Here is a 230,686-nt window from a genome sequence, read left to right on the forward strand (position 1 = left end):
CGCGCCTCCGCGCTCCCGGGATCCGATTCAGTGTGGGAGTAGACGACGTCCGCCCGGACGTTGCGCTTGCGCAGCGCCTGCCGCAGCGCATCGCACTGGAACCATCGATCTGCGAAGATGATCGTTTTGCCGTAGCGCTTCCGGTTCCGGACGTAGCAGTCGGCGATGAACGCGTTGCGCTCGCGGTTGTTGGCGAGCTGGGTGATGATGTTCTCCGGCAGATCGCGGTACGTGCCGCTCCATTTGCGGTAGGCGTCGTCGTCGAACTCGGGGACGACGTGCGTCTGCGGCTCCTCGATGAGCGGGCGCGCCAGGATGCCGTCCGCCATCAGCCTGGGTACTCGGGCCTCGTACAGGATCTTCTGCGGAAACAGCCGGGGCAGCCATCCCTGCTTTCTCTCGTCGGTATGGGTTGGCGTGGCCGTCAACCCGAGCAGGATCATGCGCGGGTGCTGCTTTCGGAGGCTCTGGATCAGCTCCCGGTAGGTGGGGGCGGGCGCGTGGTGCGCCTCGTCGAAGACCACGAACAGCTTTCCTCCCTCGGCCGAGTCGAGGAACGCCTTCCACTTTTGGTGTCCCTTGGCGTGCGCGTTCGCGGCTGTCTGGAGCGTCGTGATGATGACGTCGTCGGTCCGCTCGATTTCCTTGATTTGATAGTGCCCCACGGTGGCCGATACGACCCTGACGTCGAGGGTCTCCCTGGAACCCCTGATGTTCGCGACCTCTCCCGCGCCAGGCGCTGTGTCTTTGGGTCCGAAGTCGCTGAACGCCTGCTCGAGCAGATGGTGCGTATGGGCGAGCCATAGCACCTTGTATCCATCGGAGAGAGGTCCCGTACACAGGAACCGTACCGCGGTGAAGGTCTTGCCGGCGCCCGTCGGCAAGACCAGGATACCGCCTGCCTGCTGCGGCTTGGCCCGGTACCAGGTCTGAAGCTTATCCAGCGCTTCCTTCTGGTGGGCCGCCGGCGTCCGCCCGGTACCGTGATCGCGCGCACCCGTCAGCTTGTAATGGCGGTGCCAAGTGCTCATTCTTGCGTCGCTTCTCCCCGCCCGTGCGCCCAAGGTGGCTCAGTGGCGGGCGCGGACTGGGCCTCGTCATGAGTGGTACCGGCAAGTAGATGTCAATGTCTACACGAAAAAATTGCACATCTTCAGCGACTTCATCACGTCCTCGCGCAGGTCGATGCGATGCGAGTCGACTGGGTGGCACCGGGTAGGAAGCTTCCCGCTCCCGTCCCACCGGCGCATCGTCGACAGCCGGACGCCCAGCCGCTTCGAGGCTTCGGCAGCCTGATCAGACCGGTCGGTTCCGATCGTTGGCAACGACGGGGCACGAGGGCCGACGCTAACGAACCTTGATCAGAGCGGCAACCTAAGCGTAACGTCGACGGCCAGCATGACGACGCTGGTCCCCGATGAGATGCTCGACGCGATCCTCGCGCTGCAGGTCGCGATCGCGTGGGCGGGCGAAGGCCGTTGCTCACCGCGCCGCCTCGGCTGGTGGGATACGGATCTGATCGACGACGAGGGCGGCGGCGACCTCTTCGCGCGGCTCCTTCCGCAGACGCACGCCTGGGCGTCCCTCGAAGCCGTGCGTGAAGCGGCCCGGCGAACCGATGCGAAGGCTCGCGCCAAGATGGCGGATCCGGACAAGATGCGGACGCTCTACTTCCTCGGCTTCGAGGTGGACGAGCAGCTCGGCGATCGCTTCGCAGCCCACAAGCGCTCGGTTCGTCCGCCCGCCGAGGCCCTGCCGCTATCGCTTCCGCTGACCGCAGATTTCTCGAAGGAGAAGCTCGTCTCGGCGCTCCAGGGAGGCGACGTCGCCTTCACGACGGTGCCCAACGGGCGGCAGCTCAAGGGCAAGCGGCCCGACGCGCCCGACGTGCTCGTCAGGCGCCTCTGCGCCGCGCTCGTCCCGCTCGCCGAGCAGTACCCGCTGCCGTTCTATAAGTTGGAGGGGTGACCGAGGGGTGGAGGCCGTGACGAACGCGACAGACCTCACGGGCGCGCCGGCCGAGCGCCCCGCCGAGGCGACGGAGATCCACACGCGCATTCTCCGCCTCGCCCTGGGGATCGAGGAGTCGCGCTCGTACTGGGAGCACATCGACCCCGCGGTGCCCGTCGCCGACCGCGCCCTCCTAGCCTTCGAGCAGCGCTGGTTCGGGAGCAAGAGCCTCGAACGCATCCGCTTCCTCCTCTCGAGCTTCGTGCACCGCTACGACGCCTTCCCGGAGGCGCTCGGGGTGCTCCGGCGGTGGCGTTCGATGGACGCCTCGACGAGGCAGGTGATCTGCCACTTTCACCTCCAGCTCTCCGATCCGCTGTACCGGCGCTTCACCGGGAGCTTCCTTGTCGAGCGCCGAGCCCTCCGGGATCCAAAGGTGGATCGGGACATCGTGCTCCGGTGGGTGAAGAACGAATTCCCCGATCGGTGGTCCGCGGCGACCTGCGTCCAGTTCGCGAGCAAGCTCCTCTCGGCCGCGTCCGAGGCCGGCCTCATCTCGCCGAAGCGCGATCCTCGGGCGCTCCTGCTGCCCAAGGTGTCCGATCTCGCGCTCGCGTACCTGCTGCACCTCCTGCGAGGCATCCGCTTTGCCGGGACCCTGACCGAGAACCCGTACGTCGCGTCCGTCAGCCTCGTCGAAGGCGCCCTCGATCAGCGGCTCCGAGCTCTTCCGGGAATCCAATTCCGCCGGATGGCGCACCTCACCGAGTTCGAGTGGGAGGCGCCAACCCTCGGCGCGTGGGCGGAGGCGACGCTATGACCCAACCCCTCTTTCAGCGGGACTCGCTCGACGAGGCCGTCGCGGCGCTCCGGCGCGATCTGCTCGCCGAGGACGGCCCCCAGATCAGCACGATGCGGAACTACCGCTTCGCGATCCTGCCGTACCGCCCCAAGGACGAGTTCAAGCTCCGGCAGCACATGCGCCGCCTCACCGACGAGCTGCGCGCCGAGGACTGGGGCGTCCTGCCCATCTCGCTCCAGAAGCTCCTGCTCGATCGGATCCGGGCGACGGGGGAGGGGAACGTCGCGGCGCTCATCGGCCGGGAGCGGCGGCTCTACGAGAAGGGCCCCGAGCGAGCGCTGGAGTACCTGCGCGACAAGATCGCTCCTCACATCGAGGGGCCGAACGGGATCGCCGCCGACGTGGCGAAGCTCATCGCCGACTTCGCGCAGCAGAACCCGGATCGCGCCGACCGCACCCTCGTGCTCATCGGCCGTGCCGGCGCGCTCTATCCCTTCTTTCGATCCTCCGCGCTGCTCAAGCACATCGACGGCAAGACGCGGAACATCCCCGTCGTGCTGCTCTACCCGGGCGAGCGCAAGGACACGAGCGCGCTCTCGTTCATGGGCGAGCTGGACGCCGACCGCGACTACCGCCCCCGCATCTATCCGTGAAGGTGCCATGAAGATCCGAGACCTGTTTGTCGCCGATGTGACCCGGGACATCCCGCCGGTCGTGTACTTTCACGAGCAGTCCCCCGCGAAGCTCCAGGAGGAGGTCGGCGAATACATCATCACGGGCGGCTACCGCGAGGGCGACCCGCGCGCGCGACGGGTGAAGTCGGGGATCCACGAGCAGTTCGTTCACCTGCTCCGGGGCATATCCCACGAGATGGCGAAGAAGACCGGTCCCGAGCTGCCGGCGTCCTGGATCTCCGGCTTCTACGGCTCCGGTAAGTCGAGCTTCGCGAAGCTCCTCGGGCTCTCCCTCGACGGCATCGAGCTCCCCGACGGGACGCCGCTCTGGTCCGCGCTCCTCCAACGGGACGACTCCCCTCGCCGGGACGAGCTGGTCGAGGCGTGGAAGGCGCTCGCGAAGCTCGTGAACCCCATGGCGGTCGTCTTCGACATCGGCGGCGTGGCCCGCGACAGCGAGCACATCCACTCGGCCGTGCTCCGCCTGGTTCAGGCGAGGCTCGGGTACTGCTCCAAGAGCAACCTCGTCGCGGACTTCGAGCTGCGGCTCGAGCGCGACAACGAGTGGGAGACCTTCTTGCAGGTCGCGAGGAAGACCCTCGGCAAGGACTGGAAGGTCGCGAAGGAGGAGGAGCAGGCGGACGACCACTTCTCGCACGTCCTCCACGTCATGAAGCCGGACCGCTACCCCGATCCGACGAGCTGGATCGACAGCCGGGCGGGCGTGCGGACGGGCGCGGGCACGAGCGTCCGCGAGGTCGTCGAGGCCATCGACGCGATGCTCCACATTCGCGAGAACAAGACGCTGTTCGTCGTCGTCGACGAGGTGAGCCAGTACGTCCACCAGGACGAGAGCCGGATGCTCAAGCTCCAGTCGTTCGTGTCGGAGCTGGGCCAGCGGCTCAAAGGGCGCGTGTGGCTGTTCGCGACCGGCCAGCAGAAGCTCGAGGACCAGGCGGAGAGCAACAACCTCGGCAAGCTCAAGGATCGCTTCCCGACGCACCTGCGGGTCCACCTCGGCACGACGAACATCCGCGACGTCGTCCACAAGCGGCTCCTCAAGAAGAAGCCCGAGCTCGAGGGCACGCTCCGGGACCTGTTCCAGAAGCACCGCGGGGACCTGAAGCTCTACGGCTACGGCTGCGAGGAGATCACCGAGGAGGATTTCGTCGAGGTCTACCCGATGCTCCCCGGGCACATCGACCTCCTCATGCAGATCACCTCGAACCTCCGCACGCGCTCGACCCGGGTGCAGGGGGACGACCACGCCATCCGCGGCCTCCTGCAGCTCCTCGGCGAGCTGTTCCGTGAGCAGAAGCTCGCGGACGGCGAGGTGGGCTCGCTCGTCACGCTCGACGCCATCTTCGAGGTCCAGCACTCGGCCCTCGACGCGGACGTGCAGACGACGCTCGCGCGCCTCTTCAACGACCCGCAGGTCCGCGACGATGTGCTCGCCCAGCGCGTGGCGAAGGCCGTTGCCCTGCTGGAGCTGATCCAGGAGCAAACGCCGACGATGCCGCCGCTCGTGGCCGCCTGCCTCTACAGCCGGCTCGGTGAGGGCAATCGCGTCCAGGCGGTCACGGAGGCGCTGGAGAAGCTCCGCTCGCTGAACCTGCTCTCGTACTCCGAGAAGCACGGGTTCAAGGTTCAGAGCTCCGCCGGCCAGGAATGGCAGCGGGAGCGCGACGACATCGGGGTCACGCAGGAGCAGATCAGCAAGATCGCCCAGGAGGCGCTGAAGAACCTCGTGGGCTCGATGCAGGAGCGTCTGCGGTGGAAGGGGCGCCCGTTCCCGTGGACGCTCTGGTTCTCCGATGGACGCCACGCCCACGACGTGAAGCTCCAGGACGCCCGCGAAGACTCGACCGTGGCCGTCGACTTCCGCTTTCTCGGCAAGAAAGAGGAGCGGGCCTCCTCCGTCTGGGTGCCGAAGAGCGACCAGGATCAGCTCCGGAACCGCCTCCTCTGGATCGTCGGCGAGTCGGGGACCATCGAAGAGCACGCGCGGCAGCTCGCCCGCTCCGACCGGATGCTGGAGCGCTACCGGCCTCGCCGCGAGTCGCTCACGCGCGAAAAGCAGCGCCTCCTCATCGAGGAAGAGGCGCGGTTCGACGAGCTGGAGGGGCGCGTCAAGGCCGCCGTGGCCGAGGCGTTCCTCGAGGGCACCGCGTACTTCCGCGGGCAGCCGCTTCGCCCCCGGGACGCCGGGAGCGCGTTCGGCCCGGCCCTCGCCAGCATGGCCGGACGGATTCTCCCCGACCTGTACCCGCACTTCTCGGAGATCGCGATCTCCCCCGCGGAGCTGAACCAGCTCCTGGAGAAGGAGCTGGCGGGGCCGTCGACGAAGTTCATGGATGGCGGGCTCGGCATCCTCTCCCTCGATGCAGGCAAGTACGTCGCCTCGTGTGCCGGGCTCTTCCCGACGCGCATCGCCCAGGAGATCGCGCAGAATGGAGGGCTCTCCGGCCAGACGCTCGTGGCCACGTTCGTGAGCCCGCCGTACGGGTACGCGCCCGATCTCGTGAAGGCCTGCTGCGCGGGTCTCTTGCGTGGCAAGAAGATCCGCATCCGCACCGAGCAGGGCACCGACATCAAGTCGCACCAGGATCCGGGCGTTCGCGACCTCTTCAGCGGCGACCGGAGCTTCCGGCGGGCCGAGTTCTTCCCGGCCAAGGAGGGCGACATCACGCAGAAGGATCGCATCGCCATCCGGAAGCTGTTCGAGAAGTACCTCCAGGTCGACCAGGAGCCCGAGGACGAGCCGATCGCCGACACCGTGTTCCTCCACTTCCCGGCGTACCGCGAGCGGCTGCGGGAGCTGGAGCGGCGCTTCGACGCGCTCCCGGGGCGTCCGACGCTCCCGCAGGCGCTCCAGAAGTTCGGGCGCGCGCTCGAGGACTGCTGCCGCTCGCGGTTCGTCCAGCAGACGGTCCTCGAAGTGAAGCTGAACCTCGACGTGCTCCGCGACGGCCTGGAGCAGCTCGGGGTGTGCAGCGCGGAGCTGACGCCCGAGGCGATCGAGGTGGTGAACCAGGCCGCCCGCGTCCGGGATCACGAGCTGTCGCAGCTCCGGCAGATGGAGGAGCTGGCCGGGCTCGAGGACGAGGCCACGGTCGTGGCGAGCCACCTGTCGGCCGCGCGCCCGTGGCGTGAGGCGGGCCAGCTCAAGCCGGCCATCGAGCGCATCCGCGCCCGCTACGTCGAGGTCCGCCGGGGCCTCTTGAACAAACAGAACGCGCAGACGGAGGCGGTGCGGGGCCGCGTGAAGACGCGGCCGGGCTTCGCGCAGCTCGACGCCGACCAGGCCCACCGCGTCCTCCGGCCGATCGCCGAGGTCCTGGTGGACACGACGGCGGAGGCCGTCTCGCCCACGCTGGTCGAGGTGCGGGACCGCTTCGCGAGCCGCATCCAGCCCGCTGAGGAGCTTTCGAACGACCGGCTCGACGAGGAGCTGAGCAAGCAGACCGATCGGCAGGTGGTCAAGGTCGAGACCCACCTGCGAGGCCGCGAAGTGGCCAATCGCGAGCAGCTCCGCGCGGTGTTCCGCGAGCTGGAAGACCGCATCGGCCCGCTGCTCGACCAGGGCGCCCGCGTACGGATCGTGTGACCCATGCCGCTCACCCCCGAAGCCAAGAAGCTCCTTGCCGAGACGATCCGAGGGACGGCGCAGGATCCCGAGAAGGGCATCCGCGCGCGGCTCCTCCGCGCCATCCGCGACGAGGCCGACCGGCGCTACCGGCTGTCGGTGTCCATCGGCGACGCCGGCCTCGACGAGGCCCACCGGAGGCGCCGGGAGCGCATCGAGGCATGGGTGGACGAGCGCGCGCGGGCCACGAAGCCGAAGAACAAGGCCGAGCTGAAGGCGGCGAAGGAGCGCCTGCTCGCCCAGGCCGAGAAGGAGGCGGCGGCGACGCTCGTCAACCGGCTCGTCCTGCTGCGGCACCTCGAGGCGCTCGGGTTGTCCAGGCCAGGTGTCGTCACCGGAGGGTGGAACAGCAAGGGATACCGCGAGTTCCGCGAGTTCGCGCCGGCGCTCTGCGCCGACGGGACGACGGACGCGACGGAGGGGTATGCGACGCTGCTGCAACTCGTGTTCGACGAGCTGGCGGTCGACCTGCCCGGCGTGTTCGGCGATGTGGGGTTGACGCGGCTCTTCCCGATCCCGGCGGCGACGCTGCGGGACGTGATCGAGCGGCTCGACGCGCCGGGGCTCGCGTCCGCGTGGACCGACGACACGACGCTCGGGTGGGTCTACCAGTACTGGAACGACCCGGACCGGGAGGCGCTCGACGCGAAGATCAACGGCGGGGGGAAGATCGAGCCGCACGAGATCGCGTCGAAGACGCAGATGTTCACCGAGCGGTACATGGTCGAGTGGCTGCTCCAGAACAGCCTCGGCCTCACCTGGCTTGCGATGTGCAAGAAGCGCGGATGGACGGCGTATGCCGAGCGAGTGCTCCCAGTGCTCGACGCGCGCAGGGCCGAGTGGCGAGCGAAGCGAGAGGCCGGGGAGGTCGCGCTCGATGCCCTCATGCCCATCGAGGGGGAGCTGGAGGAGCACTGGAAATACTACGTACCGCAGCGTATTCCCGACGATACTGTCGAGAAGGCGCCGGCGTCGGTCCGGGCGATCAAGATCCTGGATCCCGCGTGCGGGAGCGGGCACTTTCTCGTGATCGCGTTCGACCTGCTGGCTGCGCTCTACCGCGAGGAGGCACGGCACCTCGGGACGGCGGTGACGGACCGCGAGATCGCGGAGTCGATCGTGGAGAACAACCTCCATGGCATCGACATTGATCCCCGGGCCGTCCAGATCGCAGCGGCGGGGCTGTACCTCAAGGCGAGGTCGCTGGCGAAGACGGCACGGCCGAAGACGGTCAACCTGGTCGCGCCGGTGCTGCAGCTTGGGGACCTGCCGACCGACGATCCCGCGATCGTGGCGCTGCGGAAGGATTTGAAGTGCGAGGCGGGGATCCCGGAGGAGCTGACCGCCAAGCTCGTCACATCGCTCGCGGGTGTCGACTACCTCGGCTCGCTGCTGAAGGTCGATGCCGCCGTCGAGGAAGCCATCAAGAAGGTCGAGCTGGAGTTCGAGCGGACTCACGGCCAGGGCGACTTGTTCAGCGGGTTCCCTGCACAGCAAGTGAAGCTATCCATCAGGGAGGCGAAGGCGACGATCCTCGACAAGCTGGAGCAGTTCCTCGCGAAGCACTCGAAGTCGGAAGACCTCGGACTCAGGCTCGACGGCGAGCAGCTCGCGGCCGGGGTCCGCTTCGTGCGGATGGCGAAGGAGAGCACCTACGACGTGGTGGTGGGAAACCCGCCGTACCAAGGGCTCTCGAAGACCAACGCCTTCGGGTACGTCGCGGCGACGTACCCGAAGGGCAAGGCGGACCTCTACGCGGCGTTTCTGGAGCGAGGGTTGGAGTTTGCCCGGCCTGGGGGAGCGTCGGCTCTCCTCACCATGCGGGGGTGGATGTTTCTTGGGCAGTTCGGGGAGCTTCGCAAACATCTCCTGAAGACGAACGACCTCAGGTCCATCGGAGACTTCGATCGAGGCGCGTTTGACGAGGTGCCCAACGAAGTGCTCGCTGTCTGTGCCCCCATCTTCCGTCGGGCACCGCCTCCAGGGGTCCCGAGCGTCGCGGTACAACCGACCCCACTCGACGATAAGTCCTACGATCGCCAGCGGACGAACCGCAAGCGAGCGGCTGTTCTGGGCCACGTAGGATGCTATGAGTTCGACCCGCGTGGCTTCGAGGTCATCGAGGGTGAGCCGATCGTCTACTGGTGGAGCCACGATGAAGTGGCGTTTTACGGCAACCAGCCCTTGATCGGAGCGACCTGCCCGGCAGAAGCCGGAATCATCACTGGAGACGATAACCGATTTACGCGGCGTGTTCATGAGGTCGCACGAGGGGCGACGACACCGAGCGCGTGGGCCTACTTCGTACAAGGAGCTAAGGGGCTCGCGTGGTTTGAGCCCGCTCAGTGGGTGATCAACTGGAGCAGCAACGGTCTGTTGCTGAAGACCTTCGCTGATGTTTCCCGCAGTCCACGATTTGGAGACCCGCGCCGCTACAACCAGATCGGCATCGCTTTCTCTATGATCGGAAGCGAGTTTCGAGCCCGCCTCCATCGGTTCCCTTCCTATATCGGCAAGAAGGGCTCCTCGATGTTCCCCAAGCCAGATCGGTTCGCTCAATGGGTATGCATGCTGAACTCTCGGCGCGCTCGACGGATCATCGAGTCGCTGAGTCCCGGTCTCGACTTCCAAAACGCCGACGTCAATCGGCTCCCAGTCTTCGAGGTCTCAGACGCCGAAGAGATTTTTGCCAGAGTGAAAACTGCGTTTGCTGAACACGAGCGCGGACGGGAGCCATCGATCGAGTTCACTGTGCCTGGCCCTTCGGCTTGGCCGAGCGTGCAGGATTGGGCACAAAGAGCCGTTGATCGGCCTGAGGGGACGCCGCTTCCCAACTACGAGCCCGTCTACGATCCGCCGACGCCCGAGAGCTTCATCTCCTACACCATCGGGGTCGCCCTCGGCCGCTTTGGCGCCAACGGCGGAGGCATCCTCGATGAGGCCCCCACCGCCGCTCTCCCGAGAGGCATCCTCTTCGTCTGTTCCGAGGGTGTCGACAACCTCGACCAGCCCGTGTGCGGCCCGGTCCACGCTGCCTGGAAGGAGCACGGTGCCGCGGTCGGCGTCGGCGACGATCTTCGCACGTACCTCCGCAAATCGTTCTTCGATTACCACCGGAAGCTCTACGAGAGTCGCCCGATCTACTTCCCTCTCTCCTCCGGCAAGAAAAGCTTCGTCACCTTCATCTCCATCCACCGCTGGGCCGACGACACCCTCAACGTGCTGCTCGCCGATCACCTCGTACCAACGAAACGTCGCCTCGAAGGCGAGCTCGACGACCTCCGCACCGCCCGTGCCTCCGGCACCAACAAGGGTAAGGCCGAGCGCCGCTTCGCCGAGGTGCAAAAACTCCTCGAAGAGCTGAACGACTTCATCGCCAAGGTCACCGAGATCGCCGAGAAAGGGCCGCCGCCCCCGGACGACAAGACGACCAAGCGCGAGGTCGACGCCCGCTACGTCATGGATCTCGACGACGGCGTGATGGTGAACAGCGCCGCCCTCTGGCCGCTCCTGGAGCCGCAGTGGAAGGACCCGAAGAAGTGGTGGAAGGAGCTGGCGACCGCCCAGGGGAAGAAGGACTACGACTGGTCCCACCTCGCGGCCCGGTACTTCCCGACGCGCGTGCGCAAGAAGTGCCACGACGACCCCTCCCTGGCCGTCGCCCACAAGTGCTTCTGGGAGCTGCACCCGGCGAAGGCCTACGCCTGGGAGCTCCGCCTCCAGGACGAGATCCGCCCCGATTTCACCATCGACGAGCCCGGCTCGAACGCCGCGCGCGCCAAGTTCCTCGCCGAGCACGACCGCGAGGCGCGCGAGATCCTCGCCAAGGAGCTGAAGCGCCGCGAAAAGAAGAACGCCGCGGCGGCGGACGACGACGGCAGCGGAGCCGGCCCGCTGTTCGATCAGGACGAGAACTCCCCGGAAGAGGCCGATGACTGACCCGAGCGACCCCTCCACGACCGGCCGCGGCCCGGTGTCCGCCGCCATCGAGCAAGAGGTCCTCGGCGAGCTCCGCCGCCAGGGGATCGTCGTCTGGCTCGACAAGGACGGCCATTACACGCGCCTCGTGGACGACCTCGCGGCGGAGCAAGCCAGGGGCGAGTTCCCGTTTCCCGCGGTCGCCGTTCGCGGCAGCTTCCTCGACATCGGCCCGTTCCTCGACCAGGGCGCCCGCGTACGGATCGTGTGACCCATGCCGCTCACCCCCGAAGCCAAGAAGCGCCTTGCCGAGACGATCCGAGGGACGGCGCAGGACCCCGAGAAGGGCATCCGCGCGCGGCTCCTCCGCGCCATCCACGACGAGGCCGACCGGCGCTACCGGCTGTCGGTGTCCATTGCGGACGCCGGCCTCGATGAGGCGCACCGGAGGCGCCGGGAGCGCATCGAGGCGTGGGTCGACGAGCGCGCGCGGGCCACGAAGCCGAAGAACAAGGCCGAGCTGAAGGCGGCGAAGGAGCGCCTGCTCGCCCAGGCCGAGAAGGAGGCGGCGGCGACGCTCGTCAACCGGCTTGTCCTGCTGCGGCACCTCGAGGCGCTCGGGCTCTCCAGGCCAGGTGTCGTCACCGGGGGGTGGAACAGCAAGGGATACCGCGAGTTCCGCGAGTTCGCGCCGGCGCTCTGCGCCGACGGGACGACGGACGCGACGGAGGGGTACGCGACGCTGCTGCAGCTCGTGTTCGACGAGCTGGCGGTCGACCTGCCCGGCGTGTTCGGCGATGTGGGGTTGACGCGGCTCTTCCCGGTCCCGGCGGCGACGCTGCGGGACGTGATCGAGCGGCTCGACGCGCCGGGGCTCGCCTCGGCGTGGACCGACGACACGACGCTCGGGTGGGTCTACCAGTACTGGAACGACCCGGACCGTGAGGCGCTCGACGCGAAGATCAACGGCGGGGGGAAGATCGAGCCGCACGAGATCGCGTCGAAGACGCAGATGTTCACCGAGCGCTACATGGTGGAGTGGCTGCTCCAGAACAGCCTGGGCCTGACGTGGCTGGCGATGTGCAAGAAGCGCGGTTGGACGGCGGATGCCGAGCGCGTCCTGCCGGTGCTCGATGCGCGCAGGGCCGAGTGGCGGAAGAAGCGCGAGGCCGGGGAGGTGGCGCTGGATGCCTTGATGCCCATCGCGGGGGAGCTGGAGGAGCACTGGAAGTACTACGTGCCGCAGCCGATCCCCGACGATGCGGTGGAGAAGGCGCCTGCGTCGGTGCGGGCGATCAAGATCCTGGATCCCGCGTGCGGGAGCGGGCACTTCCTCGTGATCGCGTTCGACCTGCTCGCTGCGCTCTACCGCGAGGAGGCACGGCACCTCGGGACGAGAGTGACGGACCGCGAGATCGCGGAGTCGATCCTGGAGAACAATCTTCATGGGATCGACATCGATCCCCGGGCGGTCCAGATCGCGGCGGCGGGGCTGTACCTCAAGGCGAGGTCGCTCGCGAAGGCGGCCCGGCCGAAGAGGGTCAACCTGGTCGCGCCGGTCCTTCAGCTCGGGAGCCTGCCGGCGGACGACCCCGCGATCGTGGCGCTACGGAAGGATTTGAGGCGCGAGGTGGGGATCCCCGAGGAGCTGACCGCAAGGCTCCTCACATCGCTCGCGGGTGTCGACTACCTAGGCTCGCTGTTGAAGGTGGATGCCGCCGTCGAGGAGGCCATCAGAACCTTCGAGCTGGAGTTCGAACGTTCCCACGGTCAAGGCGATCTATTTGGTGGCTTTCCAACGCAATCGGCGAAGCTCACTTTCGCCGAGGTGAAGGCGAGCATCCTTGACAAGCTCGAGCAGTTCCTCGCTAAGCACTCGAAGTCGGAGGATCTCGGACTTCGGCTCGATGGCGAACAGCTCGCGTCCGGCGTTCGTTTCGTGCGGATTGCGAAGGAAGGCGTCTACGACATCGTTGTGGGGAATCCGCCGTATCAGGGTCTTTCGAAGACCGATGCCTTCGGCTATGTGGTGACGAACTACCCGAGGGGCAAATCGGACCTCTACGCGGCGTTCCTCGAAAGGGCCCTTGAATTTGCTCGGTGTGGAGGAAAGTCAGTTCTGCTCACGATGCGCAACTGGATGTTCTTGAAGAGCTTTGCATCTCTTCGTGAATGGATACTCTCGGGACACGACCTCCGGTCGATCGGCGACTTCGATCGCGGTGCCTTCGATGAGGTGCCCAATGAGGTTCTGAGTGTCTCGGCCTGCGTCTTTCATAAGTCTGCCAGTGCCGATGTCCGCAGTGTTGCGATCCAACCAACACCGCTATTCGACAAATCGTACGATCGACAGCGTACGAACAGGAAGCGGGCCGCAGTGCTTGCGCAGGTCGGCAGGTACGACTTCGCTGCCTCGGATCTCGCGGTTGTCGAGAAGAAGCCGTTTGTCTACTGGTGGTCGTCTTCGTTTTTGACCGAGTATCAAGTACTTCCAAAATTCGGGCTTTCGTATCCAAGTCGTGCCGGAATGGCGACGCAGGATAATCCACGATACTTACGCATGGCATGGGAGCCCAAAGCTTCTGCGGTCATCCCGCCCCAACGTGCCGGATGGGTTCCGTTTATCACTGGCGGAAAGGGTCGTGAGTGGATTGAACCCGTAACCATGGTGCTGAAATGGCACTTTGCGGGTCTAGAAATGAAAGTTCGGCACGAATTTGCTTATCGGTCGGTGTCCAAATATATCCCTAGCGAGGCTAGGTACTTCGAGATGGGCGTCGCCTTCTGCACCACGGGAGCCGAATTTTCTGCGCGTTCCCATCGAGCGCCAAGTGTCTTTTCTAATGTTGGTTCTACGGTTTTTGCTGGGTCTCAGAATCATTATGTCGTTTGTTTGTTGAACAGTAGTCGTGCCAGAAGATTGTTGTCTGATTTGAACCCGAGTATTCACTTTGAGCTGAGCGATGTCGCGCGGCTTCCGCTGATGCCATTGAGCGATACGGCAGCGATCTATGATGCGCTTGCGCAAGCGTTCTCTGTGTATGAGTCTCAGCGGGAGCCTTCCGTCGAGTTTGTGCGGCCTGGATCGTCAGCCTGGAATTATGCCCAGGAGTGGGCCCAGCGCGCGGTTGACAGGCATGAGGGTGAGGCGCTTCCTCCGTATAATCCCGTGCTCACCCAACCGGCACCGGTTAGCTTCGTGTCCTTCTTGATGGGAGTGGTTCTCGGGCGCTTCAGTGTGGAAGGCGGGTACATTCTGGACAGGGCGCCGGTGACGACTCTTCCGAATGGAATTCTGTTCCTGTCCTGTGATGGGGGTGACAGTCTCAGGCGTCCTGAGTGCAATCTATTGCTGCAAACGTGGACCGAGCACGGTGTCGCGGTCGGCGGAGGGGACGACTTGGGCACCTATTTGAGGAAGTCGTTTTTTGAGTTTCATCGGAGGCTATACGAAAACCGTCCGATCTACTTTCCGCTTTCATCTGCAAAGGAGAGCTTCGTCGCCTTCATCTCGATCCACCGCTGGGCCGACGACACCCTCAACGTCCTCCTCGCCGATCACCTCGTCCCGACGAAGCGCCGCCTCGAAGGCGAGCTCGACGACCTCCGAACCGCCCGTGCCTCCGGCAACAACAAGGGCAAGGCCGAGCGGCGGTTCGCCGAGGTGCAAAAGCTCCTCGAAGAGCTGAACGACTTCATCGCCAAGGTCACCGAGATCGCGGAGAAGGGCTCGCCGCCCCCGGACCACAAGACGACCGAGCGCGAGGTCGACGCCCGCTACGTCATGGATCTCGACGACGGCGTGATGGTGAACAGCGCCGCCCTCTGGCCGCTCCTGGAGCCGCAGTGGAAGGACCCGAAGAAGTGGTGGAAGGAGCTGGCGACCGCCCAGGGGAAGAAGGACTATGACTGGTCCCGCCTCGCGGCCCGCTACTTCCCGACGCGCGTGCGCAAGAAGTGCCACGACGACCCCTCCCTCGCGGTCGCCCATCAATGCTTCTGGGAGCTGCACCCGGCGAAGGCCTACGCCTGGGAGCTCCGCCTCCAGGACGAGATCCGCCCCGATTTCACCATCGACGAGCCCGGCTCGAACGCCGCGCGCGCCAAGTTCCTCGCCGAGCACGACCGCGAGGCGCGCGAGATCCTCGCCAAAGAGCTGAAGCGCCGCGAAAAGAAGAACGCCGCGGCGGCGGCGGACGACGACGGCGGGGTGGGTCCGCTGTTCGAGCAGGACGAGAACGCCCCGGAGGAGTCCGATGACTGAGCTGCGCGATGCGTCGACGATCGGCCGCGGCCCGGTGTCCGCCGCCATCGAGCAAGAGGTCCTCGGCGAGCTCCGCCGCCAGGGCATCGTCGTCTGGCTCGACAAGGACGGCCACTACACGCGCCTCGTGGACGACCTCGCGGTGAAGCACGCCAGCGGCGAGTTCCCGTTCCCCGTGGTCGCCTTCCGCGGCAGCTTCCTCGAGCTGCTCTTCCACCTGGAGCCCTTCGGGAGCGGGCTCGACAAGCAGCCGCTCCTCCTCCACATGCCGGGCTTCAACGAGGACGCGATCCGCAAGACGCCCGTCCTGGAGCTGTACGAGCCGGGCGTCCGGTTCCGGAAGGCGCTGGACACCTCGATCCGCGAGGCCGCCTCCGCGCGCCTCGCCCCAGCCGAGGTCGAGAAGTTCGTCGCGAAGCAGCCCACGCTCGAGGAGGCCGACGCCTGGCTCACCTCCGCCGTCTCGCAGAGCACCTTCGGCCTGGCCGCCGCCCTCGACGAGTTCGGCCCCCGGATGCTCGCGGAAGCCCTCGCGCAGCCCGGAACGCTCGCCGCCCGCGTGTCGGGCCCCGAGGAGATCGCGACCCTCCGGAGCTACCTCCACAAGCTCACCGGCATGGACGAGGCCTGGGAGGCCTTCTACCCGGGCGAGCGCGACGCTAAGCCGCTCGACCGGCTGCTCGACCAGCTCGGCGGCTGGGTGCTCGCGGTCGAGTTCGTCCACGACCTCCGGCGCCCCGCCCACGACGAGCACCTGCGCCGCCTCCGGAGCCTCTCGGCCCCGCTCGTGAAGGCGTGCGGCGAGCTTGCGGCGCAGCTCCGCAAGGACAGCGCAGAGGCGTACACCCGGATGGCCGATGAGGCCGAGGCCTTCCTCGCCGACGAGCTCGCGGCCATGACCCCCGACGACCTCGGGCAGATCGACACGTTCCGGGAGGAGGAGAACCGCGTCCTCTCGGGCGCGGTCGATGCGCTCCGCGCCGGCGCGTGGTCGAAGGCGAAGGGCTGGTGCGAGGCGCGGCAGGGCGAGCGATCGTTCTGGCTCCAGCGCGACCAGCTCCGGCGGTGGGCGTGGAGCCTCGTGGCGGAGGCCGCCGAGTTCGGGGAGACGCTCGCGCGCCACCCCAGGCCGTTCGAGGGCGCCCGGAGCCTCGACGAGGCCGTCGAGCGGTACGCCGCGTCCGCCTTCGAGGTCGACCGCGCCCACCGGCGGTTCGAGCAGCGGCGGCTCGCCCTGCTCGACTCGCGCCTCCCGCACTACGGCGCCCTCCGCGAGGTGGCCACCGAGCTGCGGCGCGCCCACCGCGCCTGGGCCGACCAGCTCGCGAAGGACTTCGCCGCCCTCTGTAAAGAGCACGGCTTCCTGCCGTCCGCCGACCTGCGGCAGCGGAGCCTCTTCGAGCAGGTCGTCCACCCGCTCACGCTCGCGAGCGAGAAGGTCGCGGTCTTCGTGATCGACGCCTTCCGCTACGAAATGGCGACCGAGCTCGTCGAGGAGCTGAAGGGCGCCGGCACCGTGGTGGACCTGAAACCCCGGCTGGCCGAGCTGCCGACGATCACGTCCGTCGGGATGAACGTCCTCGCGCCGGTGGCCCAGGGCGACCGGCTCACCGTCGCCGGAGAGTTCCAGGGCTTCAAGACGGGCGAGTTCACGGTGCGCAAGCCGGAGGACCGCGCGCGCGGGATGGGGATGCGCAGCGCGGGGAAGCCGGCCCTCCTCCTGAAGCTCGCCAAGGTCTGCGAGGACAGCACGGTGGAGCTCACGAAGAGCGTGAAGGCGCACCAGCTCATCGTGGTCCACTCCCAGGAGATCGACGACGCGGGCGAAGCGAACGTAGGGCTCCCCACGTTCGAGTCGACGCTCCGGCAGATCAAGGCCGCCTGGCACCACCTCCAGCTCGCGGGCGTGAAGAGCTGCGTCTTCACGGCGGATCACGGCTTCCTGCTCCAGGACGAGACGACGGAGGTCCGACCGTTCGGCACGAAGCGCGATCCGCAGCGGAGGCACGTGCTCGACGACCACCCCCGCGCCGAGGCCGGCATGGTTCACGTGTCCGTCTCGTCGCTCGGATACGAGGGGCTCTCGGGCTACCTGCTCTTCCGGGACGATACGGCCGTCTTCGCGACCGGCAACGCGGGCGCCTCGTTCGTCCACGGCGGGAACAGCCCGCAGGAGCGCGTGATCCCGGTGCTCACCGTGACGAGGAAGCGCGTCGAGCAGGGCGGCTACGCGGAGTACGCGGTCGAGGTCGAGCCCCAGCCCGACGTCGTGGGGCTCCACCGGCTGCGCCTGAGGATCGGCTTCGCCAGGCAGACGACGACGAGTCTCGGGTTCGCCACGGCGCGCGCGGTCGATCTGGCGCTCCGGGTCCCCGACCGCCCGGAAGTCCGCGTGATCATCAAGGACGTGGCCGGGCCGTCGTCCCTCAAGCCGGGGCGCCTGCAGGTGCCCGTCGGCGAGGCCTGGACGGAGGTTTTCTTCGGCCTCGAAGGCCCCTCCGACGAGCGCGTCCGCGTCGAGATCTACCACCCGGACAGCATCGAGAAGATCCAGGGCGCGACCCCCGACCCGTGGTACTCGGTGAGCGGCACCGCCCGCGGGACGAAGCCGCCCACCCTCCCGCCGCCGGCGCCGGAGGGGTGGGCCGGCACGATCGCCGACGAGGGCATCCGCAAGGTCTTCCTGCACATCGAGAAGCACGGCGTGATAACGGAGCCGGAGGTGACGACCCTCCTCGGATCGGCCCGCGCCTTCCGGAGGTTCTCGCTGGAGTTCGAGAGCCACCTGCCCAAGCTCCCCTTCAAGGTGAGGATCGAGCCTGGCGAAGGCGGCAAGCGCTACGTTCGAGAAGGTGACCGATGACGAGCCAACGAGACCGCGAGCACATCTTTGAGCGCCTCCGCTCCGGGGTCGTCCCGGAGCGCGGGCTGGAGGCGTTCGCCGTCGGCATCGAGAAGCAGCGGGCGGAGATCCGCCGGCTGCTCGACCTGGCCAAGTCGGGCGAGGGGGTCTTCAAGTTCCTCCGCGGCGGCTACGGCTGCGGCAAGACCTTCATGGCCAGGCTCGCCGTGCTCGACGCGCAGGCGAGGGGATTCGCCACGAGCTTCGTCGTCGTCTCGGACAACGACCTGCACTTTCACAAGTTCGACGACGTGTACCGAAAGGTCGTGCAGGAGCTGGGGACCAGCTCGTGTCCCCGGGGCGCACTTGGCGACATCATCGACCGGTGGATCGCCACGGTCGAGAACGCGCTCATCGGCGGAGGCGCCGACGAGAGCGCGCCTGACTTCGATCAGAAGGTCCAGAAGCGGATCGAGGAAGAGATCACCTCGATGACCGGCGGCAAGGCCCCGGAGGATTTCGGGCGCGTGCTGCGCGAGGTCTTCAAGCTGAAGCAGGCGGGCAAGGTGCGCGAGGCGGGAGCGCTCCTGTCCTGGCTCTCCGGCAGCGAGAACGTCAGCGCGTCCGAGAAGAAGGCGGCCGGCATCAAGGGCGACATCACGAGCAAGGACGCGATGGCGTACCTCCAGGGCGTGCTGGAGATGGTCAAGGCCGCCCGGTACGAGGGCCTTGTCATCGTCATCGACGAGGCGGAGACGATCCTGCGGATGCGCCAGGACGTGCGCGGCAAGTCGCTGAACGGCGTGCGCCAGATCATCGACGCGGCCGACCGCTTCAAGGGCCTGCTCTGGATCTTCACGGGCACGCCCGAGTTCTTCGACACGCGCCGGGGCGTCGCGGGGTTGCAGCCGCTGCACGACCGCATCCAGTTCCTGAACGAGGGCGGGCTCGTCACGATGCGGCAGCCGCAGCTCGAGCTGAAGCCGTTCGACAAGGGCCGCCTGAAGGACGTCGGCCTCCGGCTCCAGCAGCTCTACACGATGGGCGATCCGAACATCGTCGCGCAGAAGGTGACGTCGGAGCGCATCGAGTCGCTCGTCGACGAGGTCAGCCGGGGCTTCCGCGGAGACGTCGGCGTCGTTCCGCGTCAGTTCCTCCGCCGGCTCGTGAACCTGTTCGACACCGTGGCGGAGAACCCCGACGCATCGCTCCCCGAGCCGCAGCCCACCGTCGAGGAGCAGCGCGCGTCCGAGGGAAAGAGGCCTTACGAATACGAACCGGAGCCCGAGGACGAGCGGGGCTATCGGGTGTCGTCGGTGGAGTTCTGAGTCATGCCTCGTATAAGCGATCGAGATCGAGTCCTCAACCTCCTTGCCGAGACCGGCGGCCTCTCCAACGCCCGCATCAAAGCCGAGCTGAACCTCGGCGATGACCGGTACGAGGAAGTGCGCACCGGGCTTATCGAGGAAGGACTCGCGGAGAAATACGTTTGCCGAGGCGGTGGCTTACGCCTGACGAAGAGGGGGGAAAGGGAGGTCTCCCCTAAGTATGAGGCCCAGTCCTCCGTCGACAAGGAGCAGGAGCTCTATTCACCACTTGTCGACGCTCTGCTCCGGGATTCGCCAGAGAGCGTGGCATTCGATACCGCATCCCTTAGGAAGCGAGGCAAGTGGCAGAACCCGGACGTGACCCAAGTCTCCGTTGAGGTCTATCCTTTGCTCCGCCGTCGCCGCGTTCTGCTCACAACATATGAAGTTAAGCAGTGGGGCGCATGGGACGTGAATGCCGTCTTCGAGGCCGCGTCCCACGCGCGGTTCGCGCACGACGGGTTCGTCGTCTTGGAGTGGACCGAGAAGGGGTTCTCTGTGTCCGACCCTCGTATTGAGAAGATGGTTCGCGAGTGTCAGCGGTTCGGAATCGGCCTTGCGACTCTGGAATCTCACTACAGTCACTATAGGTTGCATGTTCGGCTTGAGTCGGTCAGTAAGGAGCCGACGGACTCAGATGTTGAAGAGTGGCTCGATTATGCTTTGAGCCGTCGCAAGGAAGCGATGGATCGCTTCCAAGCCCTCATGGATGACTCTGAGAAGCGGCTATCGCGTCGATGACCGCCTTCGCGCGCTTCCCCGCCCGCCTCCAGCAGGCCATCGTCTCCTGCCTCGGCTGGACCAGCCTGCGGCCCGTCCAGGAAATGGCCGGCGAGGCGCTCCTCGACGGGAAGAACGCCGTGGTCCTCGCACCGACGGCCGGCGGAAAGACAGAGGCCGCGATGTTCCCGGCGCTCGCGAACCTCGTCGAGCGGGAGCCCGACGGCGTGGGCATCATCTACATCGCCCCGATCAAGGCGCTCCTCAACAACCAGGAGGCGCGCCTGGGCACCTACTCCGAGATGGTCGGGCTTCGACGCTTCGTCTGGCACGGAGATGTCACCGATCAGGCGAAGCGAAAATTCGTCAGGGAGCCGGCTGAGATCCTCATGACGACGCCGGAGTCCCTGGAGGTGATGCTCGTCTCGCCGAAGTCCCCGCTGCAGCGGCTGTTCAACGACCTCCGCCTCGTGATCATCGATGAGGTCCACGCGCTCGCGGGGACGGATCGAGGCGCTCACCTGATGTCCGTCGTCGAGCGGCTCGCTCCGTCGAGCCAGAACGACATTCAGCGCGTGGGGCTGTCTGCGACGGTCGGCAACCCCGACCAGATCCTCGCGTGGCTTGCAGGCTCGTCCAGGCGGGATGGCGTCGTTGTCGATCCGCCGAAGATCCCGGCCAAGCGAGACCTCTTCGTCGGGTTGCACGACAGCGTTGCGGGCCTCGCCGTGGAGGCTGCGGGGCGTGCCTCCGGGAAGAAGAGCCTCTTCTTCTGCCAGTCGAGGTCGCTCACGGAGAGCGTCGCCGAGCGCATGCGCGGGCGCTCCATCGACGTGTTCGTCCACCACAGCTCCGTGTCGCTGGAGGAGCGCAGGGCCGCGGAGGAACGGTTCGCTCACGGGACGAACGCCTGCATCGTCTGCACCTCCACGCTAGAGCTGGGCATCGACGTCGGCGACCTCGACCTCGTGTTCCAGGCGAACGCCCCGAGCTCGGTCTCCTCGTTCATGCAGCGCATGGGGCGGACGGGCCGCCGGGCGGGTACCGTCCCCAATACGACGTTCCTCTGCGAAGATCCCGAGGCTGTGCTCCAGGCGATCGCGCTGATCGAGCTGGCCCGGGAAGGCTGGGTCGAACGGGTAGCCAAGCAGGAGCGGTGCTGGCCGGTGCTGGTTCACCAGCTCCTCGCCATGACGCTCCAATACGGCGCCATCAGCGCCGAGCGCTGCTGGGAGCAGCTCGCGAAGACCCCCGATTTCCGGTCGATCGCGCGGACCGAGTTCGATGAGGTCGTCGGGTACATGAAGGAGCAGGACTTCCTGTTCGAGGCGGGAGGCCTGCTGTCCATGGGGCAGAAGGCCGAGCGGGCGTACGGCAAGAAGAACTTCATGGAGCTGTATGCCGTGTTCTCGTCCCCGGTGCTGTACCGGGTGGTGACGGGGGCAGGGCGGGACCTGGGATCGCTTGAGCAGGACTTTGTGGATCGGCTCGTCGAGCAGATGAGCTCGTTCCTGCTCGGCGGCCGTGCGTGGACCGTCGAGCGCGTGAGCCACGGCGACCGCGCCGTCGTCGTTCGCGAGGCGCCGGCCGGCGTGAAGCCGAGCTGGGGCGGGTTCATCCCGCAGCTCCTCGGGTTCGAGCTCTGCCAGAGGATGATGCGGGTGCTCACGGAGTCGGTTCGCTACCCGTACGTCGACGCGCGGGGGATGCAGCACATCGAGGAGAAGCGCGAGGATCTTGGCGACCTTCTCCGGCGACCCGGCCACGCGGTGCAGATCGACGGCAGCGTCGCCCGCTGGTGGACGTTCGCGGGCGGGCGCGTGAACCACACGCTCAAGTACGGGTTCGAGGTCGCGGAAGGCTGGAAGGTGGTCGCGGACAACTTCCAGCTTCGCATCGAGGGGGACGGCATCGGCCACGAGAGCGTTCGGGGGACGATCGCGAGGATGTCGTCGTCGGCCTTCTGGGACGCACCCGAGCTGCGCCAGGCCGTGCTCGCGAGGTTGCCGGGCTACCGGCTATCGAAGTTCCAGGACTGCCTCCCGGAGAGGTTCGCGCTGGAGGTCATCGAGAGCTTCCTGCTCGACGTGGCGGGGACGGTGCGGTGGCTGGCCGCGTAGGAAGCGCCCACGTGTTTGTCGCTCGGCTAGAACGCTGCTCAGGAGCGAGCCTCCGTCGGACGGACGACCGCCGGCGCGGGTGACGCGCGCTTCTCCAAGAGGAGCGACAGCGCCACCGCGAGATCATGCTCACGCCCTTCGTGCGTCGTATCCCGGCGGAGCAACTCCTCGTTCAGTGCGATCATTTCGGCGATCGGCTCCGTCACGCCCGGCTTCTGACGGAGGTGATGCAGCAGCTTACGCACCGAGGTCAGCGGGTGGAGCGCGGCGAGCCCGTGCAGCGCGCCGAGCACCTCGCTCGTGGCGTCGTGCTCCAGGGCGCGCTCGGCCACCTTCACCAGCGCCCGTGCGAAGGCGTCGTGCAGCGCAACGACCATCCGGTGGCGTTCGCGCCCCTCGGGATCTGCCGTCGCCTCCGGCGAGGGGACGACGTCCCGTGCAAGCTTGAGAAGCTCTTCCCACGCCTCGGCGTCCAGCAGCGCGAGGAGCACGTCGCGGCCGTGGTGGGCCCAGCGCGTGCGGGTCCGGAGCGTCGAGGCAAGCCACCGGAGCGCGGCGCGCCCAGGCTTGTGATCTCGGAGGTGATCCAGCATCGCGCTGACGAGCGAGCGCATTGGCTCGTTGTGCGTCTCGAGCCATCGCAGCAGCTCCACGAGCTCCTCGTCACCCACCGCCGGCGAGCGGACACGTTCGCGTACGGCAGGCAGGAGCGCATCCGGGAACTCGGCAGGGGTGTCCCAGCAGGCCACCCACGGCTCTTGCTCGGAGTGCGCGCGCGCGAGCGCGCTGGCCGCGACCGTCGCCTCGTCAAGGAGCCAGCTCATGTTGGCGGGGCGCAGCAAGCCCACCATACGACGCGTCGGCAGCTTTCTTGCTTCTGCAGTGAGCCACTGTCGCACATCGGGCTCTACGAGGTCGGGCAGCAGGCGTGCGCGCGCGAGGACCTTGCCGAACGGTTGCCACTCAGGGAAAGCGTGCTCGAGGTCCTCCCCGGGTCGGTCCAACGGCGAGCGGAGCCAGGCCCGGAGCCGCTCCTCGGCCAAGGGGCCGGCGATACGAGCATAGAGCGCGACGCCCTCTACGTCGGCTGAATTCGCGACAATCTGGTCGACCGAGGGCAGTTCGCTCTCAGGCAGCGGATCCGCCGCAATGGAGATGCGTATCAGCTCATCGCTCGACGCGAAGGCTGCGTGCTGCTGGAGTGCCCAGCGGAGTAGCCGGTTTGCGCGTGCGGTGGTCAGTGGGAACGACGCGATCCGATGGAACAGAGCGACCGATGTCATCGGCCCACAGTAGGAGCTCTCGGTCATCAGCTCCCGGTAGCTGAGCAATCGCTCCTCGAAGCAGTCATCGACATTCTCTGGAAGAGGCGCATTCAGCAGCAGAGAAACGGCTTGACGCGTCGGGTCGAGAAGATCGAGCTCTTCGACCTTCGGGCCGCTCGGCGCCGGAGCGTCGCGGTATGACCAGACGCGTTTGAACGGCGTGCGCGCGCCCGGCATATCCAGGTAGCGGAAGAGTCGGTCCCACGCGTCTGGCTCACGCCGCTCCAGGGCTTCACGTAACGACGTGATGAGCCACGGCAGGACTTGCCCTGCGTCCTGCGCCTGGAAGGCGACGGCTTCGCGCAGCTCTGGCGGTGTAGCGCGCCAGAGCACAAGAGGCTGTACGCCACGCGCAGCGGCGGCGACAACCTGCGCGAGGAACCATGCTCGGGCCACCGCTCCCTCGTCACCTGGCCACTGGAGCGCCATGCTCCGAAACTGCCTGTCCGCCTCAGTGGCCTCCGGTTCGTGCTCAAAATGGAGCGTCTCCGGAAGAACCTCGTCCGGGCGAACGCGCTCGAGAAGCCCTGCGACGTGCGCCAGTTCGAGCAGATCGGCCCTTTCGAGGCCGCCACAGGATCGTAGCGCTGTAGCAAGAGCAGATGCGAATCCGCGTTCATCGCGGCGTTTGTCGAACAGCGCGAGTGCGAGCGGGGGCGCATTGGCCTTTAGTATGGCCGCATAGGGAGAGCATACGTCCTGCAACTGCCGGGCGAGATCCCACCAAGAACGCTCGGCGAGGCGCGGTGGCCTCAGACGATCTACGAGCTCGTCCAGCACGCCGGGCGGGTAGCGCCCTGCGCTCCATGCGAGCGGGTTTCTCAAGAGAAAGGTAACAGGCTCCTCGCCGGGTTCTGGAATCGGGAAGCTCGCGATGATGCGCTCGACCAGCAGCCGCGGGTTGGCCGGGTCGTGTGCCAGCCAAGAGGCGTACTCGTCCCAAGTTAGCGCATTGATGTGCTTCGCGAGATACTCGTGGTCCTCGGGTGTTATGGTTTCACGGTTCCTGAAGATGTGATAGCGCGCAACCTTGCGACAGTCACCTTCGCAGGCATCATGATAAATAGAAAGCTGTTGACGGCGGTCCATGGGCGCCTCCCGGCTCTCTCGGCAGCATGGGTCCGGCCGCTCATCAGCGGAACACGTCCGCACATGGGCGCACAGGACGCTCCCACGCTCCGAGTACCAAAAGGTGAGAGGGGGGCCGATCTCGATCGACGCTCGAGACCACCGGTGAGCACCCCACGCGAGAGAGACCGGCGCTACTAGAAGCCCGCGTGGTTCGGCGATCGTGCAGCAGCGGTCCTTTGTTGTCAAGCCGCTGTTTGGAGGCTGCGCGTGCCGTACGATTGCTTCGTGTGCAACGCGTGGCGCTTCGACGTCCCCCGCCGCCGCTGCGGCGCGTAGCCCCTCTCCGGTCTGAGCGAGCAGCACCGCCGCCTGCCGGCCGACAGCACCTCCAGCAGCACGAGCTCGTTCAGCGCGCCGGTCGTCAGCACCGAGTAGATCGTGTCGCGCAGCAGCGGCTTCGGCTGCCCTGGTGCGGCGGCGATGTGTCCCAGGTGCAGCGCCGGGGTCGCGCCTTGCAGAAGCTGGAGTAGTAGACGACGCCATTCTCCCGGGGAGCGAGGCGCGCGCCGCATTCCTGCTGGCGCCGTACGTCGAGACGGCCGACGACCTCGCGAGGTCCCGCCGGAGAGCCCCCGCCAGGAAGCCCGGGGTCGTCCCGGCGCCCCCGTTCGGGACGGGCGGGACGCCATGAACCCATCCGGGGGAGGTGGCACGTCCACGCGGGAGATGGGTGGCACCCATCTCCCGGTGGACGTGGGTCCAAGAAAAGATGGGTGGCACCCATCTCCGCGATGGACGTGGGGCCAGGAAAAGACGGGTGGCACCCGTCTCCCGGTGGACGTGGGGCCAAGAAAAGATGGGTGGCACCCGTCTCCGCGGTGGAGAGGCCACCCTCCGGCCCCGGCGAGCCCCTGGGCGGCTAGCCTCGCCGGCGCCTTGATGTAAGCAGCTCCACATGGTGCCGCCTGGCCGACGCCCGTCGGGAGACCTCGTCGACGGCGTGGACGGGGCGCCGCCGGGCGCTCTTCCGTTCGGGATGACAGCCGGCGCAGCACGACTGTAGCCTCGTCGTGCATGCTGAAGGCGCTTCTGCACGGGAAGCTCGGCCGCGTGGCGGTCGGCGTCGACGAGGAAAGCGACGGAGACACGCCGGAGGAGGGAAGCCCCCAGGGGACGGCGGCGGACGGGCTGACGGAGCTCGAGGACCCGCTCACGTCGATGGTGTTCGAGCGGCTGGAGTACCTGCCGGCCGAGCTCGCGTGGGCCATCCTGCGGGGCGCGTGCAAGCCCTTGGGCGATGGTCCGCCGATGCCCGCGATCCCTCCCGTGGGGGTGCCCTCGTGGTCTTTCTGGCCCAGCCTTCGGCCAGGCGATGGAGGGCGGAACAAGGTGAGGGTCGAGCCCGATGTGCTCGTCTCGTGGGGCGACACGCTGCTCCTGATCGAGGCCAAGCATCGGGGGCTCCAGGACCCGGCACAGTGGGCGGAGCAGATTCGCGCGGCGCGGGCCGTGCTCGCGCACGCAGAGAAGCAGCTATGGCTCATCGCGGTGGGAGGGATCGTGATGCAGGAGGGGCATGGCTACCTTGCTCGTGTCCGGCGCGAGGTCGCGAGCGATGTCGCCGGGGTGCTCACGATCCGGTGGGAAGATCTGCGCGAAGTGCTCTATCCGCTCGAGGCCTCGACGCGCGCATCGCCGCAGTCGGCGGTCCTGCGCGACATGGCTGCGGCGCTCGAAGCGTGGGGTTACCGCAGGAAAACCTGGTTCTCGACGTTGCCAACCGTCACAGAACGACTCAGGAGCGACGACGCGGTGTCCGTGCTCCGGGCTTGGAGGATCCGATGAGCGAGACGAAGCTCGACGTGGCTGGAGCGCTCGCCGATGTGCGCCGCGCGTACAGGCTCCTGCATGCCTACCATCGGCGGCTGTGCGATCTGCTGCAACTGACGGACGAATATCTGGCCGAGCGGGGCTTCGAGTTCGATCGATGGGCTCCCATCAACGTCGCGAGGCTCCCCCAGTCAACGAAGCCGTTCTTCCGGCCTGAACACTGGGCATGGGACCTGACGCCGGCCTACCAGGTCGAGTCCGTCTGGCGGGGATCGAGCAACGGAATCCACTGCAAGGTCCACATCCATGCCATCGCGGATACGGAATACGATGACTCCCGCGACGGCGAACCTGACCCTACCGGCTTCAAGTCCGCCGAGACGGCGGCCTCCGAGCTCCGGATCGGCTTGCACCGCACACGAGCGAAGAAGCCCGATTGGAGCTCCGCCTGGAGCCAGCTCTCGCGCACTGCCAACAGGAAGAACGGGGCCGAGCACAAGGTCATGGTCGGCCGAGATGACTACGCGTACCGTTACTTCGATCTGAACCTCACCGCGCTCGCGGACGAGGGGGCGATCAAGGAGAAGCTGCTCCTTCCGCTCGACAGGTGGCGGCTGGGCGCGTGATCCATCCCCCGGATCCGCCGATGCGCGACCGCGAGCGCCAGCGCCACGGACACGTCTGGGATCTTGCGTGACCTTTCCACGGTCCGCTACCGTCGCAGCCCATCGTCATGCTGACCGACGAACAGCTCGCCACCGTCTGGAAGGGCTTCATCCCACCTGTCGGGTGGGCGAAGTGGCAGAAAGACTACCTCGACTTCCTCTCCTGGGTGCGCAACGCCTCCGAGTCCGAGCTGCGGACCGAAGCGGCGCAGAAGAAGCTCTGGAACGCCCGCGCGATCACCCCCGCCGGCTACGGCGACGCCATCAACGTCGACGTGCTCCTTGCCGACCCCGAGTTCGTGGACGCCATCGTCGGCCTCCGTGGGCGCGCCTGGCCGCCCGACGTGGCGGCCCGGGCGGCTGCGATCCATGGCGAGTACGAGCGCCTCCTCGGCATGGCCGTGGCGCGCGAGGTCAAGCCCAGGCCGCACGCAAAGCTCCAGCGGCTTGTCGGCGCGCTCGTGCCAGCCGAGCTGAGCTGCGTGCTCAGCTACGATGCCGTCCGGCACATCGCGATGCTCCTTCTGGGGGACGCGAGCGATCCCCCGCTCGTGGCCCAGGTGATGATGCGCGCGCGGCTCCGGGCCGTGCTCGGGGAGGAGAAGACCCTGGCCGAGCACGTGCAGCGCTCGACCTTCTGCTGGTGGCTCCACGAGAACTACGAGCGGCTTTCGGCTGGGCAGATGCCGCCGTGGAAGAGCAACGAGGCTGCCGACGCCGGAGCGGTGCTCCCGCCGGACGACAAGCTGCCTCCGCTCGTGGTGTGGCCTTTCGCCAAGCAGTACGTGGGCTATCTCGCGGTGCGCAACTTCGCGGGCGCGTACCGCGCCGTGGTGCAAGCGGCGCTCCCGGGGCTCTCGCAAGACGACCTCGTGGGCGTGCTCCAGGCGAGCGGAAGCTTCGACAAAGTCCCGACGCCGACGCTTCGCCAGCTCATCATCCGCGCCAAGGGCCTCGGGTTCATCGAGCAGCGCGACGGCCTGCTCTACGCCACGAAGGACGGCGACGAGCTGCTCGGCAGCGAGCAGCCGGACATCCTCATCGATCGCCTCATCGAGCGCGTCTTCGGCTTCGCCCATCTCCTCCGGTACGTCGACGAGCACCGAGGGGCGCCCGACGCGGCCGTTGTCGACGCTCTGCAGAAGATCTATCCCACCTGGACCACCGCGGGGGTTCCCAACGATCTCCGGAGCTGGAGCCTCTACCTCGGCCTGCTCAAGCGCGACCAAAACGGCGGCCTCCACCTGACGGACTATGGCGCTGCCCGGGCCGCCCGGCTTCCGAAGGAGCTCCCGAAGCCTCCGGCCGAGGAGAGCAGCGATATAAGCCCGATCGCGGGCGGGAACACCGTCACACCGCCGGCGATCCCGTATCCCGCCTTCGACGCCATCCTCGCGCGCTTCAAGGCCGACCCGGAGATCGCCGACTTCGTCTTCGAGGACCGCCAGCTCGCCAGCCTCCACGCCGCCTGGCGCAGCCATCCACGAAAGCGCTTCGTGCTCCTCTCCGGCCTCTCGGGCACCGGCAAGACGGCTGTCACGCTCTGCTACTCGCGCGCGGTCTGCGACCTGATGGGGCTCTCCCCCGACGCGCACCGGGAGATCGTGCCCGTCTCGCCCGACTGGCGGGACCCCTCGGGGCTGCTCGGCTACTTCAACGCCCTGCACGCCAACCCCACCTTCCAGGCCGAGCCGGCGCTCCGCCTCGTCCTGCGCGCCGCCGCCGACCCGGGGCGCCCCTATTTCCTCCTCCTCGACGAGATGAACCTCGCCCGTGTCGAGCGCTATTTCGCGCCGTTCCTCTCGGCCATGGAGACGGGCAAGGATCTCGTGCTCCACGCCAACGGCGCCGAGGTCAACGACGTCCCCCCGCGCGTCCCCTGGCCGACGAACCTCCACATCGCGGGCACCGTCAACATGGACGAGACGACCCATCCGTTCAGTGACAAGGTGCTGGACCGGGCCTTCACGCTCGAGTTCTGGGACGTGGACCTCGAGCGCTTCTTCGAGCGCGCCGCGGCCAGGAGCCAGGGCAAGCGGCTCCCGGACGTGGAGGCGACGCTGATCGAGCTGCACGACGCCCTGCGCGCGGTCCGTCGCCACTTCGGCTACCGCACGGCCGGCGAGGTGCTCGCGTTCATGCACGCCGTCCGGGAGCTGGGCGGCGGGGCGCCGGAGGCATTCCTCGACCAGGCCGTGTTCTCGAAGGTGCTGCCGCGCCTGCGCGGCGAGGACACGCCGGCGTTCAAGGGCGCGATCGAGGCCCTCCTGGGGATTTGCAAGCAGCGCCGACTCACCATGTGCGAGGCCAAGCTCGGGAGCATGATGGAGCTGCTCAAGCGCACGGGCTTGACCCGGTTCTGGGCATGAGCCTTCACGTCCGCGACGCGGCCGGCCTGGACCAGCACCTCGTCGATGGCGTCCTGCACCTCGAAGAGGCGAGGACCTACCACGTCGATGCGCCTCCTGGCGCCGGCGCGCCGCGGGCGTGGCTCGGGCCGCTGGAGCTGCCCTGGAGCCAGGAGCGCGGTGCGTTCACGCTCGAGGTGGGCCACTGGGTCGGCTCGGCGTCGCTCAGGGTGGCGCACGGCGCCCAGGAGACGGTGGTCGCCGTCCAGGTGGACCCGCGCAACGAGAAGCTCTCCGACGGGGCGTGGCTCGCGCTCCTCGCGGACCTGGAAGCGTGGTCGCCGGGCCTGGCCATCGGCCTCGAGGGCGGCGGCGTCGGCGCCGTCCAGTCGGAGGGCACAACGGCGACGGTCCTGGCCACAGCGCTGCTGCCGCTGGTGCCGGCGCTCGTCCGCGCCGTTCACGCCATCGCCGCCGCGCCGCGGGAGCTCGCGACGTCCACGCGCGAGGACATCCCGCTGCGCGCCGTGCGGCGCGCCGATCGGGAGACGCTCCACTGGCTGGCGAGGCACCCGACGGCCGCACGCGCGGTGGATCCCTGGCTCGCCGCTCGCGCCGGCGAGCAGGACCCGTACGTGCCGCAGGACACGACGCACGAGACCGTCGACCACCCGGTGAACCGCTACATTGCCTGGCTCGTCGGGCGGGTCGCTCGCGTGCTCCGTGACCTGGGCGTCGCGCTCGGTGACGCCGCGGTGAAACGACGGCTCCAGCCGGACACCGCGCGGTGGTGCCGTGCGCGAGCGCGCGCGGCCGCAGGCGCGGCGGACGAGCTGTCGACCACGCTGCGCCGGACGTTTCTCGGGTCGCTGACGCCCATGCCCGCCACCGAGGCCGCGCTGCTCGCGGTGCAGGACGATCCCGCCTACGCTCGCGCCCACGCGCTGGCTCGGCCCTTCCTGTCGCCGCGATTCCGCCTGCGCGAGTCGCTGGACGGCGGTGAGGCCCCGGTGCGCCCGAGCTTCGAGCTTTACGAGCTGTGGACGCTGCTCGCCGTGCAGCGGGCGCTCGCCGGAGTCCTCGATGGGTGGACGTGGACCTGGCAGCAGGGGCCCGGGAACGAGCTGCTCGCCGGCTTCGGGGCGGGGGCGGCGTTCACCGCGAGGCGTCCGATGGACGGGGCGCGGATCGAGCTCCGGTACAACATGACGTTCCCCGGATACCTCGCCCGGGGGACCTCGGACCGATACAGCATCTCCGGTGAGCGCCGACCCGATCTCGTGATCTCGTTCGAGTCACCCGATGGGCAGCGTTCGTGGATCTGTCTGGACGCCAAGTACCGGGTACGGCGGGATGCGCTCGCGGACTCCTTCACCTCGCTCCACATCTACCGTGATGCGCTGCGGTGGGAGACCTTCGGCGGCCCATGCCGCGGCGGGCTGCTCCTGGTTCCGGCGGTCGAGCCGGCATGTCAGCCGTGGTTCGCCGGCGAGTTCCGCGAGCGGTTCGGCATCGGCGCCTGGCGGCTGACGCCGGGGGAGCCGCCGGACCTCGATCTGGCGAAGCTTATTCTCGCCATGGGAGGTGGACCCGCCCGAGCGCAGGCGCTGGCGGCGGTGACGTACCCTCGCACACCGTCATCGCCGCACGACGCCGCAGGACGACAGCCTTTCTGGAGCCTGATCCTGGCCGGACGAGATCGCGTCGTTGGCACGTCAGCCTACCTCGCGAGCTTCTCTCGCCTGGTTGCCAAGTCGAGCACGGGCGCTTGTGTGCCGGGGGCGGCGCTCGGGCAAGGCAGTCCAAGGAGCCGTCCGATCGCCTCATGCGCAACGCGCACGGCTTCAACATCCCCCGCCGCCGCTGCGGCACCCAGCCCCGCTCCGAGCTGCGCGACCAGCACCGCCCTCGGCGACAGGGCAGGGGAGGGCGCCGCTCCCGCTTGCGCCGCGCCGCCCCCCGCCGCCACCTGCTCCGCCAGCCGCACCAGCATATCCACCCCCACCGCCTCCCCCGCCGCGACCGCCCTCAGCGCCGCCACCGCCAACTCCCGCTCCCCATCTCCACCCGCTCCACCCCCGCCTCCGGCCTGCCCACCTTCCTGCCCACTTTGCCCCTTAACCCCGCGATTTCCCTCAGCACCCCCAGGCTCTTTTAATCCGTAGGTCCAGGGTTCGAGTCCCTATCGACCCACTGAATGATTCCGAGGGCTTAGAGCCGAAAGCTCACGCGGAATCGAGGGGGAGGTGGGCCGCCGCGGCGCCCACCCGGGCGTCTGGCGGACGGCGCCCTTGATGGCCGTCTCGCTCAGGTGCGCGTAGCGGTGCGGAGGCGATCGACGTGTGGCCGAGGTGCTCGCAAACCTCCTCGAGCGTCCAGCGGCGGCCCACCAGCCGGCGACGAGCGAGCGGGCGCAGCTGTGGCGGAGGTCGTGCCAGCGGACCGGGCGGGTGATGCCGGGGGCGGCGAGGTGGCGGTCGAAGCAGCGGCAGACGTCGATGGCGTCGGCGGAGAGGAGACGCGACGGATCTTGCCGCTCCTGGGAGGCTGGTTCGTGGAGCCGACGCGGACCAGGACGTGCGGGGCGCCGGCGTCGAGGCGAGGATCGGCGATTTCCAGGTTGAGCTGCTCGCCCTAGCGGAGGCCGGTGAGGAGCGCGAAGACGATGATGAGGCGGTCGGGCGCGGGGATGGCGTCGCTGGTGCGGAGGCGGCGCTGCTCATCCGGCTCCAGGTAAGGTCCACGGCTCGACGGTGGCGCCGCGGGCGCGGCGCTTGGTTGCCTTCTGGGCGCTCTTCTTGAGGGCGGCCACGGGATTCGTGGTGATGTGCTGGGGCATCGCGTCGTCGAGCATTTTCCGGAGCAGCCCGATGACCTGCCTGATCTTGGCGGGTGAAGGAGGCTTTGGTGCGCGGTAGGGTGTTGCGGGGAGCTTCTTCTGGAGCGCGCATATCCAGGCGTCGACGTCGTTCGCCGTGATCATGACAAGTGCCATGCTGGCGAGTGGGGAATTCTCGATATACGTCCGCCAGCGGCCACGGTCGGCCGAGATGCTGCGCAGGCCGTCGAGGCGCTCTCGGCGGTCCGGCCCGCGCGACGCTTGAACGCCCGAGCGCAGGCGTGCGGGGGGGGGACGCTGCTGCTCGACCCGCCGACGATTACACGCGCCTTGCGCCGGCGCTGCAGTCACACATAGATTGCGAGATTGCCGCGCGTTCGTCACACAAGAGAGGGTACTCAACATGTGAGGCGATGCATGGTGCCGAGGCGAGCCATGGCCGGGAGCGGTCGTCGGAGAGCAGGGTCATGAGCGCGCTCCCGCGCGGCGCGGTGACGCCGCTGAAAGGCGCCGCGGCCGCCGCGATCGCATGGCGCACGCAGGGCCGGCACTACATCACCGTCATCGCCAAGGCGAGCTTCGCCTTTGCGATCGATGGGGTGATGTGGCGGACCGATCCGCAGGAGATCCTCCGCGCCGAGGTCCACCATGACAAGAACCCGGCGCGGAGCGTCCGCTGGAGCGGGGACCTCGCGCCCTACCTCGGTCGCGCCGATGTGGTCTTCACCGGAGATGCGCACGCGCCGCGCGGCACCGAGGTCCAGTCCTTGCCGGTGCGGCTCGCGGTCTACAGCGCGGGCGGCTGGGTGCTCGACAAGCGCCTCCTCGTCCGCGACAAGGGCCCTTTCCGGAAGATACCCCTCGTGTACGAGAGGGCGGCTTGCGGTGCGGACAGTTGGGAGAATCCGTTCGGTAGGGAGCCGATGGACGGCCCGGCCAACATCGTCGACCTCCAGGATCCCGCGCGCCCCGCTGGCTTCGCGCCGCTCGCGCGCGCGTCGCCGGTGCGCCGTCGGCTGCTGGGCAGCACGCCTCGCAAGGCGCTCGAGGAGCCGAACGCCGACATCCCCGCGGGCTTCGATTGGTCGTACTTCCAGGCGGCGCCCGCGGACCAGCAGATCGCATTCCTGCAAGGCGATGAGTGGATCGTGCTCGAGCACGTGAATCCGGCGGCTCCACGGCTTCAAATGCGCTTGCCCGGGGCGCGCGGGGTAGCGCGGATCCGAGGGCTCGCCGCCTCCGCCGCGGCAGACGGCGAGCTGATCGAGCTCAACGCCGACACGCTTCGCATCGACGGCGTCGAGCAGCGCTGCACGGTCGTATGGCGCCGGGTCTTCCCCGTCTCCGGCGAGGACGCCTTCGCGGCCGTGCGGATCGTGGCCGGCGTCGAGATCGAAGGCGAGGAGACCGCATGGCCCGACGTGCGCCTCGAGGAGCAGGAGCGCGTGCTGCCGGCGCATCCGCCTTCGCTCCGCCTGGGCTCCCAGGGCACCGCCCGGATCGAGGACGCGCCCGACGGGGCGGGCGAGGCGCGGCTCGCCCCGGAGCTCCCGATCAGCCTCTCCGCCGAAGACGTCGAGCTCGTCGATCCTCCGTTATCCGCCGCGTCACTCTTCCGCACGCTCGCGCTCCCCGAGGAGTCGGACGAGCCCTTGATGCGCGCGCCGGCGCTCCCCTTCGGGCCCGCAGCCCCTGCGCCGGCGTCGCAGGGCGAGCTTGGGCCGGTCGCAGATCAAATCCCTGTCCTCTTCACCAGCACGACGCTGCTGTCGAGCGAGGACGAGGCGCGGGCCACCGGTCAGCCCCCGACGCCGTTTCCTGCCGCGCCGTCGCTTCCGCCGCGCGTCGCGCCCGAGCTGCCGATCCCTGGCGCGCCCTGGTCCGGCGAGCCCGCTGCGCGGGCGCCTTCCGCGTCTCGCTTTTTTCACGAGCTCCGACGCGAGGGCGACGAGGGCCCGGGGCCGCTCCCGCCGCTCGGCGAGGGCGACGAGGTCAGCATCGAGCGGTGCGCGATCGTCGCGGCGGAGCTCGCGGAGCGGCCGGTCCCCCGGGCCGACGTGCTCCGCGCGCACGGCCTCTCCGAGGAGCGCTGGGAGCAGGCCGAGACGCGATGGCGAGAGGCGATGGCGGAGGAGGCCCGACGCCGCGAGCGACCGCTCCGCGATCGGTTCGATGCAGCCTATCTCGCCACCTGGGAGGCCATCCGTGGCGTTGTGCATCCGACCGATTATGCGCGCCTGGTCGTCGCGACCGAGCGCGACGGCGCGGCCGCGGCGCTCGATCCGCTCGCCATTCGACGCACGGTGTGGGCGCAAATGAAGCGGCTTTGGGCCAGGCGGCTCGCCGGCGATCCGCGCCTGAGAGCGCAGGTCGAGGCCGAGATCGCGACGCTGCGCGGAGCGCCGCGGCAGCCCGCCGACAGCAACGCCCCCGCGGCGCAGGCCGGCTGATCCGCGCGATGCGATGTCAGGTGTGCGGATCGCACGACGGCGACGCGCCGTCGTGACATACAATCATCGCTTTGCTTTGTAGGAATCGCCTCTATAGTCGACGTTCTTCCGGCGCCAGGAGCCAACGCGCACCGACAACGGGGAATTACAACCATGCAAGATGCGTTCACCGTCAGCGCCAGCGCGCTCCCTGCCGCCACGCGGGTCGTTGGCTTTCGAGGGACAGAGGGGCTGTCGAAACCGTACGTCTTCGAGATTTATCTCGTGATGACGAACTACGTGGGCCAGGATCTCGACCTCGCCGACGCTGTGGGCACGAAGGCGACACTCCGCCTCTCCCCGTCGGACGGCGGGGCTCCCTTCCTCGTGAACGGCATCTTCGCGACGGTGGAGCTCGTCCACGCCTTCGGCGAGCGCTCCGTCTTCCGCGCTGTGCTCGTGCCTCAGCTCTGGAAGCTCACCGTCTCCCTGCATAGCCGGGTCTTCACCGACCAGACGGTGCCCGACATCGTCAAGACGGTGCTCTCGGGCGCTGGGGTCTCGGATGTCGAGCTCAGGCTGATCGGCAGCTACAAGCCGCAGGAGCACGTGTGCCAGTACCGCGAGAGCGATTTCGACTTCATCTCGCGGTGGATGGAGCGCGAGGGGCTCTATTATTACTTCGAGCAAGGGGACGGCGGGGAGACGCTCATCATCACCGACGACAAGGGCGTCCACGTCCCGCTCGGCCAGCAGGCGGTCCGGTATGTCCCGCAGTTCGACGAGCACAGGGCCAAGGGAGAGGTGCTCTGGACCTTCACGTGCCGGCACACGTCGATGCCGTCCAGGGTCCGCATGAGCGACTATGATTACAACAATCCCGCGATCGAGATCTCCGGCAAGGCGCCCGTCGCGGTGAACGGGCTCGGCGAGATCAGCGTCCACGGCGCGCGCTTCTTCACGCCGGCCGAGGGCAGCCGCCTCGCGGCCGTGAAGGCGCAGGAGCTGCTCGCGGGCCAGGTCGTCTACCACGGCACCGGGGCGGCGTTCTACATGCGCCCTGGGTACACGTTCGAGCTCGAAGAGCATCCGAGGCCGGCGTTCAATGCGGTTTATCTGGCCACCGAGGTCGAGCACTGGGGCAACCAGACGGGCTGGGCGCCCGAGCTGATGCAGCTCATCGGGCTCACCTGGGACGATGTGTATCGGATGGAGGTCAAGGCCGTCTCCTCGACCGTCCAGTACCGGGCGCCGCAGCGGACGCCGTGGCCTCGTATCTACGGGACCGAGCACGCCCTCGTCGACGGCCCGGCGGACAGCGAGTACGCCCAGATCGACCAGCACGGTCGCTACGCGGTCAAGCTGAGCTTCGATGAGAGCGCCCTCCAGGGCGGCAAGGCCTCGACCTGGGTGCGCATGCTCCAGCCGCACGGCGGCGGCACCGAGGGGTTCCATTTCCCCCTGCGCAAGGGCACCGAGGTGATGTGCACCTTCCTCGGCGGGGATCCGGACCGCCCCGTCATCGCCGGCGTCGCCCCCAACGCGCTCACGCCGAGCCCCGTCACCTCGGCCAACAGGACGAGGAACGTCATCCAGACGGGGGGCAGGAACCGCATCGAGCTCGAGGACCAGGCGGGCGCGCAGCGCATCACCGTCAGCACACCGACCGAGAACACGATCCTGCGCATGGGCGCGCCCAACGATCACCACAATTTCATCTCCAGGACGGACGGCACCGCCCTGATCAAGACGGGCAAGTCGCTCGAGATCCAGACGGGCACCTGGAGGAAAGATAACGTCGGCGATCAGATGGAGACCGAGATCGGCCTCTACAAGAAAGAGACCGTCACCGGGGCGGTCACCCTCATCTACAAGGACGCCTTCAACACGAACGTGGATAAGGCTGTCACGGAAGTCTACAAGGACACGAAGAACGAGACGGTCACAAACGCCGTCACGGAAGTCTACAAAGACACCCAGACCACCACGGTCACCAACCTGCGCAAATCCGAGCACGGCACCGAGGAGACGACCGTTCATGGGAAGGTCACCGAGACGTACGAGGGCCATCACGCGACGAAGGTGACGACGGGCGGCCGGTACGAGGAGACCACCGACCTTCACCACCAGAAATTCAACAATGGATGGAAGGTCGAGATCCCTGGCGGTAACGTCGAGCACATCGCGACGGGTGATTACAATATCCAGGCAGAGCACTTCAGAGCGAAGGCCAAATCCGACTACCGCGAGATTCAGGGCATCAGATTTCAAAAGACCAATGGCGGCTTGATCAACCTCACCTACGGCTTCGGCACCCTGAACGTCGTCGTCCCGCAAAGGACGGAGCTGGTCGGGGGATTGAAGCTGGATGTCATCGTCGGGATCAAGGCGGAGGCGGTCCTCGGCCTCAACGTCAAGAACGCAAAATTGGTGATCAACCAGAACTACCTCGAGGTCTGGCAGAAGGGCGTCGAGGTGGGTAGCTCAGCGGTGACGGTCACCAGGAATGCTGCGGCGAGGGTGACCTCGACGGGGGCTCAGATCTGGCAATCCTTCATCCACATGTTCCACTAGCGCGGCGCCCAGCAGAAGACCGCGGGAGCCTGCTGCGAACCTCATGAAGACGATCAAGCCGAACCGGCTGGGGCTGCTCACCAAGGTGTTCGAGAACGACGGCGAGCCGTACCTCGTCGTGACGCTCCTCGTCTTCTTCCCGTTTGAGGCGCCGAGGCGCCTGCTCTACGAGCAGAGCCTCTGGAGGTTCGCCGGCGCGGAGCTCGGGAGCGACGCCATCCTCGATGAGTGCATGCCGAAGCTCCGGGGCGAGCTGCTCGTGAACGGCCGCTGCTTCACCGCGGGCGCCGTGCCGCGCCCTGCGTGCTCGGTGCGGGTTCAGATTGGGGCCATCGACAAGACGCTCTATGTCGTCGGAAATCGTCGCTTCGGGCTCCTGGGGATGACCGAGCCAGAGCCGTTCGCCGAGATGCCGATCACCTGGCAAAACGCCTTTGGCGGCGAGGGCTACGCGCCGAACCCGCTCGGCAAAGGCTTCGCGCCGGTGCGCGGCGAGAACGGCTCGGTCCATCCGTTGCCCAACATCGAGGATCCGCGCCGCCTCGTCCGGTCGCCCGGCGACCGGCCCCCGCCCGCCGGGCTCGGAGGTTACGATCCGACCTGGCCACAGCGCTTCTCCAAGGTCGGGACGTACGATGAAGCGTGGCTCAAGGAGCGCTTCCCCGAGCTCGCCAAGGACCTCGACTGGAGCTTCTTCAACACCGCGCCGCCGGACCAGCAGATCGAGGGGTATTTCCGGGGCGACGAGGCGTTCGTCATCGAGAACATGCACCCCGGGAAGCCGCGGATCGAAGGGGCGCTGCCGGCGGTGGCGACGCGGTGCTTCATCAACCAGAAGACCGGCGAGGGGGAGTCCTTCCGGGAGATCGCGACGCGCCTCGACACGGTCCGGCTCTTCCCCCACCACGAGCGCGGGATCCTCGTCTATCGCGGGGTGCTCAAGATCTGTGAAGACGATGCGGCCGACGTGCTCCACATCGTCGCGGGCTGCGAGGCGATGGGCGAGCCCAGGCCGGTCGAGCATTACCGAACCGTCATGGCCCAGCGGCTGGACAAGGAGAAAGGGCACCTGTTCCTCCTGCGCGACGCGGATCTGATGCCGCCTCCGCAGCCGGGCGCGGTGCCGCTGCCGGACGACCCTCAGGCGGAGATGACCAGGCTGCTCCAGTCGGAACGGCTCTGGCAGAAGCGCGCCCGCGCGAAGGCGGAGCGGGAGCTCGAGGAGCTCAAGGCGAAGATCCGCGCGCAGGGGCTCGATCCGGAGCCGCTCGTCGCGCCGCTGCCGCCGGACGAGGACGTGCTCGAGCCCAGCCTGGACGAGCTGCCGGCGTACGTCGAGCGGGCGATGAGCGAGGCCGAGAAGGTCAAGGCGGACGCGGAGGCGCGCCGCGCGGCCGAGGAGCAGAGGGCGCGCGCCGAGTGCGCGAAGCACGGAGTCGATTATGACGCGATCATGGGCGAGCGGCAGAAGGAAGCCGGCGGCCCGCCCCGGTTCTCGGCCAAGAAGGAGCTCGAGCGGCTCGAGGACGTGGCCCAGATGGCACAGAACGGCGGGGTCGAGTGGCCCGAGCTCGAGGCGCAGCTCGGTGATCCGGAGCTCGCGGCGCGCCTCTTCGCGGTCGAGGAGCAGATGCGCTCTGCCTACCGGAAGTTCGCACACCACTACCCGGCGGCCTCCCGGCTGGGCGGCGAGGAGGCCGCTCGCGTACGGGAAGAGGTGATTGCCGGGCACCGGGCCGGGGAGAGCTTCGCGGGGCGAGATCTCACGGGCGCCGATCTCTCGCACCTCGACCTGTCGGGCATCGATCTCGAGGGCGCGCTGCTCGAGGCCGCGGTCCTCACGGGCACCCGGCTGTGCGGCGCGAACGTCGCCGGCGCGGTCCTGGCAAGGGCCCATCTCCTCGGCGCAGATCTCACCGGGGCGAACCTGGCCGGCGCGAACTTCGGCGGAGCGAACCTCTCCGACGTGAAGATGGGCGGCGGGCTCGATCTCACCGGCGCCGTGCTGGCCAAGGCCAACCTTTCGGGCGCCGATCTGACCGGCGCGCGCCTGTCGGACGCCGACCTGTCCGAGGCGACCTTCGACGGGGCCGACTTCAGCCGCGTGACCGCGCGCAATCTCGTCCTTATCAACACCGATCTCTCCGGCGCCCAGCTCTCCGGCGCAGACCTCGAGCAGTGCACCTTCATCGAGGCCAACGTGGAGGGCGTCGACTTTCGCGGCGCGAACCTCCGCGCGTCGGTGTTCATCACCGGCAAGGGCGACGGCGCCGTCTTCCGCGGCGCCAAGCTCGACAACATCCGCCTCATCGCAGGCTCGTCGTTCGCCGGCGCCGACTTCCGCGGCGCTTCGCTCGAGCAGGCCAACCTTCGGGGCACCTGCCTCCGAGGGAGCGACTTCACCGAGGCCAACCTGCGGAGCTCCGATCTCAGCGAGTGCGACCTCACGGGCGCTCGCCTGGATCGCGCCGTCGCGGTGGGCGCCATGCTCACGCGGACAGACCTCTCGGGTGCCTCGCTGTCGGGCATCGATCTGATGGAGGCCGTGCTGCAGAAGGCGAAGGTCGATGACACGAACTTCGAGAGGGCCAACCTGTTCCGCGTCGACGCCACGAAGATGCGCGGAAACGCCGCGACGAGCCTGAAGGGGGCCAATGTAAAGTACGTGCGCTTCGTCGCGCCGCCGGAGAACCATGGACAGAAATGATCTGATCGAGCTGGTCCAGGGCGGCGAGATCGTCTCCGACGTCGACCTCTCGGGCGTCGACCTCTCGGGCGCCGACCTCTCCGGCGCGATCTTCGAGAAGGTGAGCTTCGCCGGCGCGGACCTCTCGGGCGCTCGGCTGAAGGAGTCGACCGCCACTGGCTGCAGCTTCAACGACGCGCGCCTGTCCGGCGCCAACCTGCACCTTGCGGCGATGGTGGACTGTGATCTCACGGGGGCGAAGCTGGACGGCGCCTCCCTGATCGCAGCGCAGCTCACCGGCGGCGATCTCTCCCGGATCGACCTGAGCGGAGCAGACCTGACCCTCGCGAGCGTGATCAACACGAGCCTCTCGGGCGCCCGGCTCGCGCGCACCAACCTGGACCGCGCCGCCATCCTGGACGCGCGGACCGAGCGGATCGACCTCTCGGGCGCCGTGCTGAAGCAGACGGCGCTCGTGCGCGCCGATCTCTCGACCGCGACCCTCGGCGGCGCCGTCCTGGAGCTCGCCGTGCTCGTGGAGGGGAAGCTCGCGGGCCAGGACCTGCGCGGGATGTCGTTCACGATGACGCAGTTCACGGGCGCCGATCTCAGCGGCTGCGACTTCTCCGGCGCGACGCTGACGCAGTGCGGTTTCAAGGACGCGAACCTCTCCGGCGCCAAGCTCGACGGCGCCTTCGCGGGCCGGGCGCTCTTCGTGAATGCCAACCTCACCCGAGCGAGCCTCGCCGGGGCCGTGCTCAAGGAGTCGGTCTTCGTGGGCGCTCGCCTCATCGAGGCCAACCTCGCCGGCGCCAACCTGGAGATGTGCATCCTGACCCGGGCCGCGTGCGCGGGCGCGCGCTGGAGCGGCGCCAACCTTACGTACGCCGACCTCTCCCACGCCGACGTCTCGGGCGGCGACTTCTCGAGGGCGACCCTGTTTCGAGCGCGCCTCCATCGGATCAAGGACGAAGGGGCCGTGTGGGAAAACCGGGCGGCCGCCCTCGGCGACGACGCGGATCTCGCCGAGGCGGAGCAGTGGCAATCACGGGTTTTGAGCAGCAGCCGGGGGAGCTCGGAGCCTCCGGCCATGGGTGTCGAGACGTCTACGCGTTGACGAGGGAATGATGCGCAGTCTGGCGAGAAAGCAGGAGCCGAGGGCTCTGGTCACTCAGGAGTTCGGCACGGTGGTGCGCGCCGACGGCGCGGCGCTCGTCGTGGAGACCGACGCGGGCGAAGTCCGGGCGAAGCGCGCCAAGGGGTGCCTCCTCGAGCCCGAGGCGGGCGACCTCGTGCTCGTTGCCGTGGCGACCGACGGGCGTTGCTACGTGCTCTCCGTGCTGGAGCGGGAGGACGGCGCGCCCGGGAGCATCGTCGCGGACGGCGACCTGAACATCAAGCTGCCTGCCGGTCGCCTCGGCGTCGCCGCGCAGGACGGCATCGGCCTGGTCTCGGCCAAGGAGGTGGCGGTGGTCTCGGCGGGCCTCTCGGTGAACGCCGTCGACGGGAACGTCGCGCTGCAACGCCTCTCGTTCGTCGGGACGCTCCTTCGCGCGGAGATCAGCAAGGCCAAGGTCCTTGCCGGGAGCCTCGACTCCGTGCTGGAGCGGCTCTCGCAGCGGGTGAAGCGCTCCTACCGCACCATCGAGGAGAGCGAGCACCTCCGGGCCGAGCGGGTCGATTACGTCGCGAAGAAGACGATGAGCCTGCGCGGCGAGAACACGCTGGTGACCGCGCAGGAGCTCGTCAAGATCGACGGCGAGCAGATCCACCTGGGTTGAGGAGGCATCATGTTCGCGAACACGCAGATGGGCGGGATGAACCTGGGATTTCCGGACGTGTGCCTCACCCCGCCGGTGCCTGCCCCGATCCCTTATCCGAACATGTCCTTTGGCCCGGTGAGCGCGCCAGCCGCGTACAACGTGCTGTTCATGTGCGCGCCCGCGCATAACCTGCTGACGACGCAGCTCATCTCCGTCGGCGATCAGCCCGGCATCGCCCTGGGGGTCGCGTCCGGCTCGGTCATGGGGCCTTCCCGCCACATCACCGCGGCGTTCACCTGCCTCGTCGGCGGCATGCCGGCCACCCGGCTGACCAGCATGAGCCTGCAGAACTCCACGAACTGCCCAGGAATGCGGATCGTGCCGAGTCAGGTCAAGGTGCTCATCCTCTCCCCCTGAAGAGGCCGCCTCCCTCGGCGAGAGGCCGTGCACGAGGCGTCCAGGCGGGCTCGTCGGGAGTGTGAGCCCTTCGCGCCCTCCTGGCTTGCCCTGCTTCGCGGTGGGGGTGAGCTGACGCTCGACGCGCGGCGTACGCGCTTGGTAGAAGAGTCTCATGGCAGGGGATGAGAAGCCGGTCGAGGCGGCTGGGGCGGGGCTCAGCGCTGCGCACGGGGAGGCGGTGGCGCTCGCGATCATCGAGGCCTCGGGCGACCTCCGCGATCCGGTGATCGCCGGATGGAGCGAGGGCGCAGAGCGCCTCTTCGGGTACACGGCGGAGGAGGTCCTTGGGCGGAGCCTGCTCGACACGCTGTCGGGCCGCGGCGGCCGGGAGGCCTTCCGGCGCCTCGCCAAGGACGGCAGCGGCGCGTCGCATCGCTGCGAGAGCGCGCGGAAGGACGGGAGCGAGGTCGTCGTCGCGTGGGCCCAGCATCCCCTCCGCGACGGGTCCGGGCGGCCGGCGCGCGCGATCTACGTGGGGCGCTACGTCGGGCGTGACGTCGAGCAGGGCACCTCGGCGCGAGCCCCGGCCGAGGCGGAGCCCGGGGTCGCGCAGCAGCTCCTCCGGGCCATCCTCGACCACTTGCCGATCGTCGTGTGCAAGTACGATCGCGAGGGGGTCTTCACGTTCCATGACGGCAAGGGGACGGAGGCCGCTGGCGTCACGCCGGGGCAGCTCCTCGGCGCGAACATCCTCGAGCTCTACGGCAGCGACATGGAGGCCTCGTGGGGAATGCGCCGCGCGCTCGCAGGGGAAGCCGCGCGAGACGTCTCCGACGTGCAGGGCGCGAGCTGGGAGACATGGTATCTCCCGGTGCACGGCGCTCGCGGGGGGCCCGACGGCGCGATCAGCATCACCCTGAACGCCTCCGAGGCGAGGCAGAAAGAGATCGAGCTCCGGGCGAAGCTGCAGCTCATCGAGAAGCAGCAGAAGGTCATCCGCGATCTGTCGACGCCCATCATCGAGGTATGGGACAAGGTGCTGACCCTCCCGATGGTGGGCGTGGTGGACAGCCTGCGGCTCTCCGAGGTGATGGACAACCTGCTCTCGGCGATCGTGAGCAAGGACGCTCGGTACGCGATCCTCGATCTCACCGGCGTCGATGCGGTCGATACGCAGACGGCCCGGTACCTCATCGAGATCATCGACGCCATCCGGCTCCTCGGCGCGGAGGGGATCGTCACGGGGATCCGGTCGAACGTCGCTCAGACGATGATCACGCTCGGGGTCGACCTCTCCGGCGTCACGACGGTGGGCAACCTCCGCGCGGGCCTCAAGCTCTGCATGCGGCGCATGGCGGCGACGGGCGAGGCCGGCGGCGCGCCGGTGAAGTGAGGAGAGGGGGGCCAGGAAGGCCAAGCGCGGTGCCCGGCGGGCGTGGGGTCACCCGGCGCTCGCCTCGGCCAGCGCATCCTCCAGCCTGTCGTTGCCCCAGAACATCTCGTCGCCGACGAAGAATGTGGGCGCGCCGAAGATCTTGCGGCGGATGGCCTCTTCGCTGAACGCCCGCAGCCTGGCCCTGCGCGCCTCCGCGTGGGCCTCCTGCACATGCTTGCGGCCGTCCAGCCCGAGCTCATCGAGGACCTGCGCCGCCACCTCGTCGGTGTCGATGTCCTTGTCCTCGGCGAAGTTCAGCTGCATCACCCGCCGGCAGTAGTCGCCCACCCAGGGCTGCTCGGCAAAGGCGGCGGCCACGCGCATGGTGCGCACCGCCGCGCGCGGAAAGGTGGTGGGGCGGCGCCATGGCACGCCGTATTTGGCGCATTGGCGGGCGGTGTCGATGAACGCGTATTCGCCCTTTTCCTTCTGCAGCACGAAGGGCGAGGTGTCCCATCCCAGGCGCTTGAAGACCGGGCCCAGCAGGAACGGGCGCCAGACGATGTCGACGCGTGCATCCCGCGCCAGCGGCGTGATCCGGGAGATGGCGATGTAGCTGTAGTTGCTGCCGAAGTCGAACCAGCACTCGAGCTGTCTTGTCATGGGTTCTCCTGCTCGTCGCGTTCAATCGTAGACCACCAGGCAGCGCACTTCGATGCTGCGCCGCAAGGGCGCGTCGCTCGGGATGTGGGGCAGGTCGAAGGCGGCGTGGGGCGTGAAGCGCGAGGTGCCGCTCGCTTGCGAGTCAAACTGCTTGAAGACCAGCGCCTCGTGGGTGTCCATGTCCGAGAAGTAGGCCCAGCGGTGGCCGGGCGAGTGTTGCGACAGGTAGATCTCACCGACCCGGCGCGGGTACCGCAGCTCCGCGGGCACCAGGTCACCCACGTTCACGCTGGTGGCGTCGCACACCGCCAACGGGGTATCCCTCACGACACCGCCGATGGAGCGCCAGATGTTGACGATGCTGTAGCGGCGCACCGCGGCAGCGGCGTCAGGATCGTCGAGCACCGAGTGCAGACGCCTGCGGCCGCTGTCTTCCGAGTAGTCGTTGTGCACCCGGCCCACCGCCGCGACCGCGCTCCCGGCGCGGCTGCGGCCAAAGGTCAGGGGCGGGCGGCCTTCCTCGCGCTGGCGCAGCAGGTGGTCGAACACGAAGCCGCGCGAGGCGCCGGTGACGAGGCAGGCCAGCTCCACGCATTCCGGGTAGTAGACGGCCTGGAGCGCCTCCTTATCATGGAAGTTGCGCAGGCGCGAAGGCGCGTCCCACAGCTCGAAGCCCTCGTGGTGGATGCGCGGCGGGGCGGGCGCGAGGCGCGCGTCGACGATCGGCACCTCGCGCAGGTCGTGCTCGAAGTCCTCCCGGGGCACTTCCGGGCCTGTGTCAACCAGGTGGATGACCGGCCGGGCGTCCGCCGGTTTCAGATAGCCCACCGTGCCGCGCACGAATGGCACACGAGGGCGAGATGGCGTGAACGCCGGCCGTTGGCTGCCACGCGGGGAGGTGGCGGGCAGGGGGTCGGCAAGCGTGGCGGGAAGGGAGGCGGGCAGGGAGGCAACGGACGTCAAGGACTTCTCCTTGTGAATGGACCGCGGCGCGCGGCGCACGTCCATTTCATGTCACCGGCGATGGACCCTCAAGTGAGATTTCGGGCGGACTCGCATTCCTGGCACGCATGTCAGTGCGTGTCCGAGGCGGCCTGGCGGCGTATCCACTGGCATACCCGGTGCACGTCGGGCGTGGGGCTGGGATCGGATTGGACCAGCCAGTACTGGTGGGACGATGTCCACTGTCCCTGGTCCCATCCCAGCGCCTCCAGGCTGCCGGCCTTGACCAGCGGCGCGACGAGGGCCGAGCGGCCCAGCGCCACGCCGCGCCCGCTGGTGGCGGCATGGATGAGCTGGTCGTACTGGTTGAAGCGGATGATGCCCCGGGGCTTCAGCCGTTCCAGCCCCATGAGCTTGAGCTTCTCGTTCCATTGCAGCCAGGGCCGCTGCGGCTCGTCGAGCTCCAAGAGGACGTGCTGCTTGACCACCTCGGCCGCCGGGCGGCCGCGCAAGTGCAGCGACGGATGGGCCACGGGCACCAGCGTCTCTCCAAACAGGGGCACCGCGCCTTCCGGCGCGGCGCTGGGCGCGCAGTAGCGGACGGCGATGTCCACGCCTTCGGCGCGCAGGTCCATCAGCTTGTTGCTGGTGGCGATGCGCACGTCCACGTCCGGCAGCTCTTCGTTCAAGGCGCCCAGGCGCGGCACCAGCCACAGGCCGACGACGCCGATGCTGGCGGTGATCGTCACCGGCTGCTTCTCGTGGCGCTTGTGCATCGCCGCCGTCGCGTCCTGCAGCTGTTGCACCGCCATGTCGGCCACCTTGAAGAACTTCTCACCGTCGACCGTGAAGCGGATCGACCGGTGGCCGCGCACCAGCAGCTTCACGCCGAGCGCCTCTTCCAGGGACGACACCTGGCGGCTGACCGCAGATTGGGTCAGGCACAGGTCCTCGGCGGCCAGGGTGATGCTCATGCGCCGGCCGACGGCGACGAAGCCCTTGACGAGATCCAGCGACGGAAGTCGGACGAGAGGCAGTGACATGCTCAGCGCTCATGTGAAGTGGACGTCAAGGATGGTGGGACGGCCGCCCGTCCGTCAAGCGGGTGGTCGAGGGCTGCGAGAGCTCGCCGACGTGTGCCTCGACCTCGTCCACCGGGGCGTCTTTCGGACGGCGCCCTCGATGGCCGTCTCGCTCAGGTGGGCGTAGCGGTGCATCGAGGCGATCGACGTGTTGCCGAGGTGCTCGCGGACCTTCTGGAGCGTCCAACGGCGGCCCCACCAGCCCTCGACGAGCGAGCCGGCGCATCTGTGGCGGAGGTCGTGCCAGCGGAGCGGGCGCGTGATGCTGGCGACGGCGACGTAGCGGTCGAAGAGGTCGACCTTCTTCTGCTTCCGGCGGCCGGTGCCGGACGGGAGCGTGACCATCTCTCTACGGATGAGCGGGGCCTTGCCTTGAGCGGGGCCTTGCCTTTCGAGACGCGGCCGCCCCGGGCGCCCGGGAAGACGAGGGCTTCGGGCCTGTGAGGAGCGTAGGTGGGGGAGGAGGGCGAGCCAGCGGCGGCAGATATCGGCGGCGTCGGCGGAGAGGTAGAGGCGGCGGATCTTGCTGTTCTCGAGGGCTGTTGCTTCGAGCGGAAGCGGCCCACGACGTGCGGGTCGGCGTCGAGCCACGGGATCGATGGTGAGGTGCTGCGGCGTGCCGTCGTCGAGCGCCTGACGGAGCGGCCGGATCACGTGCTCGACCGCGGCGGGTGAGATCCTCTCGGTGCGCGCTACGCTGTTGCGGTCAGCTTCTTCTGGAGGCCGCACAGCCAGACGTCGACGTCGCCTCCGCGCTCCCGACAAGCGCCACGTCGGCGAGCGGTCCACTCGCGATGTGCGTCCACAAGCGCGGCCAGATCGGCCGATCTGCCGCGGAGCCCGCCGCCGCGCGCCGGCGGTGGAGCCCTTCGTCCCGGATCGAGGCATAGGCGAGTATGCCTATGCCTCGATCCAGCGGCCTCGGGTACGCTCGTTGCAGTCGCCTGCATCTCCACGAACGCAGGGAGAACTGCAGGTCCGCAAGGGCACGAGCATGACAGTTACCTTCAATAACCGCACCTCTTAGGCTGCGTCCACCTTCAACCATCCCTGGGATGCCCGACAGCCGCGCAGCGGCGGCCGGCGGCGTCCAGCTGCCGGTGATTGAGGAAATGGTGCCGTCAATCAGCGCCCGCCCGCGCGCCGCGCCGCGCCGCGCCGCTCGGGTCGGATCGATGGCTACGGTCGATAACAACAGGCGGCTTCGAGCCGCATGTCTGCGGAGGATTTCATGCAGGTGATCGTCGTGGGCGCCGGGATCGGCGGCCTGGCCGCGGCTCTTTCGCTCCACGCCTCGGGCCACGAGGTGACGGTGTTCGAGGCCGCGCCCACCCTCCTGCCGCTCGGGGTCGGCATCAACCTCCTGCCCCACGCCGGCGAGGTGCTGCACGAGCTGGGCCTTGTCGAACCCCTCCTGGCCCAGGGGGTGGCGACCCGGGAGCTTGTCTATTTCAACCGCTTCGGCCAGCGCATCTGGGGCGAGCCGCGCGGCCGCTTCGCGGGCCACGCCGCGCCGCAGATCTCGCTGCACCGCGGCGCCCTGCAGGGCGTGCTGTTCGACGCCACCGTCGAGCGGCTGGGCCCGGACCGGGTGATCTGCGACCGGCGCTTCCTGGACCACGAAGAGGGCGAAGACCGCATCGTGGCGCGCTTCCTCGACCGCGAGGGCGTGGCCCGGGAGGTCACCGCCGACCTCCTGATCTGCGCCGACGGCATCCACTCGGCGGCGCGCGCCCGCCTCTATCCGGACGAGGGGCCGCCGGTCTACGGCGGCCGCATCCTGTGGCGGGCGACCACGCTGGCGGCGCCCTTCCTCACCGGCGCCAGCATGATCATGGCCGGGCATCAGGACCAGAAGTTCGTCGCCTATCCCATCTCCCCGCCGGGGCCGGACGGCCGCCAGAGGATCAACTGGATCGCCGAGCTCGCCGTCGCCGAGAGCCTGCGGCGGGAGGACTGGAATCGGCGGGGCGATCCCGCCGACTTCCTGCCCAGGTTCGAATCGTGGCGCTTCGACTGGCTGGATGTCCCCGGGCTGATCCGGGGCGCCGAGGCGATCTACGAGTTCCCGCTGGTCGACCGCGACCCGCTGCCGCGCTGGAGCCATGGGCGCATGACGCTGCTGGGCGACGCCGCCCATCCCATGTATCCGATCGGCTCCAACGGGGCGAGCCAGGCCATCCTCGACGCCCGCGCCCTGGTCCGCGCGCTCGCCGCCCACGCCGATCCGGTGGAGGCGCTGGCCGCCTACGAGGCCGCGCGCCTGCCCGCCACCGCCGCCATCGTCGCGGCCAATCGCGGCAACGGCCCGGAGCAGTGCATGCAGATCGCCCAGGACCGCGCGCCGGACGGCTTCGACCGCATCGAGGACGTCTTCGCCCCCGGCGAGCTGGAGGCCATCGCCGCCCGCTACAAGGTGCTGACCGGCCTGAAGCGCGCCTCGGAGCCCCTCGCGTGAGCCCGCCCCTCGTCCCCCTGATGACGCTCGAGGTGGCCGTGGACCCGCCGGTCACCGTCGATCCAGGCCCGCCCGGCCGGCGCTTCGTCCCCATCGTCGGCGGTACGGTGGCCGGAGGCCTCGAGGGGCGGGTGCTGCCGGGCGGCGGCGACTGGCAGACGGTCTGGGATGACGGGCGGACCGACATCTCCGCCCACTACATCCTCGACATCGCCGGCCATGGAACGGTGGAGATCCTCTCCGAAGGCGTCCGCGCCAGGCCCCCGGAAGTGATGGCGGCGCTCGAGCGCGGCGAGGCCGTGGACCCCGGGCTCACCTATTTCCGCACCTCCATCCGCATGCGCACCTCGGCGCCGGGGCTCCAGCGGCTGAACGCCGTGCTCGCCCTGGCCGTGGGCGAGCGGCTGGCCGACCGGGTGCGGCTCACGGTTCACGAGATCGGCTAGGGGCGCGATCGCGGCTGAGACAACACCACGGAGAACGCATGAGCACACTGACGAGATCGTCGATACGCCGGGGCGAACTTGGCGCAGGTATCTTGGCCGTCATCCTCAGCATCACGTCCTTCAATCGCTCGGCACGGGCACAGGCGCAGCCCGAAGCGCCGCCGGCGCCCACCGGCGAAGACCCGCCGATCGCGGCCCCTGCAGCCGAGCCCGCGAGCCCTCCTGCAGACGCGAGCGCGGCGCCGTCTGCGGAAGCCCCCGCCGGCGCGCCGGCACCGCAGGGCGCTGCCGGGCCCGGCCCAGCGCCGCCGGCGCCACCTGCGGCGGAGGAGCCATGGAAGCTGCCGCTCAGCGTCGCGGCCTGGGCCCGCGTCGGAGGTCGCTTACAGAATCCCGGCGCGCGCGAGAAGATGGACCGGCTGCTCGGGGATGGAGAGCTGGACCTGTCGTTTTCAGGCGAGATCAACCGGTTCATCGGGGTGCAGGGCGCGATCGTCGCTCAGTTCGGGCCGACCCCGACCGGGGGCAACATCGCGGGCAGCGCGACCCTGCGTGACGTCATCGCCAAATTCAAGTTTCATGATCTGCTGAACGTCTGGATCGGCCGCATGATCGTGCCGTCGGATCGCTCCGCCTTCTCCGGGCCGTGGTCGATGGGGCCGTGGAACTATCCCGGGTTCTTCGAGCCCTATGCGCCGCCCATCGGGCCGAGGCAGGGGCCTTTCGGGCGCAACGATGGGGTGACCGCCTGGGGCAAGATCGCGGGCGGCCTGTTCAAGTATTACGTGGGCGCTTTCAACCTGCATGACTCCTCGGTGAGCCCGCTCTACACCGCGAGGCTCAACCTGAGCTTGCTCGACCCGGAGCCAGCCTATTACCAGAAGTCCACGTACCTCGGAGAGAAGGATATCCTCGCGCTCGGCGTGGCGGGCGAGGTGCAGAGAGGAGGCTCCGTCGAATCGCTGCCGCCCCCTGCGGCCGGCATGCCCCCAGGCACCCCGCGCACGGACACCTATACGGAGATCAACGCCGACCTCCTGTTCGAAAAAAACCTCCCCGCGGCGGGCACGATCACGCTCGAAGGCGCATTTCACAAGTACTTTGGCGATTTCGAGAGGTTCGACTACTCCTATTTCGCGCTCGCGAGCTACCTCACGCCGAGCGACGTGGGCGTCGGGAAGCTGCAGCCTCTGGTCCGGCTGCAGCAAGCGAAGCCGAAGAACGCCGACCCCTATCTGCTCATCGACGCCCAGATGGGCTACATCATCGAAGGGCACGCTGCGCGCGTGGCGCTCGGCTATCAGAGGAGCGATCTGTCCGGGGCGAAGGGGAATGCCCTGTTCCTCGGCGTCCAACTGCAGAAGTGATCCCCTGAACATGGGGGCGCCGCGTCCACGAACCGGTCGCGAAGAGCCGGTCAATCGCAGCATTGGAACGCCACGGTCACCGCCCGTCGGGACGCCGGAGGCGCCCGCGCAGCGGGGCGAGGCGCCTGGACGCGCGTGAGCACGGCGCGCATAGGCGAGTATGCCTATGCCGCGAGCCGGAAGGATCGGATACGAAGTCATCGCAGTCGCCTCCGAGGAGCTCGCCCCCGCATGAAGCTCGCCTCTCTCCGCGGCCCCGGCCGCGACGGCACGCTCGTCGTCGTCCGCCGCGACGGCCTCGCCTACGCGCCGGCCGGCGCCGCCTTTCCCACGCTCCAGGCCGCGCTCGACGACTGGGAGCGCGCCGAGCCGGCGCTGCGCCGCCTCGCCGACGACATCGAGCGCGGCGGCGCGGCCGTGGCCCCGCTCGCCGTGGAAGAGCTCGCCGCGCCCTTGCCCCGCGCGTACGAGTGGATCGACGGGTCGGCGTACATCCATCACATCGAGCTGGTGCGCAGGGCGCGCGGCGCCGAGCCCCCCGAGACGCTCACGACCGATCCGCTCGTGTACCAGGGCGGCTCCGGCGTGCTCCTCGGGCCGACCGACGACATCGTCCTGCGCGACGAGGCCTGGGGCCTCGATTTCGAGGCCGAGGTCTGCGCCGTCCTCGGCGACACCCCGCAGGGCGCGCGCCGCGACGAGGCCCACCGGCACATCCGCCTGTTCCTGCTCGCCAACGACGTGACGCTGCGCAACCTCGTGCCCGCCGAGCTCGCGAAGGGCTTCGGGTTCTTCTGCTCGAAGCCGGCGACGGCGTTCTCCCCGTTCGCGATCACGCCCGACGAGCTCGGCGACGCGTTTCGCGACGGGCGCGTCCACCTGCGGCTCCGCTCCACGTACAACGGCGCGCTCGTCGGCGACCCCGAGGCCGGCCCGGAGATGCACTTCTCGTTCTTCGACCTCATCGAGCACATCGCCAGGACCCGCAGCTTCACGGCCGGGACCCTGCTCGGCAGCGGCACCGTCTCGAACCGGGATCCGGCGCGCGGGGTGTCGTGCCTGGCCGAGAAGCGCATGCTCGAGGTCCTCGCGCACGGGGCGGCGAGGACGCCCTTCATGAAGCCAGGAGACACGATCATGATCGAGATGCTGAATCGCTCGGGAGAGAGCCTGTTCGGGCGCATCGCGCAGCGGGTGGTGGCCGGATGAGCGCCAGGGTGGAGTCGATCGGCATCAAGCGGGTGGAGGCCCTGCACTACTACGTGCGCGACCTGGAGCGGAGCCGCAGGTTCTACACGGAGAAGCTCGACTTCCAGGAGATCGCCGCGAGCTCGCCCGAGCTGAGCGCGGCGGCGGCGCAGCAGTCGATCGTCTTCCAGGCCGGCGCGTGCGTCATCGTCTGCTCGCAGCCGATCGGCGAGGGCGGGCGGGCGTGGCGCTACCTGCGCAAGCACCCCGACGGGGTGGGCACGATCATCTTCGAGGTGGAGGACATCGACCGCGCCTTCCGGCTGCTCGACCGCCGCGGGGGCACGCCGATCGACGAGATCCACCGGGCGACGGACGAGGGCGGCACGTTCGCGTCGTTCTCGATCACGACCCCGTTCGGCGACACCACCTTCCGCTTCGTGGAGCGGCGCGGTTACCGGGCGCTGTTCCCCGGCTGCGTCGCCTACGACACGCCGCGCGGCGGAGAGAACCGGTTCGGGATCGCCCGGTTCGATCACATCACCTCGAACTTCCAGACGATGGCGCCCGCCTTGCTCTGGATGGAGCATGTGCTCGGGCTCGAGCCGTTCTGGAAGATCGAGTTTCACACGAACGACGTCGGGACGGGCGCCGCTCACGGCTCGGGCCTGCGCTCGGCCGTGATGTGGGACCCAGCCTCGGGCGTGAAGTTCGCGAACAACGAGCCTTATCGGCCCTACTTCAAGAGCTCGCAGATCAACGTCTTCAACGAGGAGCACCGCGGCGACGGGGTGCAGCACGTGGCGCTCGACGTGGACGATCTCCTCGGGGCCGTGCGCGGGATGCGCGGCCGAGGGGTGGAGTTCATGCCGACCCCGGCCGCCTACTACGACCTCATGCCCGAGCGCCTGCAGCGGCTCGGCGTCGGGCAGATCGACGAGGACGTGGCGGCGCTGCGGGAGCTCGAGGTGCTCGTCGACGGCGACGGCGCGCGATCCTATCTCCTCCAGATCTTCCTCAAGGAGTCGTCAGGCACGCACCGCGATCCCGACGCGGGGCCGTTCTTCTTCGAGCTCATCCAGCGGAAGGGGGACCGCGGCTTCGGCGCCGGCAACTTCCGGGCGCTGTTCGAGAGCATCGAGCGGCAACAGAAGGCGCAAGGGAGCGGCTGATGCTCGACCGCATCGCCGTCGGGACGGTCCCCCGCAAGCACCACATCGCCCTCCGGAGCGAGGCGGGGGAGCTCCGCTACGAGGAGTGCCTGACGCGGGCGGGCTTCGACGGCCCCTACACGATCGTCTACCACGAGCGGCGGCCGCACGAGCACCGGCTCGCGCGGGCCGAGCACGGCTATGCGCTGCCGGTCGCCGCGCCGGAGCGACCGCTCGCGAAGCGGCACTACAGGACGCTGGATCTGCCGCGGCGGGCCGGGCCCGCGATCGACTGCCGCGTGCCGCTCCTCTTCAACGACGACGTGGTGATCGGGATCGCCCAGCCGGACGCCGACGATCCGGTGTACTTCGCGAACGCCGACGCCGACGAGCTGTTCTTCATCTTCCGCGGGAGCGGAGTCCTGCGCACGATGCTCGGCGATCTCCGCTTCGAGAGGGACGACTACGTCGTCATCCCGAAAGGGCTCTTCTACCGCTTCCTCCCCGACGACGCGCCCCAGCGGTGGCTCGCGATCGAGGCCGCGGATATCCACCTCCCGCGCCAGTGGCGCAACGAGGTTGGCCAGCTGCGGATGGATGCGCCCTACTCCCACCGCGATTTCCGGCGGCCCACGTTCGTCGGCCCCCTCGACGAGGGTATCCGGTCCCTGGTCGTGAAGCGCGGCGGCGCGTTCCACGGCTTCGCCTGCGAGCGCTCGCCGCTCGACGTCGTCGGCTGGGACGGGGCCGTGTACCCGTTCGCGTTCCCGATTCAGAGCTTCCAGGCGCGCGTCGGGCTCGTCCACCTGCCGCCGGACTGGCACGGGACGTTCGCGGCGCGGGGCGCCCTGATCTGCAGCTTCGTGCCGCGCCCCGTCGACTTCCACCCGGAGGCGATCCCCTGTCCCTATCCCCACTCGTCCGTCGACTGCGACGAGCTCCTGTTCTATTGCCGCGGCGACTTCACCTCGCGCCGCGGCGTCGGCCCGGGCAGCATCTCGCACCACCCGGCCGGCGTCCCGCACGGGCCGCACCCCGGCGCGTACGAGGCGAGCCTCGGGATCCGCGCGACGAGCGAGCTCGCGGTCATGCTCGATACGACCCGTCCGCTCGCGGCCACCCCGGCCGCGCTCGACGTGGAGGACCCGGGCTACCAGGACAGCTTCATCGCGGGCCCATGACGGGGGAGAACCTCCGGGCGGCGCTCCAGCACTGCATCCGGCAGATGAGCAAGGAGCACGCCGCGAGCGCGCCGCAGCGGCGATGATGTCTTCACCCGCGAGCCGTCCGTGGACGGCGCGGCTTACGCCCCGAGCTCCGCGATCGACCGGCAGACACGGCGGAGCCGGTCGCGCAGCCACCGGTGCGCGGGGTCGGCGTCGAAGCGGGGGTGCCACGCCTGCGCGATGGTGATCCCCGGCGTGGTCACCGGCAGCGGGAAGGTGACGAGATCGAAGCGCGGGGCGGCGTGCGCGAGCCATTTCGACGGGAACGCGCCGACGAGGTCGGAGCTGGCGAGGAGGAGCAGCGCCGCATAATGGCCTGACGCCACGGCCGCGGTGGTCCGGGCAAGCCCCTTCTTCTTGAGGGCGTCGTCGATGGGGCCCCAGATCTTCCCCTGCCTCGACACGCCGAGGTGGGCGTGCTCCACGAACCGCTCCAGCGTCACCTTCCCGGACGCGAGCGGGCTGCCGCGCCGTACCACGCCCACGAAGCGGTCTTTGGCGAGCGCCTGCACGCGGATCTCCGGGCCCATGTCGCCGATGATGCCGACGTCGAGATCGATCCGGCCCTCCCGGAGCGCGGCCACGTCCTCGTCGCCCTCGGGGAGGAAGCGGACCGTGACGCCCGGCGCCTCGGCCCTCAGGGCGTCGAGCAGCGGGGCGCCGAGGAGCCCGAGCAGGCCGTCGCTGGTCCGCACCGCGAAGCTGCGGGTGAGCGCGGCGACGTCGAGCGCGCCCCGCTCGCGGAGGACCGCGCTGGCCGAGGCGACCACCGCGCGCACGCGCGGGCGCAGCTCCGCGGCGCGCGGCGTGGGCACGAGCCGCCGGCCGGCACGCACGAGGATCGGGTCGCCCACGGCCTCGCGGACGCGCGCGAGCGTGCGGCTCATGGCCGAGGGGCTGAGGTGCATCCGCCGCGCGGCGAGGAGGACGCTCTCCTCCTCGAGGAGGACGTCGAGCGCGACGAGCAGGTTCAGATCCATGGAGTGCATGGGACGCAACGATACCTTACCGTACGTGCACTGGAAGCCATGTCTCCTCTGGCGCACCTTCCGTGTCGACAGGGCAGCCGCGAAGGCAGCAGCGCCGTCGCCGTGAGCCTGCCCGGAGGAGAGTCGCCATCATGAGCACCACGCTGAATTCGCCGCGCGTTCAAAGCACCCTCGACCGCCTCTTCCAGGACGCCGACAGCGGCGATCCGCGCGTCATCGCCCGCGTCCGCGGCGACTGGGAGCGCCGCGGGCCGAGCCCGGACGCCGAGAAGCTCGCCCACATGTTCGCCGACGCGTATCTGCCGGTCTCCCGCGAGGTCGGCCGGCTGCTGCACCTCCTCGCCTTCGCGGCGAGGGCGCGCACGGTGGTGGAGTTCGGCACGTCGTTCGGGATCTCGACGCTGTTCCTGGCCTCGGCCGTCCGCGATGGGGGCGGCGGGCGGGTGATCGGCAGCGAGATGCACCCCGAGAAGGTGCGGCGGGCGCGGAACAACCTCGAGGAGAGCGGGCTCGGCGATCTCGTCGAGATCCGCGAGGGGGACGCCCTGGTGACGCTCCGGGACGTGGAGGGGCCGATCGATTTCGTCCTGCTGGACGGGTGGAAGAATCTTTATTTGCCGGTGCTGCGGATGCTCGAGCCCCGGCTGAGGAGGGGCGCGCTCATCGTCGCCGATGACCTCGACATCGCGCCCGACGACCTGCGGCCTTATCTCGAGTACGTGCGCGGCGCGGGCAGCGGCTACGGATCGGTGGAGATCCCGCTGGGGGACAGGCTGGAGGTCTCCTGCTGGCACGGCCGCGACGGCCGCGAGGGCGGGGCGTGACAGCGAGCGATCGCCCTGCGCCTCGCGCGAGGGCGACCGGCATGATCCGGCGCCCGAGGCGCTCGGTGGAGCGCTCGTGTCCGCTCCGCTTCAGTCGAGCCGGATGACGATCTTGCCGAAGTGCTTGCCCGCGGCGAGCTTGGCGAGCGCGTCGCTCGCCCGCTCGAGCGGGAAGACCTCGTCGATCACGGGGTGGATCGCGTGCGCCTCGAGCGTCGCCGTGAGATCGACGAACGACTGGCGCGAGCCGACGATGACGCCCTCGACGCGGATCGCCCGGAACAGGATCGGCATCGGATCGATCTGGCTGCCGACCCCCGTGAGCAGCCCGATGAGGCTCACGACGCCGCCGGGCTTCACCGCCTGCAGCGAGCGCGGGAGCGTGCCGGCGCCGCCGACCTCGATCACCCGATCCACCCCCTCGCCGCCCGTCAGGCGCAGCACCTCCTCGTGCCACTCCGGCTGCTGCCGGTAGTCGATCGTGTCGGTCACGCCGAGCGCGCGCAGGCGCTCGATCTTCGCCGCGCTGGACGACGTGGCGATGACGCGCAGCCCCGCGGCGCGCGCGAGCTGCGCGGCGAAGATCGACACACCGCCGGTCCCCTGGACGAGGACGGTGGCGCCGGGCGCGGGGCGCGGCCACGACTCGAAGAGCGCGGACCACGCGGTCACGGCGGCGCACGGGAGCGTCGCCGCCTCGTCGAAGCCGAGGTGCGCGGGCGCGGGGAGGAGCCCGTCCTCGGCGAAGACCACGAGCTCGGCGAGGACGCCGTCGCTCTGGCCGGCGCCGAGCTGCGCGGCGCGGTACGCCTGGCGGAACGGCCCCGACGCCCACGTCGGGAAGTACGTCGAGACCACGCGGTCCCCGGTCTTCCAGCGGCGCACGCCGGCGCCGACCCCGACGACCTCGCCCGCGGCGTCGGCGAGGGGGATGAGGTCGTCCTTGCGCTCGCCGTGGTACAGGCCGCGCGCGACCATGAGGTCACGGTAGTTGATCGACGCGGCGCGGATGCGCACGAGCACCTGTCCCGGACCGGGCTTGGGCGCGGGGCGCTCGGCGAGCGTCCATGCGTCGGCTTCGGAAGCGTTCTTTCGAATGATGACGGCTTTCATGGCGTGTCCTCCCTGGACACCCCATCCGTAGATCCATTCCGCCGGGCGCAGTAGTCCGCGCGAGGGAACGTCACCTGTGCTATTTCGGCACAGATCATGATCTCGTTAGCCGCGATCGAGCTGCTCGTCGCCACCGTCGAGACCGGGAGCTTCTCTCGCGCGGCGCGCCGGCTCGGCGTCACGCCTTCGGCGGTGAGCCGGCGCGTGATGCGCCTCGAGCGAGAGCTCGGCGTGGCGCTCCTCTCGCGCACGACGCGCTCGCTCCGCCTGACGGACGACGGGCAGGCCTTCTATGCGCGGTGCGTGCGCATCGTCGAGGAGCTCGGGGAGGCGACCGAGGCGCTCGCGCGCGCCAGCACGAAGCCGGTGGGGCTCCTGCGCGTCGACGCGCCGGTGACGCTCGGACGAGAGGTGATCGCGCCGAGCCTGCCGCGCTTCTCGGCGCGCACTCCCGACGTCCGGGTCCACCTGACGCTGCACGATCAGCAGGTCGACCCCGTGGCCGAGGGGCTCGACCTGCTCGTGCGCATCGGCCAGCTCGGCGACTCGAGCCTGGTGGCGCGCCGGCTCGGCGCGAGCCGCATCGTCCACTGCGCGGCGCCGTCGTACATCGCGCGGCGCGGCGCGCCAAGGGCGCCGGCCGATCTCGCGCGCCACGACTGTGTCGGTTACTTGCGCGATGGGCGGCCGGATCCATTTCGCTTCCTGACGGGGGACGGGGATGCCGTGCTCGATGTGCCCATCTCCGGACCGTTCCACGCGAACGACGCGGATGTCCTGAAGCGCCTCGCGATCGCGGGGAGCGGGATCGTGGCGATGTTCGATTTCCTCGTGAAGGACGCGCTGGCCGAGGGGACGCTCGTGACCGTGCTGGAGGAGGCTCGGACGATGAGCTGGCCGATTCACGCGCTCTACCCGAAGAATCGGCATTTGCTGCCGAAGGTCCGGGTGTTCGTCGATTTTCTCGCGGAGGTCTTCGCGCCGTCGGGGGCGCGGCGCGGGGGAGAGCGCCGGCGCGGCGCGCGGCGTGGGTGAGGCGCTCATCGATGGCCGACGGCTGGCGACCGCGCCATGGACCTTCGTGCCGAGATCGCGGTACGTTCTCCCTGGGGCGCGCCATCCGCGTCCGTCACGGGAAACAGCGGGGAGGTTGTACGATGAGCAAGTTATTGACGGCGGCCGAGGCGATCGAGGCAGCAAGATACAATGACGCCCGCGCGCTCGACCTGCTGGTCATGCTGCGGAGCTTCTTCGGCGTCGACCAGCAGGAGAGCACGCGCAGCTACACCGAGGCGCTCGTGCTGCGCATCGCGTGGTTCCAGCGGCGCCTGGGCCTCTCCGTCGACGGCAAAATAGGACCGACGACGCACCCGCTCCTCCTCGAACAGCTCGGCGCCGCCGACGCGGGCCCGCTCTGGCCAGCCGAGGACGCGCCGCCGGAGGCCCGGCTCGCGCACTACACGATGCTGTGCAAGCTGGCGGGGCACGACCCCACGGGATCGAGGACGACCTTGCTCGGCCTGCGCGGCGTCCGGCTCTTCGGCCTGCGCACCCATATCGTGAGGAGCCGGAGCGAGTACGACGACGCGTTCGTGCTGCTGAGCTTCCAGGGCGACGAGAAGGTGTACGAGTTCCGCGGCGCGACGCACCCGTACCAGACGACCTCGAAGGCCTCTCCGGACGTCGACGGTGATGGCCGTCCCGACGTCGGGATGCTGAGGCCGGGGCACTATCATGTCGAGGCGCTGTCCGACCTCTACAAGGGTCACCCGGCGCTCGTGGTCCTCCGCCCCTCGGGGGTGAACCGCGGGCGGCTCCCCGCATACCGTGACACGAACCACGACGGCCTCTTCGACGAGGCCGAGATGCGCGCGGCCGAGACGGCCACTTCCGGAGGGCAGGTGTCGGAGGGGATCGGGGCGTGGATGGATCAGGTCCTCTTTCATCCGGGCCTCGGATTCAGCTCGATCGGCTGTCAGACCGCACGCTCCGAGGACATCAGGAAGCTCCACGCGCTGGGGAAATTCGAGTACCTGCTCGTCAACGCGGTGGACGTGCTCGCCCTCATGAAGCAGATGCGATGAATGCGCCCCGGGGGCTGACGATCGAGTCGCGCCCCGCGCCTCAGCGTGACAGGCGCGCCGCCAGGTAGCGGCGCATGGACATCGGCGCTCGGCCGAGCAGGCGCTCCAGCGCCGGATCCACGGCGGCGAACTCGCGCTCCCGGCTCGCCGCGAACAGGCCGACGAGCAAGTCCGCCCGGTGCTCGGGGACGCCGTGAGACACCATGTCCGCTCGGAACGCTCGATCGCTGACGGTTTCTCGCGTGATCGAGCGCCCGAGGAGCTCCGAGGCGATCGCGGCGATCTCCGCGAGGTCGAGGGCCGCGGAGGCGGTGAGCGGCGGGGTCAGCCCTTCGAGGCGCGCCTCGTCCGTCAGCGCGATCACCGCCGCGTCGGCCAGGTCGCCGTGCTCGGTCCACGAGACCGGGCCGTCCTCGGGCGCGACGAGCTTGCCGGTCTCGAGCGCCCGCTCGAGGAGCATGAGCCCGGACGCGGCATAGAACCCGTTGCGGAGCGAGGTGAAGGCGACCCCCGACCTCTGCAGCAAGGCCTCGGTGGCCGCGTGGTCGCGCATGGGCGCGAAGCGGGACGCCGGGTTCGAGCCCATGTGGCTCGTGTAGAGGACGCGGCGGGCGCCCGCCGCGCGCGCCGCCTCGATCGCGCCTCCGTGCTGGCGCACCGCGTCCTCGCCGGCGCGGTCGATGGAGACGATCAGGACGTGCGAGGCGCCTTCGAAGGCGTGGCGCAGGCTCGCGGGGTCCTCGAAGGTCCCCCGACGCACGCGGACGCCGCGCTGGGCGAGCGCGCTGGCCTGCTCCGGGTCGCGCACGCTGACGCCGAGCCGAGCGGCGGGCACGCGCTGAAGGAGCTTCTCCGTGATGGCTCGGCCGAGCTGACCGTTGGCTCCAGTGACGATGATCATGACAGACCTCCTGCCGCGTCGGGCGCAGCGACCGTGCGCGATCGTCCCGAGGACCACGCGGCTCTCCGTGCGCCGCGCGGCCCGTGACGATGGCGCTCTTCACGGGGTCGAACCTAGCGCTGGCCGCCGGAGCGCATTAGTGTGCTTGGAGGGAAGGAACTGTTGCCGTGGACGCACAGATCGATCTGGACCTCAACGACGCCGCGCTCCTCGTGCGGGTCGTCCGGACGCGCAGCTTCTCGGCCGCCGCCCGCGAGCGCGGGGTGCCGGTCTCCACGGTGAGCCGGCGCATCGCGCGGCTCGAGTCCGCGCTCGGCGTCCGGCTCCTCGAGCGAACGACGCGGCGGCTGCAGCTCACCGACGCCGGGCGCGCGTACTTCGGCCACGCCGAGCGGGCGATCGACGATCTCACGCAGGGCACGCATCACGTCCGCGAGCTCCAGAGCGAGCCGCGCGGGCGCGTGCGGATCGTGGCGCCGGTCTCGCTCGGCGCCGCGGTGGCGAGCGCCGTCTGCACCTACCTCGCGAAGCATCCCCGCGTGTCGGTCGACCTCGAGATCGACTCGCGGCGGCTCGACCTCCTCGCCGGGAGCTTCGACGTCGCGATCGTCCCGGGCAAGGTGGACGACACCACCGACTTCGTGGCGCGAGAGCTGTGGCGGGCGACGCGGAAGCTGCTGGTTGCGAGCCCGCGCTACCTCGAGGCGCGGGGCGTTCCCCAGCGGGTCGAGGACCTCGCGCGCCACGATTGCATCGCGCTGCACGCGACCGAGGGAATGGCCACGTGGACGCTCGGGCAAGGGCGCCGGAGGCGGCGCTTCGCCTTCGAGCCCCGCTTCTATGTGAGCGAGTCCTCCGCCGCCCACCGCGCGACGCTCGCGGGCATCGGCATCGCGATGCTCCCGGAGGTGTTCTGCGCCGAGGACGTGGCCGCGAAGCGCCTCGTCCGCGTCCTCAAGGGCTACGAGGCCGAGGCCGGGGGCGTCAGCCTCGTCTATCGCGCGCATCGGGCCCTGACGGCCGCCGTCCGGACCTGCGTCGACCACCTCCTCGGGGAGCTGCCGGCGACCGATCCGGCGCGCGCCGGCCGCGGCCGCGGCGAGTAGGTCGCCGGCGGGCGCTCACTGGATGCCTTCAGCCGCGAGCGCCGCGCGCACGGCCGGCCGCTCGGAGAGCCGCTCGAGGTACGCGCCGAGCGCGCCGGGCAGCTCGACCCGCAGCAGGTACCGATACGTCCTCAGGGCGAAGTACGCGTACGCGTCGAGGATGGTGAACCCGTCCCCGTGGAAGAACGGCCGATCGCCGAGGTCCTCGGCGAGCAGCGCGACGCGAGCGCCGAGGCGCTGCGCGGCCCAGCGCTTCGACTCCTCGCTCACGTTGGGCATCAGGGTGAACGGCGCGAAGCCCTTGTGCAGCTCGGTGGCGATGAACTGCAGGCGCTCGTCGAAGCGGACCCGCACGAGATCGCCGCGCGGCGGGGCGAGCCTGGCCTCCGGCCACCGGTCGGCGATGTAGTGCAAGAGGACCGCTGTCTCGGTCAGCAGGGCGCCGTCGGGGAGCAGCAGCGCGGGCACGTAGCCCTTGGGGTTCAAGCGCGCGAAGTTGTCGCCGCTCGCCGTCGTCTTGGTCCTCAGATCGACGCGCGCGAGCTCGAACGGCGCGCCGGCTTCGCGCAGAGCGACGTGCGGCGCGAGCGAGCATACCCCGGGAGTGTAGAACAGCTTCATCGTCTCGGTCATGCCCGGAGTCTAGGGAGCGGCTGGGTATTGAACAATGCACGCAGATTGATCACTCTGTCCATCGCCATGAACAACCGCCCCGACTTCGCTGCCATCGAGGCCTTCGCCCGCGTCGCCGAGGCCGGCACCTTCCGCGCCGCCGCCCTCGCCCTGTCCGCGCCGGTGTCGACCGTCAGCGTGCAGGTCAGCCGCCTCGAGCGGCGCCTCGGCGCCCGGCTGTTCGAGCGCACGACGCGGCGCGTCCGCCTGACCGAGGAGGGGCGCGCGTACCTCGAGCAGGTGCGCGCCGGGCTCGACGCGATCGCCGAGGCGGAGCGCGCGGTGTCGTCGCGCAGCAACGAGGCCCAGGGGCGCCTGCGGGTCGCCGCGCCGGTCGAGTTCGGGCAGGCGGTGCTCGGGCGCGTGCTCGGGCGCTTCGCCAAGGAGCACCCGGGCGTCGCCGTCGAGGTCGAGCTGACCTCCGAGCGCGTCGAGCCGGTGCGCGACGGCTTCGACCTCGTGATCGAGGCCGATCCGTGCGACAGCGCGTCGCTCGTCGCGCGCAAGCTCGGCGCACCGTCGCGGCGCCGGCTCGTCGCCAGCGCGGACTACCTCGCGCTCCGCGGCGCCCCGGCGCACCCGCGCGAGCTGGCGCGGCACGCGTGCCTGGTGATGGGCACCCGGCGCGAGGCGGCGACGTGGCGCTTCACCCGAGGAAGCGCGAAGCTGTCGATCGTGCACCGCCAGGCGACCGCGAACAGCTGGGCGCTCGTGCGCGACCTCGCCGTCGCCGGCTGCGGGATCGGCTGCCTGCCGGATTACCTCGCAGCGCCCGCGATCTCCGAAGGCAAGGTCGAGGAGGTGCTTGCGGCGTACGCGATGCCCGCCGAGCAGATGTACGCCGTGTATGCCCGCGGCCGGCACGTGCCGGCGCGCCTGAGCAGCTTCGTCGCGGCGCTGCGGAGCTTCCTCGAGGTGTGGCCCGGCTGTCTGCCGAGGCCGGCTCCGCGCACGTCCGCCGCCTGCGAGCTTCGCGAGGCCCGGCGTTGAGCGCGCGCATCATCCTGGTTCGGCACGGCCGCTCGGCGCACGTCCACACCGGCTGGATCGACGCCGCCGGGTTCCAGCGCTGGCGCGACGCCTACGACGCCGCGGGCCTTTTGCCCGGGGAGAGGCCGCCGCCGGCGCTCCGGGCGCTGGCGATGCAGGCGGGCGCGGTGGTGGCGAGCGACCTGCCGCGCGCCCGCGCCTCGGCCGAGCTGCTCCTCCCCGGCGGCGAGATCGCCACGTCGGCGCTGCTGCGCGAGCTGGAGCAGCCGGCGCTGCCGCTGGGCAACGCGCGGGTGCCGCTCGCCGTCTGGGCGCTCGCGATCGGCCTCCGGAAGGCCTACGGGGCGCTCCGCGCCGAGCCGCCGCCCGCGGCGCAGCAGCGCCAGGCCGCCGAGGCGGCCGAGTGGTTGATCGGGCTCGCGGTCCAGCGCGGCAGCGTGCTCGCGGTCACCCACGGCTGGCTGCGCGAGCTGCTGTCGCAGGCGCTGGCGGAGCGCCGGTGGCGGCGCGAGCACATGTCGGGGCGCTACGCCCACTGGAGCGCGTGGACGCTGACCGACGGGCGTCGATCCGGATCGTGAATGCACGCCCGGCGGGCCCAGAGCGGCCCATGAGCTGAAGCTGACGGAAAAGCGAAGAGCTTCGAAACGCCATGGCGCCAAGGACGCCAAGACAAGACAAGCTCTTGCGTCCTTGGCGTCCTTGGCGGTTCATCTCTCGCCGGCTCCTCGCAAGAGCGTAACCTTGGCGCTCACACGACGCGGGGGCGCGGCGTCTCGGGCCTCCGGTCGGGATCCGGGAGGGAACCATGGCACGTACGATGTTCTGTGCGCTCTTCACCGCAGTGACGCTCGCGATCGGGTGCGCCGCCGGAAACGAGGCCTCGACGCCCAAGGCGGCCGCGACCCAGGGCGGGCTGCAGTTGCCGGCGGGAGCGAGGTTCGTGGATCTCACGTACTCCTTCGACGACAGGACGATTTACTGGCCGACGGCCGCCACGGGCTTCGTGCTGAATCGGGTGCACCACGGCCTCACCGAGGGTGGGTACTTCTACGCGTCGAACGACTTCTGCGCGCCGGAGCACGGCGGGACGCACCTCGACGCGCCCATCCATTTCGCGGAGGGCAAGAGCACCGCGGACGCTTTGCCGATCTCGCGCCTCGTCGCGCCGGCCGCTGTCGTGGACGTGTCGGCAGCCGCCGCGAAGAACGCCGATTACCGCGTGACGAGCGCCGACATCGAGGCTTTCGAGCGGGAACACGGCGCCATCGCGCCCGGGACCGTCGTGCTGATCCGCACCGGATGGGGGAGCCGCTGGCCCGATCGGAAGCGCTACCTCGGCGACGACAGGCGCGGCGACGCGTCCAACCTGCACTTTCCCGGCATCGGCGAGGACGCTGCGCGCGCCCTCGTCGCGCGGAAGGTGGCCTCGGTCGGCATCGACACGGCGAGCGTCGACCACGGGCCGTCGAAGGACTTCATCGCGCACCGGGTGCTCCTCGGCGCCGACATCCCCGCCTTCGAGAACGTCGCCTCGCTCGAGGCGCTGCCGGCGCGCGGCGCGCTCGTGGTCGCGCTGCCCATGAAGATCCGCGGCGGCTCGGGGGGACCGCTGCGGATCATCGCCCTTCTGCCGCGGTAGCGCCGGCGCCGAGGCGGGAACGCCTCAATGCTTCTTCTTGCAGCCCCCGTAGCGCTCCACGCTCGCGAGCGTCGGCGGGTTGACGAAGTTCGTCGCGTCATACCCGCCCGTGATGAGCACCGAGCCGTCTTGCAGCGTCGTCGCCGTGTGGAAGCCTCTCTGGATCGGATCGTCGATCACGGTCCACGTATTGTTTGCCTCCTTGTAGATCTCCGCGCCCTCGCTGCCGACGGCCATCACGCGCCCGTGGTCCATGGTCGCCACCGCGGATGCCCAGGTGTGGCGGAAGTTCGGCGGCGGGGTCGACGTCCACGTGTCACTCGCGGGATCGTAGATCTCGGCGGTCTCGCCGGCGTCGACGAGGACCACGATCTCCTCCTCGGTGCCGCCGTAGATCCTCCCGCCGCCGCCCACCACCAGCACGCGCCCGCTCGGCAGCAGCGTGGCCGTGTGCTGCATGCGGGGCAGGTTCGTCGGCGCCGCCGCCGTCCACGCGCCCGTGGCCGGATCGTAGATCTCCACGCTGGTGCGACCTGCGGGCATCTCGTTGCCGTTCAACGTGTAGCCGCCGACGACGAGCACGCGCCCGTCCTGGAGCAGCGTCGCCGTGTGCAGGTGGCGGGTGACCGACATCGACCCTGCGCTGGACCAGGTGTTCGTCGCAGGATCGTAGAGCACCGCCTCCTTCAGCACGCTGTCGTCGTCGCTGCCGCCCGTGCGCAGCACCAATCCGCTCGGCAACGGGGTCAGCGCCGTCTGGGCGAACTCCCAGCCACGGGCCGCCTCGGCGGGCGTCAGCGGCACGCTCGTCGTCGCGCCCGTGCTCGGATCGTAGACGAGCCCACCCGGGCTGAAGAGCACCCTGCCGTCCTGCAGGAGCGCCGCGCCCACCTGGTACATCGGGTAGGGCAGCGCGTCGCCGGTCGTCCACGTATCCGTGGCAGGATTGTAGAAGTCGACCGTCGTGGGGTAGGGGTAGTCGCCGCTGCCGCCGGCGACCATCAGCCGGCCGTCCGGCAGGAGCAGCGCGATGTGACGCTCGCGCGCCTGGGGCAGCGGCGCCACAGACGACCACTCCTCGTGGACACCGACGTGGCGGCGGCACTTCTTCTTCGCGTGCTTCGCGTGGTGGCCGGCCTTCGGCGCCGCGCGTGCCTCGAGCGCCGCCTCCTCGAACGCATCATCCGCCAAGGCCACCGGCTCCGCCGCAGGGCCGCACCCGGCGGCGGCGAGCGCAGCGAGGGAAAGGCAGGCGACCAGACCACGATGGCGACGACCGGTGGTAGACATGGTAGGACCTCGTCAGGAGTTGGGGGAGGGTGAAGCCGTCCCGTGCGGGGACCGCCACGAGCGCAACCGACGATCCTACCAGACGGCCGCGCGGGGGAGCACCCACAACTCCAAAACACCCTCGGAACTGACGATCGTGTGGATCGACGACGACGGCGTGATCCGCGTGCGATCCAAGGGGATCGGCGTCCTCGCGAGCGGCAGCTCGGGAACCGTGATCGACGAGGACATCGTGAAGCGCACCGCCCGCGGATGGAGGATCGCCGAACGCAAGGTCAGGAGGAAGGCGAGCGCTCCCTGACACAGGCGCCGAGCCGCGGTCAGCGCGGGCCCGCCCGACGAGCTCTCGTGGGACAGCTCACGCGGGCGCCGTGGCAGGCCGCCGCTGCGCACCCATCGCGGTCGAGCGCCCCGCGCGGGTCCTTTTGTTTTGACATCGGCCATGTTAACGTTAACATCAGGGTCTCCGGCGCGGATCCTTGCTCAATCAGGTGCGTGAGCCCGCCCGCCCTGGGCGGCGAAACCTCGCAGATCCCCGACCGGCTAGGTCCAACATGAAGCGGCGAGAACTCTCTTTCTTGGGAGCGCAGTCTCTGGCGCTCGTCATCGCTGGTCTCTGGCTCACGGCTTGCGACTCGTCGGGCCAGGCGTCGAGCGGCGCCGGCAGCGCGGGAGGCGGCGGTGGACAGGCCGAAGGCGGCGGTGGACAGGCAGGAACTGGCACCGCCACGACCGGCAGCACCAGCAGCGTCGCCACGACCGGCAGCTCCGCCACGACCGGCGGCACCGGCGGCGGCACGGGCGGGACGATCGATCCCGGGGAGGGCGGCGGCGGGATCGGCGGCGGTGGCGGCGCGGACGACGCGCCACCCCCGACGGAGTTCGACAATCCCATCATCAAGTACGACGCGCCAGATCCGACGAGCGGTCCTGGAGACCCCATTTTTACCGCGGATGCCGCCGCGATGGTCTGGAACAACAAGGTCTACCTGTATACCGGCCATGACGAGCAGGCCGAGGGGGCGAGCGGTTATCGCATGTTCGACTACCGGCTCTGGACCTCGTCCGACATGGTCCGCTGGGAGAACAAGGGCGCGGTGATGCGCTACGATGTGTTCTCCTGGGCTCGCGGCGGCGAGTCGACGGGCAACGCCAATGCGGGGCAGGTGGTCCATCGCGACGACAAGGACGGCAACGCGAAGTTCTATTTCTACGCACCGGTGGAGGGCGGCCAGTCCGGCTACGGGATCTCGATCGGCGTCGCGGTCGCGGACAAGCCGGAAGGACCATTCAAGGACGCACGTGGAGTCCCGCTCATCTTCTTGGCCGACACCCAGGGCACGGCAGAGCATTCGTGGCGCAACCTCGACCCGACGGTCCTCGTCGACGACGACGGCCGGGTCTACATGTACTGGGGAAATAAAGTCCTGTACTGGGTCGAGCTCGAACAGGATATGATCCACCTGAAGGGGGAGACCTACACCACCGACGGCAGCGGAAAGATGCAGAACCGCAGCCTCGGCAGCGCCCAGATCCATGTGCTCAAGGACATCCCCAGCTACACCGAGGCGCCGTTCCTCTCCAAGCACGGCAGCCTCTATTACTTGACGTACGCTTCCGGGTTCCCGGAGACCATCTCCTACGCCACCAGCACATCGCCGGAAGGGCCGTGGCAACCTCGGGGCGTCATCCTGGACCGGGTGCCGAACAGCGACACCATTCACCAGTCGCTCTTCGACTTCAAGGGGGCCAGCTACCTCACGTACCACAACGCCGGGCTGCCGACCGGCGGCAGCTACCGGCGATCGACATGCGTGGATCGCGCCTACTTCAACGACGACGGGACCCTCAAGAAGATCGTTCCGACGCACAAGTGATCGGTCGCGAGCGCGTCGCGTCGCATCCGGCGTCCCGGTCGTCCTGAAGGGGCACCTCGTGCGGCGCGCTTGACAGCGGCGAGAGCTCCGGCGTCTCGTACGCCCCGCAGCGCGGGGCGTGGATCGTGTGCCCCGGGCGCGCTGCTGCAGGAGGTCGCATGATTCGACGGATCTGGCACGGCTGGACAACCCCCGAGAACGCAGACACCTACGAGGCCCTGCTCACGTCGGAGATCTTCCCCGGGATCCTGGCGAAGCAGGTGCGAGGCTTCCGCGGCATCGAGCTGCTCCGGCGCCCGCTCGGGGACGAGGTCGAGTTCGTCACCATCATGGGGTTCGACGCGATCGAGGCCGTGAAGGCGTTCGCCGGCGAGGACTACGAGACCGCGTACGTGCCAGCCAAGGCGCGACAGGTCCTCGCCCGCTTCGACGCCCGATCGCAGCACTACGAGGTCCGCGAGACGCGCGTGAGCGAGGACCCGTGAGCCAGCGCGAGCAGCGCCGGCGAACCGTGATCCCTGCGTGACCCCTCCCGGCAAGCGTGACGCCGGCGGCCACCCCCCGACCCGCTACGCCACCACGCCCGCCCGCTCCATCGCCCCCCGCGCGCTCGCCACCGCCGCGAACCGCTGCGCCAGGTACTCCGCCACCCGCGCGTGCTGGCTGAACACCGCGTTGAACCGGAGGTGCGGATCGCCCGCCCCGTCCGCCATGAACGTCGCCCCGCGCGCCAGCAGGATCTTGTTGAGATAGGCGTCCTTCACCAGCTCGTCGACGTCCACGCCGCGCGGCACCGCGCCCCAGAGGAACAGCCCGCCCTCGCCCGGATGGTCGAGCAGCACGCCGGCGTCGCGCAGCCGGCGCGCCGCCGCGTTCCGCGCCGCGCCGAGCTTCTGCTGCAGCCGGTCGATGTGCTTGCGCCACCTGCCGGCCGACAGCACCTCCAGCAGCACGAGCTCGTTCAGCGCGGCGGTCGTCAGCACCGAGTAGATCTTCTCGCGCAGGAGCGGCTTCAGCCGCCCCGGCTCGGCCGCGATGTAGCCCAGGCGCAGCGCCGGGCTCAGCGCCTTGCAGAAGCTCGAATAATAGACGACCCCGTCCAGCCCCGAGAGCTGCGCCAGCCGCGTCGGGTGCCCGGGGTGGAAGTGACCGTGCACGTCGTCCTCGGCGATGAGCACGCCGTGCTGGTGCGCGATCAGCAGCACGCGGTGCAGGTTGGCGGCGCTCGAGCCCCACCCGGTCGGGTTGTGCAGCACGCTCTGGAGGAACATCAGCTTGGGCCGGTGCTCGCGGCACGCGGCCTCCAGCGCCTCGAGGTCCACGCCGTCGGGCCTCCGCGCCACCGGCACGATGCGGTAGCCCGCCTGCCGCAGGCGGCCGAATATCAGGAAATAACCGGGGTTTTCCACGAGCACCGCGTCGCCCGGCTGGAGGGTGCTCCGGCAGATCAGGTCGATGGCGTGCGTGCCGCCCCAGGTGGTGAGCACGCGGCCCGCGTCGGCCGGGATGCCCTGCGCGCGCAGCAGCGTCGCGATCCGCTCGCGCAGCGCGGGCAGCCCCTGCGGCGGGCAGCGCGCCGCCATGCCGGCGTCGCTCCGGGCGAGCGCGCGCTGGAGCACCGTCGCGGGGATGGCGTCGCTCAGCCAGCTCGCCGGAAGGGCGCCGCTGCTCGCCAGCAGCACGCCGGCGCGCTGGTCGTTCGACTGCTGCGCCAGCCACACCGGCTCCTGCTCCTCCCCGGCCTCGAGCCACGCCTCGCTCGGCATCGGCGACGCCGCCTCGCACACGAAGTATCCGGCGGTGCCGCGCGATTCGACGAGCCCGGCCGCCGCCAGCCGATCGTAGGCCGCAACCACGGTGTTGGGGCTCACGCCCAGCTGACCGGACAGCTGGCGGATCGACGTCAGCCGCGCGCCGGGCGGCAGCCGCGCGCCCTCGATTAGCGCGCGCAGCCGCGCCTCGATCTGGTCGGCCAGGGGAACGGCGGAGTCGCGGTCGAGCGAGAACATGGGTCAGCGCAGGAACAGGAGCGCCAGCACCGCCAGCGCGCCGGCCATGATGCCATTGAACACCCGCTGCCGTCGCGGATCGGTCAGAAATCGCCGGAGCGCCACGCCGAACAGCGCCCACGCCGAGATGCACGGGAAGATGACGACGAGGCCGACGGCCGACACGAGCAGCGCGCCGCTCGCCGCGCCCATGCCCGCCGGCATGAACACCGAGGCCACCGTGATCGCCTTGACCCAGCTCTTCGGGTTGACGGCCTGGAACATCGCCCCCTGCGCGAACGACAGCGGCCGCGGCACCTCGGCGCCCTTGAGGGCGGCGCCGCCGGTCAGCCGCCACGCCAGCACGAGCAGGTACAGCGCGCCGGTCACGCGCAGCACGCCGTGGAGCGCCGGGTACGCGGTGAACAGCGCGCCCAGGCCGAGGCACACGACGAACGTCTGGACCGCGCCGCCCACGCTGATGCCCAGCATATGCGGCAGCGTCCCGCGGTAGCCGAAGTTGGCGCCCGAGGCGGTGAGCATCATGTTGTTCGGTCCGGGGGTGCTGGACATCACGAAGCAATAGGTCGCAAGGGGCACGAGCTCGGTCATCGCGGGTCGCTCCGGTCAGGGATGGGCCAGAGCGTAAGAAGGCGGCGCTCGCCGGTGAAGGCACAGGGGCCGCGCCGCGCGAAAGCACTGTGTCAGTCGTGAGACCGGTACAGCGCCGATCCCGACGCGCTCGCCTGCGCGAGGTCCTTGGTGGTGAGCGAGCTCGAGACGGCGGGCGCGTGACCGCCGCCTCGCCGCGCGTTCTGCGCCTCCGCCGTCACCCCGGGCCCAGCTCCGCCGGCAGCCCGAAGACCGGGAACACCTCGCGGATCATGAAGTGATCGATGCTCGCGACGGCCCCCGCGCGCACGGTGAGCACCTGGATCGCGTGCAGCGTGAGCGGCTGTCCGGGCGCGAGCCGCCGGTAGAGCGCGAACGCAGGCTGGCCGTTCGCCGCCGTGCGGACCGCCCGCTGCGCGGCGCATCGGAAGGTCGCGAAGCGGGCCCGGAAGAAGGCCTCGTTCGCCGCCCGCCCGGCGATCCACGTCGGCGACGGCGGCATCGCCGTCCGTACGTCGTCGTGGAGCAACGCCACCAGCGCGCCGACGTCGGCGTCCTCGAACGCGCGCACGTACCGCGCCAGCAGCGCCTCGTCCACCTCGGTCGCGGCCTCCGCGAACGCCGACGCGCCCCGGCCGCCGAGCTTCTCCTCGACCGTCCGGCGCGCGCGAAAGAGCGCGCTGTTCGCCGCCGAGAGGCCGATCCCCAGCGCGCCCGCGGTCTCTTCGGCCGAGAGGCCGACCACGTCGCGCAGGAGGAGCGTCGCGCGCTGCACCGGCGACAGGATCGAGAGCGCCGCGACGAACGCGAGGGCGACGCTCTCCTTCAGCGTGTACCTGGCCGCGGGGCCGGCCTCGTCCGCACCCTCGAGCCACACGTCCGGCGCCGGCTCGATCCACTCCGGCTCCTCGCTCGCCGGCGCGACGGGGGCGTGCGGATCGGCCGCCGGGCGCGCGTCCGCAGGGTGCGCTCGCTTGGGCCGGCGCTTCAGCTCGTCCAGGCAAGCGTTCGTCGCGATCCGGTAGAGCCACGGCCGGAGCAGCGCCCCGTCCTCGAGGCTGTCCCGGGCGCGCCACGCGCGGAGCAGCGTCTCCTGCACGAGGTCGTCGCTGTCGTGCGAGGAGCCGAGCATCCGATAACAGTGGAGGCGGAGCGGGCCGCGGAGCGGCGCGATCGCCTCGAGGAACGACGGATCGATCTCGTGGGGCATGGCTCTTCCGGGGGCGCGCTGAAGCCTACTGCATGCTCGCCAGACCGTCCGCGTACGCGCGCTGTACGCTGCTTCGCGCGACCATGCGCTCGAGCCAGGCGACAACCCGCCGGTGCGGGGCGAGATCGAGGCCGTAGGTCGGCGTGAGGTGGTAATGCGCGGCGAGCGCGAAGTCGGCCAGCGACAGGCGCCCGGTGACGTACTCCTTGCCGTCCAGCGCGGCGTCGAGCACCGCCGTGCACTGCGCGAACTCGGCCGTGCCGGCGTCGATCGCGGCCTGGTCGGGCGCGCCTTGCCCCGTGAGCTTCTTCACGACGCGCTCGAAGGCCACCTTCGCGGTCGCCGGGCTGAGATAGGCGAGCTGCCACGACAGCCATCGATCGACGTCCGCCTGCTCGCGGGCGCCGGCCGGCACGAGCGACGTTCCCTGCTTCGCGGCGAGGTAGCGGATGATGGCGTTCGACTCCCACAGGACGAAGTCCCCGTCCTCGAGGACCGGCACCCGGCCGTTCGGGTTCTTCGCGAGGAACGCGGGCGCGCGCGACGCGCCCTTGAGGATATCGACGTGCACGTGCTCCAGCGCGATGCCGAGCTCGTAGGCGACGGCGCGGACCTTGCGGGAGTTGGGCGAGTAGGCGAAATCATACAGCTTCATCGGGCGCTCCAGGTCGGTGGGGGCATCGATGCCCCTCTTCCCTTCAAGACTGCGCGCCGGTGCGAAACTGTTCGGGGGGCGAGAAAAAAATCGCGGCGGGGGCGGCCCGCGCCCTGTGCGCTCGGGCCACCCCCGCCGGCCCGGGTCACGCGTGCCCGTGGAGGCCGAGCAGGCAAGCCAGGACGCCCGCTCAGTCGCAGCCCCCGACGCTCCACATGCCCGGCGCCTCCACGTGGAGCGTGACGACCTCGCCCTTGTCGAACCCGAGCGCCTCGTGCGCGCCCGTGGTGCGGTATCCGAGGAAGATCTGCTCGTCCCCGAAGTCCACGAGCTGCTTCTGCGCGCGGCCGTGGATCTCGTGCTCCGCCACCGAGGCGGTGATCGCGTTGCAGGCGAAGGGCACGTAGCTCACGTGCGCGAGCATGATCGGCCCCGCCGCGTTGAAGCCCGTGATCGAGAGGCCGGTGAACTGCCCGTCCGCGTCGTCGCTGCTCGGATCGGTGAGCGGCGTGAAGGTCCGGCCGCCCTCCGCGTTGTAGAGGTTGGCGAGGGAGCTCGGCGAGCTCGGGTTGTCCGCCATGAAGGCGACCTTCCCGGCGCTCGCCTTCCTGGCCTCGTCGATGCGGTAAATCCCCACGCCGCCGGAGACATCCTCGAAGTCGAACCAGCGCTGCAGGCCGCGGTCGTAGCCCTCGTTCTGCCGGTTCTCGACCAGGAAGTACTGGTCCGGATCCGAGGTCTCGATCTTGTAAATCGTCGGAGCGACGCTCTGCCCGAAGAGCTCCGCGCCGGCCGACTGGACGATGGGAATGTCGTGCGCCGGCGCCCCGGGCTCGATCACGGTCGGCGCGAGGAATCCGGCCTTGAGCCGGCTCCAGGCGCCCATCGCCACGGGCACCGAGCCGGCGGGCGCCCCCTCCGTGCTCCCCCAGCTCCCGCTCGCCATCACGCACCACGCCCCGACCGGGGTCGGGCCCTTGTAGAGATCCGGCAGCCCGATCGCCGCGTGCCCGAGCTCGTGGACGATGACGCCCACGGTGGCCGGCATCGTGGTGGGCACGCCGCGGATCTTGTGGACCTGCCGCTCGCCGATCGCGGCGTAGCCGGGGAGGACCTTCCCGTCGAGCGTGATCGGCGCCTCAAAGGGCTTCGCGTGCGCCCACACGGACGGTGTCTTGCTGCCGTTCGAGGTCTCGTAGCCGGCCACGACGAAGAGCACGTTGAGCTCGTCGCCGCGGACCTTGCCGTCGGCGTTGACGTCGTACGAGGCGAAGTCGACGAACGGGTTCGCCATCACCAGCGCCTCCTTCAGGTAAGGCTCGAGGAGCGCGAAGTCCTTCTTGCTGTTCGGGTGCGCGAACGGCAGCTTGATCCGGACGATGCCGTCGTTCGCCGTGCCCTGCGTCTCCCGCGCGCGGGTGAACGAGAACTTCCCGCGCGACATGTCGGCGTAATAGTGGTTCACCGAGCCCGGGAGGCTCCCGTACAGGGTCTGCTTCCAATGCGCGATGTCGGTCTCGAAGTTGCCGGTGAACGCGCCCGGCAGGGCGATCCCGCCCCCCTGGGTGAACTCCAGCTGGATGGTGAGCAGCGGGCGCCGGATGGCGGAGGTCGCGGTCAGACCCGCCGCGCGCGGGAGCGCGCCCGCGGCGCGCGGGATCGCCGCCTCCCAGAGGGCGTCGAGCGCCTCGTCGTCGATGCGCGGGAGCAACGCCGGATCCACGGCGCCGCCCTGCGCGCGGAGATCGCGGACCAGCACGCCGGAGGGGACGAGCGCGAGGGCGCCGCTCCTGGTCGAGCCGAGCTCGGCGACCTCGTAGTCGCCCGAGAGGTCGTTGAGCACGACGACGGTGCCGTCCGCCATCCGCAGGTAGTCGAAATGCTCGTCGCCGATCACCTCGGCGCGGAAGGTCGCGCCGGTCGTGTCGAGCGGGACGTCGCGCAGCCCGGGCTCGGCGCTCACCGCCGCCGCCGGGCGGCTCACCGAGACCGCGCTCGCCAGCACCGCGAGCCCGACGAGCCCGAGCCTCGCCCCGCCCCGCGCGCCGAAGATCCCCTGGTGCTCCACCTTGCCCGCGCCGCTGTACCGAGACGTCATGTCCGCATCCTCCTCAATCCGCGTTTCGCCGCGTTCGAGGAGGACGCATCGCAACCGGTGTGCCGCGCTGACGGGCGGCGCGGATCGCCGCGTTTTCAGGCCGATCCGCGCGTCGTGGGCGAGCGCCGCGCCCCGCGCCGACACGCCGCCGGGACAGCTGTCACGCGCGCGCGACGGCGGCTGTCGCGGCGGCATGACAGCGGTCCTCCCGGCGCGCCGGCGTGGCCCCGCGGGCACCGGCGCGGCCCCGCGGGCGCGCTGGTTCCTGATTGACGCGGCTTCCCTCGAGGGCACCATGGCGATCATGGGCGACGATCCCGGGGCGACCTGCACGCTCACGAGCTTCGATCAGGGGCGCTCCCTCCGGCTCCCGGCGCTCTCCGTGACGGTCGCCCTCCCGGACCGGCGCACGCTCACCGCGCCGCTCGAGCTGCGCCCCCTCGTCGTGGGGGCGGGCGCCGACTGCGATCTGGTGCTCGCCGACCCCCGCGCCTCGCGCAGGCACTGCGAGATCCGGTTGACCGAGCAGGGGGTGCTCCTGCGCGATCTGGGCAGCAAGAACGGCACGCTGGTCCGCGACGTCCGCATCCGCGAGGCCTTCCTCCCGCCCGGCGTCCCCGCCACGGTCGGCGGCTCCGAGATCGTCGTCGGCCCCGCGGGCCCCGCGGCGGTCCTGCCGCTCTCGGCCGCGGACGCGTTCGGCGAGGCCGCGGGGCGGAGCCTCCCGATGCGCGCCCTGTTCGCCCGGCTGGAGCGCGCGGCCCCGACCGACGAGACGCTGCTCCTGCTCGGCGAGTCGGGCACCGGCAAGGAGGTGCTGGCGCGGGCGATCCACGCGCGGAGCCGCCGCAAGGACGGCCCCTTCGTGGTCGTGGACTGCGGCGCCATCGCCCCGAACCTGGTGGAGAGCGAGCTCTTCGGCCACGCCCGGGGCGCGTTCACGGGCGCCGCGGCGGCGCGGCCGGGCCTGCTCGAGCAGGCGAGCGGGGGCACGCTCTTCATCGACGAGATCGGCGAGCTCCCGCTCGACCTCCAGCCGAAGCTCCTCCGCGCCATCGAGGGGCGGCAGATCCGGCGCCTCGGGTCGAACGAGTGGATCCCCTTCGACGCGCGCATCGTGGCGGCCACCCACCGGAACCTGCGCGCGAAGGCCCAGGAGGGCTCGTTCCGGGCCGATCTCTACTTCCGGCTGTCGGTGGTCGAGGTCCACGTCCCCGCGCTCCGGGAGCGCAAGGACGACATCCCGCTCCTCGTCGAGCGCTTCCTCGTCGCGCGGGACCCGCCGCGCGCGCTCGCGGATCTGCCGCCGGGCGCGCTCGCGCTGCTCGAAGCCTACGACTGGCCGGGGAACGTGCGCGAGCTCCGGAACACCGTGGCGCGGCTCGTCTTGTTTCCCGAGCTGCTCCACGAGATCGTCGGCGCCGCGCCGCCGGCGCCCCGGGGGCTCGATCCATCCGGCGCGGCGCCCTCCGGCGCGGCTTCCTCCGGCGGGGCGCCCGCCGGCGAGGCGCCCCCGGGGCCCGGGGATGCCCGCCTCCGCAGGCTCCTCGAGCTGCCGCTTCCCGAGGCGCGGGAGGTCGTGCTGGAGGAGCTGGAGCGCGCCTACGTCACCGAGAAGCTCCGCCAGCACGGGGGCAACATCTCGCACGCGGCCGACGCGATGGGCGTCTCCCGCCAGCTCGTCCACCGGCTGATCCAGCGCCACGGCCTCCGCGCCCGATGATCCGGCCCCCCGACGCCGACGAGCCCCGCATCGCGGCCCCGCCGTGGCCGCGGCGCGGGCGCGACGACGCGACCCTCACCGGCCCGGCCCCGCCCGCCGCGCCGGGCGTCCTGCCCGACGGCGCGCCCGGCGCACCCGAGGCCGCGCCCGCGGCGCCCGAGCCCACCCCCGACCTCGGCCTCGGCGAGGAGAGCCGCCGCCCGAGCGCCGCGCCGGACGCGACCTCGCCGATCCCGCCCTCGCTCCACGCCCGCTTCGAGGACTTCCACCTCCTCGGCCGGGGCGGCATGGGCGTCGTCTACCGGGCCCGGGACCTCCGGCTCGGCCGGCGCGTGGCCATCAAGCTCCTCGCCGCGGGCGCGCAGGTCGACGGGAGCTTCCTGCGCGAGGCGCGCTCCCAGGCGCGGCTCCGCCACGAGAACGTCTGCGAGGTCCACGAGGCCGGCGTCGCCGATCACGTGCCGTTCCTCGTGATGCGCTACATCGACGGCCGGTCGCTCCAGGAGGCGCGCGGCGACCTGACCCTCGAGGAGAAGGTGCGCGCGGTCCGGGCCGTCGCCGCGGCGCTCCACGAGGCGCACCGGCTCGGCCTCGTGCACCGCGACGTGAAGCCGAGCAACGTCATGCTCGAGCGCGGCGAGGACGGGGCCTACCGCCCGTACCTCATGGACTTCGGCATCGCGCGCGAGGCCGGGGAGAGCGGGCCCACGCTCACCGGCGCCCTCCTCGGGACCCCCGCGTACATGGCGCCGGAGCAGGCGGCGGGGCGGGTGCGCGCCCTCGACCGGCGGACCGACGTCTACGGCCTCGGCGCGACCCTCTACGCGCTGCTCGCCGGCCGGCCGCCGTTCGTGGGGGGCGCGGTGATGGACGTGCTCCGCCAGGTGCTGGAGGACGACGCGCCGCCGCTCCGGACCCTGGACCGCGACGTCCCTCGGGATCTCGAGGCGGTGGTGATGCGCTGCCTCGAGAAGGAGCCCGGCGCGCGCTACGCGTCGGCGCGGGCGCTCGGGGAGGACCTGCAGCGCTTCCTGGACGGCGATCCGGTGCTCGCGCGCCGCGCCTCCCTCGGCCGCCGCCTCGCCCGGCAGGCGCGGCGGCACCGGGCGGCGGTCGCGGTCGCGGCCGCGCTGGTGGTCGCCGCGCTGGTCGTCGCCGGCGTCTTCGTCCGAGGCCGCCGCGCCGCCGCGGAGCAGGCCACGCTCGGGCGCGAGCTCGGCGAGACCGTGAAGGAGATGGAGCTCTTCCTCCGCGGCGCCCACGGGATGCCGCTCCACGATGTCGAGCGCGAGCGCGACGTGGTCCGCGCCCGGCTCCGGGCCGTGGAGGCCCGCATGGCGCAGGCGGGCGAGGCCGGCCGCGGCCCCGGGGAGTACGCGCTCGGCCGCGGCCTGCTCGCGCTCCAGGAGCCGGCCGCCGCCCTCGAGCACCTCCGCGCCGCCGAGCGGGCCGGGTACCGGTCGCCGGGGCTCGACTACGCCGCCGGGGCGGCGCTCTCCGAGCTCTACCGCCGCGGCCTGGAGGAGACCCGCCGCATCCGCAACCCGGCGCAGCGCGAGGCGCGGATCGCGGCGCTCGAGGCCGAGCTCAAGGCGCCGGCCGTCGCGCACCTCCGCGCGGCGCTCGGCGGCGCCGCCGCGGCCCTCGAGGCGCCCGCGTACGCCGAGGGGCTGCTCGCGCTCGCCGAGGGGCGGCACGAGGCGGCGCTGGAGAAGGCCCGGGAGGCGTTCGCGGGGGCGCCGTGGCTCCACGAGGCGAAGAAGCTGGAGGGCGATGTGCTCTTCGCGATGGGGAGCCGCCACCGCCACGACGCCGCCACCTTCGATTTCGAGAAGATGAAGGGCCCGTTCGAGCGCGCCGCCGAGGCGTACGGGACCGCCGCGGAGCACGGCCGCTCCGACCCCTCGGTCCACGCGGCCGAGTGCGAGCTCTGGGCCCAGACCATGCGCTCCGCCGGCATGCACGGCGACTCGATGCGCCCGAGCTTCGCGCGGGCGCGGGAGGCGTGCGGGCGGGCGATCGCCGCGAGCCCGCGCAGCCCCGAGGCGTACGTGGCGCTGGCCCGGGTCCACAGCGCCTTCGCGTGGTGGATCGCGGTCGGGACGCAGCTCGGCGAGGACGCGGAGCCGGCGCTCGGCGAGGCGAGCGCGCGCGCCGAGGAGGCGCTCCGGCGGAGCCCGGACGACGCCATGGCGCGGTACGTGGCCGCCAGCGTGTCCCGGGCGCGGGCGTACCGCGCGAACCTCACCGCCCGCGAGCAGGGCGAGGCCCTCGAGCGCGCCGTCCAGGGCTACGAGGCCGCGCTCGAGCGCGAGCCCGACTTCGCCTGGGCGCTCAACGAGCTCTGCGCCGTCCTCGCCGAGCGCGGCCGCTACCTGTCCCTGCGCGGTCAGGATCCGGCGAGCTCCTTCGAGCGCGCCAGGGTCCGCTGCGACCACGCCCTCGCGCTCGATCCGGGCTTCGGCCACGCGCGCACCTCGCGGCTCATCCTCGGCGTCCACGAGGTGGAGCACCTCGTCCGCGCGGGCCGCTCGCCCGACGAGGCGGTCCAGCGGGCGCGCGGGATCATCGACGGGATCCAGCGAACGGACCCGTCCTGGAAGTGGGCCCCGTACTGGCGGGTCTGGCTGGACCACGCGCTCGCGCAGCACGCGCTCGACGCCGGCGCCGACCCCGGCCCGGCGCTCGCGCGCATCGAGGCGGGCGCGCGGGAGATGGCGCCGGGCGCGGTCGCGTTCCCGGCGTCGCTCCGGGCGATGCTGGCGATCCTCGAGGCGCGCGTCCGGACGGCGCGCGGCGAGGATCCGGAGCCTTCGATCCGGGTCGCGCGCGAGGTGCTCGATCGCACCATCGCCGAGGCGCCCTGGGACGTGTGGGAGCGGGTGAAGCGCGCCGAGGCGGAGCTCGTCGGCTTCCAGGGGAGCGCGGCGCGGGGTCGCCCGGACGCGGCGCGGCTCGACGCGGCGCTCGCGCCGCTCGGCCCGGTGCTCGACGAGCCCCGCGCCGATCCGCGGCTCTACGCGCTGCTGGCCGAGATCTACGAGGCCCGCGCCGCCGTCCGGGCGGACCGCCGGGAGGACGCCGCCGCCGACGTCGCCGAGGGGCTGCGGCACGCGGAGGCGGCGCTCGGGATGAACCCGCGGTCCGACCGGGCGCTCGTCGCCCAGGGCAAGCTCTGGCTGCTGCGCGCCGCGGCGGCCCCCGACGCGGCGGCCCGCAGGGAGGCCGCCCGGCGCGGGGCCGCGGCCCTCGAGGCGGCGATCCAGGCGAACCCGCTGCGCGCCCGGACCGTGGGCGCGCGGCTCGATGAGGCGCGGCGGATCGCGGGGGAGGCGCCCGCCGCGGCCGCGCCCTGAGCGCGCCCGCGGGTCTTGGGGCTCACCGCCGTGCGGAGCCCCCGAGGGCCCCGGCGCTCACGTGGGCGGGTCGCACCAGTCCTGCTCGTAGTCCAGCAGCTTCGTCATCGTGCACGGCTTGCCGTAGCATTCGTAGAGACCTTGCCCCGCCGGGCCCACCTCCTTGCACTGGGGGCTCTTTTCCAGGATCCCGCCGAAGGTGAGGCCGCAGTCGTCCGGCACGTCGCAGACCCGCTGCCTCAGCGCGTCCTTGGCGTCGACCCCGCACCCACGAACGAACCTGCTCGTCGGGTAGACAGTGACGAAGACGTCGACGAGCGCGCTGGGGTTGGGGGGAGTGCTGGGGTTGGGTGGACCGCCGGGGGTGGGGGGAGTGCCGGAGATGGGGCGGGTGTGCGCGCACCAGACCGCCTCGCCATGAATGAACTCGGGGTAAGTGATCCCGTCGTTGGCACCGCCCACGTTCGGCCCCGTGATCAGGATCTCCACCCCATCGGTCATGTCGTTGACGAACGCGACCACGCACTCGAGCACGTTCTCGATCGTGGCCTCCTCGAGCCCCTCCGCCTCCCATTTCGACGCGCCGAGCACCATTCCCTCGAGCACCGTCTCCTTGAACTCCACCCCCCCGAGGGTGCACTCCTTGACGTGCTTGAAGATCTCCAGACCGCCCGGGTCCACGAGGATCCCGGAGTCGACGATCGCCTGGCTGTACTCGCCGGTCTCCTCGTCCAGCATCGGCTTCGACAGGATCGTGGCGACAGTACCTTTCCAATAGTGCCACGCGGCCTTCGGGACGCCGTTCTCGCCGGGCATGCCCGGGCTGTCGATCATCGTCTCGAGCCCGGGCGCGTCCACCGCCACCTCGGCCTCGAGCGACGGCGCGCACGCCGCCGAGAGGAGCCCAACCCACATCACCATTCCTAGCTTACAGCTGGAGCGTTTCATCGCGATCTCCTCAACCAAGAGAGTTTCGAGCTTCGTTCCGGCGCGCGCGCCGGTCAAGGAGGCAAGCGGCGGTGCTCGTCGTCCGTCGCGTCCGAGGACATGAGCATGCGTCGTGCCACGGCCGCGAGCGGCGCGCGATCCGCGGATTTCGTCGCCCTCTCCCGTCGCGGTGGAACGGCGGCGCGACAGTGGACCGCCGCGCGGACAGCCGCTGTCACGCGGCGATGACAGGAGCCCATCGGAGCTGCTGGCGCGAGCGGCCGACGGGGTGCGCGCTGGCCGGGCGGGGCCGATCGGTGGGGGCGCGCGGGGGGGACTCGAGCCGCGCGCGGGCGACGCGAGCAGGGCGCCTCCCGCCGGCGTGCGCGGGGCGCGCGGGACGTGATCGCGCCGGCTCGCGCCGGCTATAGTCGGCGCATGCGCGCGTTCCCTTCTGCATGCGGCGGGCTGGGTTCCTGCTCGTCCTTGCCCGCCGACCCCGGCCGCTCGTCCCGCGAGGGGATGGGCACGGCGTCGGGCCTCGTGGGGGCCGGGAGGGCGCGCGGGCGGGCGCGCGGCGCCGCCTCGGCGGTGTCATGAAGCGCACACAACTCCCGGGCGGCTTCATCCGCTCCGTCCAGCTCCTGCGCGAGCGGGTCGAGGATTTCTCGAGGTATCCGTTCAGCATCCCCGCCGTGCGCGCCCTCGAGGAGCTCGCGCTCGACCCCAAGGTGACCTTCCTCGTCGGCGAGAACGGCTCCGGCAAGTCGACCCTCATCGAGGCGCTCGCGCTGCTCGCCGGCTTCAACGCCGAGGGCGGCTCGAAGGGCTTCAACTTCGCGACCCGGCGCTCGGAGTCCGAGCTCCACGCCGCGATGCGGCTCGTCCGCGGGGCGCGGCGGGAGAAGAACGGCTTCTTCCTGCGCGCCGAGAGCTTCTTCAACGTCGCCACGCAGGTGGACGAGCTGGGCGCGACCCCGTACTACGGCGGCACGTCGCTGCACGAGCAGTCGCACGGCGAGTCGTTCCTGGCGCTCGTGAAGCACCGGTTCAAGCCCGAGAGCCTCTTCCTCCTCGACGAGCCCGAGGCGGCGCTGTCGCCGGCCAGGCAGCTGACGCTGCTCGCGCACATGCACGAGCTCGTCGAGCGGGGGCGGTCTCAGTTCATCATCGCCACGCACTCGCCCATCGTGCTCGCGTATCCCGGGGCGACGATCTACCGGCTGTCCGAGGAGGGCATCGCGGAGGTCGCGTACGAGGAGACGGAGCACTTCGCGCTGACGCGCGATTTCCTGCTGCACCGGGATCGGTTCTTCCGGGAGCTCTTCAGGGGTGGTGATGACGAGGATACATCTTAGCCGCTCGATCGCGCTTCCCCGCCCGACAGAAACGCGATGAGGCCGTGCGGGGCGGTCTCGCCGAAGCAAAGCTCGAAGGTCGCCGCGGCTTCGGGAGCGGCCTTCGCTCCACGGACGAACATCTCTCCTTCGTATTCGGCGAGCGCGGCTTCGAGGTCATTCGGGTGCGCGGCGATGGCCTCGCCGAGCTCCGCGCCGTCGTACATCGCGAGGTTTGCGCCTTCCCCGTCGGGCGGGCTCAGGTGCGCGGCGTCGCCGAGGAGCGTCACGCCGGGCACGCGATCCCAGCGATGCCCGGCGGGGAGCTTGTGGATCATGCGCGGGACCGGATCGGTCTCGCCGTCGGTGATGAGCGCGGTCAGGGCCGGGGCCCAGCCGTCGAGCTCCGCGGCGACGCGCGCCCGCGCCGTCTTCGGGTCGGTGAAGTCGATGCTCTCGATCCACGCCTTGGGCTTCGTGAGCGCGACGTAGGTGTGGAGGACGCCGTTCGTCTCGCGGTGCGTGATGATGCCTTTACCGGGCGTGAGCGCGTAGAGCGCGCCCCCGCCGACGAGCTTGGCGCTGGCGGAATGCCGCGCGTCGGCGTCGAGCAGGTACGTCTCGATGTAGGCGGTGCCGACGTATTCGGGCTTCGCGTCGGAGAGGAGCGGCCGAACCCTCGACCACGCGCCGTCGGCGCCGACGACGAGGCCGGTGGTCACGGTCGACCCGTCCGCGAAGGTGAGCTCGTGCTTTCCGTCGCCGAGCGCGCGCACGCCCGTGAGCTTGCGGCCCCATCGCACGGCGTCAGGCGGGAGTGAGTCGAGGAGGATGCGCCGGAGGTCGCCGCGGAGCACCTCGGGGCGAACGCCGGTGCCGTCGTCCGGCTGGTCGAGGAGGACCGTGCCCTGCGGATCGACCATGCGCATCGCCTCACCGCCCATGTGGACGATGCGGCGGAACTCGTCGAAGAGGCCGGCGGCCTTGAGCGCGAGCTGGCCGTTGTAGTCGTGGATGTCGAGCATCCCGCCTTGGGTGCGCGCCTCGGCGGAGGCGTCCGCTTCGTACACGGTCGCCCGGATCCCGTGGACGTGGAGGACGCGCGCGAGGGTGAGCCCGCCCAGTCCGGCGCCGATGATGGTGATGGAAGTCATCGTGATTCCTCTCGGCATTCAATGTGGAACGTAGTTCCACGAATTTACTTGGAGCGCCGGTCCAGGACTGTCAAGATGGAGCCGTGGCGAAGAAGGCGACGCGAGGGCCGGAACGCGAGAGACGCCGCGAGGATGCGCTCTCGCGCGAGCGGATCGTCGAAGCGGCGATCGCGCTGCTGGACGCGAACGGCGAGGATGGGCTGACGTTCCGTGCGCTCGCGACGCGCCTGGCGACGGGTCCGGGCGCGATCTACTGGCACGTCACGAACAAGAGCGAGCTCCTCGTCGCCGCGACCGACGCCGTGGTCGCGCGCACGATGGGCGAGGTGCGCGGCTCGACCGAGCCGCACGAAGCGATCCATCGCATCGCGCTCGGCGTGTTCGACGCGATCGAGGCGCATCCGTGGGTGGGTGCGCAGCTCTCACGCGCTCCGTGGGAGACGGCGATGCTGCGGATCTACGAACGCCTCGGCCGCCAAGTCGAGGCGCTGGGCGTTCGTGGGCGCGCCCAGTTCACCGCGGCGTCGACGCTGCTCGGCTACGTCATCGGCGTGAGCGTCCAGAACGCCACGGCGAGCCAGTTCGCGCGCCGCGAGCTCGCGCCGTCGACGAGCCGCGTCGACTTCCTCGAGGCGGCAGCGGCGCGCTGGCGCGAGCTCGACGCCCGTGAGTACTCGTTCACGCGAAACGTCGCCGCCCACCTCCTCGGCCACGACGACCGCAAAGAGTTCCTCGCCGGGATCGACCTGATCCTCGCCGGAATCGCGGGCTCGGAGTAAGCATGAGGTGATTGTTTTTTTTGAACGTCAGGTTTTTTTGAGCATCGTCTTGGCAAAATTGATATGCCTCGCGCGATGCGTGGACGCTTGAAGCTTCTCCGTTCTGAAGCTCTTCTCGCCGTCGCGCGGATAGTTAGGATCGCTTATGGTTAGGATCACTAACGATTCGTTGCGGGGCAAGACGGGCGCCGTCAGCCTGCCCGTGCGGTAGCGAACTCCGTGCGGGAGGCGTGCCGGCGTGCGGACGGCCGCGATGGGAGTGCCCGACGGAGAGCACGACGCATCGTTCACATCACAGCTGCCCATGCCCTCCGCTCGCGGCGCGGGCCCGCCGGAAGACATTCTCGACGCGCCGCAGGAGCTGATCGGGCGGCTCTCCGCCTCCATCGCCCATTCCATCGATCGCATTCCGATACCAGCGCCCCACCAGACACAGCTCGTACAGGTGCACGGCCGCCGCCTCGATGCGCGGCCGGCCCTGCGCGGCGTACGCATCCAGGAGCCGCCTCAGGCCATGGCCGATCTGAAACGGCCTCGCGCTTCCGCGCGTGACGATCGCCATGTCATACGCTGGATCGCCGCGCGTCGCATACTCCCAGTCGATGACGGCGTACGGTTGCTCCCCGTGAAGGAGGATGTTCTGCCCCAGGAGATCACCATGGATGAGCGCCGCTGCCTCCTCCTCCGGCAGATGATCGAGAGCCCACCGTTCCGCCTCGCGGAGCTCGGGTACGCCGTGGAGGGCCGAGATCTCCGACGTGGCGTGAGCGCGCCGCGTGGCGTGCCCCTCGATGCCGGGGATGCCGTCCGCGTCGACGGCGTGAACCGTCGCGGCGACTTGCGCGACGACGTCCCACGGAGCCACGCCGCCCTGGCGACCGGCGCGCAGATCGAGGGGGATCCCCTCTAGATAGGGTCGCACGACGATGTCGACCCCATCCACGGGGACGATCGCCGTCAACGCCGGCACGCGGATCGCTCGCGTGCCGGCGGCAACCCGTGCGAGGAGAGCGGCCTCGCGTTGCCAGCTCGCGCGCGTCCGCGGGGTGCTGCCCCTCGCGGGGACGAACGCCGCATAGGTCCCAGAGCGGCCCTCTGGATCCGGCACCAGCTCGACGTGAGCCGCATAGACCTCGTTGGAGAGGCCATGGCCCACCTTGCGCACGCGACCGATCCGAGGCCTCCCGGAGCTGGAGAAGGCGACCTCGATGGCCCGTTTCGCGTGCGCCCATCCCGGCCCAGCATCGCGGGCAGCCACCTCACGCCCCCCTCGCACGACCGCCCGCGGAGGCGCCGCGAGGGGCGGTCCGCCCACGCGTCGCCAGCAAGCCGACGGGGCCAGGACGGTCGCCACGAGGACAACGTCGGTAGAACAAGCAGACGTCGTCCGGGAGGAATCGGGTCATACGCGACGCGCCCACCCATCGCACAAACGAAGGCGGAAGTGGGGACTCCGCGCGCATGAGGACGCCGAGCTCACGCAAGCGGGCAGGGGAACGCGCCGAGTTATCCTCCATACGTCTGGTGTATTGCCGTAGAACAGGTGAATCATCAATTCTCGGAACGTTTCGTCCTTTCTGTGTCAGTTTTTTTGTGCGTGTCGTGAGAAAACTGATGTGCGTTGCGTAATGCATGGAGGCTCGAAGCCTCCGCCTTCTGAAGCTCTTCTCATCGTCGCGCTTATAGTTAGGATCGCTTATAGTTAGCATCACTAACGATTCGTTGCGAGGAAAGAAGGGCGCCGTCAGCGTGCCCGTGCGGCAACGAGCTCCGTGCAGGAGACGTGCCGCCGTGCGGACGGCCGCAGCAGCGAGTTATCCACGGCGCTGGAGGCGCCCGGAACTGGAAGGACGCAAGCCAGGACGATGAGGAAAGAGGAACCCCAAGCCGGGCGCCTGCCGCGCCCGACGGAGCGCCCGCTCGACGACGGCGTGCGCTACGGCCCGGAGACGTGGCGCGAGATCGACGGCGTCGCCTTCTGCCACTGGGACCGGTGGCTCCTGCGGCTCGCGCTGGCGGAGCCGCGCGGCCTCGACGCGATCGAGCGTGAGTTCCGCACGCGCGCCGCGAGCGGGCGCGTCGGCGGTGATGCGGCCGAGGCGATGCGCGCGCAGGTCGTCGATCTGCGCGGCCGGCTCGCGCGGCTCGCGCGGACCCCGGAGGGGGTCATCCTCCGCGATCTGCTCGAGCTCGCCGTGTGGGAGGATTACGGGGTGCTCCGCGGCGTCCGCGGCTTCCTCGGTGCGCTCCAGGAGGAGCACGCGGACCTCGCCGTCCGCGAGCTGGCCGCGATCCTCTCAGAGCTGCGGCGGGAACGCCTGGACTACCAGGTCGCGCGCGCGGTCATGCTCCGCCGAGCTGTGCTGGCCCCTTGGGGATAGCCCTGGTTGGGACGTGGGCACGCCAGCGGAGGCCCGCCGAGAAGATTGACAATTGTAGCGAATTCCCCGCCTACTCGCGCCTCGGCTTGCAACGCCCGGAGAGACACGCATGGCGCATTTCCCGTATATCGGCTCGGGCCCGTATTGCTACGCCAACGCCTTCGCGATGATGCTGGGCGACCGCGCGCCATCGACCGCCGTGATAGAGCTCGCCACGTGCAGCCCCTTCGGGATGCAGCTGATCGGCGGCACGCTGCCGTTCTTCGACCCGTACGGCTGGACCCCAGAGGCCGGCTTCGACGGCGCGCTGGCAGCGCTGGGCTGGACATCCACGGTCGTCAAAGGCAACGATGTCGCCGATGCGCTTGCCCACCTCACGGCAGCCCTCATGGACGGTCCGGTCTGGATCGGGCCGGTCGAGATGGGGCATCTGAGATACCAGCCGGGCAGGACCGGGCCGCTGGGCGCCGATCATTACCTGGTCGTCCTCGAGCTGGACGACCAGCGCGTGCTCCTGCACGATCCCGAAGGTTACCCTTATGCTTCGCTGCCGCTCGACGACTTCATGGCGGCGTGGCGGGCGGAGACGATCAGCTACGGCGATCCGTATACGATGCGCACCGCTTTCACCCGGCGCGCCGAGATTCCCGAGCTGGACGTCATCAGGGCGTTGATACCCGGAGCGATCCGGTGGCTATCGATGGACGGCGATCACGAGATGCCGCCCGGCAGCCTCGGCAACGGCGAGGCGGCCGAGCGGCTGGCGGCGCTCATCGAGGCTGGTTGTGGCGACAGGCTGCGCGGCCACCTGAACCACTTTGCGATCCGGGTCGGAGCGCGCCGCCTCGCGGACGCCGCGACCTGCCTGGCGCGCATCGGATACGCCGAGGCCGCACGGCTCGCAGCAGAGCAGGCGCGGCTCATCGGCTCGATGCAGCACCCGTTGACCACGGGCGACGACGCGGCCGCCGCCGCCGCGCTCCGGGCGCTTGCGCCCACGTACGCCCAACTTTGGTCGGCGCTCGAGCGGGCATCGCATGATCGATGATGGCGCCGAGCCGTCGGCTCCTTCGCACGGATGGACAGCGCTTCCTCGAGCCGGGGTGTTCGGTACTCCTCGCGTCATCCAGGGCGGCCACGGGCGACAGGCCGCTACATCATGCCGACCGGCGTGCGCTCCCGAATGGCGTCCTGCAACGCACGTTCGAACAGGGCGCGCGACGGGTGGACCGTGAGCTTGCGGATGGCCGTGTTCGCGACCTGAACCCCGAAGACGACGACCTTCGACCCGAGCAGGAAATGCCCTCCCTCGATCGCATCGAGAACGGACATCGTCGCCTCGGTCAGCCGCGTGCGCGAGGCGTGATCGTAGTCGGTCATCGCCTCCCAGTCGTTGAAGACCAGGACGCGGCCGTCCGCGGCGACCCGGCGCAACATCACCTCCTCGATGGCCTGAGCGCCCTCTTCGACGAGCACCCCGGTGACGCACGTGATCAGCAACGCAGGCGCAGGGCACCAGATGTTTACCGTGCCCTTGTTGCACCAGTGGCTCTGAAGTGGCTGTGTAGGGAGCGCGAGCATATCCGGTGCGCGTAGACTGGGACGCGCACAGCCGTTCGTCGAGGGGCGAATCGCAGGTTTTCTGCGTCGGACCCAGACGGCAGAGCAACAGGCGGAGCGTTCCGAGTCCGTGAGGCTGTAATCGAATCGGCCGTCAGCGGAGACGAAACATCGTTTTTACATGAGCGCTAAAAGCTCATCCAGTCCGATCTTCTTTTTACAATCGCAGCCGCGATCGGAGACGATCATGGGTCCGTCGATCGCGCGGGACAGGAACGGGGACGGACCCGGGCCGCTGCGCCGGCGCCAGGGTAGCGCGACGTCGTGGGGTGTGGGTAGGCCTGAATCTGCATCCGCCTGCACATGGCGCCTGCTCCGGAGGAGCCCTACGCGTCAGGGCTTCGCCGCGCCCGCCATGTAGGCCGCGAACGCTTCCGCGAACTCGGGGTGCCAGCGCGACAGCGCGGGTCGGTTCCGGATGAGGTCGTCGGCCGCCCACTGGATGCGGCGCTCATCCATCTCGCGCGTGACCGCGTTGTCCGGGCAGAGGATGTAAAAATCGCCCCGGCCCATGCTGTCAATCATCATGTCCACCACCTGCTCGGCGGTCCACGCCTCGGCGGGCTTCTCCGGGCCGCGCGCGGTCATGCCGGTGAACGTGTACCCCGGGATGAGCAGGTGGGCCGTGATCTTGCTGTCGGCGACGTTGCGCAGCTCGTGAGCGAGCTGCTCGGTCACCACCTTCACGCCGGCCTTGGAGGCGTTGTAGGCGGCGTCGCCCGGCGGGGTGGTGATGCCCTGCTTCGAGCCCGTGTTGACGATGGCGCACGGGGTGCCCTGCGCGAGCATCGCCTCGGTGAACGCGTGCACGCCGTGGATCACGCCCCAGAGGTTGACCTCGATGAGGCGGCGCCAGCGCTCGATGTCTTTCCACGGCTTGGCGCCGTCGCCGACCCCGGCGTTGTTCATCAGGACCGCCACCTCGCCGAACGCGTCGTAGGCGACCTGCTTCAGGCGCTGCACGTCCTCGAGCCTCGCGACGTCGGTCGGGACCGCTCGCACGTCGGCCTCGCCGCCGGCGGCGACGGCGGCGACGCGCGCGAACGCCTCGCGCAGCGCCGGCCCGTCCAGGTCGGCGAGACAGACCTTCAGGCCCATGCGCGCGAAGCGCTCGGCGGCGGCGAGGCCGATGCCGCCGGCAGCGCCGGTCACCACGGCCACGCGGCCAGGTGTCAATGCGGGATGGTTGCTCACTGGGGATCTCCGTCAGGCGTTGGGGTCGCGCCAGCCGCGGCGCGACGGACGCGGCGAGTGTAGAGGGCGCCGGCGCGTCGAGCCAGCGCATCAGGCCGGCGCACCGCGACGCGCCTCGATGCGCCGCGATGCGCCGCGATGCGCCGCGATGCGCCCAGACGAGGGCCCGCCGCCGCGAGCCGGGCGCGACCCGCTGCTCACGCGTGAGCGCTACCCGCCAGAGCGGGAGGCGACCGCGCTCTTCGGCAGGAGGAGCACCAGCATGAACGGCCGGTGGCCACTGCGCTCTTCCCCGGTGAAGCGCACCAGCGCGTCGCCGCCGCGAGCCCGGAGGCGCTCGCGCACGATGTCGAGCCCGACGCCTCGACCGGCGACTCGACCGACCGTCTCCGCGGTCGAGACGCCGGCGAGGAAGATCTGGTCGGCCAGGGCTTCATCCGGCAGAGGAGGATCGCCCCCCCGCCGACGCAGCTTCTCGAGCGGAAGTCCGCGGCCATCGTCGAAGATGTGCAGCTCGAGCGCGCTCGGCCCGCTCCGCGCGCGGACATGGATGCGGCCCTGCGCCGGTTTGCCGGCGAGCGCTCGCGCGTCGGGCATCTCGATGCCGTGATAGAGGGAGTTGCGAAAGCACTGAACCAGGATGTCCTTCACGAGCCCCGTCCAGTCGCTGGCCAGCTGCGCCTCGGCGTGCTCCGTCAGCACCGCGGGCGGGGGCCTGCCGAGCTCGGCGGCCAAGCTCGGCAACATCTCGCGCGTCTCGTCGACGACGCGCGCTACCGACGTCGGGTCGAGGCGCGCGAGGGCTCGACGCAGCTTGCGCGCCAGCTCCTGGGCGTCGGTGGAGTCTGCCGTCGCGACCAAGCCCCGGATGTCCTGAAGGACGCTCTCGCTCCGCTCATCCGGCCTCTTGAGCGCCGCCGTCAGCTTCTGCTGGCAAACCGACTCGTACTCGGCGACCGCCCGCTCGACCGCATCCAGGCGCTCCAGCAGCGCATGCCGCTCGACCGGCTGCCCCGGCGCTCGGCGGAGCGCCTGGTAGGCGTTCTCCGCGGAGTGCAGGCAGTCCACCAGGTGCGTGAAGCCGTGCAGGCGGGCGTTGCCCTTCAGCGTGTGGAGGTCGCGCAAGGCGGCGTCACAGAGCCGCTCGGACAGGTCGGCGTCCGGCCCGAGCGCCGCGCGATTCACGGCCAGCAGCTCGCGGCAGTCGGCGCAGAACGCTCGCGTGGCGTCGACGCCGCGATCGAGCGCCTGCACGATGATGTCGACCTCGCGCTCCTTGTTGCGCGCCGTTTGCTTGAGGCTGCGCAGCAACGTCACGTCGCGAACCGTCACCAGCATGCGCTCCACGTGATCTGCCTCCGACGCGATGAAGCTCCAGGAGATCTCGAGGAACTGGGGCTTGCCGCCGGGGCCCGTGCGCTCCACGTCACGGATCAGGTGGTCGACGTTCAGCGCCGCCAGCCACTGCTCTTGATCGAAGGCGCAGCACAGCGCCGCCTCTGCCGCGCTCCGCGCGTCCGGCCGCACGCTCGAGCCGTCGAACAACAGTGCGAGGCAGTCTCGACCGACCAGATCGGCATCGCCGAAGATCTCCGTCAACCGTCGAGAGTATCCCGGCTCGACGCGCCGGCTTCGATCGATGGTGAAGACACCGTCGTCCAGGTTGTCGAGCATCGACGCGATCTGGCGGTTCTTGAGCGCCAGCTCCTCGGTGCGCTGGGCCACGCGTCGCTCCAGCTCCTCGTAGAGCTGCGCGTTGTAGATCGAGATCGCCGCCTGGCTGGCGATCACCTGCAGCGCAGCCAAGCGCTCTCGCGTGAAGACATACGGGCTGACGTTGTTCTCGACGTACAGCGCGCCCAGGACGTCTCCCTTGCGCATGATGGGCGCACACAGCACCGAGCGTACCCCCCGCTGTCGAATCTGCGGGTCCGCCAGGAAGGCGCCGGCCTTCGACGCGTCGTCCAGCGTGACGGCCTCTCCCGTGTGCAGCACGTAGCTGACGACGCTCGGGCACAGGAACTCGGCTTCCGAGTACGCCACGCGCCGCGGGAGGCTCGCGATCGGGCGTTCCACGTGGGCGCGCGCCTCCACGTAGTACGTGCGATCGGCGTCGTCGCGCAAGACGAGGCAGCCGTGCTCTGCCCCGGCGTTCTCGATCAACGTGGCCATCAGCGCGGCGAACAGCCGCTCGGGCTCGACCTCGACGAAGATGCTCTGCGTCGCCTTGAGCAGGGACGCGCCGTCGAAGCCCAGGCCGGCCGCCGCCGCGCCGCGCGGCGTCGCGATCTCCCCGCGGACGGCATCCGCGAGCAAAGCGGGGTGTTCGCGCGCGAGCAGCTCGAGCTTCGCCGTCGCGCCCCAGTCGTTGTAGAGCCTGTAAGCCGCCTCCAGGCACGTCCTCGCGTGGAGGGGCTCGTCCAGCGACAGCCACATCTGGGCCTGGTGCTCGTGGACCAGCGCCCGCAGGTGGATGAACCCGTCTCCGGCCGTCCTGATCGCGTCGCGGTGGCGGGCGAGCACGACGTGCAGCGGCTGCCCCGTCAGGCGCGCGTGCTCGGCGGCCAGGAAATGGTACTTGTGGGCGAAGTTCTCCGAGCACAGGCGGGCCCAGACCTCGAGCTGCTTCAGGTTCTCCTCGACGACCGCGAGCAGCGCCTCGCGCGTCTCCGGGCCTCCTTCGCGGCACGCCCGCGCCGCCAGCAGCCCTTCGAAGAGCCTGTAATCGGGGAGCGAGAACTGCCCCGCCGAGATGATCAAGAACTCCCGGGTGAACTCCATCCACTGCCGCGCCGAGGCGAAGTCGCCCAGGATGAAGCTCGTCATCATCTGGGCTTGCCCGTAGGCGTAGCAGTACTGAGTGCTCTTCTCGGCGACCATCACGGCGGTCGCTTCGCGGTCGGCCGCGGCCACGGCCTCCCTCTCCGATTCGCGCGCCATCAGCCGAGCGACGGCTCGCTCGACGACCAGCGCATTGACCAGCTGGCCCGCCGCCGAGATGTGCGTCAAATACCGCCGCAGCTCCGCGACCTGCTCGCGGCACGCCCGCAGCCGCGCGCCGACCAGGAACGAGCGCTGGGCGCGATCGTTCTTGGCGTAGGCGACGTGCTGCAGGTCGCCGAGCATGAGCCCGCTCTTTTCCCCTCGGTCGTAAACCGCGAACAGATCGCGGTAACTCTCCTTCCAGTGCGCGAGGAAGGCCGCGAACACGAAGCACACGCCCGATTCGACCGGGGTCGGCGAGAAGCGCTTCAAGAGCTCGAAGGCAGCCAGGCCCATGCGATAGGCGGCATCGTAGTCGCCCAGCACCGCGAGGAGGATGATGCCGCAGTCGGCGAAGTTCTTGCACGAGACCGCATCGACGCCGCGGCTCAGCGCCAGGTCGAACATGATGAGCTCCGCCAGGAAGAACAGGGGCGGATACGTCTGAAACGCCGGCGGGATCACCTGCGCCAGCAATTCGAGGACCAAGCGCGACTCGGCGTCCTCCGCCTTCGGGAGGGCCGCCAGGCCCTCGATCGTCACGCGCGAGAGGTGCGCTTGCAGCTTGCCGATACCCTCCCCGATGCCCTGGTTGATCTCGTCGGGCGCCTCCGGAAAGCGCACGCCGAACTCGGCCAGCGCCGCGCGCACCTGGACCACGGCGTCCCGCATTCGCCCGCCGTGCTCGAGGATCCGGGTCTTCAAGACATGAACACGGCCGCGCGCCAGGCGGTCGGGGGCGAGCCTGAGCGCCTCCTCGCACAGCGCGTCGACGCGCGGATCCGCAAGGACGAAGGCCGTCTCGGCGCGCGCGAAGATCGCTCGAAAGGCGAGATCCGGCGGACGTTCACGCTCGCAGCTGGCCAAGAGCTCGACGGCGATCTCGGCGTGGGTCCCCGCGATGCGCCACGCGCCGCTCTGGAGCGCCTGGTCGCTCGCGGCGAGGTTGAGCTCCACGAGGTCGAGGCGCTCTCCTCGGTCGTGGATCGCGCCGCGCGCGGCGTTCAGGTGACGGAGCACCTCGAAGATTCGACCCGGCGCGCGATCGCCCCGCAGGCGCTCGCGCAGGATCCGCCCGATGGCCGCGTCGAGCGCCACGCGCTCCGCGGCGCTGGCGCGCGCGAGCGCCGCCTGCCGCACGCGCGAGTGCTCGAAGGCGTACGAAGCGGGCTCGTGACCCCGGACAGGCTCCGGCCGCTCCGCTCGAGCTTCGGCCGAGACCTCGGACACGAGGCGATGGGCCAGCGCCTCCCGGACGAGCTCGCGGCAGGCCGCGACCGGCTTGCCCACCGCCTCGGACAGGGTTTGCAGATCGAACCGCATGCCGAAGCACGCCGCGGCGGACAAGAGCCTCGCCGCGTCGGGACCGAGGTCCTCGAGGCGCTCCGCCATCAGCGCGCCGACGTTGTCGCAAGCGGGGTGCGCCTCCGCGCGCCGCGCGTCGGCGGACCACCGGCCGCGCTCGACCTCCAGGCGCAGGGCGCCCTGTCGATGCAAGGAGACGAGCAGCTGGCCGATGAAGAACGGGTTGCCGTCGGTCTTGCGCTCCACGATCTCGGCGAGCCCGCGGACCTCGTCGACGGGCGCGCGCATCGAGCGAGCCACGATCTCCGCCACCGCGTCGGAGGACAGCGGCCCGAGCGGCAATGTCCGGACGACCTCCTTCGCCCGGCGCGACGCGCTCTGCAGGTTCAGGAGCGTCGGTACGTCGCCGACGTCACCGCCGCGGAACGCGGCCAGCACCATCACGTGGCTCGAATCGGGGTTCGTCAGGAGGGCAGACAGCAGTTCGGCGGACGCGGCGTCGAGCCATTGAGCGTCGTCGAGCACGAAGACGAGGGGGCGCTCCGGCGTGGCGAAGACACGGATGAAGGAGAGGAAGACGTGCTGCAACCGGCGCTGCGCCTCGAGGGGGTTCAACGCCACGACGGACGTGGAGGCACCGGTGACGCAGGAGAGCGCCGGCACGAGCTCGGTCAGGAGGCCTGCGTTGTGCCCCAGGGCTGCGGTCACGCGCTGCCGCAGCTCGGCCAGCTCGGCTTCGGGGAGCGACAGCAGGTCCCCTGCCAGGCCTCGCAGCACGTGCGCCAGACCCGCCAGCGGCACTGCCTCGACCCGCTCTTCGAACACCGTCGACAAGAGGCGCGCCGGCGCTCCGCCGTGCCGCCTCAGGAACTCCGCGAGCACGGCGGACTTTCCGGCCCCCGCGGCCCCTGGCATGAGCACGAGCAGCCTCTTTCCCGAGCGCGCGCCGTCGAGGGCGACGCCCAGCTCCGACAGCTCGGCGTCGCGCCCCTGGACGTCTCGACTGACCACGAATCGACTGGAGACATCGCTCGCCCCCAGGACCAGGGGAGGGAAGGCCCGCGTCCGCCGGAAGCCCTCGCACAGCGTGGTCAGGTCGCTCAGCAGCCCGTGGTCGCTCTGGTAGCGCTCGTCGGGATCCTTCGCGAGCAGCCTGGACACGAGCTGCGCGAGGACCGGCGGCACGTGGGGCGACAGCTCCGTGACGAGCGGAGCGCGCTTGGACGCGTGCGCGTGAGCCCAGCCGATGGCGTCGCTCGCCGCGAACGGCAGCTGGCCCGTCAGCATCTGGAAGAGCGTGACGCCCAGAGAATAATAGTCTGCGCGGTGATCGGGGCGACGATTGAGACGCCCCGTCCGCTCTGGCGCGACGTGGGCGAGCGAGGTCGCGAATTCGAAGGCGGCGCTGCCCGCCGCGCCCTCGGAGGCCGCCAGGAGATCGGCGAACTCGACACGCAGCGTCGCGAGGTTGACCAGAAAGCTGCCGTGGCTCACGTCCTCGTGCAGCCACCCCTGCTCGTGCAATCCATGCAGCGAGCGAGCCATGCCGAGCGCGAGCTCCAGGCACGTTCCGACGTCCAGACCGTCCGCGGGGATCACGAGCGGCGCGCCCCCGAAGTCCTCCACGATCAGCGAGGGCTCGCCGTCGACCTCGCACACGTCGCCCTCGATGGCGAGCGTGCCGATTCGACGCCATTTCTGCAGCTCGATCTCCAGGACCCGACGCGGCTGCACGACCGCGCTCCGGAGCGAGTGCAGCAGCACGCTCGCGCCGGAGGTCGCGTGACGCGCGCGCCGCCAGATGCTCCGCGGCAAAACGGCGACGGTCTCCGTGACCTGATAAGCGTCCTCACCGAGGTGCGCTCGACTGTGTCGGTTCATTGAGTCGGGTTCCCGTTCGCTTTCGTCGGCCGGCGCCGGCTCGGTCGTGGGGTCGAGAGCGGCGCCCCTCCGGATGGCGCGAGGGGATGCACGGCGCTCCGCGACCCCCTGGCGAGCAGCCGCTCACGCCTCGCGCCCCTACGCCGCCCCCGCTCTCCTCTGGCACGCACGTGCCGACCCTGGCGCCTCCCGCAGGAACAGAAAATCGAAACGCCTCGGAAACGTCAAGCGTCAACTGCGGAATCCGCCTCGGCTGCCATCGATGCGCCCCGGGCGCCGCGCGCGCAGGATCCGCGGCCAAAATTCACACCATCACTGGACGAACCGCGTTCTCCGTCTATCCTCGATGGGTGCGCTCGGGGGAGCTCTTGGGGGGGCGCTTCCGCGTCGAGGCGCTCGCGGAGATCGGGGGCATGGGCGCGGTCTACCGCGCCTGTGACGTGACCACCGGAGCGCGGGTCGCCGCGAAGGTGCTGCACGATCCGTCGCCGCACCACGTCGCGCGCTTCGCGCGGGAGGCGGAGCTCCTCGCCCGCCTCGCACACCCGGGGATCGTCCGGTACATCGCCTACAACGCCGCGCGCGAGAGCACGCCGTTCCTGGTCATGGAGTGGCTCGAGGGAGAGGACCTCTCCCGCCTCCTCGCGCGGCGGCGGCTCACGGTCGCCGAGACGGTGGAGCTCGGGGCGCGCGTCGCCGCGGCCCTGGGCGCCGCCCACGCGCGGGGGGTCGTCCACCGCGATCTCAAGCCGGCCAACATCTTCCTCGTCGGCGGCCGGATCGAGGAGCCCAAGCTGCTCGATTTCGGGATCGCCCGCTTCCCGGGCATGGCCCCGCTCACCGGCGCCGGAGTGCTGGTCGGCACGCCCGAATACATGGCGCCGGAACAGGCGCGCAGCGGCGATGAGGTCGGCGCGCCCGCCGACATCTTCTCGCTCGGCTGCGTGCTCTTCGAGTGCCTCACCGGCGCCCCGCCGTTCCAGGCAGATCACCTGGTCGCCCTCCTCGCCAGGATCATCTTCGACGAGCCCCCGCGCCTGTCGGAGCGCTGCCCCGACGCGCCCCCGTGGCTCGGCGCGCTGCTCTCGCGCATGCTCGAGAAGGATCCGGCGCGGCGCCCGCGCGACGGGGCCGCCGCCCACGCCGCGCTCGCGGCGGAGGACGTCCACGGCGGGCCGAGCTCGGCGCCGACGAGCTCCGCGCTCACCACCAGCGAGCGCCGCTTCCACGGCGTCGCGGTGGTGGGCCGCGCGCCCGCCTCCGCGCTGGACGCCACCCTCTCGGCCTGCGAGGCGGGCGCGGACGCCGGCGCGCTCCGGGAGGTCGCCGCCCGCTTCGAGGGGCGCCTGGAGCTGCTCGCCGACGGCACCGCGGTGCTCATCGTCGGCCGGCCGCACGTGCCCACCGACGTCGCCGCGCAGCTCGCGCGCTGCGCCCTGGCCCTGCGGGAGCGCGTCCCCGATCGCCCGATCGCCATCACCGTCGGCTGGGGCGAGCTCGGGCGCGGCCTGCCCGTCGGCGACGCCATCCAGCGCGCCGCGGGGCTGCTCCGGGCCGCGGGCGGCGCGGGCGCGCCGGCGATCCTCCTCGACAGGACCACCGCCGGGCTGCTCGAGGCCCGGTTCGAGGCCGCGACCGCCGCGTCCGGCGCCCTCGAGCTCCGCGGCGAGCGCCGCGCCGCCGAGCCGTGGCGCCCGCTCCTCGGCAGGCCCACGCCCTGCGTCGGCCGCGACCACGAGCTCCGCCTGCTCGAGCAGACCTTCGCCGCCTGCGCCGGCGAGCCCGCCGCCCGGGCGGTGCTCGTCATCGGCGCCGCGGGCATGGGCAAATCCCGCCTCCTCCAGGAGCACCTCGCCGCCCTCCGGCGCTCCGGCGCGCCCGCGGAGATCTGGGCGGGGCTCGGGGATCCGCTCCGCGCGCGGTCCATCGGCGGCCTGCTCGCCGAGGCGATCCGCGGCGCGGCGGGGATCAAGGGCGGCGAGCCCATCGAGGAGCGGCGCGCGCTCCTCCGGGCCCGCGTCGCCCGCCGCGTGCCCGAGGCGGATCGCCGCCGGATCGAGGAGTTCCTCGGCGAGCTCGCCGGCGTGCCGTTCCCCGACGAGGGCAGCCTCCCGCTCCGCGCCGCCCGGCAGGATCCCGAGCTGCTCGGCGAGCAGATGCAGCGCGCGCTCCGCGATTTCCTGCGCGCCGAGTGCGCGGCCCAGCCGGTGGTGCTCGCGCTGGAGGACGTGCACTGGGCCGATCGCGCCTCCGTCGCGGCCATCGACGCGGCGCTGCGCGAGCTCGCGGACCAGCCGCTCGTCGTGCTCGCCACGGCGCGCCCCGAGATCAAGCAAGCGTACCCGGATCTCTGGGCCGAGCGCGGGCGGCAGGAGCTCTGGCTCAGGCAGCTCTCGCCGAGGGCGTGCGCGCAGCTCGCGCGGGAGGCGCTGGGCGACGCGGCCGACGGGGCCCTCATCGAGCGTCTGGTCGCCCAGTCCGAGGGCCAGCCGTTCTTCCTCGAGGAGCTGATCCGCGCGACGGCGGAGGGCCGGGGCGACGCGCTGCCCGAGACGGTGGTGGCGATGGTGCAGGTCCGGCTGGAGGCGCTCCCGCCCCCCGCGCGCCGGATCCTGCGCGCCGCCAGCGTGCTCGGCGAGGTGTTCTGGCGAGGGGCCGTCGCGCACCTGCTCGGGGGCGACGAGGCCGCCCCGCTCGCGGAGCACCTCTCCGCGCTCGTCGCCGGGGAGCTCTGCGTCCGCCACCGCGAGGGCCGCTTCCCCGGCGAGGAGGAGTACTCCTTCCGCCAGGCGCTCCTGCGCGAGGGCGCTTACGCGCAGCTCACCGAGGACGATCGAGCGCTCGGCCACCGCCTCGCCGCCGACTGGCTCGAGGCCGCGGGCGAGGCCGATCCGCTGGTGCTCGCGGCGCACTGCGAGCGCGGTGGCCTGACCGCCCGTGCGGCGTCGCTCCTCGCCCGCGGCGCCGAGCTCGCGGCCGCGCGGCGGGCCTACCTCGACGCCGAGGGCTGCTACGGGCGCGTCGAGGCGCTGCTCGGCGCGCTGCTCCCCGAGGAGCGCCGCGCGCGGGGCCTCGCTCGCTTCCGGCTCGGGCGCCACACCGAGGCCCTCGCCGACCTCGCCGCGGCGCGCGAGGCGGCGGCCGCGGCGTCGGAGCCGGGGGCGGAGATCGAGCTCCTCCTCGATGAGGCCATGATCCTCGACTGGACGGGCGAGTACCGGGCGGCGAGCGAGCGGGTAGGGGCCGCCGAGCGCCTCGCCGACCGGGCGGCGTCGCCCCTGCTCGGCGCCCGCCTGCTGCTCGGCGTGGGCCGCTCGCTCCACCGCGCCGACCGCGAGGACGAGGCCGCCGCGGTGCTGACGCGCGCCGCGGCGCAGGCGGCGCGGCTGGGGGACGAGGGCCACGAGACGCACATCATCGCGCGGCTGCTGCTCGGCTTCATCCTGGCCAGCCTCGGCCGCGTCGAGGAGGCGGCGCGGGACCTCGACGCGGTGATCCAGAGCTGCGAGGAGCGCAGCGATCTCATGCACCTCGGCGCCGCGCTCAACAACCGCGGGCTCGCGCGGGCGCTCCAGGGCGACCGCGCGGGGATGATCGCCGATTTCGAGCGCACCATCGCGCTCGGGCGCGACCTCGGCCAGCCCGCGTTCGAGCTCGTCGGCCGCTACAACCTCGCCGAGTACCTGTACCTGATGGACGATCTCGCGGCCGCGAGGCCCCATGCGCGCGCCGTCCAGGCGATAGCGCCGCGCTGCGGCGACCGCCACGCGCCCGTCGTCGTGGCGCTCCTGGCCGCGCGCCTGCGCCTCTACCAGGGCGACGAGGCGGGCGCTCGCCGGATCGCCCGGCGGCTCCGCGCGGCGCGAGACGACGCCGGCTGCGAGGCGCTGAAGCCTTCGGAGGACGTGCTCTGCGCGATGATCGAGCTCGCGACCTGCGACGACGACCGCGCCGCGTGGGCCGCGCTCGAGGAGCGCTCCGCGCGCTGCTCGGTCGGTCAGGAGCGGATCGAGGTGCTCGAGGCGCGGGCCCTCGCCGCCCTGCGCCGCGGCCGGCGCGCCGACGCCCGGGCGCAGCTCGAGCGCGCCCTCGCGGCCGCCGCCGCCATTCCGACCGTCATGGGCGGGCGACTCCGGCGCCGGTACGCGGAGCTGACGAGGGCGACGGAGGCGGACGCGACTGACATCGATCTCGCCGCCGCCGAAGCGACTTTCACCGGCGCGACGGCGCGGGAAAAAGTAGAATATTGAACCCATCCAGCGAATCGATGGGAGCCCGCGCGCGCCGCGCGCAGGGCGCCGTCGGGTCATGCGCCAGGAACACGGGGGAATCCATGTCTCTCAAGCGGACATTCATCTTGCTTGGTTGGGCTGGGGTGCTGTCGGGCTGCGTCGCCGAGGTAGAGGACACCGATGCGTGGGACGAGCCTGTGGGGGAATCCCAGGGCGCCCTCCTGGGCGGCAACGCGCTCAGCACCAACGCTCTGAACCTGAACGCCTTGAACCTGAACGCCTTGAACCTGAACGCCTTGAACCTCAACGGCCTCAGCGCGCGGAACCTCGCCGCGATCCAGGATCCCGGGACGAGCGGCGCGCTGGCGCGCGAGTTCGTGCGCTATGCGACGAGCTGCGCCCTGAGCAGCTCGGCGTCCTTCAATTTTTCGTGGACGGACTCCAGCGGCAAGAGGCACGACGAGCGCTATCCCGGGCTGCTCGGCGTCGCGCCTGCGTGGGCGACCGGTCCGCTCGACGAGGCCGGGCAGCGCATCGTCTCCAGCTGTGTCGCGGCGCGCGTGAACTACTATCAAGTACCGGTCCTCATCTCCGCCCGCTCGCTGCGGGATCCGCTGAAGACGCTCTCCTCCAGCCAGGAGCTCGTCGATTATCCGGACGTCGAGGGGGCCTTCTGGGGCAACCTGTTCGCCGCGCAGCCGTACCTCAACGCCTGTTACAACAGCGCGACGGTCGACAACTCGCGCGCGTACCAGCGCGACTGCGCCGCGGGCCACCTGATCTCCGGGGGCAGTATCGCGGAGTGCGGGGTGATCCGCATCGTCGGGTCCTGCGACCGGGTCTGCCAGAACATCAACGGGGCCGGCCAGTACTACCCGTCCTGCGTCGACCGCCCCGGCCAGAGCACGGCGACCACGAAGGACGTGATCACCACCGCCTTGCCCTGACGCCATCGAGAGCCTGGCGCGCTCGCGGGGCGCGGCGCGCGGCGCTCGCGGAGGCCTCCGACGATCGTCCGGAGATCTCGCACGACGTCCAGCCATGCTTCGTCGCGGTTGCTCCCGGTCCCTACCGGGGTGCCGTTCCTCGGGAGAGCAGGATAGTGCCCTGTGCGCGAACCCGGGGCCCGGGGCGTCGACGATCGCCGGGCGCGACGCAGCGCGGTTGGCTCGCGATGGGTCTCCTGCGCTGCCCGCGCGACGCGTCCGTTTCAAATTTCCGCGCTCCCGGACCATGAAATCGCTTCGCCTCGACAGGATCGGTCGGCGCTCGAGGCGCACCGAAGGGCGATCGCCGTCGATGATGGAAAAATCCAGTGTAAGGGTCTTCGCCCCCTGTTGTCCTAAAGCGGAATCCTGGATGCCAAGCGTCCAAGATGCGATAGGCTACGCCCCGGCGCTGAGCTCTTTGCGGGCGAGGTTCGCCGCGCCGGCACCGCGACGCCGGCCTGCCAATTCCGCCATTCACTTCAGATCGCGCCCCGGCGCGACGAGGTAACGACCATGACCGAGATGAACCGCACAATCCGAGGCACACCCAGGTTCCTGCTCCTCCCGTTCCTCTTCATCATCGCTGCGTCCGGTTGTGGCGAGTCCGGCCCGAGCGGCGAGAACGACAACACCGGAGGGGCCAGCTCGGGGACCGGGGGCGGCGTGACGGGCAGCACGAGCGCGGGGACCGGGGGCGGCGCGACGGGCAGCACGAGCGCGGGGACCGGGGGCGACGCGACGAGCAGCACGAACGCTGGAACCGGAGGTGACGCCACGGGGGGGACCGCGTCGGCCAGCAGCGGGGCGGGCACCGGTGGCGCGCCGAGCTCCAATCCGACGTTTCACATCTTCATGCTCATGGGCCAGTCGAACATGGCTGGTGTCGCAAACAAACAGGACAGCGACAAAAATTCCGACGAGCGGCTCAAGGTCCTCGGCGGATGCAATCAGCCGGCCGGGCAGTGGAACCTGGCCAATCCGCCGCTCAGCGATTGCCCTGGTGAAAAAGGATGGAACCTGTCGACCTCCGTCGACCCGGGCATCTGGTTCGGCAAGACCCTGCTCGGAAAGCTGCCCGAGGGGGACACGATCGGGTTGGTCGCCACCGCCGAGAGCGGCGAGTCGATCAACACGTTCATCTCTGGCGGCTCACATCACCAGATGATCTTGAACAAGATCGCCAAAGCGAAGACGGCCGAGAACGCGCGCTTCGCGGGGATCATCTTCCACCAGGGTGAGTCCGACAACGGCCAGAGCTCATGGCCCGGCAAGGTCGTTCAGCTCTATAACGAGGTGAAAGAGGCCTGGGGGGTCGACTACGACGTTCCCTTCATCCTCGGAGAGCTCCCCGCGGGCGGGTGCTGCGGTGGTCACAACAACCTCGTGCACCAAGCGGCCGACATGTTGCCCATGGGATACTGGGTGAGCCAGCAGGGGACCAACGTCATGGATGAGTACCACTTCGACCATGCGTCCGTTGTCATCATGGGCACGCGTTATGGTGAGAAGATGATCGAAGCTCTGAAGTGGTAACAAAGAGCTCGCGTCGGGTGTCCGCGCGACCGAGGCCGCTCGAGTCCCCTGGATTCGAGCGGCCTTTTGCGTTGTCGGCCGCGGGGATCGCAGGCTGAGAGCTCCTCATCCGTTCGCGTCCCCCGGGTCCGTCTCCTCGACGACCCGCGGGCAGCGACCCATGGAGGAGCGCGGTGGATGCAGCGGCACCGGCGCTACCGTGGGGACGATCGCCTCGTCCGCGCTTCGCCCGCTGGGCAGCGGGGTGACACTTTCGCGAAACCGAGCGGCAGGCTCATCGTAGGTGCACGGTGAGACGCTGCGAGCCGGTGCGGCTCCGACCTGCACCGTGCTCGGGTCTCGTCCACGGCTTCGTCGTGAAGCCGGTGAACCACGTCGAGCTCCACGCTGGAGCCGCGTTCGGCAGAACAACCCTCGTCGATTGGAGAATAATATGCTGCAAGGCCATCGCAATGCGTTTGCGTCCATGAGCCCGCTCGAGAATGTCTCGGTGCACCGCGCGACGCGGGGCCCTGAACGACATGCGCGGTCTCGCTCTTCGCTCGGTCCGCTGCTCCTCGCAGCGCTGGGCGCCGCGCTGACCGTCTCCGCCGCGCCGAAGTCCGCCGAGGCGAGCGTCTTCGACAGCGCGACGCGCTGGCCCGAGGACGCTGACGGCTATGTCCGGATCCCGGTCTGCATCGACGCCACGAGCTCGGCGCAGCAGAGGGCCGACGGCGCCGCGGGTGGGCTGATCCATGCGCCCAACCCCTCGCTCGCGGAGGTCGTCACGCGCGTGCGCACCGCGCTCCAGGGCAGCTGGGAGCGCTGGAGCTCGGTTCGCTTCACCGGCTGGGAGAGCTGCGATTCGCTCCTGCCGGCCACGCGCATGAGCTACGTCGGCGTCAGGATCCACCCCGACGCCCCCAACCAATCGGACTCGATCGGCGTTTACAACAAGGGCGGCTTGGTGCAGTTCAATCCATGGGGCGCTGAGTTCAACCGTTGCATCAAGTACAACTGGCAGACAGCCCGCGTCGAATACAGCTTCGACTGCGTGGAGCAGTACGCGATCCACGAGATGGGTCATGCGATCGGCTTCATGCACGAGTGGCATCACCCGCTGGTCCCCAGCGGCTGCAGCCAACGACAGCCGCTCCCCGCGAGCGACGTCGCCAGCGGGTGGCCCTCGAGCCGGCGGTACATCGTCGTGAACCCTGGCTTCTACGACTACGACTCCATCATGACCTACTGGGGTGGGTGTTCGGATCAGGACGGCGTGCGCTTCGGGAGCGAGAGCCTCGACGCGGTGGACATCCAGGCGGTCGCCACGGTGTATCCGCCCGTCGCCGGGGCGCCCGATGTGTGCAATCCCGGCTGGTTCGGAGGAAAACGCTGGTTCTGCGCGGCTCAGCCGACCGTCTCGGTAGGGAACTCGTGCTCGTCGGGGTGGGTGGAGTGCCTCCCGCACTGCAACCCGCGTCCTTTCCAGGGCGAGTGGTGGACCTGCCCGACGAACCCCTCTACGGTCACCGGCCAGAGCTGCTCCGCCCCGTGGGAGCTCTGCGGCTACTGACGACGGGCGCCACCATGTGAGGATCGCGTGACGAAAGGCGCCCCCATCCCCTCTCGCCCCCGCCGCCAGATGTCCTCCCGAATGGACACCAACTACTTGACGTAGTAGGTTGGCTCCGTGGCCTTGCCGAAGCCCACGCCTCTCGGTGAGCTCGAGGAAGCGGTGCTCTCCGCCCTGTGGAGCAGCGCCTCACCGCTGTCGGTGCGCGAGGTCCTCGGCCGCATCCAGCGGCGGCCGGCGCTCGCCTACACGACGGTGCTCACCGTGCTCGATCGCCTCCACGAGAAGGGGATGGTCGACCGAGAGAAGGACGGGAAGGCCTTCCTGTATCGCCCCCGCGCCTCGAAGGAGGCATGGCTCGGCGAGCAGGCAGCGCGCATGCTGACCGCGGAGCGCGGACCGCCGAGCAACGCCGTCCTGATGGCGTTCCTCGACTCGGCCGAGCGCGTCGATCCCGCGCTGGTCGAGCACCTGTCGTCCCTCATCGAGCTCCGGCGCGCAGGGTCGTCGCAAGCCGCCCCCGCGCCGGGCAAAAAAGGGCGGTCCACGTGACGTCGTCCCTGGTCGCGCTGCCGCTCGCAGCTGCGTTCGTCACCCTCGCGCTGGCGAGCGCGTGGGCGGTCGGCCTCGCGGCGCGGCTCGCCGCGCGGTGGCTTTCGCCAGGCCTGCGCTCGCCGTCGACGGCGCTGCGCGCGGCGGTCGTCTTCGCCCCGGCGGTCCTCGGGGCGCTCGGGTGCGCGGCGCTCGCGCTCCCGAGCCCGTTCGTCGGGTGTCACTGCGCCGAGCATGGGCTGCATCACCCCCACCTCTGCGCGTTCCACCCGGCCTTCGCGCTGCCGCTGGTCACGCCGTCCGCTTACGTCCTCGGGGCATGGCTCGCGCTCACCGCGCCCTTCGTCCTTCGGCTCTTCCGCGACGCGATCGCGTCGGCGCGGTGGACCAGGGCCGCGCGGCGTCTGCCGGCCGTGGCGCTCGACAGCGTCGTCGTGCGGCTCGCCGACTGTGGAGCGCCCGGCGCCTTCACGATCGGCGCCCTCTCGCCGATCGTCGTGATCGACCGCGTCCTCTGGCGATCGCTCTCCGACGAGCAGCGGCGCGCCGTCGTCCATCACGAGCGGGCCCACGTCGAGCGGCGCGATGGGCTCACGCTGCTCGCGCTGCGCCTCTGCGTCGCCCTCTTCCCGAGCTCCGCGGGCCAGCGGCTGATCGACGCGTGGCGAGCCGCAGCGGAGCAGTCGTGCGATCGGTATGCGGCCGGCAAGCTCGGCGACCCCGCCGCGGTCGCGGCGGCGCTCATCGCCGTCGAGAAGGTCCGGGCGCAGGATCCCCGGGGGGCTGCGCTCCCCGCGCACGCCATGGGCGCGCTCGCAGGCGGCGATCTCTCGCGGCGCGTCCTCGCGCTGCTCGACGCCGATCCGCCTCTCCAGGGCGCCGAGCCGCTGCTCGCCAACGACGTGCTCGCCACGGCGATCGTCGCGGTCGGCGCGCTTCTGCTGACCTTCGTGTGGCCTGGGGATGGGTTCCACCACGCCATCGAGACCCTGATCGGTCACCTCATTCACTAGGGAAGTGCAGCGATGCGCCCTCGCGCTCTCACGTCGCGCTCATCTACTACAACACGTAGTAAATTCTCCGCCGGGTGTGTCCTCGTGGCCTCGATGGCGGCCGCGTCGAGCGGCGTCGCGGCGCCGCCGCTCGACGAGAGCGCGGCGGCGCGGCGGGGCTGCGCCGAGGGGCCCGCGGCGGCGGCGGCGGCGAGCGCGGAGCGGCTCCGCGGGGAGGCCGCCGTCATCGCGGCCGGGCGCATCGATCTGATGGAAGAGATCGCGCTCGCGCGGCTCGCGTGGATGCGCGCCACGGGCACGATGCTGGACGCAACGCTGGATCACGCGTGCGGCGACGTCGCGGGAGGTACACGATGAACCCTGGGCGCTTCACCCTGGCGACCGCGCTCGCCCTCTGCGCGCTCGTTCCCGGCGCGATCGGTTGCCACCGCGGCGAGCACGGACACAGCCACGATGACCACGGCCACGGCCACGACCACGCGGCCGACGAGAGCGAGCCGGAGCCGCTCGCCATCACGAAGTGGACCGATCTGCATGAGCTCTTCGTGGAGTTCCCGCCGCCCGCCCCTGGCAAGCCTGTGCCCTACCACGCGCACGTCACCCGGCTCGACGGCTTCCAGGCCGTCACCGAGGGGACGTTCCACGTGCGCTTCAAGACGCCCATCGGTGTCGCCGCGGAGACCAGCATCCAGGGCGTCAAGCGGCCGGGCATCTTCACGCCCGAGGGGCCGGCCCCCGCGGCGGGCTCGTACACCCTCGAGATGGCGTACGAGCACGCTGGGAAGATCGACGTGTTCGACTGCGGTCCCATCACGGTCGCCGACACGCCGCCGCCGCCGGAGGCGGAGGCAGGAGGCGGCGCGATCACCTTCCTCAAGGAAACGCAATGGAAGATCCCCTTCGCGACCGCGTGGGCGGAGGAGCGTCCGATGGCCAGGGAGATCGAGATCGCCGCCACCGTGGAGCCGGCGGCCTCGGATCAGCTCACGATCGGCGCGCCCACGGGCGGGCGCTTCTTCCATGACCCGAAGCGCGCGCTCGCGGAGGGGCTCCGCGTCGCCAAGGGCGATGTGCTCGGCTCCATCGCGCCCACGGTGGCCGGCGACGACTACACGCGGCTCCAGTTTGCCACCGAGGAGTCGAGGCTGGAGAAGGAGCAGATCGAGCGAGAGATCGCCCGGATCGAGCCGCTCGTGAAGGACGGCCTCGTCCCCGAGCGACGGCTCATCGAGCTCAGGAACCAGCTCGATGCGGCGCAGGCGAGGCTGCGCTCAGCGCAGGGCCGGATCGGGCGGGTCCTGTCGCCGGGAGGGGCAGGCGGCATCGCGATCAAGTCGGCCCTCGCCGGCGTCGTGTCGCAGGTCCTCGTCCCGAACGGCGAGCCGGTCGAGGCCGGAGCGCCGCTCGTGCGCATCGGCGGGACGGATCACCTGTGGATCCGCGCGCGCTTCGTCGCCCGCCCTGCGGCGACGTTCGATCAGGCGAGGCCCACGGCCGTACGCCTGCCGAACGGAGAGCGCCTCGAGATCGAGGAGCGAGGCGCTCGGTTCCTGTCGCTGCTGCCGGTCATCGACGCAAGCTCGCGCATCGCGACATGGATCGCCGACGTGCCCCCGCTCCGGAGCGCCGGCGCGCCGGGCGGCGTGGGAGCCTCGGCCCAGGGAGCGGCCACGCCAGCGGACGATCTGCGGCCCGGCGCCAGCGTGGTGCTCGCGGTCCGGCTCGGCGCTCCTCGGACAACGCTCGCGGTCCATCGAGCGGCCGTGGTCGAGATCGACACCCGCCCGTACGTGTTCGTCCAGACCGACGGAGAGCACTTCGAGAAGCGTCGCGTCACGCTCGGCGACGCCGACGGCGCCTTCGTGGAGGTGCGCTCGGGCGTCGCGAAGGGCGAGCGGATCGTGACCCGAGGCGGCTTTGACGTTCACCTGGCCTCGCTGATGGGGACCGTCGAGTCCCATCGCCACTAGCCGAGGAGCTCCCCGCCATGTTCGACGCGATCATCCGCGGCTCGCTCCGCCACGCGTGGCTCGTGATCGCCGCCGCGCTCGTGCTGGTCGGCGCTGGCGCCTACGCCGCCGCCACCCTGCCGCTCGATGTCCTCCCGGAGCTCTCGGCGCCCTCGGTCACGGTCGTCGCCGAGGCCGGCGGGCTCGCCCCGGAGGAGGTGGAGAAGCTCGTCACCACGCCGCTCGAGCAGGCGCTGAACGGCGCCTCGGGCGTGCGCCGGATCCGCTCGTCCTCCGCCGTCGGGATCGCGCTGCTCTGGGTCGAGTTCGAGTGGGATGTCTCGCCCATCGTGGCGCGGCAGGTCGTCGCGGAGAAGCTCTCGTCCGCCCGCTCCTCGCTGCCGGCGGGCATCGAGCCGCTGATGGCGCCCGCGTCGTCGATCATGGGCGAGATCATGTTCGTGGGGCTGGTCAGCGACGGCGACGGCGAGGGGAAGATCTCGGGCGGCGACCTGCGGGGCACGGCCGAGTGGCTCGTCCGGCGGCGCCTCCTGGCGGTGCCGGGGATCGCGCAGGTGGTTCCGATCGGCGGTGCGCTGAAGCAGGTGGAGATCACGCTCGTGCCGGAGCTGCTCATGCAGCACCGTGTGGGGACAGCGCAGGTCCTCGAGGCGCTGCGGGGGGTCTCCGAGAGCACGTCCGGGGGGTTCTATGTGGCGGGCGCGCAGGAGTACCTGATCCGCGGCCTCGGCCGGCCGAGCTCGATCGACGCGCTCGGACAGGTGGTCATCGCCGAGCGCGACGGCGTCTCGCTCCACCTGGCCGACGTCGCGACGGTCGCCATGGGCGAGGCGATCCGGCGCGGCGAGGCGGCCGTCGACGGCCGGCACGCCGTCGTGCTCAAGGTCCAGAAGCAGCCGCAGGCGAACACGCTCGAGCTCACCGACCGTGTCGACCAGGCGCTCGACGAGATCGCGGCCTCGCTGCCGGAGGGCATGTCCCTCTACCGCAAGGGGTTCCGCCAGGCGGACTTCATCCGCGTCGCGCTCAGGAACGTGACGACCGTGCTCCGCGACGGGGCGATCCTCGTCGCGATCATCCTCACCCTCTTCCTCATGAGCTGGCGGACCACGCTCATCTCGCTGCTCGCCCTGCCGCTCTCGCTGCTCGCGGGGCTCCTCGTCCTCCGCGTCACGGGCGCGTCCATCAACACGATGACCCTCGGCGGGTTCGCGATCGCCATCGGCGAGCTCGTGGACGACGCGATCATCGACGTCGAGAACGTCTACCGGCGCCTGCGGGAGAACGCGCTCTTGCCGCCGGCGGAGCGGCGGCCTGTCCTCGACGTGGTGTACGAGGCGTCGCGCGAGATCCGGAGCTCGGTCGTCTTCGCGACGCTCATCATCCTGCTCGTCTTCGCCCCGCTCTTCTTCCTGAGCGGCGTCGAGGGGCGCCTCCTGCGCCCGCTCGGCGTCGCCTACGTGACCAGCATCGGCGCCTCGCTGCTCGTGGCGCTGACGATCACGCCGGTGCTCTGCATGCTCCTGCTCGGCCGGACCGACGGCGCGGCGGCTCACCGGGAAGGGTGGCTTGTGCGCTTCCTCAAGGCGCGCTACCGCCCGCTCGTCGCCGCCGCGCTGCGCGTCCCCGTGCCCATCGGCATCGCCTCGCTCGCCGCGGCGGTCGCCGCCGTCATCGCCCTGGGCTCGTTCGGCAGGGGCTTCCTCCCCGAGTTCAACGAGGGATCGCTGAACATCGCCGCCGCGACGGCGCCCGGCACGTCGCTGGAGACCTCGGATCGGATCGTCGGCCGGCTCGAGCGATCCTTGCTCTCCCACCCGGCGGTCACCTCCGTCATCCGGAGCACCGGGCGCGCCGAGCGGGACGAGCACGCGCTGGACGTGAATTTCTCCGAGCTCGAGGTCGGGCTCGACGTCTCGAAGGGGGAGCGCGAGGAGATCCTGGCGCAGATCCGCGAGCAGGCGGCCGCGATCCCGGGCCTCGCCGTGACGGTAGGCCAGCCGATCAGCCACCGCATCGAGCACCTCGTGAGCGGCGCGCGCGCGAGTCTGGCCCTCAAGATCTACGGCGACGACCTCGACCAGCTCCGCGCGCTCGCGCGCGGGGCCGAGGCCGCCATGAAGGGAGTCCCGGGGATCGTCGACCTCGCGGTCGAGCAGCAGACCGAGATTCCCCAGCTCGTCATTCGCGCCAAGGCGACCGAGCTCGCGGCCTTCGGCAAGAGCCCGGGGGAGCTCTCGCGCTTCGTGGAGATGGCCTTCGTCGGCAGCAAGGTCGGCCTCTACTGGGAGCAGGAGCGCGTCTACGACGTGGTCGCGAAGCTCCCGAGCTCCTACCGCTCGGATTTCGCCTTGATGGGCGCCACGCCGGTCGACGTCCGCGGCGAGCGCTTCACCGAGCTCTCGGCGATCGCCGCGCTCGACAAAACCATGGGGCCGAACCTCATCAACCACGAGAACGTGCGGCGCCGGATCGTCGTGACGGCGAACGTGGCCGGGCGCGATCTCCGGGGTGCCGCCGAGGACGTCCTCGCGGCCGTGCGCGGCGGGGTGAAGCTGCCGCCGGGCTACCGCGTGGAGCTCGGCGGAGCGTTCGAGAGCGAGGCGTCGGCGAGCCGCACGATCCTGGCCCTGTCGGCGCTGGCCATCGTCGGGATGACGGCGCTCCTGCTCATGGCGTTCCGCTCCGCCAGGGACGCGGCGCTCGTCCTGTTCAACTTGCCGCTTTCGCTCGTCGGGGGCGCGGTCGCGGTCTGGCTCGGCGGCGGTGTGCTGAGCATCGCCTCGCTCGTCGGGTTCATCACCCTCTTCGGGATCGCCACCCGGAACGGCATCATGATGGTGACCCACTTCCGGCACCTGCTCACGGTGGAAGGGCTGCCGCTGCGCGAGGCTGTGATCCAGGGGAGCGTCGATCGGCTCGTACCGATCTTGATGACGGCGTTGACCGCGGCGCTAGCGCTCGTCCCGATCGTCCTCGCGGCCGGCGAGCCGGGCAACGAGATTCAGGCTCCCATGTCCGCCGTCATCCTCGGCGGTTTGACGAGCTCGACGCTGCTGAACTTGCTCGTGATACCGCCTCTGTTCGCGCGCTTCGCCGCGCCGAATGGGGGGCGCCCAGCAGCCCGGAACGCCGCCTCAGCCGAGGTCGCCGGCGTGGCGACAGGAGGCAGCGCCGCGCCTTGACGTGCTCGTGCCGCCCCCGATTCTTTCATGGCTGGCTCTTGGTCAGGCCGAGCGCGCCCTTCAACACCTTGCCGAGCTCGGCGACGGGGCCGCGCCCCCAGTAATGGAAGAAGAGGATGCGCGGCTCCTCGCCGACCATGTGGTGGTGGATCGCCACGATATGGATCTTGCCCGCGCGGAGCGCCTTGAGGACGGGCTGGAGCTCGTCCTCGGTGACCGCGAAGTCGCCATCCACGACGGCGTTGTCATCCGTGCCCGCGAACGCAGCCCACGTGTTCACGCCCATCGCCTTGCCGATCTTGCAGCCGCAATCAGCCACGGCGGCGGGCCGGCCAATCACGGCCTTGACCATGCCGTCCTTGACAGTTCCCTTCACGCCGAGCGCCGCCTCCACCTTGGCCGGATCGATGGCGCTTTTCGCCGGAATGGCCGGCCCGTCGAAGCGCTCGCGCGGCTTCGGCGTGGCCTTCCGGATGACCCGCGTTGCGTCGAGGGCACGGCGCACGCCTTTGCCGAGCGCGTCCAGCTTGCCCTCGCCGCCGATGTGCATGAAGTAGACCTTGGGCCGGTCATAGAAGAAGTGGTTGTGGAGGGCGGTGACCTCGAGCCCGGCGTCCAGGGCGGCGCTCATGGCGTCGCTGACCTCGTCCTCGAACAGGACGAGGTCGCCCATCACCATCGCCTCGACGCCCGGCTTCTGGCCGGGGGTGAACCCCGCCCACGAGGTGAGCCCCATGAATGGCGGCATGGCCCAGCCATCCACCTCGACCTTGACGTCGTTCCGCGGGAACGAGACCTTCACGACGCCTTCAGCGACCTCCGCCTTGCCGCCCGTGGACGCCTCGACGACAGCGGGATCCAGCGCGGCCGGGGCGGCCGGCGCTGATTGACCGGCGGGCTCGGCAGCAGGCGGAGCCGTGGGGCGCAGGGCCGCCGGCGGCTCCGCCGAGGGCGCCGGGGGTGCGTTGCTACAGCCGAGCGCCATCAGCGCGGCGAGACCGAGCCAACCAACGATGTTCCTCATCGCTTCTTCTCCTCGTCTTTTCCCAGAGGCATCTTCTCACAGCGGCGCAATGGTGAGGTCGTCATAGTACGTGACCGTCGCAGTCCCAGGTGCGCGCTGTCATCGGCCCAGATGGATCCGAAGGCGACGCCGCCGAGGGGACCACGGGCGCGGCAGCGCTCGCCGGCTGGGCCGACCCCCCGTAGGACGCCCTGCGCGGCGCAGCCGTCAGGCGCCGAGGAGGCGCACCCCGAAGGCGAGCATCAGTCGACAGAGGGCGGCGAGCATCATGGCGCCGATCGCGAAGCAGCCGAATCGCCGGCCCTTGGCGCTAGGGACCGCGCCCGCCGAGAGGAGGCCCGCCGCGGCCGGCGGCTCCGGCGGCTTTTTTTTTAAGGCCGGCACCCGCGTCCACCGCGACGGCGCCGCCTCGCCGTCGCCCAGCGCCACCGGCGGCGTCGCCCTGACGATCGCCAGCGCACGCGCGGCCCGGCTCTCCTCGTGGCTGCGCTTCCAGGCGCGGATCGTCGCCTCGGGGAGCCCGAACACCTCGCCGGAGCCGTACGTCCCCGCGAGCCCGTCGAGCACGCGAAGGTGCCAGTCGGCGGGGACCGCTTCGGGCAACGCCGCGACCGCCTCGGGCGGGACCGGCGGGAACCAGGCCGCGAAGTGCTGGACCTGCCGTCCGGTCCAGTCCCGCCGCGCCGGATCGAGGAACCTCACCGCGACGTAGGGATAGGCGCGCGGCGCCGGCTGCCCGCGCTCGTCGACCTCGAGCAGGCCATAGCGGAGCTCCCCGGCGCCCGCGTCGGCGTCGCCGAGCATCGCCTCGAGCGTCGAGAGCCAGGCGGGCAGCGCCGGGATCTCGGGGACACAGATGAACTCGTAATCCCAGTGCTCGCCGCGCGTCCTCCAGAGGAGGCGCGATGTCTCGACGAGGGGCGCGGGCGCGGGCATCACGACCTCACTGGTTCTGGTGGTAGGCGCGGGCGCCCTCGTCGTCGCGCAGGGCCGCGACCATCGCGGTCAGGACCGCCGTGAAGGTGTCGCCCTTCCGGATCGCGTCCTCGCGCGTCTTCTTGAGCCGGTCGAGCCGGGTGGTCGCGAAGTCCTTGATCGAGATGAACCGCAGGATCTTGCTCACGATCTGGTATCGCTTCGGCAGGAAGTCGTCGAGGGAGTCGACGAACTGCACGAGATCGCGCAGCCCCTGGAAGAACGTCTCTCCGGCCGACTTCTCCTTTCTCGCCGCCTGCGCCTCGCGGACCGCGCCCTCGACCGTGCTCACCAGGATCGCGGGGGCGAGGGTGCGCACGCCGAGCGAGGTCCTCGGATCGACCGCCGCGCCGGCCGGGGCGGCGACCGACGAGAGGAGCATGAAGCGGTGCCCGAACGCGTGCTCGGCGCGGAGCACCGAGCAGAGCTTCGCGAGCTGATCGTCGGCGTCCCGGCAGACCTCGCGCTCGAAGTCCCGCGCGCTGTAGTCCGGCGGGAAGAGATCGGCCTTGCTGAGGGCGAGGATCCACTCCCGCGGGAAGCTCACCTCGTCGCCCGTGGCGGCGCTGGCCCGGCGCAGCCGGTCGCACTCGTCGGCGAAGTGCTCGAACAGCCACCGGATGTACCCGGTGCCCTCGGCCCGGTACTTCGCGCCGTCCGCGAGGAGGATGCCCACCTGGCTCATCCCGAGCCGGAGGAGGCCCTGGCGCATCGCCTCCCGCTCGTCCGCGTCGACCGGCTCGTCCTCCCACCAGCGTCCGGGGTAGTCGTACCAGTGGATGCGGACCGCCGGCTCGGGCAGATCTCTCGGGAAGAAGTCGAACTCGTACTCGTCGAAGCGCGTGCTGCCGTCCGGGAACCTGCCCTCCTCGAGGCGATAGAACCGACCGAGGAGCTGGTTGCCCTGCGCCTTGTTGACCGCCTGGATCTTGTACGCGTACTCCTGCTGGAACGAGGGTTGGGTCTGCGCCCGGTAGAAGGCTGCCAGGAGGACCGTCTTGCCGGCGCCGGAGGCGCCGAACAAGGCGACGTGCAGATCGAGGGGCGGCATGACGGATGCGTACGAGAGCGCGGGCCCCGGCACAAGCGCCGGCGCGCCCGACCCCGACGGGGCTCGCGCGATCCCGCGCGAGACAGCCGTCCGAGCGCGACGATGACACGGCTGAGCCCGCCGCCCGGCCGCTCGCGGCGGGCGCTCGGGCGGCGCGCGATTCAGGGGCTCTCGGCCATCCTCTTCCGGAGGCTGAGCGGGCGCATGTCCGTCCAGACCTCCTGAATGTACGCCAGACACTCCGCCTTGTTGCCCGTCTTGCCGGCCTCCGTCCAGCCAAGCGGGTTCTCTCGGTCCGCCGGCCAGATGGAGTATTGCTCCTCGTGGTTCACCACCACCTTGTAGATCGTCGCGTCGTCATCTGCCTGCATCGCTCGCTCCTCCTTGGTTCAGCCGGATACCGCGACACCCGAGCCCACGCTCGACCGCCGAGCGCGCGGCCTCGACAAGAGGGCCGAGCCTAGCATACACTGCGGCGCGCCCGCTACCGGCACTCGGTTCGGTGTTTCACGAGAGGACGCCGTCGCCTGGCCGTACCGAGCGCGTCAAGTGCATGGCTTGCATCGAGCGCATCGATGACGTCGATGACGTCGATGATGTCGAGTGCGTCATGGAGCGCATCGATGACGTCGATGACGTCGATGATGTCGAGTGCGTCATGGAGCGCATCGATGACGTCGATGATGTCGAGTGCGTATATGGTTCCAATCGAGTGCCGAGCGTCCGTGGCGTCCGTGGCGTCAGTCGCGTCCGTGGCGTCAGTCGCGTCAGTGGCGTCAGTCCCGTCGTTGCGTCAGCCCTCTCAGTCGCATCCGTGTTGAAGTTAGTTAGGCTAACTATCCTCAGTCGAAGGTCTCAGGCACCGACGACGAGCGCGCGCTGATCGAGGCGAACGCGGTCGGGGAGGCGCGGGTCTGGGGCGGACCGGCGCTGCTGGACACCTTGGTCCTGCAGTGGGGGGGCGCGGACGCTCGGCGCCCGGCGTTGTTCCCTCTCATTTCAATGGTTTGCCGGCGCCCCTGGCGTCATGGCGGTTCGCTTCCCCGTCCGACCTCTCGCAATCGCGGTACCGCTCTTTCGGCTCGCCCCGGCGGCTCTGTGCGCTGGCGGCGGGGAAATCCTGCTGGAAGGAGCAGGATACGAGCACGAATCGGACGACTTGCGCGGCTCCCCTTCAAGCCATACGTCGTCGAGGTAGCGGTACGTCGGGAGCGAACACGCCCGGCGCGGGGAGGGCGTGGCATTCGGCCGCTCGCCCCGGTGCCGAACGAAAGAGCTTGACACGCGTGAACGCTCCACGGTTTCCTAGCAGCCTCGACAATGCACGCGTGAGCATCGATCGCGTGCAACTCGGCGCGACGGCTTTTCGTGGAATCGCACCTGGTCGATTCTACGTTGAAGGGCGACGCGATCGGCTGCGGGGGCAGGTCGAGGACGGGGGGCGGCGCTGGATGACTGAGTCCTGTTGCGACTGAGACGGAACCATTCCGGCGCGCTCGGACCGCTGCGACGCAAGAGCGATGCTTGACGTGAACCACCCAATCCACCGTCCGTCTGAGACGGAGAAGAGAGCACGAGCATGAGGGAGCCCAGCTCGACACCGAACTGGCGCAATTTCGGGTCCAACCTGCCGGCCGGCAGCGATTCCGTACCGCCGGGGGAAGGATTTCCGATCAAGAAGATCTTGGCGCTCAACCTCGGCAAGTGGAAGGACACCGCCGGACTGCAAATCGCGCAGACGCTTCACCTGTTCGCGTACGGGTACAAGCGCTATCGCGAGGGGAAGTTCATCCTCCGGGCCACGTCCGACCTCGGGCTGGGCGCCATCTTCGAGTCCATCGACAACTGGGAGAGCTTCGATCAATTCGAAGATTTCTTCAAGCCGTGGACCTTCATCCGCAAGCCCTTCGTTGCGACGCGGTGGTCCGAGGACGCCGAGTTCGGGCGGCAGCGCCTCGTGGGGATCAACCCGGCGCACATCCGCCGCGCGACCCCGGCCGATCTCGCCGATTTCCTGAGCGGCGCCGCGCCCAAGCCGGTGACGATCGCCGACGGTCGCACGCTGGAGGCGGTGCGCGAGAGCGGGCAGCTCTACTTCCTCGACTACCGCATCTTCAAGGACATCGTCGACACCGACGTGCAGGAAGAGCTGGGCAAGTATCCGCTGGCGCCGACGTGCATGCTGCACCAGACCGCGGCCGGTGAGCTCTTGCCCGTGGCCATCAGGCTCGTGGACTCGCGCGCCGAGAAAGGGGCGCATCCGGACAAGATCTTCACCCCTGCGGGCCCGGCGGACGACTGGCTCACGGCGAAGATCGCCGTCGCGAGCGCCGACGCCATCTTCCAAGGCCAGGTGACCCACCTGCTCTACGCGCATCTGGTCGTGGAGCCGTTCGCGGTGAGCACCTACCGCAACCTGCCCGCGACGCACCCGCTCCATCAGCTGCTCAGGCCGCATTTCTTCAACACCCTGGCCATCAACGAGCTGGCTCGACGGCGCTTCCTCGGGCGAGGGCGCTTCTTCGACATCACGAGCTCCGTGGCCAACATGGGCTCGTTCGAGCTCTTGACGCGCGCCTACACCGGCCAGGGCATCAAGGGCTACCGCGGCAAGCGGTGGCGGTTCTACGAGAGCGCGCTCCCCCACGACCTGTCCGCGCGCGACGTCCGCGACCTCGTCGGCTATCACTACCGCGACGACGCGCTGCTGCACTGGGACGCGATCCAGGAGTACGTCGGAGAGGTCCTGAAGATCGCCTACCCGACGCCGGGGCGCCTGGCGAGCGATGCCAGCTTGCAAGCGTGGATCCAGGAGCTCGTGTCCCCCGATCTCGGCGCCATGGATAGCCTGCTCCCGCCGGACAGAGAGAAACAGCTCGCGAAGCTCACGAGCCTCGACGACCTGATCGCGATCGTCACCAACGTCATCTTCACGGCGACCGCGTATCACGCCGCCGTCAACTTCGGGCAAACGGACTATTACACCTGGATCCCCAACGCCCAGTTTGCCACGTACCGCTCCTACGGCGATGTCCTGAACGGGAGCGAGAAGCGGCTGTTCAAGCCGCTGGAGCGCCTCCCGGGGCGCGCGCAGAGCATCCGCCAGATGGTGCTCAGCCGCTCGCTCAGCATGGGCCCGCCGCTGACCAGCGAGAGCCTCATGACGATGAAGTGCCTGTTGCAAGATCCGGCGGCGAAGCAGGCGTTCGCCCGCTACCGCGAGCGCCTGGCGCAGATCGAGCGGGAGATCACCGAGCGCAACCGCACCCGCGAGCAGCCGTACCTGTACCTGCTCCCGTCGATGGTCCCCCAGAGCGTCGCGATCTGATCGGCGTTCGAGAAAGGAATTCGCCTCATGAGCATTCACATCGAAGAAGACGGACGAGCGGACGCTGCCAAGCCGCCGCCGTTCGACTACCTGCAGGCCCTCCACAGCGCGCTGTCGAACGAGAACGATCCGGTCAAGCGGAAGCAGATCGAGGCCGGCATGGTCTTCAAGTGGCTGAGGGAGGAGCCGCTCCCGTTCCTCAGCCAGCTGCGGCGCGAGAAGCCCATCTTCTCCATCCCGGCCATCACGCTCGTGACCCGGTACAACGATGTCGTCGAGGTCCTCAACGCCAACGACGTCTTCTCGGTCGACAACATCGCGCCCAAGCTGGTCGAGAACGTGGGCCAGAACATCCTGGCGATGAACGACTCGCCCAAGTACGAGCACGAGAAGTCGCTCCTGCGCCTCGCGTTCCCTCGCGCCGATCTGCCCCGCTACCGTCAGATCGTCGTGGAGGAGGCGAACCGGCTGCTCGCCAAGGTCGGCGTCGACAAGCCGTTCGACCTCACCGGTGACTACGCGCTCAAGGTGCCGGCCGGCGCGATGGCCCGGTACCTCGGCGTCGGCGAGATCCCGACGGAGAAGGTGGTGGCGTGGACCCACGCGCTGTTCCACGAGATCTTCCTCAACCCGACCAACGACCCGGCGGCCGTGGCGGCGGCGAGGGCCGCTCGCCAGGAGGCGCTGCCGCTGATCGACGCGATCGTCGCCGCGCGGAAGAAGCAGCTGGCGAAGTCGCCCCCGCCAGAGCAACCGTCGGTGCTGGACCGCTACCTGCTCATGCAGGCGGTCCCCGAGACCTACGAGAGCGACGAGGGGATCCGCGACGTGATCCTGGGGCTGCTCATGGGCTGCGTGGATCTCAGCGGCGGCGCGATCGTCAACGCCCTCGTCGAGCTGATGAAGCGCCCGCGCGTCCTGCGCGACGCGCTCAACGTGGTGAACGTCGAGGACGACGCCGCCATCACCGGCTATGTGCTGGAGGCGCTGCGCTTCCGCCCCCCGTCGACCGGCGTCACCAGCCTCTGCGTGCGCGACTACACGGTCGGGCGCGGCACGCGGCACGAGGAGAAGATCCCCGCCGGCGCGCTGGTGATGGCCTGCAGCGCCTCGGCGATGCACGACCACGAGCACATCGACGCCCCGGACCAGTTCAGGCCCGGGCGCCTGCCGAGCAAGAACTACCTGTTCTGGGAGTCAGGGATCCACACGTGCCACGGCAAGTACGTGGCCATCCTGCACATCTCGCTCGCCATCAAGCAGCTGCTGCGGGCCGGCGTCCCGAGCGCGGTCGACCCCCTGCCGCGCGTGCACGGGTACCCTGCGCCGTTCCGCGTGCGCCTGACCGCCGCCGAGGGCTGATCCGCTACTCGCCGGGCGTCCGCTCGCCCGCCGAGCGCCGCCGGAGCTGGCCGAGGCGCGCCGTCGCCGCCCTGGCGAAGGCGTCGCCGAGCGCGGCCTGCGCCCGCGCGGCCGCGGCGCGAGCGCCCTCGACGAGCGACGATACCGGCGCGTCCGGCCGGGCGATCACCGCGTCGACGAGGTGCGTGAACGCGCCGGCGATCTCCTTGCGCGCGCCGTCGTCGACGCGATCGCGCCGGAACTCGAAGTGCCCCACGACCGATCCGTCGTCCGCCGGCCAGAGCAGGAGGGCGACCTCGAAATGCACGAGCTCGGGCCGGAGGGGCAGGGGCTCGACGCGGAGCCCGCGCACCTCCAGCGCGGGCTTCGGCGCGTTCTGGAGCGCCAGCCAGACCCGGAAGAGCGGGTGCTGCGCGTGGTCGCGCTCCTGCTTCAGATCCTGGGTGACGACATCGAACGGGATGTCCTGGTGCGCGAAGGCGTCGAGCGCCTGGACGCGCGCCCGCGCGAGCACGTCGCGGAACGTCCCGGCGCGCGCGAGATCGACGCGGATCACGAGCGTGTTGGTCAAGAGGCCGACAACGTCCTCGAGCTCCGGGCGGTTCCGGTTGGCGATGGGCGTCCCGACGGCGATGTCCAGCGCGCCGGACCGCGCGTGGATCACGAGGTCGAGGAGCGCGAGGAGCACCATGAACAGGGTCGCGCCCTCGCGCCGCGCGAGCGCCTCGAGCGCCGCCGCCTTGTCCGGCGAGAGCGCGATCTCCTCGATGGCGCCGGACGGGTCGTGGCTCGGCGCCTCCGCCCCGCCGCCGGCCGAGATGCTCGCCCGGGACAGCCCCCGGAGGCGCTCTCGCCAGTACGCGCGCTGGCCGTCGAGCGCCCCCGACTCGACCATCTCGCGCTGCCAGGCCGCGAAGTCGCTGACCTGGAGCTTCGGCGGCGGGAGCGAGCGGCCCGCTTAGAGCGCAAGGAGCTCGCGGAGGATGACGCCGAGCGACCAGTCGTCCGACACCACGTGGTGCATCGCGACGAGGAGCACGTGCTCGTCCTCCGCGAGGCGGAACAGCGTGGCGCGCAGGAGCGGCGGCGCGCCGATCGCGAAGGGCCGCCACGCCTCGGCGCGCAGCCGCCCGGCGAGCGCGGGCGCGGCCGCCTCCTCGGGCGTCAAGGCCACCACGTCGAGCGCGAAGCCCGCGTGCGGCTGCGCGATCTGCAGGAGCTCGCCGTCGACGTTGGCGATGGACGTCCGGAGGGCGTCGTGGCGCCGCACGATCTCGCCGAACGCGGCCGAGAGGCGGGCAACGTCGACCGCGCCCCGGAGCCGGACCGCGCCCGGGACGTTGAAGAGCGGCTTGCCGGGCGAGAGCTGCTCGAGGAAGAAGATGCGGCTCTGCCCGTACGAGAGCGGCGCCCGCGTCAGCCCGCGGCGCCGGACCTGCGGCGGCGCCGCGCCGAGGGCCGACAGCCGGCGCGCCGCGGCGTCCCGCTCCTCCGGCGCGAGCGCGGGCAGGTGCTCGGGGCGGCGGTCCGCGACGTACCGGCGGACGGCGGGCAGGAGCGACTCCATCGACCGGCCGCTCGCGAGGAGCTCGATGAGCGGGGCCTGCGCCGCGATCGACGGCAGGTCGAACATGAGCTGCAGCGGGACCTCCGCGCCGAGGGCGCGCTGCACGCGGGCGACGACCTGCGTGGCGAGGAGCGAGTGGCCGCCGACGTCGAAGAAGTTCTCGCCGACCCGCACCTCGCCGAGCCCGAGCACCTCGGCCCAGATCGACGCGAGGAACCGCTCCGCCGGCGTCCGCGGCGCCGCGCCGTCGTCCGGGCCCGCCTGCGCCTCGGGCGCCGGCAAGGCGCGCCGGTCGAGCTTGCCGTTCGGCGACAGCGGGAGCGCGTCGAGGCGGACCACGCTCGACGGGATCATGTACGCCGGCAGCGACGCCTTCAGCGCCGCGCGTACGTCCGGCGCGCCGCCCTCGGCGTCGCCGTCGAGCACGACGTAGGCGACCAGGCGGGCGTCGCCCGGCGCGTCCTCGCGCAGGACGACGGCCGCCTGGCTCACGCCGGGCACGCGCCGGATCTGCGCCTCGACGTCGCCGAGCTCGATCCGGTGCCCGCGGAGCTTGACCTGGTGGTCCGAGCGGCCCTGGAACTCGAGCATCCCGTCGGGCAGGAAGCGCGCGACGTCGCCGGTCCGGTACATCCGGCCGCCCGCGGCGCGCGCGCGCGGGTCGGGCAGGAAGCGCTCCGCGGTGAGCCCGGGCTGCCCCACGTAGCCGCGCGCGAGCGGCGCGCCGGCGATGTAGAGGTCGCCGAGCGCGCCGATGGCGGGGCGGCGCATCGCGCCGTCGAGCACGAACACCTCGGCGTTCGCGACCGGCGCGCCGAGGGGGACCCACGCGACCCGCGGGTCGCTCGGCAGGACGCAGCCGGTCACCGCGATCGCGGCCTCGCTCGGCCCGTACATGTTGATGAGGTCGCCGTCGTGCTTCGCGTAGAAGCGCCGGACGAGGTCGAGCGGCACCGCCTCGCCGCCCACGAGGACCTTCCGGAGGCTCGCGGGGAACGGCTGATCGGGCCCCCCGAGGAACGCCGCGAGCATCGAGGAGACGAAGTACGCGGTCGTGACCCCCTCGTCGCGCGCGAGGCGCCGCAGGTACTCGGGATCGCGGTGCCCCCCGGCCCGGGCGACGACGATCCGCGCGCCGAACGAGAGGGGCCAGAAGATCTCCCAGACGGAGACGTCGAAGCCGAACGCGGCCTTGAGCAGGACGCGGTCGTCCGCGGTGAGCGCCCAGGTCCGCTGGATCCACTGCATCTGGTTGACGATGGCGCGGTGGGAGATGAGGCTCCCCTTCGGCGTGCCCGTCGAGCCGGACGTGTAGATGACGTACGCGCCGCTGTCCGGCGGCGGGCTCACGGCGGGCCGCGCGTCGGAGCACGCGGCGATCTGCGCGGCCTCGGCGTCGAGGAGCAGCGTCGTCCAGCCGCCGGTCGGGAGCTCGTCGGCGATCGCGTCGTGCGTGACGAGGAGGCGCGCCCGCGCGTCCCGCATCATGAAGGCGAGGCGCTCGCCGGGGTACTCGTGGTCGAGCGGCAGGTAGGCGCCGCCCGCCTTGAGCACCGCCAGGGTCGCGACGACCATGTCCTCGGAGCGCGGCACGCAGACGCCGACGATCGTGTCGAGCCCGACGCCGCGGCGGCGCAGGCAGTGCGCGAGCCGGTTCGCGCGCCGCTCGAGCTCGCCGTAGGTGAGCGGCTTGCCCTCGCTGCGCACCGCGACGACGTCGGGGTGCTGTTCGGCGCGCTCCTCGAACCACCGGTGCAGCGCGCAGGCCGGCGGCAGCTCCATCGCCGGGCCGCGCGACCACGCCTCGATCTCGGCGCGCTCGCCGGGGCCGACGTACTCGCCCTGGGCGACCGGGCGCTCGGGGTGGCGCGACAGGTCCGCGAGCATCGCCGCGAGGCGCTCGGCGAGGCGCTCGGCGTCGCGGCGCGCGCCGGCCGACGCGTCGTAGCGGAGCTCCAGCGACGCCGACGGGCCCGCGCCGGCGCAGTGCAGCCGGCAGGCGACCTGGTCGGACGTGCTCCAGACGTCGAGCACGCGGGCGCGCGCGCCGTCGAGCGACAGCGCCGGCGCGGCCTCCGCGGCGGAGAAGCCCCAGGTCATCCGGTGGCTCACCCCCGGCGCGGCGTCCTGGTGCGCCGCCGCCTCGGCCTCGGCGGCCGCGAGCCGCCGCGCGACGTCGGCGAGCGTGTCGGAGGCCGAGATCTCGATCCGGACCGGAAGGAACCGCGCGAACGGCCCCACCGCGCCCGCGAGCGCGTCCAGGGACCGCCCGTCGAAGCGGACCGCCACGGTGGCCTCGGGCTCGTCGCCGCCGCCCATCCGCCACAGGAGCGACGTCCACAGGGCCAGGAGCACGATCCGCTGCGGGACCTGCCACGACGACGACCAGCGCTCGACCTGCGCCATCCCGCCTGGCCCCAGATCGACCCGCGCGCGCCCCGAGCCGGCGCCGGCGCCGGCGCCGCCGCGGCTGAAGGCGAGGTGGAGCGGGGGCCCGAAATGCGCGCGGCGCTCGGCCCAGAACCTGCGCACGTCGCCGGCGTCCTCCGCCTCGAGCATCCCGTTGAGCCACTCCGCGACGTCCGCGTACTGCTGCTCGGGCGGCGCGCCCGCGGTCGACGCGCAGAGCTCGCGGACGAGCGGGGCGATCGACTCCTCGTCGACGCACCACGCGGGCGCCGCGAGCACGAGCCGGCGCTCCTCCGGGCCGACGCGGACCAGGCCGATGCGCAGCCCGTCGTCCGCGCCGCGGCCCTCCGACAGGCGCGCGACGAGCCGCGCCATCCGCTCGCCCTGCTCGGCCTCCGAGCACCCGACCCAGTCGTCCTGCGACGACCACGCGAAGCGCGGCTCGCCGACCACCTGCGCGGCCTCGCCGCCCGCCTCGACGAGGCGCGTGCGCAAGATCTCGTGCCGCTCGACCAGCGCGAGCGCCGCCGCCGAGAGCCGCCCTTCGTCGCACGGGCCGGTCACGGCGACGACGGCCAGCGTCCGGCACCCGGGGGCCCCCGCCTCCCGCTCGAGCGCGCGGAGCGCCCGCTGCTGCGGCGAGAGGCTGAAGCCGGTCATCTCGTGGTCAGTCATCCAGCTCGTCCTTCGGTGAGGTCTTCGCTTCGCCCGGCGCGCCCGGGCGCGGGAGGGTCACGGCGCGCCGGCGCGCGGAGGTCAGCTTGTCGAGCGCCGCGCCGCGCGCGGCCTTCCGCTCGAGCTCCCGGCGGGCCGCCGCGGTGCGCTCGATCTCCCCCCGGAGCTCCGAGATAGGGGTGTCCGGCCGCGCCGTCGCGATCGCCAGTATGTCACGGTAATCGCTCAGGAAATTGTCGACCGTCGCGGCCCGGTACAGCTCGCTGCTGTGCTCGACGCCGAAGCGGAACGAGTCGCCGGCCTCGGCGACCGTGAGGACGAAGTCGAACGCCGTCGTGGTCGCCTCGCCCTCCAGCGCCTCGAGCTCGAGCCCCTCGAGCTTCATCGGGGGGACGTGCACGTTGCGCATGACGAACTTCGCGTCGAAGAGGGCCACGTGCCCGACGGCCCCCTTCGGCCGCAGGGCCTCCACGAGCCGGTCGAACGGCAGGTCCTGGTGCTCGAACGCCTCGAGCGCGACGTCGCGCACGCGGCGGACCAGCGCGCCGAACGTCGGGTCGCCCCCGCAGTCGGTCCGGATCACGAGCTGGTTGACGAAGAAGCCGATCATCGGCTCGGTCTCGACGCGGTTCCGGTTCGCGACGTCGGTGCCCACGACGAGGTCCTCGAGCCCGGTGCGCTGGTGCAGGACGAGCTTGTACGCGGCGAGCAGGGCCATGAACGGAGAGATCGCCTCCCGCTCGCAGAACGCCTTGATCCGACGGGTGAGCTCGGCCCCGGCGTCGAGGCTCCGCCGCGCCCCGCGCCACGTCCTTCGCCCCGCCGGCTCGTGGTCGACCGGCACGCGGGCCCGGCGCAGCGCGCCCGAGAGCTTCGCCGTCCAGTACCGGAGCTCGCCCTCCAGGACCTCGCCGGACAGCCACGCCCGCTGGGCCGCGGCGAAGTCGACGTACTGCGCCGGGAGCTCCGGCAGCCGGGAAGGCTGGCCCTGCGCGAAGCCGCCGTAGAGCGCGGCGAGCTCCCCGACGAAGACGCCGACCGACCAGACGTCGAACACGACGTGGTGCACGACGAGCGCGATGACGTGCTCGTCGCGGCGCTTCCGGATGACCCGCACGCGGAGGAGCGGGCCGCGGCTCAGGTCGAACGGCTCGAGGCTCTCCTCGAGGACGAGCGCCGAGACCGCCGCGTCGAGGGCCTCGCCCGCGAGGTGCTCGAGGTCGGACATCCGGAACGGCACCCGGGCCTCGGGCGAGATGACCGGGAACGGCACGCCGTCCCTGGCGCTGAACGTCGTCCGCAGCGCCTCGTGGCGCCGCGCGATCTCGAACAGGCTGCGGCGGAGGGCGTCGACGTCGAGCCGGCCCGTCGCGCGCACCACGAACGGGATGTTGTACGCCGGGCTGCCCGGCTCGAGCTGATCCACGAACCACAGCCGGTGCTGCGCGAACGACAGCGGGAGCGGGCCGTCGCGGGGGATCCGCGCGATCGGGGGGAACTCGCGCCGCCGCGCCTCGCCGCGGAGCGCGGCGTCGACCTGGGCCGCGAGCGCCGCGACCGTCGGCCCCTGGAAGAGCGCCCGCAGCGGGAGCTCGACGCCGAGCTGCGCGCGGATCCGGGACATCACCTGGGTCGCGACGAGCGAGTCGCCGTGGAGGCCGAAGAAGTCGTCGTGGATGCCGATCTCGTGGACGCCGAGGAGGGCGCTCCAGATCGCGGCGATCGCGCGCTCGGACTCGGTCGACGGCGCGACGAAGGCGACCCCGGCGTGCGCGCGGGAGACGGCCGCCGTCGGGAGGGCGTTCGGCGCGGGCGCGGCGGGCGCCGCGGCCTGCGCCGGCTCGGCGGCGGGGGCGCCGCGGCGCGGCGCGATCCAGTGCCGCGCCCGCTCGAACGGGTACGTCGGCAAGCGGACGAGCGCCCCGGGGTCGCCCCCGCGGACGGCCGTCCAGTCGACGGCGTGGCCCGCCTCCCAGAGCTGGCCGAGAGCCTCGGCCAGGCTCGCGGGCTCGGACGTGGCGTGGGCCGACCCGAGGCTCGCGATCGCGGCGCCGCCGCGCCCGGCCAGCGTCTGCCGCACCAGCGTGGTCAGCCCGCGGCCGGGGCCGACCTCGAGGAACAGGGCGTGCCCGGACGCGAACAGCGCCTCGATGCCGTCGCCGAAGCGGACCGGCTGGCGGAGGTGCCGCGCCCAGTAGGCCGGATCGGTCGCCTCGGCGTCGGTGAGGAGGGCGCCGGTGACGTTCGAGATCACGGGGATCTTCGGCGGGGAGAGCCGCGCGCGCCGCACGCTCTCGAGGAACGGGCCCACCGCGCCGTCGATGAGCGCGCAGTGGAACGCGTGGGACGTCTGCAGCGGCCGCGCGAAGACCTCGCGCGCCTCGAGGCGCGCGGCGAGGTCGCGGATCGCGCTCGCCGGGCCCGCGACAACCGTGAGCTTCGGGCTGTTGACCGCGGCGATCTCCAGGCCGGCCTCGAGGAGGCCCTCGACGTCCGCGGCCGGCAGGCCGACGGCCAGCATGCCCCCGCCCGGCGCCGCCTGCATGAAGCGCCCCCGATCGATGACCAGGGACATCGCGTCCTCGAGCGTGAACACGCCCGCGACGCAGGCCGCCACGATCTCGCCGAGGCTGTGGCCGATCATCGCCGCGGGCTCGATCCCCCAGCTCATCCAGAGCCTGGCGAGCGCGAGCTCGACGGCGAAGAGCGCGGGCTGCACCAGCGCGGTGCCGAGCAGCGTGCGGCCGTCGCCCTCGCCCGCGCGGAAGACGATCTCGCCGAGATCGAGGCCGCGCGCCCGCGCCGCCGCGGCGCACGCGTCGAAGGCGCTCCGGAACGCCGCCTCCTGCGCGTAGAGCGCGCGGCCCATCCCGACGGCCTGCGCGCCCTGGCCCGGGAACGCGAAGACGGCGCGGCTCATCGGGCGCGCGAGCGCGCTCGCCCCCTCGCGGGCGAGCCCCTGGATCGCCTCGGCGCGCGTCCGCGCGACGACCGCCCGGCGGTACGGGTGCTCCGCGCGCCCGGTCTGGAGGGTGAACGCCACGTCGTCGAGCGGGAGGTCGTTCGCCTCGAGGTGCGCGGCGAGCTGCGCGCAGGCCGCCGAGAGCGCCGCCGGCGTGCGCGCCGAGAGCGTCAGCACGTGGTCGCGCTCCGGGGCCGCGGGGCGGGCCGGCAGCGGGGGCGGCTCCTCGAGCACGACGTGCGCGTTGGTCCCGCCGATCCCGAACGAGCTCACGCCCGCGCGGCGCGGGCCGAGCTCGCGGGGCCAGGGCGCCGCCTCCCGGGGGACGAAGAACGGGCTCGCCGCGAGGTCGAGCTTTGGATTGGGCGCCTCGAAGTGGACGCACGGCGGGATCTCGCCGCTGCGCACGACGTGCGCCGCCTTGATGAGGCCCGCGACGCCCGCCGCGGCGTCGAGGTGGCCGATGTTCGCCTTGATCGAGCCGAGCGCGCAGTACGCCTTCCGCGCCGTCCCGCGGCGGAAGGCCTGCGTGAGCGCCTCGACCTCGATCGGATCGCCGATCGCGGTCGCGGTGCCGTGGGCCTCGACGTAGCCGATCGAGCCGGGATCGACGCCGGCGACCGACTGCGCCTCGGAGATGGCCGCGGCCTGGCCGTCGACGCTCGGGGCCATGAAGCCGACCTTGCGGCCGCCGTCGTTGTTGACGGCGGAGCCCCGGATCACCGCGTGGACGGTGTTCCGGTCGCGGAGGGCGTCCGCGAGGCGCTTCAGCGCGACGATGCCGACGCCGCTGCCGCCCACGGTCCCCTCGGCGCGCGCGTCGAACGGCCGGCAGCGGCCGTCCGGGGAGCAGATGCTCCCGGGCACGTACGGATAGCCGCGCTTCTGCGGGATGCCGATGGAGACGCCGCCCGCGAGCGCGAGATCGCACTGGCCGCCGAGGAGGCTCTCGCACGCCATGTGGACGGCCACCAGCGAGGTCGAGCACGCGGTCTGCACGACGACGCTCGGCCCGTGGAGGTCGAGTTTGTACGAGACCCGCGTCGCGAGGTAATCCTTCTCGCTCGCCAGCATGAGCGCGTGCGGATCGACGGTGGCTGCGAGATCCGGGTGCGAGAGGAGCTGGAGGAGGTAGGTGTTGGAGCCGCACCCGCCGAAGACGCCGATCGCGCCCGGGAACCGGGCGGGATCGCAGCCGGCGTCCTCCAGGGCGGCGACCGCGCACTCCAGGAACAGGCGCTGCTGCGGGTCCATGAGCTGCGCCTCGCGCGGCGAGTAGCCGAAATAGGACGCGTCGAAGCGGTCGATGTCGTCGAGCAGGCCGCCCGCGCAGACGACGGGCGCCCCGGGGGCGGCGTTCGCGCCGACCGGCGGCTCCTCGCGCTCGCTCTCCGGGAAGCGGGCGATCGACTCGACGCCGCGCCGCACGTTCTCCCAGAGGGCGTCGACGCTCGGGGCGCCGGGGAAGCGGCCCGCCATGCCGACGATCGCGATGTCGCTGCCCCCGTCCTCGGTCTCGATCGGTTCCGACATGGCTATCCTCGCCCCCGGCGGCGTCGCGCGTCGCGGCGCGCCTCGGCGCGCTGCGCCCCGACGTCGGCCGGCTCGGCCTTGACCGTCGCGGCGTCGAGCCGCTGCGCGAGCTGCTCGATGGTCGGGTACTGGAACAGGTCGGTCAGCGACACGGCCTGCGCCGCGGCGCCCTCCGCGGGTGCGCGCGCCGCCATGCGCTCGGCGAGCAGGCGCTGGGCGCGCACGAGGAGCAGCGAGGTGAAGCCGACCTCGAACAGGTTGTCGGTCACGCCGACGGCCTCGACCTGCAAGACCTCCGCGAGCACCGAGGCGATGAGCCGCTCGGTCGCGGTCCGCGGGGCGACGGCCGCGGCGCGGGGCGCGACCGCGGCGGGATCCGGCAGGGCGGCGCGGTCCACCTTGCCGTTCGCGCTCAGCGGCAGCGCCGGGAGGACGACGATGTCCGCGGGGATCATGTACTCCGGCAGCTTCTTCCGGACGAAGTCGCGGAGCGTCGCGCCGTCGGCCTCGGCGCCGACGACGTACGCGACAAGGCGCTTCTCGCCCGACGGATCCTTCTTCGCCGCCACGACCGCCTGCTCCACCGAGGGGTGCTGCGCGAGGGCGGCCTCGATCTCGCCGAGCTCGATGCGGAAGCCGCGGATCTTCACCTGGTGGTCGGTGCGCCCGAGCAGCTCGATGGTCCCGTCGGCGAAGTAGCGGCCCAGGTCGCCTGTCCTGTACAGCCGCTCGCCGGTCGTGGGGTGCTCCAGGAACCGCTCGCGCGTCCGCGCCTCGTCGCGCCAGTAGCCGAGCGCGACGCCGATCCCGCCGATGTAGATCTCGCCGGGGACCCCGATCGGACACGGCTCCAGCCCGTCGTCGAGCACGTAGGTGTGCTGGTTCGCGAGCGGCCGGCCGTACGGGATGCTGCGCCACGCCGGGTCGACGTCCGAGATCGGGTGGGCGATCGACCAGATCGACGCCTCGGTCGCGCCGCCGAGGCTCACGACGCGGGGCGCGCGGCAGGCGGCGCGGATGCGATCGGGGAGCTTCAGCGGGATCCAGTCGCCGCTCATCATGACGAGGCGGAGCGACGACAGCGCCGGGTCGCCCGCGCCGGGGGACGCGTCCATGAGCATCTCCATCAGCGCCGGGACCGAGTTCCACACGGTCACCCGCTCGCGCTCCACGAGCTCGCGCCAGCGCCCCGGATCCGAGGCGCGGGCGGGGTCGGGGATCACGACGGCGCCTCCGGCGGCGAGCGTCCCGAACACGTCGTAGACCGACAGGTCGAAGCTCAGCGACGAGAGCGCGAGCACCCGGTCCTCGGGGCCGACGTCGAAGCGACGGTTGATGTCGAGGATGGTGTTCACCGCGCCGCGGTGGTCGATCATCACGCCCTTGGGCAGCCCCGTGGACCCGGACGTGTAGATCACGTACGCCAGGTCGGCCGTGCTTCCGCTGGGCGGCCGGCGCGCGATGGGCTGCTCGCGCCACCGCTCGTCCGCGTCGACGGCGAGGCGCTCGATGCCCGCGGGCCAGGCGAGCTGCCCGTCGACCGCCGATTGCGTGAGGATGAGGCGGACCTCGGCGTGCTCCAGGAGGTGCCTGAGGCGCTCCTCGGGGAGGCGAGGGTCCAGGGGCAGGTAGGCGGCGCCGGCGCGCAGCACGCCGAGCACGGCGGCCACCTGCTCCCAGCCCTTTTCCATGACGACGGCGACGAGCGCGTTCGCGCCCGTCCCGGAGCGCGAGACGGCCGCGGCGATCGCCTCGGCGCGCCGGGCGAGCTCCCCGTAGGTGAGGCGCCGCTCGGCGTCGACGACCGCGCACGCGTCGGGCTGCTCGACGGCGCGCTGGAAGAACGGCTCCTCCAGCCTGAGGTGATCCGGAGTGGCCACCGCGGTGTCGTTCCACGCGACGAGGGCGCGCTCGCGGTCCTCCGGCGTGACGGAGAGCGCGCGGACGCGCTGCGCGGGGTCCTGGGCGGCGCGCGAGAGCACGCTCTGCATCGTGGCGAGCATCCGGTCGACGGTCGCCGCGTCGAAGAGGTCGACGTTGTACTGGAGCGAGATCACGTCGCGCCCGCCGCGCGGCTCGACGCTGAAGCGCAGGTCGAAGCGCGTGGCCTCGACCGGGAGATCGAGCGGCTCGATCCGCACCTCGCCGAGCTCGAGCGCCTCGGCGGGGGCGTTCTGCACGACGAGCATGACCTGGAACAGCGGCGAGCGGCTCAGGTCGCGCCGGGGGTTGACCGCCTCGACCACCTTCTCGAACGGGGCGTCCTGGTGCTCGAACGCCTCGAGCGCGGCCTTCCGCGCCCGCGCAAGGAGCTCCTCGAAGGTCGGGTCGCCGCCGAGGTCGAGGCGCATCACGATCGTGTTCACGAAGAAGCCGACGAGGGGCTCGAGCTCGGGGCGAGGCCGGTTGGCGACCGCGGTCCCGATGGCGAGGTCGTCCTGGCCCGAGCTGCGCCTGAGGAGCACGCCGAGGGCGGCGAGCAGGACCATGAAGCGGGTGGCGCCGCGGCTCCGGGCGAGCTCGTCGAGCTGCGCCACGAGGCGCGCGTCGAGCGGGAGGACCCGCTCCGCGCCGCGGAACGTCTGGACCGGCGGCCGCGGTCGGTCGGTCTGGAGCTCCAGGACCGGCAGCCCGCGGAGGGTCGCGGTCCAATAGGCGAGCTTGTCGGCGAGCCGCTTCCCCGCGAGGTGGCGGCGCTGCCACACCGCGAAATCGACGTACTGGAGCGGCAGCTCGGGCAAGGCCGCGGGCCCGCCGCTCCGCGCGCGCCGGTAGAGCTCCGCGAGGTCGCGGACGAGGGGCTGGAACGACCAGGCGTCCGTGACGATGTGGTGCGTGGACAGGACCAGGATGCAGGTGTCGTGGTCGAGGCGGAACAGCCGGGCGCGGAACACGGGCCCGCGCGCGAGGTCGAACCCCGTGGCCTGCTCGCGCGACGCCCAGGCGCGCGCCGCGGCCTCCGCCTCGTCCGCGGGCGTGCCGCGGAGGTCGACCACCTCCGCGGGGGCCGACTCGGGCTCGCAGATCTTCTGCGCGGGCGTGGGGCTCGCGACGAACACCGTGCGCAGGCTCCAGTGCCGCCGGACGAGCGCGACGAGCGCGGCGGACAGCGCGTCGACGTCGACGAGGTTCCGCAGGCGGACCGCCTGCACCACGTTGTAGGCGGTCCCGCCGGGGAGCAGCTGCTCGAGGACCCACAGGCGCTCTTGCTCGTACGAGAGCGGATACGGCTCGTCCGCCGGCGCGCGGCCCAGCGAGGGCGCGATCTCGCTGGCGGGCACCGTCGCTGCGGTGGCGGCGGTCGAGGCGGCGCCGGAGGCGAGGTGATCGGCGAGCTGCGCGAGTGTGGGGTGCTCGAAGAGGGCGCGGAGGCTGGTGCGGATGCCGAGGGAGGACTCGATACGTCCGACGACCTGCATGGCGAGCAGGGAGTGTCCGCCGAGGTCGAAGAAGCTGTCGTGTCGTCCGACGCGCTCGAGGTGGAGGACGGATTGCCAGATGGCCGCGAGCTCGAGCTCGAGGTCGCCCGAGGGGGGCTCGTGGTCGGCGTGGGCGGCTGGGGGCGCGGGGAGGCGCTTCTTGTCGACCTTGCCGGAAAGAGACATGGGCAAGGCGGGGAGCAGGACGAAGTGGGCGGGCACCAGGGCGTCGGGCACCAGGCGCGCCATGCCCTCGCGCAGGTCGCGCTCGGAGGGCGCGGGGGCGCCGGGCACGAGATAGGCAATCAGGCGAGCGGTGTTGCCATCGCCGTGGAGGACGACGACGCCCTCGCGGACGGCGGGCAAGCGTCGCAGGGCGGATTCGACCTCGCCGAGCTCGATGCGTCGGCCGCGGAGCTTGACCTGCTCGTCGCGGCGTCCGGCGAAGGCGAGCTGACCGTCGGGGCGCCATCGCACCAGGTCGCCGGTGCGGTAGAGGCGAGCGCCGGGCTGGCCGAAGGGAGCGGGCAGGAAGCGCTCGGCGGTCAGGTCCGGGCGGGTGTATCCTTGGGCGAGGCAGTCTCCGCCGATGTACAGCTCGCCGAGGACGCCGGGCGGCACGGGCTGCAGGTGCGGGTCGAGGACGTAGACGAGGGCGCCGTCGATGGGGCGGCCGAGCGGTGGCTCGGCGTCGAGGTCGGCGACCTCGGCGACGGTGGTGATGACGGTGGCCTCGGTGGGGCCGTACATGTTGACGAGGCGGAAAGGCAGCGGTCGCCGGAGGGGATGGAGCTTGTCGCCGCCGACGGTCATCGCGCGCAGGGCGGTGCCGGTCCAGTCCTGGTCGAAGCACGCCTCGGCCAGGGGCGTGGGCATGAACGAGAGCGTGGCTCGCTGCTCGACGAGCCAGGAGACGAGCGCTGAGGGCGAGCGGAGCGCGTCGTCGTCGGCGAGGAGCAGGGCAGCGCCGCAGGCGAGCGGGGTCCAGATCTCGAAGACGGAGGCGTCGAAGCCGCAGGAGGCGAGCTGAGTCCAGCGGTCGCTGGGCGAGAGCTCGAGCCGGCGGTGAAAGAAGGAGACCAGCCTTGAAAGGCTGGCATGGCGCACACAGACGCCCTTGGGGGTGCCGGTGGAGCCGGAGGTGAAGAGGACATAGGCCAGGTCGTCGGGCCTGGAGACGAGCGGAATATGGGCGCCATGGGCGCGCGCCCAGTCCTGGACGAGGTGGACGGGGCAGGGAGCGGCGGTGAGTTTGTCGCTGACCGCTACGCTGGTGAGCACGAGCGAGGCGCGGCAGTCGGCGAGCATGTCGGCCAGGCGCGCCGGTGGATTGGCGGGGTCGAGCGAGGCATAGGCGGCGCCTGCCTTGAGGACGGCGAGCTGGGCGGCGACCATGCGGGGCGAGCGCTCGATGCAGACGCCGACGACGCTGCCGGGGCCGACGCCGCGCTGTTGCAGCAGCAGGGCGAGCTCGGTGGACCAGGCGCTGAGCTCGGCGTAAGTGAAGCGCAGGTGGCGGAACTCGAGCGCGGTGGCGTCCGGCTGTCGAGCGGCGTGGGCCTCGAAGAGCGCGTGGACGCAGGCGGGCGCCGGGTCCGAGGCGGCCTGTGTTGCGGCGGCAGCGCCGCTCCAGTCGTCGAGGAGCAGCGCGCGCTCGGCGTCGGCGAGCATCCGTAGCTCGGAGAGCGGTCGACCCGGGTGCTCGGCGGCGCTCTCGAGCAGGAGCACGAAGTGGCGCGCCATCCGCTCGATGGTCGCCGGGTCGAAGAGGTGCTGGTCGTACTCGAAGCGCAGGGCGATGCCTGAGTCGAGCTCTGCGGCGAACAAGGCGAGATCGAACTCGGCCGCTGCCTGGTCGTCGGCGAGCGTCGTGAACTCGAGCTCTCCCTGCGCGATCCGCACACCCTCCGCGCCGGTGGTGAGCGCGGCGAGCCGGGGATCCAGCGACGGCAGCGCGCCCTGGAAGGCGAAGGCGACGTCGAAGAGCGCGCCGCCTCGCCGGGCCGCGCCCTGGTGCTTTGCGAGCAGGTGCTGAAGGGCGCTGTCGCCGTGGGCCAGCGCGTCGAGGAACGCGTCGCGCACGCGGGCGACGAGCGCGTCGAAGGACGCGGCCTCGCGCAGCGCCACGCGCACGGGGAGCATCTGGACGAAGTAGCCGAACGCCCGAGTGCTCTCGTCGTCGTTCCGCCCCGCCGAGGGGACGCCCACGACAAGGTCGCTCTGCCCGCTCGCGCGATGGAGCAAGACACAGAGCGCCGACAGCAAGACCGAGAAGAGCGTGGTCCCGCGCTCGCGCGCCAGGCGCGCCAGCGCCCCGGTCAGGGGCTTTGACAGCATGATCGCGTGAGCGCGACCGCGGCGAACGCGCGCGTCGTGGCGAGCCCGGTCGCGGGGGAGGTCGATGGCGGTCGTCGCGCCGTCGAGCGCCTTGCGCCAGGTTTCTGCTCCGCCGGCCGCTTCCCGCGGCGAGGGACAGCTCACGCCGGCGGCGAAGAAGCTCGATGGCGGCGGCAGCTGCGGGGGCCGGCCCGCGCGCAGGGCCGAGTACAGCTCCCCCAGCTCGCGCACCAGCAGCGCGAACGACCAGTAGTCGACCACGAGGTGGTGAAGGACCACCGTGAGCCACTGCCCCTCTGCGCGCCGCCAGACATGCACCCGGAGCAGCGGCCCGCGCTCCAGGTCGAACGGGCGGCGGCGCACCTCGTCCGCGCGGGCGACGAGCTCGCGCTCGTCCAGCGCCGTCGCCGGCTCCTCGGTCCACGCCAGGGCGACGTGGCGGTGCACCCGCTGGAGCGGCTTACCGTCGCGCGTGAGGAACGTCGTGCGGAGCGCCTCGTGCCGCTCGACCAGGGCCTCGAACGCGCGGCGCAGCAAGGCGACGTCGACGCCGGCGCCGAGCCGGACCGTCCTGCCCAGGTTGTAGAGCGCGCCGTCGGCCGACTTCTGGCACTCCAGCCACAGCGCCCGCTGCCCCTCGGTCAGCGCAAACGGCTCCTCCGGCGTCGCCACCCGCGGCGACGAGGGGCTGTCCAGCCGGGTACGCCCTCGCTCCAGGGCCGTCGCCGCGGCGGCGGTGGTCGAGGCGGCGCCGGAGGAGAGGTGATCGGCGAGCTGCGCGAGTGTGGGGTGCTCGAAGAGGGCGCGGAGGCTGGTGCGGATGCCGAGGGAGGACTCGATACGTCCGACGACCTGCATGGCGAGCAGGGAGTGTCCGCCGAGGTCGAAGAAGTTGTCGTGTCGTCCGACGCGCTCGAGGTGGAGGACGGATTGCCAGATGGCCGCGAGCTCGAGCTCGAGCTCGCCGGAGGGCGACTCGTGGTCGGCTTGCGCGGCGGGGGGCGCGGGGAGGCGCTTCTTGTCGACCTTGCCGGAAAGAGACATGGGCAAGGCGGGGAGCAGGACGAAGTGGGCGGGCACCAGGGCGTCGGGCACCAGGCGCGCCATGCCCTCGCGCAGGTCGCGCTCGGAGGGCGGGGGGGCGCCGGGCACGAGATAGGCCATCAGGCGAGCGGCGTTGCCATCGCCGTGGAGGACGACGACGCCCTCGCGGACGGCGGGCAAGCGTCGCAGGGCGGATTCGACCTCGCCGAGCTCGACGCGGCGGCCGCGGAGCTTGACCTGCTCGTCGCGGCGTCCGGCGAAGGCGAGCTGACCGTCGGGGCGCCATCGCACCAGGTCGCCGGTGCGGTAGAGGCGTGCGCCGGGCTGGCCGAAGGGAGCGGGCAGGAAGCGCTCGGCGGTCAGGTCCGGGCGGGTGTATCCTTGGGCGAGGCAGTCTCCGCCGATGTACAGCTCGCCGAGGACGCCGGGCGGCACGGGCTGCAGGTGCGGGTCGAGGACGTAGACGAGGGCGCTGTCGATGGGGCGGCCGAGCGGTGGCTCGGCGTCGAGGTCGGCGACCTCGGCGACGGTGGTGATGACGGTGGCCTCGGTGGGGCCGTACATGTTGACGAGGCGGAAAGGCAGCGGTCGCCGGAGGGGATGGAGCTTGTCGCCGCCGACGGTCATCGCGCGCAGGGCGGTGCCGGTCCAGTCCTGGTCGAAGCACGCCTCGGCCAGGGGCGTGGGCATGAACGAGAGCGTGGCCCGCTGTTCGACGAGCCAGGAGACGAGCGCAGTGGGAGAGCGGAGCGCGTCGTCGTCGGCGAGAAGCAGGGCAGCGCCGCAGGCGAGCGGGGTCCAGATCTCGAAGACGGAGGCGTCGAAGCCGCAGGAGGCGAGCTGAGTCCAGCGGTCGTTGGGCGAGAGCTCAAGCTGGCGGTGAAAGAAGGAGACCAGCCTTGAAAGGCTGGCATGGCGCACGCAGACGCCCTTGGGGGTGCCGGTGGAGCCGGAGGTGAAGAGGACATAGGCCAGGTCGTCGGGCCTGGAGACGAGCGGAATATGGGCGCCATGGGCGCGCGACCCGTCCTGGACGAGGTGGACGGGGCAGGGGGCGGCGGTGAGTTTATCGCTGACCGCTACGCTGGTGAGCGCGAGCGAGGCGCGGCAGTCGGCGAGCATGTCGGCCAGGCGCGCCGGTGGATTGGCGGGGTCGAGCGAGGCATAGGCGGCGCCTGCCTTGAGGACGGCGAGCTGGGCGGCGACCATGCGGGGCGAGCGCTCGATGCAGACGCCGACGACGCTGCCGGGGCCGACGCCGCGGGCTTGCAGCAGCAGGGCGAGCTCGGTGGACCAGGCGCTGAGCTCAGCATAGGTGAAGCGCTGGCGGCCGAACTCGAGCGCGGTGGCGTCCGGCTGTCGAGCGGCGTGGGCCTCGAAGAGCGCGTGGACGCAGGCGGGCTCCGGGGCCGAGGCGGCCTGTGTTGCTGCGGCAGCGCCGCTCCAGTCGTCGAGGAGCAGCGCGCGCTCGGCGTCGGCGAGCATCCGTAGCTCGGAGAGCGGTCGACCCGGGTGCTCGACGGCGCTCTCGAGCAGGAGCACGAAGTGGCGCGCCATCCGCTCGATGGTCGCCGGGTCGAAGAGGTGCTGGTCGTACTCGAAGCGCAGGGCGATGCCCGAGTCGAGCTCTGCGGCGAACAGGGCGAGATCGAACTCGGCCGCTGCCTGGTCGTCGGCGAGCGTCGTGAACTGGAGATCTCCCTGCGCGATCTGGACATCCCCCGCGCCGATCGCGAGGGCTGACAGGCGTGCATCCAGCGATGGCGGGGTGCTCTGGAAGGCGAAGGCGACGTCGAACAGCGCGTCTCCCTGCGCCCGCGCGAGCAGGTGCTGGAGGGCGCTGTCGCCGTGGGCCAGCGCGTCGAGGAACGCGTCGCGCACGCGGGCGACGAGCTCGTCGAAGGACGCGGCCCCGCGCAGCGCGACGCGCACGGGGAGCATCTGGACGAAGTAGCCAAAGGCCCTGGCGCTCTCGTCGTCGCTCCTCCCCGCCCAGGGGACGCCCACGACAAGGTCGCTCTGCCCGCTCGCGCGATGGAGCAAGACGGTGAGCGCCGACAGCAAGACCGAGAAGAGCGTGGTCCCGCGCTCGCGCGCCAGGCGCGCCAGCGCCCCGGTCAGGGGCTTCGGCAGCGTGATCGCGTGAGCGCGGCCGCGGCGAGCGCTCGCGTCGCGGCGAGCCCGGTCGCGGGGGAGGTCGATGGCGGTCGTCGCGCCGTCGAGCGCCTTGCGCCAGGTTTCTGCTCCGCCAGCCGCTTCCCGCGGCGAGGGACAGCTCACGCCGGCGGCGAAGAAGCTCGACGGCGGCGGCAGCTGCGGGGGCCGGCCCGCGCGGAGCGCCGAGTACAGCTCCCCCAGCTCGCGCACCAGCAGCGCGAACGACCAGTGGTCGACCACGAGGTGGTGAAGGACCACCGTGAGCCACTGCCCCTCTGCGCGCCGCCAGACATGCACCCGGAGCAGCGGCCCGCGCTCCAGGTCGAACGGGCGGCGGCGCACCTCGTCCGCGCGGGCGACGAGCTCGCGCTCGTCCAGCGCCGTCGCCGGCTCCTCGGTCCACGCCAGGGCGACGTGGCGGTGCACCCGCTGGAGCGGCTTGCCGTCGCGCGTGAGGAACGTCGTGCGGAGCGCCTCGTGCCGCTCGACCAGGCCCTCGAACGCGCGGCGCAGCAAGGCGACGTCGACGCCGGCGCCGAGCCGGACCGTCCTGCCCAGGTTGTAGAGCGCGCCGTCGGCCGACTTCTGGCACTCCAGCCACAGCGCCCGCTGCCCCTCGGTCAGCGCAAACGGCTCCTCCGGCGTCGCCACCCGCGGCGACGACGGGTTGTCCACCCGGGTGATCTCTCTCGTGAGCTCACGGAGAGAGCCTCCTCGCAAGATCGATGTCAGCGGGATCGCGCGCCCCGTCCGCGCCTGGAATGCGTGCTGGAGCTCGACGGCAGCGAGGGAGTCGAGGCCGAACCGCGATATCGGCAGCGCGTCGTCGATCTGCCCGGCGTCCAGGCGAAGCGCGCGGGCGAGCGTCGAGCGCAGCGCGTCCAGCAGGCCCCGTCCCGAGGGCTCCTCCGTCTCCGGAGGCGCGTCGTCCGGGCGCGAGGCGCCGTCGAGGAGCTCCGGCGCGAAGGCGACGTGGCGCTCGCCGAGCGCGTCTTCGAGAAAGGCGCGCCGGCACTCCCTCCGGCGGACCTTCCCGCTCGACGTCTTCGGCAGCGCGCCCGGCGCGATCAGCGCGACGGCGTGCGCGACGAGCTGATGCTCGGCGGCCACCCCTTCGCGCACGGCCGCCACGATCTCGCGCGGATCCGCGGCCACGCGCGGGTCGACCTCGCACACCACGGCGAGGCGCTCCTCGCCCTCGTGCTCCACGGAGAACGCGGCGCTGCAGCCCGGCCGGACGGCGCGATGGCTGCTCTCGACGGTCTTCTCGATGTCCTGCGGGAAGTGGTTGCGGCCTCGAAGGATGATGAGGTCCTTCGACCTCCCCACCACGAACAGCTCGCCTCCCCGGAGAAAGCCGAGATCTCCCGTGCGCAGGTAGCGCGGCGCCGCGCGGCCAGCGAGCGTGGCCCCGAACGTCGCCTGCGTCTCCTCCGGGCGCTCCCAGTAGCCGGCGGCCACGCTGGGCCCGGACACCCAGATCTCCCCGATCTCCCCCGGCCCGAGCTCGTTCCCCGCGGGATCGACGATCGCGACCGCCCGCGGATCGAGCGCCCGACCGCTGCCGACGAACGCGCGCGCGCCCTCCGCCGCAGACGCGACCGCGCGCCCGAGCTCCACCTCCTCGGGGGCGAGGCGCGCCAGCACCGGCGCCTCGGCCCGCGCTCCGCCGCTCACGATGAGCGTGGCCTCGGCGAGCCCGTAGCAGGGATAGAACGCCTCTCGCCGGAACCCGCTGACCGCAAAGGCGCGCGCGAAGCGATCCAGCGTCTCGGCGCGCACCGGCTCGGCGCCCGTGAACGCGACCTCCCACGACCGCAGGTCGAGCGCCGCTCGCTCCTCCTCCGAGCTCTTCCGGACGCAGAGATCGTAGGCGAAGTTCGGGCCGCCGCTCACCGAGGCGCCGAGCGCCGAGACGGCGCGGAGCCACCGCATCGGCCTCTGCAGGAACGAGAGCGGCGACATGAGCGCGACGCGGATCCGCCGGTAGAGCGCCTGCAAGATCCCGCCGATGAGCCCCATGTCGTGATACGGCGGCAGCCAGATCACCCCGACCGGATCCGGGCTCGTCAGGTCGAATCCCTGCGCGATGAGCCGCGAGTTGTGCAGGAGGTTCCCGTGGGTGAGCATCACCCCCTTGGGCTCGCCGGTCGAGCCGGAGGTGTATTGAAGGAACGCGATCGACTCCGGCCGGAGCGCCGCGCCCGGCCCCTCGATCGGGCCCGGCGCGGGGCCGTCGGTCGCGATCCACCGGAGCCGCTGCAGCGCGGCGGCCGCGGCGCTGGCCGGCAGGGACGCCACGATGCCGGCGACGGACGATGACGTGAGCGCCGCCTCGGCGCGCGCGTCGGCGACGATGGAGGCGACGCGCGGCAGCGTCCGCTCGAGCCGGCCGAGATCCGGTGGATAGGCGGGCACGGCCAGGACTCCAGCGTAGAGACACCCGAAGAACGCGGTGATGTACTCGATCCCCGGCGGATAGAGCAGCAGCGCGCGGGCCCCGGGGGCGACGCCCGATGCCTGCAAGAGGGCCGCGACGGTTCGCGCGCGCTCGTCAATTTCCCGCAGGGTCACCCAGGCCGCCCCGGCCTCGACGTCGCCGGACTCAAGAAAGCAATAAATCGGGCGGGCGGGCTCAGCTTCGGCGCGCTGACGCAAGAGGTCGATAACGGTGGAAGGGCGGTTCCGTTCGTTCCATTCTAATGCAAGAAATGCATCATTCATTGAACAGAACCCTCCGCCGCGGAGATAGCAGCTTGTCCGCTGCGGCACAACCGCCGCGCGACGCGCGTGGCTCGCCGTGATCCGGGCGTTACTCCACCTGCACTTCTCGTCGCGTCACGCTCGCGCCGCCCCGCGTGTCGTGAACCACGGCCCACAGCGACACGCGCCCCGGCTCCGAGGGCGGCGTCCACGTGGTCCCGTTGCCCTCGCGGGAGGCGCCGGTCGTGTCGTTCACCAGGCGGCGCGCCCCGTCGAACTCGCCCCCGTCCGTGTAATAGTCGACCCAGATCGCCTCGCGCGCCGGCGGACCGCCGAGCCCGGCGGCCTCCTCATCCACCTCTGCGGCCATCTCCGGCACGACGGCCTCGATCTCGTACGTCGTGCACTCGTCCTCTGCCGGCTCGGTCCGGCCGCAGCCCTGGGCCTGCTCCTCCGACCGGACGCACCGCTTCACGACGGGCAAACCGTCCTCGCCCGGCATGACGTCTTTGTCATCGAGCTTCAGCGTGAAGCCGTCGATGGGCGGGTTCGCGTTCCGTCGCTCCTTCTTGAAGACATAGACCTGCGTGTAGCCCACGACGAAGCTGTCCGGACCGAGCACCGTCCCGTCGTCGCCGACGCACTCCAGCGGGAACCCGGCCTTTTCGGGCGCCGAAGCCACGCGCGTCGTGCCGGCGCACACGGCGAACAGCACGTAAGCCGACGAGTACACCGTCCCCGTCTCGGTGGGCCTCGCGCCCTTGAGGATGTCCTTGGGCAGCTTCCACGTGAACGAGACCGCATCGGGCTCGCCGCTCTTCTCCGGGCCGATCTCCTGCTGCGCGAAGGGGACGGCGCGCTCCTCGCTGCCGCCGTCGCCGCTGGCACCACCGCTGCCGCCGTCGCCGCTGCCACCATCGCCGCCGGCGCCGCCACTGCCGCCGGCACCGCCGGCGCCGCCATTGCCGCCACCAGCGCCAGCACTGCCGCCATCGCCGCCAGCGCCAGCACTGCCGCCGTCGCCGCCAGCGCCAGCACTGCCGCCGTCGCCGCCAGCGCCAGCACTGCCGCCGTCGCCGCCAGCGCCAGCACTGCCGCCGTCGCCGCCGCTGCCGCCATTGCCGGCACCGCCCTCGCCGCCATTGCCGCCGGCTCCGCCGCCGCCTCCGCCCGGATTCGCGACGATTCCCGCCGCATAGGTGCCCAGCCACTGCGGAATGCACCCGAGGTGCTCGTCCACCCCGACCGGCGGATTCACGCAGCCGCCCACCCACGTGACCTCGACCTTCCGCGGCGCGCCGTCCTCTGCGCCCTTCGCGTCGGCGTACGTCATCCGGAACGTCACGAGCTCTTCCGCCGCCGCGTACGGCGCGTCCGCCGTCACCGCGAGGACGCGGAGCCCCTTCACCTCGGACGAAGGGGCCATGTCGCTCCCCGCGCAGCAGGGGATGCCCACGGCCAGGGTCGAGAGCGCGGCGAGCAGCGCGCGACGAGCGGGCAGTGCGGTCCGTTTCATCAGAAATCTCCTCGCAGCCCGAGCGTGGGCAGGAAGGGGAGCCCCGTCACGTACTCCCGCTGCGTGTAGTTGAAGTTGTAGCTGATGCCCTCCGCCGCCATGTAATTATAGACGTTCTGGATGTCGAGGTAGAGCCCGAGCTGCCACCTCTTGAATTTCCACGTCTTGTCGGCGCGGATGTCGAGCTGGTGGAACAGCGGCATCCGCTCGCTGTAATCACCCCCGAGCGGGATCGGCGAATACCTCGCCGAGGACGCGTGGTAAATCGCGTTCACCCGGTTCGGATTGCACCCCTTCTCCTCCGGATCGCAGACATAGGGCGTCTGCAGGTTGCCCGACACGAGCCGGAAGCGCGCGCCCAGCTCCCAGCCCCGGCCGAGCCGCAGGCTCCCGAGCACCGTCAGCACGTGCGTCTGATCGAACTGCGTGAGGTGCTCCTCCTCGTTCGGGCCGTCCTTGCGCACCGACCGCGAGAGGGTGTACGCCGCCCAGCCGAAGAAGCGCTCGTCCGGCTTGTACTTCAACAAGAGCTCGCCGCCGACCGCGTATCCGGTGCCGTCGTTGGCGTAATCGTCCTTCTCCGGCGAGAAGACGACGAGCCGATCGAGCTGCTTGTAAAACCCGTCCAGCGTCACCTCGATCTGCGGCGTGATCTCCTGCTCCACGCCGAGGCCGTAATGCACGGCGCGGTTCGACTTGAGCTCCGCGTTGCCGAACGGCTCGATGCTCTCCGCGAACTGCGGCGCCTGATAATAAAGGCCCACGCCCCCCTTGGCCGTCGTCCGCGGGAAGCCGGGCCGGATGTCGTAGCGCGCGTTGACCCGCGGGCTCACGTCGAGCGTCTGCGTGTCGAGCGCGTAGTCGACCCGCACCCCGGGGACGATCCGCGCCCGCGGCGAGGGGACGACCTCGAGCTCGGCATACGCCGCGGGCCGCGAGTACGCGCCGTCGAACGACCGGTCCTGGAACGGGAGCGTCGAAAATGGCTGGTTCGACGGGTGGCCGGCGGGCTGCTGCGACGGCGCGCGGATGTTGACCGTGGCGACGCCGCCCGAGAGGTCGGTCCCGACGTTCATCGTCAGGTACCGCGCGAACCTGTGCGAGAGCTCCAGCCGCAGGTCGAGCGAGGTCGAGACGACGTTGAAGGCGAGGGGAGAGATCTCGAAGTCGGCGATGTCCCGGCCGAGCGCCATCGACCACAGCAGCCGATCCCGGCTCCCGATCCGGTTCTCGTAGCTCAGCTGGAAGCGCTGGAAGGCGGTGTGCAGCCCGAAATCGCCCGTCAGCGCCGGCTCGTCCTCCGGCGGCTTGTCCAGGGTGATCTTGAAGGCGTCGTCCGATCCGTAGAAGCTCGCGCGCACGCGCTCGCTCGCGGAGGGGCGGCCCTCGAGGACGAACTGGTAATCGTAGTAGACGGGCGCCTGCGTGACGCTGGAGCCCGCCTCCTTGAGCACGGGCCCGAGCCACGCGTCGACCCAGCTGCGGCGGCCCGCCGCGATGAACGTCCAGTCCTTGAGGAACGGGACGGGGCCCTCGAGGAGCACGCGCCCGTCGATGAGATCGAGCTGGACCACGCCGTGGTACTTGCCGTCCTGCTTCGGCGAGCGGAGCCCGACGTCGACGATGCCGCCCATGGCGCGGCCGTACACGGCGCTGAAATTGCCCGGATAGAAGTCGATCTTCTCGAGCATCTCGGTCGGCACGACCGAGGAGAGGCCGCCGAAGTGGTAGATGATCGGCACCGGGGTGCGATCGACGAACGTGAGCGTGTCCTGGGGCGCGGACCCGCGCACGATGAGCAGCCCGAAGCCGCTGCGCGCGACGCCCGGCAGGCTCTGCAGCGAGCGCAGCGCGTCGCCGCCGGTCCCGGGGATGCGGTCGATCTCGCGCCGCTCGATCGTCCTCCGCGTCACCTCGCGCGGCGGGCGCTCCCCCTGCACGGTCACCTCGATGCCCGCCGCCTTGCCGTCCTGCGGCGCGGCGAGCGAGATGCGGTAGCGCACCTCGATCGCCTCGCCGGCCGCGATCTCCTCCTCGGCCGCGAACGGCTCGAACCCCGCGGCGGCGACCTCGACCCGGTACTTGCCGGGGGGGAGGTTCTTGAAGCGGAACTTGCCGCCCTGGTCCGTCTTCGCCTCCTCGCGGCCGCCGTCGGGGCGCACGAGGGTGACCGCGATGTCCGGGAGCGGCTCGCCGGTGCCCGCGGACAGGACGGTCCCGACCACCGTCTCGACGTCGGCGGGCGGCGCCGGCGCGGCCGCATCGGCGGGCTTGGGCGTGAGCGTGAACGCGTACCGGTAGAGGATGCGCGCCGCGGCGGGCGTGCCGTCCGGGCGCCGCGCCGGCGCGAACTCCAGGCCGGGCGCGGCCGCGAGCGCGGCCTCGTCGAAGCCGTGCCCGCCGGGCGTCGCGACCTCCGCCTTGGTGACGCGCCCGGTCTTGTCGATGTCGAGCTTGAGGATGACGCTGCCCTCGACGCCGGCGCGCTGCGCCTCGATCGGATACGCGGGCGGCGAGTACTTGATCAGCGTCGGCGGGCTGACGGCGGCGGGCGCGGGCGGCGGCGTGCCCGGCTGAGGGACGACGACCGCGCCGGCGCCGCCGCGAGGGACCGAGGCGCCGCCCGAGTCGCCCTCGGCGGCATTGGACTCTGGGGGGGGCGCGCCGGCGGGCTGCGCGCGCGCTGCGCTGCCGGTCATCGCGACCGCGAGCAGCAGCGCTTCCGAGACGACGAGGCGCATCACGGAGGACGCTGTGGAAGGCATGCGGCCCGCCCTCTCGCATGGCGAGGCCGAGGCGGAAAGACGCATCGCGCAGCCAGGACCTTGCTTCACATTGCTTTACACATCGAGCGCAGCCGGCGCGCGGCGCGCGGCGCGATCAGCCGCCGACCTCGGCCACGAACCGGCTCACGTCGTCGCTGTCGCCCACGAGCAGCAGCGTGTCGCCGTCGCGGATCACGTAGTCCGGTGTGGGTGCCTCGAGCCGCGGCTTGTCGCCGGGCAGCTTGTTCGTGTGCGGCCGCACACCGAGCACGTTGATCCGGTAGCGCTGGCGGATCTTCGAGCCGGCGAGCGTCTGTCCGACGAGCGGCCCGTGGGCGTTCCAGGGCACGACGCGGTAATGGCTCGCAAGGTCGAGGAGGTCCTGCGCGAGCGGCATGGTGATGTCGGCGCCGACGCGGCGGCCCATCTCGGTCTCGAGCTGGATGACGCGGGTCGCGCCGACCGCGCGCAGGATGTCGGCCTGGCGATCGGTGGCGGCGCGCGCGATGATCTCGCGCACGCCCATCCGGACGAGGGAGGCCACGCAGAGCACCGACGGCTCGAAGTGCTCGCCGAAGGTCACGATCGCGGTCTCCACGTACTGCGCGCCGATCCCCTCGAGCACCTTGTGGACGGTGGCGTCGCCGACGAACGCGGCCGAGGTCTTGTCCTTCACGGCGTCGACGGCCTCCGGGTTGTTGTCGACCGCGATCACCTCGGCCCGGTTCTTCCAGAGGGTCTCGACGACCGACGTGCCGAACCGGCCGAGCCCGATGACGAGGACGCTCTTCGATTTCATGGTCTCCGGTCGCGCGCCGCCCCCTCGGGGCGCGGCGCCGCGACGTTCTCACGGATGCGTCGGGAGCGCCACGGGTCGGCGCTGCCGCCTCCGCGCCGTCGCGGCCCGCGCGGGCCCGCGCCGTCGCGGCCCGCGCGGCCCGCGCGGACCGCGCCGCGCGTCGCCCGCCGCGCGGCGCTCAGTAGAGCTCGTCCTGGTGCTGCCACCGCTCCGAGATCCACGCCTTCAGGTACGCGATCTCCTCCTCGTACGTCGTGAAGTCGTCGCGCCCGCTCCAGCCCTCGTAGCTCCGGTACGCCTCGCCCCACCGCGCCTCGTCCCGGCGCGCGCTCGCGTCGATGCGCTCCACGTAGCCGTCCACGATCGCGTGGATCTCGGCCTCGGCGAAGGCGCCGCGCAGGACCTGCCCGTAGCGGGCGCGCAGCGGGTCGCCGATCGAGGGCTCCTCGAGGAGGCGCTTGAAGAGGAGGTTCGCGTCGTCGTACTCGACGCGATCCGAGGCGGGCTCGCGCTCGGTCTCCCACGACTGGCCGAAGCTCGCGTTGAAATCCCACGGCGCGTAGCGGAAGACGCCGTCCGAGGCCGGATCGCGGTAGTGGTAGCTGTTCTTTCCGGCCGAGTCGTTGGCCATGATGAACGTGACGAAGATCCACCAGTCCTCGTAGTCGCGCAGATCGATCCGCGACCCGATCTCGGCGGCGAACGTGGCCTCGTCGGACTCGGCCACGAAGCTCACGAGATCTTCCAGGTCCGAGAACGCCTCCGGCTCGCCCTCGGCCGGCGTCCCTTCTTTCTTCTCGAAGCCGTCGTGCAGCGTCTCCTTCGGCTCGTCGTCGTGTCCGATCAGCGCGAAGTTCGCGTCGTGGCTGACCGCCTTGTAGAGGTTGCCGTCCTGCGGGTAGCCGTGGTCCTCCATCAGGTAGCCGTCGACGTGATCCGCGACGGTGTAGAGCCCCGCGTATTCCCCGTCGAGGTACAGGACGGCGCTGTAGGTCTTGACCTGGATGTGCTCGGGATCGAGGCGGTTCCAGAGGTCGTAGGCGAGGCGCTGCCGGACATAGGAGTTGTCGTCGAACGTGGTGACGAGCACGACCTTGCGGCGATCGGTGAAGCCGCCCGCCTCGTCGGGCTCGTTGAACTTGTCGTCCTTGGGGAACTTGAGGGTGTAGCTCCGCTTCGGGTACGAGAGCGAGCTCTCGCCGCGGAGCTCCGCCTCCGCGGCGTACGTGTGGCCGCGGTAGATCACCGTGGCCGGGGCGTACTCCTTGTCCTCGGGGACCGGCGAGAGGAAGAGCACCGGCAGGCCGTACTCCTCGGGGTAGCGGGTCGGATCGACGACGGGCACGTTCGACGGATCGGCGAAGGCGTCGGCGACGCCGACCTTGACGCGCCCGACCTCGGACGTCTGCGCGACGCGGATCTCGATGTCGTAGACGGCGGCCTGGTCGAGCCCGGGCGAGAACGTCACCTCGCGCGCGACCGGGTCGTAGGCGGCGCCCTCGGGGAGCGGGCCGACCTCGAACGCGTCGCCGGCGAGCGCGAGGCCGCTCGCGCACGCCACGGGGAACGTCACGGTCTCGCCCTCGAGGAGCCAGTGCGGCCCGCCGCCCGACGGCTCGCAGCGCGAGCCGTCGCCGCTGGAGCCGGACGGCCCATCCGCCGCGGCGGACGAGTCGTCGGAGCAGCCGGCGGCGTGCAGCGATCCGAGGAGCAGGGCCGCCGTCAGCGGCAGGAAAGGGTGAAAAGTTCGCATGGCAGCAATCTTACGCGACCGCGCGCCAGCGTGGGGGCGCGCGCGGGATGGATGAGATGATGATGGCTGCCGACGGATGAGCAGACACAGCCGATCCGCCCATGCACCGCCCGCCCTCACGCCGGTGGCGGGAGGGCGGAAAATATGCAATCTCGGCCGTTCATGCTTCCACCGAGATCGCGGAAGACGGGTCGATCCAGGGCCGGCCGGGCGCCTGGGGAGAGGGCGCCCGCGTGCCGCCGCTCCTGATCCTCACCTACGTGGGGTTCGTGAGCCTGGGCCTGCCCGACGCGGTGCTCGGCGTCGCGTGGCCCTCGCTGCGCGCGTCGTTCGGGCTCCCGCAGAGCGCGCTCGGCGCGCTCCTGGTCGGGACGGGCGTGGGGTATTTCTCGTCCAGCGTCGCGGCGGGGAAGCTCGTGGATCGGCTCGGCGTGGGCAAGCTGCTCGCGCTGAGCAGCGGGCTCATCACGGTCGCCTTGCTCGGTTACGCGGCGACGCCGGTCTGGCCGCTGCTGATTGTTTGCGGGCTGATCACCGGGCTCGGCTCGGGCGCGATCGACGCAGGGCTCAACGCCTACGCGGCGAGCAACTTCTCCGCGCGCCACGTGAACTGGCTGCACGCGTGCTACTGCGCCGGCGCGGCGCTGGGGCCGCTCATCGCGACGGCGGCGCTCACGACCACCGGCTCATGGCGCTCGGGCTACGCGATCATCGGCGCGATCATGTTGCTCCTGACCACGGCGTTCGCCGTGGTGAAGGGGTCGTTCCGCGCGCGCGCCGCGGCCGGCGACGCCCCGCAGGAGGCGCCGGGGCCGGGCGTCCCGCTCGCCGCGGCGCTGCGGCAGGGGCGCGTGTGGCTACAGATCGCGGTGTTCTTCCTCTACACGGGCCTCGAGGTGATGCTCGGGCAGTGGAGCTTCACGCTCAACACCGAGGCGCGCGGCGTCGCGGCGGAGACGGCCGGGGTGTGGGCGGGCGCCTACTGGGGCAGCATCGGCGTCGGGCGCGTCGTGCTCGGCGTCCTCGTCGATCGGGTGGGCGCCGACCGGCTCCTTCGCATGGCCACGGTGGTGGCGCTGCTCGGAACCGCGCTGTTCGCCGTCGGCCCGGCCTGGCCAGGGGCCGCGGGGCTCATGCTGGCGGGGCTCGGCCTCGCGCCGATCTACCCGACGCTGATGTCGCGCACCCCGGCTCGGCTCGGCCCCTCCACCGCGCACGCGATCGGGTTCCAGGCGAGCGCGGCCATGGTGGGCGGCGCGGTCCTGCCGAGCCTCGGCGGCGTGCTCGCCGCGCGCGTGGGGCTCCCGTCGATCGGCACGCTCGCGGTGGTCACGGCCGCGGGCCTGTGGCTGCTCCACGAGATGCTCGTCCGGTCGACGTCCCCTCGGGGCACGAGCGGCGGCGCGTAGGCCTACCGACCGGCCTCGACCTCAAGGCTCCGGCCGCTTCGGGGTGATGCGCACGCGGATCGTCGCCGGCGGCGATGCGCCGGCGATGGACAGCGTCACGTACTGCCCATCGGGGAGTGACCACGACGCTCTGCCGGTCACCCGTCCATCGACCACACAGCCGAGGAACGCCTCCTCGGCCTTGCACTCGTCCGGGATCACGAAGCTGCGATGGCCCGGCTTGCCGAAGAGCCGGACCAACGCGACCTCGGTCTCGCGCAGCGCGCCGGCGAGGCCCGCGTCCTCGGCCGGGTCGATGACGAGCTCGACCGCCGAGAGGCGGCCGTCCGTGAACTCGAGCTGCGCCGACGCGCCCGGGAGCTCCCCGGACGGCTTGCCGCTGCAACGGGCACCGCCCGCGGCCTCGCTCCACTGGAGCCCGGCCCCCAAGCACGTCGCGGCGGCCTCATCCATCAGCTCGCCAAAGACGAAGCCGGCAGCGCCCGGCGGCGGGGCCGGGGGGCGAGCGTCGCGGCGGGGCTCCTCACGAACCAAAGGCGCGCTCCCCATGCCCTCGCGCCGCTCCCTCTTTCGATGATGCGCCCTCGCGCACTGGCCAAGGACGTCGAAGCCATGGACCGCCGAGATCCCGGAGACCACGATCCCGGCGCCGCCGACGAGGATGCCCGCCTCGGGGCTGATGGCGTACGGCTTATATTCCCTGGCCCAAGCCCCGGTCTCGCTCGCGGCCGGAATGATGAGCGCCAAAACCATGCTGGACGCGATGGAGATATCCAGGAGGGCCCACCATGGGTGATCCGTGCAGTCCAGCTCCGCCTCGGGACCCGTCTCCTCGGGGGCGATCTCGGGTCCGCGGCTGAAGACGAAGGAGCAGCCCGCGCACGAAAGCCCGAGCCCGCCCGCGACCAGCACCGCCAGCATCCGCGTCTTCGTGCACCCGTTCATGATCGCATCCTCCCACCATCGCCCGACGCAGGCCGTTCACGCCCTGAAGTGCGCCTCCGCGCCGCGACAAGGAGCCCGAGCAGGGCGGCCAGCCAGGCGCCGTGCGCGCGCGGCTCGCCGCCGGTCTGCTCGCAGGCGCACCCGCGCGCGCCCTTCGCGACCTTGCCCGCCTCCGGCGAGCGCACCTGGGTTTCCATCCGCCGCCAATCGCCCGAGACGATGAAGCTCGCCCACAGGTTCGGGTGCGCCGTCGCCGGATTGGCCCGCATCGCGAGCTGCACGTCGCGCATCGCCTGGCTCCGGCCGGCGCCGCCCGCGAGCCGCTGGTAATAGGCCTGCATCAGCTCGCGGGTCCGCCCCGAGTCGACCTGCCAAAGGCTCATCACCTGGGTCTCGGAGCCGGCCATCGTCAGCGCGCGCCGCAGCCCGTACACCCCCTCGCCCGAGGTCGCCTCGCCCAGCCCCGATTCGCAGGTCGACAGCACCACCAGACGCGTGCCGTGGAGATCGAGCCCGGCGGTCTCCAGCGCCGTCAGCACGCCGTCGTCGGAGCCGCTCCGGCGTCGATTGAAGCCGGCGAGCGCGATTCCGGACCGGAGCAGCGGGTTCTCGCGCTGGCGGAGGGCGGCGAGCTCGGCCAGGGTGGCCTCGTGCCCGGAGGTCTTCAGCAGCGCCGCGGGCACGGGCTGCGCGGGCAGGAAGAAGCCGTGCGTGGCCAGGTGCAAAAGCAGCGGACCCTGGGCCGTCTTGACGGCCTCCTCCGTGGCATGCGCGCCCAGGAGCACGCGGCTCTCGGGGAAGAACTCGGCGATGGTGCGGGCCTCTGCCGTGGTGCCCTGGAGCGGCAGGAGCCGCTGGGTGACCATATCGATGGAGCGGACGCCGCGGTGTGCCGCGTCGGGCGCGGGTGGGGCGCTGCTCTCGTCGAAGGCCGGGTTTGCCAGGATCAGCGGCGGCTCGCGCGAGGCGGCGTTCCGGTCCTCGACGCGCAGCAGGTCGCGCCCGGTGGTGAGGTAGGAAAAGAGGTAGCGCTCGACGAGGTAATGGCCCTCTTCGCCGACGAGCGCGCCGAAGGGGACGAGGTGCAAGGGGCCATCCAGGCTGAGGAAGACCCAGCGGGTGTCGCCGAGGAGCTTTCGGATGGGCTCCATCAGGAGACGGTCGAGGTCACGGGCGGCCGGCCTGGGGTCGTGCGTGAGATCGTGGTCGGCGAGGGCGCGGCGGAGCGCGTCGACGGCAGCCTCGAGGGGGGCGGCCTCGCCGAGATCCGTGAAGGTGGGGTCGCCGCCCCGCCCGAGGACGTACGCGACGTAGCGGGGGGCACCCCAGTGACCCGACTGCGCGTCGGGGCGGAGATGGTAAGGACGATATTGCGCGATCTCGACCAGCGCGGCGCCCTCGGGGATCGCCTTCTGCACGTCGGACAGGAGCACGGGCTTCCGCTCGGCGCGGAACGCGGCGCTCCGCTTTCCGATATCCGCTTCCAGCGCTTCCCGCTCCCGCTCGAGCGCGGCGAGCCTCTCGCGATATTGCGCCGGTGGATCGTTCTGCGGTCCGCGGGAGACCTCGGCGGCGAGCTGGCTGTAGACCGACGTGAGCCGCGCGAGGAGGGACCGGTCGCCGGGATCGCGCGAGAGGCGCAGCGAAGCGAAGTTGCCGGTCATGGCGTCGAGCACGCGGCCCTTGCGCCGGAACAGGACCGTGAGCGCGAGGCGCGCGGCGTCCGACGTCGCCGGTGCGTGCTGGATGTGCAGCGCGATGGCCAGATGCGTCTGGTCGACCAGCGTGCTCATGTAGGAGCGCTTCTGCTCTTCGGAGCCGGTCGCGAGGACGGCGGCCGCATTGCGATCCTGAATGTCCGTCGCCAGCCCGGCTGTCTTCACCGCCTCGTCGATGCGCGATTGCGCGATGTGCAGCGCTGCCAGGTTGCTGAGCGATTGGGCGACGTCGGGGTGGGACGGCCCCAGCGCCTTTTCCCGGATGGCCAGGGCACGCTCGGAGAGCGCCTCGGCGCGCGCGTACTCCCCCTTGTCCAGGTACAGCGACGCGAGGAAGTGGAAGGTCCGAGCGATGTCGGGATGATCAGGGTCGAGCGCCTTTCTCTGGATGGCCAGAGCGCGCTGGTGCATCGGCTCGGCGCGCGCGTAGTCCCCCCGCTTCCCGTACAGCACTGCCACGTTGTTGAACGCGAGGGCGATGGCGGGGTGGTCAGGCGGTAAGGCCTTCTCCTGGATGGCCAGGGCGCGCTCGGAGACGAGCTCGGCCTGCACGTAATCTCCCGTTGCGCGGTACAGCGCCGCCAGATCGTTGAGGGACAGAGCGACGTCGGGGTGACCTTCCCCGAGCGCCTCCTCCCGGATGGCCAGCGCGCGCTCGTGCAGCGACTCGGACCGGGCGTAATCCCCCTTGTCCCCGCACAGCACGGCCAGCGTGGCGAGCGACTGGGCGACGTCGGGGTGGTCGGGCCCCAGGGCCTTCTCCCGGAAGGCCAGCGCGCGCTCGGCGAGCGACTCGGCCTGCGCGTAGTCTCCCTTGGTGCGGTAGAGCACCGAGAGGTCGTTGAGCGACGAGGCGACGACCGGGTGGTCGGGCCCGAGCGCGTTCTCCCGCATGGCCAGGGCACGTCGGTGCAGCTGCTCCGCCTGCGCGTAGTCTCCCCGTTCACGGTACAGCACGCCCAGGTCGCTGAGGGCCTTCGCGACCGTGGGGTGGTCGGTTCCGAGCACGTTCTCGTAGAGGGCCAGGGCGCGCTTCAGGAGGGGGATGGCGCCCTCGTACCTGCCCTGCGCCTTCCGCTTCTCGGCCTCGACGGTCAACTGGTTGGCTTCCTCTACCTCCGAAGCTCTCCATGTCGCGTCTTGTAGATCCGATGTTACAGAGTTCATGTAGACTTTCGTGGCGGCCTCACAGGCTGGCGCCGCCCCGATCACGCCGATCACCGCCGCCCACGTCCACCACCGCCGTCCGGGCATCGCCCCATCCTCGCTGCGGCCCGTAGCCATCGCAAGCACCCGATTCCCTCGCTTGGCACAGCCCGTGCCAGAGGTGCTCCCTGGCGACCCCGCGACCCCTCGCCGGGCGCCGCAGAGACACGGCGCCAGAGAGCGCCCTCGGCGCTTTCGACCCGCCGGGCGGGCGACCCTCCAGCCCTGGGAGCGGCGCGGTGAGGCAGCGTGGGCTTGAGAAGAGAGGCAACGGCATGAAAGCGATGACGTGGATGGCGGTGGCGCTGGCGCTCCATGGACTGGGGTGCGTCGCGGCGCCGCGGAAGATGGACCCGACCCGACCGCTCGAGCTCCACACGGGGTTCTTCGAGGCGCGGTACACGCAGGATGGGGAGGCCGTCAGCGGCGTCCCGGAATGGCTCGCGAAGGAGCCCGAGGCGGCGCCCCACGCGAGCCGCGCGCAGACGCTGTCGCTCATCGCGGGGCTCGTCTCCGGGGCCGGAGGCATCCTGATCGGCACGCCCCTGGGGCAGGAGCTGGGGGGCGAGCGCGACCCGCTGTGGCCGCTCGCGGGCGCGGGCGCCGCGGCGATCGCCCTCAGCATCCCGCTCGCGATCTGGTCCGTCAGCAGCATGGACAGCGCGGCCGAAGCGCACAATCGCCTCATCGCCGGAGGCGGCTTGCAGAGCGCACCTCCGAAGCGCGCGGCCGCAAAAGCCGAGCGCGCCGAGCGGGTCGCGCCGCCCGCGCCCGTGGAGGCGTTCGGGTTCGCCTTCGGCGCCACGAGGCCGACCGCCCTCGCGGCCTGCCAGGCGGCAGGGCACACGTGGAGCGAGGAGGAAGACGGCGTCGCCCGCTGCAGCGGCACCCCGACCGAGAGCATCGCGGGCGCGTCGGCGGAGCTCACGTTCGAGGAAAACAGGCTCTCGGCGGTCGAGCTCGTCATCCGCCCGCCGGAGGACGCGCAGGGCTGGGCCACGTCGTTCCGCGCCACCGAGACCGCGCTGATCCGCCTCTTCGGCAAGTCGGCTCAGCGCAGCTTCGTGATCCCGGACGAGTGCAAGGCCGCGGAGCAGTTCCTCGGCTGCGTGGCCGACGGCAGGGTGACCGGCAGCGCGTCCTGGTCGCCCGACGACGGCCCTTCGGTGGTGCTGTCGATCATCGGCTCGCCCCCTCCGTCGACCCTCCGCGTGCGCCTCACCCCGGGGCTTCCGAAGATGTGAGCGCCGGCATCGGGCCGCCTGGCCTCGCAGGCGGCTCTCGTCCTCACGAGAGCTCCTCACGCGCGCCCAGCGTGAAGCTCGACCGTCAGATCTCTGGCCCCACCCCTGCGAACCCGAGCCGGTGCGACGTCTCCTCTGGCCACGATCGTGGTGAGCCTCGCAGGGTTCGTCTTCCAGATGCGGCGCGGTAGCGCTCTGGACGTCGCGCACATCGTGGGATGTGATCGTTCGATCAACGCGATCGATCCGTTTGATCATCCGCGCGTCGCCCGCGCTCCGGAGCCGGTGGAACGGGGCGTTTCACGGCCAACGCCGTACCGCCTCGGTGTTGGCCCGGGGGTTGCCAACCGTGGTGGTCGGCGACCGTTCCATGCACGAAGCGCTTCGCTCTTCCACACGCGAAGAGCTCCGCGCTTCGACGTGGCCGCGGCCGATGCGCCGACACCCCGACCCGAACCGCCGAGAGGGCTACCCATGCGTCGTCATTCGCTCGTCCGCTCCTTGGGTCTCTCCACCGTCGTGCTCTCCGCAGCGAGCTGCACGCCGCCGTCGCCCGCCGATACGCCGGTGGACGTGGCCGTCGAGGCCCGCGCGGCCGACGCGCCCGGGGAGGCGCCCGCGGGCTACGAGCCGGTTCCCCGGCCCGAAGGGATCTTGGCCACGGTGCGGATGGGCTCTCCGGCGGCGGACCTCGCCGCGCTGAGGGAGTACGTCACGCCCGACGACGACTTCGGGAAGATCATCCTGGCCGACCCGAGCAGGGTAATCGACGTCTTCCTCGGATCACTCGGCGCCCACGTCGACCTCTCCGCGCCGATCGATGCGGTCATCTTCGACGAAGAGCCGAACTCGGCATCCAACATCGTGATGTCGCTGACGCTGCAGGAGTTCCAGGATAGCTGGCAGAACGCCGGCTTCGATTTCGAGCCCGAGGCGGACGGCCGGCTCGCGGTGAGGCCGAAGCCGGGGGCCGGGCGGGAGGCGGGCGTCATCGCGAAGGCGGGGCTCTCGTGCGGCATTTTTCGAGGCGGCGCGCCGGTGAAGAGCCACCTCGTCTGCGCCGCCAGCCGAAGGAAGCTGGATCTCGCCGGGCCGTACCTCGCGCGCACCGTGACGCTCCAGCCGGTCCAGCCGGGGCTGTGCATGCAGTTTCCGGACACGAAGCTCCGCGAGGGGCTGGCCAAGTCAGAGCGGGAAAACGCGGCCGGCCGCGGGGGGACCCTCGCCGAGATGGAGGGGCGTCGCCTCGGGGAGCTGGTGATCTCGGAGTGGGCGGCGGACCTGCACGACATGGCCATGGATATCCAGCTCGGGCCCGCGGGGGTCACGGCGGGGTTCGAGCTGCGGTTTCGCTCTCTCCGGTCGCCCCTCTCGCTGGCGATGCTGGGGAGCGCTCAAAGCGACGTCGCGCCCGCGTTCTGGAGGGTGCCCCCGGACGCGGACCTCGCGTTCTACTTCCCCGGGGCTCGGCCGGAGACGATGCAGGCCATGGCCGCCCCGATGTGGGACCGCCTGGGCGCGCTCGAGCTGGAGGACGGGGCCATGCGCGAAGCGTGGCGAGAGGCGGTCGCGAAGCTGAGCAAGGCCGCGCTGACCGGAGGCCCCTTGATCGTCGCGCACGGTCCCACGCCGGACGGGGCGTCGACGTGGAGCAGCGCCCAGGATCCAGCCCAGCGATACCGTGGCGCCCGCGCTGCCGCAGGCGGATGGTTCCTGATCTCCTCGTTCGAGCCGCTCTCGACGTGGACGAGCAACGTGCGCGCATTGCTCACGGAGCCCACGATGCTGCCCACGAGGAACCCGGCGCTCGCCGCAGGCAGCGGGGCGGGCCGAAGGAGCAGCCCCAAGCGCGCAGGGGTGGATGTCCGGGAGGTCCCCGTCGTGCCCGCCGACGGTCTGCCCGCGGGCGCGCTTCATGTCGTGATCCGGGTCGTCCCGGATCCAGCGTACGCGCATCGGCCCTTGAGCCCGGCGCTCGAGGGCGCGTACCAACACCACGTCTTCATCGCCGGCACCGCGGAGAGCACGTGGTTTGCGGTCTCGGAGATCGAGGGGCTGGCGCGCGCCAAGCTGAAGGAGACGCTGAGCGGCAAATCCGGCGGCCTGTCGAGCCGGCCGGAGCTCTCCCGCCTGCGGTCGCTCCCCGCCGGCGGGATCGGCTTCGTGACGCTGAAAGGTGTCCTGGCCTTGCAGGCGGACAAGGAGACCACGGCCGACCTCAAGCTGCTCGACCGGTCGATCCAGGCGCTCGGGGCGCTGAGCTTCGACGGCAAGGTCCCGATCTTCCTCTCGATCGCGCCGAGCGGCCCCGGAGAAGACAGCGCGGCGACGCTGCGCGTCTCGGCCAACGCCCCGAAGGCCGGAGTGAAGGATCTCATCGAGTGGCTCCAGTGAGGCGGCGAGCGCAAGGCGCCCAGCGAGGACGCCCGCCGTCGCGTGCGTCCGGAGCGGTTCGACGACCGGAAGGGAGATAGTCTCGCCATGAATCTGAAGTCCATCAACTCGGTCCAGAAGCTGATCGGCGTCGCCGGCCTCGTGGGCTTCGCCGCAGCGCTCCTTTCGCTCGTTCCGGCGTGCGAGCGCACGCCGACCTCCTCGCCCCTGGCATCGTCGCTGCGCTCGGTCCGCAAGATCGAGGGCGCTCCCGCGCAGGTGCTCGATGTCCAGTTCGCGCCCGACGGAGCGTCCGTGCTGATCCTCGAGCGCCGGCGCAAGGGGGACGATGGCGCGCCCGGGACCGCCACGTTCGCGGTCTCACGCCGCCCGATCGCCGGCGGCGCCGCCAGGGATCTCATCGCATCGAGTGACCCGGTGCTCAAGCTCGCGCCGCTCGGCGACGGCATCGTGATGATCCGGCAACCGGCGGTGCCGCCGGAGAGCGTCGCGCTCGCCGCCGAGGAAGTCAGGGAGGACCGGACCGAAACGCGGCGTCTTGCCCTGGAGAACAAGCATCTGGAAACATGGATCGCCGCGAACGAGAAGGCGGCGCTCTACCGCGTGGACGACGGCGGCGCGCCGGTGCGCATCTCGCCCGAGGGACGCCGCTGCGTCAACGTCGTCGGGACCGCGGGAGGCCAGCGGGTGGCGTTCTCGGTCGCGCCGCAGGGAGGCAGCTCCGACGTCCACGACACGGGAGCCGCCGAGATCCACGTCCTCCACCATGACTCGGGAGAGGTGGTGACGCTCGAGGCCAAAGGGGTGGTGCGCGGCATCTCCGCGGATGGCGCGCGGCTCCTGGTCCAGAACAGGATCACGGACCGCTACACGTCCGAAAAGGCGAAGGACCTCGTGATGGTCACGGTGAAGGGCGAGGCCGTCGCGGAGCTGCCGGCGGTGCTCGAGGTGGATGGCGTGACCGTCAGCACGGCAGAGCTCTCCGTGGGTTTTCTGGGCGATGGGCTCGTGTTCCGGTCGGCGGAGGGCGATCACTACCGAGCCGCGCTCGACGGCTCCAAGGCGACCCGCCTCGCCGCCGCGCTCGCCGGTGCCGGTTCGCTCGACGCCGGCGCGCCGCCCGCCGATTCGAGCGCGGCGGCGGCGACCTCAGCGGCGATGGCCTCGGCGGCGACGGCAGGCAGCGCCGAGGCGCCGCCGCCGTCCGCGAGGTCGAGGCGCCTGCTTGGCTCGACGGGCGCGGTCTTCGAGCTGCGCGAGGCGGGGAACCACGTCTCCGTGTCCCTGATCGGACCCAGCGGCGGGAGGCCGATCGCGCAGCTCGAGGGGCCGCTGGCGGGGATCGGGCCCGTCGCGCTCGACGCGGCCGAGGCGCGCGTCGCGCTCGCGGTCTTCTCGGACACCTCGCGCGACGGGGACATCGACGCGACGTACGATGACGCGGAAATCTTCGTGAGCGACGCGGGCGAGGGCTCGCTCTCCTTCGGCCGCGCGCCCGTCACGACGCTCGCCGACGAACTCAGGCCCGCGATCGCCGCCGCCGCGGGCGTCCCCGCGGAAGGCGTCCACGTCGCCTACGCGCGGGGCTCCCTCGACGTGACCGCCGAGCTGCCGTGGATCGAGCGGCAGAAGGCGAAGGCGCTCGTCGAGCGCTCGTTCGCCGCGGCGCGGGCGATCACGGGCGCGCTCGCGCAGCGCCGCGCGGCGGTGCACCTCCGAGTGGGCCCGCTCGCGCTCGACCTGGAGAAACATCGGGACGAGGGTGGCAGGCTGCAGCTCGCGCTGTGGAGCCCGGGGCTCGTCCTGCTCGATCCGCAGGCGTCGCCGCTCGTGCTGAGGAACCCGGTCCATGTCAGGACGCTGATGTCCAACACGGAGACGGTCTCGGGCATCCTCGAGAACACCGGCAAGGAGCCGACGCCGCCGATCGAGGTGGTCGCGGTGATGACGAACGATCTGGGCTCATTCTCCACGCGCGATGAGGTCAAGAAGCCGATCGGCGTCATCGCGCCCGGCAGGCGCGTGCCCTACCATGTCATCCTCAAGAAACAGTGGTTCGACACGCGGGTCACGACCAGCTTCCGGGCGGCGGGCAAGGTCGTCGCCGTGTTCAACGAATACGGCCACGCGCATCACCTCGACGCGCTCGACACGGCGCTGGACGCCTGGGCCGCGCACGGGGTGTGGGCCGATCATGGGCGGACGACGCGCGACCGGAGCTCGACGCTCGTGCGCCTCACCGCCGGGCAAGCCGCCCTCCCGGACGGCGCGCGGAGCGAGCTATTTCAAAAGATAGAGAAGGCGCTCCGCCGTCATCACGACAGGTTCCACAAGGGCCTGTTCCACGTCACGTTCGAGGCGCCCGACGGCACCCAGTGGGGGCTCGTGGATGGGCGGAGCGCCTCGCCCTACGAGGCGCGCTTGGTCCTCGGGGATCCGCTGGTGTCGAGCGGCAGCGTGAGCAATGCAGGCGCCGTGGTTGCCGGGATGGACGCGCCTTTCCGCCGGTGCGCTCGCCGTGGCTTCACGGCCAGCCTCAGCCTGCAAGGATCCGTCACGATGATCGCGGACCTAGACCAGGACGGTGAAGTCGCGTCCGTCAGGCCCTACGAGCAGCTCCCGCTGAGCTCCGGTCTGCCCGAGCCGTTCGTCACGTGCCTCGCCGCCTACATCCAGCGCGCACGGTTCGCGCCTCCGTCGGACGGCAGCGCTACGATCCGCATCCCTGTCACGGTGTGGGCGCCATGACCCTGCGCCGTCCGATCGGACGGGGGCGCGGCGGGCGCCCTCGAGCGCGGGAGGCGCGCCGGCGCGCCGCCGCCGCGAGCCCGAGCGCCAGCGGCGCCCACGCCGCCGGCGCGCGCGGCGCTACGCCCGCCTGCGTGCAGGCGCACCCGCGCGGCCCCGGGCGCGCGCGCAGATCGGGCAGGCCCGGGGCCCCCTCCAGCGAGCGCCAGTCTCCCGAGACGATGAAGCTCGCCCACAGGTTGGGGTGGGACGTCTCCTCTTCCGCGAGCATCGCGAGCTGCACCTGCCGCATCCCCTCGCTCCGGCCCGCCCCCTGCTGCAGCCGCTCGTAATAGGCCTGCATCAGCTCGCGCGTGCGCCCCGAGTCGACCTGCCACAGGCTCATCACCTGCGTCTCGGAGCCGGCGATCTCCAGCGCGCGCCGCAGCCCGTACACGCCCTCACCGGCGCGCGCGCGCCCCACGCCCGAGTCGCAGGTCGAGAGCACCACGAGGCGCGTGCCGTGCAGGTCGAGCCCCGCCACCTCCAGCGCCGTCAGCACGCCGTCCTCGGAGCCGCTCCGGCGCCGGTTGAAGCCGGCCAGCGCGATGCCGGAGCGCAGCAGCGGGTTCTCGCGCAGCTCGAGCGCCGCGCGCTCGGCGCGGGTGGGGGTCGCGCGCAGGTCCCTCAGCAGCGCCTCGGGCACGGGCTGGTCGGGCAGGAAGAAGCCGTGCGTCGCCAGGTGCAAGAGGCGCGGGGCGCGGGCGGCCTTGACGGCCTCCTCGGTGGCCTCGGCGCCGAGCAGCACGCGGCTGCCCGGGAAGAGCCGGGCGATGGTGCTCGCCTCCTCCTCGGTGCCGCCGAGGCCGAGCAACGGCTGGGTGAGCATATCGATGGACCGTACGCCGCGGTGCGCGGCCTCCGGGCCCGGCGGGGCCTTGCTGTCGTCGAAGGCCGGGTTGGCGAGCACGAGCGGCGCCTCGCGCGGCGCCCCTCGCTCGCCGCCGAACCGGAGCAGGTCGCGGCCCGTCGTGAGGTACGAGAACAGATAGCGCTCGACGAGGTAACGGCCCTGCTCGTCGACGAGGGCGCCGAAGGGGACGAGGTGCAGCGGGCCGTCGGGGCTGACGAACACCCAGCGCGTGTCGCCCAGGAGCTTGCGGACGGGCTGCATCAGGAGCCGGTCGAGCTCGCGGGCCGCGGGCTTCGGGTCGCGCGTGAGGTCGTGGTCGGCGAGCGCACGGCGGAGCGCGTCGGTCGCGGCCTCGATGGGGGCCGCCTCGCCCAGATCGGCGAAGGTCGGGTCGCCGCTCCGGCGCAGGACGTAGGCGGCGTAGCGCGGCACGAGCCCGTAGCGGAAGCGGGCGATCTCCACGAGCGCGGCGCCCTCGGGGATCTTCGCCTGGACCTCGGGCAACATCACGAGCTGCCGGCTGTCCCGGAACGCCGCGCTTCGCTGCCCGAGCGCGGCCTCCAGCGCTTGCCGCTCCTCGTTCAGCGCGGCCAGGTCCTTGCGGTACTGCTCCGGAGAGGACCCGCCGGGCCCGCGCGTGGCCTGGGTGGCCAGCCTGGAGTAGACCGACGAGAGCTGGTCCACGAGGCGCCGATCGCCCGGATCGAGCGACCCGCGCAGCGAAGCGATGCTGCCGGCCATGACATCGAGCACGCGGCCCTTGCGCCGGAGCAGGGCCGTGACCGCGAGGCGCGCGGCGCCGACGTTCGCGGGGGCCCGCCGGACATGCAGCCAGAGGTCGAAGTTCATCTGCTGAGACAGCCGGTCGCTGTGGCGGCGCTTCTGCTCCTCGGAGCCGGTGACGAGCAGCGCCGCGGCGTGGCGATCCTCGATGTCCGTCGCCCGCCGGGCCGCGCCCACGGCGCGATCCGTGTGGCCCTGCGCCAGGTACAGCTCGGTCAGATCGCCGAGGACCCTGCCCACGACGGGATGATCGGGCCCGTACGCCGCCTGGTAGATGGCGAGCACACGTTCACGCAGCGCCGCGGCGCCCTCGTGATCCTCCCGGAGCTCGTACAGCCCGGCGATGCGGCTCAGCGTGTCGGCGACGGCGGGGTGGTCGGGCCCGTACGCCTTCTCCCGGAGGGTGAGCGACCGCTCCCACTGCGCCGAGGCGAGCGCGAGATCCCCCTTGTCGGCATAGAAGTCGCCCAGGCCGTCGAGCGATAGGGTGATGCGCGGATCGTCGGGCCCATACGCCTTCTCCAGGATGCTGAGGGCGCGCCGGTACAGCGGCTCTGCCTGCCAGTACCTCCCGCCCCACACCCCCGCCAGGTCGTTGAGCGACGCCGCGACGCTCGGATCGTCGGGCCCGAGCGCTTTCTCCCGGACGGCCAGGGCGTGCTCGATCAACGGCTTGGCGCGGTCGTGGTCCCCCATGGCCTCGTAGACGCGCGCGAGATCGCTGAGGACGTCGGCCACCTCGAGATGGTCGAGACCGAACGCGTCCGCCCGGATGGCCGCAGCACGCCGGAACAGCGACTCGGCGCGCCCGTAGTCGCCCATCGCGTAGCACAGCGCCGCGAGCGCGCTGAGGGAGGTGGCCACGTCGGGGTGGTCGGGTCCAAACGCCTTCTCGCGGATAGCGAGGGCGCGCCGGAGCAGCGTCTCCGCCTGCGGGCTCGGGCCCAGCAGCGACGCCAAATCCAGGAGCGACTGGGCGAGGTCGGGGTGGTCCGGCCCGAGCGCTTTCTCCCGGATGGCCAGGGCGCGGCGGTGCAGCGGCTCGGCGTTCGCGTAGTCGCCCCGGAGGCGATAGAGGACCGCCAGGTTGTCGAGGGAATCGGCGACGTCTGGGTGGCTGGGGCCGAGCGCGTTCTCCCGGATGGCCAGGGCCCGCAGGTAGAGCGGCTCGGCGCGCCCCATGTCGCCCTGGAGCAGGTAGGCATGGGCCAGGCCGACGAGCGCCTGGGCGACGTCGGGGTGGTCGGGTCCGAGCGCCTTCTCGGAGATGGACCGGAGCCGCTCATAAAGCGACGCTGCGCGCCGGTAGTCCTTTCTGTCCATCATGGCCTGCGCTTGCTCGGCCAGCCGGTCCATGTCTGCCTGGAGCCGGCGTGCTCCCTCGCCTCGCGAGGCCGCCGTCGCGGCGCCCCGCGGGCCCTGGGCCACCGCGGGCCCCGCCACGGCCATCGCGAGCGCCGCCACCCATGCCGTCCACCAACGCTTGCCCATCGCGCAGCCCTCGCTCTCCGTGCGTTATCGCGGGGCCAGCGCCTTCACGTCGGCGATGGAGTCGAACCGGGGGTGCACGGGCAACCGGAACGGGAGGCTCCCCGTCGCCAGGCCGAACACGTCGCCGGATACGGAATCGACCATGTGGCGCTCGTGCTGCTCCAGCGGCGTGCACTCCCACTCGCCCCCGTGGTCACCGGTGACAGGGTTGAACGACGATTCGCCGTACTGAAAGCAGATGCGCTGCCCGTCGATGCGCCAGTCGCCGGGGAGGGGTGATCGGTTGGTGGGATACCAGAGGAACGCGCGGCCGTCCGGGCCGGTGTACTCGATCTGATTGCCGTGAGAGGGGTCGTAATAAAGAACGGTCTTGTCGCTGTACGCTTTCCTTCCGCTCTCGTCGGGGCTCGGCGGCGGCGAGGCGGGCGCCGCGACGTCGCCTGGGTGCAGCGGGGCCTCGCCCGCGCACGCCGGCAGGAGGAGGCCGAGGACGCCGAGAAGCAGGCTGGGCCGAGGCATGCGTCTGCTCAGCGCGGGGCCTTCACGTCGGCGATGGAGTCGAACCGCGGGTGGGCCGGGAGGCGGAACGGCACCCTCCCCGTGGCCAGGTCGAAGACGTCGCCCGGCGCGGTGTCGATCACGTGCTCGTCGTCCTCGGCGACTGACCGGCAATTCCACTGGCTGTACTCGCCCGTGACCGGGTTGTACGCGTACTCTTCATCGTAGTGGAAGCAGATGCGTTGCCCCTCCATATGCCAGTCGCCGCCGAGGGCGCCTCGGTTGCCCGGATACCATAGGAAAAACCGGCCGCCCGGGTCCTGGTATACGATCTGATTGCCATGAGAATCCTCGTAAAAGAGGCGGGTCCTGCCGCTGTGCTCGTTCGCGGCGGTCTCCTCGGCGCTCGGCGACGGAGCGGGCGGGCGGGGGGCGCCAGCCCCGGCTGCGTCCGGGAGCGACCCTCTCGCGCACGCCGCCGGCAGGAGGAGGCTGAGAGCGGCGGCGGTGATGGCTGATCGAGACATCGTCGTCCCCTGCGCGGAGCTCGGGTCGCGCGGGCTCTGCCCAGCGTATCTCCCGGCCTGCAGCACCACAAGCGACCTCGCGACGAGGTCGGTCGCGGTGGTCGTGATGCCCGCCGGGCTCCGCCCGCGTCCGGCGCGCCGCCGGAGACAGGCGTTCCGCCGCGCCGGCCCGGTGCGTTATCCTGCGCGCTCGTCGCCGTATGCCCGCCGAGCCGCTCCGCCCCCCGGTCATCAGTCACCTCGGACCGTTCCGGCTGCTCCGCCGCCTCGGGGAGGGCGGCTTCGCGCCGGTCTGGCTCGCGGAGGAGACCTACAACGGGAGGACGTTCCGCGACGTCGCGATCAAGCTCTTCGTCCTCCCCGCGACGCTGTCGGGCTCTCCCGCCGAGGCGAGCCGGTGGCGCGAGGGCATCCTCGAAGAGGCGCGCGCCCTCTGTCGCGTCGAGCACCCCAACATCGTCCGTTTCTACGCGCTCCAGCGGGACGACGCCCACGGCGTCATCGGCCTGGTGATGGAGCGCGTCCCCGGCCCGAGCCTCGATGTCGTCCTGCGCGCGCAGGGCCCGTTCGAGGAGCGCCGCGTCCTCGACGTCGGGATCAGCATGGCCTGGGCGCTCGCCGCGGTGCACGCCGCGGGGCTCGTGCACCGGGACGTCAAGCCGGAGAACATCGTCCAGGGGGCGTCCGGCTACAAGCTCATCGACTTCGGCATCGTGGTCAACGCGCCCTCGGTCGTCCTCGGCGCCGCCGGCGACGGCGCCGGGAGCTCCCCGCGCGCGGCGGCCCAGGCCGTGGATCCGGACGCGCGGACCGCCGACGCCTCGGGCGGCGTGGACCGGCCCACGGCGGAGCGCGGCGCCGAGTCGACGATCCGCGTCCCGGCGCTCGTCGGCACCCCGGGCTACATCGCCCCCGAGTGCCTCGCGCTCGCCGCGCCCCCGACGCCGAGGAGCGACCTCTACGCGCTCGGCGTGACCCTGTTCAAGCTGGGGAACGGGCGCCTGCCCGACACGGCGGAGCGGACCCGGGCGCACCTCGGCCCCTCCGCCCCGCGCCCCGAGGCGCTCACGCGCGCGGACGCCGCCGAGGCCACGTCGCTCCCGGCGCTGATCGCGCTGCTCTGCGATCCCGATCCCCGCGCGCGCCCCGGCCACGCCGACGGGGTCGCGCGCGCGCTCGAGCGCCTCCGCGACCGGCTCACGCCGCCCCGCGCGACGCTCGCGGAGGGCCCGCCCCCGCCGCCTATCGCCCGGGCCCAGGGGCCGCTCCTCGGCGCCGAGCCCCGGATCCCGCCCCCGCTCGCGCCGCTCTTCGACCGGCTCCGGCGCACGGATCACCCCGCGTCCACGGCCGAGGCGTCCCAGGGGGGGAGAGCGCTGGGGGAGCTCGGCCTCGGCGTCCTGCGGTATGCCTTTGCCCTGGGCATGGCGGCGCTCGCCGCCGCCCCGGACGCGCCGCGCTCGGGCGCGCTGCTCGAGCAGCTCCGGAGCGCGGCCCGGCCCACCCCCTCTTCCTGGTGCTACCTCGTGCGCGCCCTCCACGAGGCGCTCTCCTCGATCGACCCGGCGCTCGCGCGCTGCCTCGCGTTCGCCGCGGACCCGCGGCTCCCCGAGCAGCTCGGCGCGCTCCTGCGCGGCCCCGCCCTGCCCGGGGCGACGCCCAGCCTGCTCGAGGCGACGCCTTCCCCGTCGGACGTGACGCTCACCCTGCCGGAAGTGGTCATCGACGAGCGCGCGCGGTGGCTCACGTCCTTCCTCGAGCGCGCGGCGGAGCTCCTCGCCATCCCGATCCACGTCCCCGCCGCGGGCGCGGCGGGCGTCGAGGACCGCGGCGACGCGCGGCGCGAGGGCCGGCCCGACGGCGGCGCGCCCGGCCCTGCCGGCGAGCCCTGCGCGGTCCTCGGCGATCGCCGGGTGCCGCTGCTGCCGTGGCTCCCGTACCACGGCGGCCGGCTGCTGCTCCCGGAGGCGCCCGCGGCGCCGGGCAGGCCGTGGCGCGCCACGGATCCTGCCTCGGGGGAGCGCCAGCAGGACCCGCGGCTCGACCGGGCCGTTCGCCGCCTGCTCGGCGGGGACGTCGAGGCGCCCCGCGAGCTGCGCGCGGCGCCGCCGCTCGTCGGGCGGGCCGACGTCTGCGCCGCGCTCGAGCGCGCGGCGCGCGAGGCGAAGCAGGGCCGCCCGCGGGTCGTGCTGCTCACCGGGCCGCTCGGCATCGGCCGCACCCGCCTGCTCGACGCGGCCGTCGAGCAGGCCGGCTTCACGGCGCAGCGCACGCTCCGGATCCGCTGCTCCCCCGAGCGCCAGAGCGCGCTCAGGCCCTTGCTCCGCGGCCTCGACGCCCTGCCTGCCGGCGGCCGCGAGGCGTTCGGCGTGCTGCGGGACGCGATCGACCAGGCCCTCCGGCCGGCCGCGCTCCCCGGCCCCCAGGGCGGGAACGACGCCCTCGAGGGGGTCGAGGAAGCGCTGCTCCGGACGGCGGCGAGGGCGTCCGTCGCGCTGATCATCGACGACCTCCAGTGGGCCGACGCGCAGACGCTGGGGCTCCTGCGGCTGCTCGTCGAGCGGGCCGAGCTCGGGGCCAAGGCGCGCCTGCTCGTCGTCGCGGCCGCGCGCGACGAGCCGAGCCCCTCGCCGCCGCTCCGGGCGCTGCTCGGCAGGACCCGCGGCAAGATCGGCCCGGCCGTGCGGCACCTCCCGCTCGGCCCGCTCGCGGCGGAGCAGACCGCGGCGCTGGCGCGGGCGGTGTGCCCCATCGACGCCGAGCTCGAGCAGGCCGTCGTGCGGGGCTCGGGCGGCGTCCCCTTCTTCGTGCTGCACGCGCTCTCGGTATGGCGCGAGCGGGGCGCGATCGCGTGGCAGGACGGCTCCTTTCGCGCGGTGGACGAGCGCGTGCTGCGCGAGGGCGTGCCCGGCGTGGCCGAGCTCCTCGAGGACCGCCTCGCGTCGTTCTTCGATCCGGCGAGCGCGCCCTCCCGCGCCGCGCTCTCGGCCCTCGCCGCGGTCGCCCTCCACGGCGGCGGCCTCGCGCTCGCGACCCTGCGCCGCGCCCTCGGCGAGGCGGAGGGTGTGGATCAGGCGCTCGAGGCGCTCGTGGACACGGGGATCCTCGCGGTCTCGGGCGATCGGCACGAGTACGGCTTCGCGCAGGAGATGGTCCGCCAGGCGGCGCTCAACCTGGTCCGGCATCGACCCTGGTTTCACCGGCTGCACCGGGCGCTGCTCGACGCGATCGCCGGGGGGCCGAGCGCGGAGGCGGACGCGGCCTTCCTCGCCGCCGGTTACGAGAAGCTCGGCGCCCGCGACGAGGCGCGCGCGTGGCTCGGGCGCGCGATGGAGGGGGCCGTCGCCGCTGGGCTCTTCGCCGAGGCGGCGGCGCTCGGCGAGGAGCTCGCGGCGCTCACCGCCGATCCCGAGGCGCGCCTCGACGTGGAGCTCGAAGTGGTGCGCGTGCTCGCCCGGGCGCGGCGGTTCGAGGAGGCGAAGGCCCGCCTCGCGCGGCTCGATGGCCGCGGGGGCGCGCTCGCTCTTGCGGCCGGGGCGCCGGGCGCCGCGGCGCGCGGCCTGACGCAGGACGTGCGGCGGCGGATCCGGCGGCTCGAGGTGGCCCGGGGGCTGTCCGAGGCCGCCGAGGATCCGGCGCTGCTCGGCGACGCGGATCGCCTCGGCGATCCGGCGCTGCGCTGCGAGGCCCGGATGGCGCTCGCCGGGGTCCTGCCGCCCGCGCGCGCGATGGCGCTCGCCGGGGAGGCGGTGGCGCTCGCCGAGCCGTGCGGCCCGGCCCTGGAGTTCGCGGCGCGGGTGCTCCGGGTCGAGCTCTGCCACGCCGCGGGCCGCGACGCGCTGCCCCAGGCGGAGCACGACCTGACGAGGGCGCTCGCGCTCGCGGTCTCGACGGGCTCCACCTGGCAGCAGATCCACATCGAGGGGGATCTCGCCGTGCTCGAGGCGGAGCTCGGCCGCGTGGAGGACGCGATCGCGCGGCTGCTCCGCCTGGTGGAGCTGGCCGATGCGAAGGGGATGGGGGGGCAGAGCCGGCTGCTCCGGCACAACCTCTCCACCTGTCTCATGCGCGCGCGGCGCCCCGGGGAGGCGGCGGAGACCGCGGGGCGGACGGCGGAGCTGGCGGCCGAGGCCGGCGATCCTGCGCTCCGCGCGGCGGCGCTGTCGCTCCGGGCCTACGCGCTCCGGCACACCGGCGCGCTCGACGAGGCGCTCGGGAACGCGAGCGCGGCGGAGCAGATCCAGCGCGCGCTCGGCGACCGGCCGATGAGGACCCACACGCTGCTGCGCCGCGCCGAGATCCTCGCCGCCATGGGGCGGGAGGAGGAGGCGCTCGCGGACGCGCGGGAGGCGAGGCGCGCCGCGGAGCAGGGCGGGGACACGGGGGTCGCGGCCACCGCGGCGCTGTGGGAGAAGCTGCACCTCGCCCGGCGGGGCGAGGCGGCGCCGGAGGAGCTGGCGAGGGCGGTGGCTGACGCCGAGGTGGCCGGGGTGGGTCGGCGCGCGCTGGCGCAGCGCCTGATGGACGAGGCCGCGGCGTGGCTCGCGCGCTGCGAGGCCACGGTCGGCCCGGGCCGGCAAGGCGGCGCCGGCGGGCGCTGAGCGAAGGCGCCGTGACGCCGGGAGGGCCCCGCGCGTCGGAGATCCCGCCGGGGGAGAGGACGCGCGAGGCGAGGGCGAGCCGCCGGCGATGTCAGGGCGAGCCGCCGGGGTCGCGCCGGTCGGGCATGACGATGCCCTGATGTTTCCTGCACTCCGTGCCGTTCCACACACAGCCTTCCGGGCAGACCGGCGGCGGACCGGCGTCGACCACCGGGCACACATCGGCGGACGACGCGTCGGCGGGCGCGTCGGCGGGCACCGCGGTCCCTCCACAGGCAGAGAGCGCGGCGGTCATCGCGATGAAGAGGGAGCTCGGCGAGAGGATCGACGGGAGACGCATGTTCCTCCAAGAGGACCTGTCGTTGCGCGTGCGGCGCAGGACGGCGCCCGCTGATGCCCCGGCCGTCAGGGAGCGTCAACTCATCCAAGCATCGACGTTGAGGCGGCCTTCACTCCACAGCCTGCGCGCGGCCTAGGCGCTGCAGCGGGAGAGCGCGTAACGGAGAGCGCTCTGGAGCAGCCCGAAGGTCAGAAACGCCCCGTCCGCGCTGCCGATCTCGGTCATGGTCCGCGCGATCGCCGGCGAGATCCCGGAGACGAGGCACTGGCTGCCGAGGAGGCTCGCCGCGCGCACCACGGCGAGCAGGTGCGACACGGTCGCGGCGTCCACCGCGCTGACGCCGGTCAGGTCGAGGATCGCGAAGCGCGCCTGTGTCCGGACGATCTCGGGGAGCAGCCGCTCCATGATCTGCGCCGCCCGCGCCGTCTCCACGGTGCCGATGACCGGCAGCACGAGCACGCCCTCCCACGCCTGGATGATCGGCGTGGACATCGCGAGCATCGTCTCCTGCTGCTGCCGCAGCAGCGCCTCGGCGCGCTGGCGCTCGGCGTTCTCCTCGGCAAGCTGGCGGTTCTTCCGCTGGAGCGCCTCGGCGTCGCTCTCCCGGCGCTGGAGAGCCTCCCGGAGCTCCGCTTCCAGCTGCTTGGACGCCGTGATGTCCTTGACCGTCACCGCCACGCCGTCGTCGAGCGGGACGATCTGGTATTGCAGCCATAGGCTCTTGCCCCCGGGCAGCGCGGTCTCCGTCTCCGCGAGCAGCCGCTCGCGCGTCCGAAAGACGTGCTCGTATTTCTCGAGGAGCCCGAAATCGCGAACCGTGGGAAAGACATCGGCGACCCGCCGGCCGATGATCTCCTCGCGCGGCTTCGACGTCACCTGGCTCACCAGCAGGTTGGCGTCGGTGAACACGAAATCAACGGTCTCCCCCGGCTCGCCGACCGTGCGACGCAGCACGCAGAACCCGTCGAGGCTCCCGTCGATCGCCGCTCGGAACCGCGACTCGGCCGCGAGCAGCGCCTCCTCGGCGCGCCGGCGCTCGGTGATGTTGCGCGCCACGAAATAGACGAGCTCAGCGTCCGGGTAGATTGCCGAGTTCCACTCGATCCACAGATACGAGCCGTCACGGCATCGATATCGGTTCACGAACGTCCCGGGGCCGTCGCCGGACAACAGCTTCGCCGACGCGGACACGGTGCGCTCGCGATCTTCGGGATGAACGAAATCGAGGAAGGGCCTGGCCAGGAGCTCTTCGCGCGAGAAGCCGAGCGTCTGCTCCCACGCCCCGCCGATGCGCTTGAAGTATCCGTCGAATCCGGCGATCCCCACCAGGTCGACAGAGAGCTCGAAGAAGCGGTCGAGGTCGTCGCTTCGAGAGGCTTCAGGCATGACAAAAAGCATGGCTATCACCTCCGCCGCGGGCCGTCGACCCCCTCGGCCAGGCGCCCCGCGGCGAGCCGCGCGATGTGCGCAAAGCACACCACATCGAACCACGAGGTCATGGCGAGTGCGCGGCCGCCTCGCGTCCGCGGCTGTCACGCCCGTCGGGCGCGCCGGCGTCGTGAGCGCGCCGCCAGCCCGCCCATGGCCACCACCCGCTTCTATAGGACCGGCGATTCCCACGGGCTCTTCTCCAACGTGGACACGAGACAGCGAGTGGGCCGCGTCTTGCCAACCTCCGAGCGACGATGCCATGACATGCGCGTCGATCCCGGCGTGACGCCCTCTCCGGTCGAAGACGGCCTGATCCTGCGATCCGCGCTCGGAGATTGCGGCTCGACGGCGCGAGCGCCGAGGTTATGGTGCGACCCCGCAGCGCAATCGGGCCGACCCGCGGAGGTGGAGATGAGCCAGGGAGAGGGACAGGACGCGGCGACCTATCGCGTCGTCGTCGATCACGAGAAGCAGTACACCGTCTGCCCCGTCGAGCGCGCGATCCCGCGCGGGTGGCGGGAGGCCGGCAAGCAGGGATCCGTCATGGAGTGCCTCGCTTATATCGATCAGGCATGGGAGCGCCTGCGCGCTCCGGCGGAGGTCGCCTGAGCGCGGGCGGAGCGGCTGTCCTGACGCCGCCGTGGCGCCGCAGAGGACGCGGCGACGCTGCTCGGGCGCACCGCGCGGCGCGATGAGGGGGCGGAGCTCGACGTCGTGCCGACGATCGAGCGCACCCTCGAATCGGGGGAACGGCGACTCCGGTGCTGCACGCGGCGTCGCCGAGGTGAGCCTGTGACCGAGGGCCGGCGGAACCCTCGTGTTCAGCCGGCCCGAGCCGGGGACCGGCGCTAGAGGCCCACCCGGGTGTCCGGGCCGAAGCACGTGACCATGCGCAGCTCGCTCGTGTAGCGGCGCCCGTCCGCGTCGACGAGCCAGCACTGGTCGGGCCGCGGGAGCATCTCGGTGACGGCGATGCCGCCGGGATTGTCGCGCGCGGCGGCGTCCTCGCGGGCGACGCGCACGAGGCTCGCGAAGACCTCGACCGAGAGCGGGCTGTCGAGATCGAGGAACGTCGGCTTGGACTCCGCCGCCGACTTCACGAAGACGAAGCGCGGCAGGCCGTGCTCGGCGGCCCACCGGCGCACGCCGACGAAGCGATCGACCGGCGTGGCGAGCTCCGCGGCGTCGATCTCCGCGGGGGCGAACATCCAGCGCTCGCGCGCGATGACGAGGCCGTCGATGGTCACGCGGGGGACGTGGCGGGCCGGCGCGAAGAGGGAGAAGCCGCGGGTCGCCTCGAGGCTGATGATCAGCCACATGAACTGGCGCGCGTGGAAGACGAGCCGGCCGTCGCGGGTCTGGGCGCGGAAGCGATCGCCCTCGACCACGACCTCGAGGTCGGCGATCCGGAGGTGGTGCTCCGGGTCGATCGACTGCGGGGACGTCGAGAAATCGAGCACGTAATCGATGGGCCGCCGCGCCTCGGGCGCCCCGAAGACGCGCTGGCCGGTCGGGCCGTTGAGCAGCTCCTGCTTGTGGCCGGTGACGTAGAGCGCGGGCCACGGGTGATCGCCGACCAGCGCGGCGGTGATCTCCCCGGGCGAGGGGTGCTGGGACAGCGTGCAGAACGCGTTCAGCGTGGGGCCGAGGTGGACCTCGCCGAGGACGGCCAGGAAATCCCCGGCGGCGAACGCCTCGGGGCTCGCGGCGGCGACGAGGACGTCGGGGCTCACGTGGAACGGCGCGACCGTGCGATCCGCGGGGTGGCTCGGGAAAGCCGCCTCGAAGCGCGCGCGCAGCGAGGCGCTGTCGAGCTCGACCCGGCGGGCGTCCGGCGCGGCGCCGACGAGCTCCTTCCAGCGCTCGCGCACGGCGTCGACGTGGCGCTGGACCGGCGGGGTGAAGACGCCCGGCTTCATGCGATCGAGCAGCGTGCGCTGGAGGACGGTCATGTCGAGCCGCGCGTCGGGGGCGCCGCCGACCAGCTCGTCGACGACCCCGCGCACATAGCCGATGTACGCCTCGGTGGTCTCGCGCATGAACCAGCGCATGCTCGACAGGACGAGCGAGAGCGCCGGGCCGAACCGCTCGAGGAACGGCGCGCCGAACGTGACCTCGACGTCGCGGCGGCAGTCCTCGTAGATGGGCGTGCGGCCGGCGTAGACGACGCCCGGCGCCCGCGTCGCGGGCCCGGCCGTGAGGCGCGTGATCGTGCGCTCCAGGGCGTCGAGCGCGCCGTCGAGCGCCTCGGGGTCGCCCGCCGCGGCCGCGACCGCCGCGCGCGCCGCGAAGAGCTCGTCGACGGCGGCGAGCGCGGGGGCGCGGAGGTCCTCGGGCTCGATCCGGGCGAGCGCCGCGCGCAGGTGCGCCTCGGGGTCGCGGAGGGCGTACGGCAGCTCGAGGTCCCAGGCGAGGACGCGCATGCCGACCATGTCGCGCAGGAGGTCGTAGACCTCGGCCTCGCTCGAGAACCCGAGCGAGGCGTCGGCGAGCAGCTCCGCGGCGATGGCGCGCGCGGGCCGGACGCCGTCGCAGGCGGCGAGCAGGCGCGCGCGCGCCGGCGGGAGCTCGGCGCGGTGGCCGATCGGCAGGATGAGCTCGCGGCCGTCGAGCTGGTAGAACGGCAGCCAGCGCGGCGCGAGCCACGGCGCGACGCCGGGCCGCGCGGCGATGGCCGCGGCGAGCCCGTCGAGGACCCAGTGCTCCAGGGACACCGTGCGGTTCGAGAGCAGCCCGCGGCCCGGGGCGACGCGCGCGGCGACCGGCCCGCCGTCGATCCTGGCCCAGCCGAAGGGGCCGAAGAAGCCGATCGAGTCGTTCTTGGCGCAGTACCGCTCGAGGTAGCTCGCGACGAGGCGCTCCTTGGAGCGCGTCCGCGCGTCGGCCGCGCCCTCGGGGGCCGCGAGCAGCGGGTCCACGGCCGTGCGGAGGACCTGCCGGTTCTGCCAGACCAGCGCCTCGCGGAAGGCGCGGTCGCGGCAGATCCCGCGGAGGCGCTCGCTCACGATCCGCGCCTCGTCGTCGAACACCTCGCGCAGCTCGGCGCCGGCGTCGTCGCGCCGCCGGAGCGCGCCCGCGAGCTCGTCGAGCGCGGCGTCGGCCGCGGGGACGCCGGCCTTGTCTCGAGGCGCGCCGCCCTTGGCGAGCCGCCGGCGCTCCGCCTTGAGCCGCGCGCGCGCGGCCTCGTCCCCGGCGAGCGCGTCGACCCCGGCGCGCGGGTCGACGCGGACGAGCGCGTCGAGCGCCGCGATCGCGGCCTGCCGGGACCGCTCCGCGGCGCGATCGGCCTCGCCGAAGCGATCCGCGGCGGCGGCGCTGCCGGGGGCGACGAGCGCGCGCAAGAGGTCGACCGGGAATCCGGCGCTCCGGAGGCAGACGGTCCGCCAGACCTCCCATTCGCCGCCGGGCACCGCGGCTCGCCAGGGCGCCGATCGGACCGGCGCCGCCGTTGAATCACGATGTTCGCGGGGCAGCTTGCCCACCTCAATCGCGCCGTCCGCTCCCAGCATGCCGCGCACGCTATCAGCGCGAGCAATCGTGTCAACGCTCGGATCGGTTTATCTTGTTAAGTAATGTAACGATCCCGGGACGCGCCCACGAGATGATGATAGTCGGTGGCCCCTGGTCGATGTTGGATGGTGGGGTCCTGTTGCTATCTGTCGATGTCTCATTGGGGGCGAACGCGGCCGTGGGCCTGCTTGAGTCGATGCCGTCGCGCGGGGATCGCGGCGTGACTCGATATCTCCAGTCGAGCTGAACGGGGCTCTCTCCGGAGACGGCGCACTCGGCAATTCCGTCATGTTCATCGACGATCGGCGCTGGTGATGTCTCTCGTATGCGATTATGGTGCGCCGCGAGAGGGTGGGGGAGTCGGCAGCGGAGCGCCGGAGTCGTGGGCTCCTACGGACGGGTCGGTCAGCGCAATGAAACCGCAAGAATCCGACGGACTCATGAGTGATTCTATGGACTCCGGTGCTGCATTCGAGACGCTCGTCGAGCTGGGCCGTGGCCGCGCGGCCCGCTTCGGTGACGAGCTCGCGTACAGCTTCCTTGTAGACGGCGAGTCCGAGCGGCTCGATGTCACGTTCGCGGAGATCGATCGACGGGCGCGCGCCGTCGGCGCCGCGCTCCAGGCGATCGCGGCCGTGGGCGAGCGCGCGGTGCTCCTGTACGCGCCCGGGCTCGATTACGTCGCCGCGTTCCTCGGCTGTCTCTACGCCGGCGTGGTGGCCGTGCCGGCGTACCCGCCGGATCCGGCGCGCCTCGGCCGGACGCTGCCTCGCCTCGAGGCGATCGCCGCCGACGCCGGCGCCCGCGTCGTGCTCACCACCGAGGCGATCGCGGCGATGGGCGACGCGCTGGCCGAGCAGGCCCCGGCGCTGCGCGCGGGGCGGTGGGTCAGCACCGACGCGCTCGCGCCCGGCGTCGAGGAGTCCTGGCGTCCGCCCGCGATCTCGCGCGGGGCGCTCGCGCTCCTCCAGTACACCTCGGGCTCGACCGGGTCGCCCAAGGGGGTGATGCTCACGCACGGCAACCTGCTCGCGAACCTCGGCGCGATCGCGCGCGGGTTCCGGACCGGCCGCGCGTCGCGCGGGGTGATCTGGCTGCCGCCGTTCCACGACATGGGGCTGATCGGCGGCGTGCTCGAGCCGCTCTACGCGGCGTTCCCGGTCGCGCTGATGTCCCCGCTCGCGTTCCTCGAGCGCCCGATGCGGTGGCTGCGCGCGATCGCGCGCTTCGGCGCCACGGTGAGCGGCGGGCCGAACTTCGCGTACGACCTGTGCGCGCGCAAGGCGACCGCGGCCGACGTGGCCGCGCTGGACCTCTCGACGTGGGACGTGGCGTTCACCGGCGCGGAGCCGGTGCGGCACGAGACGCTCGAGCGCTTCGCCGCGACGTTCGCGCCGTGCGGGTTCCGGCGCGAGGCCTTCTACCCGTGCTACGGGCTGGCCGAGGGCACGCTGATCGTGACGGGCGGCGAGCGCGGCGCCGGGCCCGCGCTGGCCACGGTCGATCGGGAGGCGCTCGCCGGCGGGCGCGCGGCGCCGCCGGAGGCGGGGCGCGCGGCGCAGACGCTCGTCGCGTGCGGCCGCGCCGTCGACGCGGGCGGCGAGGTGCGGATCGTCGATCCGGCCTCGACGCGGGATCGAGAGGACGGCGAGGTCGGCGAGATCTGGGTGCGCGGGCCGAGCGTCTCGCGCGGCTACTGGGGGCGCGCCGAGGCGACCGCCGAGGCGTTCGGCGCGCGGCGCGAAGGCGCGCCCGACGAGGGGCCGTACCTGCGCACGGGCGACCTCGGCTACCTGCGCGACGGGGCGCTCTTCGTGACGGGGCGGCTCAAGGACCTGATCCTCGTCCGCGGCCGGAACCTGTACCCCGACGACCTCGAGCGCACGGCCGAGGCGAGCCACCCGGCGCTGCGCCGGGGCTGCTGCGCCGCCTTCGGCGTCGAGGCCGAGGGCGAGGAGCGGCTCGTCCTCGTCCAGGAGGTCGACCCGCGCGGGTCGCCCGACCTCGCGGAGGTCGTCGCGGCGGTGCGCCGCGAGGTGCAGCTCCAGCACGACGTGGCGGCGCACGCGGTGGTGCTGATCGCGCGGGGGACGATCCCGAAGACCTCGAGCGGCAAGATCCAGCGCGGCGCCTGCCGCGCGGCGTTCCTGGCCGGCGACCTCGAGGAGCTCGCGCGCGGGTCGCTGGACGCCGGCGCGCCGGAGGGGCGCGCGATCGAGCCGCCGTCGCCGCCGTCGACCGACCTGGAGCGGGAGGTCGCCGCGATCTGGCGCGAGGTGCTCGGGGCCCCGCGGCTGGGGGCGACCGACAGCTTCTTCGAGCTGGGCGGCGACTCGCTCGCCGCGATGCAGGTGATCGGGCGCCTGGAGGCCCGGCTCGGGCTCCGCGTCGAGCTCAGCGCGCTCTTCGAGGCGCCGACGGTCCGCGCGCTGTCGCGCCGGCTCGAGGCCGCCGCCCGGCCGGCGATGGCCCTCGGCGCGCGCGGCGGAGGCGAAGGCGGCGCGGGCCCGGGGCCGATCCCGCGCGCGCCCGACGCGGCGGATCACCCGCTCTCCTACGAGCAGGAGCGCCTGTGGATCCTCGACCAGCTCCTCCCCGGCCTGACGGCCTACAACCTGGCCCCGGCGGCGCGGCTCCGCGGCCCGCTCGACCGGGAGGCCCTCTCGCGGGCGCTCGAGGCGCTGGTCGGCCGCCACGCCGCGCTCCGCGCCACGTTCGCGGCGAGCCCGGACCCGGCGCAGCGCATCGGCGAGCGCCGGGGCGTCCCGGTGCGCTTCGTGGACGTGTCCGACCAGCCCGAGGGCGAGCGCGAGCGCGCGGTGCGGCTCGCCGCCCGCGCGGAGCTCACGACGCCCTTCGACCTCGCCGCCGGGCCGCTGCTCCGGGCCCGCCTCGTGCGGCTCGGGCCGGAGGAGCACGCCCTCGTGCTCGGCGTGCACCACATCGCGATCGACGGGTGGTCGTTCGCGCCCCTCCTCCGGGATCTGGGCGCCTTGTACGAGAGCTGTCGTCGCGGGGGCGCTCCGGCGCTCCCGCCGCTCGCGGCGCAGTACGTCGACTTCGCCCGCTGGCAGCGGCAGGCGCTCTCGGGCGCGCGCCTCGAGGGGCTCGTCTCGTGGTGGGCGCGGCGCCTCTGCGACCTGCCGACGGTCGAGCTGCCGACGGATCGGCCGCGCGGCGCCGTCCAGACGTTCGCCGGCGCGGAGCGGACGGCGGTGCTCCCCAAACGCCTGCTCGGCGAGCTCGACGCGCTCTGCCAGCGCGCGGAGGTCACGCGGTTCATGGCGTGGCTCGCGGTGCTCGCCGTGGCGCTCCGGCGCGCCACCGGCCAGGACGACCTCGCGATCGGCACCGCGGTCGCGAACCGCCCGCGCCCCGAGCTCGAGGGGCTCGTCGGCATGTTCGTGAACACGCTGGTCCTGCGCGTGGATCTCGCCGGCGACCCGAGCTTCGCCGAGCTGCTCCGGCGCGCCCGGGCGACGGCGCTCGAGGCGTTCGAGCACCAGGACGCGCCGTTCGAGAAGGTCGTCGAGGCGCTGCAGCCGAGGCGCGACATGAGCCGGTCGCCGCTCTTCCAGGTGATGTTCGTCGTCCAGAGCGCGCCGATGCCCGCGATGGCGATCGGCGACCTCGAGGTCGAGGTCCTCGACCTCGGGGCGGAGACGACGCGCTTCGACCTGCGCTTCTCCGTGGAGGCGCGCGGCGGCGAGGAGGTCGTCGCGCTGCAGTACAGCACCGACCTGTTCGATCCGCAGACGGCCGACGAGCTCCTCGAGTCGCTCGTGCAGATCGCGGAGCGGGCGGTCCGCGCGCCGGAGGCGAGGGTCGCGGCGCTCCTGCTCACCCCCGAGGAGCGCCGGCGCGCGCTCGTGACGTGGAACGCGACCGAGGAGCCGTACGAGGACCACCTCTGCCTGCACGAGCCGTTCTTCGCGCGGGCGAGCGAGCAGCCGGACGCGGTTGCGGTCGTCGCGGGCGTCCGGCGGCTGACGTACGCGGAGCTGCGCCGGCGCGCGCTCGCCGTCTCGGCGCGCGTCCGGAGGGCCGGGCAGGGGCGCGGCCAGCTCGTGGCAATCGTCACGGAGAAGGGCTGGGAGCAGGTCGCCGCGGCGCTCGGCGTGCTGCACGCCGGGGCGGCGTACCTCCCGATCGATCCCGCGCTGCCGCGCGAGCGCCTCGCCCACCTGCTCGCGCACGGCGAGGTGGGCCTCGCGCTCACGCAGTCGCACGTCGACGCGCGGATCGACTGGCCCGCCGGGGTCGAGCGCGCCCTCGTGGACGCGCTGGGCGAGCTCGACGACGCTCCCGGCAGCGCCGCGCCCGCGCCGGGCGACCTCGCGTACGTGATCTACACCTCCGGCTCCACCGGGCAGCCGAAGGGGGTGATGATCGACCACCGCGGCGCGGTGAACACGATCCTCGACGTGAACCGCCGGTTCGGCGTCGGGCGCGACGACCGCGTGCTCGCGCTCTCGTCCCTGAGCTTCGATCTGTCGGTCTACGACGTCTTCGGCACGCTCGCGGCGGGCGGCGCCGTCGTGCTGCCGCCGCCGGGCCCGGGGCCGCAGCCCGACGCGTGGGCCGCGCTGGTGCGGGCCGAGGGCGTGACCGTGTGGAACTCGGTGCCCGCGCTGCTCCAGCTCGTCCTGGACGCCGCCCCCACCGGCACGATGGCGCCGCCCGATCTCGCGTCGCTCCGCCTGGTCCTGCTGAGCGGCGACTGGATCGACCTGAAGCTCCCCGAGCGGATCCGGGCCGCGGCCCCGTCCGCGCGGCTCGTCAGCCTCGGCGGCGCCACCGAGGCGTCGATCTGGTCGATCCTGCACCCGATCGACCGCGTCGATCCGCGCTGGCGCAGCGTCCCGTACGGCCGCCCCATGGCCAACCAGCGCGTCTACGTCCTCGACCGGGCGCTCGAGCCGTGTCCGATCGGCGTCCCGGGGGAGCTCTACATCGGCGGCGTCGGCGTCGCGCTCGGCTACTTCCGCGACGAGGCCCGGACCGCCGCGCGCTTCGTCACGCACCCGGCGACCGGCGAGCGGCTCTACCGCACCGGCGATCTCGCCCGGTACTTCCGCGACGGCACGGTCGAGCTGCTCGGGCGGGTCGACTTCCAGGTGAAGGTGCGGGGCTACCGCGTCGAGCTCGGCGAGATCGAGGCGGTGCTGCTCCGGCACCCGGACGTGAAGGAGGCCGTGGTCGCCGTCAAGCAGGACCCCTCGGGCGACCGGCGCCTCGTCGCGTACGTGATCGGCGCCGGCGGCCTGGATCCGCAGGCGCTCCTCGCGTCCGCGCGGCGCACGCTCCCCGAGTACATGGTCCCGAGCGCGTGCGTCCCGGTGGACGCCTTCCCGCTGAGCGCGAACGGCAAGGTCGACCGCGCGGCGCTCGCCGCGATCGATCCGCGCGGCGGCCAGGGCGAGGCGCCGCGGATCCCGCCGCGCACGGAGGCGGAGCGCGCGATCGTCGGGGCGCTCAAGGAGGTGCTCCAGGTCGAGCAGATCGGCGTCAACGAGAACCTCTTCGAGATCGGGCTGACGTCGCTGCTCGCGGTGCGCGCGCAGCGGCTGCTCAAGGAGCGGCTGCGCGCCCCGGTCGCGGTGGCGGACCTGTTCCAGTCGCCGACGATCGAGGCGCTCGCCGCGCGCGTCGACGCGAGCGATCCGGCGCGCGGGTCGACCGACGCGGCCGAGCAGCGCGCGGACGCGCGCCGGGACGCGGCGCGCCGCCGGCAGGCCGCGCGCGGGGAGCGGTCGAACGGATGAGCGCGATGGCACCCGGAGACGAGCACGAGGACCTGGGCGGCGCCGTCGCCGTCATCGGCATGGCGGGGCGCTTCCCCGGCGCGGACGACGTCGACGCGCTCTGGGCCAACGTGGTGAACGGGGTCGAGTCGATCACGTTCTTCCCGGAGCACGAGCGCGAGGCGCACGCCGCCCTGCCGGAGGCGCCGGGCGCCGCCCCCGTCGCCCCCGTCGTTTGTGCGGGCGGATTGCTGAATGGAATCGAGGACTTCGACGCGGCGTACTTCGAGATCCCGCCGCGCGAGGCGCAGCTCATCGACCCCCAGCACCGGCTCTTCCTCGAGTGCGCGGTGAGCGCGCTCGAGCACGCCGGCTGCGACCCGGCGCGCACCGCGGGGGCGATCGGCGTCTTCGGCGGGTGCGGCCCGGGCGCGTACCTGCTCCAGGTCGTCTCGCGCCCCGATCTGGTCGCGGCCGTCGGGCTGCGCGCCCTCACGCTGGCGAACGACAAGGACTACCTGACCACGCGCGTCTCGTACAAGCTCGACCTCCGCGGGCCGAGCGTGCTCGTGCAGAGCGCCTGCTCGACGTCGCTCGTCGCGGTCCACGCCGCGTGCCAGAGCCTGCTCGGCTTCGAGACCGACGTGGCCCTGGCCGGCGGGGTCTCGGTCGCGGTGCCGCAGAAGGGCGGCCACGTCCACGTGCCCGGGGGCATCATGTCGCCCGACGGCCGCTGCCGGCCGTTCGACGCGCGCGCGGCGGGCACGGTCGCCGGCAGCGGCGTCGGCCTCGTCGTGCTCAAGCGCCTCGCCGACGCGCTCGAAGGCGGCGACTGCATCCACGCCGTCATCCGCGGCTCGGCCGTCAACAACGACGGCAGGAAGGCGAGCTTCAGCGCGCCGGGCGTCTCCGGGCAGGCCGCCGTCATCACCGAGGCGCACCGCGTCGCGGGGGTCGATCCGGGCTCGATCGGCTACGTCGAGGCGCACGGCACCGGCACGCTGCTCGGCGATCCGGTCGAGATCCAGGCGCTGACGACCGCGTTCCGGCGGCGCACCGACGCCGTCGGCTCCTGCGCGCTCGGGGCGCTCAAGGCCAACATCGGCCACCTCGACGCCGCGGCCGGCGTGGCCGGGCTGATCAAGGCGATCCACGTCGTCCGCGAGGGGGTCGTCCCCCCGTGCGTCCACTTCGAGGCGCCGAACCCGCACATCGATTTCGGGTCGACCCCGTTCTTCGTGCCCACGTCGGCCGGGCCCTGGCCCGCGGGCAAGCCGGCGCGGCGCGCGGGCGTGAGCTCGTTCGGCATCGGCGGCACGAACGCCCACGTCGTGCTGGAAGAGCCGCCGGCCGCCCCGGCCGCGGCGCCGTGGCGCCGGCCCGCGTGCGTGCTCACGGTGTCGGCCCGCAGCGACCGCGCCCTCGACGCCGCGTGCGGCGCGCTCGCCGCCCACCTCGACGCCCGCCCCTCGCTCGACCTCGGCGACGCGGCGTTCACCCTGCAGGTCGGCCGCCGCGAGCACGCGCATCGGCGCGCGGTCGTCGCGGCCTCGCTCGACGAGGCCCGCGAGGCCCTCCGCGCCCCGCGGAAGGGCGCGCCGGCCGCGGCGGGGCGGGGGGCCGTGTTCCTGTTCCCCGGGCAGAGCGCGCAGCGCCTCGGCGCGGGCGCCGGGCTGTACGCGGCCGAGCCCGAGTTCCGGCGGGCCTTCGACGCGTGCGCGCAGGTCGCCGGCGACGTGGCCGGGATGGATCTCGCGCGCGTCGCCTTCGAGGCGGGCGACGGCGACGGCGCGCGCCTCACGGCGACCGAGCGCGTGCAGCCGGTCCTCTTCGCGGTCGAATACGCGCTCGCGCGGCTCTGGATGTCGTGGGGCGTCGAGCCCGCGGCGATGCTCGGGCACAGCCTCGGCGAGTGGGTCGCGGCGTGCCTCGCGGGCGTGGTGACGCTCGAGGACGCGGTGGCGATCGTGATCGAGCGCGGGCGGCTGACCCAGGCGATGCCCCCGGGGTCGATGCTCGCGGTGGGCGCGCCGGCCGAGCGGCTCGAGGCCTTCCTCCGCGACGGGGTCGAGATCGCCGCGTGGAACGCGCCGGGGCTCGTCGCGCTCTCGGGGCCGTCCGGCGCGATCGACCGGGTGAAGGCGGCGCTCGAGGCGCAGGGGACGTTCGCGCGCCGGCTCGAGACGTCGCACGCGTTCCACTCGGCGCTGCTCGACGGCGCGGTCGAGCCGTTCCGCGCGCGCGTCCGCCGCGCCGCGCTCCGGCCGCCGCGCGTGCCGTTCCTCTCCAACGTCACCGGCGCGCCCATCACGGACGAGCAGGCCGTCGATCCGGACTACTGGGCCCGGCACCTGCGCGCGCCGGTCCGCTTCGCGCAGGGGCTCGAGGCGCTCCGCGCCGAGGGGCACGCGGTCTTCCTGGAGGTCGGCCCAGGCCGCTCGCTCACGGCGCTCGCGCGGCGCACCCTGCCGTCGGCGCTGGGGATCGAGGGGCTGCGGAGCGAGCGCGAGGCCGGCTCGAGCGAGCAGCGCCAGGCGCTCGAGGCGCTCGGCCGCCTGTGGGAGGCCGGCTGTCCGGTCGCCTGGCAGCGCCTGCACGAGGGCGAGGGCCGGCGCCGCGTGCCGCTCCCGTCGTACCCGTTCGAGAGGACGCGCCACTGGGTCTCGCTCGCGCGCGCGCCCCGGCCGGGCCCGGAGGCGGCCGTCTCCGTCGACGGCGCGCGCCGCGAGGGCGGCGCGGGCGCGCCGGCCGCCGCGCCCGCGGAGGGCGCGGCGGGGCGCGGCGCGCGGGCCGAGGGGCGCGCCGGTCGCGTCGCGCCCCGCACCGACATGGAGCGGCTGCTCGCGCGCGTCTGGACGGAGATCCTCGGCGTCGAGGACATCGGCGTCACCGACGATTTCTTCGCGCTCCACGGCGACTCGCTGATGGCGACGCAGCTCGTCTCCCGCGTGCGCGCGCGGCTCGGCGTCGACGTGCCCGTCCGCGCGCTCTTCGAGGGGCCGACGATCGAGGCGTTCGCCGCGGAGATCGAGCGGCGGCAGGGCGCCGGGGCCGCCCGTAGCGCGCTGCCCCCGATCGTCCCCGTCCCGCGCCGCGGGCGGCTGCCGGTCTCGTCGGCGCAGCAGCGCCTCTGGTTCCTCGACCAGCTCGAGCCGGGCAGCCCGGCGTACAACGTCTCGTTCGCGGTCCGCGCGGACGGCCGGCTCGATCTCGCGGCGCTGCGGCGGAGCCTCGAGGAGATCTGCCGCCGCCACGAGGCGCTGCGCACCACCTTCGCCGCGGTCGAGGGCCGCCCGGTGCCGGTCGTCGCGCCCGCGCCGTCGGTGCCGTGGCGGGTGTCCGACCTCGCGCACCTCTCGGGCGCGGACCTCGAGGCCGAGACCCGGCGCGCCATCGCCGCGGAGGCGCTCGAGGTCTTCGACCTGGCCTCGGGCCCGCTCCTCCGCGCGCACGTGATCCGGCGCGCCGAGCGCGAGCACATCGTGGTGCTGGTCGTGCACCACATCGTGTTCGACGTCTGGTCGGTCGGCGTCTTCGTCGCCGAGTTCGGCGCGCTCTACCGCGCGTTCACGCGGGGGCTGGCTTCGCCGCTGCCGGAGCTCCCGGTCCAGTACGTCGACTTCGCGGCCGCGCAGGGCGCGTGGCTCGCGGGCGAGGGGCTCGAGGCGGAGCTCGGCTACTGGCGGAGGAAGCTCGCCGGCGATCTGCCGCGCGTGCGCGTCCCGGCCGACCACGCCCCCGAGGGCGCGCGCACCTGGCGCGGCGCGCGCCAGAGCCTCCCGGCGCCCGCGGCGCTGGCCGACGGGGCGCGGGGCCTCGCGCGGCGCGAGGGGGTCTCGCCGTTCATGATCTTCCTCGCCTGTTACAAGGCGCTGCTCCACCAGCGCACCGGGATCGAGGACATGGTCGTCGGGACCGACGTCGCGAACCGGAACCGGCTCGAGACGGAGGGGATGATCGGCTTCTTCGTCAACCAGCTCGTCATCCGCGCCGATTTCAGCGGAAACCCCGCGTTCACCGAGCTCGTGCGCCGGGTCAGGGACGTGACCCTCGAGGCGTTCGAGCACCAGGATCTGCCCTTCGACCGGCTCGTCGAGGCGCTGCGGCCGCGGCGCGTCGCCGGCCAGGCGCCGCTCTTCGACGCCAAGTTCGTGATGCGCAACGTGCGCGTGCCCAGCATCGAGCTCGACGGGGTCGTGCTCGAGGCGCTCGAGGTCGAGGCCGAGGCGGCGCCGTTCGACTTCGTGCTCACGGTCGCCGAGGGGCCGTCCGGCTTCGTCTTCGGCGTCGAGTACAGCACGGAGTTCTACCGGCAGGAGACCGTGCGCGACTTCCTCGAGGACTACGCGCGGGCGCTCGAGCGCGCGACCTCGCGCCCGGAGGCGACGCTCGCCGAGCTCCGGGAGCACATCGAGGCCGGCGTCGAGGAGCGCAGGGCCCGCGAGCTCGAGCGCGCCCGCGGCGAGGAGCTCGCGCGGCTCGGCAGCGCCCGGCGCCGCGCCGTGAGGCCGTCCACCCAGGGCGCCGAGGGGCAGGCCCTCGGCCGAGAGGAGCCATGACAGAGACCCTCGAGACAGGCGGGTTCGCGCTCTCGCCGCAGCAGCGGCGGCTCGCGGCGCGGTCGCGCGGCGCCGCGGGGCCGTCGCCGTACCGGGCCGTCGCGCACGTGACCATCGACGGGCCGTGCGACGAGCGGCGGATCGCGGCCGCGCTGCGCGAGGTCGTCGCGCGGCACGAGATCCTGCGGACGACGTTCGAGCTGCCCGACGGCGCGCCCGGGGTCCAGATCGTCGGCGCGCCGCGCGTCGACCTCCGCGTCGAGCCGGACCCCGGCGGCGCGAGCGCCGCGCTGGCCCGCGCCGCGGTCGAGCCGCTCGGCGACCCGCCCCTCCGCGCCGCCCTCGTCCGGCGGTCCCCCGAGCGCCACGACCTCGTGCTGAGCGCCCCCGCGCTCTGCGTCGACGGCGCCTCGCTCGAGAACATCGTCGCCGAGCTCGCCGTGGCCCTCGGGCGCGGCGCCCCGCTCGCCGACGAGGACGCGTCGGCCGCGGTGCGGCAGTACGCCGACGTGGCCGACTGGCAGGACGGCCTCCTGGAGTCCCGCCACGCGGCCGAGGCGCAGGCGCTCTGGGCGCGCGAGCGCCTCCCGGACGCGCCCGCGGCGGCGCTCCTCTTCGCGCCGCCGGCGGACGCCCGGCCGGGCTTCCGGCCGCGCCGCGCCGCGATCGCCGTCGATCCGGCCGTCCAGCGGCGGCTGCGCGCGGCCGCGGAGGCCTCTTCCGTCCCGCTGCCGGTCGTGTGCCTCGCCGCCTGGGCGGCGGTCCTGTGGCGGTCGAGCGGCGAGGACCCCGCCGGCGTGACCGTGGCGACCCTGTTCGACGGGCGCACGCACCCGGAGCTCGGGGCCGCGTGCGGGCCGTACGAGCGGTACGTCCCGCTCCGGATCGCGCCGTCGCGCGGCGAGCCGCTCGCCGGCCTCGCGGCGCGGGTCGCCCGCGCCGAGCGCGAGGCCCGCGCCCTGCAGGACTACGTGCCCGAAGCGCTCCCGCTCGGGGCCTTCGGCTTCTCGTTCCGGAGGGCGGCGCCGCCGCGCGACGCGGCGGGGCTCCGGCTCGCGCTCGCGTCGCGCCGCGTGACGACCGAGCCGTTCGCCGCGCAGCTCGTCTGCTCCGAGACGCCCGAGGGCGTCGCGTTCGAGCTAGAGGTCGACGCGTCCGTCGCCGGCGACGAGGACGCGGCGCGCCTCGGCGAGCGCTTCGCGACGCTGCTCGCCGAGCTGACGGCGCGCCCCGCCGAGCCGGTCGCCGCGGAGCCGGTCGACCAATGCGCGTACCTCGGCCCGCGCGAGCTCTCCCGGATCGACGCGCTGGGCCGCGGGCCCGCGCGCGAGCGCGAGCCGGTGACGCTCGACGAGCTCGTGTCCCGACAGGCCGCGCGCACCCCCGATGCCGTCGCGGTCGAGCACGACGACGCCTCGATCAGCTACGCCGAGCTCGAGCGCCGATCGAACCAGCTCGCCCGTCACCTCGCGTCGATGGGCGTGGGCCGCGAGACCCTCGTGGGCGTCTGCCTGCAGCGCTCGATCGAGCTCGTGATCGCGGTGCTCGGCGTGGTCAAGGCGGGGGCGGGCTACCTCGCGATCGACCCGGATCTCCCTCCGGCGCGCGTCGAGCACATGCTCCGCGAGATGCGCGCGCGCATCCTGGTCACGGACGAGGCCACCGCCGACGAGCTCCCGACCGGCGGGTGCGCCGTCGTCTGCGTCGACGGCGACGCCGCCGCGATCGCGCGCGCGAGCGGCGCGTCGCTCGGCGCCGCGCGCGCGCTCCCGGACAACGTCGCGTACGTGATCTACACGTCGGGCTCGACGGGCCGGCCGAAGGCGTCGCTCACGTCGCACCGCGCGATCGTGAACCAGATGGGCTGGGTGCAGGAGCGGTGGCCGCTCGGCGAGGGCGACCGCATGCTCCTCAAGGCGCCGTCCGGCTTCGACGTCTCGGTCTGGGAGGTCTTCTGGCCGCTCCTCGCCGGCGCGCGGATCGTCGTGGCGCGCCCCGGCGGCCACCGCGACCCGGCGTACCTCCGCCGCACCATCGAGCGGCACGGGGTGACGATCGCGTACTTCGTCTCGTCGATGCTCTCGGCGTTCCTCGCGGACGCGCCGGGCGCCTTCCCGGCGACCCTCCGCCGCGTCCTCGTCGGCGGCGAGGCCGTCCCCGCCGAGCTGACGCGGCGCTTCTTCGCGGCGGCGGCCCACGCCGACCTGATCAACATGTACGGCCCGAGCGAAGCGTCGATCGCGGTGACCGGGTGCTCGCTGCCGCGGGGCGAGGCCGGCTCGGTCGTCTCGATGGGGGAGCCGGTGGCGAACGGCGAGATCGTCCTGCTCGACGCCGGGATGCGGCGCGTGGGCCTCGGCGTGACCGGCGAGCTGTACATCGGCGGCGTCCCGCTCGCGCGCGGCTACGGCAACAGCCCCGAGCAGACGGCGCTCCGGTTCGTGCCGCACCCGTTCGCGCGCGTGCCGGGCGAGCGGCTCTACAGGACCGGCGACCTCGCGCGCTGGCTCCCGGGCGGGACGCTCGAGTTCCAGGGGCGCACCGACCACCAGATCAAGCTGCGCGGCCACCGGATCGAGCTCGGCGAGATCGAGGCCGCGCTCGAGGCCCTGCCGGCCGTGCAGCAGGCGGTGGTGATGCTGCGCGAGGACGCCCCGGGGCACCCGCGGCTCGTCGCGTACGTGGTGCCGGCGCCGGGCGCGCCGCTCCCGCCGGACCTGCGCGATTCGCTCCGGGGCCGCCTCCCGAGCGCCATGCTCCCGTCGGCGGTGGTCGCCCTCGAGGCGCTGCCGCTCTCGCAGAACGGCAAGGTGAACCGCGCCGCCCTGCCGCCCCCGGACCCGGCGGCGGGCGACCCGGCGGCCCCGCGCGTCCCGCCGCGCACGCCCACCGAGGCGCTGCTCGCCGGCATCTGGCGCGAGGTGCTGAGCGCCGGCGAGGTCTCCGTGCTCGACAACTTCTTCGACCTCGGCGGGCACTCGCTCCTCGCGACGCAGGTCGTCGCCCGCGTGCAGCGCGCGCTCCGCGTCGAGGTCCCGCTGCAGCTCCTGTTCGACCGGCCCACGATCGCGGCGCTCGCGCCCGCGGTCGAGGCGCTCGCCGCGCGGCCGGCCGCCCCGGCGGAGGGCGCCGCGCCGCCTTCACCCGCCGCGGGGCCCGCCGGGGCGCCGCGCGCCGAGGCGGCGCCGATCCCGCGGCGCCGCCTCGATCGCGCGCCGCTCTCGCACGCCCAGCGGCGCATGTGGTTCCTCGAGCAGCTCACGCCGGGCACCGCGATGTTCAACGTGCCGGCGGCCGTGCGCCTCACCGGCGCGCTCGACGTGCCAGCGCTCGAGCGCGCCGTCGCCGGCCTGCTCGCGCGCCACGAGTCGCTGCGGTCCGCGCTCGTGTCGGTCGACGGCGAGCCGGTCCAGGTCGTGCGCCCCGCGCCGGCCGCGCCGCTCGTCGTGATCGACCTGCGGGGCGGGTCGCGATCGCTGGAGGGCGCGATCGCGGCCGAGGCGTGGCGGCCGTTCGACCTCTCGACCGGGCAGCTCCTGCGCGCCGCGCTCTTCCGGGTCGACGCCCGCGAGCACGTGCTCGTGATGACCCTCCACCACATCGTCTCGGACGACTGGTCGATGGGCGTGCTGGTGCGGGAGCTCCTCGCGCTCTACGCCGGCGCCGCGCTGCCCGAGCCGGCCTTGCAGTACGGCGATTACGCCGCCTGGCAGCAGGAGGCGCCCGTGGAGCAGGCGCAGCTCGACTTCTGGCGCGAGCGGCTGCGCGGCCTCCCGCTCGCGCTGGGCCTCCCGAACGACGGGCGCAAGGCGCAGGGCCCGGAGGACGGCGCGGGCGTGAGCGAGGAGGTGGGCGTCGCGCCGGCGCTCGCGCGGGCGCTCGAGGAGCTCGCGCGCGCCGAGGGCGCGACGCTCTTCATGTTGCTGCTCGCGGCGCTCGACGTGCTGCTCCATGCGTTCACGGGCGACACCGACATCCCCGTCGGCACGCCGCTCGCGAACCGGCGGCGGCCCGAGCTGGAGGGCCTCGTCGGCCTGCTCGTGAACCCGGTCGTGCTCCGCGTCGACGTCTCCGGCGCTCCGACGTTCGCCGAGCTCCTCGCGCGCAGCCGGCAGACCGCGCTCGACGCGTTCGCCCGGCAGGACGTCCCGTTCGACCTCGTGGTGAACGAGATTCGGCGCGAGCGCGACGTCGCCCAGAACCCGCTGTTCCGCGTCTGGCTCGCCCTGCAGAACGCGCCGAAGACCGCGGTCCTCGTGCCGGGCCTGCGCGCCGACCTGATCCCGCTCTACCCGCCGATCGTCCCGTTCGATCTCTCCATCCTGCTGTGGCCCACGGAGGAGGGCGGCCTGCGCGGCTATTTCGAGTTTCGCCGGAGCCAGTTCGACGCGGCGGCGGTCGCGCGATTGCCGCGGGTCTTCCTGCGGCTCCTCTCCGCGGTGGTCGAGCGGCCCCGGGCTTCGGTCGCCGAGCTCGTCGCGTTCGTCCGCCAGGAGGACGCGGCGCTGCGCAAAGAGGAGGCCGAGGCGTTCCGGCAGCGCGCCGGCCAGCTGCGCAAACGATCGATCGAGCGGGAGCGACCCGCTGCTCATGAGGCGCGCGTGGACGGGCCTCATCTCGAGAAACCTTAACGCCCGACGACCCGTGCAACGCGGCGGACGAGCGGTGAAGAGAGGAATGGACGATGGCCGATAGGACCGTATTGGAGCGACTGGGAATGGGTCGTCTCCCGGGTGATTTCTTCGAGCAGCGGACTGCGCGGCAGTTCCGGTTCAGGATCTTCGAGGACGTGGTCAAGGCGTGCTCGCGGCCTTCGCGGTACGACGACGCCGCGCTCCCCTGGGTCCGGTCGCTCTATGCCGGCACCCCGAGCGTGGCGCTCTACGCCCACGTGCCGTGGTGCGTCGAGGAGTGCACGTACTGTTATTACTGGGGGAAGATCGACAAGCGCTCGGAGATGCAGCGCTTGCTCGAGGCGGAGCGGGCCCACGCGCGGCTCATGGACGATCTCTGCGGCCTGCGCGAAAAGAGCGTGCCCTCGATCTATTTCGGCGGCGGCACGCCGACGGTCCTCCCGCGCGACATGCTGGAGGAGCACCTCGCGTTCTTCACGGGATACCGCCTGACGCCGGACGCCGAGGTCTGCGTCGAGGCCAGCATCGGCACGCTCGGGCGCGAGAAGCTCGACGTGCTCGAGCGGTACGCCACGCGCCTGAGCATCGGCGTGCAGGCGTTCAACGACCGGCTCCTCGGCATGGTCGCGCGGACGTTCTCGCGCGAAAAGGCGATGGACGTGCTGCGCGAGGCGATCGCGCGCATCCCGTCGGTCAACATCGACCTCCTGTACGGGCTCAAGACGCAGACGCGCGCCGAGTTCATGGAGTCGGTCGAGACCGCGATCGCGCTGGAGACGCCCTCGATCACGCTCTATCGCCTGGAGGTCCGCGACGATCCGCCGCTCGTGCGCGAGTACGAGGCCGACCCGGGCGCCTTCCCGAGCGAGGTCGAGTGCCGCGTGATGCGCGCCGAGGCGAAGGCGCTGCTCGAGAGCGCCGGATACCGCGAGAACCTCGTCGGCTGGTTCCTCAAGCCGAAGGTCGCGGACACCAAGGTCTACCGCGAGCGGTGGGAGAAGCAGACCCCGTGCGTGGCGTTCGGGCCGCACGTGCAGAACTACGGCCCTGGCCATTTCTATATCAACGTCGACGACAAGGAGGACTACATCGCGCGCGTGAACGCCCGCTCGCTGCCCATCGGCACGAAGTACGAGCTCGGGCCGCTGGAGCGGATGTACATCCTGGTCCTCGCGCTCTGGAAATCGAACCGCCCGGTCGATCTCGCCGAGCTGCGCGCGTCGTTCGACGACGCGCTCGTGCAGCGGTTCGCCGCGTCGACCGCGAGGTACGTCGACTGGGGGCTGCTCACGAGCGCCGGGGCGGTCCTGTCGCTCACCCCCGCCGGGGAGTCGCTGCTCGAGTGGCTGCTCGGCGATCTCATCCAGCAGCTCTCGACGTCGCGCCCGGCGCCCGAGCGGCTGAATGACCGCCGCCAGCTCCCGCTCCTGTGACCATGGAAGCGATGGACAGGCGCGGTGACGGGCAACTCTATCTCTCCGGGAATTCGCCATGAGCATCTCCCATCGGCCGCTCCGCGGTGATCGTCGTCGAGAAGTGGTCCTGTCGGGCGCGGCGCTCGTCGACGTCCGCCCGTGGAGCGAGGCGCGCTCGGTGCTCGCCGTCGCGAGCCCCGCCGCCGCCGCGGGCCACGTGGATCTCGCCGCGTGGATCCGCGCGCACCGGCCGCGCGTCGACGCGCTGCTCCTTCAGCACCGGGCGCTGCTCTTCCGCGGCTTCGGCGTCGACGCGCCGGAGCGCTTCGCCGAGGTCGTCGCCGCGGCGTCGGACGGCGATCCGCTCGACGCGCCCGGCGACGAGTCGACGCCCCGCGCCGAGGCGGGCGCGAAGCGGGTCTACGCCTCGACGTTCTACCCGCAGCACCAGACGATCGACATGCACAATGAGGGGGCTTATTGCTTCACGTGGCCGCGGAAGATCTTCTTTTGCTGTCTCACCGCGCCCGGGGGGCGCGGTGAGACGCCCATCTGCGATGTCCGCCGCGTGGTCGCGCGGATCCCGCTGGACATCCAGGCTCGCTTCGAGGCGAGGGGCGTACGATACGTGCGCAATTACAACGCGGGTGTCGGGCTGACCTGGCAACAGGCGTTCTATACGGACGACCGGGCCAAGGTGGAGGCCTACTGCAAGGCGCACGCGATCGAGGTCGAGTGGCTCGACGGCGAGCGGCTGCGCACCGTCGCGGTCCGGCCCGCGGTCCAGCGCCACCCGATCACGGGGGAGCGGCTCTGGTTCAACCACGCGGCGTTCTTCCACCTCGCCGCGCGCGAGGCCGACGTGCGGCAGGCGCTCGTGTCGACCTACGGAGAGGACGGGCTGCCCTTCCAGACGTTCTATGGAGACGGCTCACCGATCGATCCGGCGGACGTGCGGGCGATCCTGGGCGCCTACAATGCGGAGAGGATCCTTTTCCCGTGGGCGCGCGGCGACGTGCTCCTGCTCGACAACATGACCGTCGCGCACGGCCGGGAGCCGTTCGAGGGCGCCCGCCGCGTGGTCGTCGCGCTCTCGGAGCCGCAGTCCGTGTCGTGAGCCGCGCGCGACGCGCGCCTCCAGGACCGCCGCCCGCCGCGGACGCGGGGAGACTTCGTGCTGAGCACCATGGATCGGGGATACGATGGATAGGCAACTTCAGACACCGGCGCCCGACGAGCAGGTCATTCGCGGTTTCCGGCTCTCGCCGCAGCAGCGGCGGCTCTCGTCCGCGCGGACGGCGCGGGAGGCGCGCTTCGTCTTCGTGGTCGACGGGATCTCCGGGGAGGGCGGCGCCGCCGCGCTGATCGAGGATCTCGCCGGCCGGCACGAGATCCTCCGGACGCGGTTCGCGTGCCTCGCGGGCATGGCGCACCCGCTGCAGGTCGTGCTCGAGGCGGCGCCGGCGCCCGTCGTCGTCGCGCCGCTCGCCGAGGGCGAGGCCGAGCCCGCGCTGGTCGCGCGCACGAAGGCCGCGCTCCCGCCGCCGCCCGCCGGCGGCCCGGACACGACGTGGGCGATCGCGCGCGCGGGCGGCGCCCGGTGGGTCATCGGCCTGCGGACGTCGGCCCTGTGCGCCGACCGCGAGACCGCGGGGCACCTGGCGACCGAGCTCTGCGCCCTGGCAGCGGCGCGCGCCGGCCGCACCGGCGACGAGCTCGAGCCCGCCGTGCAGCACGCCGACTACGCCGACTGGGTCGCCGAGCTCGCCGCGTCCGACGAGGCCGTCCCCGGGATCGCGCACTGGCAGCGGCAGCGGTCGGTCGAGGCGTCGGTCGTGCCCGGCCTGGACGAGCCCCCGTCCGAGGGGGCGATGGACCGGTCCTTCGAGGTCGACGCCGCGACGCTCGCCGCCCTGGAGCGGGCCTCCGCCGAGCGCGGCGTGTCGCTCGAGGCCCTGCTGCTCGCCGCCGTCGCCGCGACGGTGGACCGCCACACCGGCCGCGGCGAGGTGCGCCTCGACGTGCTGCTCGGCGGCCGCGAGCTCGCCGACCTCGCGGGCGCGGTCGGCCCGTTCGCGCAGCTCGCGCCCTTCGCGGCGCCCGTGGGCGCCGGCGCGACCTTCGCCGCGCTCGCGGCGGACGTCCACGCGCGCCTCCGGGAGCACGCCCAGTGGCAGCCGTGCCTGGGGGCGCGCGAGGGCGAGGAGACCGCGGGCGGGGAGGGGACCGCGGGCGTCGCGTTCCGCTTCGAGCGCGCCCCGGCGTCGGCCGAGCGCGCGGGCGTCGCGGCCCGCGTCGCGGCGTGCGAGGTGGACGAGCCCGCGACCGGCATCGGCGTCGGCTTCATGTGGTCGCCCGACGCGCCGCGGCTCGCGTGCGCGCTGCGCTTCGCGGGGGCGCGGTACGGCGGCGCGTTCGCCGACCTGTTCGCGGAGCGGCTCGCGACGCTGATCGCGTCGGCGAGCAGGGCGCCCGATCGCCCGGTGGCGCGGCTCGATCTCGTCGGGCCCGCCGAGCTCCGGCGGCTCCTCGCGCTGGGGGACGGCGGGGGCGATCCTGCGGCCGCCGCGGCCGCCGGGCGCACCGTCGTCGACGAGATCCTGGAGCGGGCCGCCGAGCGCCCGGATCGCGTCGCGGTGACGGCCGGCGGCGCGAGCCTCACCTACCGCGCGCTCGAGGCCCGCACCCGCGCCGTCGCCTCGGCCCTCGCGGCGCGCGGGGTCGGCCCGGAGTCGCGCGTCGTGGTCCTGATCGAGCGCTCGGTCGATCTGGTCGTCGGCGTCCTGGGCGTGCTGCGCGCCGGCGCGGCCTACGTCCCCGTCGACCCGAGCTACCCCGAGGCGCGCCGGCGCTTCCTCCTCGATCAGGCGACCACGCGGCTCGTCGTCGCGCACGCGGCGACCGCCGACCGCGCCCCCGCGGCCGACCTGCTCCTCGTCGACGCGGCCCTCGACGCGGCGCCCGCGGCGCTGCCGGGGCCCGCGCCCGGCTCGCTCGCGTACGTCATCTACACCTCGGGCTCCACGGGCGAGCCGAAGGGCGTCGAGGTGACGCACGCGAACCTCCACGCCTCGATGCGCGCCCGCTGCGCGCTGTTCGGCGAGCCGACCGAGCGCTGCCTGCTGCTCTACTCGTTCGCCTTCGACAGCTCGGTCGCGCCCATCTTCAACACGCTGTGCGAGGGCGGCACGCTGGTGATCGCCGAGGAGGGCGCGCAGCGCGACGCCGCCGCGATCGCGCGGCTCATCCGCGAGCACCGGATCACCGTCACCTACTGCAACCCGAACCTGTGGGGCGCGCTGCTCGACGCCGTCCCGCAGGCCGAGCTCGCGCTCCACAGGTTCGCGATCGTCGCGGGCGAGGCCTGCGTGCCGGCCCTCGTGCGCAAGCACGTCGAGCGCCTCCCGGCGACGCGGCTGCTGAACGAGTACGGCCCGACCGAGGCCACCGTCTGGTGCACGGCGCGCGCGTGCCTCCCCGAGGACGCCTCGGCCGCCCGCGTCCCCATCGGCCGCCCCGCGGAGAGCGCCCGGATCTACGTCCTCGACCGCGATCTCCGGCCGGCGCCGCTCGGCGCCGCGGGCGAGATCTACGTCGGCGGGCTCGGCGTCGCGCGGTGCTACGCGCGCCGCCCGGACCTCACCGCGGAGCGCTTCTGCCCGGACCCGTTCGCGGGCGCGCCGGGCGCGCGGATGTACCGCACCGGAGACCGGGCGCGCTTCCGGGCGGACGGCGCGCTCGAGTTCATGGGGCGCGTCGACGACCAGGTGAAGGTGCGCGGCTACCGCGTCGAGCCCGCCGAGATCGAGTCGGTGATCGGGAGCTCCCCGGCGGTGCGCGAGGCCGTGGTCGTCGCGCGCGACGACGGCGACGGCGCCCGGCTCTACGCCTACCTCGCCGTGGACCCGGGGGGCCCCTCGGACGACGACCTCCGCGCGCAGATCGCGGCCAGGCTGCCCTCGTACATGGTGCCGTCGGCGTTCGTGCGGCTCGACCGCCTGCCGCGCACGGTGAACGGCAAGGTCGATCGCGGCGCCCTGCCGGCGCCCGTCGCGCCCGCGGCCCCGGCCAGCGTCGCGCCGCGGACCGAGACCGAGCAGGCGCTCGCGGAGATCTGGTCGGCCGTCCTCCGGGCCGAGCGCGTCGGCGCCGACGACAACTTCTTCACCCTCGGCGGCGACTCCATCCGGAGCATCCGGGTGCAGGCGCAGGCGGCCCGCCGCGGGCTCCACTTCACGCCGGCGCAGCTCTTCGACCACCCGACGGTGCGCTCCCTCGCGGCGTGGCTCGACGCCCACGGCCGCGGCGCCGCCGCCGCCGGCGTCGCGCCCCTCGCGCCGTTCGCGCTGCTCCAGGCCGCCGACCGGGCGCGCCTGCCGGCCGACGCCGAGGACGCCTTCCCGCTCACCGAGCTCCAGCTGGGCGTGCTCGCGCACAGCCTGGGCGCGCCGGGCTCGGTCTTTTACCACGACGTCGCGAGCTACCACCTGCGCGCGCCGTTCGACGAGGCCGCGTTCCGCCGCGCGCTCGGCGAGCTCGCGCGGCGCCACCCGGCGCTCCGGTCGTCGGTGGACCTCACCGGCTTCGGCGAGCCGCTGCAGATCGTGCACGCCGGCGCAGAGATCCCCGTCGAGGTGCACGACTGGACCGGCCTGACCGAGGCCGCGCAGGCCGTCGCCCTCGCGGAGCACCTCGAGCGGGCGCGCGCGGGCGGGTTCGACCTGCAGCGCGGCCCGTTCCTCCGGATCTCGGTCCATCGCCGCGGACCGGGCAGCTTCCAGTTCACCCGGGCGCAGCACCACGTGCTGCTCGACGGCTGGAGCTCGGCCCAGATGGTCACCGAGCTCTTCCAGCTGTACGCGCGGGAGCTCGGGATGGAGGTCCCGGCGCTCCCGCCGCCCCCGCGCGTCGGCCAGCGCGAGTGCGCCGCCCTCGAGCGGCAGGCGCTCGCGTCGGAGGCGGCGCGGGATCACTGGCGGCGTGCGCTCGAGGGCGCTGCGCTCGCGCCCGTCGCCGCCGCGCCGGGCCCCGCCGGCCGCGCGCAGGAGGCGCCGGTCCGCAACGTGCGCGAGCGGGTCGCGGCGCCGGTCCAGGCGGGCCTCGCGGCGCTCGCCGCCGAGCTCGGGGTCCCGCTCAAGACCCTGCTCCTGACCGCCCACCTCCGCGTGCTCGCCTACCTGTGCGGTCGCCGGGACGTGGTCACCGGGCTCGTGGTCAACTGTCGCCCCGAGTCCGAGGACGGCGATCGCGCCGTCGGCATGTTCCTCAACACGGTCCCGTTCCGGGTCAAGCTCGGGCGCGGGAGCTTGCGCGATCTCATCCGGCAGGTCCACGAGGCCGAGCGCGCGATGGACGCGCACCGCCGGTACCCGCTCGCGCGGCTCGTCCGGGAGAACGGCGGCGAGCCGCTCTTCGACGCCCTCTTCAACTTCGCCCATTTCCACGCCTACGACGCGGCGCTCGCGATCCCGGGGCTCACCGTCCTCGACGAGCACGACGTCGGCGAGACGCCCCTCGCGCTCGCGGTCGCGTGCAGCCTCAGCCCGGCGGACGGCGGCCTGTCGATCCTGTTCAGCGGCAACGCGTCGCTCTTCTCGGACGAGGACATGCGGCTCGTCGCGGGCGCGACCCGGCGCGTCCTCGACGCCATGGCGCGCGCGCCGGAAGGCGCCCACGCCGAGCTCGATCTGCTCACCGAAGGGCAGCGCGCGCTGGCCCTCTCGAACGGCGCGGTCCGCATCGAGTGGCCGGGGCCGATGCGGATCGACGCCCTCGTCGAGGCGCAGGCGCGGAGGACGCCGGAGGCCGTCGCGGTGTGGGCCGGCGACGAGCGCGTCACCTACGCCGGCCTGTGGGCCCGCGCCTCCGCCGTCGCGGCCGAGCTCGCGCGCCGCGGGATCGGCCGCGAGGACCACGTCGGGATCTGCATGGACCGGTCGGTCGACGTGGTCGCGAGCGTCCTCGGCGTGCTGATCGCCGGCGCGGCGTTCGTGCCGCTCGACCCCGAGTACCCCGCCGAGCGCATCGCCTACCTGGTCCGCGACTCGGCCTCGTCGGTCGCCCTGGTCGACCGCCGCGGCGCCGAGAAGCTCGCGGGCACCGGGGTCGAGACGATCGTCGCCGCGGATTTCGCGCGCGATCCGCGCCGCGCCGCCCCGCCCCGCGCGGCGCCGGACCGGCGCTCGCCGGACGACGCGGCGTACATCATCTACACCTCCGGCTCGACCGGGCGGCCGAAGGGCGTCGTCGTGGCGCACCGGCAGCTCTGCAACAACCTGCTCTGGCGGCAGCGGCGCTTCCCCCTGGCCGAGGGGCACCGGTTCCTGCACCGGGCCTCGCTGAGCTTCGACATCTCGCTCTGGGAGCTGTTCGCGCCGCTCGTCGCCGGCGCGACCATGGTGATCGGCCCCCCGGGCGTGGAGCGCGACGCGATGGCGCTCGCGCGCCTCATGGTCGCCGCGGAGGTCACCGACCTGTGGTTCATGCCGCAGCTCCTCGATCACTTCCTCGCGGAGCCCGACGCGCGCCGCTGCGCGGCGACGCTCCGGCGCATCTTCGCGGGCGGCGAGGCGCTGGCGCGGAGCACGCGGGATCGGTGCTTCGCCGTGCTCCCGTCCACCGAGCTCGTGCACACCTACGGCCCGACCGAGACCACCATCGACGTGACCCAGTGGCCGTGCGCCCGCGCGTCGGACGTGGTCCCGATCGGCCGCCCGATCGGCAACGCCTCCTGCTACGTGGTCGACGAGGATCTCCGCCTGGTCCGGCCCGGCGCGATCGGCGAGCTGTGCATCGGCGGCGTCGCGGTGGCCCGCGGGTACTGGAACCGGCCCGGGCTGACGGCCGAGCGGTTCGTGCCCGACCCGTTCTCCTCCACGCCGGGCGCGCGGATGTACCGGAGCGGCGATGACGTCCGCCTCCTGCCGGACGGGGAGATCGAGTTCGTCGGCCGCCGCGACGGGCAGGTCAAGGTGCGCGGCTACCGCGTCGAGATCCAGGAGGTCGAGTCGGCGCTCCTCGCGGCCCCGGGCGTGCGCGGCGCGGCGTGCACGGTCCGGCGCGACGCGGCCGCGGGCGGGGCGCACCTCGTGGCGTACGTGGTCCTCGACCCCGGCGCGACCGCGGCGTCGGTGGCGGCCGCGGTCGCCGCGCGGCTGCCCGAGCACATGGTGCCGGGCGAGCTCGTGGCGCTCGACGCGATCCCGCGCCTGCAGAGCGGCAAGGTCGACCGCGCCGCGCTGCCCGCGCCCGCGGCGGCCGCCGCCGAGATCGCGCCGGCCGAGCCCGAGGACCCGGTGGCGCGCGACCTCGTGGAGATCTGGCGCGGCGTGCTCGGCCGGCCCGCGATCGACCCGCGCGCCGACTTCTTCCGGCTCGGCGGCGACTCGCTCTCGGCGATGCGGATGATGCTCCGCGTGCGCGCCCGGTTCGGCGTCGACCTGGAGGCCTCGGCGCTCTACGCGCGGCCCACGATCGACGGCCTGGCCGCCGCGATCCGCGCGCGGCGCCCGTCGGAGGCGACCGCGCTGGTGCTGCTCGAGGACGGCCCCGCGGACGCCGCGCCGCTCTTCCTCGTCCACGCCGCGGGCGGCGGCGTGGACATGTACCGCGAGCTCGCCTTCCGCCTCGGCGGCCGGCGGCGCGTGTACGCGCTGCGCGCGCCGGGGCTCTCCGCCGAGGCCGCGCGCCCCGCCGCGCCCACCGTCGAGGCGATCGTCGCGCCGTACCGCGCCCTGATCGAGCAGGTCTGCCCGAGCGCGCCGCTGCTCCTCGGCGGCTGGTCGCTCGGCGGCGCGCTGGCCTTCGAGCTCGCGCGCCAGCTCGCCCGCGCCGGGCGCGACGTCCCGCTCGTCGCCCTGATCGACAGCCGGCCGCCCGGCGTCGCGCCGCCCCTCGACGAGGGGACGCTCGTCGCCGGGTTCGCCGCCGACCTCGGGATCGGCGGCCCGACGCTGTTCGCGGACCTCGCCGCGACCGAGCCGTCCGGAAGGCTCGGCCTCGTGCTTTCGCGCGCGAGGTCGAGCGCGCTCCTGCCCGACGACGTGCCGGACGAGCAGATCCAGCGGATGTTCGCCGTGTACGCGGCGCACGTCCGCGCGGCGTCGGCCTACGAGGGCGCGCGCTTCCCGGGCGCGCTCCTCCTGCTGCGCGCGACCGCGACCCTCGCCGACCTCGGCGAGGCGGCGCGCCGGTGGGGCGCGCTCGCCGAGGCCGTCGAGGTGCGCGACGTCGAGGCCGACCACGCGAGCGTCCTGCGCGCGCCCGCCGTCGCCGCGGTCGCGCGCGCCATCGAGGCTCGCCTGCACGAGACAGGGCTCAATCCATCCCCCATCGCGCCCGGGCCCGGGCCAGGCGTGGAGCATTCATGAGAAGCGACGAAGTCACCCTGAGGCCCAATGCCATCGCCGAGCCGCTCTTCAACCAGTGGTATGCGTGGATTTACCTGATCCCGCCGCCGAGCGCGGCGATGTTCCTCGCGAACAGCCACGTGAAGCTCATGCAGTCCTTCGCGGAGGACCCGCAGATCCACGTCGCCGCGCTCGCGAACCCCGCGCTCGCCGGCGGCCCGTTCATCGGCCACGGCGCCGAGGCGGCGGGGGCCGTCCGGGCGCTCGCCGAGCGCACGATCCGCGAGCGCGCCCGGCTCCTCGCGCTCGCGGACGCCATTCACGGGCTCGACCGGCTCGTGGCGGAGCGGGGCGACGGCATGTCGCTCGAGCCGCTCTACGCGCAGATCCCCGCGCCGCTGCGGGGGATGGTCGAGCTGACCTACGACGTGAACGGCCAGCCGGCGGTGCGCTACTTCGAGCCGCTGTTCTACGAGAGCGAGTATTACGAGCCGGCCGCGCAGAGCTTCGCGATCTCGCTCGCGGCGAGCGACGTCCGCGGCTACGGGCTCAGCACGCCGCGGCTCCCGCGCCCCGGCGTGCTCATGCTCGACGTGCCGTTCGCGTCGGAGCACCTCGACGCGCTCTTCCGCATGCGCCACACCCCGGGATCGTACGGCGAGATCCGCGAGCGGCTCGGGGTGAGCGCCGGGGACGAGCCGCTCTTCCGCAGCTTCTTCTCGGCCGAGCCGCCGCCGCGCCGGCCGGACTACCGATCTCCCGAGCCGCGGCTCACGTATTACGGCCACGCGTGCGTGCTGATGGAGAGCGCGTCGACGAGCGTCCTGTTCGATCCGATCATCGCCTACCAGCACGGCGGCCCCGGCGAGCGCCTCACGCACGACGACCTGCCCGAGCGGATCGATTACGTCGTTCTGACGCACAACCACCAGGACCACTGCCTGCTCGAGACGCTGATCGATCTGCGCCACAAGATCGGCACCATCGTCGTCCCGCGGAGCAAGGGCGATTGCCGCGTCGACCCGTCCTTGCGCCTCGCGCTCGAGCGGATCGGCTTTCCGCGCGTGGTGGAGCTCGGGCCGATGGAGTCGCTATCGATCCCGGGCGGCCGGATCACGGCGCTCCCCTTCCTCGGCGAGCACGCCGACCTGGACATCCGGACGAAGGCCGGCTTCGCGGTCGCGATGGACGGCCGCACCGCGCTGTTCCTCGCGGACTCGAACAACCTGGATCCGAAGCTGTACGACCGCATCCACGACCGGATCGGCGACGCCGACGTCCTCTTCATCGGCATGGAGTGCGACGGCGCGCAGATGAGCTGGCTCTATGGCCCGCTGCTCACGAAGCCGCTCCTGCGCAAGCACGACAAGTCGCGCCGGTTCACGGGCTCCGATTTCGAGCGCGGCTGGCCGATCGTCGAGCGGTTCCGGCCGAAGCAGGTCTACGTCTATGCGATGGGGCAGGAGCCCTGGATGGGGCATATCATGGTGATGCAGTACACGCCGGAGTCGCGCCCCATCGTCGAGTCGGACAAGCTCGTCGCGCGGTGTCGCGAGGCGGGGATCACCGCCGAGAGGCTCTATGGCTGCAAGCGGATCAGCGTGGGCCGCGGGGGAGGGGAGCCGTGATCGTGGCGAGGGATGAGGCCGCATCGCTGCCGCCGCCCGCGGTCGGCGCGGGCACGGGGATGAGGTATCGCCAGCTCGGGAGGAGCGGCCTTCGGGTCTCCGAGATCGGGCTCGGCTCGTGGCTCACGTACGGCTGGCACGTCGAGCGGGAGCGCGCCGTCCCGTGCATCCGCCGCGCGTTCGAGCTCGGGATCAACTTCCTCGACACGGCGAACGTGTACGGCCGCGGCGCGTGCGAGAGCTTCCTCGGCGAGGCGCTCCGCGGGGTCCCGCGCGACAGCTACGTCATCGCGACGAAGGTCTTCTTCGCCATGAGCGACACGGATCGCGGGCTGTCCGCCGCGCAGATCCACAAGCAGATCGACGCGTCCCTGCGGCGGCTCCGGACGGACTACGTGGATCTGTATCAGTGTCACCGCTTCGACCCCGACACGCCGCTCGAGGAGACGATGAACGCGCTCACCGAGGTGGTGAGGCAGGGCAAGGCTCGATACATCGGCTTCAGCGAGTGGACGCCCGCGCAGATCCGGGCGGCGGCGGCGATCCCGAACGTGGTGCGGTTCGTGTCGAGCCAGCCGCAGTACTCGATGCTGTGGCGCGCGCCGGAGGCCGAGGTCATCCCGCTGTGCGAGGAGCTCGGGATCGGGCAGATCGTGTGGTCGCCGCTCTCGCAGGGCGTGCTCACGGGGAAGTACCTGCCGGGCAAGCCGCTGCCGCCCGAGTCGCGGGGCGCGACGAGCGTCGGCGGCACGTCTCCGGCGGGCTCGTTCCTGTACCGCCGTTTCCTGGAGCCGCGGGTCCTCGAGATCGTGCAGCGGCTCCGGCCGCTGGCCGCCGAGGCCGGCCTGACGCTCGCGCAGCTCGCGATCGCGTGGATCCTCCGCCAGCCGGGCGTCGCCTCGGCGATCATCGGCGCGACGCGGATCGAGCAGATCGAGGAGAACGCGCGCGCCGCGGGCGTGACGCTCGACCCGTCGCTGGTGCGCGCCGTCGAAGACGTGCTGTCGTCGCTGCACGCGCTCGTGCCTGCTTAGCCGGCCTCGCCACGAGCGACGTTGTCGCCGTGCGCTGCCGCCTGCTTAGCCGGCCTCGCCACGAGCGACGTTGTCGCCGTGCGCTGCCGCGGCCGGGCGCGCCGGCTTGCGCGCCCGGAACTTGAACGCGCGGCGCGGCGCCGCCTCGACCGCGACGTCGACGAACCCCGCGGCCGAGAGGCGCTGCGGGAGCGTGGCCGGGTCGACGAGCACCATCGTGTCGAACACGTGCACGAGGCGGAAGCCGAGGCTCGGCATGCTGTCGGCGCCGGCGAAGATCCCGCCCGGCTTGAGCACCCGCAGCGCCTCGGCGAACAGCCGATCCTGCAGCGCCGGCGACGGCACGTGGTGGAGCATCGTGAAGCAGCTGACGCCCGTGAAGGTCCCGTCGGCGAACGGCATGGCGGTGCCGTCCCCGTGGACCACGCGGGCTCGCCGATCGAGCTGCCGCGCCAGGCGGTCGGCCAGCGCCGCGTCGGTCTCGAGGGCGGTCAGCGCCGCCGTCCGCTTCAGGAGCACCCGGGTCGTCGCGCCGTAGCCGGGCCCGATCTCGAGCACCTCGCCCCCGAGCTCGACCCCGGCCAGGGCCCAGGGGAGGAATTGGCGCTCGACGGCGTCGGCCCAGCGCTCCGAGGCGCAGAGCCATTGATGGATTCGGTTCATCGACATGCGCAAACGGTAGTCGGCTGGATGGGTGTCCGCCATGCGCTACTCTGCCAATCGATGTCGACAAAGAGACAACCGTCCTTCGGCCTGCCGGCGGACGCCGGCGCCGTCGTCGTGGGCAGCTTCGAGATGTCCGGCGTCCGGCGCTTCGACTGGCACGAGCACCCCGTGCATCAGCTCGTGTGGTGCGCCCGAGGCGTGCTCGCGGTCAGCGTCGGCGCCGCGGTTTGGGTGCTGCCGCCGCCGCGCGCGCTGTGGATCCCGGCAGGGGTGGTGCACGCCGTCGAGGCGTCGCGGCCGGCGATGATGCGGAGCGTGTACGTCCGTCGCCGGGGCTGCCGGATCCGCTGGACGGCCCCCACGGTGGTCGCCGCGTCGCCGCTCGTCTGCGAGCTGATCGGCTTCCTCGCCGACCCGAGCGCGGCCGCGCGGTCGCGCGGCCACGCCGAACGCCTGCTGCTCGACCTGTTGCGGCCCCTGGACGAGAGCCCCATCGAGCTGACCCTGCCGCGCGATGCGCGGGCCCGTCGCGTCGCCGACGTGCTGCTGTCCGACCCGGCCGATCCACGGACGCTCGCGGCCTTCGCTCGAACAGCGGGCGCCTGCGCCCGCACGCTCGCCCGGCTCTTCCTGGCCGAGACCGGGTCCACGTTCGGGCAGTGGCGAACCCACCTCCGTCTGCGCGCCGCGCTCACGCACATGGCCGCGGGGGTGCCGGTGGCGGTGGTGGCCGAGCGTGTGGGCTACCGCAGCGCGAGCGCCTTCATCGCGTCGTTCCGGCGCCTCCTCGGCGTGGCGCCGGGCGCGTACTTCGCCACGGCAGCTCACGGTGGTCACGTTGCTGGCGACAGCGCCGGCTAACCTCTTTCTCTTTCATTTCAGGGGGGATCTTCTCTCGGCTGCCGGCCGGCGCTGAGGCCGCGCCGCACCCGGCGGGCTGCCGGCTGGTCCGTACCCGTGCACCCCTCCGCTCCGTCGGAAAGCTGCGCGCTCCGCGCGGTCGTCGGCCCTGTCCTTGACACGTCATCGCGCGCAGTTTAAACGTTTGTTTGAAACGACCGATTGAGAGGAGCTGCCGGAGAGCCGCGGTTCCTGGTTCGGCCGTGCAGAGCGGAGGTGTGCGATGACGTGGTGCAAGACCGTGCGCAGAGCGCGGGGCGCGGCGGTGCTCGTGCTCGGGGTGATGGGGGTGGCGGGCTGCGGGGACGATGAGCAGGCGCCTTCGCCGTCGGGGTCGAAGGTGACGTGGTATCGGGACATCCAGCCGCTCGTGGAGCGCTCGTGCGCCTCCTGCCACGACGGCGCGGGCGTCGGCGGGGTGGCGCTGACGGACGCCGCGACGGCGCAGCGGCTTGCGGAGCTCATGGCCCTCCGGGTGAGCGAGGGGGCCATGCCGCCGCCGGTGCTCGACCCGAGCTGCCGCAGCTACGAGGGCGCGGAGCGGATGAGCCTCACCGTCGAGGAGCGCGCTCGCTTCGAGGCCTGGGCGCGCGACGGCGCGCCGCTCGGCGATCCGGCCGACGCGCCGCCGCCGCAGCGCGCGAAGGACACCATCGAGGCGCCCGACGCCACGCTCGAGATGCCCGAGGCGCACGACGTGACGCTCGACGACGACGGCAACGAGTACTTCTGCGCGATCATCGACAACCCCTTCACCGAGCCGGCCTGGATCACGGCGTTCGAGGCGATGGTCGGCGATCCCGCGGTGGTGCACCACATGGCCGTGTATCGGGATCTCGCGGGCGACGCGGGCGTCGGATACGGCGTTCCGCCGGGGACGCGGGCTTTCCCGTGCCGCGATCCGGTCATCGAGCTCGACTGGCAGCTCCTCCACAGCTGGGCGCCCGGCGTCGGGGTGACGCGGCTGCCGGAGGGCGCCGGGGTCCGCGTCGAGCCGGGCGAGCAGCTCGTCTTGCAGATGCATTATTTCGGGCGCCGGGGCACGAGCGCCCGCGATCGATCGGGATACCGCCTGGAGCTCTCGCGCGAGCGGCCCCGCGCCGAGGTCTACATGGATGTCTTCGGCCCGGTGCCCTTCACGATCCCCGCCGGCGTCGAGGGGCACACCGAGCGGAGCAGCACGCCGAACGAGGGCCCGCCGCGGCTCGTCTACGGCCTGTTGCCGCACATGCACCTGCTCGGCCGCTCGTACCGGGCCTGGGTCGAGCGCGACGGCGGCGAGGAGGAGTGCGCGGCGCGCGGCGAGTTCGAGTTCCACCACCAGGCGCTCTACATGTTCGACGAGCCGCTGCGCTGGGGGACGGGAGATCGGTTCGTGGCCGAGTGCACCTGGGACAACGCGGCCGACAGCGAGGGGCAGTTCCAGCTCCCGCCGCAGGACGTGCCCTGGGGGGAAGGGACGAATCAGGAGATGTGCTTCATGGTCGCGTATCTGTCGGAGGAGTGATCTCCGCGCGCCATCATGTCGCGCGCAGGTCGAGCCGCATCGCGCAGCGCTGCGCCGGGTCGAGGCCTAGACGCGCCTCGTTCTCCAGGATGGCCGCGAGCCGCGGCGGCGTCTCGGCCGGCGACAGCTCGCGAAAGCCCATGGCGGCGTAGAACGGCCCATTCCAGGGGACGGTCCGGAACGTGGTCAAGGTGATCGCCTGGAGCTCCGCGCTCCGCGCCCACGCGATGACATGGCCGAGCAGGCGCCGACCGAGCCCCTGGCCCTGGCGTTCGAGCGCCACGTCGAACTCGCGGATGTGAAGCTCGTCGCCGATCGCGTCGGCGCCCAGGAACGCGACGGGCGCGCCGGCGCCGTCGTCGACGACCCAGAGCGTCCCTGCCCGGAGGGCATCTTGCCAGCCGTCGGCCGGCGTCACGCTGGAGAGGGCATCGAGGTTGAGGTCCGTCCCCCGGAACGCCTCGCTGGCGGAGCGCTCGATCTCGGGGAGGCGAGGGAGATCGGACTCGATGGCTGGCCGCACGAACGGGGATGTCATGGGGTGTCGGTGGTTGAACCGTAGCGTGATCGGTCTGCCCGAGATACCCCGAACGGCGCTGCCTGGCCGGCATCGCTCGCGATCAGCGGCGCCCGCTCCGCCCTGACGCCTCGCGCGGAGGTTCCACGGAGCCGAACGAGCCCGGGGCGATTCCCGTGAGCGCGGTGTCGGAAACATCGTACGGCTCCGCTGCCCTGGAGCCGCAGGCGTGATGATACCGAGGACATAATTGCGGCCTGGATCACCGTTGACGCCGCCTTTGGATCGGGAGAACCATCCGGAGGCAGGGGGAGGCATGGGGCACGGACGGAGGTGTCGGCGCGTGCGTTCATTTTGTGAAAGCGGAATGTCGTGAGCTGCCTGAAGAAGACAAAGTGTCTCGTCGGCGATGTTGGGAGGCGTGCGACAATCCCTATGATGAATGCATCAAGAAGTACAAGGGCTAATCGATGAGCATGCATACGCCTCCCAGAACGCTGGTGCGTACGCTTCAAATGACCCTGACCGGATCGAGCGATGTTCGCGACATCATCGTTCGTATCGGGTTGCCAGAGCGCGATCCCGTTTCGGGCGGAGACTTCCGGGTGCTGGTTGAGATCGAGGGGTTCGATGAACCGTACTCGCGCCACTTCCATGGCGTCGACGAGCTCCAGGCATTCCTCGCGGGTTGCTGGATTGTGCCGCAAATCTTGCCGACTCTGGCCCCACCTGGCGCCAGGTTGACATGGCTCGGCGATGACGACCTCGGGTTCGGGACTCCTTCTGCAACCCCGTGAGGCCCACTTGCTGCGCGGCGCCGGCTTCCGCCGTGTGATCTGCGACGGTCACGAGTCTTCGTTTTTAGGGAACGCCGCAAAAAAAAGCAAGACTCGTGAACGATGTCACGCGGGTCGTGTCAAACGGACAAAATCGAGTCTGTTGCATGAGGTGCAATCATGAATGTTGATTCTATCTCAAAGGATGTGGTCGAGGCTGCTGGGGGCATCGGTGCTTGAGCTTGTTTCAAAATTTACGCCAGCAGATGGAAGCTCGCCCCGGACCATCACCCTCCGGATCAGCGACGTGCGCCCCGATCCCGATGGCATCACGTGGTCCGTCGCCGTCGACGTGCTCGGGTTCAAGCACGATGACAGCGTGCGCTTGAAGCAGGTCGATTGGGTGCACGCGATTCGAGACGCCGCGAGCTTCATCGCCAGGATGGTGGCAGACAAGATCGAGCACGCGGGCGGAGGAACGCTCGATCCGCCCCTCGATCCGCCGGAGTGGTGACCCACGACCGCAGGCGGACGGGGCGGCGCAGCCGGCGGGGCGCGCGGCCTCAGGGCGCCGGTTTCTGGTCAGGCGCCGGGGTCGCGGCGACGGACGGCGCCTGGGCGCGGGTCATGGACCGGATCGCGTGGTTGAGCGCGGCGCGGAGGTTGCGTTGCGTGTTGAGCTGCGACAGGTCGAGCCCGAGCGCCACCATGGTCTGGGCGACGTTCGGCTTGATGCCGGCGACGATGCCCTCGGCGCCGAGCAGCCGGATCGCGGTGACGAGCTCGATGAGGTGGCTCGCGACCTTGGTGTCGACGATCTCGACGCCGGTGAGATCGAGGATGGCATAGTGCGCTTGCTTCTCGACGATCTTCGAGAGCAGGCTGTCCATGACGTCGGCGGTGCGAACGCTGTCGACCGTCCCCACCATCGGGAGCGTGAGGACGCCGTCCCAGACCTCGATGATCGGCGTGGAGAGGTCGCGGATGACCCGCTGTTGCGCCTCGATCTGCTGGAGCTGCGTGCGCAGCTCCTTCTCGACGCGCTTCGCCTCGGTGATATCGAAGGACACGCAGACCACGCCCGCCCCAGGCTCACCGCGATCGTCGCGCAGCGGAATGACCCAGAGGTCCCAGTAGATGCCGAAGAACTCGTCGCGATAGCGGTGCGACGTCCCGTCGAACCACGCGTGAAGGTCGATGCCTGCCTCGCGCGACGCATCTGCGAAGATCTCGAACCAGTTCGCCCCGACGAGCTGCCCGGACTTCAGCCCGGCCTTCGCGAGCCCCTTCCCCTCGTGATAGAAGCACACCGCATCGCGATCGAGCGCCCAGATCACGGTGTCGTCCAGGTGCTCGACGATGGCGTCGAACATGCGCGCCTTGGTCCGGAGCGCCTTGAGCTCCTCCTCCGTCACCTCGGTGGTGGCCCGGAGCGTCCCGAAGACGACGCCGCGGTCCGGCGACCGCCTCGCGTTGCAGGAGAGCGGCCGGTGCGCCCCGCTGCCGTCGCGCAGGCGAACGCGGAAGGAGACGGGAACCTCCGCAGCGACCAGCCTCGACCAGGCCTCCGCGAGCGCCGCGCGATCGTCCGGGTGAGCGAGCTCCGCGAGCGTCGCGCCCTGCAAGGCCGCGGGGCCGAGCACCTCCCGCAGCGCGTCGCTCGCGTGCAGCAGCGCCCCTTCGGCCGACGCGACGAAGAGCAGGTCTGGACAGCCGGCGAAGAACTCCCCGAGCAACGCGTTCGAGTCGGATCCCATCAGGCGCGCATCTCCTTGAGACTGGAGAAGGAAAACTACCGTGCGCGGAGCGTATCAGGGAAGGGTCCTCGCGCCGTCGCGGCGCTGTCACGCCGCGAACAGGCGGAGTCGGCGGTGGTGGAGATGCGGGTCGGCGGTGGTGGATATGCGGAAGGAGAGCGAGGCCGCGCACCGTTGCGCGCGGCCTCTGCAATTCAGACCGTGCTCAGCGCTTCTGGAACCCTCGGCGATGCGCCGGGCCGGACAGAGGTCGCCATCATGACTCACATTCTCCTGCACGAGCTCCTGATCGGCGCGCACCCGCCGGATCCCATCTCGATGCCGGCGCTCATCCAGGTAGCCGAGCTGGAGATTCCCATGTCGAGGGGGGAGCGCTCAGCTCGGATCGCGCCCGCCCCGCCCCCGCTCACCCGATCCCCACGCGCTCCTCCGGCAGCCGGTAGCTCCGCGCCCTCGCCTGGTTCGCCAGCGCCAGGGCCAAGGTCAGCGGCCCGATGCGCCCGATGAACATCGCCAGCGTGATGACCAGCTTCCCCGGCGCGCTCAGCGACGGCGTGATGTTCGCCGACAGCCCGACCGTGGCGAACGCGCTGACCGTCTCCAGCGCGAGCCCCATCGGGTTGTGCGGCTCCAGGGCGAGCATCACGAGCAAGAACCCCGAGACGAGCACCACCATCAGGAACGCGACCCCGAGGGCCCGGCGCACCGTGCCCGCCGGGAGGGCCCGGCCGAGGAGGCTCGGGGCCTCGTCGCCGCGCAGCTCGGCGCGCAGCGTCGCGAACAGCGCGGCGACCGTGGTCACCTTGACCCCGCCCGCGGTCGACCCGGGCGCCCCGCCGATGAACATCAGCATGCACGTGAACATCCACGTCGCCGGGCCCATGAGCCCGTAATCCACCGTGTTGAAGCCCGCCGTCCGCGTCATCGCCGACTGAAAGAAGCTCGCCAGCACCTTCACCGGCCACGACAGGCCGCCCATCGACCGGCGCCACTCGAGCGACAGGAAGCCCGCAGCCCCGACCACGAGCAGCATCGCCGTCGTGATCAGCACGACGCGGCTGTGCAGCGACAACCGCGGCGGGCGCTCGCCCCGGAGCCGCAGCCGCGCCCGGCGCAGGAGCTCGTCGTGCACCGGGAAGCCGAGCCCCCCGAGGATCACGAGCGCCGCCACCACGAAGGACACCGCGGGCGAGCCGACCAGCGGGACGAGCCCCTCCCGGAAGAGGGAGAAGCCCGCGTTGCAGAACGCGCTGACCGCGTGGAAGACGGCCGCCCAGAGGTGATCGCCGGCGCCCGAGAGGGGCTCGCCGGCGACGGGCCCGGAGGCGATCGGGTGGTGGGGCAGGAAGCTGAACAGCAAGGCGAGCGCGCCCACCGCCTCGATGCCGAGCGTGAACAGGACGATCGCGGCGACGTTGCGGCGGAGCTGGGCGAACGACTCGGCGTCGATCATCTCGGCCATCACCGCCGCGTCGCGGAGCCGGAGCTTCCTGCCGGCCACGATGGCGAAGAACGTCGACAGCACCATGAGCCCGAGCCCGCCGACCTGGATCAAGAGGAGCAGGACCGCCTGGCCGAACGGCGTGTACGTCTCGGCGACGTTGTGCACGGCGAGCCCGGTCACGCACACCGCGCTCGCGGACATGAACAGGCCGTCGATGAACGAGGCGTGCTCGATGTCCCGGAGAGACTGCGGCAAGGTGAGCAGGAAGCTGCCGAGCAGCGTGGCGACCCCGAACGACACCACCATGAGCCGGGCCGGGTGCTCCGCGGCCGTGGCCAGGAGCCGCTCGAGCGGCCGGCGCCCCAGGAGACCCCCGAGCGCCACGAAGAACGCGAGCGCCGTGTACGTGCGGTAGAGCGCGACGACCCGCTGCCCCGGATCCCCGGCCGGCTGCCCGAGCACGAGGAGCCACTTCTCGCCGAGGCACGCGAGCAGCAGGACGAACGCGAGCAGGAACAGGGCGAGCCGGGGCTTCCTGGCCTGGATCCTGGCGCCGGCGAGCGCCCGGCGCAGGCGCTCCAGCGAGACCACGGCCGCGACCCACGCGGGCACGAGCAGCGTCTCCACCGCGGTCAGCGCGGCCGAGGCCCGCGGCGCGATCGCCAGGGCGAGATCGAGCCCGAGGAGGGCGGCGCTGCCGACCAGCAAGGGGACCGGCCGCATCCACGCGGCGCGCCTCCGGGGCGGGACCGAGACGGCGGCCGCGGCGGCGACCCCCGTGGCGGGCTGCGCGAGCATGGAGGCGACCGTCAGCTGCGGCGGGGCAGGGTCGCCGGGCAGATCGGCGCGCGGCGCGCTCGGTCGCGACGACGGGCTCGGCGATGGATCCACGCGACGCATTCACGCCGCCGCGACCGGCGGTGTCAAGCCGCCGTCCCGGGCGGTCCCGGGCGGTCCACGCGCCCTCCTCGGCGGCGGCGGCGCGTCCCCGTCAGGACGCGCGCGGCAGCTCGACCCGGAACACCGAGCCGGCGCCGGGCTCGCTCTCGACGAGGACGCGGCCGCCGTGCGCCTCGACGATGCGCTTCGCCACGGCGAGCCCGAGGCCCGTCCCCGGGATCGCGCCCGCCGACGCCTTGAGGCGCCGGAACGGCTCGAAGAGCTGCGGCAGATCGGTGGGGTGGATCCCGACCCCCCGATCGCGGACGGCGATCTCGGCGTGGCCGTCGCCGCCGCGGACCGTCACGTCGACCTGGCCGCCGGCGGGAGAGTACTTGAGCGCGTTCGAGAGGAGGTTGTTCAGCACCTGTTCGATCCGGGTCGCGTCGCAGCGGACGAGCACCGGCGCCTCGGGGAGCGAGAGCTCGATCGGGTGCTCCGGCGAGACCGGGCGGTAGAGCTCGACCGCCTCCTGCGCGAGCTCGCGCAGGTCGCGCTCCTCGACCTCGAGGTCGAGCTTGCACGCCTCGATCTGCGACGCGTCGACGAGATCCCCGACCATGCGCTCGAGGCGATCGACCTGCCGCCCGACGAGCGCCATGGTCCGATGGACGCGCGGATCCGGCGGGGGGCCGTCGAGGTTGAGGAAGCTCACGGACAGCCGGAGCGCCGAGAGAGGGTTCCTGAGATCGTGCGCCACGCCGCCGAGGAACGCGAGCTGCGCCTGTCGCTGGCGCTCGAGCGACTCCGCCGTGCTGTTGAAGGCCCGCGCGATGTCGCCGAGCTCGCGCGGCCCGACGAGCGGCGCGCGCGCGGCGCGGTCCCCGGCGCCGTAGCGGCCGATGGCCTCCTGGATCGCGACGACGGGGCCGTAGACGAGCCGCCGCGCGCTGAGGAGGACCAGGGACGCGCCGGCCATGAAGAAGATGACGGCCGCGACGCCGGCGGAGGTCGCGCGCTGGCCGAGGCGCGCGACGAGCGCCTTCGACGCGCTGGCCTGCTCGAGGTTGATCTCGACCAGGTGATCGAGGGCCCGGAAGGCATCGTCGAAATCGACCGCGTCCACGGCGGACGCCAGGGCGGCCGGCGAGGGGGGCGGGCTGCCGGCGTCGGTGGCGCGGCGCCGGGCGAGGTACGCGTCGACGCGCCGCTGCGCGTCCTCGAGGACGCTGCCCTCTTCCGGGCTGCTCACGTAGCGGTGCGCCTCCGCGAGGCCCTCCCTCAGCTCGCGCTCCCACGCACGGTCGTCGGCGATCGCCCCGAGCCTGCCCAGCCCGGCCCTGCGGCTGATCTGGTGCGCGTCGAGGAAGAGGTCCACCTGCAGCCGGTCCGCCAGGCGGACGCTCTCGCTCGCGTCGCCGAGGATCCGGGTGGCCTGCTGCATGGTCGTCGAGGCGACCATGAGCGCGGCGACGACGGCGATCGCCGTGCCCGTGAGGAGACAGGTCGCGGCCGCGAGGAGCGTGCTCAGGCTCAGCTGCCTCGGCTGGCGGAGCTCCTGCGGGCGCTGCGTCGCAGTTGATTCCATGTCCCCGATTGATCCGGTTTCGCGCCCGATGCAAACCCGGCGCGCTCTCCGGCCGCCGGGCCCGCTCGCTCCGCGACCCCGGGGTCGCCCGGGATCGTGGCGCGCCTCGCACGCCCATCCTGTGTCGCGCCGGCGCATCGCCGCCGGCCACGAGGCCCGCTTCGACCCCGTCCAGGAGATCCGCCTCTCCGGAGGGGCGGACCACGCAGCGAAGGACGATCCGTCGACCCGGAGCAGGGCGCCTTTGCCCCGTTGAGGCCTGACATCCATCAACCGTCCTGGGTCTCATCATCCCTTATGAGCCGCGCCAGGGTCTCAGCGCTCCTCCTGGAGCCTCGTGGGTTTCGTCCCCCGAGCTGTGATCTCCGATGACGCCATTCTTCATGAGATGTGATTGAGCCAACCGATGAGCGTCTAGGACACCGAACGGGTTGAAACCCCGAGAAAATGAACCACAGAGGGCACAGAGGACACAGAGGAAGAAAGAAGAGAGAGCTCAGAATCTTCTCTTCATCCCTCTGTGCCCTCTGTGGTTCCAATCTCTTCATTCTCGGGCGTTTCAAGCTGATCGGCGCTCTAGCCGCGACTGAACCACCGTGCGTCGCCTCTCGTCCCCGTCTTCCGTCTTCCGTCTTCCGTGCTCGTCCTTCGTGCGCGTGCGCGTGCGCGTGCGCGATTCCCCGGCGTATCCCATTGCGATTCCAATCTTCCGAGAACTTTCCGAACGATCGGCGGCGGTCGTAACGTCCAAAGTACAATCCCCGGCTCCGCCGACAAAACCGACAGCTCCAGCGAGCTCACCGAATCGTGTGATATCGTCCACCCACGCTGGAGGCGAGATCATGGACAACGACAAGCCCCAAAACCCAACCCCCTCTCTCACGGATCTGATGGGCGCGATGGCGGCCGCCCAGGCCGCGCAGGAGCCGTTCTTCCTCGGCCGCCTCCGCGGGCACTTCGGCGCCGACCCCCGCGCGCTCCCGGTCGTCGCCGAGGAGTTCCCGCCCTCGGACCACCCGAACTTCCAGCTCGCCATCGAGACCCACCTCCGTGACGGCGGGTTCACCTCCGAGCTGCTCGGCGTCTCCGGCGGCGACATGTTCCGCGGGGTGAGCCTCCCCGATCTCGTCTCGCCGCCCCCGGCGATACCCGGGGTCGGCGGCGCGCCGCCCTCGCTGGGGCCCGTGCAGTACCGCAACGTCCGCCTCGACGAGGAGCGCGTCATCGCCTGCGTCGCCGGCGGCATCTACCTCCTCGGCCACGGGAACGAGCGCTTCGCGCTGCTGGTGCGCGGCCCGAACGACGCCGGGTTCCGGCGCCAGCAGCTCACCGTCGAGGTGATGGCGAGGGACAACGAGCGCGCCCAGCGCCTCCTCGCCGAGCTCCGCGTCTTGATGCGCCGCCTCAACGTCTACCGCAGCCGCGTGGTCACCCTGAGCGAGGCCACGGACGTCTTCCCGGCCGCGACCAAGATCGAGCTCCAGAGCCTCCCGCGGATCGCGCGCGAATCGCTCATCCTGCCCGAGGCGCTGCTCGCGCGCCTCGAGCGGTCGACCATCGGCTTCTCCCGGCACAGAGGTTCCCTGCTCGCCTCGGGACGACACCTGAAGCGCGGGCTGCTCCTCTACGGGCCCCCGGGCACCGGCAAGACCCTGACCGCGATGTACTTGGCGAGCCAGATGCAGGAGCGCACCACCCTGCTCCTCACCGGGCTCGGGGTGAAGCTCCTCAAGGAGGCCTGCGCGATGGCGCGGTCGCTCCAGCCCTCGCTCGTGGTGCTCGAGGACGTCGACATCATCGCCCAGGACCGCGAGACCACGGACTCGAGCTGCCGCTCCCCGCTGCTCTTCGATCTCCTGAACCAGATGGACGGCCTCGCGGAGGACACCGACGTGATCTTCCTCTTGACCACCAACCGCCCGCAGGCCCTGGAGCCGGCGCTGGCGGCGCGGCCGGGGCGGATCGATCTCGCCGTGGAGGTCCCGCTGCCGGACGCCGACTGCCGGCGGCGGCTGCTCGCGCTCTACGGGCGCGGCCTCTCGCTCCGGGGCGACGACCTCGCGCCGCTCATCGCGCGGACCGAGGGGGTGAGCGCGGCGTTCATCCGCGAGCTCCTCAGGCGGGCGGCGCTGTTCGCGGCCGACGCGGGGCGCGGCGCCGCGGTCGCCGAGGAGGACCTCAAGGAGGCGCTGCACGAGCTCCTCGTCGACGGGGGGCCGCTCACCCGGAGCCTCCTCGGCGCTCAGGGCCACCGCCCCTCCTGACCACCCCGGCGCCCGCCGGCGCGTACGACCGCTCCGCTCCTCACCTCCCTCGGCGTCGAAGCGTTGTATGTCTCGTCAGCCGCTCATGGACGCCAGCGCGTCCCGCGCGAAGCGCCGTACCTCGGGCGACCCGTCCTGAAGCGCGAACCGGAGCAGCTCCCGGGCGACCGGCCCGCCGAAGTACCCGAGCGATCGGGCGCCGTCACGGCGGACGCGGAAATCGGCGTGGCTGAGCGAGCGCGCGATGAGCTCGAGCGTGCTCGGATCGCGCAGGTACGCGAGCGCGCGGACGCCGCTCATCAGCTTGTTGTACTCCGGGTCCTCCAGGCGCTCGACGCGGCGCTGGAGGAGCCCCTCGACGAGGTCGACGAGGGGCCGCACGGCGCGGCCGTCCCCGAGCTTCCCGAGCGCCAGCGCGGCCTTGCAGCACACGGCGTGCTCCGGGTCGCCCAGCGCGCGGATCAGCGGCTCGACGGCCCTGCCGCCGCCGTGCGCGGCGAGGGCGGCCGCCGCGCTCGCCCGGACCGCGGGCGCAGGGTCGCCGAGCGCGGCGAGCAGGGCGTCCACGGCCTCGCCGGCGGCGTACCGCTCCAGCGCCTCCGCGGCCGCCTGGCGCGCCTCCGGATCGGCGCCGGCGAGCGCGTCGGCGAGCGGCGCGACGGCGGCGTCGCCGATGGCGTCGAGCGCGGCGCAGAGAGGCTGGCTGCGACCGGGGAAGGGCGCGTTGCGCGAGAGCGCGAGGGCGAGCGCAGGGGCGAGCGCCGGATCGGCGAGCAGGCGGGCGACCCCCGCGGCGATCTCGACGGGGGCCGAGGGCGTCTGCGTGAGCGCGCGGACCAGGGCGCCGCGCAGGAGGGCGCGGGTCTCGTCCGACCGCGGCGACGTGCTCCCGGCAGCGCCGTCTCCCGCGGCGGCGGCGAGCACCCGGCCGATGGCGTCGAGCACGTGGCCGCTCATCGAGCGCAGGGGGGACATGCGCCCTTGCTGCTCCCACGAGATCTCGTCGCCGAGCGCGGCGGCGAGCGTCGGGAGGAGCGGCGTGCGCCGGGAGACCATGAGACCTGCGAGCCCGTCGACGGCCGCGATCCGCACGCGGACATCCGGGTCGCGCAGGGCGCTCGCGAGGTGCGCCGCGACCTTCGGGTTGCGCAGCGGAGCGAGCGCAGAGGCGGCGATGAGGCGCACGCCGGGGTCGGGATCGCGCAAGGCGCTCGCGAGGTGCGCCGCGTGCACCTGATGCGGGTAGAGCAACCAGGACAGCGCGGACAGGGCCTGCCGGCGCACGCCGGGCGAAGGATCTCGCGACAGATCGACCAGCGCCTGCGAGGCCAGCGGGCTGCCGATCGACGCGAGCGCCGTCGCGGCGTCCATGCGGATGCCCGCGTCCGTGTGGCGGAGGAGCGGCTTCAGCAGCGCCTCGCCTCGCTCGCTTTGCAGGTGGCCGGCCAGCGCGGCGTAGACCTGGCCGCGCACCGCGGGCGAGGGGTCGCCGGCCCAGGGCGCGAGGCGCTCGAGCGCGTCCGGCCCGGCGGCGAGCCTCGCGACGAGCGCGACCGCATCGCTCCGGTGGGCCTCGTCCGGGTCGCGTTGCAGGCGCGAGAGCGCGTCGCCCGCGCGCTCCGGGTGAAACTCGACGAGCCCGAGGGCCGCGGCGTGGCGCACGGCCGCGTCCTCGTCGTCGAGCCGGCGCTCGATCTCGTGGACGATCGACGCGTCGCCCAGCCGCGCCAGCTCCGCGACGGCGGCGCACCGCACCGCCGCGCTGCCGTCCGCCAGCGCCCGGAGCAGGGCCGCGCGCACGTGCCGCGGATCGAAGCCGCCGAGCGTGTCCCTGGCCGTGGCGCGCACGTCGTCGCGCGCGTCCGCGAGCGCCCGCACGAGCTCCGGGATGGCCGCGTGGCTGCGCAGCTCCCGGACCAGCGTGGCCGCCTCGAAGCGGACGTGCCCGAGGGGCTCCTCGGTGAGCAGCTTGAGGAGCGGCTCCAGCGCCGCTTTGCCGAAGCGGCGGAGCAGCTCGTCCCTCTTCTGATCGTGGTCGCTCAGGCAGACCCCGATGATGTGCTCGTTCTTGCGCTCCGCGACGGCGGCCTCGTCCCTCCTCCTGGTGAGCTCGGCGAGGCTGCGCACCATCGCGGCGATCGGGTCGGCGGTCGATCGGTCGTCGATGGCCGCGGGCTCGCCGCGATCGACCGCGTAGGCGACCAGCACGGAGGGGAGCGAGACGGTCTCACCCTCCTGCCCGCGCGTCAGGAGGATCTTCCCCGCCCGCGGCGCGAGGAGCGTCGCGCCGATGTGCGTTGGGCCGAACGCCAGACCGATGAGGTCCGTCACCACCTCGACGAGGGGCTGGTCCTTGGCCACCTCGTCGCCCGGCGAGACCAGCCATTTCTCGATCTCTACCGTGTCGATGCCGCGGATGAGGCTGACCAGCTTGAACTCATGGGTTGTTCCCTCGGTCTCTTTGACGTCGTGCATCTCTCGGCCCGTACGTACAGAGACCTCGCCCGGAGGTTACAGGGCTCCGCGACGGGCCAGCAGGGTCCCCGCGTCGGGTCGACGCGCGGCGGCACGGGCGCGCCGCGCCGGGCTCCTGGCGGGTGGAACCAACCCTCACGCCCCCTCCTCGCCGTCGCTCCCCCCGCCGAACCAGCGCTGCAGCGTCCGCCGGTCGACGCCGAGCAGCGCCGCCGCCCGCTGCTTCTTGCCGCCCGCGCGCCGGAGGACGATCTGCGCGTACTCGCGCTGGAGCTCGTCGAGCGTCATCAGCCGATCCGCCGCGGCCTCGAGGAAATCCGGCGCGCCTCGCCGGGAGCGCACGCACTCCGGGAGGTCGTCCGGGGAGATCCGCCCGCCGTCGCAGAGCGCCGCCGCCCGCTCGATCGCGTTCTCCAGCTCGCGGACGTTGCCGGGCCAGTCGTACGCGAGCAGGCGCTTCAGCGCCGCGCCCGAGAACCCCGCGATCGGCTTGCCCGCGTTCGCGGCCGCGCGCGCCAGGAAATGCTCGGCCAGCGGCACGATGTCGTCCGTCCGGTGCTTGAGCGGCGGGATCGCGATCTCGATCACCGCGAGCCGGTAGAAGAGATCCTCGCGGAAGGCGCGCTCCGCGACCGCCGCGCGCAGGTCGCGGTTCGTCGCCGCGATGACGCGCACGTCGACCGGCTCCGACGACACCGAGCCGACCGGGCGGACCTCCCGCTCCTGGAGCGCGCGCAGGAGCTTCGCCTGGAGCGGCAGCGCGAGCTCGCTCACCTCGTCGAGGAAGAGCGTCCCGCCGTCGGCCTCCTGGAACATCCCGGGCCGATCGCTGCGCGCGTCCGTGTACGCGCCCTTGCGCACCCCGAAGAGCTCCGCCTCGATGAGCGCCTCGGGGATCGCCGCGCAGTTGACCGCCACGAACTTCCGCCCGCGGCGCCGGCTCTCGCCGTGGAGCGCGCGCGCCACGAGCTCCTTGCCGCTCCCGCTCGGGCCGCTCACGAGCACCGTCGCCGGGTTGTCCGCCACGCGCCGCACGAGCGCGATCACCTCCTCGATCGCCCGGCTGCGGCCGATCATGCCCGCGATCGAGAACCGGTGCGCCACCTCCGAGCGCAGCTCGGTCAGCTCGACCGTCATCGCGCGCTGCCCGAGCGCCCGCTCCATCCGGAGCGCCATGTCCGCCGGCTGGAACGGCTTCGGCAGGTAGTCGAACGCGCCGGCGCGCATGGCGCGGACCGCGGTGTCGATCGAGCCGAACGCCGTCATGGCGATGATCGCCGCCCGCGGATCGAAGCGCGCGATCTGCTCGATGAGCTCGATCCCGTCCATCTCGGGCATGCGCACGTCGGTCACGACGAGATCGAACTCCCGCTCCTCGAGGAGCGGCAGCGCGAGCAGCGGCGCCGTCAGCGTCGTCGGCTCGTGGCCCATGTCGCGGGCGATGTCGGCCACGAGCTTCACCATCTCGAGCTCGTCGTCGACGACGAGCACCCTCGCGCGCGGGCTCACGCGCGGGCCTCCACGCCCACGCCGCGCGCGGCGAGCGGCGCGGCGGCGCCGCGCGGCAGGGTGACGCGGAAGCAGGCGCCGCCGCGGCCGGTGCGGACGAGCTCGACCGAGCCGCCCGCGTCGCGCACGATCCCCTCGACGATCGCCAGGCCGAGCCCGGTGCCGCCGCCGTCGCCCCGCGACGTGAAGAACGCCTCGAAGATGCGCGCGGCGACGCCCGGCGGGACGCCCGGGCCGCGGTCCTCGACCTCGAACGACGCCTTGCGGGCGTCGGCCTGCGCGAGGCGGACCGCGATCTCGCCGCCGTTCGGCTGCGCCTGCGCCGCGTTCAGGCACAGGTTGAACAGCACCTGGAACAGGTGATCCGCGTCGAGCGCCACGTGGAGCGGCGCCTCGTCGTGGTCGATCCGCGTCGTGATCCCGCGCTGCCGGCACTCCGGCCCGAGGAAGGCGAGCACCTCGCGCGCGACCTGGGCCACGTCGCTGCCGCGGCCGAGGGTCCGCGGCGGCCGGGCGATGGAGAGCAGCCGCGCCACCACGCGGGAGATGCGCTCGGACTGCGTGGCGATCGTCTCCAGCTCGCCGCGGGCGGCGTCGGGCCAGCCGGGCTGGTCGGCGAGGCGGCGCGCGCGCGCCAGGATGACGTTGAGGGGCGAGCCGATCTCGTGGCCGATCGAGGCGACCACCTGCCCGACGGCCGACAGCGCGTGCGCCTGCTGGAGCTTGCGCTCGACGGCGGCCCGGGCGGCCTGCTCCTGCTCCAGGTGGGCGCGCGCCTCGGCGAGCGAGGCGGTCATCGCGTTGAACGCCCGCGCGAGCCGCCGGAGCTCCTCGGCGCCCGCCTCGGGCACCGTCACCCCGAGCTCGCCGCGCGCCACCCGCTCGACGCCCGCCACGATCGCGCCGGCCGGCCGCCCGACCGTCGCCCGGCTCGCGAACGCGGCGATCAGCGCCGTCGCGGCGAGGAGCGCGGCCCCGGCGAGCGCCAGCCCGCGGTTCGAGCTGCGCGCGAACGCGTCCAGGTAGCGGAGCTCCCGGACGACCACGGCGACCACGGACAGCCCGCGCTGCGAGAACGTGACGGTGCGCACGAGCGCCGGCGCCCCGCCGAGCGTGCGCTCCTCCTCGATCTCGGCGCCCGTCGCGAGCGCCCTCCGCGCCAGCGCCGCGAGCTCCGCCGCCTCGCCGGCGATCGGATCGGTGACGAGGATCGGGCCCCCGGCCGCGTCGAACGCCGCGATCCCGAGGATGCGGTCGGCCTGCGCGAGCCGCTCGATGCGGTGCTTGAGCAGCTCGACCTGGCCCCGCTCGACGGCGCCGCCGATCGCCGCCTCGACGAGGCTCGCGTGGTGGCGCAGCTCGGCGGCCGCCTGGCTGCGGAGGAACTGGTGCCGCGTCGTGTGGATGACCGCCCCGTAGAGCGCGACGGCCAGGACGATCGGCACGAGGAGCATGAGCCACAGCTGGAGCGTCAGCCCCATGGTGGTCCGCCCCTCTCGGCTGCGCGCGTTCATGCGATCCATTGTCTCAGATGCGACACGATGTCGCACGTCACCGGTCCTCGCACGTGCCGTCGCGGCAGAGCTGGTCGGATCGGCAGTCGCGCGCGTCCCGGCACCGGAGCACGCAGCGCCCGTCGGCGCACTCGTTCCCTGCGCCGCAGATCGCGCTGGAGAGGCACTCCACGCATGTCGCGCTGATGCAGTACCGGAGATCCTCGTCGCGGCGCCGGCACTCGGCATCCCTGGAACAGGGCGCGTTCTGTGGGTCCGGCGCGCATCCCGCGGCCAGAGGTGCGGCGATCGCGGCGATCGCGCCGATCGCGGCGAGGAGCGCGATGGGGCGGGGGAGCGGTGCGGAGCGAGTCCTTGTCGTCATGCGCCGGCGGGCAGCAACTCCCAAGCCACGTGGGCACGGATGCTGCTCCACCACGGGCAGGCTGCGCTCGCGCGAGGGTCGCGGCGCGCAAGGCGTGCAAGGAACACCCGCGCGGGCGCCCGCGCTCCATCCGCGTCCGCGCTCGGATCGCGGCGGGCGCCGGCGCTCGCGCGGACACTCGATCTGGAAGACGACGTTGATCCCGGAAGTCCTCATCAAGCGAGCTTTCCCGGCGCTCCTCGGCGGGATGATCATGACGGCCGCATACCAGCAGGCCTCCGGGATCTCGCACCTCGTCGAGGAAGCGTGGCTCTCCGGGCTGCCGGCGGCGCGGTCGGAGCCGCTGCCGCCGCCGCCCGTCCTTGCGCCCAGCGATCACGCGACCAGCGCGGCGGCGATCCTCGCGCGGAACCCGTTCGACTCGAGGACTGGGCCCCTCACGCCGAGGCCCGCGCGCGAGGAGGCGGACGAGGACCCCGCGGCATTCGGCGATCCGCTCCTGGATCCGACCTGCGAGGACGCGCGCGTGCTGCTCATCGCCGCCTCGGAGGATCCCACCTGGTCGTTCGCCACGATCGCGGTGGGGCGAGGGGAGCCGCTCCTCCGCCGGGCGGGCGATGCGGTCGAGGGCCGCTCGGTCCTCGCGATCGGCTGGGATCGCGTGTGGCTGGCCGAGCCGGGGGCGCGCTGCCAGGTCCGCATCGGCGACAACCGGCGCGCGCCGGCGCCGCCTGCGCCCCGCGCCGCGCCGAAGCCGCCGAAGCGCGGCGCGCTCCCGCCGGAGATCGCGTCGAAGATCCGGAAGGTGAGCGACACCGAGTTCATCGTCGACCGGACGGCGATCGATCTCGTCCTGGAGAAGCAAGGCGAGCTCATGCGCTCTGCGCGGATCGTCCCCGCCCGCGAGGGAGAGCGGGTGATCGGCGTCCGCCTCGCGCGCGTCGGGGCCGGCTCGCTCTTGACCGCGGTCGGCCTGCGCAAGGGGGACACCCTGCGGTCGATCAACGGCTTCGATCTGACGGACCCGCAGAGCGCCCTCCAGGCCTACGCCCGGTTGCGCTCGGCGGACAACCTCGCGATCGCCGTCCAGCGCGGCGGAAAGGACATGACGATCGACCTCCGGATCCGGTGAGCCTGCGCTTACAGGTCCATGACCTCGACGTGATCCGACGCGGAGGCTCCCTCCGTGATGCGCAAGAGGCCGTCGAGCAGGTGGCCGAAGACGTCGTCGAGGCTGTCGCCGGGCGGCGTACCGAGCAGCGGCACCGAGTCGCCCCAGTCCTTGACGAGCATCGTCTCGCGCTCCGGCGGCGGCCAGCGCAGGCTGAGGACCGCGCGCGTCCGGCCGCTGATCGCCAGCGCGTCGAGCGGGCGGCCCGCGAGCGCGGCCCGCGCCCGCCGGAGCTCGTCGTGGAGCTTTTGCGCCGGGAGCACCACGCGCTGCCCGCCCAGCGCCCCGGCCGCGCCGTGGACCGCCGCGAACTCCGCGCTCGGACACCCGTCTTCGAGGTGGTGCTGGATGCTGTCCCGCATGAGCGCGTACACGATCCAGCGCTGCTCGATCCACCCCTTGGGTCCAGAGAAGGACAGGCTCATGACCGGATTCTTAGCGCGCTCATTGTTTGAGATCAAACCGATTCCCGCGGCGGACGCTCGGCTCCTCACCTGGCCTTGTTGGGCCTTGTTTCCTCGGGGCTCCGCCCGCGCCGCGCCTTGATGTCCGCTTCGCGGCCGCCCTCGACGCTCCTCGCCCCAGGGCGCCTGAGCTAGGATGGGGAGCGGATGGACCAGCGCATGTCGACATCCCCCGACGGAGCCAGCCACCGTTGAGCACGCCGGCGAGGTTGAGCGGTACGGTGTTCGTTTCGGAGACGCGCATGCTCTACGTGGGCCCCCTCGTCGCCACGGAGCGTCACGCGCATCACGCGGCCCAGGTCGTCGTCGCGCCACAGGGGCTGTGCATCGAGGACGGCGCCGACGGACGCATTCACACCGGCGCCGCCGTCATTCCCCCGCGCCTGCCCCATCGACACGGCGCGTCTGCGCACGCTGCGCTCCTGTTCCTCGACGGGGACGACCTGGCGAGCCGAGCGCTCTCTCGTGACGCCGAGCCCCGGTGCGAGACGTGGGGCCGCGACACGCTCGACGTGTGCGTCCCTCGCGATCCCACGCCGGAGATGGCGCGCGCCCTCATGGCCTCGATCCTCTCCGCCGTCGACCTGCGTCAGCCGCCGGAGCCGCGACACCCGGCGGCCCGCCGGATGTGCGCTTACCTCGATGGCTCCGACTCGGTCGATCTCGCGCGCCTCTCGCACGAGGCCGGGCTCTCGCCGCGGCAGATGCGTCACGCATTCGCGCGCGACGTCGGGCTCCCGATGCGCGCGTATCTGCGGTGGAAGCGCCTGCGCCGCGCCATCGCCGCGGTGGAGGGGGGAGCGAGCCTGAGCGCCGCCGCGGCCGCCGCCGGGTTCGCGGACAGCGCCCACCTGAGCCGCGTGTTCCGGGAGCAGTTCGGCATGACGCCGACGCAGGGGCTGAGCTCGATCACGTGGCGGACGCTCGACTGACGAGGAACTCGGGGAACCCGTCCCTCCGGCGCGGCATCCCGCACTGGACCATGATGGCGTCCACGTTTCCGCGGTGATGGGTCGTGTGGGTGACCACGTGGAGGATCATCGTGGCGGCGGTCATCGGCACGACCTTCCCGTCGGTGAAGCGCACGTCGCGAGGTCGTGCGAGCTCCTCCGGTCCGAGCGACGCCGCGAACTCCACATACCAGCGGTCGATGGTCTCGGATCCGCGATCGAGCTCCTCGAGCCCAGGGAGGACAGCGCTCTGTGTGGACTCGTAGCCGTGCGAGACCCCCTGGAGGTGGGCCTGGAAGATGCGGCTGACGACGTGGATGTGGTCGAGGACCCGCAAGATCAGGTCTGCGCCCTTCTGCGGCGCGAAAGCATCGACGTCTCGCAGGGCGGCGAAGAGCTGTCGGTTGGCCCACGCGGCGTGAGCGACCAGCGTTTGGAGTGGCTGCATCGGACGGTTCATACGTCCGAGCGTAGGCAGCGAGCGGGCCGCGCGCTTGAACGCAACGGCGGGCTCGGCGCCAGGTCGGGCCGCGCGCGCCAGCGACCTCGCGAACCGGCAGCCCGCCGGCCGGCACCCCCCGGCGCAGCTGCGGGGGCCCGCAGCCGGGCGTCGCGTGGGATCAGCCCGCGCGGTGCTGGGTACCCTCGCCGGGCGTGATGAAGATCATCACGCTCGGCGCGCGCACGATCTGCCCGTGCCAGACGCCGCGGGGCACGATGCACGCGCCCTGATCGCGCAGCTCGATCACGCGCTCGCCGAGCTCGTCTTCCAGCACGACGTCGACCGCGCCGGAGAGCAGGATCAGGACCTCGTCGCCGCGGGGATGGACCTCGCGGTGATCGGGGCTCTTGTCCATGTGAAAGAGGCCCACCATGCGGCCGGCGTGCAGCTCCTCGCGCTCGCCGATCTTCGCCCAGAACTCGGCGTCCACGGGGATCGGCTTCGCGGCGCCGCCGTCGAGGAGCTGCAGGTACGTGTCGGAGAGATGAAAAGCGTGGCTGTCGTGTCGGGTCATGCGCCCACCATGAGCCCTCGCGCGCGCCGGTGATTGTAGATTTTTTTCCGAGCGTCTCGGCGCGCTCCCCCGCCTCGGCCTGCCCAGGGGCTCCCCAGAGTTGACGCAGGCCGCATGGCGCTCTGCGTCGGTGGGAAGGATGTTGCCTCTGGCCTGCTGGGGCGGGGATTCTCCCAGCCATGGAACGCAGACAAATCAAGAAGGTTGGCGTGATCGGCGGCGGTGCAATGGGGTGCGGCATCGCGCTCGAGTTCGCCACCGCCGGTCGGCAGGTGACGCTCTACAACACGCGCCCTGAGAGCAGCGCCCGCGCGCTGGCGCGCATGGATCGCGATGCGGCGTTGCTGGTGGATACGGGGCTCCTGTCCTCGGTACAGGCTTCCGCCGCGCTCGGGCGCATTCGGAGGACCACCATCCTCGCCGAGGCCGCCGCGGACCAGGACTTCATCATCGAGTCCGTCCCCGAGGACCTCGCCCTCAAGCAGCAGGTCTTCGGGGAGCTCGACCGGCTCGCGTCGCCGGGCACCCTTCTCGCTTCCAACACCACGGCGCTCAGCGTGACGGCGCTGGCCAGGGACTGCTCCCGGCCCGAGCGCGTCCTCTCCGCGCACTACTACCTGCCGGCGCACCTCATCCCGCTCGTGGACGTCGTCCCCGGCGAGAAGACGGCCCCGGAAGCCATCGAGGCGACGCGGCTCCTGCTCGAGGAGGTGGGCAAGGCTCCGGTGGTGTTCGCTCGGGACGTGCCGGGCTCGGTGGGGCCCCGGCTGCAGCAGGCCCTGATCGGCGAGGCGCTCCGGATCGTGCAGGAGGGCGTGGCCACGCCGGAGATGGTGGACCGCGTCCTCACGCAGGGCCTGGGACGGCGCCTCGGCGTCACCGGCGTCTTCGACCGGTTGGACCTCGTGGGGCTGGACCTTGTCGCGGCCATCATGCGCGGCTCCGGCCGCCCGGTGCCTCCGGTCATCGCGCAGAAGGTGGAGCGGGGGGAGCTCGGGCTCAAGACCGGGCAGGGCTTCTACCCGTGGACGCCCGACGCCACCGCCGCCTTCGAGGAGCGCGTGGCGCGCCACCTCATCGCCCAGCTTCGCGACGAGCGCGCCGCGGGCAGGCTGCGTACCCCCTGTCCCGAGATCGCCTGATGACGCCGGACACCGTGCTGCTGGACCTGTCCGTGCTTGCGGGCTTCTTCGGGGACTCGGTGCGGGAGTACGAGTCGAGCACCCCCGAGCGCCCGCCTCGCTGCTGGGCCGTCCTGCTCGGGCGCTTCGTCGAGGATGCGATGTCCGTGGAGCGCGTCCGCTTCGCGCGCAACATCCGCGAGTCCGACGGCGAGGTGCTGAAGGAGTTCCAGTCCACCGTCATTCCCCGCTTCGGCGCCTGCTACGCCAACGGGCGCCGCGGCTTCTGGTGCGAGCCCAAGGATCTCCTGCGCATCACCCGCGAGGCCGAGGCCGAGGGGCAGGAGGTGCTCGGTTCCATCCACCTGCACCCGGACTGGCACCGCATCGGCCCTCCCCACGAGCGCGGCCTGCGCGTGAGCCAGGAGCCCACCCCCATGGATCGGCACGTCTTCTATCGCTCCGGGTGGCCGCTCAACATGATCCTCTACCTCGAGCGGCGCAGGGGACGGCTCCATCACTCGCTCGGGGCCTGGGCTCCGCCGCTCGAGCCCGAGTCCGGGGCGCCGTGCCGCCCCCTGTCCCTCCGCCTCGCCGTCGCCGGGCGCTGAGCGGCTCGGATCGTTCATCCCGTCGCACCACGCGCGGGGGATCCCCCGGCTACCTACGCGCACATCACCCGATGGCCATGACCATGGAGACCCGCCGGTTGGAGGCCGGGGACCGCGACGGTCCCGCCGGCAAAGGTGCGCTTGAGCGACAGCCGCACCAAGCCGTCCTGTTGCAGCGCGAGAGTGCGCGTGCCGGCGTGCGAAGAAGTGCTCGTGGTCACCTGGGCGAACAGAAGCGTTGGCTCCGGTAGAAGAACGACGTACAATGCTGCGCTCATGTCAACGTTCGGATCGAGACAGGAGGCCTCGCAGCGTCCCTGCAAAGCATCCGTGGAGGGCGGGAGGCTTTGCGCCGCCGTTCCGCGGCGCGCGGCGAGCTCCTGCGCGATGAGCCGCAGGCCATGACGCGTAGGCGCCCGACAATCGCCCTGTTGATCGACAACATGGCGGGCGACTACCAGTCGGAGGTGCGGTCCGGCATCGAGCGCGCCGCCGAGGCGCACGGCGTCAACCTCCTGATCGTGTTCGCGTTCGGAGATCTGATCCCCCTGCACGGGTCGACCGACGCCGCCAGGAGGAGCCTCTACCACATCATCAATTCGGAGCTCGTCGACGGCATCATCGTCGCTTCGTCGACCCTTTGCCATCTCGTCGGTATCGACGCCATGCGGGAGTTCTGTCGGTCTTACGCGTCGTTGCCGCTCTGCAGCATCGGGATGGCGATAGACGATATCCCGAGCCTCATGGTCGACAACGCCCTCGGGACCGAGATCTCGGTCCTGCACCTGGTCGGCGAGCACGGCTGCAGGAGGATCGCGTATATTAGTGGTCCTACTAGCAATGAAGAGGCGCTCCTCCGCGCCGGCGGTTACCGGAGGGCGCTCGCGGCGCGCTCCATTGCTTACGATGAACGCCTCTTCATGTCCGGCGCGTTCACGGTGGGCAGCGGGCGCGCCGCGATCTGCGAGCTCCTCGATCGTGGGGTCGATTTCGACGCCATCGTCGCCGCCAACGACTGGATGGCGCTCGGCGCGATCGAGCTGCTCAAGGAGCGGGGCATCGACGTGCCCGGCGACGTCCTGGTGTGCGGCTTCGACGACATCCGCACGGCGCGCTTCACCAAGCCGTCGCTCTCCACCGTTCGCCAGCCCACCAAGGAACTCGGGGGGCTCGCCGTGGAGACGGTCCTCCAGATGATCGAGGGCGAGCCTGTCCCGGTGCTCCGGCTGGTGGGCGTAGAGCTGACGCGGCGCGTGTCCTGCGGCTGCGGGCGCCAGGCGGGCCCCTTGCTTCTCCCTCCGGGGGCCGCCGCGTGGAGCGGTCCGAGCTCGCTCGCCGGCCAGCGGGCGTCGCTGGAGCGCGCGCTCGCGCAGGCGGTCACGATCTCGGCCCGCTCGCTCGATGGATGGGCGGACAGGCTGCTCTCGGCGCTGGAAGAAGAGCTCGCCGGCGACAGGGGCCGTTTCCTGCGTGGGCTCGAGGAGCTCCTCGACGCGGCCCGGCGCGAGGGGGTTCTCCTCGAGCAGTTCCAGTCCGTGATCTCGCTCCTGCGCGCGCGGCTCCAGAGGGCGTCGGAGCAGGGCGGCGACGCCGCTCTGAACGAGACGCTGGAGCAGATCTGGCACGCTTCCCGGATCGCCATCGGAAGCGCGTCCGTGCATGTCGAGGGGGAGCAGCGGCTCAAGGTGGAGCTCGCCGCGATCGACGTCAACTATGGGATGAGGCACTTCTCCACGTGCCTGAACCTGCCGATGCTCCGGTCCACGCTGGCGGCGGATCTGCCGAAGCTCCAGTTCTCGCGCGTCGCCGTGTCGCTCTTCGACGACGCGCAGCGCTCCACCATGAGCCTGTTCTTCTGGATGGAGGACGGCCGCGAGGTGGAGGTGCCGCCCGTGAGCTTCCCGGCGCACCTCCTCGCGCCCCCGGGGTTCCTGAGCGACGATGAGCGCTGGAGCGTGATCATGTTCCCGATCGCATTCGGCGGGATCGAGAAGTTCGGCCTCGCGGTGGTCGACGGCCAGCCGAACGAGATGATTTACGACGCGTTGCGCCTCCAGCTCGGCTCGGCGATGAAGGCGGCGGCGCTGCACCGGGAGGTGGTGCGGCAGGTGGAGCTGCGCGAGCGGATCGAGCAGGAGAAGGTCCGCGAGGAGAGCCGCGTCGCGGCGCGCATCCAGACGACGCTGGTGCCGGAGCAGCTCTCGGTCGAGGGGCTCGAGCTCTGCGCGACGATGAAGCCGGCCGCCGCGGTCGGCGGCGATTACTACGATGTGATCGCGACGCCGGACGGGGGCTGGATCGGGATCGGCGACGTGGCGGGGCACGGGCTCGCGGCGGGGCTCATCATGCTGATGATCCAGAGCATGGTGTCGGTGATGGCGTCGAGCCCCGCGGCGGAGGGCCCGCGCGGGATCGTGTGCGCGGTCAACCGGGCGGTGTACAAGAACGTCCGCGACCGCCTGAAGCGGGACGAGCACGCGACGCTCCTGCTCATGCGGTACACGCGCGACGGCCGCGTGACGTTCGCCGGCGCGCACGAGGACATCCTCGTCTGCTCGCCGCGCACGAGGCGCTGCGCGACGATGCCGACGAGCGGGGTGTTCATCGGCGTGCTGCCCGAGATCGGCGCGATGACGCCGGAGGCCGAGCTCGTGCTGGAGGACGGAGACGTCCTCGTGCTCTACAGCGACGGCGTGACCGAGGCGCGCAACGAGCATCACGAGCAGTTCGGGCTGGACCGGCTCTGCGCCACCGTCGAAGCGGCCCAGTCCGCGCCCGTGGAGGTGATCCGCGATCGCATCCTCGGGGAGGTCGAGGGCTGGTGCCCGAGCCTGGACGACGACGTCACGATCCTTGTGGCGCGGTACCGCAAGCCCGGGTAGCCGCTGACGGCAGCGCTCCGGCCGCACGACGGCGCGCCGGCGTCACCGCACCGTGATGTCGGGTCTGGGGGGCTCCCTCATGCCGTCGCCGATGTGGAAGCTCGTGTGCGGCGGCTGGTTGTAGGTCGCGTTTTGCGCCGACACGTTGGCGCGGTACTGCGGATCGTGCATCAGCGTGTAGATGCGGCGTCTGGTGATCTGATCGGTGGTGTAGATGCGCAGGCTGTCGCCGCACAGGAACACGACCTCCTCGCGCCAGTCGCCGAACAGATCCGCGCTGAGCGTCGGCACCGACTTGCTGCCGTTGATCGAGGTGCAGCCGCTCGCGGTGAAGCCCCGGCCTTCGCCGTCGAAGTTCGTGACGGTGTTGCCGTCGAGCAGCTCGCGGCTCTCGTCGCCGTCCCACCAGATCAGGAAGTTCACCTGGCGGGGACGGGAGCCGATGTTGCGACCGCTCTCCGCGCTGAACAGGCCGGCGGTGTTGGTCCAGGCCTCACCTCCGGGGTTATCGGGCGAAATGTCGTCGGCAGCGCCGCGCCCCGGTCCCTCGCCGTCGCTGTTCGGGCCGCGCCACAGGACCTCGCAGGTCTCCGCATCTCGAAGGAAGTAGGAGGGCACGCCGTCCGCTTCGGTCGGCTGAAACACCTCGAGCCCGGGGCGTGAGGGGACCAGGTCGGCGACGTGAATCGCGTCGCCGTGTCCGTAGAAGTCGACGGCGCACTTGCCCTTGCCGTCGGGACCGATCGTCGCGGCGCCAGGGATGATCTCCTGCCTCAGGTCGCCGTCCGTGTCCGCCGCCATGACGCTGTGAACGCCCTTGCCGGCGAAGGCGCCGTTGCCGTTCGCTGACGAGTCGAAGCTCCACATCAGGCTCAGCCGGCCCTCGCGGTAATTGTAGGCTCCGAACGTCGTCCGCGCGTAGTAGCCCCGCTGCATGACGACGCTCGGTCGGCCCGAGTCATCGAGGAACGCCAGCGTGGCGTTGTAGCGATCCGAGCGGTTGCCGTTGTTGTCGCCGAAGCTGCCGCTCGTGATGGGGGCGTGGTACTGGATGGTCGCGAGCTCCGCGCCGTCGACGCCGCTGAAGACCGTGAGATACTCCGGCCCGCTCAAGATCTTGCCCGCCCCGTTGCGGTAGTCGCGCGCGTCGTCGTCGTCGGCGGCGGGACCGGTGTGCAGGAACGCTCCCTTCCCATCGCGCGTGCCGGGCGCGGTCTTGACGGCGATCTCGGCGCGGCCATCGCCATCCAGGTCGTACACGACGAAGGGCGTGGTGTGCTCGCTCTCGCGGATGTTGATGCCCAGGTCGATGCGCCACAAGAAGGTGCCGTCGGTGTCGTAGGCCGCGAGCTTGGGCTGGCCGGTGCGGCCGTCCTGCGACGGATCGCGCGGGTTGTTCTGCTCTTTGACCACGAGCTCGTAGTCGCCGTCGCCGTCGAGATCGCCGGGAGAGGCGTCGCCGGCTTCGTAATCGTCGGGCGTTTTGAGCGGGATGGTCAGATAGTTTCGCTCCCACGTGGGCGTGCCCGCGTTCCCGCCGCGCGTGTTGGCCGAGTCGCCCTGCTCGGCGCCGTCGATCACGGCGCGGACGGTGTACTTCGCGCCTCCGGGGGCCCCCGCGTCGAAGTAGTTGGTCGAGTCGGTGATGGGCGCGTCGTTCACCTTGGCGCCGTCACGGTAGACGTTGAACCCGATCTCGGGATCCTCGTAGCCCATCAACCGCCAGCCGATGAAGTTGCCTTCGCCCGAGCGCACGGCCACCACGCCGCGGCACAGGTTCTCCAGCGCGACGTGGCCAGTCGCGGCGGTCGGCGTCACCCCGCAGATCGACTCGCCTGGGCTGTCGGTACCGCCCGTGCCGGCGCCTCCGCCGCCCGACGCGCCGCTGGACGTCTGCCCCGCGGCGCTGCTGGACGTCTGCCCCGCGGCGCTGCTGGACGTCTGCCCCGACGCGCCGCTGGACGTCTGCCCCGACGCGCCGCTGGATGTCTGTCCCGACGCGCTGCCTGCGCTCGGAGCGCCGCCGGAGCCGTCATCGCCCGACTCGGACCCGCTGCACGCACCCAGGGCTCCCGCCATGACCAGGGTCATGGTCCCATAAGCAATAGCTCTCATTCTAGTACTCGCCTTTCAAGCCAATCGAAAACGAGCCGAGCGCCGGCGCCGGCGTCGCCGGACGTGGCGCGCGTGAGCTGGTCGCGGATCACTCCGCGACCGAGGGCCCGCTGAGCCGCCGCTACGGAACGTCCGAGATCACCGTTTCCAGAGCTCGACGGGGTTGTGGGATGAGGTGCTGGCTTTCGGTCACCACTCGGAGGCGTCCACTCAACTTTTTTTGCGGCGCATCCCGGACGAGCCGCGGGAGTGGAATTTTGTAGCCGAGCGGGATAGTCCAGGAGACGAGGCGAGCACGGCTGCCATCGGACCGCGCCTGGCGCTGTCCCCTCCACGGCCAGTCGAGGCGCGCAACCTCCTCGGCCTGCTCCGGCTGCTCAGGCCCGGGAGCGCATCGTCCTCTCGCGGTCGGCGAGGGCGAGCAGGTCACGGAGGTCGCCGCCTATCCGGGCGTGCCCGCCGTGAGCACGATGTGGCACACGGTCAGCTTCGGTACCGTATACATCAACGAGTTGTTGGTGATGCTGGTGATGGCGGGCTTCTCCGTGATCCCGGGGCCGCTGCTGTCGAACGCCCACACCCTCGCCGACGTGTAGACGGCCCCGCCGCCGAGGTGGACGACCGCGTTCATGTCATGCTCGAAGTTCTTGTTGATCACGATCAAGCGGAGGTTTCCGTCGCCGTCCTCGTCGACGGAGGCATAGACGGAGCTGTTGTCGATGTCCGACGTCTCCGCCTTCACCGCCGTGTCGCCGTAGCGGGAGCCGTTCCCGTCGTAATTGTTGAAGAGCCTGAACGCCGCGGTGACGTACGGCGCCCCGTCCGCGTCGTTGCCCATCTTCCAGAACGCGCCCAGGTAGACCCCGAGCTTCCCGAAGATGCCCAGCACGTCCGCCATCGCGATGCCGCCGGAGATGTGGTTCTCTCCCCCGTAGTTGTACTCCGAGAAGGCCAGCTTCGTGCCCGCGTTGTGCTTGGCGATGGATCGCTGGAGCCTCGGGATCAGCGGCAAGAAGGAGCTGAAGTGGTCCGAAACCCAGCTGTTCTCCCAGTAGCTCGGGTCCCACAGGGATCTCGGCGCCTGGACGCGGGCCTTGTTCGCCTCCTGGTTGTCGTTGCCAGCCCGCAGGATCTTCTGGCCGCCGGCGACGGCCTCCGTGTACCAGTGGAGGTCCAGGACGTCCAGCAGCCGTCTCCCTTCCTTCGCAGACTCGATCCGCAGGTTGTCCAGGTAGTAGTCGATGTACCAGTCATAATTCGACTTCACGGCGCCCCAGTCGATCGCGGACTGCATGTCGTAGTACTCGCTGAACCCGTACGAGGCGGGGCCGAAGATCTTCGCGTGCGGATCGACCCGCTTCACCGCCCTGGCGAGATCGGCGGACTTGGTCATCACCTCGGCGCAGGTCGCCTTTTCGCGGTGCATGCGCGGATGGCTGTCCGCCCACAAGCCCGGCTCGTTGTCGATGCTGTATGCGCCGATCCCGGTCGGAGTCGACGCGTCGCCGAACCTGTTCACGAGGAAGTTGACGAACTCATCCATGAAGACGGCGCCGTCGCTCGGGTCAGGCACGAGGCTGAAGGGAGCGCCCTTGGACGCCTTCACCTCGACCCACCTGGAGGACGGGGCCGCGAGCGTCTCGGGCACGGACCCATCCTTGTCCTTGGCCACGTATCCCGCCGTCTGCAGCGTCAGGAGCGTTCCGGCGCCCATCGACAAGGATCTCTCGTGGTAGGCGGTCGCCGCGATCCCCGGGATGTCGAACTTCTCGCTCTCCGACATCGGGATGCCGCCGTAGAACCAAGGAACATAGTCGTCGCTGGTGTGATGCCAGTCGACCCCTGCGTTCGACGCGTTGTTCTCCCAGTTGTATGTGGACAGCCGGTTGCCCCCCATCCTCCTCACCGTCCAGCGTTCGGCTCCGGTGAGGTCGGAGTTGGTCCCGTAGATGTAGGGGCTGATCGGCGCCCGCTCCGCGGAGGTGTCGACGGCGAAGCTGACGTCGAACGTCCCCGTGGGCGTGTACGGCGTGTTCACCCGTACCGTCCCGCTCCAGGGGCCCGGCGTCCCGCCGTCCTTCGCTCGCACCCTGTACCTGTGCTGGGTGCGCTGGCCTAGCCCGGAGTGGACGTACGATGTGCTCATCCCCACGTCGACGACGGCCCCGTCGACCTCGACGTCGTACCCGGTAATGCTCTCCTGCAGCTCGCTCCACGTCAGGGTGATCGAGCCCTCCGCGGGCCGAGCCCTCACGTTGACGGGCGCGGGCAAGACCTGCTCGCCGGTCGTCTTCAGGCTTACGGGGGAGCTCCACACGCTCACCTTGCCGTCCTTGCGGGTCCTCACCCTGTAGGTGTGGAGCGTGCCCGGGTTGAGCCACGGGTCGAGATACGATGTGTCCGTCAGACCGGCGACGACCCTCCCGTTCGCCTCCACGTCGTAGCCGGCGGCCCCCGCGACGGGCTCCCATGTCAACGTGATGGAGGTGTCGGCGGCGTTCGCCCTGATGGACGCCGGGAACGGCGGACGATCGAGCAGCGGGGGCTCCACCCCCCAGGTCAAGGCCCCCGAGACGTACCCGGTGGTCTTCGGGCTGTCGATGAACTCGTTCGAGTTCGTGAACGAGTAGTCGTTGGTCTGGTCGAACGGCGCGCCCCAAGGGCTCCGGTTGAACCACGTGTGCACGCCGACCTTCGCCCCAGGCGACAGGACGCCTGCCGTGTCGGTGAACCCGATCTCCAGGTAGTGGTCGGCCTGCTCCGAGGGGACGGGCATCTTGGCGAAGGTGGCGATCACCTTCGCCTTGGACAGCGTGGACCAGAAGTCGATCGCGAGCGTCGTCTCCTCGTCGATCGTGAAGTAGTATCGGACCTTGATGTCCTTGAGGTCGATCGGGTCCTCGCCCGTGTTGTAGATCTCGAAGCTCGGGCTCGGCTGGCCCGTGGTGAGGCTCGTGCCCGTCTTCACGCTGGCCTTGAGGGCGGCGGCCGGCGCGGTGTCGGGCAGGACCTTGAGCTGACCGGCGGAGGCGTTGAAGTGGTAGCGCTCCGTCCGGTCGGCGTTGTACACGCCGACCTCCACCAGGTACGTGCCGATGGGCGCGCCCGCCGGCGCGGACCAGGGCGCCATGAGGTGCTTGGGCGTCGCCGCCTCGAAGGCGTCGCCGGAAGAGCGGACCGGCACCTTGATGCCGTCGGGTCGAATCAGCGCGATCTCCGTGCGCGCGCTCACGCTGACGCTGGACGTCAGCGCGACGTCGATGGTCACCGCGCCGCCTGGCGCGATCCTGGTCGGGGTCACAGCCGCCGTGCTGGCGAAGTTCGGGATCTGGGGGTTTGCGCTCACGGCGAAGGTGGTGATGCCGGCATACCACTGGTACATGCCGCTCCATTCCGCGCCGAAGACCCCGAGGCTCACCGAATACACGCCCTGCGGGAGGCTGGCGGGGACGCTCCAGGAGAACGGCACGTTCTTGGGCACGCCGGCGCTCACGCCGACCTTGTCGATCGTCGTTTCGTGCACCTTGGTGAGGGAGGCGTCGAAGATCTGCAAGAGGAACAGCAGGGGTCTGGTCTCCGACGCGGTGACGTTCACGTTCAGGATCACGCTGGCGCCAGGGGCCACGGTCGATGGAGTGGCTTGCACGAATGTGTCGAGCTGCATGATGAGACGCTCCTCTCTCGATGGGCAGGGATTGGGGTGTTCGCTGGCCCGCCGCCCTCCCACCGCGCGGAGAGATTTCAGGCCCAGCCGCGGGCTGGGGTGGAGCCCCGCCGGATCCATCCGCGAGGTGAGGGAGGGTGTCCTGACGTCGAAGCGTCGTTCTCCGCCGGCAGGCTGACCTTCGGGCTGCGAGCCACCCGTGCCC

At 71.8% G+C, this 230,686-nt stretch carries 135 protein-coding genes and 1 pseudogene (1 of these 136 cut by a window edge); 80 read left to right on the top strand and 56 right to left on the bottom strand.

Features of this window, described 5'->3' with window-relative positions; all coding sequences use genetic code 11:
• Positions 1 to 1,031, bottom strand: partial view of a DEAD/DEAH box helicase family protein gene (locus WME83_RS19130; protein ID WP_437320717.1) — the 5' portion only. The gene continues 1,858 nt to the left of window position 1, outside the view; the window shows 1,031 of its 2,889 coding nt (coding positions 1-1,031); it begins with the start codon at positions 1,029 to 1,031; the stop codon falls past the left edge of the window.
• Positions 1,032 to 1,398: 367 nt separating this feature from the next.
• Here WME83_RS19130 and brxE point away from each other — a divergent pair, with 367 nt between their 5' ends.
• Genes brxE through WME83_RS19185 form a run of 11 tightly spaced genes read left to right on the top strand, consistent with a single transcriptional unit; the run spans position 1,399 to position 22,303 of the window.
• Positions 1,399 to 1,968 carry a BREX-6 system BrxE protein gene (gene brxE / locus WME83_RS19135; RefSeq protein WP_437320718.1) on the top strand — a complete coding sequence of 190 codons (570 nt, stop codon included), beginning with the start codon at positions 1,399 to 1,401 and terminating at the stop codon, positions 1,966 to 1,968.
• Between the two features lie 16 nt (positions 1,969 to 1,984).
• Positions 1,985 to 2,770: a DUF1819 domain-containing protein gene (locus WME83_RS19140; RefSeq protein ID WP_437320719.1), complete on the top strand. Its 786-nt coding sequence runs from the start codon at positions 1,985 to 1,987 to the stop codon at positions 2,768 to 2,770.
• Positions 2,767 to 3,405 (top strand): BREX protein BrxB domain-containing protein, encoded by a 639-nt coding sequence (locus tag WME83_RS19145; RefSeq protein ID WP_437320720.1) that lies wholly within the window; start codon positions 2,767 to 2,769, stop codon positions 3,403 to 3,405. The genes WME83_RS19140 and WME83_RS19145 overlap by 4 nt, the downstream gene beginning before the upstream one ends.
• Before the next feature lie 7 nt (positions 3,406 to 3,412).
• Positions 3,413 to 7,033 (top strand): BREX system P-loop protein BrxC, encoded by a 3,621-nt coding sequence (gene brxC / locus WME83_RS19150; protein ID WP_437320721.1) that lies wholly within the window; start codon positions 3,413 to 3,415, stop codon positions 7,031 to 7,033.
• Between the two features lie 3 nt (positions 7,034 to 7,036).
• Positions 7,037 to 11,011, top strand: coding sequence for a BREX-6 system adenine-specific DNA-methyltransferase PglX (gene pglX, locus WME83_RS19155; protein WP_437320722.1), 3,975 nt, complete (start codon positions 7,037 to 7,039; stop codon positions 11,009 to 11,011).
• Positions 11,004 to 11,261: a hypothetical protein gene (locus tag WME83_RS19160; protein ID WP_437320723.1), complete on the top strand. Its 258-nt coding sequence runs from the start codon at positions 11,004 to 11,006 to the stop codon at positions 11,259 to 11,261. Before pglX (WME83_RS19155) ends, WME83_RS19160 begins: the two co-directional genes overlap by 8 nt.
• Before the next feature lie 3 nt (positions 11,262 to 11,264).
• Positions 11,265 to 15,254: a BREX-6 system adenine-specific DNA-methyltransferase PglX gene (gene pglX, locus WME83_RS19165; RefSeq protein ID WP_437320724.1), complete on the top strand. Its 3,990-nt coding sequence runs from the start codon at positions 11,265 to 11,267 to the stop codon at positions 15,252 to 15,254.
• A complete protein-coding gene (pglZ, locus tag WME83_RS19170) occupies positions 15,247 to 18,117 on the top strand; it encodes a BREX-6 system phosphatase PglZ (RefSeq protein ID WP_437320725.1) in 2,871 nt (956 codons plus the stop codon). The genes pglX (WME83_RS19165) and pglZ overlap by 8 nt, the downstream gene beginning before the upstream one ends.
• Positions 18,114 to 19,424 (top strand): BREX system ATP-binding protein BrxD, encoded by a 1,311-nt coding sequence (gene brxD, locus WME83_RS19175; protein WP_437320726.1) that lies wholly within the window; start codon positions 18,114 to 18,116, stop codon positions 19,422 to 19,424. The genes pglZ and brxD overlap by 4 nt, the downstream gene beginning before the upstream one ends.
• Positions 19,425 to 19,427: 3 nt before the next feature.
• Positions 19,428 to 20,204 (top strand): hypothetical protein, encoded by a 777-nt coding sequence (locus WME83_RS19180; protein WP_437320727.1) that lies wholly within the window; start codon positions 19,428 to 19,430, stop codon positions 20,202 to 20,204.
• A complete protein-coding gene (locus WME83_RS19185; RefSeq protein WP_437320728.1) occupies positions 20,201 to 22,303 on the top strand; it encodes a DEAD/DEAH box helicase in 2,103 nt (700 codons plus the stop codon). The genes WME83_RS19180 and WME83_RS19185 overlap by 4 nt, the downstream gene beginning before the upstream one ends.
• Before the next feature lie 38 nt (positions 22,304 to 22,341).
• Here WME83_RS19185 and WME83_RS19190 read toward each other — a convergent pair whose 3' ends face one another.
• Positions 22,342 to 24,717, bottom strand: a complete 2,376-nt coding sequence (locus tag WME83_RS19190; protein ID WP_437320729.1) for a hypothetical protein — start codon at positions 24,715 to 24,717, stop codon at positions 22,342 to 22,344.
• 1,056 nt (positions 24,718 to 25,773) lie between these two features.
• Here WME83_RS19190 and WME83_RS19195 point away from each other — a divergent pair.
• The 4 genes from WME83_RS19195 to WME83_RS19210 all read left to right on the top strand — a co-directional run bounded on the left by WME83_RS19195 (position 25,774) and on the right by WME83_RS19210 (position 31,707).
• Positions 25,774 to 26,544 carry a hypothetical protein gene (locus WME83_RS19195; protein WP_437320730.1) on the top strand — a complete coding sequence of 257 codons (771 nt, stop codon included), beginning with the start codon at positions 25,774 to 25,776 and terminating at the stop codon, positions 26,542 to 26,544.
• Positions 26,541 to 27,155, top strand: a complete 615-nt coding sequence (locus WME83_RS19200) for a hypothetical protein (RefSeq protein ID WP_437320731.1) — start codon at positions 26,541 to 26,543, stop codon at positions 27,153 to 27,155. Before WME83_RS19195 ends, WME83_RS19200 begins: the two co-directional genes overlap by 4 nt.
• A gap of 107 nt (positions 27,156 to 27,262) precedes the next feature.
• On the top strand, positions 27,263 to 29,563 hold the full coding sequence (locus WME83_RS19205; RefSeq protein ID WP_437320732.1) for an McrB family protein: 2,301 nt from the start codon (positions 27,263 to 27,265) through the stop codon (positions 29,561 to 29,563).
• Positions 29,560 to 31,707, top strand: coding sequence for a DUF2357 domain-containing protein (locus tag WME83_RS19210; protein ID WP_437320733.1), 2,148 nt, complete (start codon positions 29,560 to 29,562; stop codon positions 31,705 to 31,707). The genes WME83_RS19205 and WME83_RS19210 overlap by 4 nt, the downstream gene beginning before the upstream one ends.
• Positions 31,708 to 32,261: 554 nt before the next feature.
• Here WME83_RS19210 and WME83_RS19215 read toward each other — a convergent pair.
• On the bottom strand, positions 32,262 to 32,525 hold the full coding sequence (locus tag WME83_RS19215; RefSeq protein WP_437320734.1) for a hypothetical protein: 264 nt from the start codon (positions 32,523 to 32,525) through the stop codon (positions 32,262 to 32,264).
• A gap of 137 nt (positions 32,526 to 32,662) precedes the next feature.
• Here WME83_RS19215 and WME83_RS19220 point away from each other — a divergent pair, with 137 nt between their 5' ends.
• From WME83_RS19220 to WME83_RS19250, 7 genes are all read left to right on the top strand, one after another.
• Complete coding sequence (locus WME83_RS19220) at positions 32,663 to 34,831, top strand: DUF2169 domain-containing protein (RefSeq protein WP_437320735.1); 2,169 nt, start codon at positions 32,663 to 32,665, stop codon at positions 34,829 to 34,831.
• 153 nt (positions 34,832 to 34,984) lie between these two features.
• Positions 34,985 to 37,384 carry a type VI secretion system Vgr family protein gene (locus WME83_RS19225; RefSeq protein WP_437320736.1) on the top strand — a complete coding sequence of 800 codons (2,400 nt, stop codon included), beginning with the start codon at positions 34,985 to 34,987 and terminating at the stop codon, positions 37,382 to 37,384.
• 43 nt (positions 37,385 to 37,427) lie between these two features.
• Positions 37,428 to 40,091: a DUF2169 domain-containing protein gene (locus WME83_RS19230; RefSeq protein WP_437320737.1), complete on the top strand. Its 2,664-nt coding sequence runs from the start codon at positions 37,428 to 37,430 to the stop codon at positions 40,089 to 40,091.
• Positions 40,078 to 41,187: a pentapeptide repeat-containing protein gene (locus WME83_RS19235; RefSeq protein ID WP_437320738.1), complete on the top strand. Its 1,110-nt coding sequence runs from the start codon at positions 40,078 to 40,080 to the stop codon at positions 41,185 to 41,187. The genes WME83_RS19230 and WME83_RS19235 overlap by 14 nt, the downstream gene beginning before the upstream one ends.
• Positions 41,188 to 41,194: 7 nt before the next feature.
• Positions 41,195 to 41,851 (top strand): DUF3540 domain-containing protein, encoded by a 657-nt coding sequence (locus tag WME83_RS19240; protein ID WP_437320739.1) that lies wholly within the window; start codon positions 41,195 to 41,197, stop codon positions 41,849 to 41,851.
• 9 nt (positions 41,852 to 41,860) lie between these two features.
• The gene (locus WME83_RS19245; protein ID WP_437310865.1) at positions 41,861 to 42,250 is read left to right on the top strand and encodes a DUF4150 domain-containing protein; all 390 of its coding nucleotides are present in this window, start codon (positions 41,861 to 41,863) and stop codon (positions 42,248 to 42,250) included.
• Positions 42,251 to 42,404: 154 nt separating this feature from the next.
• Positions 42,405 to 43,625 (top strand): PAS domain-containing protein, encoded by a 1,221-nt coding sequence (locus WME83_RS19250; protein ID WP_437320740.1) that lies wholly within the window; start codon positions 42,405 to 42,407, stop codon positions 43,623 to 43,625.
• A gap of 48 nt (positions 43,626 to 43,673) precedes the next feature.
• Here WME83_RS19250 and WME83_RS19255 read toward each other — a convergent pair whose 3' ends face one another.
• The 4 genes from WME83_RS19255 to WME83_RS19270 all read right to left on the bottom strand — a co-directional run bounded on the left by WME83_RS19255 (position 43,674) and on the right by WME83_RS19270 (position 46,639).
• Entirely contained in the window at positions 43,674 to 44,270 is a 597-nt protein-coding gene (locus WME83_RS19255) for a 2-hydroxychromene-2-carboxylate isomerase (protein ID WP_437320741.1), read from the bottom strand.
• 21 nt (positions 44,271 to 44,291) lie between these two features.
• The gene (locus tag WME83_RS19260; protein ID WP_437320742.1) at positions 44,292 to 45,233 is read right to left on the bottom strand and encodes a CmcJ/NvfI family oxidoreductase; all 942 of its coding nucleotides are present in this window, start codon (positions 45,231 to 45,233) and stop codon (positions 44,292 to 44,294) included.
• 110 nt (positions 45,234 to 45,343) lie between these two features.
• Positions 45,344 to 46,255 carry a LysR substrate-binding domain-containing protein gene (locus WME83_RS19265; protein ID WP_437320743.1) on the bottom strand — a complete coding sequence of 304 codons (912 nt, stop codon included), beginning with the start codon at positions 46,253 to 46,255 and terminating at the stop codon, positions 45,344 to 45,346.
• A 54-nt stretch (positions 46,256 to 46,309) separates the two neighbouring features.
• Complete coding sequence (locus tag WME83_RS19270; RefSeq protein WP_437320744.1) at positions 46,310 to 46,639, bottom strand: hypothetical protein; 330 nt, start codon at positions 46,637 to 46,639, stop codon at positions 46,310 to 46,312.
• 108 nt (positions 46,640 to 46,747) lie between these two features.
• On the opposite strand from WME83_RS19270, the gene WME83_RS19275 reads away from it, so the two are divergent.
• From WME83_RS19275 to WME83_RS19305, 7 genes are all read left to right on the top strand, one after another.
• Complete coding sequence (locus WME83_RS19275; protein WP_437320745.1) at positions 46,748 to 46,969, top strand: hypothetical protein; 222 nt, start codon at positions 46,748 to 46,750, stop codon at positions 46,967 to 46,969.
• A gap of 538 nt (positions 46,970 to 47,507) precedes the next feature.
• Positions 47,508 to 48,752, top strand: a complete 1,245-nt coding sequence (locus WME83_RS19280; protein WP_437320746.1) for a flavin-dependent oxidoreductase — start codon at positions 47,508 to 47,510, stop codon at positions 48,750 to 48,752.
• Entirely contained in the window at positions 48,749 to 49,198 is a 450-nt protein-coding gene (locus WME83_RS19285) for a DUF3237 domain-containing protein (protein WP_437320747.1), read from the top strand. Before WME83_RS19280 ends, WME83_RS19285 begins: the two co-directional genes overlap by 4 nt.
• A 38-nt stretch (positions 49,199 to 49,236) precedes the next feature.
• Complete coding sequence (locus tag WME83_RS19290) at positions 49,237 to 50,565, top strand: hypothetical protein (protein ID WP_437320748.1); 1,329 nt, start codon at positions 49,237 to 49,239, stop codon at positions 50,563 to 50,565.
• Positions 50,566 to 50,796: 231 nt separating this feature from the next.
• The gene (locus WME83_RS19295; RefSeq protein ID WP_437320749.1) at positions 50,797 to 51,774 is read left to right on the top strand and encodes a fumarylacetoacetate hydrolase family protein; all 978 of its coding nucleotides are present in this window, start codon (positions 50,797 to 50,799) and stop codon (positions 51,772 to 51,774) included.
• Entirely contained in the window at positions 51,771 to 52,925 is a 1,155-nt protein-coding gene (locus tag WME83_RS19300) for a 4-hydroxyphenylpyruvate dioxygenase family protein (protein WP_437320750.1), read from the top strand. The genes WME83_RS19295 and WME83_RS19300 overlap by 4 nt, the downstream gene beginning before the upstream one ends.
• Positions 52,925 to 54,085: a homogentisate 1,2-dioxygenase gene (locus WME83_RS19305; protein WP_437320751.1), complete on the top strand. Its 1,161-nt coding sequence runs from the start codon at positions 52,925 to 52,927 to the stop codon at positions 54,083 to 54,085. Before WME83_RS19300 ends, WME83_RS19305 begins: the two co-directional genes overlap by 1 nt.
• A gap of 122 nt (positions 54,086 to 54,207) precedes the next feature.
• Here WME83_RS19305 and WME83_RS19310 read toward each other — a convergent pair whose 3' ends face one another.
• The gene (locus WME83_RS19310) at positions 54,208 to 55,119 is read right to left on the bottom strand and encodes a LysR family transcriptional regulator (RefSeq protein ID WP_437320752.1); all 912 of its coding nucleotides are present in this window, start codon (positions 55,117 to 55,119) and stop codon (positions 54,208 to 54,210) included.
• Positions 55,120 to 55,250: 131 nt separating this feature from the next.
• On the opposite strand from WME83_RS19310, the gene WME83_RS19315 reads away from it, so the two are divergent.
• The gene (locus tag WME83_RS19315) at positions 55,251 to 55,943 is read left to right on the top strand and encodes an O-methyltransferase (protein WP_437320753.1); all 693 of its coding nucleotides are present in this window, start codon (positions 55,251 to 55,253) and stop codon (positions 55,941 to 55,943) included.
• Between the two features lie 90 nt (positions 55,944 to 56,033).
• Here the strand turns inward: WME83_RS19315 and WME83_RS19320 are convergent, their stop codons facing one another.
• Positions 56,034 to 57,056: a zinc-dependent alcohol dehydrogenase family protein gene (locus tag WME83_RS19320; protein ID WP_437320754.1), complete on the bottom strand. Its 1,023-nt coding sequence runs from the start codon at positions 57,054 to 57,056 to the stop codon at positions 56,034 to 56,036.
• A 96-nt stretch (positions 57,057 to 57,152) separates the two neighbouring features.
• On the opposite strand from WME83_RS19320, the gene WME83_RS19325 reads away from it, so the two are divergent.
• Both WME83_RS19325 and WME83_RS19330 read left to right on the top strand, forming a co-directional pair.
• Complete coding sequence (locus WME83_RS19325; protein WP_437320755.1) at positions 57,153 to 58,091, top strand: LysR family transcriptional regulator; 939 nt, start codon at positions 57,153 to 57,155, stop codon at positions 58,089 to 58,091.
• Positions 58,092 to 58,213: 122 nt separating this feature from the next.
• Positions 58,214 to 59,140: a peptidoglycan-binding domain-containing protein gene (locus WME83_RS19330; protein ID WP_437320756.1), complete on the top strand. Its 927-nt coding sequence runs from the start codon at positions 58,214 to 58,216 to the stop codon at positions 59,138 to 59,140.
• Between the two features lie 40 nt (positions 59,141 to 59,180).
• Here WME83_RS19330 and WME83_RS19335 read toward each other — a convergent pair whose 3' ends face one another.
• On the bottom strand, positions 59,181 to 60,041 hold the full coding sequence (locus WME83_RS19335; protein WP_437320757.1) for an NAD(P)H-binding protein: 861 nt from the start codon (positions 60,039 to 60,041) through the stop codon (positions 59,181 to 59,183).
• A gap of 167 nt (positions 60,042 to 60,208) precedes the next feature.
• Between WME83_RS19335 and WME83_RS19340 the strand changes: the two genes are divergently transcribed.
• Positions 60,209 to 61,147: a LysR family transcriptional regulator gene (locus WME83_RS19340; protein ID WP_437320758.1), complete on the top strand. Its 939-nt coding sequence runs from the start codon at positions 60,209 to 60,211 to the stop codon at positions 61,145 to 61,147.
• 15 nt (positions 61,148 to 61,162) lie between these two features.
• On the opposite strand, the gene WME83_RS19345 is transcribed toward WME83_RS19340, so the two are convergent.
• Positions 61,163 to 61,780 carry a glutathione S-transferase N-terminal domain-containing protein gene (locus WME83_RS19345; RefSeq protein WP_437320759.1) on the bottom strand — a complete coding sequence of 206 codons (618 nt, stop codon included), beginning with the start codon at positions 61,778 to 61,780 and terminating at the stop codon, positions 61,163 to 61,165.
• A 45-nt stretch (positions 61,781 to 61,825) separates the two neighbouring features.
• On the opposite strand from WME83_RS19345, the gene WME83_RS19350 reads away from it, so the two are divergent.
• The 3 genes from WME83_RS19350 to WME83_RS19360 all read left to right on the top strand — a co-directional run bounded on the left by WME83_RS19350 (position 61,826) and on the right by WME83_RS19360 (position 64,451).
• Positions 61,826 to 62,809 carry a LysR family transcriptional regulator gene (locus WME83_RS19350; protein WP_437320760.1) on the top strand — a complete coding sequence of 328 codons (984 nt, stop codon included), beginning with the start codon at positions 61,826 to 61,828 and terminating at the stop codon, positions 62,807 to 62,809.
• Positions 62,806 to 63,390: a histidine phosphatase family protein gene (locus WME83_RS19355; protein ID WP_437320761.1), complete on the top strand. Its 585-nt coding sequence runs from the start codon at positions 62,806 to 62,808 to the stop codon at positions 63,388 to 63,390. The genes WME83_RS19350 and WME83_RS19355 overlap by 4 nt, the downstream gene beginning before the upstream one ends.
• 227 nt (positions 63,391 to 63,617) lie before the next feature.
• The gene (locus WME83_RS19360; RefSeq protein WP_437320762.1) at positions 63,618 to 64,451 is read left to right on the top strand and encodes a cyclase family protein; all 834 of its coding nucleotides are present in this window, start codon (positions 63,618 to 63,620) and stop codon (positions 64,449 to 64,451) included.
• Between the two features lie 24 nt (positions 64,452 to 64,475).
• Here the strand turns inward: WME83_RS19360 and WME83_RS19365 are convergent, their stop codons facing one another.
• Positions 64,476 to 65,642 (bottom strand): Kelch repeat-containing protein, encoded by a 1,167-nt coding sequence (locus tag WME83_RS19365; RefSeq protein WP_437320763.1) that lies wholly within the window; start codon positions 65,640 to 65,642, stop codon positions 64,476 to 64,478.
• A 97-nt stretch (positions 65,643 to 65,739) separates the two neighbouring features.
• Between WME83_RS19365 and WME83_RS19370 the strand changes: the two genes are divergently transcribed.
• The 3 genes from WME83_RS19370 to WME83_RS19380 all read left to right on the top strand — a co-directional run bounded on the left by WME83_RS19370 (position 65,740) and on the right by WME83_RS19380 (position 68,103).
• The gene (locus tag WME83_RS19370) at positions 65,740 to 66,042 is read left to right on the top strand and encodes a hypothetical protein (protein ID WP_437322012.1); all 303 of its coding nucleotides are present in this window, start codon (positions 65,740 to 65,742) and stop codon (positions 66,040 to 66,042) included.
• A gap of 277 nt (positions 66,043 to 66,319) precedes the next feature.
• Positions 66,320 to 67,618, top strand: a complete 1,299-nt coding sequence (locus WME83_RS19375) for a glycoside hydrolase family 43 protein (RefSeq protein WP_437320764.1) — start codon at positions 66,320 to 66,322, stop codon at positions 67,616 to 67,618.
• A 158-nt stretch (positions 67,619 to 67,776) separates the two neighbouring features.
• Positions 67,777 to 68,103, top strand: coding sequence for an antibiotic biosynthesis monooxygenase (locus WME83_RS19380; RefSeq protein ID WP_437320765.1), 327 nt, complete (start codon positions 67,777 to 67,779; stop codon positions 68,101 to 68,103).
• An 84-nt stretch (positions 68,104 to 68,187) separates the two neighbouring features.
• Here the strand turns inward: WME83_RS19380 and WME83_RS19385 are convergent, their stop codons facing one another.
• From WME83_RS19385 to WME83_RS19405, 5 genes are all read right to left on the bottom strand, one after another.
• Entirely contained in the window at positions 68,188 to 69,627 is a 1,440-nt protein-coding gene (locus WME83_RS19385) for a PLP-dependent aminotransferase family protein (protein WP_437320766.1), read from the bottom strand.
• 3 nt (positions 69,628 to 69,630) lie between these two features.
• The gene (locus WME83_RS19390) at positions 69,631 to 70,218 is read right to left on the bottom strand and encodes a LysE family translocator (RefSeq protein WP_437320767.1); all 588 of its coding nucleotides are present in this window, start codon (positions 70,216 to 70,218) and stop codon (positions 69,631 to 69,633) included.
• A gap of 217 nt (positions 70,219 to 70,435) precedes the next feature.
• Entirely contained in the window at positions 70,436 to 71,428 is a 993-nt protein-coding gene (locus WME83_RS19395) for an RNA polymerase subunit sigma-70 (protein ID WP_437320768.1), read from the bottom strand.
• A 25-nt stretch (positions 71,429 to 71,453) separates the two neighbouring features.
• Positions 71,454 to 72,083 carry a glutathione S-transferase family protein gene (locus WME83_RS19400; protein WP_437320769.1) on the bottom strand — a complete coding sequence of 210 codons (630 nt, stop codon included), beginning with the start codon at positions 72,081 to 72,083 and terminating at the stop codon, positions 71,454 to 71,456.
• A 190-nt stretch (positions 72,084 to 72,273) separates the two neighbouring features.
• Positions 72,274 to 74,181: a M6 family metalloprotease domain-containing protein gene (locus WME83_RS19405; protein WP_437320770.1), complete on the bottom strand. Its 1,908-nt coding sequence runs from the start codon at positions 74,179 to 74,181 to the stop codon at positions 72,274 to 72,276.
• Between the two features lie 193 nt (positions 74,182 to 74,374).
• Here WME83_RS19405 and WME83_RS19410 point away from each other — a divergent pair, with 193 nt between their 5' ends.
• Positions 74,375 to 75,904: a sigma 54-interacting transcriptional regulator gene (locus WME83_RS19410; protein ID WP_437320771.1), complete on the top strand. Its 1,530-nt coding sequence runs from the start codon at positions 74,375 to 74,377 to the stop codon at positions 75,902 to 75,904.
• A complete protein-coding gene (locus tag WME83_RS19415) occupies positions 75,901 to 79,260 on the top strand; it encodes a protein kinase domain-containing protein (protein WP_437320772.1) in 3,360 nt (1,119 codons plus the stop codon). The genes WME83_RS19410 and WME83_RS19415 overlap by 4 nt, the downstream gene beginning before the upstream one ends.
• A 57-nt stretch (positions 79,261 to 79,317) precedes the next feature.
• On the opposite strand, the gene WME83_RS19420 is transcribed toward WME83_RS19415, so the two are convergent.
• Positions 79,318 to 80,208, bottom strand: a complete 891-nt coding sequence (locus tag WME83_RS19420) for a hypothetical protein (RefSeq protein WP_437320773.1) — start codon at positions 80,206 to 80,208, stop codon at positions 79,318 to 79,320.
• A 575-nt stretch (positions 80,209 to 80,783) separates the two neighbouring features.
• Here WME83_RS19420 and WME83_RS19425 point away from each other — a divergent pair.
• Positions 80,784 to 81,545, top strand: a complete 762-nt coding sequence (locus WME83_RS19425; protein WP_437320774.1) for an AAA family ATPase — start codon at positions 80,784 to 80,786, stop codon at positions 81,543 to 81,545.
• On the opposite strand, the gene WME83_RS19430 is transcribed toward WME83_RS19425, so the two are convergent.
• Positions 81,542 to 82,678 carry an FAD-dependent oxidoreductase gene (locus WME83_RS19430; protein ID WP_437320775.1) on the bottom strand — a complete coding sequence of 379 codons (1,137 nt, stop codon included), beginning with the start codon at positions 82,676 to 82,678 and terminating at the stop codon, positions 81,542 to 81,544. The genes WME83_RS19425 and WME83_RS19430 overlap by 4 nt on opposite strands.
• A gap of 23 nt (positions 82,679 to 82,701) precedes the next feature.
• Between WME83_RS19430 and WME83_RS19435 the strand changes: the two genes are divergently transcribed.
• Positions 82,702 to 83,457, top strand: coding sequence for a TetR/AcrR family transcriptional regulator (locus WME83_RS19435; protein ID WP_437320776.1), 756 nt, complete (start codon positions 82,702 to 82,704; stop codon positions 83,455 to 83,457).
• 292 nt (positions 83,458 to 83,749) lie between these two features.
• Here WME83_RS19435 and WME83_RS19440 read toward each other — a convergent pair whose 3' ends face one another.
• On the bottom strand, positions 83,750 to 84,811 hold the full coding sequence (locus WME83_RS19440) for a phosphotransferase family protein (protein ID WP_437320777.1): 1,062 nt from the start codon (positions 84,809 to 84,811) through the stop codon (positions 83,750 to 83,752).
• A 511-nt stretch (positions 84,812 to 85,322) separates the two neighbouring features.
• On the opposite strand from WME83_RS19440, the gene WME83_RS19445 reads away from it, so the two are divergent.
• Positions 85,323 to 85,838: a hypothetical protein gene (locus WME83_RS19445; RefSeq protein WP_437320778.1), complete on the top strand. Its 516-nt coding sequence runs from the start codon at positions 85,323 to 85,325 to the stop codon at positions 85,836 to 85,838.
• Between the two features lie 109 nt (positions 85,839 to 85,947).
• Positions 85,948 to 86,886: a hypothetical protein gene (locus tag WME83_RS19450; protein ID WP_437320779.1), complete on the top strand. Its 939-nt coding sequence runs from the start codon at positions 85,948 to 85,950 to the stop codon at positions 86,884 to 86,886.
• 104 nt (positions 86,887 to 86,990) lie between these two features.
• Here WME83_RS19450 and WME83_RS19455 read toward each other — a convergent pair whose 3' ends face one another.
• The 3 genes from WME83_RS19455 to WME83_RS19465 all read right to left on the bottom strand — a co-directional run bounded on the left by WME83_RS19455 (position 86,991) and on the right by WME83_RS19465 (position 94,820).
• Positions 86,991 to 87,419 (bottom strand): hypothetical protein, encoded by a 429-nt coding sequence (locus WME83_RS19455; protein ID WP_437320780.1) that lies wholly within the window; start codon positions 87,417 to 87,419, stop codon positions 86,991 to 86,993.
• Between the two features lie 372 nt (positions 87,420 to 87,791).
• A complete protein-coding gene (locus WME83_RS19460) occupies positions 87,792 to 88,652 on the bottom strand; it encodes an SDR family NAD(P)-dependent oxidoreductase (RefSeq protein WP_437320781.1) in 861 nt (286 codons plus the stop codon).
• Positions 88,653 to 88,862: 210 nt separating this feature from the next.
• Positions 88,863 to 94,820, bottom strand: coding sequence for an AAA family ATPase (locus tag WME83_RS19465; RefSeq protein ID WP_437320782.1), 5,958 nt, complete (start codon positions 94,818 to 94,820; stop codon positions 88,863 to 88,865).
• Between the two features lie 350 nt (positions 94,821 to 95,170).
• Here WME83_RS19465 and WME83_RS19470 point away from each other — a divergent pair, with 350 nt between their 5' ends.
• The 9 genes from WME83_RS19470 (at position 95,171) to WME83_RS19510 (ending at position 109,849) form a co-directional block, all read left to right on the top strand.
• Complete coding sequence (locus WME83_RS19470) at positions 95,171 to 99,070, top strand: serine/threonine-protein kinase (protein WP_437320783.1); 3,900 nt, start codon at positions 95,171 to 95,173, stop codon at positions 99,068 to 99,070.
• Positions 99,071 to 99,249: 179 nt separating this feature from the next.
• On the top strand, positions 99,250 to 99,999 hold the full coding sequence (locus WME83_RS19475; protein ID WP_437320784.1) for a hypothetical protein: 750 nt from the start codon (positions 99,250 to 99,252) through the stop codon (positions 99,997 to 99,999).
• 564 nt (positions 100,000 to 100,563) lie between these two features.
• Positions 100,564 to 101,574, top strand: a complete 1,011-nt coding sequence (locus WME83_RS19480) for a sialate O-acetylesterase (RefSeq protein WP_437320785.1) — start codon at positions 100,564 to 100,566, stop codon at positions 101,572 to 101,574.
• A 466-nt stretch (positions 101,575 to 102,040) separates the two neighbouring features.
• Positions 102,041 to 103,129 (top strand): hypothetical protein, encoded by a 1,089-nt coding sequence (locus WME83_RS19485; RefSeq protein ID WP_437320786.1) that lies wholly within the window; start codon positions 102,041 to 102,043, stop codon positions 103,127 to 103,129.
• 117 nt (positions 103,130 to 103,246) lie between these two features.
• The gene (locus tag WME83_RS19490) at positions 103,247 to 103,681 is read left to right on the top strand and encodes a BlaI/MecI/CopY family transcriptional regulator (RefSeq protein ID WP_437320787.1); all 435 of its coding nucleotides are present in this window, start codon (positions 103,247 to 103,249) and stop codon (positions 103,679 to 103,681) included.
• Complete coding sequence (locus tag WME83_RS19495; protein ID WP_437320788.1) at positions 103,678 to 104,694, top strand: M48 family metalloprotease; 1,017 nt, start codon at positions 103,678 to 103,680, stop codon at positions 104,692 to 104,694. The genes WME83_RS19490 and WME83_RS19495 overlap by 4 nt, the downstream gene beginning before the upstream one ends.
• An 84-nt stretch (positions 104,695 to 104,778) precedes the next feature.
• Positions 104,779 to 105,051, top strand: coding sequence for a hypothetical protein (locus WME83_RS19500; RefSeq protein WP_437320789.1), 273 nt, complete (start codon positions 104,779 to 104,781; stop codon positions 105,049 to 105,051).
• Positions 105,048 to 106,664 carry an efflux RND transporter periplasmic adaptor subunit gene (locus WME83_RS19505; protein ID WP_437320790.1) on the top strand — a complete coding sequence of 539 codons (1,617 nt, stop codon included), beginning with the start codon at positions 105,048 to 105,050 and terminating at the stop codon, positions 106,662 to 106,664. Before WME83_RS19500 ends, WME83_RS19505 begins: the two co-directional genes overlap by 4 nt.
• 17 nt (positions 106,665 to 106,681) lie before the next feature.
• Complete coding sequence (locus WME83_RS19510) at positions 106,682 to 109,849, top strand: efflux RND transporter permease subunit (protein ID WP_437320791.1); 3,168 nt, start codon at positions 106,682 to 106,684, stop codon at positions 109,847 to 109,849.
• Positions 109,850 to 109,874: 25 nt separating this feature from the next.
• On the opposite strand, the gene WME83_RS19515 is transcribed toward WME83_RS19510, so the two are convergent.
• From WME83_RS19515 to WME83_RS19530, 4 genes are all read right to left on the bottom strand, one after another.
• Positions 109,875 to 110,834: a DUF1259 domain-containing protein gene (locus WME83_RS19515; protein WP_437322013.1), complete on the bottom strand. Its 960-nt coding sequence runs from the start codon at positions 110,832 to 110,834 to the stop codon at positions 109,875 to 109,877.
• A gap of 246 nt (positions 110,835 to 111,080) precedes the next feature.
• On the bottom strand, positions 111,081 to 111,809 hold the full coding sequence (locus WME83_RS19520) for a hypothetical protein (protein WP_437322014.1): 729 nt from the start codon (positions 111,807 to 111,809) through the stop codon (positions 111,081 to 111,083).
• 7 nt (positions 111,810 to 111,816) lie between these two features.
• Positions 111,817 to 112,899, bottom strand: a complete 1,083-nt coding sequence (locus tag WME83_RS19525; protein ID WP_437320792.1) for a hypothetical protein — start codon at positions 112,897 to 112,899, stop codon at positions 111,817 to 111,819.
• 161 nt (positions 112,900 to 113,060) lie between these two features.
• Entirely contained in the window at positions 113,061 to 113,270 is a 210-nt protein-coding gene (locus tag WME83_RS19530; RefSeq protein WP_437320793.1) for an MbtH family protein, read from the bottom strand.
• A 1,208-nt stretch (positions 113,271 to 114,478) separates the two neighbouring features.
• Here WME83_RS19530 and WME83_RS19535 point away from each other — a divergent pair.
• On the top strand, positions 114,479 to 116,227 hold the full coding sequence (locus WME83_RS19535) for a lipoxygenase family protein (protein WP_437320794.1): 1,749 nt from the start codon (positions 114,479 to 114,481) through the stop codon (positions 116,225 to 116,227).
• Between the two features lie 27 nt (positions 116,228 to 116,254).
• Positions 116,255 to 117,589, top strand: a complete 1,335-nt coding sequence (locus WME83_RS19540) for a cytochrome P450 (RefSeq protein ID WP_437320795.1) — start codon at positions 116,255 to 116,257, stop codon at positions 117,587 to 117,589.
• Positions 117,590 to 117,593: 4 nt separating this feature from the next.
• Here WME83_RS19540 and WME83_RS19545 read toward each other — a convergent pair.
• The 7 genes and pseudogenes from WME83_RS19545 to WME83_RS19575 form a co-directional block, all read right to left on the bottom strand.
• Positions 117,594 to 122,240, bottom strand: a pseudogene (locus WME83_RS19545) (amino acid adenylation domain-containing protein).
• Positions 122,233 to 126,735 (bottom strand): type I polyketide synthase, encoded by a 4,503-nt coding sequence (locus WME83_RS19550; protein WP_437320796.1) that lies wholly within the window; start codon positions 126,733 to 126,735, stop codon positions 122,233 to 122,235. The pseudogene WME83_RS19545 and the gene WME83_RS19550 overlap by 8 nt, the downstream one beginning before the upstream one ends.
• 2 nt (positions 126,736 to 126,737) lie before the next feature.
• Positions 126,738 to 138,416 carry an amino acid adenylation domain-containing protein gene (locus tag WME83_RS19555; protein ID WP_437320797.1) on the bottom strand — a complete coding sequence of 3,893 codons (11,679 nt, stop codon included), beginning with the start codon at positions 138,414 to 138,416 and terminating at the stop codon, positions 126,738 to 126,740.
• A gap of 88 nt (positions 138,417 to 138,504) precedes the next feature.
• Positions 138,505 to 139,911 (bottom strand): hypothetical protein, encoded by a 1,407-nt coding sequence (locus WME83_RS19560; RefSeq protein WP_437320798.1) that lies wholly within the window; start codon positions 139,909 to 139,911, stop codon positions 138,505 to 138,507.
• Positions 139,911 to 142,676 (bottom strand): TonB-dependent receptor domain-containing protein, encoded by a 2,766-nt coding sequence (locus tag WME83_RS19565; protein ID WP_437320799.1) that lies wholly within the window; start codon positions 142,674 to 142,676, stop codon positions 139,911 to 139,913. The genes WME83_RS19560 and WME83_RS19565 overlap by 1 nt, the downstream gene beginning before the upstream one ends.
• A gap of 115 nt (positions 142,677 to 142,791) precedes the next feature.
• Positions 142,792 to 143,475, bottom strand: a complete 684-nt coding sequence (locus WME83_RS19570; RefSeq protein WP_020735879.1) for a potassium channel family protein — start codon at positions 143,473 to 143,475, stop codon at positions 142,792 to 142,794.
• Between the two features lie 178 nt (positions 143,476 to 143,653).
• A complete protein-coding gene (locus WME83_RS19575; protein WP_437320800.1) occupies positions 143,654 to 145,228 on the bottom strand; it encodes a CotH kinase family protein in 1,575 nt (524 codons plus the stop codon).
• A 101-nt stretch (positions 145,229 to 145,329) separates the two neighbouring features.
• Here WME83_RS19575 and WME83_RS19580 point away from each other — a divergent pair, with 101 nt between their 5' ends.
• On the top strand, positions 145,330 to 146,637 hold the full coding sequence (locus WME83_RS19580) for an MFS transporter (RefSeq protein ID WP_437320801.1): 1,308 nt from the start codon (positions 145,330 to 145,332) through the stop codon (positions 146,635 to 146,637).
• A gap of 21 nt (positions 146,638 to 146,658) precedes the next feature.
• Here the strand turns inward: WME83_RS19580 and WME83_RS19585 are convergent, their stop codons facing one another.
• Positions 146,659 to 147,582: a hypothetical protein gene (locus WME83_RS19585; protein ID WP_437320802.1), complete on the bottom strand. Its 924-nt coding sequence runs from the start codon at positions 147,580 to 147,582 to the stop codon at positions 146,659 to 146,661.
• Positions 147,579 to 150,521: a tetratricopeptide repeat protein gene (locus tag WME83_RS19590; protein WP_437320803.1), complete on the bottom strand. Its 2,943-nt coding sequence runs from the start codon at positions 150,519 to 150,521 to the stop codon at positions 147,579 to 147,581. Before WME83_RS19590 ends, WME83_RS19585 begins: the two co-directional genes overlap by 4 nt.
• 260 nt (positions 150,522 to 150,781) lie before the next feature.
• Here WME83_RS19590 and WME83_RS19595 point away from each other — a divergent pair, with 260 nt between their 5' ends.
• From WME83_RS19595 to WME83_RS19605, 3 genes are all read left to right on the top strand, one after another.
• Positions 150,782 to 151,750, top strand: a complete 969-nt coding sequence (locus WME83_RS19595; RefSeq protein WP_437320804.1) for a hypothetical protein — start codon at positions 150,782 to 150,784, stop codon at positions 151,748 to 151,750.
• A gap of 474 nt (positions 151,751 to 152,224) precedes the next feature.
• A complete protein-coding gene (locus WME83_RS19600) occupies positions 152,225 to 154,144 on the top strand; it encodes a hypothetical protein (protein WP_437320805.1) in 1,920 nt (639 codons plus the stop codon).
• An 87-nt stretch (positions 154,145 to 154,231) separates the two neighbouring features.
• Positions 154,232 to 156,892: a hypothetical protein gene (locus tag WME83_RS19605; RefSeq protein ID WP_437320806.1), complete on the top strand. Its 2,661-nt coding sequence runs from the start codon at positions 154,232 to 154,234 to the stop codon at positions 156,890 to 156,892.
• Here the strand turns inward: WME83_RS19605 and WME83_RS19610 are convergent.
• The 3 genes from WME83_RS19610 to WME83_RS19620 are packed head-to-tail and all read right to left on the bottom strand — an operon-like array spanning position 156,873 to position 160,810.
• Positions 156,873 to 160,058 carry a tetratricopeptide repeat protein gene (locus WME83_RS19610; RefSeq protein ID WP_437320807.1) on the bottom strand — a complete coding sequence of 1,062 codons (3,186 nt, stop codon included), beginning with the start codon at positions 160,056 to 160,058 and terminating at the stop codon, positions 156,873 to 156,875. The genes WME83_RS19605 and WME83_RS19610 overlap by 20 nt on opposite strands.
• Before the next feature lie 24 nt (positions 160,059 to 160,082).
• Entirely contained in the window at positions 160,083 to 160,577 is a 495-nt protein-coding gene (locus WME83_RS19615; protein ID WP_437320808.1) for a hypothetical protein, read from the bottom strand.
• Positions 160,578 to 160,585: 8 nt separating this feature from the next.
• Positions 160,586 to 160,810 carry a hypothetical protein gene (locus WME83_RS19620; protein ID WP_437320809.1) on the bottom strand — a complete coding sequence of 75 codons (225 nt, stop codon included), beginning with the start codon at positions 160,808 to 160,810 and terminating at the stop codon, positions 160,586 to 160,588.
• Between the two features lie 473 nt (positions 160,811 to 161,283).
• Here WME83_RS19620 and WME83_RS19625 point away from each other — a divergent pair, with 473 nt between their 5' ends.
• Complete coding sequence (locus WME83_RS19625; protein ID WP_437320810.1) at positions 161,284 to 165,684, top strand: protein kinase domain-containing protein; 4,401 nt, start codon at positions 161,284 to 161,286, stop codon at positions 165,682 to 165,684.
• A 91-nt stretch (positions 165,685 to 165,775) separates the two neighbouring features.
• On the opposite strand, the gene WME83_RS19630 is transcribed toward WME83_RS19625, so the two are convergent.
• Positions 165,776 to 166,024, bottom strand: a complete 249-nt coding sequence (locus WME83_RS19630; RefSeq protein ID WP_437320811.1) for a hypothetical protein — start codon at positions 166,022 to 166,024, stop codon at positions 165,776 to 165,778.
• A gap of 132 nt (positions 166,025 to 166,156) precedes the next feature.
• Positions 166,157 to 167,410 carry a PAS domain S-box protein gene (locus WME83_RS19635; RefSeq protein WP_437320812.1) on the bottom strand — a complete coding sequence of 418 codons (1,254 nt, stop codon included), beginning with the start codon at positions 167,408 to 167,410 and terminating at the stop codon, positions 166,157 to 166,159.
• Between the two features lie 309 nt (positions 167,411 to 167,719).
• On the opposite strand from WME83_RS19635, the gene WME83_RS19640 reads away from it, so the two are divergent.
• Positions 167,720 to 168,064 (top strand): MbtH family protein, encoded by a 345-nt coding sequence (locus WME83_RS19640; RefSeq protein WP_437320813.1) that lies wholly within the window; start codon positions 167,720 to 167,722, stop codon positions 168,062 to 168,064.
• Between the two features lie 239 nt (positions 168,065 to 168,303).
• On the opposite strand, the gene WME83_RS19645 is transcribed toward WME83_RS19640, so the two are convergent.
• On the bottom strand, positions 168,304 to 170,865 hold the full coding sequence (locus tag WME83_RS19645; protein ID WP_437320814.1) for a lantibiotic dehydratase: 2,562 nt from the start codon (positions 170,863 to 170,865) through the stop codon (positions 168,304 to 168,306).
• Between the two features lie 540 nt (positions 170,866 to 171,405).
• Here WME83_RS19645 and WME83_RS19650 point away from each other — a divergent pair.
• From WME83_RS19650 to WME83_RS19685, 8 genes are all read left to right on the top strand, one after another.
• Entirely contained in the window at positions 171,406 to 176,730 is a 5,325-nt protein-coding gene (locus WME83_RS19650; RefSeq protein ID WP_437320815.1) for an amino acid adenylation domain-containing protein, read from the top strand.
• A 5-nt stretch (positions 176,731 to 176,735) separates the two neighbouring features.
• Positions 176,736 to 181,268 (top strand): type I polyketide synthase, encoded by a 4,533-nt coding sequence (locus WME83_RS19655; protein ID WP_437320816.1) that lies wholly within the window; start codon positions 176,736 to 176,738, stop codon positions 181,266 to 181,268.
• Positions 181,265 to 185,899 (top strand): amino acid adenylation domain-containing protein, encoded by a 4,635-nt coding sequence (locus WME83_RS19660; protein WP_437320817.1) that lies wholly within the window; start codon positions 181,265 to 181,267, stop codon positions 185,897 to 185,899. Before WME83_RS19655 ends, WME83_RS19660 begins: the two co-directional genes overlap by 4 nt.
• An 86-nt stretch (positions 185,900 to 185,985) precedes the next feature.
• Positions 185,986 to 187,335 carry a radical SAM protein gene (locus tag WME83_RS19665; RefSeq protein WP_437320818.1) on the top strand — a complete coding sequence of 450 codons (1,350 nt, stop codon included), beginning with the start codon at positions 185,986 to 185,988 and terminating at the stop codon, positions 187,333 to 187,335.
• Positions 187,336 to 187,393: 58 nt separating this feature from the next.
• Positions 187,394 to 188,434 carry a TauD/TfdA family dioxygenase gene (locus tag WME83_RS19670; protein ID WP_437320819.1) on the top strand — a complete coding sequence of 347 codons (1,041 nt, stop codon included), beginning with the start codon at positions 187,394 to 187,396 and terminating at the stop codon, positions 188,432 to 188,434.
• Positions 188,435 to 188,519: 85 nt separating this feature from the next.
• Positions 188,520 to 195,686 (top strand): amino acid adenylation domain-containing protein, encoded by a 7,167-nt coding sequence (locus WME83_RS19675; RefSeq protein ID WP_437320820.1) that lies wholly within the window; start codon positions 188,520 to 188,522, stop codon positions 195,684 to 195,686.
• Positions 195,683 to 197,293, top strand: a complete 1,611-nt coding sequence (locus WME83_RS19680) for an MBL fold metallo-hydrolase (RefSeq protein ID WP_437320821.1) — start codon at positions 195,683 to 195,685, stop codon at positions 197,291 to 197,293. Before WME83_RS19675 ends, WME83_RS19680 begins: the two co-directional genes overlap by 4 nt.
• A gap of 59 nt (positions 197,294 to 197,352) precedes the next feature.
• The gene (locus WME83_RS19685) at positions 197,353 to 198,327 is read left to right on the top strand and encodes an aldo/keto reductase family protein (RefSeq protein ID WP_437322015.1); all 975 of its coding nucleotides are present in this window, start codon (positions 197,353 to 197,355) and stop codon (positions 198,325 to 198,327) included.
• 45 nt (positions 198,328 to 198,372) lie between these two features.
• Here the strand turns inward: WME83_RS19685 and WME83_RS19690 are convergent, their stop codons facing one another.
• Complete coding sequence (locus WME83_RS19690) at positions 198,373 to 198,990, bottom strand: class I SAM-dependent methyltransferase (RefSeq protein ID WP_437320822.1); 618 nt, start codon at positions 198,988 to 198,990, stop codon at positions 198,373 to 198,375.
• A 60-nt stretch (positions 198,991 to 199,050) separates the two neighbouring features.
• Here WME83_RS19690 and WME83_RS19695 point away from each other — a divergent pair, with 60 nt between their 5' ends.
• Together WME83_RS19695 and WME83_RS19700 are read left to right on the top strand one after the other, a co-directional pair.
• On the top strand, positions 199,051 to 199,854 hold the full coding sequence (locus WME83_RS19695; RefSeq protein WP_437320823.1) for an AraC family transcriptional regulator: 804 nt from the start codon (positions 199,051 to 199,053) through the stop codon (positions 199,852 to 199,854).
• Between the two features lie 262 nt (positions 199,855 to 200,116).
• Positions 200,117 to 201,400 (top strand): hypothetical protein, encoded by a 1,284-nt coding sequence (locus tag WME83_RS19700; RefSeq protein WP_437320824.1) that lies wholly within the window; start codon positions 200,117 to 200,119, stop codon positions 201,398 to 201,400.
• A gap of 13 nt (positions 201,401 to 201,413) precedes the next feature.
• Here WME83_RS19700 and WME83_RS19705 read toward each other — a convergent pair whose 3' ends face one another.
• Complete coding sequence (locus tag WME83_RS19705) at positions 201,414 to 201,938, bottom strand: GNAT family N-acetyltransferase (protein WP_437320825.1); 525 nt, start codon at positions 201,936 to 201,938, stop codon at positions 201,414 to 201,416.
• A gap of 449 nt (positions 201,939 to 202,387) precedes the next feature.
• On the opposite strand from WME83_RS19705, the gene WME83_RS19710 reads away from it, so the two are divergent.
• The gene (locus WME83_RS19710; protein WP_437320826.1) at positions 202,388 to 202,714 is read left to right on the top strand and encodes a DUF6968 family protein; all 327 of its coding nucleotides are present in this window, start codon (positions 202,388 to 202,390) and stop codon (positions 202,712 to 202,714) included.
• Positions 202,715 to 202,877: 163 nt separating this feature from the next.
• Positions 202,878 to 203,207 (top strand): hypothetical protein, encoded by a 330-nt coding sequence (locus WME83_RS19715; protein ID WP_437320827.1) that lies wholly within the window; start codon positions 202,878 to 202,880, stop codon positions 203,205 to 203,207.
• A gap of 49 nt (positions 203,208 to 203,256) precedes the next feature.
• Here the strand turns inward: WME83_RS19715 and WME83_RS19720 are convergent, their stop codons facing one another.
• The 3 genes from WME83_RS19720 to WME83_RS19730 all read right to left on the bottom strand — a co-directional run bounded on the left by WME83_RS19720 (position 203,257) and on the right by WME83_RS19730 (position 208,361).
• Entirely contained in the window at positions 203,257 to 204,450 is a 1,194-nt protein-coding gene (locus tag WME83_RS19720; RefSeq protein WP_437320828.1) for a PAS domain-containing protein, read from the bottom strand.
• 406 nt (positions 204,451 to 204,856) lie between these two features.
• Complete coding sequence (locus WME83_RS19725) at positions 204,857 to 206,794, bottom strand: TrkH family potassium uptake protein (RefSeq protein WP_437320829.1); 1,938 nt, start codon at positions 206,792 to 206,794, stop codon at positions 204,857 to 204,859.
• A gap of 91 nt (positions 206,795 to 206,885) precedes the next feature.
• A complete protein-coding gene (locus WME83_RS19730) occupies positions 206,886 to 208,361 on the bottom strand; it encodes an ATP-binding protein (protein ID WP_437320830.1) in 1,476 nt (491 codons plus the stop codon).
• A gap of 842 nt (positions 208,362 to 209,203) precedes the next feature.
• On the opposite strand from WME83_RS19730, the gene WME83_RS19735 reads away from it, so the two are divergent.
• Positions 209,204 to 210,625 (top strand): AAA family ATPase, encoded by a 1,422-nt coding sequence (locus tag WME83_RS19735; protein ID WP_437320831.1) that lies wholly within the window; start codon positions 209,204 to 209,206, stop codon positions 210,623 to 210,625.
• Between the two features lie 75 nt (positions 210,626 to 210,700).
• Here the strand turns inward: WME83_RS19735 and WME83_RS19740 are convergent, their stop codons facing one another.
• The 4 genes from WME83_RS19740 to WME83_RS19755 form a co-directional block, all read right to left on the bottom strand.
• On the bottom strand, positions 210,701 to 213,100 hold the full coding sequence (locus WME83_RS19740; protein WP_437320832.1) for a HEAT repeat domain-containing protein: 2,400 nt from the start codon (positions 213,098 to 213,100) through the stop codon (positions 210,701 to 210,703).
• A 135-nt stretch (positions 213,101 to 213,235) separates the two neighbouring features.
• Positions 213,236 to 214,609, bottom strand: a complete 1,374-nt coding sequence (locus tag WME83_RS19745) for a sigma-54-dependent transcriptional regulator (protein ID WP_437320833.1) — start codon at positions 214,607 to 214,609, stop codon at positions 213,236 to 213,238.
• Positions 214,606 to 216,123 (bottom strand): sensor histidine kinase, encoded by a 1,518-nt coding sequence (locus tag WME83_RS19750; RefSeq protein ID WP_437320834.1) that lies wholly within the window; start codon positions 216,121 to 216,123, stop codon positions 214,606 to 214,608. Before WME83_RS19750 ends, WME83_RS19745 begins: the two co-directional genes overlap by 4 nt.
• 37 nt (positions 216,124 to 216,160) lie before the next feature.
• Positions 216,161 to 216,487, bottom strand: coding sequence for a hypothetical protein (locus WME83_RS19755; RefSeq protein ID WP_437320835.1), 327 nt, complete (start codon positions 216,485 to 216,487; stop codon positions 216,161 to 216,163).
• Positions 216,488 to 216,683: 196 nt separating this feature from the next.
• On the opposite strand from WME83_RS19755, the gene gspC reads away from it, so the two are divergent.
• Positions 216,684 to 217,619: a type II secretion system protein GspC gene (gene gspC, locus WME83_RS19760; RefSeq protein WP_437320836.1), complete on the top strand. Its 936-nt coding sequence runs from the start codon at positions 216,684 to 216,686 to the stop codon at positions 217,617 to 217,619.
• An 8-nt stretch (positions 217,620 to 217,627) separates the two neighbouring features.
• Here gspC and WME83_RS19765 read toward each other — a convergent pair whose 3' ends face one another.
• Complete coding sequence (locus WME83_RS19765; RefSeq protein ID WP_437320837.1) at positions 217,628 to 218,083, bottom strand: hypothetical protein; 456 nt, start codon at positions 218,081 to 218,083, stop codon at positions 217,628 to 217,630.
• Positions 218,084 to 218,364: 281 nt separating this feature from the next.
• On the opposite strand from WME83_RS19765, the gene WME83_RS19770 reads away from it, so the two are divergent.
• Entirely contained in the window at positions 218,365 to 219,054 is a 690-nt protein-coding gene (locus tag WME83_RS19770; RefSeq protein WP_437320838.1) for a helix-turn-helix domain-containing protein, read from the top strand.
• Here WME83_RS19770 and WME83_RS19775 read toward each other — a convergent pair.
• Positions 219,032 to 219,520, bottom strand: a complete 489-nt coding sequence (locus WME83_RS19775; protein WP_437320839.1) for a DinB family protein — start codon at positions 219,518 to 219,520, stop codon at positions 219,032 to 219,034. The two genes, WME83_RS19770 and WME83_RS19775, sit on opposite strands and share 23 nt — an antisense overlap.
• A 172-nt stretch (positions 219,521 to 219,692) precedes the next feature.
• On the bottom strand, positions 219,693 to 220,088 hold the full coding sequence (locus WME83_RS19780; protein WP_437320840.1) for a cupin domain-containing protein: 396 nt from the start codon (positions 220,086 to 220,088) through the stop codon (positions 219,693 to 219,695).
• A 179-nt stretch (positions 220,089 to 220,267) separates the two neighbouring features.
• Here WME83_RS19780 and WME83_RS19785 point away from each other — a divergent pair, with 179 nt between their 5' ends.
• The 3 genes from WME83_RS19785 to WME83_RS19795 all read left to right on the top strand — a co-directional run bounded on the left by WME83_RS19785 (position 220,268) and on the right by WME83_RS19795 (position 224,702).
• Positions 220,268 to 221,230, top strand: coding sequence for a 3-hydroxyacyl-CoA dehydrogenase family protein (locus tag WME83_RS19785; RefSeq protein ID WP_437320841.1), 963 nt, complete (start codon positions 220,268 to 220,270; stop codon positions 221,228 to 221,230).
• Entirely contained in the window at positions 221,230 to 221,820 is a 591-nt protein-coding gene (locus tag WME83_RS19790; protein WP_437320842.1) for a hypothetical protein, read from the top strand. Before WME83_RS19785 ends, WME83_RS19790 begins: the two co-directional genes overlap by 1 nt.
• Positions 221,821 to 222,221: 401 nt before the next feature.
• Entirely contained in the window at positions 222,222 to 224,702 is a 2,481-nt protein-coding gene (locus WME83_RS19795) for a SpoIIE family protein phosphatase (RefSeq protein WP_437322016.1), read from the top strand.
• Between the two features lie 42 nt (positions 224,703 to 224,744).
• On the opposite strand, the gene WME83_RS19800 is transcribed toward WME83_RS19795, so the two are convergent.
• Positions 224,745 to 226,817 (bottom strand): rhamnogalacturonan lyase, encoded by a 2,073-nt coding sequence (locus WME83_RS19800; RefSeq protein WP_437320843.1) that lies wholly within the window; start codon positions 226,815 to 226,817, stop codon positions 224,745 to 224,747.
• 442 nt (positions 226,818 to 227,259) lie between these two features.
• Entirely contained in the window at positions 227,260 to 230,481 is a 3,222-nt protein-coding gene (locus WME83_RS19805; RefSeq protein ID WP_437320844.1) for a glycoside hydrolase family 44 protein, read from the bottom strand.
• Positions 230,482 to 230,686: the final 205 nt, after the last annotated feature.

This window comes from Sorangium sp. So ce385 (assembly GCF_051474135.1).
Classification (GTDB): Bacteria; Myxococcota_A; Polyangia; order Polyangiales; family Polyangiaceae; genus Sorangium; species Sorangium cellulosum_D.

Bases quoted from the DNA above. Each gene is read 5' to 3' on its own strand.
- WME83_RS19515 (WP_437322013.1), bottom strand. From the start codon at position 110,834: ATGGCGCTCGGCTGTAGCAACGCACCCCCGGCGCCCTCGGCGGAGCCG.
- WME83_RS19685 (WP_437322015.1), top strand. From the start codon at position 197,353: ATGAGGTATCGCCAGCTCGGGAGGAGCGGCCTTCGGGTCTCCGAGATC.
- WME83_RS19270 (WP_437320744.1), bottom strand. From the start codon at position 46,639: ATGGTCACGCTCCCGTCCGGCACCGGCCGCCGGAAGCAGAAGAAGGTC.
- WME83_RS19530 (WP_437320793.1), bottom strand. From the start codon at position 113,270: ATGCAGGCAGATGACGACGCGACGATCTACAAGGTGGTGGTGAACCAC.
- WME83_RS19385 (WP_437320766.1), bottom strand. From the start codon at position 69,627: ATGTTCTCGCTCGACCGCGACTCCGCCGTTCCCCTGGCCGACCAGATC.
- WME83_RS19360 (WP_437320762.1), top strand. From the start codon at position 63,618: ATGGCACGTACGATGTTCTGTGCGCTCTTCACCGCAGTGACGCTCGCG.
- WME83_RS19610 (WP_437320807.1), bottom strand. From the start codon at position 160,058: ATGGGCAAGCGTTGGTGGACGGCATGGGTGGCGGCGCTCGCGATGGCC.
- WME83_RS19675 (WP_437320820.1), top strand. From the start codon at position 188,520: ATGGATAGGCAACTTCAGACACCGGCGCCCGACGAGCAGGTCATTCGC.
- WME83_RS19185 (WP_437320728.1), top strand. From the start codon at position 20,201: ATGACCGCCTTCGCGCGCTTCCCCGCCCGCCTCCAGCAGGCCATCGTC.
- WME83_RS19180 (WP_437320727.1), top strand. From the start codon at position 19,428: ATGCCTCGTATAAGCGATCGAGATCGAGTCCTCAACCTCCTTGCCGAG.
- WME83_RS19585 (WP_437320802.1), bottom strand. From the start codon at position 147,582: ATGAACGGGTGCACGAAGACGCGGATGCTGGCGGTGCTGGTCGCGGGC.
- WME83_RS19635 (WP_437320812.1), bottom strand. From the start codon at position 167,410: ATGCCTGAAGCCTCTCGAAGCGACGACCTCGACCGCTTCTTCGAGCTC.
- WME83_RS19560 (WP_437320798.1), bottom strand. From the start codon at position 139,911: ATGAAACGGACCGCACTGCCCGCTCGTCGCGCGCTGCTCGCCGCGCTC.
- WME83_RS19655 (WP_437320816.1), top strand. From the start codon at position 176,736: ATGGCACCCGGAGACGAGCACGAGGACCTGGGCGGCGCCGTCGCCGTC.
- WME83_RS19505 (WP_437320790.1), top strand. From the start codon at position 105,048: ATGAACCCTGGGCGCTTCACCCTGGCGACCGCGCTCGCCCTCTGCGCG.
- WME83_RS19400 (WP_437320769.1), bottom strand. From the start codon at position 72,083: ATGAAGCTGTATGATTTCGCCTACTCGCCCAACTCCCGCAAGGTCCGC.
- WME83_RS19595 (WP_437320804.1), top strand. From the start codon at position 150,782: ATGAAAGCGATGACGTGGATGGCGGTGGCGCTGGCGCTCCATGGACTG.
- WME83_RS19300 (WP_437320750.1), top strand. From the start codon at position 51,771: ATGAGCGCCAGGGTGGAGTCGATCGGCATCAAGCGGGTGGAGGCCCTG.
- WME83_RS19250 (WP_437320740.1), top strand. From the start codon at position 42,405: ATGGCAGGGGATGAGAAGCCGGTCGAGGCGGCTGGGGCGGGGCTCAGC.
- WME83_RS19625 (WP_437320810.1), top strand. From the start codon at position 161,284: ATGCCCGCCGAGCCGCTCCGCCCCCCGGTCATCAGTCACCTCGGACCG.
- WME83_RS19715 (WP_437320827.1), top strand. From the start codon at position 202,878: ATGTTGATTCTATCTCAAAGGATGTGGTCGAGGCTGCTGGGGGCATCG.
- WME83_RS19660 (WP_437320817.1), top strand. From the start codon at position 181,265: ATGACAGAGACCCTCGAGACAGGCGGGTTCGCGCTCTCGCCGCAGCAG.
- WME83_RS19480 (WP_437320785.1), top strand. From the start codon at position 100,564: ATGAACCGCACAATCCGAGGCACACCCAGGTTCCTGCTCCTCCCGTTC.
- WME83_RS19345 (WP_437320759.1), bottom strand. From the start codon at position 61,780: ATGACCGAGACGATGAAGCTGTTCTACACTCCCGGGGTATGCTCGCTC.
- WME83_RS19630 (WP_437320811.1), bottom strand. From the start codon at position 166,024: ATGCGTCTCCCGTCGATCCTCTCGCCGAGCTCCCTCTTCATCGCGATG.
- WME83_RS19755 (WP_437320835.1), bottom strand. From the start codon at position 216,487: ATGACGACAAGGACTCGCTCCGCACCGCTCCCCCGCCCCATCGCGCTC.
- WME83_RS19390 (WP_437320767.1), bottom strand. From the start codon at position 70,218: ATGACCGAGCTCGTGCCCCTTGCGACCTATTGCTTCGTGATGTCCAGC.
- WME83_RS19525 (WP_437320792.1), bottom strand. From the start codon at position 112,899: ATGCCGCCCCTCGATCTGCACGTCGCCTTGTTCGGCGCCTCCGGCGCC.
- WME83_RS19265 (WP_437320743.1), bottom strand. From the start codon at position 46,255: ATGTCACTGCCTCTCGTCCGACTTCCGTCGCTGGATCTCGTCAAGGGC.
- WME83_RS19325 (WP_437320755.1), top strand. From the start codon at position 57,153: ATGATCTCGTTAGCCGCGATCGAGCTGCTCGTCGCCACCGTCGAGACC.
- WME83_RS19215 (WP_437320734.1), bottom strand. From the start codon at position 32,525: ATGATCACGGCGAACGACGTCGACGCCTGGATATGCGCGCTCCAGAAG.
- WME83_RS19700 (WP_437320824.1), top strand. From the start codon at position 200,117: ATGACGTGGTGCAAGACCGTGCGCAGAGCGCGGGGCGCGGCGGTGCTC.
- WME83_RS19195 (WP_437320730.1), top strand. From the start codon at position 25,774: ATGCTGAAGGCGCTTCTGCACGGGAAGCTCGGCCGCGTGGCGGTCGGC.
- WME83_RS19670 (WP_437320819.1), top strand. From the start codon at position 187,394: ATGAGCATCTCCCATCGGCCGCTCCGCGGTGATCGTCGTCGAGAAGTG.
- WME83_RS19425 (WP_437320774.1), top strand. From the start codon at position 80,784: ATGAAGCGCACACAACTCCCGGGCGGCTTCATCCGCTCCGTCCAGCTC.
- WME83_RS19615 (WP_437320808.1), bottom strand. From the start codon at position 160,577: ATGCCTCGGCCCAGCCTGCTTCTCGGCGTCCTCGGCCTCCTCCTGCCG.
- WME83_RS19485 (WP_437320786.1), top strand. From the start codon at position 102,041: ATGAGCCCGCTCGAGAATGTCTCGGTGCACCGCGCGACGCGGGGCCCT.
- WME83_RS19710 (WP_437320826.1), top strand. From the start codon at position 202,388: ATGAGCATGCATACGCCTCCCAGAACGCTGGTGCGTACGCTTCAAATG.
- brxC (WP_437320721.1), top strand. From the start codon at position 3,413: ATGAAGATCCGAGACCTGTTTGTCGCCGATGTGACCCGGGACATCCCG.
- WME83_RS19420 (WP_437320773.1), bottom strand. From the start codon at position 80,208: ATGAAACGCTCCAGCTGTAAGCTAGGAATGGTGATGTGGGTTGGGCTC.
- WME83_RS19580 (WP_437320801.1), top strand. From the start codon at position 145,330: ATGCACCGCCCGCCCTCACGCCGGTGGCGGGAGGGCGGAAAATATGCA.
- WME83_RS19730 (WP_437320830.1), bottom strand. From the start codon at position 208,361: ATGGAATCAACTGCGACGCAGCGCCCGCAGGAGCTCCGCCAGCCGAGG.
- WME83_RS19750 (WP_437320834.1), bottom strand. From the start codon at position 216,123: ATGAACGCGCGCAGCCGAGAGGGGCGGACCACCATGGGGCTGACGCTC.
- WME83_RS19570 (WP_020735879.1), bottom strand. From the start codon at position 143,475: ATGAAATCGAAGAGCGTCCTCGTCATCGGGCTCGGCCGGTTCGGCACG.
- WME83_RS19455 (WP_437320780.1), bottom strand. From the start codon at position 87,419: ATGCTCGCGCTCCCTACACAGCCACTTCAGAGCCACTGGTGCAACAAG.
- WME83_RS19640 (WP_437320813.1), top strand. From the start codon at position 167,720: ATGCGCGTCGATCCCGGCGTGACGCCCTCTCCGGTCGAAGACGGCCTG.
- WME83_RS19705 (WP_437320825.1), bottom strand. From the start codon at position 201,938: ATGACATCCCCGTTCGTGCGGCCAGCCATCGAGTCCGATCTCCCTCGC.
- WME83_RS19575 (WP_437320800.1), bottom strand. From the start codon at position 145,228: ATGCGAACTTTTCACCCTTTCCTGCCGCTGACGGCGGCCCTGCTCCTC.
- WME83_RS19770 (WP_437320838.1), top strand. From the start codon at position 218,365: ATGCTCTACGTGGGCCCCCTCGTCGCCACGGAGCGTCACGCGCATCAC.
- WME83_RS19785 (WP_437320841.1), top strand. From the start codon at position 220,268: ATGGAACGCAGACAAATCAAGAAGGTTGGCGTGATCGGCGGCGGTGCA.
- WME83_RS19735 (WP_437320831.1), top strand. From the start codon at position 209,204: ATGGACAACGACAAGCCCCAAAACCCAACCCCCTCTCTCACGGATCTG.
- WME83_RS19565 (WP_437320799.1), bottom strand. From the start codon at position 142,676: ATGCCTTCCACAGCGTCCTCCGTGATGCGCCTCGTCGTCTCGGAAGCG.
- WME83_RS19225 (WP_437320736.1), top strand. From the start codon at position 34,985: ATGCAAGATGCGTTCACCGTCAGCGCCAGCGCGCTCCCTGCCGCCACG.
- WME83_RS19550 (WP_437320796.1), bottom strand. From the start codon at position 126,735: ATGTCGGAACCGATCGAGACCGAGGACGGGGGCAGCGACATCGCGATC.
- WME83_RS19415 (WP_437320772.1), top strand. From the start codon at position 75,901: ATGATCCGGCCCCCCGACGCCGACGAGCCCCGCATCGCGGCCCCGCCG.
- WME83_RS19255 (WP_437320741.1), bottom strand. From the start codon at position 44,270: ATGACAAGACAGCTCGAGTGCTGGTTCGACTTCGGCAGCAACTACAGC.
- WME83_RS19465 (WP_437320782.1), bottom strand. From the start codon at position 94,820: ATGAACCGACACAGTCGAGCGCACCTCGGTGAGGACGCTTATCAGGTC.
- WME83_RS19680 (WP_437320821.1), top strand. From the start codon at position 195,683: ATGAGAAGCGACGAAGTCACCCTGAGGCCCAATGCCATCGCCGAGCCG.
- WME83_RS19230 (WP_437320737.1), top strand. From the start codon at position 37,428: ATGAAGACGATCAAGCCGAACCGGCTGGGGCTGCTCACCAAGGTGTTC.
- WME83_RS19380 (WP_437320765.1), top strand. From the start codon at position 67,777: ATGATTCGACGGATCTGGCACGGCTGGACAACCCCCGAGAACGCAGAC.
- WME83_RS19370 (WP_437322012.1), top strand. From the start codon at position 65,740: ATGGTAGGACCTCGTCAGGAGTTGGGGGAGGGTGAAGCCGTCCCGTGC.
- WME83_RS19290 (WP_437320748.1), top strand. From the start codon at position 49,237: ATGAGCACACTGACGAGATCGTCGATACGCCGGGGCGAACTTGGCGCA.
- WME83_RS19740 (WP_437320832.1), bottom strand. From the start codon at position 213,100: ATGCACGACGTCAAAGAGACCGAGGGAACAACCCATGAGTTCAAGCTG.
- WME83_RS19780 (WP_437320840.1), bottom strand. From the start codon at position 220,088: ATGACCCGACACGACAGCCACGCTTTTCATCTCTCCGACACGTACCTG.
- WME83_RS19205 (WP_437320732.1), top strand. From the start codon at position 27,263: ATGCTGACCGACGAACAGCTCGCCACCGTCTGGAAGGGCTTCATCCCA.
- WME83_RS19430 (WP_437320775.1), bottom strand. From the start codon at position 82,678: ATGACTTCCATCACCATCATCGGCGCCGGACTGGGCGGGCTCACCCTC.
- pglX (WP_437320722.1), top strand. From the start codon at position 7,037: ATGCCGCTCACCCCCGAAGCCAAGAAGCTCCTTGCCGAGACGATCCGA.
- WME83_RS19650 (WP_437320815.1), top strand. From the start codon at position 171,406: ATGAGTGATTCTATGGACTCCGGTGCTGCATTCGAGACGCTCGTCGAG.
- WME83_RS19665 (WP_437320818.1), top strand. From the start codon at position 185,986: ATGGGTCGTCTCCCGGGTGATTTCTTCGAGCAGCGGACTGCGCGGCAG.
- WME83_RS19725 (WP_437320829.1), bottom strand. From the start codon at position 206,794: ATGCGTCGCGTGGATCCATCGCCGAGCCCGTCGTCGCGACCGAGCGCG.
- WME83_RS19690 (WP_437320822.1), bottom strand. From the start codon at position 198,990: ATGAACCGAATCCATCAATGGCTCTGCGCCTCGGAGCGCTGGGCCGAC.
- WME83_RS19790 (WP_437320842.1), top strand. From the start codon at position 221,230: ATGACGCCGGACACCGTGCTGCTGGACCTGTCCGTGCTTGCGGGCTTC.
- WME83_RS19805 (WP_437320844.1), bottom strand. From the start codon at position 230,481: ATGCAGCTCGACACATTCGTGCAAGCCACTCCATCGACCGTGGCCCCT.
- WME83_RS19695 (WP_437320823.1), top strand. From the start codon at position 199,051: ATGTCGACAAAGAGACAACCGTCCTTCGGCCTGCCGGCGGACGCCGGC.
- WME83_RS19190 (WP_437320729.1), bottom strand. From the start codon at position 24,717: ATGGACCGCCGTCAACAGCTTTCTATTTATCATGATGCCTGCGAAGGT.
- WME83_RS19720 (WP_437320828.1), bottom strand. From the start codon at position 204,450: ATGGGATCCGACTCGAACGCGTTGCTCGGGGAGTTCTTCGCCGGCTGT.
- WME83_RS19395 (WP_437320768.1), bottom strand. From the start codon at position 71,428: ATGCCCCACGAGATCGATCCGTCGTTCCTCGAGGCGATCGCGCCGCTC.
- WME83_RS19535 (WP_437320794.1), top strand. From the start codon at position 114,479: ATGAGGGAGCCCAGCTCGACACCGAACTGGCGCAATTTCGGGTCCAAC.
- WME83_RS19410 (WP_437320771.1), top strand. From the start codon at position 74,375: ATGACAGCGGTCCTCCCGGCGCGCCGGCGTGGCCCCGCGGGCACCGGC.
- WME83_RS19280 (WP_437320746.1), top strand. From the start codon at position 47,508: ATGTCTGCGGAGGATTTCATGCAGGTGATCGTCGTGGGCGCCGGGATC.
- brxD (WP_437320726.1), top strand. From the start codon at position 18,114: ATGACGAGCCAACGAGACCGCGAGCACATCTTTGAGCGCCTCCGCTCC.
- WME83_RS19160 (WP_437320723.1), top strand. From the start codon at position 11,004: ATGACTGACCCGAGCGACCCCTCCACGACCGGCCGCGGCCCGGTGTCC.
- WME83_RS19795 (WP_437322016.1), top strand. From the start codon at position 222,222: ATGACGCGTAGGCGCCCGACAATCGCCCTGTTGATCGACAACATGGCG.
- WME83_RS19200 (WP_437320731.1), top strand. From the start codon at position 26,541: ATGAGCGAGACGAAGCTCGACGTGGCTGGAGCGCTCGCCGATGTGCGC.
- pglZ (WP_437320725.1), top strand. From the start codon at position 15,247: ATGACTGAGCTGCGCGATGCGTCGACGATCGGCCGCGGCCCGGTGTCC.
- WME83_RS19235 (WP_437320738.1), top strand. From the start codon at position 40,078: ATGGACAGAAATGATCTGATCGAGCTGGTCCAGGGCGGCGAGATCGTC.
- brxE (WP_437320718.1), top strand. From the start codon at position 1,399: ATGACGACGCTGGTCCCCGATGAGATGCTCGACGCGATCCTCGCGCTG.
- WME83_RS19315 (WP_437320753.1), top strand. From the start codon at position 55,251: ATGAGCACCACGCTGAATTCGCCGCGCGTTCAAAGCACCCTCGACCGC.
- WME83_RS19620 (WP_437320809.1), bottom strand. From the start codon at position 160,810: ATGGAGGGGCAACGCATCTGCTTCCACTACGATGAAGAGTACGCGTAC.
- WME83_RS19335 (WP_437320757.1), bottom strand. From the start codon at position 60,041: ATGATCATCGTCACTGGAGCCAACGGTCAGCTCGGCCGAGCCATCACG.
- WME83_RS19800 (WP_437320843.1), bottom strand. From the start codon at position 226,817: ATGAGAGCTATTGCTTATGGGACCATGACCCTGGTCATGGCGGGAGCC.
- WME83_RS19310 (WP_437320752.1), bottom strand. From the start codon at position 55,119: ATGCACTCCATGGATCTGAACCTGCTCGTCGCGCTCGACGTCCTCCTC.
- WME83_RS19305 (WP_437320751.1), top strand. From the start codon at position 52,925: ATGCTCGACCGCATCGCCGTCGGGACGGTCCCCCGCAAGCACCACATC.
- WME83_RS19765 (WP_437320837.1), bottom strand. From the start codon at position 218,083: ATGAGCCTGTCCTTCTCTGGACCCAAGGGGTGGATCGAGCAGCGCTGG.
- WME83_RS19775 (WP_437320839.1), bottom strand. From the start codon at position 219,520: ATGCAGCCACTCCAAACGCTGGTCGCTCACGCCGCGTGGGCCAACCGA.
- pglX (WP_437320724.1), top strand. From the start codon at position 11,265: ATGCCGCTCACCCCCGAAGCCAAGAAGCGCCTTGCCGAGACGATCCGA.
- WME83_RS19605 (WP_437320806.1), top strand. From the start codon at position 154,232: ATGAATCTGAAGTCCATCAACTCGGTCCAGAAGCTGATCGGCGTCGCC.
- WME83_RS19320 (WP_437320754.1), bottom strand. From the start codon at position 57,056: ATGAAAGCCGTCATCATTCGAAAGAACGCTTCCGAAGCCGACGCATGG.
- WME83_RS19555 (WP_437320797.1), bottom strand. From the start codon at position 138,416: ATGAATGATGCATTTCTTGCATTAGAATGGAACGAACGGAACCGCCCT.
- WME83_RS19405 (WP_437320770.1), bottom strand. From the start codon at position 74,181: ATGACGTCTCGGTACAGCGGCGCGGGCAAGGTGGAGCACCAGGGGATC.
- WME83_RS19240 (WP_437320739.1), top strand. From the start codon at position 41,195: ATGATGCGCAGTCTGGCGAGAAAGCAGGAGCCGAGGGCTCTGGTCACT.
- WME83_RS19330 (WP_437320756.1), top strand. From the start codon at position 58,214: ATGAGCAAGTTATTGACGGCGGCCGAGGCGATCGAGGCAGCAAGATAC.
- WME83_RS19445 (WP_437320778.1), top strand. From the start codon at position 85,323: ATGAGGAAAGAGGAACCCCAAGCCGGGCGCCTGCCGCGCCCGACGGAG.
- WME83_RS19450 (WP_437320779.1), top strand. From the start codon at position 85,948: ATGGCGCATTTCCCGTATATCGGCTCGGGCCCGTATTGCTACGCCAAC.
- WME83_RS19600 (WP_437320805.1), top strand. From the start codon at position 152,225: ATGCGTCGTCATTCGCTCGTCCGCTCCTTGGGTCTCTCCACCGTCGTG.
- WME83_RS19145 (WP_437320720.1), top strand. From the start codon at position 2,767: ATGACCCAACCCCTCTTTCAGCGGGACTCGCTCGACGAGGCCGTCGCG.
- WME83_RS19540 (WP_437320795.1), top strand. From the start codon at position 116,255: ATGAGCATTCACATCGAAGAAGACGGACGAGCGGACGCTGCCAAGCCG.
- WME83_RS19210 (WP_437320733.1), top strand. From the start codon at position 29,560: ATGAGCCTTCACGTCCGCGACGCGGCCGGCCTGGACCAGCACCTCGTC.
- WME83_RS19245 (WP_437310865.1), top strand. From the start codon at position 41,861: ATGTTCGCGAACACGCAGATGGGCGGGATGAACCTGGGATTTCCGGAC.
- WME83_RS19510 (WP_437320791.1), top strand. From the start codon at position 106,682: ATGTTCGACGCGATCATCCGCGGCTCGCTCCGCCACGCGTGGCTCGTG.
- WME83_RS19520 (WP_437322014.1), bottom strand. From the start codon at position 111,809: ATGCCCGCGCCCGCGCCCCTCGTCGAGACATCGCGCCTCCTCTGGAGG.
- WME83_RS19295 (WP_437320749.1), top strand. From the start codon at position 50,797: ATGAAGCTCGCCTCTCTCCGCGGCCCCGGCCGCGACGGCACGCTCGTC.